The sequence below is a fragment of the Microbacterium marinum genome, from assembly GCF_014204835.1.
GTDB lineage: Bacteria > Actinomycetota > Actinomycetes > Actinomycetales > Microbacteriaceae > Microbacterium > Microbacterium marinum.
In genome coordinates this window covers 2,029,835-2,257,938 of the sequence record NZ_JACHMD010000001.1, presented here as the reverse complement: position 1 = coordinate 2,257,938, position 228,104 = coordinate 2,029,835, and the positions used below count along the sequence as shown (strand labels likewise).

General features: G+C 69.2%; 209 protein-coding genes, 10 tRNA genes, 1 other RNA gene and 1 pseudogene (2 of these 221 running past the window's edge). 156 read left to right on the top strand and 65 right to left on the bottom strand.

Annotated features, from left to right (window positions below):
- A protein-coding gene (locus BKA24_RS11110) for a DEAD/DEAH box helicase (protein ID WP_184218037.1) crosses the window boundary here: on the top strand, positions 1-2,008 show its 3' portion. Its footprint begins 455 nt before the window's first position; 2,008 of the gene's 2,463 nt are visible here — the last part of the coding sequence; its start codon lies off the left edge, out of view; its stop codon occupies positions 2,006-2,008.
- Positions 2,009-2,074: 66 nt separating this feature from the next.
- Here BKA24_RS11110 and BKA24_RS11105 read toward each other — a convergent pair.
- Positions 2,075-2,148: transfer RNA gene (locus BKA24_RS11105), tRNA-Gly, on the bottom strand.
- Positions 2,149-2,243: 95 nt separating this feature from the next.
- On the opposite strand from BKA24_RS11105, the gene BKA24_RS11100 reads away from it, so the two are divergent.
- The 5 genes from BKA24_RS11100 to clpX all read left to right on the top strand — a co-directional run bounded on the left by BKA24_RS11100 (position 2,244) and on the right by clpX (position 6,795).
- Positions 2,244-2,320, top strand: a tRNA-Pro gene (locus tag BKA24_RS11100).
- Between the two features lie 67 nt (positions 2,321-2,387).
- Complete coding sequence (gene tig, locus BKA24_RS11095) at positions 2,388-3,953, top strand: trigger factor (protein ID WP_184218035.1); 1,566 nt, start codon at positions 2,388-2,390, stop codon at positions 3,951-3,953.
- 156 nt (positions 3,954-4,109) lie between these two features.
- Complete coding sequence (locus BKA24_RS11090) at positions 4,110-4,694, top strand: ATP-dependent Clp protease proteolytic subunit (RefSeq protein WP_184218033.1); 585 nt, start codon at positions 4,110-4,112, stop codon at positions 4,692-4,694.
- A 23-nt stretch (positions 4,695-4,717) separates the two neighbouring features.
- Positions 4,718-5,383 carry an ATP-dependent Clp protease proteolytic subunit gene (locus BKA24_RS11085; RefSeq protein WP_184218031.1) on the top strand — a complete coding sequence of 222 codons (666 nt, stop codon included), beginning with the start codon at positions 4,718-4,720 and terminating at the stop codon, positions 5,381-5,383.
- A gap of 143 nt (positions 5,384-5,526) precedes the next feature.
- A complete protein-coding gene (gene clpX / locus BKA24_RS11080; RefSeq protein WP_184218029.1) occupies positions 5,527-6,795 on the top strand; it encodes an ATP-dependent Clp protease ATP-binding subunit ClpX in 1,269 nt (422 codons plus the stop codon).
- Between the two features lie 41 nt (positions 6,796-6,836).
- Here the strand turns inward: clpX and BKA24_RS11075 are convergent, their stop codons facing one another.
- Both BKA24_RS11075 and BKA24_RS11070 read right to left on the bottom strand, forming a co-directional pair.
- Positions 6,837-7,343 (bottom strand): GyrI-like domain-containing protein, encoded by a 507-nt coding sequence (locus BKA24_RS11075; protein ID WP_184218027.1) that lies wholly within the window; start codon positions 7,341-7,343, stop codon positions 6,837-6,839.
- A gap of 82 nt (positions 7,344-7,425) precedes the next feature.
- Complete coding sequence (locus BKA24_RS11070) at positions 7,426-9,483, bottom strand: M3 family metallopeptidase (RefSeq protein ID WP_184218025.1); 2,058 nt, start codon at positions 9,481-9,483, stop codon at positions 7,426-7,428.
- 108 nt (positions 9,484-9,591) lie between these two features.
- On the opposite strand from BKA24_RS11070, the gene BKA24_RS11065 reads away from it, so the two are divergent.
- Genes BKA24_RS11065 through BKA24_RS11055 form a run of 3 tightly spaced genes read left to right on the top strand, consistent with a single transcriptional unit; the run spans position 9,592 to position 11,658 of the window.
- A complete protein-coding gene (locus BKA24_RS11065) occupies positions 9,592-10,191 on the top strand; it encodes an ArsR/SmtB family transcription factor (RefSeq protein ID WP_184218023.1) in 600 nt (199 codons plus the stop codon).
- 1 nt (position 10,192) lies between these two features.
- Positions 10,193-10,408, top strand: coding sequence for a hypothetical protein (locus BKA24_RS11060; RefSeq protein WP_184218021.1), 216 nt, complete (start codon positions 10,193-10,195; stop codon positions 10,406-10,408).
- Positions 10,405-11,658: an MFS transporter gene (locus BKA24_RS11055; protein ID WP_184218019.1), complete on the top strand. Its 1,254-nt coding sequence runs from the start codon at positions 10,405-10,407 to the stop codon at positions 11,656-11,658. Before BKA24_RS11060 ends, BKA24_RS11055 begins: the two co-directional genes overlap by 4 nt.
- Positions 11,659-11,664: 6 nt before the next feature.
- Here BKA24_RS11055 and BKA24_RS11050 read toward each other — a convergent pair whose 3' ends face one another.
- Together BKA24_RS11050 and valS are read right to left on the bottom strand one after the other, a co-directional pair.
- A complete protein-coding gene (locus BKA24_RS11050; protein ID WP_343066094.1) occupies positions 11,665-11,901 on the bottom strand; it encodes a hypothetical protein in 237 nt (78 codons plus the stop codon).
- 5 nt (positions 11,902-11,906) lie between these two features.
- Positions 11,907-14,483 (bottom strand): valine--tRNA ligase, encoded by a 2,577-nt coding sequence (valS, locus tag BKA24_RS11045; protein WP_184218015.1) that lies wholly within the window; start codon positions 14,481-14,483, stop codon positions 11,907-11,909.
- 281 nt (positions 14,484-14,764) lie between these two features.
- Between valS and BKA24_RS11040 the strand changes: the two genes are divergently transcribed.
- Positions 14,765-15,598 carry a type IV toxin-antitoxin system AbiEi family antitoxin domain-containing protein gene (locus tag BKA24_RS11040; protein ID WP_184218013.1) on the top strand — a complete coding sequence of 278 codons (834 nt, stop codon included), beginning with the start codon at positions 14,765-14,767 and terminating at the stop codon, positions 15,596-15,598.
- A gap of 116 nt (positions 15,599-15,714) precedes the next feature.
- Here BKA24_RS11040 and BKA24_RS11035 read toward each other — a convergent pair whose 3' ends face one another.
- The 3 genes from BKA24_RS11035 to BKA24_RS11025 are packed head-to-tail and all read right to left on the bottom strand — an operon-like array spanning position 15,715 to position 18,004.
- Positions 15,715-16,533 (bottom strand): MetQ/NlpA family ABC transporter substrate-binding protein, encoded by an 819-nt coding sequence (locus BKA24_RS11035; RefSeq protein ID WP_184218011.1) that lies wholly within the window; start codon positions 16,531-16,533, stop codon positions 15,715-15,717.
- 38 nt (positions 16,534-16,571) lie between these two features.
- Positions 16,572-17,264 (bottom strand): methionine ABC transporter permease, encoded by a 693-nt coding sequence (locus BKA24_RS11030; protein WP_184218009.1) that lies wholly within the window; start codon positions 17,262-17,264, stop codon positions 16,572-16,574.
- On the bottom strand, positions 17,261-18,004 hold the full coding sequence (locus BKA24_RS11025; RefSeq protein ID WP_184218007.1) for an ATP-binding cassette domain-containing protein: 744 nt from the start codon (positions 18,002-18,004) through the stop codon (positions 17,261-17,263). Before BKA24_RS11025 ends, BKA24_RS11030 begins: the two co-directional genes overlap by 4 nt.
- A 48-nt stretch (positions 18,005-18,052) precedes the next feature.
- Between BKA24_RS11025 and BKA24_RS11020 the strand changes: the two genes are divergently transcribed.
- Positions 18,053-18,466, top strand: coding sequence for an OsmC family protein (locus tag BKA24_RS11020; RefSeq protein ID WP_184218005.1), 414 nt, complete (start codon positions 18,053-18,055; stop codon positions 18,464-18,466).
- Here the strand turns inward: BKA24_RS11020 and BKA24_RS11015 are convergent.
- Complete coding sequence (locus BKA24_RS11015) at positions 18,441-19,130, bottom strand: hypothetical protein (RefSeq protein WP_184218003.1); 690 nt, start codon at positions 19,128-19,130, stop codon at positions 18,441-18,443. The genes BKA24_RS11020 and BKA24_RS11015 overlap by 26 nt on opposite strands.
- Before the next feature lie 220 nt (positions 19,131-19,350).
- Here BKA24_RS11015 and ileS point away from each other — a divergent pair, with 220 nt between their 5' ends.
- The 4 genes from ileS to ndk are packed head-to-tail and all read left to right on the top strand — an operon-like array spanning position 19,351 to position 24,884.
- On the top strand, positions 19,351-22,728 hold the full coding sequence (gene ileS / locus BKA24_RS11010) for an isoleucine--tRNA ligase (protein ID WP_184218001.1): 3,378 nt from the start codon (positions 19,351-19,353) through the stop codon (positions 22,726-22,728).
- A complete protein-coding gene (locus BKA24_RS11005; protein WP_184217999.1) occupies positions 22,725-24,077 on the top strand; it encodes a bifunctional folylpolyglutamate synthase/dihydrofolate synthase in 1,353 nt (450 codons plus the stop codon). Before ileS ends, BKA24_RS11005 begins: the two co-directional genes overlap by 4 nt.
- An 8-nt stretch (positions 24,078-24,085) precedes the next feature.
- Positions 24,086-24,466 carry a DUF4233 domain-containing protein gene (locus tag BKA24_RS11000; RefSeq protein ID WP_184217992.1) on the top strand — a complete coding sequence of 127 codons (381 nt, stop codon included), beginning with the start codon at positions 24,086-24,088 and terminating at the stop codon, positions 24,464-24,466.
- Position 24,467: 1 nt separating this feature from the next.
- Positions 24,468-24,884 (top strand): nucleoside-diphosphate kinase, encoded by a 417-nt coding sequence (gene ndk / locus BKA24_RS10995; RefSeq protein ID WP_184217990.1) that lies wholly within the window; start codon positions 24,468-24,470, stop codon positions 24,882-24,884.
- Positions 24,885-24,941: 57 nt separating this feature from the next.
- On the opposite strand, the gene BKA24_RS10990 is transcribed toward ndk, so the two are convergent.
- Positions 24,942-25,541, bottom strand: a complete 600-nt coding sequence (locus BKA24_RS10990) for a vitamin K epoxide reductase family protein (protein ID WP_184217988.1) — start codon at positions 25,539-25,541, stop codon at positions 24,942-24,944.
- A gap of 297 nt (positions 25,542-25,838) precedes the next feature.
- Between BKA24_RS10990 and BKA24_RS10985 the strand changes: the two genes are divergently transcribed.
- Positions 25,839-28,292 (top strand): Rne/Rng family ribonuclease, encoded by a 2,454-nt coding sequence (locus tag BKA24_RS10985; RefSeq protein WP_184217986.1) that lies wholly within the window; start codon positions 25,839-25,841, stop codon positions 28,290-28,292.
- Between the two features lie 6 nt (positions 28,293-28,298).
- Here the strand turns inward: BKA24_RS10985 and BKA24_RS10980 are convergent, their stop codons facing one another.
- Positions 28,299-28,571, bottom strand: coding sequence for a DUF4031 domain-containing protein (locus tag BKA24_RS10980; RefSeq protein ID WP_184217984.1), 273 nt, complete (start codon positions 28,569-28,571; stop codon positions 28,299-28,301).
- Between the two features lie 212 nt (positions 28,572-28,783).
- Here BKA24_RS10980 and rplU point away from each other — a divergent pair, with 212 nt between their 5' ends.
- The 10 genes from rplU to BKA24_RS10930 all read left to right on the top strand — a co-directional run bounded on the left by rplU (position 28,784) and on the right by BKA24_RS10930 (position 35,518).
- Positions 28,784-29,092 (top strand): 50S ribosomal protein L21, encoded by a 309-nt coding sequence (gene rplU / locus BKA24_RS10975; protein WP_184217982.1) that lies wholly within the window; start codon positions 28,784-28,786, stop codon positions 29,090-29,092.
- A 17-nt stretch (positions 29,093-29,109) separates the two neighbouring features.
- Positions 29,110-29,367 carry a 50S ribosomal protein L27 gene (rpmA, locus tag BKA24_RS10970; protein ID WP_184217980.1) on the top strand — a complete coding sequence of 86 codons (258 nt, stop codon included), beginning with the start codon at positions 29,110-29,112 and terminating at the stop codon, positions 29,365-29,367.
- A gap of 72 nt (positions 29,368-29,439) precedes the next feature.
- On the top strand, positions 29,440-30,954 hold the full coding sequence (gene obgE, locus BKA24_RS10965; protein ID WP_184217978.1) for a GTPase ObgE: 1,515 nt from the start codon (positions 29,440-29,442) through the stop codon (positions 30,952-30,954).
- On the top strand, positions 30,951-31,781 hold the full coding sequence (gene proB, locus BKA24_RS10960) for a glutamate 5-kinase (RefSeq protein WP_184217976.1): 831 nt from the start codon (positions 30,951-30,953) through the stop codon (positions 31,779-31,781). Before obgE ends, proB begins: the two co-directional genes overlap by 4 nt.
- Positions 31,782-31,818: 37 nt before the next feature.
- Positions 31,819-33,078 (top strand): glutamate-5-semialdehyde dehydrogenase, encoded by a 1,260-nt coding sequence (locus BKA24_RS10955; protein WP_184217974.1) that lies wholly within the window; start codon positions 31,819-31,821, stop codon positions 33,076-33,078.
- Between the two features lie 44 nt (positions 33,079-33,122).
- Positions 33,123-33,347, top strand: a complete 225-nt coding sequence (locus BKA24_RS10950) for a hypothetical protein (RefSeq protein ID WP_184217972.1) — start codon at positions 33,123-33,125, stop codon at positions 33,345-33,347.
- 10 nt (positions 33,348-33,357) lie between these two features.
- Complete coding sequence (gene nadD / locus BKA24_RS10945; RefSeq protein ID WP_184217970.1) at positions 33,358-33,954, top strand: nicotinate-nucleotide adenylyltransferase; 597 nt, start codon at positions 33,358-33,360, stop codon at positions 33,952-33,954.
- Positions 33,951-34,997, top strand: coding sequence for a hypothetical protein (locus tag BKA24_RS10940; RefSeq protein WP_184217968.1), 1,047 nt, complete (start codon positions 33,951-33,953; stop codon positions 34,995-34,997). The genes nadD and BKA24_RS10940 overlap by 4 nt, the downstream gene beginning before the upstream one ends.
- Entirely contained in the window at positions 34,997-35,374 is a 378-nt protein-coding gene (gene rsfS / locus BKA24_RS10935) for a ribosome silencing factor (protein ID WP_184217966.1), read from the top strand. Before BKA24_RS10940 ends, rsfS begins: the two co-directional genes overlap by 1 nt.
- 71 nt (positions 35,375-35,445) lie before the next feature.
- A tRNA-Ala gene (locus BKA24_RS10930) sits at positions 35,446-35,518 on the top strand.
- A gap of 39 nt (positions 35,519-35,557) precedes the next feature.
- On the opposite strand, the gene BKA24_RS10925 is transcribed toward BKA24_RS10930, so the two are convergent.
- Positions 35,558-35,782 carry a hypothetical protein gene (locus tag BKA24_RS10925; RefSeq protein WP_184217964.1) on the bottom strand — a complete coding sequence of 75 codons (225 nt, stop codon included), beginning with the start codon at positions 35,780-35,782 and terminating at the stop codon, positions 35,558-35,560.
- Between the two features lie 156 nt (positions 35,783-35,938).
- On the opposite strand from BKA24_RS10925, the gene nagE reads away from it, so the two are divergent.
- Positions 35,939-37,858: an N-acetylglucosamine-specific PTS transporter subunit IIBC gene (gene nagE / locus BKA24_RS10920; protein WP_184217962.1), complete on the top strand. Its 1,920-nt coding sequence runs from the start codon at positions 35,939-35,941 to the stop codon at positions 37,856-37,858.
- Between the two features lie 7 nt (positions 37,859-37,865).
- Here the strand turns inward: nagE and BKA24_RS10915 are convergent, their stop codons facing one another.
- Genes BKA24_RS10915 through BKA24_RS10900 form a run of 4 tightly spaced genes read right to left on the bottom strand, consistent with a single transcriptional unit; the run spans position 37,866 to position 41,202 of the window.
- A complete protein-coding gene (locus tag BKA24_RS10915; protein ID WP_184217960.1) occupies positions 37,866-38,723 on the bottom strand; it encodes a 3-methyladenine DNA glycosylase in 858 nt (285 codons plus the stop codon).
- Positions 38,724-38,749: 26 nt separating this feature from the next.
- Positions 38,750-39,457 carry an SOS response-associated peptidase gene (locus BKA24_RS10910; protein ID WP_184217958.1) on the bottom strand — a complete coding sequence of 236 codons (708 nt, stop codon included), beginning with the start codon at positions 39,455-39,457 and terminating at the stop codon, positions 38,750-38,752.
- 9 nt (positions 39,458-39,466) lie between these two features.
- Positions 39,467-40,513, bottom strand: coding sequence for an App1 family protein phosphatidate phosphatase (locus BKA24_RS10905; protein ID WP_184217956.1), 1,047 nt, complete (start codon positions 40,511-40,513; stop codon positions 39,467-39,469).
- Positions 40,514-40,518: 5 nt separating this feature from the next.
- Positions 40,519-41,202 (bottom strand): VTT domain-containing protein, encoded by a 684-nt coding sequence (locus BKA24_RS10900; RefSeq protein ID WP_184217954.1) that lies wholly within the window; start codon positions 41,200-41,202, stop codon positions 40,519-40,521.
- 81 nt (positions 41,203-41,283) lie between these two features.
- On the opposite strand from BKA24_RS10900, the gene BKA24_RS10895 reads away from it, so the two are divergent.
- The 6 genes from BKA24_RS10895 to holA all read left to right on the top strand — a co-directional run bounded on the left by BKA24_RS10895 (position 41,284) and on the right by holA (position 50,885).
- Positions 41,284-42,567: an anthranilate synthase component I family protein gene (locus BKA24_RS10895; RefSeq protein ID WP_184217952.1), complete on the top strand. Its 1,284-nt coding sequence runs from the start codon at positions 41,284-41,286 to the stop codon at positions 42,565-42,567.
- A 51-nt stretch (positions 42,568-42,618) separates the two neighbouring features.
- On the top strand, positions 42,619-45,228 hold the full coding sequence (gene leuS / locus BKA24_RS10890) for a leucine--tRNA ligase (RefSeq protein WP_221417315.1): 2,610 nt from the start codon (positions 42,619-42,621) through the stop codon (positions 45,226-45,228).
- Positions 45,229-45,321: 93 nt separating this feature from the next.
- Positions 45,322-45,912: a ComEA family DNA-binding protein gene (locus BKA24_RS10885; protein WP_184217948.1), complete on the top strand. Its 591-nt coding sequence runs from the start codon at positions 45,322-45,324 to the stop codon at positions 45,910-45,912.
- A 958-nt stretch (positions 45,913-46,870) separates the two neighbouring features.
- Complete coding sequence (locus BKA24_RS10880) at positions 46,871-49,174, top strand: ComEC/Rec2 family competence protein (RefSeq protein ID WP_184217946.1); 2,304 nt, start codon at positions 46,871-46,873, stop codon at positions 49,172-49,174.
- Positions 49,175-49,192: 18 nt separating this feature from the next.
- Positions 49,193-49,840: a Pr6Pr family membrane protein gene (locus tag BKA24_RS10875; protein ID WP_184217944.1), complete on the top strand. Its 648-nt coding sequence runs from the start codon at positions 49,193-49,195 to the stop codon at positions 49,838-49,840.
- A 10-nt stretch (positions 49,841-49,850) separates the two neighbouring features.
- Positions 49,851-50,885, top strand: a complete 1,035-nt coding sequence (gene holA / locus BKA24_RS10870) for a DNA polymerase III subunit delta (RefSeq protein ID WP_184217942.1) — start codon at positions 49,851-49,853, stop codon at positions 50,883-50,885.
- A 210-nt stretch (positions 50,886-51,095) separates the two neighbouring features.
- Here the strand turns inward: holA and rpsT are convergent, their stop codons facing one another.
- From rpsT to BKA24_RS10855, 3 genes are all read right to left on the bottom strand, one after another.
- Positions 51,096-51,356 (bottom strand): 30S ribosomal protein S20, encoded by a 261-nt coding sequence (gene rpsT, locus BKA24_RS10865; RefSeq protein ID WP_184217939.1) that lies wholly within the window; start codon positions 51,354-51,356, stop codon positions 51,096-51,098.
- A 130-nt stretch (positions 51,357-51,486) separates the two neighbouring features.
- A complete protein-coding gene (locus BKA24_RS10860; RefSeq protein WP_184217938.1) occupies positions 51,487-52,218 on the bottom strand; it encodes an alpha/beta fold hydrolase in 732 nt (243 codons plus the stop codon).
- A gap of 94 nt (positions 52,219-52,312) precedes the next feature.
- Positions 52,313-57,046 (bottom strand): ExeM/NucH family extracellular endonuclease, encoded by a 4,734-nt coding sequence (locus tag BKA24_RS10855; protein ID WP_184217936.1) that lies wholly within the window; start codon positions 57,044-57,046, stop codon positions 52,313-52,315.
- Positions 57,047-57,285: 239 nt separating this feature from the next.
- Between BKA24_RS10855 and lepA the strand changes: the two genes are divergently transcribed.
- The 12 genes from lepA (at position 57,286) to BKA24_RS10795 (ending at position 69,140) form a co-directional block, all read left to right on the top strand.
- Positions 57,286-59,136 carry a translation elongation factor 4 gene (gene lepA / locus BKA24_RS10850; protein WP_184217934.1) on the top strand — a complete coding sequence of 617 codons (1,851 nt, stop codon included), beginning with the start codon at positions 57,286-57,288 and terminating at the stop codon, positions 59,134-59,136.
- A gap of 23 nt (positions 59,137-59,159) precedes the next feature.
- Positions 59,160-59,810, top strand: a complete 651-nt coding sequence (locus tag BKA24_RS10845; protein ID WP_184217931.1) for a DUF1990 domain-containing protein — start codon at positions 59,160-59,162, stop codon at positions 59,808-59,810.
- Positions 59,810-61,027, top strand: a complete 1,218-nt coding sequence (gene hemW / locus BKA24_RS10840) for a radical SAM family heme chaperone HemW (protein ID WP_184217929.1) — start codon at positions 59,810-59,812, stop codon at positions 61,025-61,027. Before BKA24_RS10845 ends, hemW begins: the two co-directional genes overlap by 1 nt.
- Before the next feature lie 70 nt (positions 61,028-61,097).
- Complete coding sequence (hrcA, locus tag BKA24_RS10835; RefSeq protein ID WP_184217927.1) at positions 61,098-62,132, top strand: heat-inducible transcriptional repressor HrcA; 1,035 nt, start codon at positions 61,098-61,100, stop codon at positions 62,130-62,132.
- Positions 62,133-62,165: 33 nt separating this feature from the next.
- On the top strand, positions 62,166-63,278 hold the full coding sequence (gene dnaJ / locus BKA24_RS10830) for a molecular chaperone DnaJ (RefSeq protein WP_184217925.1): 1,113 nt from the start codon (positions 62,166-62,168) through the stop codon (positions 63,276-63,278).
- 1 nt (position 63,279) lies between these two features.
- Positions 63,280-64,017, top strand: coding sequence for a 16S rRNA (uracil(1498)-N(3))-methyltransferase (locus BKA24_RS10825; protein ID WP_184217923.1), 738 nt, complete (start codon positions 63,280-63,282; stop codon positions 64,015-64,017).
- A gap of 37 nt (positions 64,018-64,054) precedes the next feature.
- Positions 64,055-64,402 (top strand): HIT domain-containing protein, encoded by a 348-nt coding sequence (locus BKA24_RS10820; protein ID WP_184217921.1) that lies wholly within the window; start codon positions 64,055-64,057, stop codon positions 64,400-64,402.
- Positions 64,403-64,469: 67 nt separating this feature from the next.
- Complete coding sequence (locus tag BKA24_RS10815) at positions 64,470-65,498, top strand: PhoH family protein (protein WP_221417646.1); 1,029 nt, start codon at positions 64,470-64,472, stop codon at positions 65,496-65,498.
- Positions 65,495-65,962 carry an rRNA maturation RNase YbeY gene (gene ybeY / locus BKA24_RS10810; RefSeq protein WP_184217917.1) on the top strand — a complete coding sequence of 156 codons (468 nt, stop codon included), beginning with the start codon at positions 65,495-65,497 and terminating at the stop codon, positions 65,960-65,962. Before BKA24_RS10815 ends, ybeY begins: the two co-directional genes overlap by 4 nt.
- The gene (locus BKA24_RS10805) at positions 65,959-67,281 is read left to right on the top strand and encodes a hemolysin family protein (RefSeq protein ID WP_184217915.1); all 1,323 of its coding nucleotides are present in this window, start codon (positions 65,959-65,961) and stop codon (positions 67,279-67,281) included. Before ybeY ends, BKA24_RS10805 begins: the two co-directional genes overlap by 4 nt.
- A 3-nt stretch (positions 67,282-67,284) precedes the next feature.
- Positions 67,285-68,175 (top strand): GTPase Era, encoded by an 891-nt coding sequence (gene era, locus BKA24_RS10800; RefSeq protein WP_184217913.1) that lies wholly within the window; start codon positions 67,285-67,287, stop codon positions 68,173-68,175.
- Positions 68,176-68,210: 35 nt separating this feature from the next.
- Positions 68,211-69,140, top strand: coding sequence for a zinc-binding dehydrogenase (locus BKA24_RS10795; RefSeq protein WP_184217911.1), 930 nt, complete (start codon positions 68,211-68,213; stop codon positions 69,138-69,140).
- Positions 69,141-69,146: 6 nt separating this feature from the next.
- Here the strand turns inward: BKA24_RS10795 and BKA24_RS10790 are convergent, their stop codons facing one another.
- Positions 69,147-69,785 carry a hypothetical protein gene (locus BKA24_RS10790; protein ID WP_184217909.1) on the bottom strand — a complete coding sequence of 213 codons (639 nt, stop codon included), beginning with the start codon at positions 69,783-69,785 and terminating at the stop codon, positions 69,147-69,149.
- A gap of 211 nt (positions 69,786-69,996) precedes the next feature.
- On the opposite strand from BKA24_RS10790, the gene leuA reads away from it, so the two are divergent.
- A complete protein-coding gene (leuA, locus tag BKA24_RS10785; RefSeq protein ID WP_184217907.1) occupies positions 69,997-71,754 on the top strand; it encodes a 2-isopropylmalate synthase in 1,758 nt (585 codons plus the stop codon).
- Positions 71,755-71,772: 18 nt separating this feature from the next.
- Here leuA and BKA24_RS10780 read toward each other — a convergent pair whose 3' ends face one another.
- Entirely contained in the window at positions 71,773-72,504 is a 732-nt protein-coding gene (locus BKA24_RS10780; protein WP_221417314.1) for a trimeric intracellular cation channel family protein, read from the bottom strand.
- Here BKA24_RS10780 and recO point away from each other — a divergent pair.
- Complete coding sequence (recO, locus tag BKA24_RS10775) at positions 72,495-73,223, top strand: DNA repair protein RecO (RefSeq protein ID WP_184217903.1); 729 nt, start codon at positions 72,495-72,497, stop codon at positions 73,221-73,223. The two genes, BKA24_RS10780 and recO, sit on opposite strands and share 10 nt — an antisense overlap.
- Positions 73,220-74,026: an isoprenyl transferase gene (locus BKA24_RS10770; protein WP_184217901.1), complete on the top strand. Its 807-nt coding sequence runs from the start codon at positions 73,220-73,222 to the stop codon at positions 74,024-74,026. Before recO ends, BKA24_RS10770 begins: the two co-directional genes overlap by 4 nt.
- Positions 74,027-74,029: 3 nt before the next feature.
- On the opposite strand, the gene BKA24_RS10765 is transcribed toward BKA24_RS10770, so the two are convergent.
- A complete protein-coding gene (locus BKA24_RS10765; protein WP_184217899.1) occupies positions 74,030-74,596 on the bottom strand; it encodes a P-loop NTPase family protein in 567 nt (188 codons plus the stop codon).
- Between the two features lie 60 nt (positions 74,597-74,656).
- Between BKA24_RS10765 and BKA24_RS10760 the strand changes: the two genes are divergently transcribed.
- Positions 74,657-75,334 carry a DsbA family protein gene (locus BKA24_RS10760; protein WP_184217897.1) on the top strand — a complete coding sequence of 226 codons (678 nt, stop codon included), beginning with the start codon at positions 74,657-74,659 and terminating at the stop codon, positions 75,332-75,334.
- Positions 75,335-75,399: 65 nt separating this feature from the next.
- Here the strand turns inward: BKA24_RS10760 and BKA24_RS10755 are convergent, their stop codons facing one another.
- Complete coding sequence (locus tag BKA24_RS10755) at positions 75,400-75,894, bottom strand: glutathione peroxidase (RefSeq protein ID WP_184217895.1); 495 nt, start codon at positions 75,892-75,894, stop codon at positions 75,400-75,402.
- A 63-nt stretch (positions 75,895-75,957) separates the two neighbouring features.
- On the opposite strand from BKA24_RS10755, the gene dusB reads away from it, so the two are divergent.
- The 6 genes from dusB to BKA24_RS10725 all read left to right on the top strand — a co-directional run bounded on the left by dusB (position 75,958) and on the right by BKA24_RS10725 (position 81,689).
- A complete protein-coding gene (gene dusB / locus BKA24_RS10750; protein ID WP_184217893.1) occupies positions 75,958-77,118 on the top strand; it encodes a tRNA dihydrouridine synthase DusB in 1,161 nt (386 codons plus the stop codon).
- Positions 77,090-78,481 carry a deoxyguanosinetriphosphate triphosphohydrolase gene (locus BKA24_RS10745; RefSeq protein ID WP_184217891.1) on the top strand — a complete coding sequence of 464 codons (1,392 nt, stop codon included), beginning with the start codon at positions 77,090-77,092 and terminating at the stop codon, positions 78,479-78,481. The genes dusB and BKA24_RS10745 overlap by 29 nt, the downstream gene beginning before the upstream one ends.
- Positions 78,481-80,334 (top strand): DNA primase, encoded by a 1,854-nt coding sequence (gene dnaG, locus BKA24_RS10740; RefSeq protein WP_184217889.1) that lies wholly within the window; start codon positions 78,481-78,483, stop codon positions 80,332-80,334. Before BKA24_RS10745 ends, dnaG begins: the two co-directional genes overlap by 1 nt.
- Positions 80,335-80,366: 32 nt before the next feature.
- Complete coding sequence (locus BKA24_RS10735) at positions 80,367-81,134, top strand: ATP-binding cassette domain-containing protein (RefSeq protein WP_184217886.1); 768 nt, start codon at positions 80,367-80,369, stop codon at positions 81,132-81,134.
- A gap of 61 nt (positions 81,135-81,195) precedes the next feature.
- Positions 81,196-81,271: transfer RNA gene (locus BKA24_RS10730), tRNA-Asn, on the top strand.
- Between the two features lie 181 nt (positions 81,272-81,452).
- Complete coding sequence (locus BKA24_RS10725; protein ID WP_184217884.1) at positions 81,453-81,689, top strand: hypothetical protein; 237 nt, start codon at positions 81,453-81,455, stop codon at positions 81,687-81,689.
- Between the two features lie 5 nt (positions 81,690-81,694).
- On the opposite strand, the gene def is transcribed toward BKA24_RS10725, so the two are convergent.
- Positions 81,695-82,261 carry a peptide deformylase gene (def, locus tag BKA24_RS10720; RefSeq protein WP_184217882.1) on the bottom strand — a complete coding sequence of 189 codons (567 nt, stop codon included), beginning with the start codon at positions 82,259-82,261 and terminating at the stop codon, positions 81,695-81,697.
- A gap of 50 nt (positions 82,262-82,311) precedes the next feature.
- On the opposite strand from def, the gene BKA24_RS10715 reads away from it, so the two are divergent.
- From BKA24_RS10715 to BKA24_RS10705, 3 genes are all read left to right on the top strand, one after another.
- Positions 82,312-83,376, top strand: a complete 1,065-nt coding sequence (locus tag BKA24_RS10715; RefSeq protein WP_221417643.1) for a DMT family transporter — start codon at positions 82,312-82,314, stop codon at positions 83,374-83,376.
- A gap of 14 nt (positions 83,377-83,390) precedes the next feature.
- Positions 83,391-83,464: transfer RNA gene (locus BKA24_RS10710), tRNA-Ile, on the top strand.
- Positions 83,465-83,659: 195 nt separating this feature from the next.
- Positions 83,660-83,857, top strand: coding sequence for a helix-turn-helix transcriptional regulator (locus BKA24_RS10705; protein ID WP_184217878.1), 198 nt, complete (start codon positions 83,660-83,662; stop codon positions 83,855-83,857).
- A 785-nt stretch (positions 83,858-84,642) separates the two neighbouring features.
- Here BKA24_RS10705 and BKA24_RS10700 read toward each other — a convergent pair.
- Together BKA24_RS10700 and BKA24_RS10695 are read right to left on the bottom strand one after the other, a co-directional pair.
- Positions 84,643-85,230: a hypothetical protein gene (locus BKA24_RS10700; protein WP_184217876.1), complete on the bottom strand. Its 588-nt coding sequence runs from the start codon at positions 85,228-85,230 to the stop codon at positions 84,643-84,645.
- Positions 85,211-89,248, bottom strand: a complete 4,038-nt coding sequence (locus tag BKA24_RS10695; protein ID WP_184217874.1) for an SGNH/GDSL hydrolase family protein — start codon at positions 89,246-89,248, stop codon at positions 85,211-85,213. The genes BKA24_RS10700 and BKA24_RS10695 overlap by 20 nt, the downstream gene beginning before the upstream one ends.
- 539 nt (positions 89,249-89,787) lie before the next feature.
- Here BKA24_RS10695 and BKA24_RS10690 point away from each other — a divergent pair.
- The 4 genes from BKA24_RS10690 to BKA24_RS10675 are packed head-to-tail and all read left to right on the top strand — an operon-like array spanning position 89,788 to position 91,541.
- Entirely contained in the window at positions 89,788-90,150 is a 363-nt protein-coding gene (locus tag BKA24_RS10690; RefSeq protein WP_184217872.1) for a hypothetical protein, read from the top strand.
- A 25-nt stretch (positions 90,151-90,175) separates the two neighbouring features.
- Positions 90,176-90,733, top strand: a complete 558-nt coding sequence (locus tag BKA24_RS10685; RefSeq protein WP_184217869.1) for a LysM peptidoglycan-binding domain-containing protein — start codon at positions 90,176-90,178, stop codon at positions 90,731-90,733.
- A 5-nt stretch (positions 90,734-90,738) separates the two neighbouring features.
- Complete coding sequence (locus BKA24_RS10680) at positions 90,739-91,143, top strand: hypothetical protein (protein WP_184217867.1); 405 nt, start codon at positions 90,739-90,741, stop codon at positions 91,141-91,143.
- Positions 91,144-91,154: 11 nt separating this feature from the next.
- Positions 91,155-91,541 carry a hypothetical protein gene (locus tag BKA24_RS10675; RefSeq protein ID WP_184217865.1) on the top strand — a complete coding sequence of 129 codons (387 nt, stop codon included), beginning with the start codon at positions 91,155-91,157 and terminating at the stop codon, positions 91,539-91,541.
- Between the two features lie 16 nt (positions 91,542-91,557).
- Here BKA24_RS10675 and BKA24_RS10670 read toward each other — a convergent pair whose 3' ends face one another.
- The 4 genes and pseudogenes from BKA24_RS10670 to BKA24_RS10655 form a co-directional block, all read right to left on the bottom strand.
- Positions 91,558-91,995, bottom strand: coding sequence for a hypothetical protein (locus BKA24_RS10670; RefSeq protein WP_184217863.1), 438 nt, complete (start codon positions 91,993-91,995; stop codon positions 91,558-91,560).
- Positions 91,996-92,079: 84 nt separating this feature from the next.
- Positions 92,080-93,236: pseudogene (locus tag BKA24_RS10665) on the bottom strand (IS3 family transposase).
- Positions 93,237-93,326: 90 nt separating this feature from the next.
- Positions 93,327-93,515 (bottom strand): hypothetical protein, encoded by a 189-nt coding sequence (locus BKA24_RS10660; protein WP_184217861.1) that lies wholly within the window; start codon positions 93,513-93,515, stop codon positions 93,327-93,329.
- 40 nt (positions 93,516-93,555) lie between these two features.
- Positions 93,556-93,966 (bottom strand): hypothetical protein, encoded by a 411-nt coding sequence (locus tag BKA24_RS10655; RefSeq protein ID WP_184217859.1) that lies wholly within the window; start codon positions 93,964-93,966, stop codon positions 93,556-93,558.
- Between the two features lie 107 nt (positions 93,967-94,073).
- On the opposite strand from BKA24_RS10655, the gene BKA24_RS10650 reads away from it, so the two are divergent.
- Positions 94,074-94,968, top strand: a protein-coding gene (locus tag BKA24_RS10650; protein WP_184217857.1) for an IS5 family transposase whose coding sequence is annotated in 2 segments (ribosomal slippage) — positions 94,074-94,424 and positions 94,426-94,968 — 894 coding nt in all. Because the reading frame shifts where the segments join, the coding sequence is not laid out codon by codon here.
- Here BKA24_RS10650 and BKA24_RS10645 read toward each other — a convergent pair.
- Positions 94,965-95,438: a hypothetical protein gene (locus BKA24_RS10645; RefSeq protein ID WP_184217855.1), complete on the bottom strand. Its 474-nt coding sequence runs from the start codon at positions 95,436-95,438 to the stop codon at positions 94,965-94,967. The genes BKA24_RS10650 and BKA24_RS10645 overlap by 4 nt on opposite strands.
- Between BKA24_RS10645 and BKA24_RS10640 the strand changes: the two genes are divergently transcribed.
- On the top strand, positions 95,437-95,652 hold the full coding sequence (locus tag BKA24_RS10640; RefSeq protein WP_184217853.1) for a hypothetical protein: 216 nt from the start codon (positions 95,437-95,439) through the stop codon (positions 95,650-95,652). The genes BKA24_RS10645 and BKA24_RS10640 overlap by 2 nt on opposite strands.
- Here the strand turns inward: BKA24_RS10640 and BKA24_RS10635 are convergent.
- Positions 95,646-95,927, bottom strand: coding sequence for a helix-turn-helix domain-containing protein (locus BKA24_RS10635; RefSeq protein ID WP_184217851.1), 282 nt, complete (start codon positions 95,925-95,927; stop codon positions 95,646-95,648). The two genes, BKA24_RS10640 and BKA24_RS10635, sit on opposite strands and share 7 nt — an antisense overlap.
- A 457-nt stretch (positions 95,928-96,384) precedes the next feature.
- Here BKA24_RS10635 and BKA24_RS10630 point away from each other — a divergent pair, with 457 nt between their 5' ends.
- Positions 96,385-97,824 (top strand): response regulator, encoded by a 1,440-nt coding sequence (locus BKA24_RS10630; protein WP_184217849.1) that lies wholly within the window; start codon positions 96,385-96,387, stop codon positions 97,822-97,824.
- Between the two features lie 497 nt (positions 97,825-98,321).
- Here the strand turns inward: BKA24_RS10630 and BKA24_RS10625 are convergent, their stop codons facing one another.
- Both BKA24_RS10625 and BKA24_RS10620 read right to left on the bottom strand, forming a co-directional pair.
- Positions 98,322-99,041: a hypothetical protein gene (locus BKA24_RS10625; protein WP_184217847.1), complete on the bottom strand. Its 720-nt coding sequence runs from the start codon at positions 99,039-99,041 to the stop codon at positions 98,322-98,324.
- Positions 99,038-99,202 carry a hypothetical protein gene (locus BKA24_RS10620; protein WP_184220926.1) on the bottom strand — a complete coding sequence of 55 codons (165 nt, stop codon included), beginning with the start codon at positions 99,200-99,202 and terminating at the stop codon, positions 99,038-99,040. Before BKA24_RS10620 ends, BKA24_RS10625 begins: the two co-directional genes overlap by 4 nt.
- Before the next feature lie 213 nt (positions 99,203-99,415).
- On the opposite strand from BKA24_RS10620, the gene BKA24_RS10615 reads away from it, so the two are divergent.
- Positions 99,416-99,919, top strand: coding sequence for a DUF3145 domain-containing protein (locus BKA24_RS10615; protein ID WP_184217845.1), 504 nt, complete (start codon positions 99,416-99,418; stop codon positions 99,917-99,919).
- Positions 99,920-100,141: 222 nt separating this feature from the next.
- Here the strand turns inward: BKA24_RS10615 and BKA24_RS10610 are convergent, their stop codons facing one another.
- From BKA24_RS10610 to aceE, 6 genes are all read right to left on the bottom strand, one after another.
- Positions 100,142-101,383: a beta-ketoacyl-[acyl-carrier-protein] synthase family protein gene (locus BKA24_RS10610; protein ID WP_184217843.1), complete on the bottom strand. Its 1,242-nt coding sequence runs from the start codon at positions 101,381-101,383 to the stop codon at positions 100,142-100,144.
- A 52-nt stretch (positions 101,384-101,435) separates the two neighbouring features.
- A complete protein-coding gene (locus BKA24_RS10605) occupies positions 101,436-101,684 on the bottom strand; it encodes an acyl carrier protein (protein ID WP_028495632.1) in 249 nt (82 codons plus the stop codon).
- Positions 101,685-101,753: 69 nt separating this feature from the next.
- Positions 101,754-102,755, bottom strand: coding sequence for a beta-ketoacyl-ACP synthase III (locus BKA24_RS10600; RefSeq protein ID WP_184217842.1), 1,002 nt, complete (start codon positions 102,753-102,755; stop codon positions 101,754-101,756).
- Positions 102,752-103,672: an acyltransferase domain-containing protein gene (locus BKA24_RS10595; protein WP_184217839.1), complete on the bottom strand. Its 921-nt coding sequence runs from the start codon at positions 103,670-103,672 to the stop codon at positions 102,752-102,754. Before BKA24_RS10595 ends, BKA24_RS10600 begins: the two co-directional genes overlap by 4 nt.
- 109 nt (positions 103,673-103,781) lie before the next feature.
- Positions 103,782-104,987 (bottom strand): PucR family transcriptional regulator, encoded by a 1,206-nt coding sequence (locus BKA24_RS10590; protein ID WP_184217837.1) that lies wholly within the window; start codon positions 104,985-104,987, stop codon positions 103,782-103,784.
- A gap of 8 nt (positions 104,988-104,995) precedes the next feature.
- Positions 104,996-107,722 carry a pyruvate dehydrogenase (acetyl-transferring), homodimeric type gene (gene aceE, locus BKA24_RS10585; RefSeq protein WP_184217835.1) on the bottom strand — a complete coding sequence of 909 codons (2,727 nt, stop codon included), beginning with the start codon at positions 107,720-107,722 and terminating at the stop codon, positions 104,996-104,998.
- Between the two features lie 186 nt (positions 107,723-107,908).
- Between aceE and BKA24_RS10580 the strand changes: the two genes are divergently transcribed.
- From BKA24_RS10580 to rnpB, 4 genes are all read left to right on the top strand, one after another.
- Positions 107,909-107,981: transfer RNA gene (locus BKA24_RS10580), tRNA-Val, on the top strand.
- A gap of 1 nt (position 107,982) precedes the next feature.
- Complete coding sequence (locus BKA24_RS10575; protein ID WP_184217833.1) at positions 107,983-108,714, top strand: CT398-like coiled coil hairpin domain-containing protein; 732 nt, start codon at positions 107,983-107,985, stop codon at positions 108,712-108,714.
- Positions 108,715-108,754: 40 nt separating this feature from the next.
- A complete protein-coding gene (locus BKA24_RS10570; RefSeq protein WP_343066083.1) occupies positions 108,755-110,479 on the top strand; it encodes a bifunctional 3'-5' exonuclease/DNA polymerase in 1,725 nt (574 codons plus the stop codon).
- A gap of 26 nt (positions 110,480-110,505) precedes the next feature.
- An RNA gene (rnpB, locus tag BKA24_RS10565) (RNase P RNA component class A) lies at positions 110,506-110,866 on the top strand.
- A 23-nt stretch (positions 110,867-110,889) separates the two neighbouring features.
- On the opposite strand, the gene ppgK is transcribed toward rnpB, so the two are convergent.
- Positions 110,890-111,711: a polyphosphate--glucose phosphotransferase gene (gene ppgK / locus BKA24_RS10560; RefSeq protein ID WP_184217830.1), complete on the bottom strand. Its 822-nt coding sequence runs from the start codon at positions 111,709-111,711 to the stop codon at positions 110,890-110,892.
- A 73-nt stretch (positions 111,712-111,784) separates the two neighbouring features.
- Between ppgK and BKA24_RS10555 the strand changes: the two genes are divergently transcribed.
- The 10 genes from BKA24_RS10555 (at position 111,785) to glsA (ending at position 125,482) form a co-directional block, all read left to right on the top strand.
- Complete coding sequence (locus tag BKA24_RS10555) at positions 111,785-112,012, top strand: SPOR domain-containing protein (protein ID WP_184217828.1); 228 nt, start codon at positions 111,785-111,787, stop codon at positions 112,010-112,012.
- 30 nt (positions 112,013-112,042) lie between these two features.
- Positions 112,043-113,380: a type I glutamate--ammonia ligase gene (gene glnA / locus BKA24_RS10550; protein WP_184217826.1), complete on the top strand. Its 1,338-nt coding sequence runs from the start codon at positions 112,043-112,045 to the stop codon at positions 113,378-113,380.
- A 4-nt stretch (positions 113,381-113,384) separates the two neighbouring features.
- Complete coding sequence (locus BKA24_RS10545) at positions 113,385-116,357, top strand: bifunctional [glutamine synthetase] adenylyltransferase/[glutamine synthetase]-adenylyl-L-tyrosine phosphorylase (RefSeq protein WP_184217824.1); 2,973 nt, start codon at positions 113,385-113,387, stop codon at positions 116,355-116,357.
- 55 nt (positions 116,358-116,412) lie between these two features.
- The gene (locus BKA24_RS10540) at positions 116,413-117,333 is read left to right on the top strand and encodes a DUF808 family protein (protein ID WP_184217822.1); all 921 of its coding nucleotides are present in this window, start codon (positions 116,413-116,415) and stop codon (positions 117,331-117,333) included.
- A gap of 113 nt (positions 117,334-117,446) precedes the next feature.
- Positions 117,447-119,831, top strand: coding sequence for an FtsX-like permease family protein (locus BKA24_RS10535; protein ID WP_184217820.1), 2,385 nt, complete (start codon positions 117,447-117,449; stop codon positions 119,829-119,831).
- The gene (locus BKA24_RS10530; RefSeq protein WP_184217818.1) at positions 119,828-122,515 is read left to right on the top strand and encodes an FtsX-like permease family protein; all 2,688 of its coding nucleotides are present in this window, start codon (positions 119,828-119,830) and stop codon (positions 122,513-122,515) included. The genes BKA24_RS10535 and BKA24_RS10530 overlap by 4 nt, the downstream gene beginning before the upstream one ends.
- 4 nt (positions 122,516-122,519) lie before the next feature.
- A complete protein-coding gene (locus BKA24_RS10525) occupies positions 122,520-123,500 on the top strand; it encodes an ABC transporter ATP-binding protein (protein WP_184217816.1) in 981 nt (326 codons plus the stop codon).
- The gene (locus BKA24_RS10520; protein WP_184217814.1) at positions 123,497-124,177 is read left to right on the top strand and encodes an ABC transporter ATP-binding protein; all 681 of its coding nucleotides are present in this window, start codon (positions 123,497-123,499) and stop codon (positions 124,175-124,177) included. Before BKA24_RS10525 ends, BKA24_RS10520 begins: the two co-directional genes overlap by 4 nt.
- A 69-nt stretch (positions 124,178-124,246) precedes the next feature.
- A complete protein-coding gene (locus BKA24_RS10515; protein ID WP_184217812.1) occupies positions 124,247-124,507 on the top strand; it encodes a hypothetical protein in 261 nt (86 codons plus the stop codon).
- A gap of 3 nt (positions 124,508-124,510) precedes the next feature.
- Positions 124,511-125,482 (top strand): glutaminase A, encoded by a 972-nt coding sequence (glsA, locus tag BKA24_RS10510; RefSeq protein ID WP_343066082.1) that lies wholly within the window; start codon positions 124,511-124,513, stop codon positions 125,480-125,482.
- Positions 125,483-125,543: 61 nt separating this feature from the next.
- On the opposite strand, the gene glnA (BKA24_RS10505) is transcribed toward glsA, so the two are convergent.
- A complete protein-coding gene (gene glnA / locus BKA24_RS10505) occupies positions 125,544-126,968 on the bottom strand; it encodes a type I glutamate--ammonia ligase (RefSeq protein WP_184217810.1) in 1,425 nt (474 codons plus the stop codon).
- Positions 126,969-127,099: 131 nt separating this feature from the next.
- Here glnA (BKA24_RS10505) and BKA24_RS10500 point away from each other — a divergent pair, with 131 nt between their 5' ends.
- Positions 127,100-127,528 carry an RDD family protein gene (locus tag BKA24_RS10500; protein ID WP_184217808.1) on the top strand — a complete coding sequence of 143 codons (429 nt, stop codon included), beginning with the start codon at positions 127,100-127,102 and terminating at the stop codon, positions 127,526-127,528.
- 15 nt (positions 127,529-127,543) lie between these two features.
- On the opposite strand, the gene BKA24_RS10495 is transcribed toward BKA24_RS10500, so the two are convergent.
- Positions 127,544-128,254: a DUF4191 domain-containing protein gene (locus BKA24_RS10495; RefSeq protein WP_184217806.1), complete on the bottom strand. Its 711-nt coding sequence runs from the start codon at positions 128,252-128,254 to the stop codon at positions 127,544-127,546.
- A gap of 117 nt (positions 128,255-128,371) precedes the next feature.
- Here BKA24_RS10495 and BKA24_RS10490 point away from each other — a divergent pair, with 117 nt between their 5' ends.
- Entirely contained in the window at positions 128,372-129,652 is a 1,281-nt protein-coding gene (locus BKA24_RS10490) for a hypothetical protein (protein ID WP_184220923.1), read from the top strand.
- Between the two features lie 12 nt (positions 129,653-129,664).
- Here BKA24_RS10490 and sucB read toward each other — a convergent pair whose 3' ends face one another.
- From sucB to BKA24_RS10475, 3 genes are all read right to left on the bottom strand, one after another.
- Positions 129,665-131,386: a 2-oxoglutarate dehydrogenase, E2 component, dihydrolipoamide succinyltransferase gene (gene sucB / locus BKA24_RS10485; RefSeq protein WP_184217805.1), complete on the bottom strand. Its 1,722-nt coding sequence runs from the start codon at positions 131,384-131,386 to the stop codon at positions 129,665-129,667.
- A gap of 63 nt (positions 131,387-131,449) precedes the next feature.
- Positions 131,450-132,826: a dihydrolipoyl dehydrogenase gene (lpdA, locus tag BKA24_RS10480; RefSeq protein ID WP_184217802.1), complete on the bottom strand. Its 1,377-nt coding sequence runs from the start codon at positions 132,824-132,826 to the stop codon at positions 131,450-131,452.
- Positions 132,823-134,292 carry a leucyl aminopeptidase gene (locus BKA24_RS10475; RefSeq protein ID WP_184217800.1) on the bottom strand — a complete coding sequence of 490 codons (1,470 nt, stop codon included), beginning with the start codon at positions 134,290-134,292 and terminating at the stop codon, positions 132,823-132,825. The genes lpdA and BKA24_RS10475 overlap by 4 nt, the downstream gene beginning before the upstream one ends.
- Before the next feature lie 106 nt (positions 134,293-134,398).
- Here BKA24_RS10475 and BKA24_RS10470 point away from each other — a divergent pair, with 106 nt between their 5' ends.
- The 5 genes from BKA24_RS10470 to BKA24_RS10450 all read left to right on the top strand — a co-directional run bounded on the left by BKA24_RS10470 (position 134,399) and on the right by BKA24_RS10450 (position 139,638).
- Positions 134,399-135,328: a proteasome assembly chaperone family protein gene (locus BKA24_RS10470; RefSeq protein WP_184217798.1), complete on the top strand. Its 930-nt coding sequence runs from the start codon at positions 134,399-134,401 to the stop codon at positions 135,326-135,328.
- A 204-nt stretch (positions 135,329-135,532) separates the two neighbouring features.
- Complete coding sequence (locus BKA24_RS10465) at positions 135,533-136,870, top strand: RNA polymerase sigma factor (protein WP_184217796.1); 1,338 nt, start codon at positions 135,533-135,535, stop codon at positions 136,868-136,870.
- Positions 136,867-137,571, top strand: coding sequence for a coenzyme F420-0:L-glutamate ligase (locus BKA24_RS10460; RefSeq protein ID WP_184217794.1), 705 nt, complete (start codon positions 136,867-136,869; stop codon positions 137,569-137,571). The genes BKA24_RS10465 and BKA24_RS10460 overlap by 4 nt, the downstream gene beginning before the upstream one ends.
- Before the next feature lie 2 nt (positions 137,572-137,573).
- On the top strand, positions 137,574-138,596 hold the full coding sequence (locus BKA24_RS10455; RefSeq protein WP_184217792.1) for a sugar-transfer associated ATP-grasp domain-containing protein: 1,023 nt from the start codon (positions 137,574-137,576) through the stop codon (positions 138,594-138,596).
- Positions 138,597-138,621: 25 nt separating this feature from the next.
- Entirely contained in the window at positions 138,622-139,638 is a 1,017-nt protein-coding gene (locus tag BKA24_RS10450; RefSeq protein ID WP_184217790.1) for a sugar-transfer associated ATP-grasp domain-containing protein, read from the top strand.
- A gap of 97 nt (positions 139,639-139,735) precedes the next feature.
- On the opposite strand, the gene BKA24_RS10445 is transcribed toward BKA24_RS10450, so the two are convergent.
- The gene (locus BKA24_RS10445) at positions 139,736-139,957 is read right to left on the bottom strand and encodes a DUF7455 domain-containing protein (protein WP_184217789.1); all 222 of its coding nucleotides are present in this window, start codon (positions 139,955-139,957) and stop codon (positions 139,736-139,738) included.
- 190 nt (positions 139,958-140,147) lie between these two features.
- Between BKA24_RS10445 and BKA24_RS10440 the strand changes: the two genes are divergently transcribed.
- The gene (locus BKA24_RS10440) at positions 140,148-142,220 is read left to right on the top strand and encodes a DNA gyrase subunit B (RefSeq protein ID WP_184217787.1); all 2,073 of its coding nucleotides are present in this window, start codon (positions 140,148-140,150) and stop codon (positions 142,218-142,220) included.
- A 21-nt stretch (positions 142,221-142,241) separates the two neighbouring features.
- Positions 142,242-142,490 carry a DUF4287 domain-containing protein gene (locus BKA24_RS10435; protein WP_184217785.1) on the top strand — a complete coding sequence of 83 codons (249 nt, stop codon included), beginning with the start codon at positions 142,242-142,244 and terminating at the stop codon, positions 142,488-142,490.
- Position 142,491: 1 nt separating this feature from the next.
- Here the strand turns inward: BKA24_RS10435 and BKA24_RS10430 are convergent, their stop codons facing one another.
- On the bottom strand, positions 142,492-144,948 hold the full coding sequence (locus tag BKA24_RS10430) for a DNA gyrase/topoisomerase IV subunit A (protein ID WP_184217783.1): 2,457 nt from the start codon (positions 144,946-144,948) through the stop codon (positions 142,492-142,494).
- An 87-nt stretch (positions 144,949-145,035) separates the two neighbouring features.
- Here BKA24_RS10430 and BKA24_RS10425 point away from each other — a divergent pair, with 87 nt between their 5' ends.
- Positions 145,036-146,175, top strand: coding sequence for an alkaline phosphatase family protein (locus BKA24_RS10425; protein ID WP_184217781.1), 1,140 nt, complete (start codon positions 145,036-145,038; stop codon positions 146,173-146,175).
- Between the two features lie 12 nt (positions 146,176-146,187).
- On the opposite strand, the gene sepH is transcribed toward BKA24_RS10425, so the two are convergent.
- On the bottom strand, positions 146,188-147,216 hold the full coding sequence (gene sepH / locus BKA24_RS10420; RefSeq protein ID WP_184217779.1) for a septation protein SepH: 1,029 nt from the start codon (positions 147,214-147,216) through the stop codon (positions 146,188-146,190).
- A gap of 237 nt (positions 147,217-147,453) precedes the next feature.
- On the opposite strand from sepH, the gene BKA24_RS10415 reads away from it, so the two are divergent.
- Positions 147,454-147,744: a DUF4193 domain-containing protein gene (locus BKA24_RS10415; RefSeq protein ID WP_184217777.1), complete on the top strand. Its 291-nt coding sequence runs from the start codon at positions 147,454-147,456 to the stop codon at positions 147,742-147,744.
- Positions 147,745-147,755: 11 nt separating this feature from the next.
- Here BKA24_RS10415 and BKA24_RS10410 read toward each other — a convergent pair whose 3' ends face one another.
- Complete coding sequence (locus tag BKA24_RS10410) at positions 147,756-148,232, bottom strand: DUF3093 domain-containing protein (protein ID WP_184217775.1); 477 nt, start codon at positions 148,230-148,232, stop codon at positions 147,756-147,758.
- Between the two features lie 12 nt (positions 148,233-148,244).
- Here BKA24_RS10410 and dut point away from each other — a divergent pair, with 12 nt between their 5' ends.
- The 6 genes from dut (at position 148,245) to pepN (ending at position 157,614) form a co-directional block, all read left to right on the top strand.
- Positions 148,245-148,694, top strand: coding sequence for a dUTP diphosphatase (gene dut, locus BKA24_RS10405; RefSeq protein ID WP_184217774.1), 450 nt, complete (start codon positions 148,245-148,247; stop codon positions 148,692-148,694).
- Positions 148,691-149,275 (top strand): DUF3710 domain-containing protein, encoded by a 585-nt coding sequence (locus BKA24_RS10400; RefSeq protein ID WP_184217772.1) that lies wholly within the window; start codon positions 148,691-148,693, stop codon positions 149,273-149,275. The genes dut and BKA24_RS10400 overlap by 4 nt, the downstream gene beginning before the upstream one ends.
- Positions 149,272-150,060 (top strand): DUF3159 domain-containing protein, encoded by a 789-nt coding sequence (locus BKA24_RS10395; protein WP_425488711.1) that lies wholly within the window; start codon positions 149,272-149,274, stop codon positions 150,058-150,060. The genes BKA24_RS10400 and BKA24_RS10395 overlap by 4 nt, the downstream gene beginning before the upstream one ends.
- Before the next feature lie 135 nt (positions 150,061-150,195).
- On the top strand, positions 150,196-153,060 hold the full coding sequence (locus tag BKA24_RS10390; RefSeq protein ID WP_184217770.1) for an aconitate hydratase AcnA: 2,865 nt from the start codon (positions 150,196-150,198) through the stop codon (positions 153,058-153,060).
- A 72-nt stretch (positions 153,061-153,132) separates the two neighbouring features.
- Positions 153,133-155,085, top strand: coding sequence for a 1-deoxy-D-xylulose-5-phosphate synthase (dxs, locus tag BKA24_RS10385; protein WP_184217768.1), 1,953 nt, complete (start codon positions 153,133-153,135; stop codon positions 155,083-155,085).
- 39 nt (positions 155,086-155,124) lie between these two features.
- Entirely contained in the window at positions 155,125-157,614 is a 2,490-nt protein-coding gene (pepN, locus tag BKA24_RS10380; RefSeq protein WP_184217766.1) for an aminopeptidase N, read from the top strand.
- A gap of 93 nt (positions 157,615-157,707) precedes the next feature.
- Here the strand turns inward: pepN and BKA24_RS10375 are convergent, their stop codons facing one another.
- The 4 genes from BKA24_RS10375 to BKA24_RS10360 all read right to left on the bottom strand — a co-directional run bounded on the left by BKA24_RS10375 (position 157,708) and on the right by BKA24_RS10360 (position 162,911).
- Entirely contained in the window at positions 157,708-159,852 is a 2,145-nt protein-coding gene (locus BKA24_RS10375; RefSeq protein ID WP_184217764.1) for a 3-hydroxyacyl-CoA dehydrogenase NAD-binding domain-containing protein, read from the bottom strand.
- Between the two features lie 10 nt (positions 159,853-159,862).
- Positions 159,863-161,065, bottom strand: coding sequence for an acetyl-CoA C-acyltransferase (locus tag BKA24_RS10370; protein WP_184217762.1), 1,203 nt, complete (start codon positions 161,063-161,065; stop codon positions 159,863-159,865).
- A gap of 72 nt (positions 161,066-161,137) precedes the next feature.
- The gene (locus tag BKA24_RS10365) at positions 161,138-162,334 is read right to left on the bottom strand and encodes an HRDC domain-containing protein (RefSeq protein ID WP_184217760.1); all 1,197 of its coding nucleotides are present in this window, start codon (positions 162,332-162,334) and stop codon (positions 161,138-161,140) included.
- Positions 162,327-162,911: a DUF3000 family protein gene (locus tag BKA24_RS10360; RefSeq protein ID WP_184217758.1), complete on the bottom strand. Its 585-nt coding sequence runs from the start codon at positions 162,909-162,911 to the stop codon at positions 162,327-162,329. The genes BKA24_RS10365 and BKA24_RS10360 overlap by 8 nt, the downstream gene beginning before the upstream one ends.
- 25 nt (positions 162,912-162,936) lie before the next feature.
- Between BKA24_RS10360 and BKA24_RS10355 the strand changes: the two genes are divergently transcribed.
- Positions 162,937-164,157: an alpha/beta hydrolase family protein gene (locus BKA24_RS10355; RefSeq protein WP_184217756.1), complete on the top strand. Its 1,221-nt coding sequence runs from the start codon at positions 162,937-162,939 to the stop codon at positions 164,155-164,157.
- Here the strand turns inward: BKA24_RS10355 and BKA24_RS10350 are convergent.
- Positions 164,129-164,827, bottom strand: coding sequence for a dihydrofolate reductase family protein (locus BKA24_RS10350; protein WP_343066079.1), 699 nt, complete (start codon positions 164,825-164,827; stop codon positions 164,129-164,131). The two genes, BKA24_RS10355 and BKA24_RS10350, sit on opposite strands and share 29 nt — an antisense overlap.
- Before the next feature lie 33 nt (positions 164,828-164,860).
- On the opposite strand from BKA24_RS10350, the gene zapE reads away from it, so the two are divergent.
- The 4 genes from zapE to BKA24_RS10330 all read left to right on the top strand — a co-directional run bounded on the left by zapE (position 164,861) and on the right by BKA24_RS10330 (position 169,409).
- A complete protein-coding gene (zapE, locus tag BKA24_RS10345; RefSeq protein WP_343066078.1) occupies positions 164,861-165,895 on the top strand; it encodes a cell division protein ZapE in 1,035 nt (344 codons plus the stop codon).
- Between the two features lie 166 nt (positions 165,896-166,061).
- Positions 166,062-167,330: an ammonium transporter gene (locus BKA24_RS10340; protein WP_184217754.1), complete on the top strand. Its 1,269-nt coding sequence runs from the start codon at positions 166,062-166,064 to the stop codon at positions 167,328-167,330.
- 96 nt (positions 167,331-167,426) lie between these two features.
- Entirely contained in the window at positions 167,427-167,954 is a 528-nt protein-coding gene (locus BKA24_RS10335; protein WP_184217752.1) for a type II toxin-antitoxin system PemK/MazF family toxin, read from the top strand.
- 174 nt (positions 167,955-168,128) lie between these two features.
- Entirely contained in the window at positions 168,129-169,409 is a 1,281-nt protein-coding gene (locus BKA24_RS10330; protein ID WP_184217750.1) for an ABC transporter substrate-binding protein, read from the top strand.
- A 74-nt stretch (positions 169,410-169,483) separates the two neighbouring features.
- Here the strand turns inward: BKA24_RS10330 and BKA24_RS10325 are convergent.
- A tRNA-Val gene (locus tag BKA24_RS10325) sits at positions 169,484-169,556 on the bottom strand.
- 149 nt (positions 169,557-169,705) lie between these two features.
- Between BKA24_RS10325 and BKA24_RS10320 the strand changes: the two genes are divergently transcribed.
- The 3 genes from BKA24_RS10320 (at position 169,706) to BKA24_RS10310 (ending at position 170,002) form a co-directional block, all read left to right on the top strand.
- Positions 169,706-169,777, top strand: a tRNA-Gly gene (locus tag BKA24_RS10320).
- 55 nt (positions 169,778-169,832) lie between these two features.
- Positions 169,833-169,906, top strand: a tRNA-Cys gene (locus BKA24_RS10315).
- Between the two features lie 24 nt (positions 169,907-169,930).
- A tRNA-Val gene (locus BKA24_RS10310) sits at positions 169,931-170,002 on the top strand.
- A gap of 161 nt (positions 170,003-170,163) precedes the next feature.
- Here the strand turns inward: BKA24_RS10310 and BKA24_RS10305 are convergent.
- Positions 170,164-170,673: a hypothetical protein gene (locus BKA24_RS10305; protein WP_184217748.1), complete on the bottom strand. Its 510-nt coding sequence runs from the start codon at positions 170,671-170,673 to the stop codon at positions 170,164-170,166.
- A 169-nt stretch (positions 170,674-170,842) separates the two neighbouring features.
- Here BKA24_RS10305 and BKA24_RS10300 point away from each other — a divergent pair, with 169 nt between their 5' ends.
- A complete protein-coding gene (locus tag BKA24_RS10300; protein WP_184217746.1) occupies positions 170,843-171,190 on the top strand; it encodes a YnfA family protein in 348 nt (115 codons plus the stop codon).
- A 25-nt stretch (positions 171,191-171,215) separates the two neighbouring features.
- Here the strand turns inward: BKA24_RS10300 and BKA24_RS10295 are convergent, their stop codons facing one another.
- Positions 171,216-172,259 (bottom strand): NAD(P)-dependent alcohol dehydrogenase, encoded by a 1,044-nt coding sequence (locus tag BKA24_RS10295; RefSeq protein WP_184217744.1) that lies wholly within the window; start codon positions 172,257-172,259, stop codon positions 171,216-171,218.
- Positions 172,260-172,331: 72 nt separating this feature from the next.
- Between BKA24_RS10295 and BKA24_RS10290 the strand changes: the two genes are divergently transcribed.
- Together BKA24_RS10290 and BKA24_RS10285 are read left to right on the top strand one after the other, a co-directional pair.
- On the top strand, positions 172,332-172,844 hold the full coding sequence (locus tag BKA24_RS10290) for a glycine cleavage system transcriptional repressor (RefSeq protein ID WP_184217742.1): 513 nt from the start codon (positions 172,332-172,334) through the stop codon (positions 172,842-172,844).
- Between the two features lies 1 nt (position 172,845).
- Complete coding sequence (locus tag BKA24_RS10285) at positions 172,846-173,502, top strand: DNA alkylation repair protein (RefSeq protein WP_343066076.1); 657 nt, start codon at positions 172,846-172,848, stop codon at positions 173,500-173,502.
- Between the two features lie 2 nt (positions 173,503-173,504).
- On the opposite strand, the gene BKA24_RS10280 is transcribed toward BKA24_RS10285, so the two are convergent.
- Positions 173,505-174,668, bottom strand: a complete 1,164-nt coding sequence (locus BKA24_RS10280; RefSeq protein WP_184217738.1) for an ArsB/NhaD family transporter — start codon at positions 174,666-174,668, stop codon at positions 173,505-173,507.
- A 156-nt stretch (positions 174,669-174,824) separates the two neighbouring features.
- Here BKA24_RS10280 and thrS point away from each other — a divergent pair, with 156 nt between their 5' ends.
- Together thrS and BKA24_RS10270 are read left to right on the top strand one after the other, a co-directional pair.
- A complete protein-coding gene (gene thrS / locus BKA24_RS10275; RefSeq protein ID WP_184217736.1) occupies positions 174,825-176,843 on the top strand; it encodes a threonine--tRNA ligase in 2,019 nt (672 codons plus the stop codon).
- Complete coding sequence (locus BKA24_RS10270; RefSeq protein WP_184217734.1) at positions 176,840-177,391, top strand: HIT family protein; 552 nt, start codon at positions 176,840-176,842, stop codon at positions 177,389-177,391. The genes thrS and BKA24_RS10270 overlap by 4 nt, the downstream gene beginning before the upstream one ends.
- Before the next feature lie 18 nt (positions 177,392-177,409).
- Here the strand turns inward: BKA24_RS10270 and pdxY are convergent, their stop codons facing one another.
- Positions 177,410-178,261: a pyridoxal kinase PdxY gene (gene pdxY, locus BKA24_RS10265; protein WP_184217732.1), complete on the bottom strand. Its 852-nt coding sequence runs from the start codon at positions 178,259-178,261 to the stop codon at positions 177,410-177,412.
- Positions 178,258-179,610 (bottom strand): aminotransferase class I/II-fold pyridoxal phosphate-dependent enzyme, encoded by a 1,353-nt coding sequence (locus tag BKA24_RS10260; RefSeq protein WP_184217730.1) that lies wholly within the window; start codon positions 179,608-179,610, stop codon positions 178,258-178,260. The genes pdxY and BKA24_RS10260 overlap by 4 nt, the downstream gene beginning before the upstream one ends.
- Positions 179,611-179,650: 40 nt before the next feature.
- Here BKA24_RS10260 and pdxS point away from each other — a divergent pair, with 40 nt between their 5' ends.
- The 10 genes from pdxS (at position 179,651) to BKA24_RS10210 (ending at position 189,915) form a co-directional block, all read left to right on the top strand.
- Entirely contained in the window at positions 179,651-180,541 is an 891-nt protein-coding gene (gene pdxS / locus BKA24_RS10255) for a pyridoxal 5'-phosphate synthase lyase subunit PdxS (RefSeq protein WP_184217728.1), read from the top strand.
- Complete coding sequence (gene pdxT, locus BKA24_RS10250) at positions 180,538-181,131, top strand: pyridoxal 5'-phosphate synthase glutaminase subunit PdxT (RefSeq protein ID WP_425488710.1); 594 nt, start codon at positions 180,538-180,540, stop codon at positions 181,129-181,131. The genes pdxS and pdxT overlap by 4 nt, the downstream gene beginning before the upstream one ends.
- 79 nt (positions 181,132-181,210) lie before the next feature.
- Positions 181,211-181,975: a YebC/PmpR family DNA-binding transcriptional regulator gene (locus BKA24_RS10245; protein ID WP_184217726.1), complete on the top strand. Its 765-nt coding sequence runs from the start codon at positions 181,211-181,213 to the stop codon at positions 181,973-181,975.
- 55 nt (positions 181,976-182,030) lie between these two features.
- Complete coding sequence (gene ruvC / locus BKA24_RS10240; protein WP_184217724.1) at positions 182,031-182,594, top strand: crossover junction endodeoxyribonuclease RuvC; 564 nt, start codon at positions 182,031-182,033, stop codon at positions 182,592-182,594.
- 53 nt (positions 182,595-182,647) lie between these two features.
- Entirely contained in the window at positions 182,648-183,265 is a 618-nt protein-coding gene (gene ruvA, locus BKA24_RS10235; RefSeq protein WP_184217722.1) for a Holliday junction branch migration protein RuvA, read from the top strand.
- Positions 183,258-184,283: a Holliday junction branch migration DNA helicase RuvB gene (ruvB, locus tag BKA24_RS10230; RefSeq protein WP_184217720.1), complete on the top strand. Its 1,026-nt coding sequence runs from the start codon at positions 183,258-183,260 to the stop codon at positions 184,281-184,283. Before ruvA ends, ruvB begins: the two co-directional genes overlap by 8 nt.
- A 75-nt stretch (positions 184,284-184,358) precedes the next feature.
- Positions 184,359-184,835: a preprotein translocase subunit YajC gene (locus tag BKA24_RS10225; protein ID WP_184217718.1), complete on the top strand. Its 477-nt coding sequence runs from the start codon at positions 184,359-184,361 to the stop codon at positions 184,833-184,835.
- A 39-nt stretch (positions 184,836-184,874) separates the two neighbouring features.
- Positions 184,875-186,590, top strand: coding sequence for a protein translocase subunit SecD (secD, locus tag BKA24_RS10220; RefSeq protein ID WP_184217716.1), 1,716 nt, complete (start codon positions 184,875-184,877; stop codon positions 186,588-186,590).
- Positions 186,590-187,579, top strand: a complete 990-nt coding sequence (gene secF, locus BKA24_RS10215) for a protein translocase subunit SecF (protein ID WP_184217713.1) — start codon at positions 186,590-186,592, stop codon at positions 187,577-187,579. Before secD ends, secF begins: the two co-directional genes overlap by 1 nt.
- 68 nt (positions 187,580-187,647) lie before the next feature.
- Positions 187,648-189,915 carry a RelA/SpoT family protein gene (locus BKA24_RS10210; RefSeq protein WP_184217711.1) on the top strand — a complete coding sequence of 756 codons (2,268 nt, stop codon included), beginning with the start codon at positions 187,648-187,650 and terminating at the stop codon, positions 189,913-189,915.
- Here the strand turns inward: BKA24_RS10210 and BKA24_RS10205 are convergent.
- The 3 genes from BKA24_RS10205 to BKA24_RS10195 all read right to left on the bottom strand — a co-directional run bounded on the left by BKA24_RS10205 (position 189,894) and on the right by BKA24_RS10195 (position 192,178).
- Entirely contained in the window at positions 189,894-190,445 is a 552-nt protein-coding gene (locus BKA24_RS10205; protein ID WP_184217709.1) for an SAM-dependent methyltransferase, read from the bottom strand. The two genes, BKA24_RS10210 and BKA24_RS10205, sit on opposite strands and share 22 nt — an antisense overlap.
- Before the next feature lie 89 nt (positions 190,446-190,534).
- Positions 190,535-191,788 (bottom strand): DUF349 domain-containing protein, encoded by a 1,254-nt coding sequence (locus tag BKA24_RS10200; RefSeq protein ID WP_184217707.1) that lies wholly within the window; start codon positions 191,786-191,788, stop codon positions 190,535-190,537.
- A 69-nt stretch (positions 191,789-191,857) separates the two neighbouring features.
- On the bottom strand, positions 191,858-192,178 hold the full coding sequence (locus BKA24_RS10195; protein ID WP_184217705.1) for a dioxygenase: 321 nt from the start codon (positions 192,176-192,178) through the stop codon (positions 191,858-191,860).
- Positions 192,179-192,290: 112 nt separating this feature from the next.
- Between BKA24_RS10195 and BKA24_RS10190 the strand changes: the two genes are divergently transcribed.
- From BKA24_RS10190 to nusB, 15 genes are all read left to right on the top strand, one after another.
- A complete protein-coding gene (locus BKA24_RS10190; RefSeq protein WP_184217703.1) occupies positions 192,291-193,625 on the top strand; it encodes a replication-associated recombination protein A in 1,335 nt (444 codons plus the stop codon).
- A complete protein-coding gene (locus tag BKA24_RS10185) occupies positions 193,622-195,127 on the top strand; it encodes a tetratricopeptide repeat protein (RefSeq protein WP_343066071.1) in 1,506 nt (501 codons plus the stop codon). The genes BKA24_RS10190 and BKA24_RS10185 overlap by 4 nt, the downstream gene beginning before the upstream one ends.
- 167 nt (positions 195,128-195,294) lie before the next feature.
- Entirely contained in the window at positions 195,295-195,924 is a 630-nt protein-coding gene (rpsD, locus tag BKA24_RS10180) for a 30S ribosomal protein S4 (RefSeq protein WP_184217701.1), read from the top strand.
- Positions 195,925-196,061: 137 nt separating this feature from the next.
- The gene (locus BKA24_RS10175; protein ID WP_184217699.1) at positions 196,062-196,319 is read left to right on the top strand and encodes an ATPase; all 258 of its coding nucleotides are present in this window, start codon (positions 196,062-196,064) and stop codon (positions 196,317-196,319) included.
- A gap of 67 nt (positions 196,320-196,386) precedes the next feature.
- The gene (gene alaS, locus BKA24_RS10170) at positions 196,387-199,053 is read left to right on the top strand and encodes an alanine--tRNA ligase (protein WP_184217697.1); all 2,667 of its coding nucleotides are present in this window, start codon (positions 196,387-196,389) and stop codon (positions 199,051-199,053) included.
- Entirely contained in the window at positions 199,050-199,523 is a 474-nt protein-coding gene (gene ruvX, locus BKA24_RS10165) for a Holliday junction resolvase RuvX (RefSeq protein WP_184217695.1), read from the top strand. The genes alaS and ruvX overlap by 4 nt, the downstream gene beginning before the upstream one ends.
- A complete protein-coding gene (mltG, locus tag BKA24_RS10160; RefSeq protein WP_184217693.1) occupies positions 199,523-200,830 on the top strand; it encodes an endolytic transglycosylase MltG in 1,308 nt (435 codons plus the stop codon). Before ruvX ends, mltG begins: the two co-directional genes overlap by 1 nt.
- 3 nt (positions 200,831-200,833) lie before the next feature.
- On the top strand, positions 200,834-201,667 hold the full coding sequence (locus BKA24_RS10155; protein WP_184217691.1) for a shikimate dehydrogenase family protein: 834 nt from the start codon (positions 200,834-200,836) through the stop codon (positions 201,665-201,667).
- 4 nt (positions 201,668-201,671) lie between these two features.
- A complete protein-coding gene (aroC, locus tag BKA24_RS10150) occupies positions 201,672-202,898 on the top strand; it encodes a chorismate synthase (RefSeq protein ID WP_184217689.1) in 1,227 nt (408 codons plus the stop codon).
- Entirely contained in the window at positions 202,885-203,418 is a 534-nt protein-coding gene (locus BKA24_RS10145) for a shikimate kinase (RefSeq protein WP_184217686.1), read from the top strand. The genes aroC and BKA24_RS10145 overlap by 14 nt, the downstream gene beginning before the upstream one ends.
- The gene (gene aroB / locus BKA24_RS10140; RefSeq protein WP_184217684.1) at positions 203,415-204,500 is read left to right on the top strand and encodes a 3-dehydroquinate synthase; all 1,086 of its coding nucleotides are present in this window, start codon (positions 203,415-203,417) and stop codon (positions 204,498-204,500) included. Before BKA24_RS10145 ends, aroB begins: the two co-directional genes overlap by 4 nt.
- Positions 204,497-205,030, top strand: a complete 534-nt coding sequence (locus BKA24_RS10135) for a GNAT family N-acetyltransferase (protein ID WP_184217683.1) — start codon at positions 204,497-204,499, stop codon at positions 205,028-205,030. Before aroB ends, BKA24_RS10135 begins: the two co-directional genes overlap by 4 nt.
- Before the next feature lie 42 nt (positions 205,031-205,072).
- Positions 205,073-205,519 (top strand): type II 3-dehydroquinate dehydratase, encoded by a 447-nt coding sequence (locus BKA24_RS10130; protein ID WP_184217680.1) that lies wholly within the window; start codon positions 205,073-205,075, stop codon positions 205,517-205,519.
- Positions 205,520-205,611: 92 nt separating this feature from the next.
- Complete coding sequence (efp, locus tag BKA24_RS10125) at positions 205,612-206,172, top strand: elongation factor P (RefSeq protein ID WP_184217678.1); 561 nt, start codon at positions 205,612-205,614, stop codon at positions 206,170-206,172.
- A gap of 7 nt (positions 206,173-206,179) precedes the next feature.
- Positions 206,180-206,587: a transcription antitermination factor NusB gene (nusB, locus tag BKA24_RS10120; RefSeq protein WP_184217676.1), complete on the top strand. Its 408-nt coding sequence runs from the start codon at positions 206,180-206,182 to the stop codon at positions 206,585-206,587.
- 136 nt (positions 206,588-206,723) lie between these two features.
- Here the strand turns inward: nusB and BKA24_RS10115 are convergent, their stop codons facing one another.
- Complete coding sequence (locus BKA24_RS10115) at positions 206,724-207,536, bottom strand: endonuclease domain-containing protein (protein WP_184217674.1); 813 nt, start codon at positions 207,534-207,536, stop codon at positions 206,724-206,726.
- A 373-nt stretch (positions 207,537-207,909) separates the two neighbouring features.
- Here BKA24_RS10115 and pyrR point away from each other — a divergent pair, with 373 nt between their 5' ends.
- The 21 genes from pyrR to trpC form a co-directional block, all read left to right on the top strand.
- Positions 207,910-208,440 carry a bifunctional pyr operon transcriptional regulator/uracil phosphoribosyltransferase PyrR gene (pyrR, locus tag BKA24_RS10110; protein ID WP_184217672.1) on the top strand — a complete coding sequence of 177 codons (531 nt, stop codon included), beginning with the start codon at positions 207,910-207,912 and terminating at the stop codon, positions 208,438-208,440.
- Complete coding sequence (locus tag BKA24_RS10105) at positions 208,437-209,408, top strand: aspartate carbamoyltransferase catalytic subunit (RefSeq protein ID WP_184217670.1); 972 nt, start codon at positions 208,437-208,439, stop codon at positions 209,406-209,408. The genes pyrR and BKA24_RS10105 overlap by 4 nt, the downstream gene beginning before the upstream one ends.
- Entirely contained in the window at positions 209,405-210,721 is a 1,317-nt protein-coding gene (locus tag BKA24_RS10100) for a dihydroorotase (RefSeq protein ID WP_184217668.1), read from the top strand. The genes BKA24_RS10105 and BKA24_RS10100 overlap by 4 nt, the downstream gene beginning before the upstream one ends.
- Entirely contained in the window at positions 210,718-211,239 is a 522-nt protein-coding gene (locus tag BKA24_RS10095; protein ID WP_184217666.1) for a PH-like domain-containing protein, read from the top strand. Before BKA24_RS10100 ends, BKA24_RS10095 begins: the two co-directional genes overlap by 4 nt.
- Positions 211,236-212,402 carry a glutamine-hydrolyzing carbamoyl-phosphate synthase small subunit gene (carA, locus tag BKA24_RS10090; RefSeq protein WP_184217664.1) on the top strand — a complete coding sequence of 389 codons (1,167 nt, stop codon included), beginning with the start codon at positions 211,236-211,238 and terminating at the stop codon, positions 212,400-212,402. The genes BKA24_RS10095 and carA overlap by 4 nt, the downstream gene beginning before the upstream one ends.
- Positions 212,395-215,682, top strand: a complete 3,288-nt coding sequence (gene carB, locus BKA24_RS10085; protein ID WP_184217661.1) for a carbamoyl-phosphate synthase large subunit — start codon at positions 212,395-212,397, stop codon at positions 215,680-215,682. The genes carA and carB overlap by 8 nt, the downstream gene beginning before the upstream one ends.
- Positions 215,679-216,542, top strand: coding sequence for an orotidine-5'-phosphate decarboxylase (gene pyrF, locus BKA24_RS10080; protein ID WP_184217659.1), 864 nt, complete (start codon positions 215,679-215,681; stop codon positions 216,540-216,542). The genes carB and pyrF overlap by 4 nt, the downstream gene beginning before the upstream one ends.
- Complete coding sequence (gene gmk / locus BKA24_RS10075; RefSeq protein ID WP_184217657.1) at positions 216,535-217,431, top strand: guanylate kinase; 897 nt, start codon at positions 216,535-216,537, stop codon at positions 217,429-217,431. The genes pyrF and gmk overlap by 8 nt, the downstream gene beginning before the upstream one ends.
- Before the next feature lie 96 nt (positions 217,432-217,527).
- The gene (gene rpoZ, locus BKA24_RS10070) at positions 217,528-217,782 is read left to right on the top strand and encodes a DNA-directed RNA polymerase subunit omega (RefSeq protein ID WP_064002061.1); all 255 of its coding nucleotides are present in this window, start codon (positions 217,528-217,530) and stop codon (positions 217,780-217,782) included.
- A gap of 112 nt (positions 217,783-217,894) precedes the next feature.
- A complete protein-coding gene (gene metK / locus BKA24_RS10065; RefSeq protein ID WP_184217655.1) occupies positions 217,895-219,088 on the top strand; it encodes a methionine adenosyltransferase in 1,194 nt (397 codons plus the stop codon).
- 4 nt (positions 219,089-219,092) lie between these two features.
- A complete protein-coding gene (locus tag BKA24_RS10060; protein ID WP_184217653.1) occupies positions 219,093-221,051 on the top strand; it encodes a primosomal protein N' family DNA-binding protein in 1,959 nt (652 codons plus the stop codon).
- An 8-nt stretch (positions 221,052-221,059) separates the two neighbouring features.
- The gene (fmt, locus tag BKA24_RS10055; RefSeq protein WP_184217651.1) at positions 221,060-221,998 is read left to right on the top strand and encodes a methionyl-tRNA formyltransferase; all 939 of its coding nucleotides are present in this window, start codon (positions 221,060-221,062) and stop codon (positions 221,996-221,998) included.
- A complete protein-coding gene (locus BKA24_RS10050) occupies positions 221,995-223,350 on the top strand; it encodes an RsmB/NOP family class I SAM-dependent RNA methyltransferase (protein WP_184217648.1) in 1,356 nt (451 codons plus the stop codon). The genes fmt and BKA24_RS10050 overlap by 4 nt, the downstream gene beginning before the upstream one ends.
- A gap of 47 nt (positions 223,351-223,397) precedes the next feature.
- Positions 223,398-224,066, top strand: a complete 669-nt coding sequence (gene rpe / locus BKA24_RS10045; RefSeq protein WP_343066067.1) for a ribulose-phosphate 3-epimerase — start codon at positions 223,398-223,400, stop codon at positions 224,064-224,066.
- A 49-nt stretch (positions 224,067-224,115) separates the two neighbouring features.
- Positions 224,116-224,379 carry a phosphoribosyl-ATP diphosphatase gene (locus BKA24_RS10040; RefSeq protein WP_184217646.1) on the top strand — a complete coding sequence of 88 codons (264 nt, stop codon included), beginning with the start codon at positions 224,116-224,118 and terminating at the stop codon, positions 224,377-224,379.
- A gap of 46 nt (positions 224,380-224,425) precedes the next feature.
- The gene (gene hisG / locus BKA24_RS10035) at positions 224,426-225,268 is read left to right on the top strand and encodes an ATP phosphoribosyltransferase (RefSeq protein WP_184217644.1); all 843 of its coding nucleotides are present in this window, start codon (positions 224,426-224,428) and stop codon (positions 225,266-225,268) included.
- A 1-nt stretch (position 225,269) separates the two neighbouring features.
- Positions 225,270-226,034: an imidazole glycerol phosphate synthase subunit HisF gene (gene hisF / locus BKA24_RS10030; RefSeq protein ID WP_184217642.1), complete on the top strand. Its 765-nt coding sequence runs from the start codon at positions 225,270-225,272 to the stop codon at positions 226,032-226,034.
- On the top strand, positions 226,031-226,384 hold the full coding sequence (gene hisI / locus BKA24_RS10025) for a phosphoribosyl-AMP cyclohydrolase (protein ID WP_184217640.1): 354 nt from the start codon (positions 226,031-226,033) through the stop codon (positions 226,382-226,384). The genes hisF and hisI overlap by 4 nt, the downstream gene beginning before the upstream one ends.
- Positions 226,384-226,986: a Trp biosynthesis-associated membrane protein gene (locus BKA24_RS10020; RefSeq protein WP_184220685.1), complete on the top strand. Its 603-nt coding sequence runs from the start codon at positions 226,384-226,386 to the stop codon at positions 226,984-226,986. The genes hisI and BKA24_RS10020 overlap by 1 nt, the downstream gene beginning before the upstream one ends.
- A 115-nt stretch (positions 226,987-227,101) precedes the next feature.
- Positions 227,102-227,332: a DUF6704 family protein gene (locus tag BKA24_RS10015; protein ID WP_184217638.1), complete on the top strand. Its 231-nt coding sequence runs from the start codon at positions 227,102-227,104 to the stop codon at positions 227,330-227,332.
- A 1-nt stretch (position 227,333) separates the two neighbouring features.
- Positions 227,334-228,104, top strand: the 5' portion of a protein-coding gene (gene trpC / locus BKA24_RS10010) for an indole-3-glycerol phosphate synthase TrpC (RefSeq protein ID WP_184217636.1). Its footprint extends 6 nt past the window's final position; only the first 771 of its 777 coding nucleotides appear in the window; it begins with the start codon at positions 227,334-227,336; its stop codon lies off the right edge, out of view.

Genomic DNA, 228,104 nt, shown 5'->3' with positions numbered 1-228,104 from the left:
CGACAGGTTCCGGGGCGCGGTCTGGGAAGAGGTGATCATCCACCTCCCGTCCTCGGTGCGGATCGTGGGCCTGTCGGCGACCGTGTCGAACGCGGAGGAGTTCGGTGACTGGCTCGACACCGTCCGCGGCGACACCGCGGTGATCGTCTCCGAAACCCGCCCGGTGCCGCTCGAGCAGCACGTCCTGGTCCGAGGCGACCTGCTCCCGCTGTTCGACGACCGCGCAGGTGTGGCCACCGCGCAGGTGAATCAGGAGCTCACCCGGATCCGGTCGGTGAAGGGCGCCACCTACGAGAACAACCGCCGTGCGGCGGAGTATCGCGGGCGGTCCGACCGTGAGGCGCGTCGTCCGCACCGCGGCGGGAGGCGGCCGGTGCGGCCGTCGAACGCGCAGCGGATCGAGCGCATCGACCGTCCCCAGGTCGTCGAGCTCCTCGGTCGCTCGAATCTGCTTCCGGCCATCTTCTTCATCTTCAGCAGAGCGGGGTGCGATGCGGCTGTCCAGCAGGTCCGCCGCTCGGGCGTGCGACTGACGAGTACGCCGGAGCGCGACGAGATCCGGTGGATCATCGACGAGCGGATGTCTCCTCTCCAGGACGAGGATCTCGGCGTGCTCGGATACTGGGAGTGGCGCGACAACCTCGAGCGGGGCGTCGCGTCTCATCACGCCGGCCTTCTGCCGGCGTTCAAGGAGGTCGTCGAGGAGCTCTTCCAGCGCAAGCTCGTGAAGGTCGTCTTCGCGACCGAGACGCTCGCCCTCGGGATCAACATGCCCGCCCGCACCGTGGTGCTCGAGAAGCTCGAGAAGTTCAATGGCGAAGCCCGCGTCGCGATCACGTCGGGGGAATACACCCAGCTGACCGGCCGTGCCGGCCGGCGCGGGATCGACGTCGAGGGCCACGCGGTCGTCCAGTGGACCGAGGGACTCGACCCGCAGGGCGTCGCGGCGCTCGCATCCCGGCGCACCTACCCCCTCAACTCCAGCTTCCGGCCGACGTACAACATGGCCGTGAACCTCATCGACCAGTTCGGTCGTGAGCGTGCCCGCGAGGTCCTCGAGTCCTCCTTCGCCCAGTTCCAGGCCGACCGTGCCGTCGTCGGGATCGCGCGGCAGGTGAAGGACGCCGAGGAGTCGCTCACCGGCTATCGGAAGGCCATGACCTGCGATCGCGGCGACTTCGCGGAGTACTCGGGCCTGCGGCGCGAGCTCAGCGACCTGGAGAAGCTGAACCGCGCGGACAAGACGGCTCCCTCACGGATCCGTGCGCAGCGGCAGAACGAGATCCAGTCGGTCCGGCGCCGCATGCAGCGGCATCCGTGCCACACCTGTCCCGAACGCGAGGATCACGCACGCTGGGCCGAGCGGTACTGGAAGCTCCGCCGCCGCACCGACAAGCTGCGACGCGACATCGAGACCCGCACCGGCACGGTGGCGCGCATCTTCGATCGGATCGTCGATGTGCTCGCGGAGCTCGACTACGTGACGGTGGATGCGGCCGGCGCGCACGCCCTCACGGATGCCGGGCGCACGATGCGCCGCATCTACGGTGAGCGCGACCTGCTCGTGGCCGAGTCCCTCCGCCGCGGACTGTGGAACGATCTCGACCCGGCGGCCCTCGCGGCGCTGGCATGCTGCATCGTCTACGAACCGCGCCGCGACGAGACGGGGGAGTACGGACTGCCCCGGGGGCCCTTCCGGGAGGCGCTCAGTCGCACCCAGGAGCTGTGGTCGCGCCTCGACGATCTCGAGCAGGACCACCACCTGCCGGGGAGCGAGCCGCTCGCGACGGGGCTCGCCCGCGCCATGAACTCCTGGGCGCGAGGGGCGGCGCTCGACCGGGTGCTCGACGAGGCGGAGATGGCCGCGGGCGATTTCGTGCGGTGGACGAAGCAGACGATCGACCTGCTCGACCAGCTGTCCATCGTCGCCGACGCGCCGGTGGCCTCGACCGCGCGCGCCGCGCTCGACGCCGTCCGTCGCGGCATCGTCGCCTACACCTCGGTCTGAGCCGGGCCGGACGCCGGGGAGAACACGAACGCCCCGCCGCGCGGCTGTGGCCGAACGTCGGAGCGTTGGAGGGGATGACGGGAATCGAACCCGCGTAATCAGTTTGGAAGACTGAGGCTCTACCATTGAGCTACATCCCCGAACCGCTGAAAAACAGCGACTCGACGAGTGTACCGGACGCGGTCGGCTAGACTTACCAACGGCCGTTTTTCGGCGCTCGCCCGCGTGCGCGCCCCGGGGCGTAGCTCAGCTTGGTAGAGCGCCCGCTTTGGGAGCGGGAGGCCGCAGGTTCAAATCCTGTCGCCCCGACCAACGGCCCCACGAACCCAGACCCCCAACGGACGCGCACCCGCGCGGCCGGAGAAGGAGAACGACAGGCATGGTCACCAGCACCGTCGAGCAGCTGAACCCGACCCGGGTGAAGCTCCACATCACGGTCACCCCCGACGAGCTCAAGCCGAGCATCGCCCACGCGTACGAGCACATCGCGCAGGACGTGCAGATCCCCGGCTTCCGCAAGGGCAAGGTCCCCGCTCCGATCATCGACCAGCGCATCGGCCGCGAGGCCGTCCTCGAGCACGCGGTGCAGGAGGGTCTCGACGCGTTCTACCGCGAGGCTGTCACCGCCAACGAGGTGCGCATCGTGGGCCGTCCGTCGGCCGAGATCGTCGAGTGGCCGAGCACGAAGGACTTCTCCGGCGACCTCAAGGTCGAGGTCGAGGTCGACGTCCGTCCGGAGTTCGAGCTTCCCTCCTACGACGACATCACCGTCGAGGTCGACGCCGTCGAGACCGATGAGGCGGCCGTGGATGCCGAGCTCGACAAGCTCCGCAGCCGCTTCGGCACGCTCGTGACCGTCGACCGTCCCGCCAAGACGGGCGATTTCGTCGAGCTCGACCTCGTCGCGACGATCGACGGCAACGAGATCGACCGCGCCGAGGGCGTCTCCTACGAGGTCGGCTCGGGCGAGCTGCTCGAGGGCATCGACGAGGCGATCGACTCGCTCACCGCGGGCGAGGACACCACGTTCCGCTCGAAGCTGGTCGGCGGGGACCACGCCGGCGAAGAGGCCGAGGTCTCCGTCTCGGTCAAGGCCGTCAAGGAGCGCGAGCTCCCCGAGGCCGACGACGACTTCGCCCAGGTCGCCAGCGAGTTCGACACCCTTGCCGAGCTCCGCGAGAGCCTCGTCGAGCGCGTCTCGCAGCAGTCCGTCTTCACGCAGGGCTCGGCAGCGCGCGACAAGCTGATCGAGATCCTGATCGAGCGCTCCGACATCCCGGTCCCCGCGAAGCTCGTCGAGGACGAGGTGCACGCGCACCTCGAGGGCGAAGGCCGCCTCGAGGACGACGTGCACCGCGCCGAGGTCACCGAGGCGAGCGAGAAGCAGTTCCGCACGCAGATGGTGCTCGACAAGGTCGCCGAGAAGCACGAGGTCCAGGTCTCGCAGGATGAGCTGACCCAGTACCTGATCCAGTCCTCGCAGCAGTACGGCATGTCCCCGCAGGACTTCGTCGATGCGCTGCAGGAGGGCAACCAGCTTCCCCTCATGGTCGGCGAGGTCGCCCGCAACAAGGCCGTCGCCGTCGCGCTGGGCAAGGTCACCGTTGTCGACACGAACGGCAAGCCGGTCGATCTGACCGGATTCGTCGCCGAGGAGGACGAGGCCGCTGAGGCTGACGCCGCCGACGAGGCCACCGAGGAGAAGGCTCCCGCCAAGAAGGCTCCGGCGAAGAAGGCTCCCGCCAAGAAGGCTCCGGCCAAGAAGGCCGACGCTGAGGTCGAGGGCGACGCTGAGGCTGCTCCGGCGAAGAAGGCCCCCGCCAAGAAGGCTCCCGCCAAGAAGGCTTCGGCCACGAAGGCTGCGGATGCCGCGGACGACGCCGAGGCTCCGGCCAAGAAGGCGCCCGCCAAGCGTGCGCCCAAGAAGGCCGCCGACAGCGAGTGACCACCGATCCGAGGGCGGTGGGGGCGATCGTGCCCTCACCGCCCTCGGTCGTATCCGGGGTCGATACCGGCCGCGGTATGCCCACGGCGAACACGGGCGAGACGCCGTTTTCGCGCCGCTAGATTCGAAGCACGAACACGAAGCAGGAGAACATCCATGGCTGAACCCCTTATGGCGACCAGTGTCTTCGACCGGCTGCTGAAAGACCGCATCATCTGGCTCGGCTCCGAGGTGCGCGATGAGAACGCGAACGAGATCTGCGCCAAGATCCTCCTCCTCGCGGCCGAGGATTCCGAGAAGGACATCTACCTGTACATCAACTCGCCCGGTGGATCCATCACGGCGGGTATGGCGATCTACGACACCATGCAGTTCGTCCCGAACGACATCGTGACGGTCGGCATCGGCATGGCGGCATCCATGGGACAGCTGCTGCTCACCAGTGGCACGAAGGGCAAGCGCTACATCACGCCCAACGCCCGGGTACTGCTCCACCAGCCGCACGGCGGCTTCGGGGGAACGGCCAGCGACATCCAGACGCAGGCGCAGCTCATCCTCGACATGAAGAAGCGCCTCGCGGAGATCACCGCCGCCCAGACCGGCAAGCCGGTCGAGCAGATCAACGCCGACGGCGACCGCGACCGCTGGTTCACCGCCGACCAGGCGCTGGAGTACGGCTTCGTCGACCACATCCGCGAGCACGCCGCCGACGTCACCGGTGGCGGCGGGACCGAGAACTGAACGACCGAAGGAAGACAACACAGATGAACATCCCGACTTCCGGTCTCCCTCAGGGCATCGCGATGCCGTCGAGCCGCTACATCCTCCCGCAGTTCGAGGAGCGCACGGCGTACGGCTACAAGCGGCAGGACCCGTACAACAAGCTGTTCGAGGACCGCGTGATCTTCCTCGGCGTCCAGGTCGACGACGCGTCGGCCGACGACGTCATGGCGCAACTTCTCGTGCTCGAGTCGATGGACCCCGACCGCGACATCATCATGTACATCAACTCGCCCGGCGGCTCGTTCACGGCCATGACGGCGATCTACGACACGATGCAGTACATCTCGCCCCAGGTGTCCACCGTCGTCCTCGGACAGGCGGCCTCCGCGGCATCCGTCCTGCTGGCGGCAGGTGCGCCCGGCAAGCGTCTGGCCCTGCCGAACGCGCGCATCCTCATGCACCAGCCCGCCGTGGGCGAAGCCGGCCACGGGCAGGCATCGGACATCGAGATCCAGGCTGCGGAGATCCTCCGCATGCGCACCTGGCTCGAAGAGACGATGGCCCGTCACACCAACCGCTCCGTTGAGCAGGTCAACAAGGACATCGACCGCGACAAGATCCTCTCGGCCCAGGAGGCGCTCGAGTACGGGATCGTCGACCAGGTGCTGACCTCGCGCAAGCGCACCCCGGCCGCCATCACGGCCTGACCCGCGCCCGATGATGCCCCGTCGATCCGTCGGCGGGGCATCGTCGTCCCGGGCGATCATCCACACTCGCGTCGCAATCCACCCCGTGTCCGGATCTGCGATTAGGCTCATCACCAGCACCAGGAATCCTGAGGGGGAGCGACATGGCACGAATCGGTGAGAGCGCCGACCTGTTCAAGTGCTCCTTCTGCGGCAAGAGCCAGAAGCAGGTGCAGCAGCTCATCGCCGGTCCCGGCGTGTACATCTGCGACGAGTGCGTCGAGCTGTGCAACGAGATCATCGAAGAGCGGATGGCCGAGTCGGGCGACGGTGAGGTCGCCGAGTTCGATCTGCCGAAGCCGCGCGAGATCTTCAGCTTCCTCGAGGAGTACGTCGTCGGACAGGATCCCGCGAAGCGGGCTCTCGCTGTCGCCGTCTACAACCACTACAAGCGCGTCCGTGCCCGCGGCACCCTGCAGCCCGCCGAGCAGCGCGCCGATGAGGTCGAGATCGCGAAGAGCAACATCCTGCTCCTCGGTCCCACCGGCTGCGGCAAGACCTACCTCGCGCAGACGCTCGCCAAGCGCCTCAACGTCCCGTTCGCGGTGGCGGATGCCACGGCCCTCACCGAGGCCGGCTACGTCGGCGAGGACGTCGAGAACATCCTCCTGAAGCTCCTTCAGGCCGCTGACTTCGACGTCAAGCGTGCCGAGACCGGCATCATCTACATCGACGAGGTCGACAAGATCGCCCGCAAGGCGGAGAACCCGTCGATCACCCGTGACGTGTCGGGCGAGGGTGTGCAGCAGGCGCTTCTGAAGATCCTCGAGGGCACGGTCGCATCCGTCCCTCCGCAGGGGGGACGCAAGCACCCGCACCAGGAGTTCATCCAGATCGACACGACGAACGTGCTGTTCATCGTCGCCGGCGCCTTCGCCGGGCTGGAGGACATCATCTCCTCGCGCGTCGGCAAGCACGGCGTCGGATTCGGCGCGCCGCTGCAGGACAAAGAGCAGGAGCTCGATGTCTTCCGCGATGTGCTCCCCGAAGACCTCCACAAGTTCGGGCTCATCCCGGAGTTCATCGGCCGTCTCCCGGTCGTCACGACCGTCTCCCCGCTCGACCAGGACGCGCTCATCGAGATCCTGACGGGTCCGAAGAACGCTTTCGTGAAGCAGTATCAGCGGATGTTCCAGCTCGACGGCGTCGAGCTGGAGTTCGAGGAGGAGGCGCTGCGCGCCATCGCCGACCTCGCCGTGGCGCGCAAGACGGGCGCCCGTGGTCTGCGCGCGATCCTCGAAGACGTGCTGGGCCCGATCATGTTCGAGATCCCGTCGGCCGAGGACGTCGACAAGGTCATCGTGACGCGGGCCTCGGTCACCGAGGGCGCGCCTCCCACGCTCGTGCTGCGTCAGAAGCGCAAGAGCGCGTGACCCTTCGCCGCGGCTGACCCTCCGCGAGGCCCCGCCGCGCGTCAGGCGGAGCGGACCGGCAGAATGAGGTCTGTGCGAAGCTGGTCGGTCGCCGTCGTCGACGGGTCGCTCACGTACGCCTCGATGAACACGCCTTTCGGCTGGCCGTCGGCTGCCGCCACGAGACGTCCCCACGCATCGCCGAGCCCGTCATAGGAGCCGAGGTGCGAGGTCACCATCGCGTTCCCGGCGGGCAGTGCGGAGGCGTGGATCGCACCGGCGGGCGTCTCGATGTCGCGCGTCGGGGCACCGGCGGTGGGGAACCCGATCTCGACGTCGAAGACGCCCGAGGGGTCGCCGTGGTAGATCGCAAACGCCGGACCCACCGGCGTGACCAGTCCCGCGCCGACGGCCGTTCCCAGCGCCGTGAAGGATCGGTCGAAGAGGGTGCGCAGATCGTCCAGACGGATCCCGTTGTGGCGGATCACCGTCATCAGCGCAGCCTCCAGGAAGAGGAGCTGTGCGCCGTCATAGGGGGTCGGTGCGAGCGGAGGAATGGAGTCTGCCATGGGCTGATCCTGGCACGGTCGCCCGGGGCGCGACAGGGGGTCGCCGGCCAGGTCGTGGATCAGGCGACGAGGATGTTCAGACTCAGGATGCCAGGCCGCGACGCTCCAGGAGGGGCTCGATCCGGGCCTCGCGGCCCCGGAAGTCGCGGTACGCCTCCAGCGGGTCCATCGACCCGCCGACGCCCAGCAGGCGTCGGCGGAACCGCTCGCCGTTGGCGCGGGTGAGTCCGCCATTCTCGGCGAACCATTCCACCGTGTCGGCGTCGAGGACCTCGCTCCAGATGTACGAGTAGTAGCCGGCGCTGTAGCCACCGGAGAACACGTGGGCGAAGTACGTGGAGGAGTAGCGGGGTGGGACGACGGGGTTGTCCAGCCCGATGTCGGTGAGTGCCGTCGCCTCGATGTGGGCCACGTCGAGGGTGGTGGAGGCCGTGTCGGCGTCCACGCTGTGCCAGGTCTGGTCGAGCCACGCGGCGGCGAGGTACTCGCTCGTCGCGAAGCCCTGGTTGAAGGCCTCCGACTCACGGAGCTTCTCGACCACCTCGGCGGGAAGCGGCTCGCCCGTCTCGACGTGTCGCGCGTACTCCGCCAGCACCTCCGGCCAGAAGATCCACATCTCGTTGACCTGACTCGGGAACTCGACGAAGTCGCGGAAGACGGCGGTGCCGGCGAAGTGCGGGTACGTCACATGCGCGAAGAGCCCGTGAAGGGCATGACCGAACTCGTGGAAGAGGGTGGTCACCTCGTCGAGGGTGAGCAGGGTCGGCGCACCCGGGGCGGGCTTGGGGACGTTGAGGTTGTTGACGACGATGGGAGCCGTGCCGCGGAGCTCGGACTGCGAGACGATCGAGTTCATCCACGCGCCGCCCCGCTTGGTGTCGCGGGTGTACAGGTCGAGGATGAACAGCCCCAGCGCCGAACCGTCCTCCTCCGACACCTCGAAGACGCGCGCGTCGGGGTGGTAGGCCTGCAGGTCGGTGCGCTCGGCGAAGGTGATGCCGTACAGTGCGGATGCCGCGCGGAAGACGCCGTCGACGAGCACGCGCTCCGCCTCGAACCAGGGCCGGAGCGCGGTGCGGTCGAGGTCGTAGCGGGCGGCGCGGACCTTCTCGGTGTAGAACGCCCAGTCGTGGGCCTCGATCGTGAACGGTGCATCTTCTGCATCGACGATCGCCTGGAGCGCCTCCTGCTCGCGACGTGCGTTGGCCGCTGCGGGAGCGGCGAGTCGGCGCAGGAGCGCGTGTACGGCCTCCGGGGAGCCTGCGGTCTGGTCGGCGGTGATGTAGGCGGCGTGCGAGTCGAAGCCGAGGAGCTCCGCGCGCTCGGCGCGGAGGCGCACGATCTCGGTCAGCACTTCGCGGTTGTCGTGCGCGTTTCCGCGGCTCGCGCGGGAGCGCGAGGCGTCGAGCAGACGTCGCCGGCTCTCGCGCGACGTCAGGGTGGAGAGGTAGGGGTGGCCGGTGAAGAGGGTCAGGGTGACCACGTACTTCCCGGGGAGGCCGCGGTCGGCGGCGTTCTGCGCGGCGGCCGACAGTTCGCCGTCGGTGAGGCCGTCGAGTTCATTGGCGTCGTCGAACACCACGGCGAGGTCGTTCGTGTCGGCGAGGAGATTCTTCTCGAACGTGTTCGAGAGCACGGATAGGCGCTGATTGATTTCGGTGAGCACGGACTTCGCGCCGTCGTCGAGTGCGGCGCCGGCGCTCGTCATCTCGCGGTACCGGCGTTCGACGAGGTAGCGCTCCTCGGCTCCGAGGTCCAGCGAGTCGAGCTGCTCATAGACGGCCCGGACGCGCGCGTACAGCGCGGCATCGAGCTGGACGGCGTCGTCGTGCGCTGACATCAGCGGCGCGAGGGCGGCGTCGATCTCCTGGATCTCGGGCGTCGCGTGGGCGGAGGAGACGGTGTAGAAGGTCCGAGCCACCCGACCCAGGAGGTCGCCGGCCGCTTCGAGCCGTTCGAGGGTGTTCGCGAACGTGGGCGCTTCGCTCTGCGCGGTGATCGCGTCGATCTCGGCCCGGTGCTGCGCGAACGCGGCTTCGAACGCCGGGAGGTAGTGCTCTGCCCGGATGCCGGGGTAGTCGGGAAGACCGAAGGGGAGTGACGAGGGGGCGAGAAGCGGGTTGGAAGCGGCATCCGTCATTCCTTCAGCGTACGTGCCCGGGCCGGGCCGGACGCCCGCCGCGACTCGCCTACGCCTATCTGCAAAGAAATGCTTGCAAAGAAGTATGTGCAAAGATATCTTTGCATTATGACCGAAAGTGACCCGACCGCTACCCGCCCCGAACGCGTTCTCGACGCCGGCGCGCTCAAGGCGCTCGCGCACCCCCTCCGGGTGCAGATGTACGACATCCTGTCGCAGTACGGCGCGCAGACCGCGAGCTCCCTGGCGGCGTTGACGGGAGAGTCGACCGGCTCGACGAGCTACCACCTGCGTGCGCTCGCGAAGCACGATCTGATCCGCGAGGTGGAGGGGCGGGGGTCGGCCCGTGAGCGGTGGTGGGAGCGGGAGAAGGGCTCCGTGTCCTTCACGAACCCCGAGGCCATGAAGACGCCGTCGGGCAGGGCGGCGACCCAGGTCGTCATGACCGAATTCCTCAACCGACGCCACCAGCAGCTGCTGCGCTTCGTCGGGGACAGCATCCGCACACCGGCCGAGATCGATGACATGACCGCGCTCATCTCGACCGCCAACCTCCGCCTGACACCTGACCAGGCGAAGGAGCTCAACGAGCGCTTCTCGGCGCTCATCGATGAAGCGAGCGACCGCTACCGCGGACAGGACGAGGCAGGCACACAGCCCTACACCGTCCGCGTGGACGTCTTCGCGCTCCCCGAAGGAGGCAACTGACATGACCACTCTCACCCTCGTGCGCCCCGTGGCGGCGGCGACGCCGACCCCCCTCGACCGAGCGCTCCTCGTCGTCAGCCGCACGCTGCAGGACGCCGTCACCCGGCGCATGTCACGGCGGGCCGCATCTGCATCGCTCCGACTCGCGCACGACGAGGCGATCGAGCGTCGACGGGACGGCGCCGCGGTCCTGCACACCGGGATCCTGCCGCGGTGACCGTGGTCCGGCCGAGGCCTCCGGTGAAGCCGGGGTTGGGCCCGGCCTTCGGTCGCCTGTGGACCGCCGCCGCGTTCAGCAATCTGGCCGACGGTCTCGGGCGCACCGCGGTGCCGCTCATCGCGACCACGCTCACGCGTGACCCTCTGACGATCTCGATCCTCGCGGCCCTCGCGTTCGTGCCGTGGTTCGTCTTCGCGATCCCGGCCGGGATGCTCGTCGACCGATTCGACCGTCGCATCCTCATGGCGGTCGCGAACACCGTCCGCGCCGCCGCGGCGCTCGGCCTCGCGGTGCTCACCGTCACGGGTGCCCTCGACATCTGGTGGCTGTTCGCCGGCACGCTCGTGTTCGGGTTCGGCGAGACGGTGTTCGACAACGCGACGAACGCGGTGATCCCCGCGGTCGTGCGCGACGAGCACCTCGAACGCGCGAACGGTCGGATCCAGGCCGCGCAGATCACGATCGACAGCTTCATCGCGCAGCCCATCGCGGGCGTGCTCTTCGCGGTGTCGCTGGCCCTGCCGCTCTGGGTCGGGTCGGTCGGCTATCTCGTCCCGATCGTCCTTGCGGTCCTGCTTCCGCTGTCAGCCGCGCGGCCGCTTCGCACCTCAGCATCGAAACCTGATGCCGCGCCGCGCGTGCCGGCATCGGAGGCGCTCCGCTTCCTCTGGACCCACCGTTACCTGCGCGCACTGGTGCTGTTCACGTCCCTCATGGGCTGCGCCTTCTCGTTCGCCCAGGCGCCGACGATCCTCTACTTCCTCGATGAGCACGATGTTGCGCCGGCGGCGATCGGATTCGTGACCGCAGGCATCGGTCTCGGGGCGCTGGCGGGTTCGCTCGTCGCCGCGCCCGTCGTGGCTCGGTTCGGACGCGGCGGCGTGATGTGGGCGGCGAACCTGCTGGCGGCGCTCGCGCTCGTGGCCGTGGGCATTGCGCCCGAGGTCGTCACGGCGGTCGTCGCCTACGCGGCGATGGCGTTCGCGATCTCGACCTGGAACGTCCCGTGGGCGGCGCTGCGCCAGCGGCTCATCCCGCCCGTGCTGTTCGGCCGGACGCTGGGCGTCATCCGCATGATCACGTGGGGCATGTTCCCGCTGGCGACCGTTCTCGGCGGGTGGGTCGCCCGAGGAGATCTCCGGCTTCCCTATCTGCTCGCCGGCGGCTTCTGCCTCGTCGCCACCCTCGTGTGCACCAAGCTCCTGCTCGAGGCGTCCCGGCAGGGGCTCAGCCCCGCCGACGCCTGAGCGGGGTCAGTCCTCGAGCGCGTCGACGTGGCCGACGACGACCTGGCCGTCGCGATCCTGTCGGACGACGGCACCCGTCTCCAGCTCGGCGACGGGGCGGCCCTCCAGCCAGGTGAGCGTCCAGCGGGGCTTCGGCTGCACGCCCGACAGCGTCACCGTGGCATCCACCACCGCGATCTGCTCGTGCAGCAGAGCCGGGACGGATGCCGGCGGCTCCGCCCCGCTGTCCCAGCGGGTACCCATTCGCATCATGCCTCCTGAGGGGCGAGTTCGATGTCGGTGACGGCGATGGCGTCGGCGTCGGCGTAGCTGACGGCGGCGATGCGACCGACCGCGGCGAGGTCGCCCTCGGCGGAGCGGATCGCGTCGAGCGCGGCGGCGGGGCCTGCGACGGTGAGCGAAGCGACCGGCGTCTTCTGCGAGGCTTTCGCCTCGGTCTTCGCGCGGCGCACGCCGATCAGAGCCTCACCGACCGCGCGGAGCACGGCCGGGTCCCCATCGATCTCGAGCGGGGTCGGCCAGGCGGCGGTGTGGACCGAGCCCTCCTCGAACCACGACCACGATTCCTCCGCGGCGAAGGAGAGCACCGGAGCCAGCAGGCGCAGCAGCGTCGACAGTGCGAGGCGCAGCGCGAGGGCGGCGGACGCCTGGCCGGCGTCGGCCTGGTTGTAGGCGCGCTCCTTCACGAGCTCGAGGTAGTCGTCGCAGAACGTCCAGAAGAACGCCTCGGTGATCTCGAGGGCGCGGGCGTGGTCGAAGGCGTCGAAGGCCTTCGTCGCGTCGCGGACGACCTGATCCAGCGTCGCCAGCATCGAGGCGTCGAGCGCGTGGGTGATGCGCGCGCCCTCCGGTACGGGGAACGACAGCACGAACTTCGCGGCGTTCAGGACCTTGATCGCCAGGCGGCGCCCGATCTTCACCTGCGTGGGGTTCTGCGGGTCGAACGCGGCATCCGCGCCGAGTCGGCTGGAGGCCGCCCAGTAGCGGACCGCGTCGGTGCCGTGCGCGTCGAGGATGTCGGCCGGGGTCACCACGTTGCCCTTCGACTTCGACATCTTCTTGCGGTCGGGGTCGACGATGAAGCCGGAGATGGCGGCATCCGTCCACGGCGCACGACCGTCTTCGAGCACCGAACGCACCATCGTCGAGAAGAGCCAGGTGCGGATGATGTCCTGCCCCTGCGGGCGCACGTCGAAGGGGGCGACGAGGTTCCAGAGCTCCTCGTCACGCTCCCACCCGCCGGCGAGCTGCGGCGTGAGCGACGAGGTCGCCCACGTGTCGAAGATGTCGCGCTCGGCGTCGAACCCGCCGGGCACGCCGCGCTGATCCTCGGTGTAGCCGTCGGGCACGTCTGTGGTCGGGTCGACGGGCAGGCGGGACACGTCGGGCGTCAGGACGCGGTCGTAGTCCCGTTCGCCGTTCTCGTCGAGGCCGTACCAGACCGGGATCGGCACACCGAAGAAGCGCTGGCGCGACACGAGCCAGTCGCCGGTGAGGCCGTTCGTCCAGTTCTCGTACCGGACGCGCATGAAATCGGGATGCCAGCCCATGCCGCGGCCCATCTCGATGAGCTTGTCGCGCAGCTCCGCGTCGCGGGCGCCGTTGCGGAGGTACCACTGGCGGGTGGAGACGATCTCGAGGGGGCGGTCGCCCTTCTCGTAGAACTTCACGGGGTGCGTGAAAGGCTTCGAGACCTCGAGCAGCTCGCCGGACTCCTGCAGCAGCTCGACGATGCGCTTCTTGGCGCTGAACACCGTCTTGCCGGCAAGCTCCGCGTACGCCGCCTTCGCGGCATCCGTCACGAGCACCTCGGGGGACTCGTCGATGATGCGGCCGTCGCGACCGAGGATCGTCCGGTTCGGCAGGTCGAGTTCGCGCCACCAGATGATGTCGGTCACGTCACCGAAGGTGCAGATCATCGCGATGCCGGTGCCCTTGTCCTTCACCGCGAGCGGGTGGGGGAGGACGGGCACCTCGACATCGAAGAGCGGGGTGCGCACCGTCGAGCCGAAGTAGGGCTGGTACCGCTCATCGTCGGGGTTCGCGACGAGGGCGACGCACGCGGGCAGCAGCTCGGGGCGCGTCGTCTCGATGTGGATGTCGCCGGAGCCGTCGGTCTTGTGGAAGGCCACGCGGTGGTACGACGCCTGCTGGTCGCGGTCCTCGAGCTCGGCCTGGGCGATCGCGGAGCGGAAGTCGATGTCCCACAGCGTCGGCGCCATGGCCTGGTAGGCCTCGCCGCGGTCGAGGTTGCGGAGGAACGCGAGCTGGCTCGTGCGGATCGTGTCATCCGAGATGGTGCGGTAGGTCTGCGTCCAGTCGACCGACAGGCCGAGCTTGCGGAAGAGGTCCTCGAACTGCTTCTCGTCCTCGATCGTCAGCTCTTCGCAGAGCTCGATGAAGTTGCGGCGGCTGATCGGCACCTGGTCGGCCGGCTTCAGGCTCTTCGCGTCACCGCGAAACGGCGGCGTGAAGTCGGGGTCGTACGCCAGCGAGGTGTCGCAGCGCACACCGTAGTAGTTCTGCACGCGACGCTCGGTGGGCAGGCCGTTGTCATCCCAGCCCATCGGGTAGAACACCGTCTTGCCGCGCATGCGCTCGTAGCGCACCTTCACGTCGGTGTGCGTGTAGCTGAAGACGTGCCCGATGTGGAGCGAACCGGATGCCGTCGGGGGAGGAGTGTCGATCGAGAAGACGCCCGATCGTCCCGTGGCCTTGGCCGCGTCGCGATCGAACAGGTAGGTCCCGGCGGCGGACCATGCGGCATCCCACTTCTGCTCGAGGCCTTCCAGGGCGGGCTTGTCAGGGATCTGCGCGTTCGTCATGGTGGTGCTCCTCAAGCGATATGTGCGGCACTGTGTGAGCGTGCCTGAGTGTGGGTGCCCGCCAGTCTACCGCCGGGCCCGCACCGCTCAGGTGATCCGAGCTGGCGGCTCGCGAGGAGACGGCGGTTGCCGAGGAGGGGAAGCAAGGGTCCGGTCCTCGAGACCTGTCACGTCCTCGCGATGAGACCGCGAAGCTCCTCCCCAGGCTCGCGCGCGGTGTTGCCGTGCACAGCGTGAGGTGTCGTGTGCCGGGTGACGGTCGCGATCACGAGGCTGTGCGGATGACAGTGACGGATGCGGTGGTGCAGCGTGGCGGGATCGTCCGATCGGGGGAGCTTCGCCGGCTCGGCTTCAGCGATCGCGCTCTGCGGACGGCGGTCGAGGCCGGCGACCTCCTGCGACCGCGGCGAGGGTGGGTTGCGGTGCCATCGAGCGACCCGGCGCTCCGTGCCGCGGCCACGGCGGGCGTGGTGCTCACGTGCGTGACGCAGGCGCAGCGGCTCGGGTTGTGGGTGCTCCATGCGGATGCCGCGCACGTGGCGGCACCCGCGCATTCCGGCTCTGTGCGGGTTTCAGATCCGCGGACCGTCCTGCACTGGGCGGAGCCGATCGTGCCGCGGGCGCCGGACGCACTCGTGGACCCAATCGAGAACGTCCTCGCACTCGCGGCATCCTGTCTGCCGTTCGAGGAGGCGCTCGCGATCTGGGAGTCGGCCCTCGAACGTGGGGTGGTGCAGCTGCCGGCCCTGCACAGGCTCCCGTTTCGTGGACGGGCGCGGGCTGTCCTGACGCAGGCGACGCCGTTCGCTGGATCAGGCCTCGAGTCGTTCATCCCACCGCGGCTCACATGGCTCCGCGTCTCGATCGTGCCGCAGGCATGGATCGCCGGGCATCGCGTGGATTTCCTGATCGGCGATCGCCTGGTCCTGCAGATCGATGGGGGGACCCACGTCGGAGCGCAGCGCGAGGCCGACAATGCCCACGACGCAGAGCTGATGCTCCTCGGCTACCACGTGATCCGGGTCGGCTACGCCCAGGTCGTGCATCGTTGGCACGTCGTGCAGGACGCGATCGCCCGGGCCGTCGCTCAGGGGCTGCACCTCGCTGAACGGTGATGGTTCGCGAGGAAGCGGAGGTTCGCGAGGAAGCGGAGGTTTGCGAGGGCCGGATGCCGAGATCCGGCCCTCGGGATGTGTCAACTCCTCGCCAAGCGACGCCGGGCCCGCACCGCTCAGAAGGCGGTCTCGATGGTCGCGTTGTCGTCGATGATCGCGCGCACCGGGTCGCTCGTGAAAGCGTCGACGAGCGCGTCGGTGGAGGCCGCGTCGGCATCCTCTTCGGGGACCACGACCTGCAGTGCGAACCGGTCGTCGAGCTCCGTGAGAAGGCCGTCGTCCTGCGGCGTCAGTCCGAGGGCGGCGATGTGCGAAGGCCACTGGAACACGAGATCCGCCTCGTCGTAAGCCGTGTTGAGCTGGGTGATCTGCAGCTCGAGGAACTCCAGGTCCTTCGGGTTCTCGGCGATGTCATCGACGGTCGCCGCATACGGGTCCACGCCCTCGGCGAGAGTGATGATGTCGGCGTCGGCGAGCATTTTCAGCGCCCGGCCGGTGTTCGAGGCGTCGTTCGGGATCGCGACGGTCGCGCCGTCGGGCAGGTCGGCGATGTCGTCGATGGTCTTGGAGTAGAACGCGATCGTGAAGTTGTAGATCGGCTGCACCGCGGTGAGCGACGCGTCGTTCGCGGCGTTGAACTCCTGCATGTAGGGCTCGTGCTGCGAGAAGTTCGCATCGATGTCGCCGGCGGCCAGCATCTGGTTGATCGTCACGTAGTCGGCGACCTCGACCAGCTCGATCTCGTAGCCGTCTGCGATCTCCTCGGCGGCGGCCTCGACGATGTCGGTCATGGGCGATGTCACGGCGCCGACGCGGAGGGTCTGGACAGCCGCGTCGCCCGGTGAGGCGGACGCAGCGCACCCGGCGAGGGCGATGGTGGCAATGGTGAGGGCGGCGAGCGCGAGGGGGCGCAGGGTCGTGCGACGCAGGGTCATGGGGTGTCTCCTTGTGGGATCGAGGGGGATGCCGGTGGTCACCGGTGGTCGAGGCGGATCGAGATCCGTTGCCCGATGGTCTGGATGACCAGCACGAGCGCGAGGATCACGAGGATGGTGAAGTACATGAGCACGTCGTCGTACTCCTGATAGCCGTAGCGCAGTGCGAAGTCGCCGATGCCCCCGCCGCCGACGACGCCGAGCACCGTCGAGTAGGAGAGCAGACTGATGCTCGCCGATGTGAGCGCGTAGACGAGCCCGGGTACGGCCTCCGGCAGCAGGAAGCGCAGGACGGTCTGGGGCACGGTCGCCCCCAGGGTCTGCGCGACGCGCGGGATCCCAGGACTGACTTCGCGCAGGATCTGCTCCACGAGTCGCCCGTAGACGGCGACCGCGACCACGCAGAGGGAGAAGGTCGCCGCGGGTGTCCCGAACGTGGTGCCGTAGACGGCCCGGGTCACCGGCACGAGGAAGACGACGAGGAGGAGGAACGGGAACGAGCGGATGACGTTGATCAGCGTGTCCGCGATGGTCCAGACGATGCGCTGGGGTTCGATCCCGCCCGGGCGGGTGAGATAGACCGCCGTCCCCAGGGGGAGCCCGATCAGCACCGCTGTGGCGAGGGAGACGCCGAGCATGTACGCCGTCTCGCCGAGGGCTTCGACGAGGTCGTCCCCGCGCTCGGCGAGAGACGCGGCGAGAGACGAGAGGATGTCCTCTTCCCCGGTCATGCCCCGAGCTCCCGTCGCGCCCGATCGAGGTAGGTCTCACGCTCTCGGCGGGCGCCTCGGTTGACCGGCAGGACGTCGATGAGTCTGCCGCCGTCGAAGAGGGCCACGCGGTCGCAGACGTCGCGCACGACGTCGAGGTCGTGCGTGACGATGACGACCGTGGCGCCGAACCGGTCGCGCGCGCTGCGGAGGAGATCGAGCACTTCCGCCGCGGTCGATGCGTCGAGCGCGGAGGTCGGCTCGTCGCACAGGAGCAGTCGGGGCCTGGTGACCAGGGCGCGGGCGATTCCGACGCGCTGCCGTTGGCCGCCGCTGAGCTGTGCGGGAAAGGCGTCCGCCCGCCGGTCCAGCCCGACGAAGCGGAGGACCTCGTCGACGATGCCCGCGTCGCGCATCGCGCGCGGTCGCAGCGAAAGAGGGACCTCGACGTTCTGCCGCACGGTGCGGTTCGCCAGGAGGTGGACGCCCTGGAACACGACCCCGATGTCGCGTCGCAGCTGTCGCAGGCCCGCCCGGTTCAGGCGGCCGACGTCGTCGCCGAGGACGGTGACGAGCCCCTCGGTCGCGGTGAGCTCGCCGGTCAGAAGGCTCAGCAGCGTGCTCTTGCCGGCTCCGCTCTCGCCGATGACGCCGAGGATCTCGCCCGACGCGACCGTGAGGTCGACCCGGTCGAGTCCGCGCACCCCGCCCGGGTACGACACGCTCGCGCCGCTCAGGGCAACGAGAGAAGGGGACGACACGGAGAGACCTCGGAAGATTGTTGGATGCCGTCCAATTATAGTTGCGGGATGAGCACCAGGTACCGGACGTCGGCCGTCAACCGCGATGGCGGGACCGGCGTGAGCAGGGTCGTCGGCGGTCTCGAGGTCGCGGTGTCCAACCCGCTGAGTGCGGACGCGGACCTCTCGCGGAGCAACCCCGAGCAGCTCCTCGCGCTCGCGTGGGCCACGTGCCTCGACGCCACCCTGCAGGCGATCGTGCGCGGCGCGCACCGCACCTCGGTCCGCGTCGACGTGGAACTGCGGGATTCTCCTGAGCGGGGCGGGTTCGAGTTCGACGTCACCGCATCCGTGTCGGCCGAGGGGCGCTCGCTCGAGGAGACGGTCGGTCTTGCCGAGGCCGCCCACGCGCGATGCCCCATCTCACGGCTGCTCGAGCACGCCTCGACCGCGCGCGTCAGAGCCGAGGTGTGGTCCGACTGAGGTCGTCTGCGGCACGGACATCGATGCCGAGCGCGACAGCGAACGCGCTCGCGTGCGTCGTCACCTGGTCTTCGGAGAGCGTCGCGCCGCGAAGAGCCCGGACGTCGGTGAACGCGAGCACGTCCGCGCCGCGAAGGTCGAGGTCGGAGATCGTCCACTCGCGGGTGTCGCATTCGTCCACGGTGGAGCCGGTCACGCGCATGCACTGGATCTGGGCTCCGGGAGCGTCGAGGGTGCCGATCCGGCACCCCTCGATCTCGACGTCGCCGAGGGTCGCGCCGGCCACCGTGAGGTAGTCGATCCGCACGCCGTCGAGTACCAGTCCGTCGCATCGGCTCCGGGAGAGGTCGAGCGTGCCGATCCGACCGCCGCGGACGACGACCGATCGCCACGTTCCCTCTCGCGCGATGACCTCCGCGGCCGACAGGCCGTCCGCGACGACGTCCGAGAGGACGGCGCCCGTGAGGTCGAGGGTCTCGACGGACGCGGGGGCGATGACGCTCTCGCTCACCCGCGCGTGAGCGGCATCCGTCCCGCCCGCGCCGAGCGTGATCCTCGCTCCGAGGATGTCCGCAGAGCGGCCGAGGGCGGCGGGGGTCAGTTCTTCGGGGAGGTCCGGCTCCGCGATCCGAGGCGGTGCGGGGCTGATGCGGGATCGGGCCATGACGCCAGCCTAGGTCGCGGGTAGGATGGCGGTATCAGCACCGATCCGGCCATCACCGGGGAGCTCTCGGAAGAACAGCGGTCAGCCGCCCAGTAGAACCGAGCGGGGCAGGCCCGTCATCGCCGCAGGTGAGTGGGTGCACCCGGAACCGGGTCGCATCAAGCGGGGTGGTACCGCGGTCTCCGGATCGTCCTCGCAGGAGCAGACCTGCAGGAGTGACATGACCTACCCCCGACCTTCCGCCTTCGGTCCCGCCGCCGACGCGCCCGCCGCCGTCGTCCCGAGCCCGCGCTTCCCCGACCTCGAGCGCGACGTCCTCGCGTTCTGGGCGCAGGACGACACGTTCCGCGCGTCGATCGCGCAGCGCGATGGCGCCGACGAGTGGGTGTTCTACGACGGCCCGCCGTTCGCCAACGGCTTGCCGCACTACGGCCACCTCCTGACCGGCTACGCGAAGGACCTCTTCCCGCGGTTCCAGACGATGCGCGGCAAGAAGGTCGACCGCGTCTTCGGATGGGACACGCACGGCCTGCCCGCCGAACTCGAGGCCATGAAGCAGCTCGGGATCACCGAGAAGAGCGAGATCGAGGAGATGGGCATCGCCGCCTTCAACGCGAAGGCGCGGTCATCCGTCCTCGAGTACACGCAGGAGTGGGAGAACTACGTCACCCGCCAGGCGCGCTGGGTCGACTTCGAGCGCGGCTACAAGACGCTCGACACCGGCTACATGGAATCGGTGCTCTGGGCGTTCAAGCAGCTGTACGACAAGGACCTCGCCTACGAGGGCCACCGCGTGCTGCCGTACTGCTGGCGCGACGAGACGCCCCTGTCGAACCACGAGCTCCGCATGGACGACGACGTCTACAAGATGCGGCAGGACCCGTCCGTCACGGTCACCTTCCCGCTCGTCGGCGCCAAGGCCGAAGCGCTCGGGCTCACCGCCGTCCGCGCGCTCGCATGGACGACGACCCCGTGGACCCTGCCGACCAACCTCGCGCTCGCCGTCGGACCCGACATCGAGTACGTCGTCCTGCCCGGCGGCCCGGCCGGCGCCGCCGACATCCACGAGGACGCTCTCGAGGGCCAGTCGCACCGTTACCTGCTCGCCGCCGATCTGCTCGCGAACTACGCGAAGGACCTCGGCTACGCCTCGGCCGACGAGGCTCGCGACGCCGTCGAGCAGACCGTCCGCGGGGCCGACCTCGCCGACGTCGCCTACGACCGGCTCTTCGACTACTACGCCGACGAGGAGACCTGGGGAACGCAGCACGCCTGGCGCATCCTCGTCGACGACTACGTCACCACCACCGACGGCACCGGCATCGTCCACCAGGCACCGGCCTACGGTGAGGACGACCAGCGCGTGACGGGGGCCGCCGGCATCCCGCTCATCATGAGCCTCGACGACGGCGGACGCTTCCTGCCGCAGGTGACCGATGTCGCCGGCGAGCTGTGGATCGACGCGAACCGCCCCCTCATCCGTCTGCTCAAGGCGGAGGGTCGCCTGCTGCGCGAGGCGTCGTACGAGCACTCGTACCCTCACTGCTGGCGCTGCCGGAACCCCCTCATCTACAAGGCCGTCTCGAGCTGGTTCGTGCGCGTCACCTCGATCAAGGACCGCCTCGTCGAGCTCAACGAGCAGATCACCTGGGCGCCCGAGAACGTCAAGCACGGCCAGTTCGGCAAGTGGCTCGAGGGCGCGCGCGACTGGTCGATCAGCCGCAACCGCTTCTGGGGCTCGCCGATCCCGGTGTGGAAGAGCGACGACCCCGAGTACCCGCGCGTTGACGTGTACGGCTCGCTCGCCGACCTCGAGCGCGACTTCGGCCGGCTACCGGTGAACGAGGCGGGCGAGGTCGACCTGCACCGGCCGTTCATCGACGACCTGACGCGCCCGAACCCCGACGACCCCACCGGCAACTCCACGATGCGCCGCATCGAGGACGTCTTCGACGTGTGGTTCGACTCCGGCTCGATGCCGTACGCACAGGTCCACTACCCGTTCGAGAACCGCGACTGGTTCGACGAGCACGCCCCCGCCGACTTCATCGTCGAGTACATCGGACAGACCCGCGGCTGGTTCTACGTCATGCACGTGCTCTCGGGCGCCCTGTTCGACCGTCCCGCGTTCTCGGGCGTCGCCTGCCACGGCATCGTCCTCGGCAGCGACGGGCAGAAGATGTCGAAGTCGCTGCGGAACTACCCCGACGTCAGCGAGGTCTTCGACCGCGACGGCTCCGACGCGATGCGCTGGTTCCTCATGAGCTCGTCCGTGCTCCGCGGCGGCAACCTCGTCGTCACCGAGGGGGGCATCCGCTCCGGCGTCCGCGAGTTCCTGCTCCCGCTGTGGAACGCCTGGTACTTCTTCTCGACCTACGCGAACGCTGCGGGTGGACCCGACGGCGAGGGATACGAGGCCGTACGGCGGACCGACTCCACGAACGTCCTCGACCGTCACATCCTCGCCCTCCTCGGCGACCTCGTCCGCGACGTCGCCACCGACCTCGACGCGCTCGACTCGACGATGGCGGCTGCCAAGCTGCGAGAGTTCGCCGAGGCCCTCACGAACTGGTACATCCGGCGCTCGCGCGACCGGTTCTGGGTGGGGGTGGATGCCGCCGACGCGACGACCACCGAGGCCTTCGACACCCTCTACACGGTGCTCGAGACGCTCACCCGGGTCGCGGCTCCGCTGATCCCGCTGGTCTCCGAGCGCGTGTGGCAGGGGCTCACCGGCGGACGCAGCGTCCATCTGGAGGACTGGCCCGATGCGGGCGAGTTCGCCCCGGCATCCGACATCCGCGAGGCGATGGACACCGTCCGCGAGGTCTCGTCGGTCGCCAACGCCCTGCGCAAGAAGGAAGGCAAGCGCGTGCGCCTGCCCCTCGCGAACCTCACGGTCGCCGTCGCGGGTGCCGACGCGCTCGCACAGTTCGAGGACATCGTGCGCGATGAGCTCAACGTGAAGGCCGTCGAGGTCGTCGAGCTCACGGACGGCCTCGCCGAGCAGTACGGCATCAGCCAGCGCCTCGCCGTCAACGCCCGTGCCGCCGGCCCGCGCCTGGGCAAGCAGGTGCAGCACGTCATCAAGGGCGCCAAGGCGGGCCTGTGGTCCGAGCAGGACGGCGTGGTCGTCGTCGACGGCATCGCGCTCGAGCCGGGGGAGTACGACCTCACGCTCGAAGCCGGCGGGGTCGCCGAGGGCACCGCGATCGCGCTCCTCCCGCGCGGCGGCTTCGTCCTGCTCGACACCGCCACGACGCCCGAGCTCGAGGCCGAGGGCCTCGCGCGCGACGTCATCCGCGCCGTCCAGGACGCCCGCAAGGCCGCCGGGTTCGAGGTGAGCGACCGCATCGCGCTCCAGCTCACCTTCGACGACAGCGACGACGCCGAGGCGGTTGCGTCCGCCTTCGACACGGCCGACGTCGCGGGGGAGACCCTGTCGGTCGCCGACCTCGTCGCCACCGCCGACGGCACCGCGCTGCGAGGCGAGGCGCTGCGCTCGAGCCCCGAGCACACGGCATCCGTCCCCGCCGGCACGTACGCGAACGCCGGCGACTTCACGATCGGCGTGCGCCGGATCGGAGCGACCTCATGAGCGACCGGACCCGAGCGGATGCCGTCTACGCGGCGCTCCTGGAGCGGCAGGGCGAGCGGTGGGTTCAGCCGCGTGTCGAGCGGACGCGTCGCGTGCTGGAGCTGCTCGACGACCCGCAGCGCACCTACCGCGTCGTCCACGTCACCGGCACCAACGGCAAGACGTCGACGAGTCGGATCATCGAGTCGCTGGTGCGCGCGCACGGCCTCCGGACGGGATTGTTCACGAGCCCGCACCTGGAGCGCTTCACCGAGCGCGTGATGATCGACGGCGAGCCGATCGCCGACGGTGCAATTGCCGACGCCTGGGACGAGATCGCGCCCATCGTCGACCTCGTCGACGCCGAGCTGGCCGCATCGGACGAGGCGCCGCTCACCTTCTTCGAGCTCCTCACCGTGCTCGCGTTCGTCGCGTTCGCCGACGCCCCCGTGGACGTGGCCGTCGTGGAGGTCGGGATGGGAGGTGCGTGGGATTCGACCAACACCGCCGACGGCGACGTGGCGGTCTTCGCTCCCATCGACATCGACCACGCCGACCGTCTCGGCGAGACGATCGCCGAGATCGCCGCGGTCAAGGCGGGCATCATCAAGCCGTCGGCGGCGGTCGTCTCCGCTCAACAGGATGCCGCGGCGGCGAGTGTCCTGTCCGACGCCGCACGCCGCGCGTCGGCCACCCTGGCCACCGAAGGCGAGCAGTTCGGGCTCCTCGACCAGAAGCTCGCGGTCGGCGGTCAGTTGATCACCGTGCGCGGTCTCGCCGGGACCTATCCGGAGCTCTACCTGCCGCTGTACGGCGCTCATCAGGGTCACAACGCGGCGCTCGCGATCGCGGCCGCGGAATCGCTCATCGGCGGTGCATCGCAGGCTCTCGCCGACGACGTCCTGGCCGACGGCCTCGGCAACGCCACGTCGCCCGGACGCCTGCAGCTCGTGGGCGTCGCCCCGACCGTGCTGGTCGACAGCGCGCACAACCCTCACGGTGCCCGCGCGCTGGTCACCGCGCTGGGCGATTCCTTCGACTTCGACGACTGGGGCCTCGTCCTCGGCGCGTTCGGGGACAAGGACGTGGCCGGGATCGTCGGGACGCTCGCTCCTGCCGCGGCGCACGTCTTCGCGACCGCGCCGGAATCCGAGCGCGCGGAGGACCCGGACGCGATCGCCGACCTCGTCGATCAGATCGGCACGCCCGTGACCGTGCACCGCGACCTCGCGGAGGCCGCGGACGCGGCCCGCGCGTGGGCTGCGGCATCCGATCGACGAGCCGTCATCATCGCCGGCAGCGTCGTGCTCGCGGGTGAAGCCGTGGCGCTGTCTGCCGCGGAAGACTGGAAGGCCGGGTACAACGAGTGAGTCCGCGGGTGCGGCGCCACCGCGGCGCGCAGGAATCCCTCCTCGCGGTGGTGCTGATCTCGGAGTCGCTCGTCGTCTTCCTCGGCGGGCTCGTCGTCTTCGGGCTGCGGGTGCTGCCGGACGGCATCGACGACTGGTGGGCGATCGTCGCCGGCGCGGTGCTCGCCGTCGTGACGGTCGGCCTCGCGGGACTGGTCCGGCACCGCTGGGCCGTGCTCGCGGGCGCCGTGCTGCAGGGTGTCATCGCACTGGGCGCATTCCTCGTGCCCGCACTGCTGATCGCAGCTGTGGTTTTCGGCGCGATGTATGTGTATGCCACCATCAAGGGCGGCGCTCTCGATGAGCGCAACGCCGCGCTCGCCGCGCAGGCGGAAACGAACGGAGACTGACATGGCCACCGAACAGACCCTCGTCCTCGTCAAGCCCGACGGCGTCGCCCGCGGCCTCACCGGCGCGATCCTCGCCCGCATCGAGGCGAAGGGCTATGCCCTGGTCGACCTCCGCCTGGTCGAGCCCGACCGTGCGCGGCTGGAGCAGCACTACGCCGAGCATGCCGGCAAGCCCTTCTACGAGCCGCTGCTGGACTTCATGATGTCGGGCCCTTCCGTCGCGATCCGCCTCGCCGGAAACCGCGTCATCGAGGGATTCCGCTCGCTGGCCGGCACGACCGACCCCACCACTGCCGCCCCCGGCACCATCCGCGGTGACTTCGGACGTGACTGGGGACTGGCCGTTCAGCAGAACCTGGTGCACGGCAGCGACAGCCCCGAGTCCGCGGCGCGCGAGCTCTCCATCTGGTTCGCCTGACACCAACTCACGAAGCGCCCGCGTCCTCGGACCGGGCGCTTCGTCGTTCTCCGACCCTCAGAACTCGGCGATCCAGTTCAGCCGGAGCTGGGCGAGCAGCCCGATGACCGCGAACGCGCCGATCGACATGAGGGGAACCCACGCCATCAGCGACCCGGCGACGCGCTGCACCCGCTCGGGGACGGGGATCGCGCCGATGCGCAGCAGATGCATGATGACGGCGAAGAACGTCGGGATCGTGACCGACCAGGTCACCATGCACCACGGGCAGAGCGTTCCCAGAACATAGATGCTCTGCGAGATGAGCCAGATCACGAAAGCGAGCGCTCCGGTCACACCCAGGCCGAACGCGAGCCAGAACCAGCGCGCGAACCGGGCATTCGCGAGGAGGGCCGCTCCCACCACGACCGGCGCCATCCAGCCGGTGAGGCCCAGGATCGGGTTCGGGAAGCCGAACACCGATCCCTGCCAGGACTGCAGATTGGCGCCGCACTGGACGAGGAGGCTGATGTCGCACGCAGCCGACGCGGTCGGGTCGGCCAGCAGCTTCATCCGCTCGACGGTGAGTTCGAACGCGGCGATCCATCCGACGACACCCGCGAGGATGAGCCAGATCGCGAGCGCGGTCGGGCGGGGATGATTCAGCGGGGTCGTCATGGGGGCGATTATGGCACCGGCTGCATATGCGCCGGCTGGGCTGAGGACCGTGCAAATCCGCTCCGTCACGGTTTCGGGCGCGATAGTGAGATAATGGTGGCCGATGTCCCCGCGGCCGCGCCGCCCGGACGTCACCAGAAGACTTCGGGCGATGACCGCCCGCGCAGCACGACCTCGCACAGAACGCGGGGAGAACAGCTGCAGACCGAGTGAGTTCGCGGCCCGTCCGATACGGGACGGCGCCGCCAGAGTTTCGCCGGACGGCACGCGGAGCCGTCCGCTAGGAGTAAGCCAGTGATGGCCGATGACAACAACGAATCAGCACCCTCCGATGTCTCCGAGCAGGAGCTGAACGCCCCCGAGCAGCCCGCTGTGACCGCGGACGCCGACGTCGCGACCGAGGACACCGGCATTGCGACCTCCGACGCCGTGGACGCCGGCGCGACGGACACCGCGGCGGCGCCGGCCGTCGGCGAGTCCGACGCTGAGACGACGGGGGAGCCCGACGCTCCGGAGTCGAGCGAGGCTTCCGAGGCGGCTGCCGCAGAGTCGAACGACGCGCCGGAGTCGAGCGAGACTCCTGAGGCGGATGCCGCGCCCGACACTGCCGCTCCCGACACCGCCGCGCCCGCCGCCGCCCCCGACGCCGCCGCTCCCGACACCGAGGAGCCCGCGGAGGCGGAGAAGCCGACGGCGGTGAGCCTCGGCCTCCTGCCCGAGCAGTTCGTGTCGGCCGTCTCGACCGCACTCCACTTCTACGCACCCGAGATCGTGCCGCTGCCGGCGCGCCCGGGCCGCGCGCGCGATGACCGCGAGGACCGCGACGAGCAAGGCGACGAGCCCTCGTCCAGCGCGCGACGACGCAACCGTCGCCGCGGGGGCGAGTCGGGCGACGAGCCCACGCCGCGCCGCCGCGCCGTCGAGGTCATCACCGAGCCGCAGCGCATCAAGGGCTCCACCCGTCTCGAGGCCAAGAAGCAGCGGCGCCGTGACGGACGCGAGGCGGGGCGTCGCCGCACCGTCGTGACCGAGGCCGAGTTCCTCGCTCGCCGCGAATCGGTGGACCGCGACATGATCGTCCGCTCCAAGAGCGGCCGGATCCAGATCGCCGTCCTGGAGGACAACGTCCTCGTCGAGCACTACGTCGCCCGCAACCAGGACGCCTCCCTCATCGGCAACGTCTACCTCGGGCGCGTGCAGAACGTCCTGCCCTCGATGGAGGCGGCCTTCGTCGACATCGGGCGCGGACGCAACGCCGTGCTCTACTCGGGCGAGGTCGACTGGGATGCTGTGGAGACCGGCAACCAGCCGCGCCGGATCGAGCTGGCGCTCAAGAGCGGCGACAGGGTGCTCGTGCAGGTCACGAAGGACCCCGTCGGACACAAGGGTGCCCGCCTCACCAGCCAGATCTCGCTCCCGGGCCGCTACCTCGTGTACGTGCCCGGCGGTGCCATGAACGGCATCTCGCGCAAGCTCCCCGACACCGAGCGCGCGCGCCTCAAGAAGATCCTGAAGGAGGTGCTCCCGGAGTCCTCGGGCGTGATCGTGCGCACCGCGGCGGAGGGAGCGACCGAGGAGCAGCTGACCCGCGACGTGCAGCGCCTCACCGCGCAGTGGGAGCACATCAGCGCGCAGACCCAGAACGGGCAGGCGCCCGCACTGCTGCACTCCGAGCCCGATCTCCTCGTCAAGATCGTGCGCGATGTCTTCAACGAGGACTTCCGCAAGATGCTGATCCAGGGCGACGAGGCGTACCAGACCATCACGTCGTACCTGACGGGCGTCGCCCCCGACCTGCTCGAGCGGATCGAGAAGTACGAGGGTGATCACGATCCTTTCGACGAGCACCGCGTCACCGAGCAGATCGAGAAGGCGCTGGACCGGAAGGTCTGGCTTCCCTCGGGCGGCTCGCTGGTCATCGACCGTACCGAAGCCATGACCGTCGTCGACGTCAACACCGGCAAGTTCGTGGGCACCGGGGGCAACCTCGAGGAGACCGTCACCAAGAACAATCTCGAGGCTGCCGAGGAGATCGTCCGTCAGCTGCGCCTTCGCGACATCGGCGGCATCATCGTGGTCGACTTCATCGACATGGTGCTGGAGTCCAACCGCGATCTCGTGCTGCGACGCCTCGTCGAGTGCCTGAGCCGCGACCGGACGAAGCACCAGGTCGCGGAGGTGACCTCGCTCGGTCTCGTCCAGATGACCCGCAAGAAGCTCGGCCTCGGCCTGCTGGAGACTTTCAGCGAGGCGTGCGAGGTCTGCGCGGGTCGCGGCGTCATCGTCCACCACGACCCGGTGGTCAAGCACCGTTCCGGCGGCAACACCGCGGGTGGGGGAGGCAACGGCAACCGCCGCTCGCGCCAGGGCAACGGGTCGTCGCAGAACGGCAACGGCAACGGCAACGCCGCCGCAGCACCCACCGGCGGCACCCACGTCATCACCGAAGGCGTGAAGTCGGCGCTCGCGCAGATCGCGGCATCCACCATCCACCCCCACGGCGAAGAGGTTCCCACTGCGGCCGCCGAGGAGACGGCGCCCGCCGAGCGACCTGAGCGCGCCGAGCGGCCGAAGCGTCCTCGGAAGAAGAAGGCGGATGCCGCGCCGAAGAGCGACACGGAGCGGATGCTCGATTCCGTCCTCGAGGCGCTCCCCGAGCCCAAGGCGCCCGGTCAGGGCCGGGCACGTCGTCGCGTGACGACGGCGGCGCTCACCGGCACGCCGGTGTCCACCGCCTCCGACGAGTCCTGAGGGTCGTCACCGCCCGCGGCGTTCGCGGGCGGTGACCCGCAGCCCCGACGCGATCAGGCGGCGGGTCAGCTCGTGCGCGTCGACACGCTGGGCTCCGCCGGCGACAAGGTCATCGATCGCGTCGGCGGGGACGTCATAGTGGTCGCGGTCGAACGCGCGGGCGGGGATGCCGTGGCGCGCGGCGAATGCGTGGAGCTCGTCGAGGTCGGCATCCGACACGAGATGCGCCCAGAGTCTGCCGTGCGCCGGCCAGAGCGGGGTGTCCACGAGCACGGCCATGCCGCGATCCTAAGCCGCGGCGCACCCACCACGGGCCGGAGCGACCCACCCCGGAGTGCTTTTGCCCTTGCTGTCCCGATCGGGTATTCTGGACCCTTGGTGCGTCACGTGTCGCAGGCCTATGGCGACGCAGAGCCTAGCTTCCGCACCAGGACTTCCCAGTCTCATCAGAGCCCGGAGCCGTGCGCTCCACAGAAGAAACAAGGTGTGAAGTGGTTTACGCAGTTGTGCGCGCCGGTGGCCGTCAGGAAAAGGTCGAAGTCGGCACCGTCGTGGTGCTCGACCGCCAGAAGGCTCAGGTCGGCGACAAGATCGAGCTGCCCGCCGTCCTCTTCGTCGACGGCGACGCCGTGACGACCGACGCGGACAAGCTCGCCAAGGTCAAGGTCACCGCCGAGGTTCTCGGTGAGGAGCGCGGCCCCAAGATCATCATCCAGAAGTTCAAGAACAAGACCGGTTACAAGAAGCGCCAGGGCCACCGTCAGGACCTCACGCGCGTCAAGATCACCGGCATCAAGTAAGCCAGGAGGCACGAGAGATGGCACACAAAAAGGGCGCAAGCTCCACCCGTAACGGTCGTGACTCCAACGCACAGCGCCTCGGCGTGAAGCGCTTCGGTGGTCAGAAGGTCCTCGCCGGCGAGATCATCGTCCGTCAGCGTGGAACCCACTTCCACCCCGGCGCGAACGTCGGCCGTGGCGGCGACGACACGCTGTTCGCCCTCGAGGCGGGCGCCGTCGAGTTCGGCACGAAGGGCGGCCGCAAGGTTGTCAACATCGTGTCGCTCGCCGAGTAAGACACAGAATTCCACGGTGAGGGGCGGGCTGCGGCTCGCCCCTCACGTGTTCCTACCGACAGGAGATTCCGCATGGTGACGTTCGTCGACCGCGTGACGCTGCATCTGAGCGCGGGCAAGGGCGGCAACGGCTGCGTCTCCGTCCGACGGGAGAAGTTCAAGCCGCTTGCCGGCCCCGACGGCGGCAACGGCGGACATGGTGGCGACATCGTGCTCGTCGCCGACCCTCAGGTGACCACGCTGCTCTCGTACCACCACTCGCCGCACCGCTCTGCCGGGAACGGCGGCTTCGGCATGGGGGACAACCGGTCGGGAGCCGCGGGAGAGCACCTCGAACTGGCCGTTCCCGTCGGCACCGTCGTCAAGGACGAGACGGGTGAGACCCTCGTCGACCTCGTCACCCCCGGCGTCCGTTACGTCGTCGCGCCCGGCGGCCAGGGTGGGCTCGGCAACGCTGCGCTGGCGAACCCGAAGCGCAAGGCACCTGGATTCGCGCTGCTCGGCACGCCCGGATGGCAGGGCGACATCCAGCTCGAGCTCAAGACCGTCGCCGACGTCGCGCTGGTCGGGTTCCCGTCCGCAGGCAAGTCGAGTCTCATCGCCGCCATCTCGGCCGCGCGACCGAAGATCGCCGATTACCCCTTCACGACCCTCCACCCAAACCTGGGTGTGGTGCAGGCCGGAGACGCGCGCTTCACCGTCGCAGACGTGCCCGGACTCATCGAGGGCGCAAGCGATGGAAAGGGCCTCGGCCTGGAGTTCCTGCGACACGTCGAGCGCTGCACGGCGCTCGTTCACGTCCTGGACTGCGCGACCCTCGAGCCCGGGCGTGACCCCATCAGCGACCTCGATGTGATCCTCGCCGAGCTCGCCGCATATCCGGTCCCCGAGGGACAGGTCCCGCTGCTCGAGCGCCCCCAGCTGGTCGCCCTCAACAAGCTCGACGTGCCGGAGGCGAAGGACCTCGCCGACCTGGTGCGTCCCGAGCTCGAGAAGCGGGGCTTCCGCGTCTTCGACATCTCGACCGTCAGCCGCGACGGGCTGCGTCAGCTGACCTTCGCTCTGGGCGAGATCGTCGAGAGCCACCGCGTCGCCGCCGCGTCGGCCCCCGCTCCGGAGCGGATCGTCATCCGCCCGCAGGGCGCCGAGAAGGACTTCGAGATCCGCGTCGAGGGCGGCACGTACGGCAACATCTACCGCATCCTGGGCACGAAGCCGGTGCGCTGGGTGCAGCAGACCGACTTCCAGAACGAGGAGGCCGTCGGCTTCCTCGCGGACCGGCTCGAGAAGCTGGGCATCGAAGATGAACTGTTCCGTGTGGGGGCGGACGCGGGCTCGACCGTCGTGATCGGCCCGGGCGCCGGAATCGTCTTCGACTGGCATCCCTCACTCAGCTCTGCCGCCGAGCTCATGACGGCGCCCCGAGGAACCGACCCCCGCCTCGACCTCAACCCCCGCCGAACCACGTCGCAGCGCCGTGAGCGGTATCACGAGCGTATGGATGCCAAAGCGGAGGCTCGTGCCGAGCTGGAGTCCGAGCGCCTCGCCGCCCGCGGCGACGGCTGGGAGGACGAGGACGAGTCGTGAGCCTGCAGGATCGCGCCGGTCTCGCCGGTGCCCGCCGGGTCGTGGTGAAGGTCGGCTCTTCGTCCATCAGCGGGGAGAACGCGGAGAAGATCCAGCCCATCGTGGAGGCCCTCGCTGAGGCTCACGCGCGCGGTACGGAGGTCGTGCTCGTCTCGTCGGGTGCGATCGCGACCGGGATGCCGTTCCTCCTGCTCGACTCCCGACCGAGCGACCTCGCCACCCAGCAGGCCGCGGCCGCCGTCGGGCAGAACGTCCTGATCTATCGCTATCAGGAGGCGCTGCGTCCCTTCGAGATCGTTGCCGGGCAGGTTCTGCTGACCGCCGGCGACCTCGAGAACCCGACGCACCGTTCCAACGCGCGACGTGCCATGGAGCGCCTCCTGGGGCTGCGCATCCTGCCCATCGTGAACGAGAACGACACGGTCGCGACCCACGAGATCCGATTCGGCGACAACGACCGTCTCGCGGCGCTCGTGGCGCAGCTGATCGGCGCCGACGCGCTCGTCCTCCTCAGCGACATCGAGAGCCTGTACACCCGCCCGCCGGGGGAGCCCGGCGCGAGGCCGATCCACCACGTCGATTTCGGCGACGACCTCGCCGGCTACCAGTTCGGGTCGGTCGTGGTGAACAGCGTCGGCACCGGCGGTGCGGCGACGAAGGTCTCGGCTGCGCGACTGGCATCCACTGCCGGGATCGGGGTGCTCGTGACGAGTGCCGACCTCGTCTTCGATGCCCTTCGTGGCGATGACGTGGGCACCTGGTTCGCCCCGAATCCGACGCCGGCTGCGGTGCCCGGAACCGCGCCGATCCGCGTCGCCGTCGACTGAGCATCGGCGGGTGTCGGGCCCGCCCTAGACTGGCGGGATGAGCCTCACCGTCGTCACCGCCCAGGAGCGGATGCAGCTCGCACGCGAGGCATCGCGCTCGGTCGGTCTTCTGTCGGATGCCGCGAAGTCGGCGCTGCTGCACGAGATCGCGCGCGCACTTGACGCGCACGTCGAGGAGATCGTCGCCGCGAACGCGGAGGATCTGGCCCGGGGGGAGGCGGAGGGGATCTCTGCGGGTCTCCTCGACCGGCTGCGCCTCGACGAGCCGCGCGTGCGGGCTCTCGCCGCCGCCGTCCGCGACGTCGCGGAACTCCCCGACCCCGTCGGCCACGTGCTCGATGACCGCACCCTCGACAATGGGCTGCACCTGCAGAAGGTCTCGGTGCCCTTCGGGGTCGTCGGCTCGATCTACGAGGCTCGCCCGAACGTGACCGTCGACATCGCCGCGCTTGCGCTCCGATCGGGCAACGCCGTCGTCTTGCGGGGAGGTTCGGCTGCGCTGGCATCGAACGCCGCACTGATCCGGGTCATGCGGAGTGCGCTGAGCGATTCCGGGGTGGACCCGGAGGCCATCCAGACGGTCGACGACTTCGGTCGTGACGGCGCGCGGGCCCTGATGCGGGCGCGTGGGCTGGTCGATGTGCTCGTGCCGCGGGGGAGCGCGGGACTGATCGAGACGGTCGTGACCGAGTCTTCGGTGCCGGTGATCGAGACCGGAGCCGGCGTCGTTCACATCGTGCTGGACGCCAGCGCGCCGTTGAAGCGGGCGACAGAGATCGTCGTCAACGCGAAGGTGCAGCGACCCAGCGTGTGCAATTCGGTCGAGACGGTGCTCGTCCACCGCGACGCCGCGGACCGCCTCATCGCACCGGTCGTGGCCACACTGCAGGAGCACGGCGTCACCGTCCACGGCGACGACGAGGTTCGCGGCCTCGCCGGGGGAGTCGTGCCCACGACCGAGGCGGACTGGTCCACCGAGCACATGAGCCTCGACGTGTCGGTCCGCGTCGTGGACGACCTGGATGGCGCGCTCGCGCACATCCGCCGGTACTCCACTCAGCACACCGAAGCCATCGTCACCGACGACGAGGCGAACGCCGAGCGCTTCCTGAAGGAGGTCGATTCGGCCGTCGTGATGGTCAACGCGTCGACGCGCTTCACCGACGGCGGGGAGTTCGGCTTCGGCGCGGAGGTGGGCATCTCCACGCAGAAGCTGCACGCCCGCGGACCGATGGGGCTTCCCGAGCTGACCACCACCAAATGGCTCGCCCGCGGCAACGGGCAGATCCGCCGCTGACCGCCTAAACTGGTCGAGCACCCGAATCCTCGAACGGAGCCCGAATGAATTTCGCGACGACCCTCACTCTCGCCGCAGCCGAGACCGAGCCCCACGGCGGCAACGTCATGGCGGAGACCTTCGGATACGGCATCGTCGCCTTCGTGGTCTTCCTCTCGCTGGGTCTGGTCACCCTTTCGTACCGCAACGTCGCCAACCGCCACGCGCACAAGGCCGAGGCGTACGCGGCCAAGAACCCGGCACCGCAGGCGGGCCACGGCCACCACTGAGGCCGCCGCAATGGCATCGACGCGTGCCCCGCGGATCGGGGTGATGGGCGGGACGTTCGACCCGATCCACCATGGTCACCTCGTCGCCGCGAGCGAGGTCGCGCAGTCGTTCGATCTCGACGAGGTGATCTTCGTCCCCACCGGCGAGCCATGGCAGAAGTCGGGCGTCTCCTCGGCCGAGCATCGCTACCTGATGACCGTCATCGCGACGGCATCCAATCCGATGTTCACCGTCAGCCGCGTGGATGTGGACCGCCGGGGTGCCACCTACACGATCGACACCCTCCGCGACCTCAAGGCCCAGCGGCCCGACGCGGATCTGTTCTTCATCACCGGCGCGGACGCCATCGCGCAGATCCTCGGCTGGCGCGATGTGCAGGAGTTGTGGGATCTCGCCCACTTCGTCGCCGTGTCGCGCCCCGGACACACGCTGAGCGTCGACGGACTGCCTTCCGATGACGTCAGCGAACTCGAGATCCCGGCGCTGGCCATCTCGTCCACCGACTGTCGCGAGCGCGTGAGTCGGGGAAACCCGGTGTGGTACCTCGTCCCGGACGGCGTCGTCCAATACATTGCGAAGCACCACCTGTATCGGAGCAAGGCATGAGCACACCAGACCAGCCCAGCCCTCCGCTGACCCGGCGGCAGCTGCGCGAACTGCGCAACACGGCGTCGACCCCCATCATCACGCAGGAGGAGGCGGACGAAGCCGCGGCGGCCGCGGCGACTGCGGAGACGCAGACGGACGACGTCGCGGTCGAAGAGGCGCCCGAGTCCACTTCGTCTGTTGCCGTCGACACCGAGTCGGAACCCGCTGTCGACGAGGTGGTCGCCTCGGATGCTGACGGCGACGCCCGGCCGATCAGTCGCAAGCAGGCGCGCGCCCAGGCCAAGCTGCGGACCGCCGCGATTGAGCTCGTGCCGCACGACGAGTCCGACCGAGACCAGGACGACGTCGCGGCGGTGGAGGCAGAACCGGTCGTGGAGCCCGAGGCGGAGGTCGACGACGAGTCCCAGCCGGAACCCGTTGCGGACGTCGAGCCCGAGGCGGAGGCCGCCGACGATGCTGCCGACGACGACGCGGCTGACGAGGACCCGGCCGTGGCCGAGGAGCCCAAGACCGACGACGAGGCGGAGTCTACGGAGAAGGCGCCGGTCGTCGCACCGGGTCTCGGCGCGCAGCTGCTTTCCGGCGAGCCTGGCGATGTCGAGTTGCCGGCATCCTTCGATCACCTGCTCGCTCGCGGCGGCGGCGGCGGCTCGAGCTCGGCCCCGAACGCGCTGATCCTTTCGCAGACACCCGAGACGGGGTCGCTGTCCGTTCCGATCATCGGTACGGGTGAGCTGCTGATCACCGGCAGCTACTCGCTTCCGCAGAACTACGGTTCCACCGGAGCCGTGCCCGGCTCGCAGGACGGCAAAGACCTCGACGCGGCGCTCATCGACGGGGAGCTCCCTCCCGCGTCTTCACCCACCCCGATCGCCGCGAGCTCGGCGATCAGCACGATCAAGAGCGCGGACGAGATCATCCGTCCGCCGGCGCCCGAAAAGGGCAGCCGGCTGATGATGACACTGGCGATCACCGCCGGTGCTCTCGCCCTCGCGCTGGCGACGGTCCTGATTCTGGCCGTCGTGAATGGAGTCTTCTGATGGTTGCCACCGAACACACGCACGAGCTCGTGCGGATCGCCGCCGCGGCGGCTGACAGCAAAGGCGGGGAGGACTTCGTCGCTTTCGACGTGTCCGAGCCGCTGCCGCTCGTTGATGCCTTTCTTCTCGTCACCGGTTCCAGTGAGCGCAACGTCGCGGCGATCGCCGACGAGGTCGAGGAGCGGATGCTGGAGGCGGGTCAGAAGCGGCTCCGCCGTGAGGGACGAAGCGAGGCCCGCTGGATCCTGCTCGACTTCGGCGATCTCGTGGTCCACGTGTTCCACGAGGAGGAGCGCGTCTTCTACGGGCTGGAGCGGCTCTGGAAGGACTGCCCGATCATCCCCGTCGGAGTGTCCGAGAGTGCATCGTCCGACTGAGTCGCCCACTTCCGTTCGAAGCACCCGTTCACGTGTAGTAAGCTGAATGGGTTGCCGCGAGCGGCGACCAAGGGCCTGTGGCGCAGCTGGTAGCGCACCTGCATGGCATGCAGGGGGTCAGGGGTTCGAGTCCCCTCAGGTCCACGAAAACCCCCGGTTCTCCGGGGGTTTTGTGGTTTCCGGCTATTCTCTGGTCCAGCTCGGGTCGATGGCGCTCTCGTCTTCGGGCGTCCGATTGTCGTCCACTGTGGTGCGGGCGGCGTACGGCGTGTTGCCCGGCGGAGGAGTGAACACTTCCTCCGCGTCGTCAGGACCGGCCGGGGCGCCTTCGGGTGCCGGTGGCAGGTGCTCGCCCTCGCCGGCCGCGAAGCGCTCCAGGTTCTCGGGCGATGTGGGTGCATCGGTCATGAGTCATCCTTTCGTCCCCCTCATCCTGCGCTCGCGGAGCGGGAGGCGCGAGAGGGTTGACCCGGCTCCGACGCGCGTGGACGTCCCGGTGCTGCGACGATCGGAGGCGTACTCTCTCGGCAGGGCTCCATCGGGGGAGCCGGGACGGGAGTCACGATGAAGTTCTTCCAACGGCTGGGTCGATCCCTCATGCTGCCGGTCGCCGTCTTGCCGGTCGCGGCGATCCTCTCGGGCATCGGTTACTGGATCAAGTCCGCGAACGGCGGGGACGACAACGTCGCGTCGGCCTTCCTCGCCGCGGCGGGCGGCGCCCTGCTCAGCAACATCGCACTGCTGTTCGCGGTGGGTGTGTCGATCGGCATGGCGAAGAAATCCGACGGCACGTCGGCACTCGCGGGCCTCGTTTCGTGGCTCACGGTCACGACGATGCTGAGCCCGACCACGATCGGCGCTCTCACCGGCGCCGCAGCAGAGGATGTCGACCTCGCGTTCACCAACATCCAGAACGTCTTCGTCGGCATCATCTGCGGTCTCATCGGCGCCTGGTGCTACAACCGCTTCCGCGACACGAAGCTCCCCGACGCGCTGTCGTTCTTCTCCGGTCGTCGATCGGTCGCGATCGTGACTGCAGGCGCCTCCCTCGTCCTCTCCGTCGCGCTGATGTTCGTGTGGCCGTTCGTCTACGGCGGGCTCGTCAGCTTCGGCGAATGGATCGTCACGCTCGGGCCCGTCGGTGCAGGCCTGTACGGCTTCTTCAACCGCCTGCTCATCCCGCTCGGCCTGCACCACGCCCTGAACTCCGTGTTCTGGTTCGACGTCGCCGGAATCAACGACCTCAACAACTTCCTGCAGGGATCCTCGGGCGATGGTGTGTACGGGGTCACCGGTCAGTACATGACCGGCTTCTTCCCCATCATGATGTTCGGCCTCCCGGGTGCTGCTCTGGCGATGTACGTGACGGCGAAGACGACGCGGCGCAAGGTCACCGCCGGCATCCTGCTCTCCGGCGCCATCTCGTCGTTCTTCGTCGGCGTCACCGAGCCGCTCGAATTCGCGTTCATGTTCCTGGCCCCGTGGCTGTACCTCGTGCATGCCGTGTTCATGGGCATCTCGCTGTTCGTCTCGGCGCTTCTGCCGGTGCGGATGGGGTTCGGCTTCTCCGGCGGGTTCATCGACCTCGTCTTGAGCTGGATGAACCCGCTCGCGCAGAACCCCTGGCTCATTCCCGTGATGGGCGTGTTCTGGTTCGCGGTGTACTTCGTCGTGTTCCGCTGGATCATCCGCCGGTGGGACCTGAAGACGCCCGGTCGCGAAGACGACGAGGTCATCGACGACGAGACGACGGATGCCGCACCTCGCGGCGACTTCCACGCCACGGCCGAGCGGTTCGTCGCGGCCCTCGGCGGCAGCGCGAACATCGTCGAGCTCGAGAACTGCGCCACCCGACTCCGCATGGAGGTCGCGGACACGTCCAAGGTCGATGACAAGGCACTCGCACGCGCGGGCGCTGCGGGCACGATCCGCCCCGGTGGCACCTCGGTGCAGGTCGTCTACGGGTTGAACGTGCAGTTCGTGAAAGATGCGATGGAGGACGTGATCGCCGGGCGGGGACGTGCGGCATCCGCTCCGGCCGGAGCCGAGGCCCCGGTGACCGTCGCCACGACCGCACCGGCCGTCGTGCGGGTGAAAGCCCCCGTGGCCGGACGAGTCGTCCCTCTGAGCGACGTGCCCGACGAGATGTTCTCGGACGGCACGATGGGGCCGGGCATCGCGATCGAGCCGACGGACGACGTCGTCACGGCGCCCGCCGACGGCACCGTCGAGAGCGTCTTCCCGACCGGCCATGCGATCGGACTCCGCTTGAACGACGGGACCGAGCTCCTCATCCACATCGGCATCGACACGGTCTCGATGAAGGGCGACGGTTTCGAGACGCTCGTGGCGGCGGGTGACGTCGTGAAGACCGGCGATCCGCTCGTCCGGTTCGATCGCGACCGGATCGCGGCGGCGGGACATGCGACCGTGACCCCGATGATCGTTCTGAACAACCCCGACGCGACCATCGAGCTGGAGTGACCCGCGCTCAGCCGATCCGCTCGAGGAGCCCGCGACGGATCGGCTGAGCCCGCTCGGTGAACCCCCGCTGGGCGGCGACGTACGCGGCCTTCCCGGCCGACGTCTCTACCGCGACCGGCTCATAGCCCCAGTCGCGGAGGTCGTACGGAGATGCGCGCATGTCGAGTTCGCGGATGTCGCGGGCCAACTCGAACGCGTCGAGCAGCACCTCGCCCGGCACGAGCGGGCCGAGCTTGACCGCCCATTTGTACAGATCCATCCCGGCGTGGAGACAGCCCGGCTGCTCGTGGTCGGCCTGGGTCTCGCGCGCCGGCGCGAACCGGTTCTTCGGCGTGGCCTCGGGGGTGAAGAAGCGGAACGCGTCGATGTGCGTGCATCGGAGGTCATGCGACTCGACGACCGCATTGGTTCCGCTGTGCCCGAGCCTCAGTGGCACCGGATGTCGCGTCTCCCGGTCCCGGTAGACCATCGCCCATTCGTGCATGCCGAAACAGCCATACGAGCCGATTCGGTTGAGCGTGCTGGTGAGGATGCCGCGGATCGCCCGGACGAGCGGCTCCTTCTCGGTCAGGAACGCGTCCACGTCGACGACCACGCTTTCGCCGTCCACGCGGTACCAGCGCCAGGCGGCGTGGGGCGCGTCAGCGGCATCCATCAGGGCCACCTCCCGCCCCGGATGCCACTTGCGCAGAAGACCCGGCTTGTACGAGTAGTACGTGTACAGGAAGTCGTCCACGGGATGCGTCTGCCCGCGCTGCACTCGAGCGCGCCGACCGGCGGTGAGCGCGTCGGCACGCTGCTCGTGCGCCGCGGCACGGGCCGACCATTCGGCGCGCGAGAGGCGGAGGCGGGTGGTGGTCGTCACCTGACGAGGATAGGCGGCCGCAGCGGTCACACCGGGCGGATGAGGTCGGGGGAGTCATTACGGACGTTCCCCACCTCGCGTCCGACCTCGTGGTCCGTCAGCCCTTCGACGACCGCCGGCGCCGCGTCCACCGCGGCATCCAGCAGGTCTCCGACATTGTCCACTTCGGTGTCGAGCCACGCGTCGGCGAAGTCGGCGTCGACGAACAGCGGCATCCGGTCGTGGATGGAGCCGAGCGGGGCGACCGCATCACGGGTGAGGATCGTGAAGGACAGGAGCCACTTGGAGGGGTCGTCTTCGGCCTTCTGCGGATCCTTCCACCACTCGTAGAGCCCGGCGAACAGCATCGGCGAGCCGTCGGCCGGCGCGATGAAGTAGGGCACCTTGCCGTCGTCGGTCGTCGCCCACTCGTAGTACCCGGTGGCCGGGACGATGGCACGACGCTTGATGAGCGCCTGCCGGAACATCGGCTTGTCCTCGAGCTCTTCGGAGCGGGCGTTGAACGCCTTCACCCCGATCTTGGGGTCCTTCGCCCACCCCGGGATGAGGCCCCAGCGTGCCGATTCGAGACGGCGGGTGGGTGGATCGGTCTTGGCGGAATCGAGCACGATGCCCACCTGAGCGGTCGGTGCCACGTTGTAGGACGGCGCGGGCAGATCGTCGCCCTCCACGTCGACGCGGAGCACGCCGACCAACTCGGATGCCACGTTCGCGACGACGAATCTTCCGCACATGGCGTCAGCCTAGGCGGGGTCTGCGACGTCGCGGATGACGCCGACGTCACTCAGCCGCTCGAGCAGCTCCGAACCGTCGTCCCCGGTCACCCACGGCACGCCTGCGGCGGTGTGGTCGTCCACGGCGGTGCGACCACCGGCCAGGACCGCCTCGGCGGGGGTGAGGCGCCGGATCGCGACCGCCGACACCTGATCGGGGTGCTCCACGGTGAACGCGGTGTAGATCTCGTCATCGCGCTGCCCGTCATCGCCCACCAGCAGCCAGTCGATGTCGGGGAACTCCCGAGCGAGCCGGCGCAGGTTCTCCTCCTTGTGGGCCTTGCCGCTGCGGAACCACCGATCGTGCGTGGGCCCCCAGTCGGTGAGGAGGAGCGCCCCCGAGGGGAAGAGGTGGCGGCGATGGAAGCGGACGAGCGTGGGGGCGACGTTCCAGGCACCGGTGGAGAGGTAGAGGATCGGCGCACCCGGGTTGTCCCGCATGAGCCGCTCCAACAGGACCGCCATGCCCGGGACCGGCTGCCGAGCGTGCTCGTTCAAGACGAAGGAGTTCCAGGCAGCGAGGAACGGTCGCGGCAGCGCCGTCACCATCACGGTGTCGTCGATGTCGGACACCACACCGAAGCGCACGTCGGCGCCGACGATGAACACCCGGGCCTCCACCGGCTCGGAGCCTTCCACGTGCATCGTCACCGTCTGCCACCCGGGGGAGAGGTTCGCCGGCAACACGATGTCGACGACACCACCGCGATCGGCGGCGACCTCGTGGTCGACGCCGTCGATCGTCACCGTGACGGTGGCGTGCGCGATAGGGACGGCCGCGAAGCTGCGCCACCCGCGGACGCCCGCGTACTCGCCGCGCTCGCGCCGTTTCACCTTCGGGGCGATGAGCACGCGGCCGAGGACGCGCACCCACTCGGTGCTGCCGTACCCGGGGAACGGGGCGACCGTGGGTCGCCGTCCGCGCGCACGCGCACGCCCTTCACGCCAGGCGTGAAAGCGGTACTCGAGGCGCGCGAACCAGAGGATCTTCGTCTCGGGGGTCGTCGGAGAAGCCATCGGCTTCAGTCTTTCACGTCGCCGGCTTCACCCTCGGAGGAGTTGACAACGTCGGTGCGGAGATGACGGGCCTCCCGTGCCGCGATGACCCGCTTGATCACGTACGCGAGCACCAGGAACGCGGCGATGACGCCGACGAACAGGTAGGCGGCGAAATGCAGGCTGTCAGCGAGCTCCCGGTAGCCCCCCGCGGCCGCGGCCGAGACGGAGACGTACGCGATCGACCAGATGGCGCACGCGGGGAAGGTCCACGCCAGGAAGCGACGGTACGCGTAGCCGCTCATCCCGACGGTGAGGGGCACGAGGGAGTGCAGGACGGGGAGGAACCTCGACAGGAAGATCGCCACGCCGCCGCGGCGGCGGAGGTACAGCTCGGCGCGGATCCAGTTCTTCTCTCCGATGAGCGCGCCGAAGCGCGAGAAGCGGATGCGCGGCCCCAGCCAGCGCCCGAGCGCGAACCCGATGCTCTCACCGACCAGCGCGCCCACGAGCACAGTCACGACGAGGATCGCCCCCTCGCCGACGCTCCCGACCGCGGTGCCGGCGACGATGACGATGGTGTCGCCGGGCACGATCAGCCCCACGAGCACGCTCGTCTCGAGCATGATCGCGACACCCGCGACGATCGTCCGCACCACGGGGTCGACATCCTGCACGGTGTCGAGCAGCCAGGTGAGGAACTCGTTCACCCCCTCAGGCTACCGAGCGCCGGCGACGGCGCCTGGGGGATGCCCCGACGATTCCGATGGATGCCCCGATAATCTGTGGGGATGGCCCGACTCTCCGCGTTCGAGCGTCCGGGGTGGGTCGATCCGGCAGCGCTGTTCGCCGCTGGGTGGGCCGACGCGGAGCACGCGTTCTGGCTCGATGCCGGGCCGGATGCCGCGGAGGGGTGGAGCTGGATCGGCGAGGGGACACCTGCCGCCACGCCGACGGCGGTCGTCTGCGGTGGAGCGGACGAGGGCCCCTTCGGCCCGTTTGCCGGCGGCTGGGTCGGCTGGGCGGGGTACGACACAGCCGCGCGCCGCGCGGGCGCACCGGCATCCGAGGGCGGAATCGCCGATCGCTGGCTGCGCGTCGATCGTTTCGTCGCGTTCGATCACGCGGAACGCCGCGTCTTCGTCGTCGCGCCGGCCGACGAGCTCACCGACGTCGTCGCCACGGTCGACGGATGGGCCGCGGGCGCGCGAGCCCCCCGCCCCGGCGCGCCTGCGACGGTGGAGGTAGCAGCGCGTCACGACGCCGCCGAGTACGCGGATCTCATCGCGCAGTGCCGTGAGGAGATTCGGGAGGGCCGCGCGTACCAGCTGTGCCTGGCGACGCGCTTCGAGACCGCGGCATCCGTCGACCCCTTCGAGACCTATCTGCGGCTGCGGAAGGCGACCCCCTCGCATCACGGCGGGATGATCCGCTCCGGCGGGACGGCGCTGCTCAGCGCCACGCCGGAGCGGTTCCTCGAGGTCTCGGGCGGCATCGTCCGGACCCGCCCCATCAAGGGCACACGTCCCCGCGGCGTCGATTCGGTGACGGATGCCGCGCTGGCCGCCGAGCTGCGTGCCAGCGAGAAGGAGCAGGCCGAGAACGTCATGATCGTCGACCTGATGCGCAACGATCTGCAGCGGGTGTGCGAACCGGGGACCGTCGCCGCGGAACGCCTGCTCGAAATCGAGAGCTACCCGGCCGTCCACCAGTTGGTGAGCACCGTCGCGGGCCGGCTGATCGGGGGCACGACAGTCGGCGAGCTGTGGGATGCCGCGTTCCCGGCCGGCAGCATGACGGGGGCGCCGAAGCTGTCGGCGATGCAGATCCTGCACCGGCTCGAAGGTGCATCCCGCGGACTGTTCGCGGGATGCTTCGGCTGGATCGGCGAGGACGGTGCTCTGGATCTGGCGATGGTGATCCGATCGATCGTCACCCACCCCGACGGCGCGTACGTGGGCGCGGGCGGCGGGATCACCTGGGGCTCGATCGCCGCGGACGAGGTCGCCGAGGTCGGGGTGAAAGCCCGCGGGCCGCTGGCGGCGCTCGGTGGCGCGCTGCCGCCGGGCTGGTGAAATCCGGGTCCGCTAGGCTGGAACGGCGCTTTCGCGCGCCCTCCCGACCTCATGCACGATTGGTTCTCCGTGTCTTCCAGCACCCCCACCGACGCTTCGACCCCCGAGCCGGGCTCCTTCGACTCCTCGGCCATCCAGACGAAGTGGCAGGCACGCTGGGCTGAGGCCGACCCGTTCCGGGCGGGCGGCGACGAGGACACTCGCCCCCGGAAGTACGTCCTCGGCATGTTCCCGTATCCCTCGGGCGACCTGCACATGGGTCACGCCGAGAACTACGCCTACGTCGACGCGGTCGCGCGCTTCTGGCGGCACCGCGGGTACAACGTCCTGAACCCGATCGGGTGGGACTCGTTCGGGCTGCCGGCCGAGAACGCGGCGATCAAGGGCGGCGCTGGTTCGGATCCGCGCGAGTGGACCTACAACAACATCGACCAGCACAAGAAGAGCTTCCGCGAGTTCGGCTCGAGCTACGACTGGAGCCGCGTGCTCCACACCAGCGATCCCGAGTACTACCGCTGGAACCAGTGGCTGTTCCAGCGCCTGTACGAGAGGGGCCTCGCCTACCGCAAGCAGAGCGCCGTCAACTGGTGCCCGAATGACCAGACGGTCCTCGCGAACGAGCAGGTCGTCGACGGGCACTGCGAGCGCTGCGGCGCCGAGGTCGTCAAGAAGAAGCTGACCCAGTGGTACTTCAAGATCACCGAGTACGCCGACCGGCTGCTGGACGACCTCAACCAGCTCGAGGGATTCTGGCCGCACAAGGTGCTGCAGATGCAGCGGAACTGGATCGGTCGGTCGGTCGGCGCAGACATCGACTTCGAGATCGAGGGACGCGCCGAGAAGATCAGCGTCTTCTCCACCCGCCCCGACACGCTCCACGGTGCGACCTTCATGGTCGTGGCGCCCGATTCCGACTTGGCCGCGGAGCTCGCCGCGGGGTCGTCCAGTGCGGTGCGGATGCGCTTCCAGGACTACCTCGACACGGTCCAGAAATCGAGCGACATCGAGCGTCAGTCGACGGACCGTCCGAAGACGGGCGTCTTCCTCGACCGGTTCGCGATCAACCCGATCAACGGTGAGCGCCTCCCGATCTGGGCGGCCGACTACGTGCTGGCCGACTACGGCCACGGTGCCGTCATGGCGGTGCCGGCGCACGATCAGCGAGACCTCGACTTCGCGCGAGCGTTCGATCTGCCCGTCAAGGTGGTCGTCGACACGACCGCGCCCGTGACCGGGGCGATCCCGGTGATCGAGCTCGACGACGACGGCGTGCCGATCGACCCGCTGGGCGACGAGGACCTCGAGGCACTCGACCCGGTGCGGACGGGGGTCGCCCTCACCGGCGACGGGCGACTGATCAACTCCGGGTCGCTCAACGGCTTGTCCAAGCGCAACGCCATCACCCGCGCGATCGAGGAGCTCTCGGCAGCGGGCAACGGTCGTGCGGCGAAGTCGTACCGCCTGCGCGACTGGCTCATCTCCCGGCAGCGCTTCTGGGGAACCCCGATCCCCATGATCCACACCTCGGACGGTCGGATCGTCCCAGTGCCCGACGAGCAGCTGCCCGTACGTCTGCCCGATGCCACCGGCCTCGACCTGAAGCCGAAGGGCACCTCGCCGCTGGGTGGCGCCACCGAATGGGTGAACACCGTCGACCCCGAGACGGGCGAGCCGGCGCTTCGCGATGCCGACACGATGGACACCTTCGTCGACAGCTCGTGGTACTTCTTGCGCTTCCTCGCGCCCACGGATGCCGCGCAGCCCTTCCCGACCGCGGAGGCGGCGAAGTGGGCGCCTGTGGACTCGTACATCGGCGGAGTCGAGCACGCGATCCTGCACCTGCTGTACGCCCGCTTCATCACGAAGGTCCTCTTCGACATGGGGCTCGTGGACTTCACGGAGCCGTTCACCAGCTTGATCAACCAGGGCATGGTCCTCCTCGACGGCTCGAAGATGTCGAAGTCCAAGGGAAACCTCGTGGAGTTCGCCTCGAGCATGACCGATCCGGGCGCCGACGCGGTGCGCGTGGCGATCGCCTTCGCCGGCCCGGTCGAGGACGACATCAACTGGGAGGATGTGTCCACCACCGGCGCGCAGAAGTTCCTCGCCCGGGCGCTCCGCGTGGCATCCGATGTCGCGAGCCCGACCGACGTCGTCTGGGCCGAGGGGGACTCGGCGCTGCGCCGTGTGACCCACCGGCTGTGGGCCGATGTCGTCGGTCTCGTTGAGCAGTCGAAGTTCAACGTCGTCGTCGCCCGCCTCATGGAGCTCGTCAACGCGACCCGCAAGGCGATCGACTCGGGCGCCGGCCCCGCGGATGCCGCAGTCCGCGAGGCGGCAGAGGCCGTCGCGATGATCCTCGACCTCTTCGCGCCGCACACGGCCGAGGAGATGTGGGAGATCCTCGGGTACGAGCCGTTCGTGGGTGTCGTCCCGTGGCGTCAGGCGGACCCGACCCTGCTCGTGGAGGAGTCGGTGACGGCCGTCGTTCAGGTCAACGGCAAGGTGCGCGGCACCCTGACGGTGCCGGCGAAGATCTCCGGTGACGAGCTCGAGGCGCGTGCCCGCGCCGACGAGAAGGTCCGCCGTGCGATCGGTGACAGGGACATCACCCGTGTCGTCGTACGAGCGCCGAAGGTCGTGAGCTTCACCGTCTCCTGAGCGTCTTCTCCACTGCGGACCTCTGATCGTCGTTCGTCCACCGTCCCTTCGCCGGGTGCGGAGAGGATGGTGCGACGCCGCGAGGATCGTGCCATGGATGCGCAGACGGTGCCGAGGTCTCGACGTCGGCTGGCGATCGGTGCCGCCGTCGTCCTCGTGGTCGTCGTTGCTGCGGTCACCATCGCGATCGGGATCGTCCGGACGGGCGCGGAGTCAGCCGTAGACACGGTGCCCGAGGTCGTTTCCGAGACGGTGGCGCCGGCATCGGTGTACGTGCATGTCTCGGGTGAGGTGCGCGTCCCCGGTCTCTACCGTCTCGACCAGGATGCCCGCGTCGTCGACGCTGTCGCCGCCGCCGGGGGATTCTCGGAGAAGGCGTCTCGCGACGGCGTGAACCTCGCGCGGCCGGTGAGCGACGGTGAGCAGCTCCTGATCCCCGCCGAGGGCGACGAGAGGACGGATGCCGGTACCTCCGCGGCGCCGGAGGGTGATGGCCGCGTCAACCTCAACACGGCAGACGTCGCCGCGCTCGACACCCTGCCGCGCGTCGGCCCGGCGATCGCGCAACGGATCATCGACTGGCGAGACCAGAACGGTCGGTTCACAAGCGTCGACGACCTCATGGCCGTCCCCGGTATCGGCGAGAAGATGCTCGAATCCCTCCGCGACCTGGTGACGGTGTGAGTGGTCGAACCGCGCAGGGATGGTGACGTCGCTACCGTCCTTGAGGATGACCGAGGCGGACCGTCCAGCAGGGGCCGCCGGCGTCTAGCGGGCGGTCCCTGCGGGCGCTTTCAGCGTGTTTCGTTCCGGCGCATGACGTGATCGCGACGGAGCACATCAGCGGCGAACGCGAGAAGGGGGATCACTGAGACAGGACCGATCCACGTCGGATCTGCATCTGTAGTCACGAGAACGGTGTTGAACACTGCGCACCAGACAACGGCACCGACAAACCAGGTGATACGCCACCATGTGTCCGCGAAAAAGTACCGGAAACGGTTGGCGCTTCGATTCTCCTTCACTTGCAGTTCCCCCCTCTATACGTATCGAACCAAGGTACTGGCGAGGTGATAACAGTAAAGGTGATAGTCAGTTGAAGACATCTTTTCGGGCTGGAGTTGTCCGCAACGCCAGCTGTGTACACACCGGACCCTGCAATAGCCAGACAGGCGGCGCCAAATGCAGCCGCTCCGATGGGCCCACCCGCCGCCGTGCCGGCGGCTGCACACACAGCCGTGAGGCCGGTAGCGCCCCACCCCGACTTTGCCGTCCTGACGCGAATGTATTCGATGGATTGCGATCATCGCTGTCCCCTCTTCGGCGGACATCTACGTGCGCCCATTCGGCCGGGTTGGCCGCCTCGCCTCTGCGAGCGCTGGTGCTCAGGGAACCTCGGCGTCTCGCTGACGACGATGCATCAGCGGCGCCCAGGGGCATGGTGACGCAAATCCGGATGTCGTTGGCGATGCTGGCCTCACCCCCGAGGCGCACCCGACCGTTTCGATCAGCCGACCCTGATCTGTCGGAAGCGCGGCGAGGCCGTTCGCTCTCATTCTCCACCGGTGCCCCATGACCGATATCGTCCCCTGATCGCCGGTAGACGGAGCCGGAGGCGTCGGCGCTCCCCGAACCTATCGAAATGACGATGCGAGCCGCGCGGCGCCGCGATCTGCGGTTGCTGCCGGTCGCGCTCGGAGGCTGGGCGGGCGCCGGGGCGGCGATCAGCTTCCCGGAGCACGCGGGGACACTCGCCGTCGCGCTGTGGGTCAGCGCCGCCCTCGCACTGGCGATCGCCTCGACACGCGCGGGGCCGACGGTGTTCGCCCTCATCGCGGTGGCGCTCGCTGTCGCCGGGGCCACGGCATCCCACGTCGCCGTCGCCCAGCCTGCGCGGGACGCGGTGTCGGGGCTCCAGATCACCGGCGGTCGCAGCGTCACCTTCAACGTCGACGTCGTGGGGAAGATCGAACGGTCGGCGACAGCATTCCGCTTCGACGCGATAACGCGATCCGCGACGATCGGCTCGGACTCGACGCCCGTCTCGGCTCCCGTGCTCGTCCGCGTGCAGGAGCGCCTGGCCGGGCTCGACCTCGGTGCTCAGGCCGAGGTGACGGGAACGGCGTCTCGAGCGGATGCCGCTGATCGTGAGGTCCTCGTGATCGAGGCATCCACGATTCGGCTCGTGCGAGCCCCGACCGGTCCGCTCGCCGTCGCGGCCGCGCTGCGGACGGGCCTGGTCGAGGCGGTCGACGGCCTGCCCGACCCGGGCGCAGGGCTCGTCCCGGGCCTCGCCGTGGGCGACACGTCGGCCGTCACCGAGGACCTCGATCAACAGATGAAGGCATCATCGCTGTCTCATCTGACCGCGGTCTCAGGGGCGAACTGCGCGCTCGTCGTCGGGATCGCGTTCGGCATCGCAGCGCTCTGCGGGGCGCGCCGCGGCATCCGCGTCGCCGCGGGACTCATCACACTGGTGGGGTTCATCGTGCTCGTCTCACCCGAACCGAGCGTGGTCCGAGCGGGGGCGATGGCGGCGATCGCGATGCTCGGGGTCCTCCTGGGACGTATCGGCGCGGGGATGTCCATCCTGTCCGCGTCGGTGTGCGTGTTGCTCGTCGTCGATCCGTGGCTCGCGGCATCCCTCGGCTTCGCTTTGTCGGCCGTCGCGACAGGGTCGCTGCTCCTGTTCGCGGGGCCGCTCGCTGACGGGATGTCGAAATGGATGCCGGCCCCGCTGGCGCTCGCGCTCTCCGTTCCGCTCGCGGCGCAGCTCGCCTGCGGACCGCTGCTCATCCTGATCGAGCCGACCGTGCCCCTGGTCGGCGTGCTCGCGAACCTGCTCGCGGGTCCCGCAGCGCCCGCCGCGACCGTCCTCGGTCTGCTGTCCTGCCTCGCACTGCCGTTCCCGGTGCTCGCGCAGGGGCTCGCGGCGATCGCGTGGCTGCCTGCGGCCTGGATCGCGGGAACGGCGGACCTGTCCGCGCGGCTGCCCGGGGCTTCCATCGGATGGCTGGAAGGGATGCCGGGGCTCATCGCCCTCGCCGCGACAGGAGCAGCGATCGGCATCGTGCTCGCTACACGCCGGCACCGGTTGCGACGGTGGGCGGGGTGGGCACTCGTCACGATCATCGTCGTCGCGGCGGGCGCGGGCCCGTTCCGGACCCTCATCGACCGGACCCGTGCACCGGACGACTGGGCGATCTTGGCTTGCGAGGTGGGTCAGGGCGACGCCGTCCTCGTCCGCTCCGGCGACGCGATCATGCTCATCGACACGGGGCCGGAGCCGGAACCCCTGAGCGCGTGCCTCGACCGCTTCGCGATCGAGCACGTCGACGTGCTCGTGTTGACCCATTTCGACATGGACCATCGCGGCGGCGCGGACGCCCTGGTCGGGCGCGCGGACCTCGTCCTGCACGGTCCGGTGCCCGACCCGGAGGCGACCGCGATGCTCGCCCGGTTCACCTCTGCAGGCGCGCGGACGCAGGAGGTGTCGGCCGGTCAGGGCGGCGTCCTGGGGGAGTGCCGCTGGCGTGTGCTGTGGCCGAAGCCGCGCGACCCGGTCTATCCATCCGGGAACGATGCGAGTGTCGTGATCGACGTCACGGGATGCCGCGTCCCCGACGCGATCTTCCTCGGCGATCTGTCGGCCCCGTCGCAACGATCCCTGATCGCCTCCCGCACGATCGATCGCACGTACTCGGTCGTCAAGGTCGCGCACCACGGCAGCGCCGACCAGGACCACAGCCTGTACCGGCAGCTGGATGCGGCCGTCGCCCTCGTGACGGTCGGCGAGAACACGTACGGCCACCCGCGAGACGAGATCCTCGACCTCCTTCGGGAGGAGCAGGCGATCGTTGCCCGCACCGACTCGTCCGGCGACATCGCCCTCTGGCGTGACGGCGAGGGGATCCGGCTCTGGCGGTCCCGCGGTGAAGACGGTTGACTCTCGTAGGCTGGCCGGATGCCTGCCTCCCGCACGCCTCGCGCTGTCGTCGTGACCGGCGGCATCCTGCTGGGGGTGGCCGTCGCCGTCGTCGCTGTCCTGGGATGGACGTTCGCCCGCTCCGCCTCGCGGGGGAGTGCGAACCCGTTCGACTTCTTCGGGTACTTCACGAACCAGACCGCGGTGTGGAGCGCGCTCGTGCTCGGGGTCACCGGCATCCTTCTCCTCCGGAACAGGGCCGTCCCCACGTGGCTGGCCCTCGCCCGCGGTGGCGCAGTCGCCTGTCTCATCGTCGTGGGCGTCGTCTACAACGGGTTCGTCCCGGGCACGGGATCGGCGCCGCCCTGGGTGAGCGCCGTCCTGCATGCCGGGCTGCCGCTCTATGCCGTGCTCGACTGGGTGCTCGTTCGCGACCGCCCACGGCTGCCGTGGCGGAGCGTCTGGCTCGTGCTGCCCTACCCGCTCGTCTGGCTGGTCGTCGTGCTCCTCCGCGGTCAGAACGACGGCTGGGTGCCCTACGGTTTCCTGCTGCCGAGCCGCGGGCTCGGCCCGCTCGTCCTCACGAGCCTCGGGCTGCTGGCGATGCTGCTGGCTTCGGCCACCGCGGTATGGGCGCTGTCCCGAATCGTCCTGCCACGACGGCGCGGCGTCGGCGCCCCTCGGTAGGCTGGAGCCCATGCCGAGCCCCCGCCGCCCCGCCGCGAAGACGACGAAGTCGGCGATCCCGCAGATCTCGTGGCGCGCGCCGCAGCCGGCACCTGTCGTCCTCGTCTCGGGGCCTGAGGAAGTGTGTGCGGAACGCGCCACCGCCGGCCTTCGTGACTACCTCCGTGCCGAGGATCCGAGCCTCGAGGTGACCGACGTCCGTGCCGACGACTACGCACCCGGCACACTCCTGGCCGTCTCCTCACCCTCCCTCTTCGGCGAGCCGCGGCTCGTCCGTGTCTCGGGCGTCGAGAAGTGCTCCGACGCCTTCCTCGCCGAGGCGATCGCATATCTCGACGCCCCGCAGGACGGTGCCACGATCGTGCTCCGCCACACCGGCTCGAGTGTGCGGGGGAAGAAGCTCCTCGACGCGATTCGCGCCGGGACCGGTGGGGGAGTCGAGATCGCCTGCCCCGCCGTCAAACGTGACTCCGATCGCTTCGACTTCGCAGCCGGAGAGTTCCAGGCCGCGAAACGCCGCATCGCACCGCCCGCCCTCCGATCGCTCGTCTCGGCGTTCGCCGACGACCTCACCGAGCTCGCCGCGGCGTGCCAGCAGCTCATCTCCGATGTCGACGGCGACATCACGGAGCAGATCGTGACCCGCTACTATGGCGGCCGGGTCGAGACGACGGCGTTCGCCGTCGCCGATACCGCGATCGCCGGGCGCTACGGTGACGCGCTGATCGCACTGCGACACGCACTGGCGTCGGGCGCCGACCCCGTGCCGATGGTCGCGGCGATCGCATCGAAGCTGCGGACCATGGCGCGCGTGGCGGGAAGCCGCGAGCCGGCTTCCGCCCTCGCCGCGCGCATCGGGATGAAGGACTGGCAGGTCGACCGCGCCCGCCGCGACCTCTCCGGATGGACCGAGTCGTCGCTGGGCATCGCGATCCAGGCCGCCGCTCGTGCCGACGCCGAGGTCAAGGGCGCGTCACGCGACCCCGTCTTCGCCGTCGAGCGCCTGGTCACCGTCGTCGCGACCCGCGCGCCCTACGGGTCCTGACCCCGCTCCGGCCGCCGCGGCAGCGCGCGACCCGACCCGCCGCGCGCGGTCCGACGCGCCGCTGCGCGCGAGCCGACGCAGATTGCGGCATCCGCCCTCGGCAGGCGACAGATTGCGTCGGCTCGGCGCGATGAGGTGAGTGCACCAACCGCCGCACCGACGACGAAGGCCCGCCCCCAGTGGGGACGGGCCTTCGGAAACCGATCGGGCTCAGAGAGCGGCGACCTGCTTGGCGATCGACGACTTGCGGTTCGCCGCCTGGTTCTGGTGGATGACACCCTTGCTGACGGCCTTGTCGAGCTTCTTGGTGGCCTTCAGCAGCGCCGCCTCGGCAGCGGCCTTGTCGCCGGCCGAGATGGCCTCGCGGGTGCGACGCACCGCGGTCTTCAGCTCGCTCTTGACGGCCTTGTTGCGCTCGCGCGCCTTCTCGTTGGTCTTGTTGCGCTTGATCTGCGACTTGATGTTCGCCACGGAGACGTATCTTTCGTTCGGAGGTGTTCGGATGATGTGCCGCGCGACGGTAGAGGGGCGTCTTGCGGCGGTCGTGTGAGGGAGGAACCCACACGGCAAGCCGACTTGAGAGTCTATCAGGTCTGATCGGTCACGCCGAAGCGGACTTCGCCGCCATCGTGGCGAGGGCGAGATCGATGACCGCGTTGAAGACGCGCGGCCGCATCGCGGTGACCAGGTGGGACGTCCGGGGGACCACGATCAGCTCAGCCTCCGGCTTCAGCGTCGTGAACAGACGCTCGTTGACCCGCAGCTGATCCCACTGGCCGTTGACGAACCACATCGGGACGTCGATCCGGGCGAGCGCGGCGACGAGGTCGAGCACCGACAGGCTCCGGAGGGCGATGTCCTGCGTGTCGTAGGCGTACCCGCCGGCCCCGAAGTCGGCGCGGGTCTCGGCGGGGAGCGTCCGGTCCAGGACGAGGTCGGTGAAATACTGCCCGCGGCGGGGGAGTCGATCGAAGCCGCGGGTGAGCGCGCGGTACGCCGCGAGGCCCACGCCCCGCGGAATCGCCGTGCAGCCCGCCGCGATGAACGCATCGACGGGCGGCTTGTCCTCTCGGCCCGCGTACTCGATCGACACCAGCCCGCCCATCGAATGGGCGACGAGGAGGACCGGGCCTCGCGAGGCGGCATCCCGAACGGCCGCATCGATCGTCTCGAAAGCGCCGTCGAGGGTGAACGTCTCCGACATCCGCTTTCCGTGCCCGGGAAGATCGACGGCGACCGCGCCCACCCCGATGCTGCGGAGGTGCTCGACCTGCGCCCGCCACATGGTGGCCGACGTGCGGATGCCGTGGACGAAGACGACCTGGGCGGACATGGTTCCAGCCTACGAACGAAAACGACGGCGGGGCGAGCCTCGAAGGCCCGCCCCGCCGTGTCGTGCGCCGTCGGTCGACGTCAGCGACCGTCGGTCAGAACAGCACGCGCACCTTGGCGGTGTTGCTCTCCGAACCCTCGGCCACGGCCGGGTCGTCCGGCACGAACACCGCCGTGAACGAATGCGTTCCGCGCGAGAGGCGCCCGAGGGTCGTGCTGGCGATGCCCTTCCGGACGTCGACCGTCGCGATCACGGTGTCGCCCTCGCGGAACTCGACCACACCGTCGGGTCGGCCGCCCTCCTGGGAGACGTGCGCGACGAGCGTGGCGGGGACGAGGCGCCCCAGCTGCACGGGCGGCAGAGCGACCAGACGCGTGCGCGTCTTCGCGGCGGGCTCGGCCGCCTGCGTCACCGTCACCGGCACCTGCACCGTCGTCCCGCTGGGGGCCGCGGTGAGGGTGAGGACCGCCGTTCCCGCCGGCGTGCCGGCCGGGAGGGTGACGCTCACCGATGCCGCCCCGGCCGTCACCGGAACAGTGCCCAGCGCCTGGTCGCCGAGGCTCACGGTGAGCTCGGTGTTCGCGGGGGCGCCGCGGCTGGTCAGGTTCAGACCGGCGACGTCGAAGGCGACCGTGCTGCCGGGTTCGACCGACTCGGGGACACCCGACACCTGGACGGCGTGCTTGGCGAACGACGGGGCGACGGGCGACCCGTCCGCGAGGTAGTCCACCCACGCCTCGTAGTCCACAAGGCCCGTGTCGACGTATCCCGTGCCCTCGGTGAAGACCCGGAAGTTGTCGCCACCGGCGGCGAGGAACGAGAACGTTCCGATCCGGTAGGTCGCGGCCGGGTCGATGGGCGCGCCGTCGATCGTCACAGACGTGATCCGCTCACCCTCCGGCAGTGCCGGATCGTAGGTGTACGAGACGTTGTCCGAGAGTCCGAGCTGCAGGTACGGCCGCTGCGGAACGTTGCCGGCCGCGTCGCGCTGCCACTGCTGCTCGAGCATCGTGGTGAACTGCTCGCCGGTGAGGCTGACAAGGGCCAGCGTGTTGTTGAAGGGGAGGACCGCGTTCGCCTGGCTGAAGGAGATCGTCCCGTCGGACAGACCGGAGACGGCTCCCGCACCGAACTCGGCCTGCGTGTCCCAGAGGTCCGCGCGCAGACCGCCGGGGTTGGTGACGCCGATGACGGCGCCGTCGGGGAGGTCGGCGAGGCTGTCGCGCAGCATGTTCGCCACGGTGTTGCCGAGCGTGGACTCCGAGGCGCGGTCGTCGCGGGTGCCGCCCGCGTACACGCCGTCGACGTACGAACCACCCGAGTAGGCCGTCGTGATGTCGCCGGAGACCTCGGCCACCGCCGTGTTCCCGATCGCCGCGGCGTTGGCCAGGGCGGCCTTCACGATGCGGTCGACCTCCGCCACGCGCGGGTAGGTCGCGACCAGTTCTGCGGCGGGCGTGGTGGTGCGGGCGACGTTGCGCTCGGTGTGTGCGGTGACCTCGCCGGTGGCGGGGTCGATCGTGAGGGTGATCTCGCCGATCTTCGCTCCGTACGAACCGGTCTGTACGACGGGGCGAGTGCGGTCGGTGCCGGGCACCGGAGCGGACCACGCGTACTCCTTATGGGTGTGGCCGGTGAAGATCGCGTCCACCTCGGGGGAGGTCTCTTCGATGATCGCGGCGAAGGGCCCGCCGGCAGCGATCTCCTCCTCCAGCGTCGCCCCGTCCGGAGTGCCGGCACCGGCGCCCTCGTGGTACAGCGCGACGATCACGTCGGCCTCGCCGTTGGCGGCGTCGCCGTCGCTGAGCTGCGCGGCGACCCGGTTGACGGCCGCCACCGCATCGCCGAACTCGACGTCTTCGATGCCGGTGGGGGTCACCAGCGAGGGCGTCTCCTCCGTCACGACGCCGATGACACCGACGGACAGGCCGTCCGCCTCGAGGAGGGCGTACTCGTCGAGCGCCGGCGTGTCGGTGCCCTTCAGGTACACGTTCGCTCCCAGCTGCGGTGCGTCGAACTGGTCGGACACCCGGCCGGCGAGGTCATCGAACCCGCGGTCGAACTCGTGATTGCCGACGGCACTGGCCTCCAGGTCGAGGGCGTTCAGCACGTCGATGGTCGGCTGATCCTGCGACACGGACGAGGCGAACAGCGATGCGCCGATATTGTCGCCGGCAGAGAGGAAGAGCACGGGGCCGGATGCCGCGTCGCGCAGCTCTTCGACGGTGCCACCGAACGCGACCGTGTTCGCGTCGATGCGGCCGTGGAAGTCGTTGATGCCGAGCAGGGTCAGTTCGACCGGTGCGGCATCCGCGTCGAGTCCGACGATCACGGGGTCGTGGTCGCTGGAGCGGTAGGCGTCGGGGGCGTAGAACTCGGTGCCGTGCGAGCGGAACCGGCTGTACTCCAGCGCGAGGGCTTCTCCGGAGTTGATGTTCCAGATGTCCGCGCCGGTCGCGCGGCCCAATGCCGCCTCGTTCAGCAGGATGTGGTCGAGCGACCCGGACAGTCCCGAGAAGCTGTAGGAGGAGCTGCCGACCTCGAGCGCGTGCTCCGCGTCGGCGTAACCCGCTTCGTAGAGAACCTGCAGCGGGTCTTCCTGGCCGTAGGAGTTGAAGTCGCCCGCGAGTGCGACGGCGTCGACGTCACCCTGGATCTCGGCGATCCAGTCCCGCAGCGCCGTCGCCTGGCGGACACGGGACTCGTTCGAGGATCCCTGCCCGTCGCCGGTGTCGGCGTCGCCCGGCCAGGGGCCGGCGGATCCCTTCGACTTGAAGTGGTTGACGGCGAAGAGGAGTTCCGCGCCGCCGTCGGCCGGCTCGAAGACCTGCGCGATCGGCTCGCGGGCGTTGCCGAACGCCTGACCGTCGGCGCTCTGATCGCCGAGCGCGCGAGCGTCGCCGACGGGCGAGACCAGCGCGGGCTGGTAGATGATCGCGTTCGTGATGACGTCCTGCTCGGATGCCGCGGGCAGCTCGTCCGAGGAGGGGACGAACGCCCAGGTGCCTGCCCCTGCGTCGGCGTTGAGAGCGTCGACGAGAGTCGAGGTCGCCTCGTCGGGGGTCTCGCCGAGCGCCGCCGAGTTCTCGATCTCCATGAGTCCGACGACGGAGGCGTCGACGGAGTTGATGGCGGAGACGAGCTTCGCCTGCTGGCGGGCGAGGTCTTCCGCGTCCCACGCTCCGCGCTGCGAGCAGCCGTCGCGCACGGTGACGCCGTCTCCGAAGCGGTCGGCGTAGGCGGTGCAGGTGGCGGCATCCGTGCCGAGGGTCGTGAAGTAGTTGAGCACGTTGAAGGATGCGATCGAGAGGTCGCCGCCGACGGTCTCGGGTGCCGCTGTGCGGGTGTTCTCGAAGTCGACGCCGTCCCCGGCTCCGGAGCCGTCCGCGACGAGCGCGGTGGTGGGGTTCAGCTTCCAGGCGTTGTTGCGGTAGTCGACGATGAGCGGCTCGGTGAAGCTCACTCCGGCGCCGACGACGATCGGCTCGGTGAGGGAGACGTACGGCGGCGTCTTCGACGTGTTCGCGGCGGAGGTGAAGTCCGTGGTCGCGCCGTCATCGAGGAGCACGCCGCGGGCGGCGTTGTCGGTGGCGACCGCAGCCGCCTCGGCCGACCCGGGCCGGGCGACGTCGGTCGGCTGACGGAGCGGCTCCGAACCGGTCGCGAGACCGACCTCGCCGTAGCGGTTCGTGCTGTAGGTGTTCGACACCGTGTAGTCGCCCTGCGGCGCGATGAGCATGGACTCGAGGGCCTCGCGTGCGGCGGCGCTCTCGGGCCATGCAACCGTCGCGGGCGTGGGGGCCTCGGCATCCGCGATGACGACGGCGTCGCCTGCCGCGACGGTGATCTCGGTGAGACCGTTGAACTCGGAGACGGCACCGGTGATGGTGACGGTGTCGCCCAGGGCGACCTCGCCGACGGCGCCGGGAGCGTAGACGAAGACGGCGTCGGAGGCCGTGTGGGTGGCGAGGTCGATCGCCCCACCGGTGCCGGGCGTCTGGATGACATAGCCGTTGAACCCGCCGGTCGGGTAGTGGGCGGTCACCACGCCGGTGGTCGTGACGGTGCGGCCGGCGAATGGAGACGCCTCGCCGGTTCCCTGGATCTGCGCGATGGTGGCGCTCTCGGGGTCCGGCTCCGGTTCGGGCTCGGGGTCGACGTCGCTCCCCAGGCCGATGGGAGTGGGCGCGCCGGCGGTGAAGTCGGCGGCGTTGTCGGCCGTGTTCGCGAAGGTCTCGTCGCGGGAGACGCTCGTCGCGTTCGTGGTCGCCGGGGCGGGGCCGCTGCCGGCGAAGGCGTTGGCGGTGCCTCCCCAGCCGACGAGGTCGACGACCTGGGGGAGCGCGGCGATGCCCGCGGTGCCGCTGAGCGCGGTCTCCTGGGAGACGAGGGCGACCTTCGCGCCGGAGCCGCTCATCGCGATCGAGCCCTCGACGTCGGCGTCGAACCCGGGGAGCGCGGTGTTCGAGCCCGGCGCCTGACCGATCAGCAGCTGTGCGCCGGCCGGGAGGTCGATGTCGCCGAGCGGCGTGACCTGCCACGACCCTCCGGTGGCCGAGGCGTACTGCACGCTGTAGCCGGAGAGGTCGAGGGTGGCGTCGCCCGTGTTGGCGAGTTCGATGAAGTCGCGGTTGAAGGCGGCTCCGCTGTTGCCGCCGCCGCCGTACACCTCGCTGATGACGAGGGGCGAGGATGGGTCGACCGCTGCGGAGGCGGCGACGGGGCTGAAGGCGAGCCCCGCCGATGTGACCGCGGCCGCGGTCAGCGCGGCGCAGGTGCGTCGGAATCGGGGGCGCGGGCTGGGCGCGAGGGCGGATGGGTGCGTCACGGTGGTTTGTCTCCCGGGTGGCGGTTCGGGCGCGTTGCGTCATCCGCGCAGGATCCGACCGCCACATTGAGCATTCGGTCAGCGAGACGTGCTCACAAGAGGCAGATCGGTTAACTCTTTCTCATGCGACTCGGCGCTGGCGTGTCGCCTCCCGTGCCCGATATCGTGTCCCACTTCACGGCGCCCGATGCAGCGGCATGCCTCTGTGACGGTCGGTGCCCCGGTAGACTCGCTGGGTCATGTCACCCCGAGCCCTCACGCCCCTGCAGCCCGCGGCGACGCCGCCCGCGCAGATCCGCAACTTCTGCATCATCGCCCACATCGACCACGGCAAGTCCACCCTGGCCGACCGCATGCTGCAGATCACCGGCGTGGTCTCCGACCGCGACATGCGCGCGCAGTACCTCGACCGCATGGACATCGAGCGCGAGCGCGGCATCACGATCAAGTCGCAGGCTGTGCGCATGCCCTGGCAGACGGATGCCGGGACGTTCGCGCTCAACATGATCGACACCCCCGGCCACGTCGACTTCACCTACGAGGTCAGCCGGTCGCTCGCGGCCTGCGAGGGCGCGATCCTCCTCGTCGACGCCGCGCAGGGCATCGAAGCGCAGACGCTCGCAAACCTGTACCTGGCGCTCGAGAACGACCTCCAGATCATCCCCGTGCTGAACAAGATCGACCTCCCAGCGGCCGATCCGGAGAAGTACGCGGCCGAGCTCGCGAACCTCATCGGCGGCAAGCCCGAGGACGTCCTCCGCGTGAGCGGCAAGACCGGCATGGGCGTCGAGGCGCTCCTCGATCTGATCGTCGAGAAGATCCCGGCACCCGTCGGTGACGCGGACGCACCCGCCCGCGCGATGATCTTCGACTCCGTGTACGACGCCTACCGCGGCGTCGTGACGTACGTCCGCATGGTCGACGGCAAGCTCGAGCCGCGCGAGCGCATCCAGATGATGTCGTCGAAGGCCGCGCACGATCTGCTCGAGATCGGCGTCTCCAGCCCCGAGCCGGTCCCGACGAAGGGTCTCGGCGTCGGCGAGGTGGGCTACCTCATCACCGGTGTGAAGGACGTCCGTCAGTCGAAGGTCGGCGACACGATCACGAACCACCGGAAGCCCGCGCAGGATCCGCTCTCCGGCTACACCGACCCCAAGCCGATGGTCTTCTCGGGCATCTACCCGATCGACGGCAGCGACTACGGCGACCTCCGCGAGGCGCTCGACAAGCTGAAGCTCTCGGACGCGTCGCTGCAGTACGAGCCCGAGACCTCGGTCGCGCTCGGGTTCGGCTTCCGGTGCGGATTCCTCGGGCTCCTGCACCTCGAGATCATCACCGAGCGCCTCTCGCGCGAGTTCGACCTCGACCTCATCACGACGGCGCCGTCGGTGACCTACGAGGTCACGACCGACACCGGCGAGACGGTCACCGTCACCAACCCCAGCGAATACCCCGATGGGCGGGTCGCCGAGGTCAGCGAGCCCGTCGTGAAGGTCGGCATCCTGCTGCCCAAGGACTACGTCGGCACGGTCATGGAGCTCTGCCAGTCGCGCCGCGGCACCCTGCTCGGCATGGACTACCTCAGCGAGGACCGCGTCGAGCTCCGCTACAACATGCCCCTCGGCGAGATCGTCTTCGACTTCTTCGACCACCTGAAGTCGAAGACGCAGGGGTACGCGAGCCTCGACTACGAGCCCGCCGGGTCGCAGACTGCGGACCTCGTCAAGGTCGACATCCTCCTCCAAGGCGAGAAGGTCGACGCGTTCAGCTCGATCGTGCACCGGGAGAAGGCGTACGGCTACGGCACGATGATGACGGAGCGCCTGCGCAAGCTCATCCCGCGCCAGCAGTTCGAGGTCCCCATCCAGGCCGCGATCGGCGCCCGCATCATCGCCCGCGAGAACATCCGCGCGATCCGCAAGGACGTGCTCGCCAAGTGCTACGGCGGCGACATCACCCGTAAGCGCAAGCTGCTCGAGAAGCAGAAGGAGGGCAAGAAGCGCATGAAGATGGTCGGTCGCGTCGAGGTCCCCCAGGAGGCGTTCATCGCCGCGCTGTCGGGAGACGTCGAAGGCAAGGACAAGAAGTAGGCAGAGCGGGAGGAGGTGGTCAGATGCGTCGCGGGAACTTTCAGGCAGGGACCGTCGACTACGCCGCCGTCGGAGCCACGCAGGCTCCGGATCTGATGGGGTATCCGCCCCACGGCACGGTGCCCGCAGAGGCATCGTGGCGCATCGGGAGCGGCGACGCGCGGTTCCGGTCCGCCGCCGACCAGCTCCTCTCCTGGGGTGCGCAGCGCGGCGCGGGCCTGACGGTCAGCGACGTGCGGCCTGCATCTGGTCCGATGTACTCCGGCGTCGGCTTCGACGCCGAGGGGACGCCCGTTCAGGCCAGCCGACTGGATCAGGAGCAGCGTTTCGACGCGGACGGGACGCCCTACGTCAGCCCCGGCGCCACCGTCCACCTTCGGGGACGCGTCGGCGGGATGCGGGCCGATGCCGAGCTGCGGGTCATCTCGGTGACCGACGAGCCGCGCCGTGTGGGGTTCTCGCTCGGCACGGTCGAAGGGTCGGTCGTGTCCGGCGAGGAATCGTTCCTCGTCGAGTGGCGTGATGACGACGAGGTGTGGTTGATCGTACGAGCCTTCGACCGTCGCGTCGGATTCCTCTACCGACTGTGGCGTCCGCTGGTGCGTCGGCGCCGACGGGAGCTGTTCCACGGCTACCACCGGGCGATCTCGCCGCTGTACGCGACCGGCGCCTGATGGGCTCGGCCCTTCCTCTCGGCGACCCGGCGCCCCCGGACGGTCGACTTCCCGCGGAGGTCCACATCGATCCGGCGAGCGATTTCGGCGTCTATCTGCACGTGCCGTTCTGCCGCGTGCGCTGCGGCTACTGCGACTTCAACACCTACACCGCGACCGAGCTGCGCGGTGCGCGGCAGGACGCCTACGCCGATGAGGTCCTCCGCGAGATCGCGCTGTCGAAGGACGTGCTGGGAGACCGGGGTCCGTTGCGGCCGGCGCAGACGGTCTTCTTCGGGGGAGGCACCCCGACGCTGCTCCCGCCGGGCGATCTCGCCCGCATGCTGGACGGTGTCCGCGCGGCGTTCGGCCTCGCACCCGGCGCCGAGGTCACCGTCGAGGCGAACCCCGACACGATGACGGATGCCGTCGCGCAGACGCTCGCCGATGCCGGCGTCACCCGCCTGTCGGTGGGCATGCAGTCGGCCGTCCCGCACGTGCTCGCCGCGCTCGACCGCACGCACGACCCCGCGAACATCGCGACGGCGGTGGCGGCGGCCCGTCGTGCGGGCCTCGCCGTCAGCCTCGACCTCATCTACGGGGCGCCCGGCGAGACGCTCGAGGATTGGCGGACCTCGCTCGAGACGGCGATCGCGTTGCGGCCCGACCACGTCTCCGCGTACGCCCTCATCGTCGAGGAGGGCACGAAGCTCGAGCGTCAGATCCGTCGCGGCGAGGTGCCGGCGCCGGACGATGACCTCCAGGCCGACATGTACGAGCTGGCCGATGAGCTTCTCGGCGCGGCGGGGTACGGCTGGTACGAGGTATCGAACTGGGCCACGGGAGACGCGCAGCGCTCACGGCACAACATGTCGTACTGGCGCGGTCAGGACTGGTGGGGGTACGGCCCCGGTGCGCACAGCCACGTCGGGGGACTCCGGTGGTGGAACGTCAAGCATCCCGCCGCCTACGCCCAGCGGATGGCGTCGGGCCAGTCACCCGCTGCCGGACGCGAGCTGCCCGATGCCGAGGCGCGGCGCCTGGAGGCGATCCTGCTGCAGTCGCGGATCGTCGACGGCGTGCCGGTCTCGGAGGCGAGCCCGGAGGGGCGGCGCGCGGTGGCATCCCTCATCGCCGATGGCCTGATCGACGGTGCCGCGGCGATCGGGGGAACGGTCGTGCTGACGCGTCGCGGGCGGCTGCTCGCGGACGCCGTGGTGCGTGCTCTCACCGTGTGATCCGCACATCGAGCCCATCGCGCGATAGAATTGGCACTCGGTGAACGAGAGTGCCAGCGGAGGAGGGGTCATGGTCTCGGAACGGGGATTGCAGGTCCTTCGGGCGATCGTGCAGGACTACGTCGACACGAGGGAGCCGGTCGGCAGCAAGGCCATCGTCGACCGACACCAGTTCGGCGTGTCGGCGGCGACCATCCGCAACGACATGGCCCTGCTCGAGGACGAAGAGCTCATCGCGGCTCCCCACACCTCGTCCGGCCGGGTGCCGACCGACAAGGGCTACCGCGTGTTCGTCGATCACCTGGCGGAGCTGCGCCCGCTGAGCGGCGCGCAGCGCTCCGCGATCGGCGCGTTCCTGGCCGACACCGGTGACCTCGACGACCTGCTGGTGCGCACCGTGCGAACGCTCACCCGGCTCACCGGCCAGGTCGCCATCGTGCAGTACCCCTCGTTCGCGCGCGCGAACGTCTCGCACGTCGAGGTCGTGCATCTCGGCGGCACGCGAGCCGTCGTGATCGTCGTCACCGATACGGGGCGGGTGTCGCAGCGGGTCGCGTTCCTGGCTTCGGAGCCCTCCGCCGAGGAGACGGCGCAGGTGAAGGATGCGATGGCTGCCCTGCTGACCGGGGAGAGCGTCCGCGACGGCGCGGTGGCGATCGCCCGGCTGCTCGACGCGGATCCGATCCCGGGCCGCGACGACAACACCCGCATCGTCTTGCGGACCCTCGCCGAGGAGCTCGAGGAGTTCCGTCACGACCGGCTGGTCATGGCCGGCTCCGCGACTCTCGCCCGCCGCGAGTCCGACTTCCGCGGCAGCATCTACCCGCTGCTGGAAGCGATCGAGGAGCAGGTGACGCTGCTGCGGCTGATGGGCGAGATGGTCGCCGACGAGCAGGGCCTCGCGACGAGCATCGGCCGTGAGAACGAGCCGTTCGGCCTGGCGGAGGCATCCGTCGTCGCGGGCGACTACGACGTCACGGGGTCCCGTGCGCGTCTGGGCGTGCTCGGGCCGACCCGCATGGACTATCCCAGCAACCTCGCGGCGGTCCGGGCCGTCGCGCACTATCTGACACGCCTCCTCGAAGAAGACGAGAAGGCGCGCTGAACGACGCGGGCCCCGAGGCCCGGAAAGGCGAAAGTGGCTGACCATTACGAGGTCCTGGGCGTTGCGCGCGACGCGAGCCCGGATGAGATCAAGAAGGCGTACCGTCGCCTGGCCCGCCAGCTGCACCCGGATGTGAATCCGGGAGAGGATGCTGCGGAGCGGTTCAAGCTCGTCACGCACGCCTACGACGTGCTGAGCGACCCGGAGCAGCGGCAGCGTTACGACGTGGGCGGCGACGGCGGGTTCGGCGGAGGCGGAGCCGGCTTCGGGGGCTTCAGCGACATCTTCGAGACGTTCTTCGGTGGGGGCGGCGGGGGCACGCGCGCCGGCCGGCCGCGCTCGCGGCGTGAGCGTGGTCAGGATGCGCTCGTGCGCGTCGACCTCACGCTCGGCGACGTCGTCTTCGGCGTGCACCGCGACCTCGAGGTCGACACGGCCGTCCTCTGCGAGACCTGCCAGGGATCGTGCTGCCAGCCCGGGACGCAGCCGGTCACGTGTGACATCTGCCACGGGTCGGGCCAGGTGCAGCGCACCGTCCGCAGCCTCCTCGGCAACGTCGTCACCTCGCAGCCGTGCACGACGTGCCAGGGGTATGGCACGACGATCCCGTACCCGTGCTCGACCTGCCAGGGTCAGGGGCGCGTGCGCGCGCGTCGGACCGTGTCGATCGACATCCCGGCCGGCGTGGAGACCGGGCTGCGACTGCAGCTCCCCGGCTCGGGTGAGGTGGGGCCGGCGGGCGGCCCGAACGGCGACCTCTACCTGGAGGTCACGGTCGAGCCCCACGATGTCTTCAGCCGCGACGGCGATGATCTCCTGGCGACCCTCGAGGTCTCGATGATCGACGCCATCCTCGGCACGAGCGTGACGATCGATTCCCTCGACGGTGCCGTGGACCTCGACGTGCGTGCCGGCGTCCAGTCCGGCGACGTGCTCACGATCCGCGAGCGCGGCATCACACCGTTGCGCGGCTCGGGCCGCGGCGATCTCCGCGTCGGCGTGCAGGTGGTGACCCCCGGGCACCTCGACCCGAAGTCCCGCGCGCTCGTCCAGGAACTCGCCAAGCGCACGAAGCCCGCACCGCCGCACCTGGCGGAGTTCCACCCGGGGCTGTTCTCGAAGCTGCGCGACAAGTTCAAGCGCTGAGATGGCGCTCCACTTCCTGCTCGAGAGCGCGGGCGATGCCCGCGTCGGAGACGTCGTGGTGCTCGGCGGCGCCGAGGCGCATCACGCCGCCTCGGTCCGCCGCGTCCGTGTCGGGGAGGAGGTCACGGTCGGCGACGGTCGCGGTGTGTGGCTGACCGGCACCGTGGCATCCGTGCAGCCGAAGGAAGTGCAGGTCGAGGTCGTGACCCGCACGGAGACGGGCGAGCCGCGCCCGCGCACGGTGCTCGTCCAGGCGCTCGCGAAGGGCGACCGGGATGAGATGGCCGTCCAGGCGGCGACCGAACTCGGCGTCGACGAGATCGTCCCGTGGCAGGCAGCGCGCAGCGTGTCCCGGTGGGAGGGTGCGAAGACCGCCAAAGGCGTCGCCCGATGGGAGACGATCTCGCGGGAGGCCGCGAAGCAGGCACACCGCGCGTGGCTCGCGGTCGTGTCGCAGCCGGTGTCGACGAAGGACCTCGTTCGCCGGGCCGCGTCGTCGCGCATGCTGGTGCTCGAGCCGACGGGTGCGACGGCGCTGACCTCGGTCGAGCTCGACCCTGCCGACCCGCGGGACATCGTCCTCGTCGTGGGACCCGAGGGCGGGATCTCCGCGGAGGAGCTCGCGCAGCTCCGTGACGCGGGTGCGGAAAGCGTCCGCCTGGGCGACACGGTCCTGCGGACGTCGACGGCGGGCCCGGTCGCGCTCGCCCTCGTCAACGCGGCGCTCGGTCGGTGGTGACCGGTCCCGTCGGAGGGCCGCTGACTAGACTGGACGCATGAGCGAGCCCTCGATCTTCAGCCGGATCCTTCGCGGCGAGATCCCCTCGGAGATCATCGCCGAGACCGAGAACGCCTTCGCCATCCGCGACATCGCGCCGAAGGCGCCCGTCCACCTCCTCGTCATCCCCAAGACCGAGCAGTACCGCAATGTGGTCGAACTCGCCGCCGGGGACCCCGACCTCCTCGCCGAGGTCATCGGGTTGGCGAACGCGGTGGCGGCCGAACACGCCGGCGGGGACTTCCGCCTCGTCTTCAACACCGGCTCGGATGCCGGACAGACCGTCTTCCACGTGCACGCGCACGTCCTCGGCGGTGGGCTGACCGAAGGGAGCCTGGGTGACTGACCCGACGCAGAGCACGAACGAGGCCGGCGATCCCACGGTGGCCCGGATCTACGCCGACGGCGTCGCGATGGTCCAGCTCCTCGGCCCGCAGGACCGGCTGCTCCGGACCGTCGAGCGGGAGCACCCCGACGTCCAGGTGCACGTGCGAGGCAACGAGATCACCCTGAGCGGCGATGCCGAGGCCGTCGCCCGCGCGCGCGCCCTCGTCGAAGAGCTGATCGGGATGGCGCGTGCGGGACAGGGGCTCGACCCCAGCGATGTCACGCAGTCCAACCGGATCCTCCGCGAGAACTCCGGCATGCGGCCGTCCGAGGTGCTGGGGGAAGCCATCCTCTCCTCGCGGGGCAAGGTCATCCGGCCCAAGACGATGGGTCAGAAGGCGTACGTCGACGCCATCGAGGAGAACACGATCGTGTTCGGGATCGGCCCGGCCGGAACGGGCAAGACCTATCTCGCGATGGCGAAGGCCGTCCAGGCGCTGCAGCGCAAGGAAGTCAGCCGCATCATCCTGACGCGTCCCGCGGTCGAAGCGGGGGAGCGTCTCGGGTTCCTGCCCGGCACGCTGACCGACAAGATCGACCCGTACCTGCGGCCGCTCTACGACGCGCTGAACGAGATGATGGATCCCGAGCTCGTCCCCAAGCTCATGGCGTCGGGCACCATCGAGGTCGCCCCGCTGGCCTACATGCGCGGACGTACCCTCAATGATTCGTTCGTGGTCCTCGACGAGGCGCAGAACACCACGCCCGAGCAGATGAAGATGTTCCTCACGCGACTGGGATTCGGAACGCGGATGGTCGTCACCGGCGACATCACCCAGGTCGACCTGCCGCAGGGGGCGTCGGGTCTGCGGCTCGTCACCCGCGTCCTGAAGAACATCGACGACATCCACTTCGCCACCTTGACGAGCGATGACGTGGTTCGGCACACACTGGTCGGCCGCATCGTCGACGCCTACAGCGTCTACGACGAGGAGCGTCTCGCCGCTCGTCGCGACCGCGACGAGGCCAGCGAGTTCGCGAACCGCGCCGAGCGCCGCTCGACCCTACGACCCGGCGGCCCCCGCGACCGCCAGCCCAAGCGAGGACGATCATGACCATCGAGATCACGAACGAATCGGGCGTCGACGTCGACGAGACCGTGCTGCTGCGACTGACCGAGCACAATCTCGCCGAACTGCACGTCAGCCCCGACGCCGATCTCGCGATCCTCCTCGTCGACGAGGGAGCCATGGAGGCCCTCCACGTGCAGTGGATGGACGAGCCGGGGCCGACCGACGTGCTCAGCTTCCCGATGGACGAGCTGCGGCCCGGCACCGACGAGGCTCCGACGCCCGCAGGGCTGCTGGGCGACATCGTGCTGTGCCCCCAGGTCGCCGAGACCCAGGCGGTCGCGGCGAAACACCCGACCATCGACGAGCTGATCCTCCTGACGACCCACGGGCTCCTCCACCTGCTCGGGTTCGATCACGCCGAGCCCGACGACGAGCGCGAGATGTTCGGTCTGCAGAAGGAGCTCATCGCGTCGTTCCGCGCCAGCGAGCGCCGACGCCGCGCATGACCGAGATCCTCCTCTTCGTCGCCGCCGTCCTCCTGGTCGCCCTCGGCGGACTCATGGCCTCTCTCGAGGCCGCGCTCGACGTGACGTCGCGGACCGACCTCGAGGCTCTCGGCGAGAACGGCCGTGGCTCTGCGACGCTGCTGCGGATCTCGGCCGACCCCGACGCCCACCGCACCGCCGTCGTCTTCATCCGCATCCTCGTGGAGACCGCCGCGGCGGTCCTCGTCACGGTGGCCTTCACCCTCGTCTTCGACAACATCTGGTGGGCCATGCTCGCCGCGGTCGTCATCATGACGATCGCGTCGTTCGTGCTGGTGGGTGCATCGCCTCGAGCCGTCGGCCGGCAGCACGCGAAGGGCTTCCTCCGAGCATGCGCCCCCCTGATCCGCGGCGCGCGCATCGTGCTGGGGCCGCTGGCGCACCTTCTCGTCCTCATCGGCGATCGGCTGACGCCCGGGATCCACCGCAACGCGTCCTTCGCCTCGGAGGAGCAGCTGCTCAGCATGGTGGACGAAGCGGCATCCCAGGACCTGATCGAGGCGGACGACCGCGACCTCATCCACTCCGTCTTCGATTTCACCGACAGGTTCGTGCGCGCCGTCATGGTCCCTCGCACCGACATGGTGACGGTGGATGCCGCGGCGACCACCCAGCAGGCGATGACGCTGTTCCTCGACAGGGGCGTCTCCCGCATCCCGGTCGCCGATGGTGAGGCTGACGACATCACCGGCGTCGTGTACCTGAAGGACCTGGTGCAGTTCGCCTTCCGCGACGAGACCGCGTGGCGTGGTGTGCCGGTGGCTCAGATCGCCCGCCCCGCCGTGTTCGTTCCGGAGTCGATGCGTGCGGAGACGCTTCTGCAGCAGATGAAGCGCGAAGCCGTGCACGTGTGCCTTGTCGTGGACGAGTACGGCGGCGTGTCGGGCCTGGTCACGCTGGAGGACCTCATCGAGGAGCTGGTGGGCGAGATCGCCGACGAGTACGACTCCCGGCTGGCGGAGATCTCCGACATGGGGGACGGGCGGTTCCGCGTCAGTACGCGACTCGCCCTCGACGAGGTTGGAGACCTGTTCGACATCGACCTGGAGGACGACGACGTCGACTCCATCGGCGGGTTGTTCGGCAAGGCGCTCGGAAGCGTCCCCGTTCCCGGAGCGCGCGTCGAATACGGCGGACTGGTGCTCACCGGGGGAACGTCGCGCGGCCGCGGCCGCGGACTCGCCACCGTCTTCGTCGAGCGCCTCGAAAGCCTCGAGGCGGCGGATGCCGCGTTCTCGCCCCGGACCGGGGAGATCCGCATCTCGCGGGGATCGGAATAGACCATGACGCACCGCTCAGGATTCGTGACCTTCGTCGGTCGGCCCAACGTCGGCAAGTCGACGCTCACGAACGCGCTCGTCGGCGAGAAGGTCGCGATCACCAGCGACAAGCCGCAGACGACGCGCCGCGCCATTCGCGGTATCGTGAATCGGCCTGCCGGGCAGCTCGTGATCGTCGACACCCCGGGCATCCACAAACCCCGGACCCTCCTCGGTCAGCGGTTGAACGACCTCGTCGAGCAGGTGCTCGGCGACGTGGACGCCATCGGCTTCCTCGTTCCGGCCACCGAGAAGGTGGGACCGGGGGATCGCCGTATCGCCGCATCGCTCGACGGATACGGACGAGCAAAGAAGATCGCCATCGTCACCAAGGTCGACATCGCCTCGAGGGATGAGATCACCGAGCGGCTGATGGAGGTCGACGCGCTCCGTGAGGACTGGGACGCCGTGATCCCGCTGTCGGCGGTGACCGAGGATCAGCTCGACGTCCTGGCCGACGAGCTTCTGGAGCTCATGCCGGCCGGCCCCGCCCTGTACCCCGAAGGCGTCGTCACCGACGAGAGCATCGAAGACCGCATCGCCGAGATCATTCGCGAGGCAGCCCTCGACGGCGTGCGCGACGAACTGCCGCACTCCATCGCAGTGACGGTGGAGGACATCGCCGACCGCGAGGACAGTGACCTCACCGACGTCTACGCCAACATCGTCGTCGAGCGCGACAGTCAGAAGGCGATCATCATCGGTCGCAAGGGTTCACGGCTCGCCGACGTCGGGGCGCGGGCGCGGGCGGGCATCGAGCCGCTCCTCGGACGGCGCGTCTTCCTCTCCCTGCGCGTGCGCGTGGCCAAAGAGTGGCAGCGCGACCCCAAACAGCTCGGGCGACTGGGTTTCTGACCGGCGACGGCGCCGACGATCCACGGGAGGACATCATGACGCAGGCATGGATGGCGACGGGACCGGGCGGGATCGAGGCGTGGGAGCTCCGCGAGGTCGACGTGCCCGCGCCCAAGCCCGGTGAGGTGACGATCCGGGTGCATGCGGCGGGCATGAACCCCGCCGACGTGAAGTACAGCAGCGGGCCCGGCGGGACCTTCCCCGCGCCGATCGGCTACGAGGTCTCTGGCGAGATCACGGCGCTCGGTCCCGACACCGAAATCGGGTCGGGCCCGGCGCGGGTCGGCGACGAGGTCATCGCCTTCCGGGTGAGCGGCGGATACACGGGCGAGCTCACCGTGCCGGCCGCGAAGGTGTTCGCGAAGCCGACGACGCTCACCCATCCTGCAGCGGCCAATCTCCTGCTCGCGGGCGCCACCGCCGCCGAGCTCGTCGAACTCAGCGGCGCCGGCTCGGGTGACACGGTGCTGCTGCACGGCGCGTCCGGCGCCGTCGGGGTGAGCTTCCTGCAGCAGGCCGCCGTGCGCGGCATCCGGGTGGTGGGGACAGCCAGCGAGGGCAATGCCGACGTGGTCCGCCGTTACGGCGGCATCCCGATCACCTACGGCGACGGCCTCATCGATCGGGCGACGGATGCCGCGGCTGCGCCGTTCGTCGCGGCGCTCGACGCGGTCGGGACCGACGAGGCCATCGCGTCGTCCCTCGCGCTGGTGCGCGATCGGGGCCGCATCATCACCATCGTCCGCGCTGACCGGGTGGAACCTGACGGCATCGTCGCCATCGGCGGGATGAAGAAGGCGAGCGCCGTGTTCCGCGACGCCGCTCGGCCGGCCCTGATCGACCTCGCCGAACGTGGGCTCCTCGAGGTGCCCGTGGCGCGGACGTTCCCGCTCGCTCACGCGCGGGAGGCGGCCGCTCTGCTCATGGGCGGCCATCCCGGCGGAAAGCTCGCGCTCCTGCCGTGACCGCGGTCACCCGACTTCGGTGAGTGCGGAGCGCACCACGACGACGCCCGTGCCGAAATCGTCGTCGGCCGCCTGCTGCAGGGTGCCGTCATCCCAGACCACGTCGAGCCACACCCAGCCGCCCTCGGGGTATGACCCGAGGTAGGCCTCGCCGAGCAGGTCAGGCGCCGTGGCCTGCACCGCGTCGACGTCGTCGTCGGTCGCCTTGCCGGCGCGCCCGTCGGTGGGGTCCTCACGCATCATCGGGTCGTAGAGCGCCAGGAGGATGGGAGGTTGCGTGAGGGTGAGTGTCTTCCCGTCATACCCACCCTGGACGGCGTACGAACCCCAAGTCGTGTCGCCGGCGGATTCGGCGCCGTCGAGCCCGTCCCAAGACCAGCCCGCGATCGGGATGCCGCTGCACTGCGGGGGATACGACTCGGCGACGGCGCCGAGGCAGAGCTCCGCGCCCGACCCGGTGTCGATGACGGTGCCCTGACCGATGACGTCGCCCGCGGGCGCTCCCGGGAGGGTGGAGCCGAAGGAGGCGCCGGCGGGAGCATCGGGTGCGGTGCCTCCCGCCCCGGCGGAGGCCGGTGTGGCGCAGGACGTGAGCAGGAGAGCGGCGGCCAGGGGGAGGGCGAGCGCGAGGCGCGGATGCTTCATGTACCCAAAGTGTCGACGAGCACGCGACCGTCTCACCCGTGGTGTGACGTCCCGGGGGTACGCCGGGTCGTTCCGGTGTAACGTGGGGGCATGCGCTCCGGCAGGCTTCTCCTTCTTAGCTGCCGCGACGAGACCTCGCAGTAACAGGGCCACTCTCGTCGCGGAGCTTTCCGTGGGCCCGAACCACGTAGACGAGAGAAGAAGCCACACCATGCGAAACAACCAGAAGCCCACCACCGCCCCGGTTCACAAGTACCGTCCCTTCCACGAGCAGATCCGGGTGGAGCTGCCCGACCGCACGTGGCCGAGCAAGCGCATCGAGGTCGCTCCACGCTGGTGCGCGGTCGACCTGCGTGACGGCAACCAGGCGCTCATCGATCCGATGAGCCCCGAGCGCAAGCGCGTCATGTTCGAGCTCCTGGTCGCCATGGGCTACAAGGAGATCGAGGTCGGCTTCCCGAGCGCGAGTCAGACCGATTTCGACTTCGTGCGGCAGCTGATCGAACAAGACCTGATCCCCGAGGACGTCACGATTCAGGTGCTCACCCAGGCACGCGAGCACCTCATCAAGCGGACGTACGAGTCGATCGCGGGCGCCAAGCAGGCGATCGTGCATCTGTACAACTCCACGAGCGTGCTGCAGCGCGAGGTCGTCTTCCGCACCGACGAGCAGGGCATCATCGACATCGCGCTCGAGGGCGCGCGGCTGTGCCGGGAGTACGAGAAGACGATTCCCGAGACCACGGTCTACTACGAGTACTCGCCGGAAAGCTACACGGGCACCGAACTCGAGTTCGCGGTCGATGTCTGCAACCAGGTGATCGAGGTCTTCGAGCCCACGCCCGAGCGCAAGGTCATCATCAATCTGCCGGCGACGGTCGAGATGGCGACGCCGAACGTGTACGCCGACTCGATCGAGTGGATGAGCCGTCACCTGGCCCATCGTGAGAACGTCATCCTGTCGCTGCATCCGCACAACGACCGCGGCACGGCGATCGCCGCGGCCGAGCTCGGCTACATGGCCGGTGCCGATCGCATCGAGGGGTGCCTCTTCGGCAACGGCGAGCGCACCGGCAACGTCGACCTCGTCGCGCTGGGCATCAACCTGCTGACGCAGGGGATCGACCCGCAGATCGACTTCAGCGACATCGACCACGTCAAGCGCACAGCCGAATACTGCAACCAGCTGCCCGTGCCCGAGCGCAGCCCGTGGGCGGGCGACCTGGTCTTCACGGCCTTCAGCGGTTCGCACCAGGACGCCATCAAGAAGGGCTTCGAGGCGATGGATGCCCGCGCGAAGGCGGCGGGTGTGTCGGTCGACGACATCGAATGGGCGGTGCCGTATCTGCCGATCGACCCGAAGGACCTGGGCCGCTCCTACGAGGCGGTCATCCGGGTCAATTCGCAGTCGGGCAAGGGCGGCGTCGCGTACCTGCTGAAGAGCGATCACGCGCTGGATCTGCCGCGAAAGCTGCAGATCGAGTTCTCCGGTGTGGTGCAGGCGAAGACGGATGCCGAGGGTGGTGAAGTCTCCAGCGGTCAGATCTGGTCGATCTTCTCCGACGAGTACCTGCCGGCGGCGGCCGACGACGACAAGTGGGGACGTTTCGAGCTCCTGTCGACGCGGACGCAGAGCGATATGTCGGGTGATGTCAGCCTCGACGTGACCCTCCGCGACGGTGACGAGAGCGTCGCCGCCCGCGGCAGCGGCAACGGCCCGATCGCCGCCTTCCTGACGGTGCTGCGCGAGCGTGGCTTCGACATCTCGCTGTACGACTACGTCGAGCACACGCTCGGCGCGGGCGGTGACGCCCACGCGGCCGCCTATGTCGAGCTGCAGGTCGATGACCAGCGCCTGTGGGGGGTCGGCATCGACGGTGACATCTCGACGGCCAGCCTCAAGGCGATCGTCTCGGCGGTGAACCGCGCGATCCGAACCCGCGCGCACGCCGAGCTCGCCGGCGTCTGATCGCCGCAGCGGTCGCCGTCAGGGCTTGATGATCGGAATCGTCGAGGTCTCGACGGCGACCTTGCGGCGGTAGAGCGCCCGCTGCTCGGGCAGGGAGATGTCGAATGCGACGGCGAGGACGCGGATGACGGCGGTGACAGCGATGCACGCGATCGCCGCCGGCACCGCCTCGACGCCGACGATGTCGAGGGTGACGAGGACGGCGCATCCACCGGCGGCGGCGATCGCGTAGAGCGACCCGACGTGCATCATGGCGACGGGCAGTCCCATGAAGACGTCGCGGAGGAGACCGCCGCCGACGGCGGCGCACACGCCGACGAACAGGGCGGGGATGGCGGGCAGCCCCAGGGCGAGGGCTTTCGTGGTGCCGAGCGCGCCGAACATGCCGATGGCGACGGCGTCGAGGGCGACGATCACCGCGTTCAGACGGTGGAAGACGCCGGCGAGGAGCATTCCCACGAGCGCTGCGCCCGTCACCGTCAGCAGGTACCAGTTGCTCTGCAGCGCGACCGGCGTCGTGTTCAGCAGGAGGTCGCGGATCATGCCGCCGCCGAGTCCCATGACGATGCCGATGATGGCGACGCCCAGCAGATCGAGCCGTCGCTGTCCGACGAATCCCGACGCGAACAGGGCGCCCTGGACGCCGCCCAGCCCGACGGCGGTGAGGTCGGCCCAGAGCGGGATCAGGAACTGCGACTCGGTCACGCCTTCATTGTGCCCCGTCACGCGATAATGGATGGATGCCGACATACCGCGACGAAGTCGTGGTCCTGCGCACCCACAAGCTGGGGGAGGCGGACCGCATCGTGACGATGCTGAGCCGCCGGAACGGCAAGATCCGCGCCGTCGCGAAGGGCGTGCGGCGAACGTCCTCCCGCTTCGGTGCCCGGCTCGAGCCGTTCATGGTGGCCGACGTCCAGCTGTACAAGGGGCGCTCCCTCGACATCGTGCAGCAGGCAGAGTCGCTCGGGGCCTACGGCGCCGACATCGTCCCGGACTACGAGCGGTACACCGCGGCATCCGCCATGGCCGAGACTGCCGATCGGTTGAACGAGGCGGAGGCGACGCCACAGCAGTACCTGCTCCTACTCGGCGGCCTTCGGGCGCTCTCGCGGGGTGAGCACGCCTCGCGATCGGTGCTCGACTCCTACCTCCTGCGGGTCATGTCGCTCTCGGGCTGGGCGCCGTCGCTGCAGGCGTGCGCCCGCTGTGGCGCTCCCGGACCGCACGAGTGGTTCGTCGCGCAGCTCGGCGGCGTCGTCTGCAGTGCGTGCGCACCGACGGGGTCCGCGCGCATCGCGCCGGAGACGGGGGACCTGCTGCGCGCACTGCTCGCGGGGGAGTGGGACGTCGTGGATGCCGCGTCCGCAGGTGCCTCCGCCGCGTCGTCCGGTCTCATTTCGGCGTACGCGCAGTTCCACCTCGAGCGCGGCATCCGATCCCTCTCACACCTGGAGGCCCCACGGTGAGTCCCAAGCCCTACACCCACCGCGATGCGGTTCCCTACCGCGCGCTGGACTGGACGGGCATCCATCCGCCCGCGTTCCCGAAGGGTGCGGTTCCCGGGCACGTCGCGATCGTGATGGACGGCAACGGCCGCTGGGCGAACCGTCGGGGCCTCACCCGGATCGAGGGGCACCGCGCCGGCGAGGAAGTGCTGCTCGACGTGGTGGCCGGGGCGATCCAGGCCGGGGTGAAGCACCTCAGCGTGTACGCCTTCTCGACCGAGAACTGGGCACGGTCACCCGAAGAGGTGCGTTTCCTCATGGGGTACAACCGCGACGTGCTCCACCGCCGCCGCGATCAGCTGAACGAGTGGGATGTCCGCATCCGCTGGGCGGGGCGGAAGCCGCGGCTGTGGGGTTCGGTCATCAAAGAGCTCCAGTACGCCGAGCAGCTGACGGCGGGCAACACGGGTCTCACCCTGACCATGTGCGTGAACTACGGGGGAAGGCACGAGATCGTCGACGCCATGCGGGCCATGGGGGAGGAAATCGCCCGGGGACGCCTCAAGCCTTCCGCCATCACGGAGAAGACGCTCCGTCGTCACCTGTATGTGCCCGACATGCCCGACGTCGATCTGTTCGTCCGCTCCAGCGGGGAGCAGCGGACCTCGAACTTCCTTCTCTGGGAAGCCGCCTACGCCGAGATGGTCTTCCTCGACACGCTCTGGCCCGATTTCTCTCGCACCGATCTGTGGGCGGCGATCGAGCTCTACCTCTCCCGTGACCGCCGCTTCGGCGGAGCGAAGGACGCCCCCACCGCGTCCTGAGGCTCAGCGAGCGGCGTCCGCCGCCGGTCCGGCGAGCCACTGATCGACCTCGCGTGGATTCCTCAAGTGCACGACGGGAAGCTCGTACTCGGCGGCGACCACCGGCATCCGCGTCTTCCAGGTCGCGTGAGTGCGCATCTCCCAACGGAGGATGTGACTGGGGTCGCGAAAGACGGTCGAGAGCGGCGGCTCGATGTTGCCGTTCCAGAGCTGTTCACGACGGATGCGGCGGCGCAAGGTGCGGCGAAGCAGCCGGGCCCGGGCGATCCGCCGGGGCAGGTCGAGCCAGATCGCGAGGTCGGCGCCCTCGCCGAGGATTTGACCGCCGCCCGAGCTGAAGTAGTTCCACTCCGACACCCAGCGATCGCCCTCGGCGATGCGGCGGACCTCGCTCAGGAACTCCGGTCGCACGGTCCAGTCCGGGCCGTGGAAGAGCGAGTCGAGCTCGGTGTACTCGAGCGTCCAGACATCCGCCAGGCGGCGGGCGAGAGTGGATTTGCCGACGCCGGTGGTGCCCGCGATGACGACGCGCTGCGGACGGAACGGGAGCGGATCGTCGGCCGACAGCATCCCGCAAGCCTAGGAGGGGAGCAGGGAATACCGCGAGGGGCGGACGACGTTGCACGGGGTGTGACGGATGCCATCAAGATCGACGTGTGGAGCGATATCGCCTGCCCGTGGTGCTACATCGGAAAGCGCAACCTCGAGACCGGTCTCGCCGAGATCGCTGAGGATGCCGACGCCCCCCAGGTGGAGGTGACCTTCCACTCCTACGAACTTTCGCCGGACACCCCCGTCGACTTCGAGGGCAGCGAGATCGACTTCCTCGCGCATCACAAGGGCATGCCGGCCGATCAGGTGGAGCAGATGCTCGAGCGCGTGACCGGCGTCGCCGCCGACGCGGGCCTCGGCTACCGCTTCGACATCCTGAAGCACACCAACACGGTCAAGGCCCACGAGCTGCTGCACTTCGCGAAAGAGCAGGGCATGCAGAAGGAGATGACCGAGCGCCTCATGTCGGCGTACTTCACCGAAGGCCGTCACGTCGGGAAGATCGACGACCTCGTTGCGCTCGCCGGTGATGTCGGTCTCGACGCCGAGGCCACCCGCGAAGCGCTGGAGTCGGGCCGTTACCTCGAAGCCGTTCGCGCCGACCAGGCGCAGGCGCAGGCCTACGGCATCCAGGGTGTGCCGTTCTTCGTCATCGACGGAAAGTACGGCGTGAGCGGCGCGCAGCCTGCCGCGGCGTTCGCGCAGATCGCCCGCCAGGTGTGGGCCGAGCGCGCGGAGGAGCCCGCCGCGAGCTGACCGCAGCCCCGACGACGAAGGCCGCATCCCTGTCCCGGGATGCGGCCTTCGTCGTCCGTGGGATCTCAGGTGAGTGCGCCCTCGATCGCGGCGATCACCTCGGGCTCGTTCGGCTTGGTCTGGGGGCGGAAGCGGTGCAGCTCGCCGCCCCGCGTCACGAGGAACTTCTCGAAGTTCCACATCACCGGGCCCTTGGCGCGTTCGGCGTTGGGCGCCTTTTTCAGCGCCTTGTAGAGGGGAGCCGCGTGGGAGCCGTTGACGCGAACCTTGTCCATGATGGGGAACGTGATGCCCCAGTTCACGGCGCAGTAGTCGAGGATCTCCTCCATCGACCCGGGCTCCTGACCCATGAACTGGTTGCAGGGGAAACCGATGACCTGCAGGCCCCGATCGCCGTACTGCCGCTGGAGCTCCTCGAGCTGCTCGTACTGCGGGGCGAGGCCGCACTTGGAGGCGACGTTGACGATCAGGAAGGTCTTGTCACCGAAGTCGCCGAGCGTCTTCTCCTCCCCATCGGCCGTGGTGAACGGAATCTCGCGGAGGGAGGCACTCTCGGTCATGTCTCCACGATAGGGCGCGGGACGATGCCGGGAGCGCTCGCCGTCTGGGAGAATGGGAAGGATATGTCCACGACCGTCGCACCCCCCGCGCCCCTGCGCATCGGGCCCATCACGCTCGACGCGCCCGTCGTGCTCGCACCCATGGCGGGGATCACCAACACCGCGTTCCGCCGTTTGTGCCGCGAGTACGGCGCGGGACTGTACGTCAGCGAGATGATCACCACGCGCGCGCTCGTCGAGCGCAACGCCACGACGATGCGCCTCATCCGCCACCACGAGTCCGAGACGCCGCGATCCATCCAGCTGTACGGCGTGGACCCGGCCACCGTGGAGGCGGCCGTCCGGATCATCGTCGACGAAGACCACGCTGATCATGTCGACCTGAACTTCGGCTGCCCCGTCCCCAAGGTGACGCGCAAGGGCGGCGGCGCCGCGCTGCCGTGGAAGACCGAGCTCTTCCGCGAGATCGTCGAGCGCGCCGCGGCAGCGGCGGGGTCCGTTCCGCTCACGGTGAAGATGCGCAAGGGCATCGACTCCGATCACCTGACCTACCTCGAGGCCGGCCGGATCGCCGAGGGCGCCGGCGTCGCCGCCGTCGCGCTGCACGCTCGCACGGCTTCCGAGTTCTACTCCGGCAACGCCGACTGGTCGGCGATCACCAAGCTCAAGGAGACGGTGACGAGCGTCCCCGTCCTCGGCAACGGCGACATCTGGTCGGCGGAGGACGCCCGTCGGATGATGACCGAGACCGGCTGTGACGGTGTCGTCGTCGGCCGCGGGTGCCTCGGCCGTCCCTGGCTCTTCGGCGACCTCGCCCGTGAGCTCGGCTCCGGCGACGCCGCGGACCCCGTCGATGCCACCCTCGGGTTCGTGGCCGCAGCCTTCCGCCGTCACGCCGAACTGCTCGTGGAGTTCTTCGAGGACGAGGATCGCGGGTGCCGCGACATCCGCAAGCACGTCGCCTGGTACTTCAAGGGGTATCCCGTAGGCGGAGACCTGCGCGCGAAGCTGGCCACCGCATCCTCGCTCACCGAGATCGACGACCTGCTCGGCGAGCTCGACCTCGGCGCGCCCTACCCGGGTGCCGCCGCCGAGGGACAGCGAGGACGTGCCGGCACGCCGAAGCGACCCGCACTGCCCGACGGCTGGCTGGACTCGCGGGAGATCGGCCACGCGGCATCCACCGCACTCGCCGATGCGGAGCTCGACACCAGTGGCGGCTGAGTTGGCGAGCGGGGTCGGGGTCGCGCCCGGACGTCCCGCCGGGTACGTGGACTCCGACGCCGAACGCTTCCACCCGGAGCGGCATCGCTCGCAGCGCGACGGATTCGCGCGCGACCGCGCCCGGGTGCTGCACTCGGCGGGATTCCGCCGACTCGCGGCCAAGACGCAGGTGCTGAGCCCCGCGAGCCCCGCGGACTTCGCTCGCAACCGGCTCACGCATTCGCTCGAAGTGGCGCAGGTCGGTCGTGAGCTCGCGATCGCGCTGGAGCTGTCGCCCGACGTCGTCGACACCGCGTGTCTGAGCCACGACCTCGGACACCCGCCGTTCGGTCACAACGGCGAGCGTGCACTCAACGAATGGGCCGAGGACATCGGCGGATTCGAGGGCAACGCGCAGTCGCTCCGCATCCTCGCGCGACTGGAACCCAAGGTCGTGGACGAGGACGGGCGCAGCTTCGGACTGAACCTGACACGGGCCAGCCTCGACGCGACCTGCAAGTACCCGTGGACGGCGGATCATGCGATCCCCGACCCGGGAGGGCGTCAGAAGTTCGGCGTGTACGCCGAGGATGAGGACGTCTTCGCCTGGATGCGCGAGGGCGCTCCCGGCCGCGTGCGGTGCATCGAAGCGGAGGTCATGGACCTGTCCGACGACATCGCGTACTCGGTCCACGACTTCGAGGACGCCGTGCTGAACGGGTACCTCGACCCGCGTCGGTTGGCCGATGCGCGGGAGCGCGAATCCCTCCTGACCGCGATCCAGTCGTGGGTGGGTCTCGGCTTCAGTCGGGACGAGCTCGCCGACGCCCTCTACCGGCTCGTTCGACTGCCCGAGTGGATGACGGAGTTCGACGGGACGCGCGCGTCGGTCGCCCGGCTCAAGAACCTCACCTCCGACTTCATCGGCCGCTTCGCACGCGCCGCGACCGCCGCCACCCGTGAGCACTACGACACCCCCGCGCTCACCCGTTACCGTGGCCGCATGGTCGTACCGCGGGTCATCGAGGCGGAGATGGCGGTCCTCAAGGGGACGATCGGCGCGTTCGTCGTCTCCATCGATGGACGCAAAGGGCTCTACAAGGAGCAGCGTCGCGTCCTGAAGCGCCTCGCCTCCGCTCTTCTCGAGCGCCCCGAGCACCTCGATCGGGTTCACGCGGTCGACTTCGCGGCGAGTCGGACCGATGCGGAGCGCAAGCGTGTCGTCGTCGACCAGGTCGCGACCCTCACCGACCGTTTCGCCATCGAGTGGCATTCCGCGCTGGTCGGCGCAGTGGATCTGCGCGAGCTCGGCCTGTGGCCGGCGGGTTCGCGTGTCGTGGCATCCAGCGGCTTCGCACTGCCCGAGCCGATCGAAGGTCTCTGATGGCCCGCATCCTCCAGGCGGATGTCGATGAGGTGAAGGCCCGCACGAACATCGCCGACATCGTGGGGGAGCGCGTCGCCCTGAAGTCTGCCGGTGTCGGATCGCTCAAGGGCCTCTGCCCGTTCCACGACGAGCGCAGCCCGAGCTTCCACGTGCGACCGCAGGTCGGTTACTACCACTGCTTCGGATGCGGTGAGTCGGGAGACGTGTACTCGTTCCTGCGCGCGATGGACCACCTGAGTTTCACCGAGTCGGTGGAGCGACTGGCAGGTCGGATCGGCTACACCCTCCACTACGAGGACGGTGGACCGGCGCCCGAGACCAGCGGGCGGACGCGCCTGTACCAAGCGAATACCGCTGCCGCCGAGTATTTCCGTTCGCAGCTGGCGAGCCCCGAAGCCGAGACGGGTCGACGCTTTCTCGGTGAGCGCGGCTTCGACGCCGGGGCGGCGGCGCACTTCGGGATCGGCTACGCGCCCAAGGGGTGGAACAACATGCGCGAAGCCCTCCGCTCCCAGGGGTTCTCGGACGAGGAGCTGGCAACCGCGGGACTCGTCTCCCAGGGGCAGCGCGGCGTCTACGACCGCTTCCGGGGGCGGGTTGTCTGGCCCATCCGCGACCTGACGGGTCAGACGATCGGCTTCGGCGCCCGCAAGCTGTACGACGACGACCAGGGCCCCAAGTACCTGAACACCCCCGAGACGCCCATCTACAAGAAGGCGCAGGTGCTGTACGGCCTCGACCTCGCCAAGAAGGACGTCTCCCGGTCGCATCGGGTGGTCGTCGTGGAGGGCTACACCGACGTGATGGCCTGCCACCTCGCCGGCATCACGACGGCGATCGCGACCTGCGGTACGGCATTCGGCTCCGACCACATCTCGGTGCTGCGTCGAGTGATGGGCGATGACGACGCGTCGGGCGAGGTCATCTTCACCTTCGATCCGGATGCCGCAGGTCAGAAGGCGGCCCTGCGCGCATTCGCCGACGAGAAGCGCTTCGCTGCGCAGACCTACGTGGCCGTCGCGCCGGACGGGCTCGATCCGTGCGACCTGCGACTGAACCGGGGTGATGGCGCCGTTCGCGCGCTGATGGATGCGAAGGCGCCGATGTTCGAGTTCGTCATCGATCAGAAGCTCGCGGGCTTCGACCTCGGCAGCGTCGAGGGGCGTGTCGGGGCGTTGCGTGCTGCGGCGCCGATCGTGGCGGAGATCCGCGACTCGTCGCTTCGGCCGGGATACACGCGGGTGCTGGCGCGCAAGCTCGGCATGGACCTGGGCGAGGTGACGCCCGCCGTCGAGCGGGCAGCCCGCGGCAGCCGCGCATCGCGCGACAACGCCTCGCCGCCCGTCGAGGTGCAGGCGGCAGGGGCGCCTGAGATGGTCCGCGTGACCGTCGCCACGCTCCCCGCATCTGCGGCGGTCTCGTTGGAGCGCGACGCTCTCATGGGAATCCTCCAGTACGGCCACACGATCGATGCGGCGGAGGTCGATGCGGCCCTGGCGCTCCCGATGCAGCATCCCGCGCTCGAGGCCGTACGGCAGGCTGTGCTGACCCAGCCCGACCGGACCCGTGTCGGGTGGGCCACGGCGGCGGTGGATGCCACGCGCGAACCGTACCGCTCTCTCGCGGCCGAACTGCTGACCTCCTCGTTCCCGGCGTTGACGGAGGCGGGGGCGAAAGCCTCGGCGTTCGCTCTGTGCCGCCGGCTGCGGCTGCGCGCGATCGACCAGGAGAAGGCGCAGTTGCTGGGAGCGGTCCAACGCGTACCCGCGGACTCCGAGGAGGGTCGGCGCGTCCGCGTCGCGCTCCGGGAGCTCGACCAGCGTCGGCGCGTGCTGACCGAGGTCGGATAGCAACGCACCGTCGGAGCGGGCAGGATGGACGCATGGTGCGAGCGAATGATCCCGAAGCGGCCATCCGCTGCGACGACCTGTCGATCGCGCGCTCGTCTGCGGGCGTCCGTGTCGTCGATGGGGTGACCTTCCGGCTCGCGCCGGGGGAGTCGGTCGCGGTGATGGGCGCGACCGGTTCGGGCAAGTCGAGCCTGGCTGCAGCGCTCGCGGGCGCCGAACCGCGCGACCTCACGGTTGTGGGCGGTGCGGCCGAGGTCGCCGGCATCCCGCTGCGTGCACGGGGCCGCGCGCGGCGGATCCGGACCTTCCGCACCGGCTACCTCGCGCAGGGCTCCAACGCGCACCTGCCCGCCCGACTCACGGTTGCGGAGATCGTCGCAGAACCCATCACGACGCGGGACCGGAAGGTCAACGAGCGTGCGCTCGCCCTGCGCGTCGCCAGTCTGCTCGACGAGCTGCACCTTCCGATCGGCTCGTCGGACAAGTACCCCTACGAGCTCAGCTCAGGGATGCGGCAGCGGGTCGCGATCGCGCGGAGCCTGGTGCTCGACCCGACTGTCCTCATCGCCGACGAGCCGTACGCGAACCTCGACGTCGACGTCCGCCCCGCCGTGCTGGAGGCCCTCTCGCGGCGGGTGATCGACGGGATGGCGCTCGTCGCCGTGACGAACGAACGCGAGCTGGTGGAGGGTCTCGGTGCAGGCATCCTCGTCCTGCGCGCCGGCCACACGGTGGGTGTCGGGCCGGACCTCGATCACCTGTCGTGGACTCCGGACGAGTCGACGCGTATCGCCGTCTGATGTCATGAGCACCCGTCGGGCTTTGCTACGATAGGGGAGTTGCCCGCGCACGGGTGACTGATCCTCGGTAGCTCAATTGGCAGAGCAATCGGCTGTTAACCGATAGGTTCTTGGTTCGAGTCCAAGCCGGGGAGCCACGAGAATGGCCCGGACCGCATCGCGGTACCGGGCCTTCGTCGTCTCGAGGATGCCGTGCCTTCAGCGATGCAGTCGTCATCGGCGACCGTCTGCACCACACGCCACCGGCATCCGCCACGATCCGACACCGTTCAACTCTTCCTCATTGCGCAGGAGTGCAGGTCCGCGCACACTGAACCCATGCAGAGTGCACAGCGCACCGAATCGCGGTGGAGCATGGGAGAGATCGTGGGCGCGGTCGTCGCCGGTGTGGCGTTGATCGTCTTCCTTCTGTCGGCCGTCGCGTACGGGCGCACCTACGGGTTGGACCAGGGGGCGTCCTTCTTCGGGCTCCTCGTATCCTTCGCGACCGTGACGACGGGGGTCGGCTGGCACGTCGCCGCGCGTGAAGCGCGCTTTCGACGCAACCGCGGCTGACGCACTCAGGCGTCGAGGTCGTCCACGCCGGGAACCCACTGGTTCCCGGGCTTGCCCCATCCGCGTTTGCGCGCGATCTTCTGCGTGGTCTTCCAGTCGCCGTCGTCGAGGCGGTCGATATAGAGGATGCCGTTGAGGTGATCGAACTCGTGCTGCATGATCCGCGCGCGCCAGCCGTCGACGCGGATGTCGACCGGTGATCCGTCGAGGTCCGTGCCGGTGACGCGTACCTCGTCGGAGCGTCGGAGTGGGAAGCGCTCGCCCGGGAACGACAGGCACCCTTCCGACTCGTCGTCGGGGTCGGGGGAGCCGGGCTCGGGCGGGGTCATCCACAGTTCGGGGTTGATGATCACGCCCCGCCACGGCGCCCCGTCGTCATCCTGGTAGGTGTACGTGTAGATGCGCAGGCCCACGCCGACCTGGGGTGCGGCGAGGCCCACGCCGGGCGCGGCATCCATCGTCTCGAACATGTCCGCCACCAGGTCGCGGATCTCGTCGGTCACCTCGTCCACCGGTGCTGCGACGGAATGGAGGGCGGGATCGCCCATGATGCGAATCGGTCGTACGGCCACGTCGCCAGCCTATCGAGCGGGGAGCCGGGTATCGTCGAGGCGTGCTTCACCTGGCGACGTCCATCAGCGACCTCACCGACGAGCTCGTCGGCGTGTTCCGCGATCCCGCCATTCTCATCGGCATCCCGCTCGCGGTGCTCGGTGCGGTGTTCATGTCGTTCGGTGCGCAGTATCAGCACCGCGGCGTGCAGAAGGTCGAGGCACAGACCGCCCGAGAGGGAACGGCAGGCCTCACCGGCGGCCAGCTCGTGCGTTTGCTGGGTCGACCGTCCTGGGTGCTGGGGACGGTGATGCTGGGCCTGGCGATCGTCTGCCAACTCGCCGCGCTGTCGTTCGCGCCGCTGATCCTCGTGCAGCCGATCGGTGCGATCTCACTGGTGATCACGACCCTTCTGAACGCGCGGATCAGCGGCCACAAGCCCACCCGGCGCTCGATCATCGCGATCGCGCTGTGTGTGGGCGGGATCTTCGTCTTCGTCACCGTGGCGGCGCTGTACGCCACGGATCGTGGCGTGTCCGACCCGCAGCTGATCACCGTTCTGCTCATCCTGCTCGGTGTCGTCGTCGTCCTGGGCGTGCTGTGGGTGACACTCCGCAAGCGCACGCGGGCCCTGTTCTACATCGTCGCGGCCGGCATCGTCTACGGCTTCGTGGCCACGCTCGCCAAGGTCGTCATCAGCAGGATCAAGTCGGGCGACTTCGAGTGGCTGACCGTCCTGTGCGTCGTCGGTCTCCTCGTCGGCACGGCCATGGGTGCGTATTTCGTGCAGACGGCGTACTCGTCGGGTCCGCCCGACCTCGTCATCGCCGGTCTCACCGTCATCGACCCGATCGTGGCGATCGCGATCGGTCTCGCCGTGCTGAACGAGGCACAGGGCGCGCCGCTCGGCGCCTACATCGGCTTCGCCATCGCGGGGGCGCTCGCGATCGCCGGAGTGTTCCAGCTCGCCCGGTATCACCCGCAAGTCGTGAGCGAGAGCCAGGAGATCCCGATTCAGCGCGGCAGCGGCGCCGGTGATCCTCATCCCTCGACCGGATCCATCCGGCTCACCGAAGCCGTGTCGAAGGTGTGGCCGGAGCCGCCCGTGAAGGACGACGAACGCCGGCCGCGTTAGGCTTCTCTCCACAGGGGGCGGTGGCCAAGCTGGTCAAGGCAGCGGGCTCATAACCCGACGATCGTGGGTTCAAGTCCCACCCGCCCTACGCATTCGACTCCGATAGCCGCGACATCTGGCGGCTGGTGAGGAGCGCGACATGTCTGAGCACGATGAGCAACCCAGCGAGCTGTCCACTTATTGGCCGGACATAGCTGGTTTGCCGCCCCTGGCCGTTGTGCCGTCTCGACGACTACGGACTGAGCCCGAACGCGCCCGCAGGAATACCGGGCATGTGGAAGGCATGAGCGAAAACAACACCGCCTCCAGCCGCCGCCTCCTGACGCAGACCGAGCTGGCGGAGTATCTCCAGGTCCCCGTCCGCACCATCGAAGACTGGCGTACCAGGGACTACGGCCCGAAGTTCCTCCGCGTGGGGCGTCGCGTTCGGTACCGCGAAAGCGACGTCGACGCGTGGCTCGATGCGCAGGAGGCCGCCTGATGGCAGGCCGCCCGCCACTTGCGGTAGGCGCGCTTGGCAATGTGACAGCGTGGAAGGACGGGGAGGTCTGGCGAGCTCGAGCTCGTACCCGCACCGCCGGTGGAGAGGTGAAGCGCCCGCGTTCTGGCGCCCAACGCCTTGCCGCCCGAGGCGAATGCTCAATCGGCATGATCCCGCGGATCGGGCAATTCCGTAGTGCTCCGTAGTTACGCGTACCGAACCAAACCCAGTTTGCTTCAAATGCTTCGTCCACTCCAAGGTCCGCGGAATTATGGGGCAGAACGAGGCATCTCGGGAGCTTCAGTTTCGCTCCTGGGCAGAAAAGTGTCAGAAACGCCAGCAAACTGAGCAGAAACGTGAACACGCTCTGCTTGCCTACGCGTCTCTACGCTTTCCGCACGTCGAAGTACGGGGGAGTGCGGGAGGTGACGGAGCAGTGCGATGAAAATGCGACCGATATCGGCTCATTCCGGCCCGGCCCTGGCGCTAAGCGTCTCCGTAGGTGAGCGTTTTTGCGGGCTCCCGACCCGCGGAAACTATGTACGTGGGCGGTGCCAAGCTCGCGATTCCGGGTCGCCGCCTCACTGCAGAGAGGGATATCGGCTGTCGCGCTCATACGCGTCGATGGCCGTCTTGCTTGCGCTAGACAGCGCCCTGCGCAGGCACTCGCAAAGAGGGACACTCTCATGACCGCGGCTACCGATGTGGCAAGTCTCCGGCAGTCTTACGAGACGCCGCGAGGCCGTCTTCAATGCGCGGACAGGCCCGCTGATACGTGGCCCTGCTCAAGGCCATGCTGCGCCGACGGCGACAACGTCCGCAGGCAGAGGTTCGGCAAGGTCGGTGAGCGCCTCTGGCAAGTTGGGGCACTCCGCCCGCGCCGCGGCAACGTCGCTTGTGCGCAAGTCGATCGCGTAGTCGACACACGCGAAGTAGACGTAGTAAGTCGGACCGAACCCAACGGTCTCGGCCGTTCCGACTCGCAAGAAGACGCGAACCACGCCCTCCTCGCCATCCGTATCCAGCGCGAGGACAGTTGGCTCGCGAGCGCCATCCGGCTGACGGTCACCGAACCGCTCTTCAAGGTCCCGATCGGACGCGGTCTGTGCAAGCACCCAGGGCAGCCCTACTTCGTCCTCCGGTTTGGGGGCAGTCAGCGCAATCCCGTTCTGAGATACGAAGTCGTCAACTGTACCCGCCTCCGTCACCTCCAGCGCAGATGAGATGTCGTCGAGCAGGACATCTCCGGAGTACACCACTCCGTTCGCGACACCCTCCGCTGTGGGGCTAGTTGCGCATCCAGCCAGCCCCACAGCGAGCGCGGCTCCAGCGAACGCCGCGGCTCGATATCGGTTACGGGTAGAGATCGACAAGCGCTTCCTCCAGGGCCGACGAGAAATAGTCGGTACCAAGGTTGTTCGGATGCACCGAGGTCTGTGAGACGACACCCTGAGTTGAGACGATACGGAAGTCACCCGCGAAGAACACCGCGGGCTCGCCTCGAGTCAGACCGAACTCGAGGCCGGTTATTCCAGAGCCGTTCGCAACGCAAAGGTTCTTGCCCGCGAACGCCGCCTGCGGCGACACGGAAACCGCTCGCGCGGAAGGTGAGTCGACCGCGTCGGTAGCGGAGTCCATCACATCCTGAATGCCGTCCGACAACTCGTTCAGCCAGCCCTTGTTCACAGCCGCAACCGTGATGCACGTTGATCCGGTCTCGAACAGCTTCGGGTACCCCATCAGCACTATCGACGCGTTCGGAGCGCGTAGTCGAACCTCATTGAGCACTGTGTCGATGCTGTCCGGAAGCTCCGACTGAAGCCGTTCTTCTGAAGCGACGACGATCGAATCCGTATCGCCAGAGAGGATCTTGTGACTGCAGTTGTCGTGTCCGGCTGGCATGACCGTGCTGCCGGCGCACTCCGAGATAACGCCGGCAAAGTGCATGTCGTTCCCCCCAATGGACAGGGTGACGAGCGTGGTGTTCTCGTCCAGATAGCCCGCGTCCATCTGGCTCACCATTCCGTTCTGCCCGAACCTACCGTTCTCACCCCAACCGTTACTCGGCTTTGCGCCGGCGACGGAATGGTAGGGGAGTAGGTGCTCGGATTCGGCACCGGAGCAGGCGAGGAAGTGGAAGTCCATTTTCGAGCTACTCGCGTCGGACAAAGCCCCGATGCTCTGCGTCTCGCCCGGGATCGTGCTCTTCCGGACCCACGCGTTGTCCGACTGGTGGCAACGGTTGCGCTTCTCTGCGTCGTTGCCGTTGTTGTCGGACCACGGCTCGTAGGCGCCGGCGCCCTCACCAGAGGAGTAGGAGTCGCCGAGTGCGACAACGAAGTGCTCAGGCTTAGAAGAGAGCGGCTCGAATGCCACCGCATCCCAGGCAACGTCATCGATGCCCGCCCCGCGTGGGTCCTCAGGGTTCACGTCCGTCACCAAGTTAGTCATCGACACCGTCGGCACGCCGTTCACGTCGAAGACTCCGAGCGGTACCCATTCGTTCGCATATCGACGTTGAGGAAGGTAGCGCGTCTGGGACTCGTTCGGCCCGTATGTGACGGTGTATCCGGCCTGAGGCGTCCACGCCGCATAGCTCGGCATGTGCACCCATACTCGAGTCCACTGGTTGAGCGATTGTCCGAGGCTCCACTCGCCGGTCACCTTGAGGCGATCGCCGGCGTTGATGTCAGCATTCTCCTTATGCATGCGCGCGAAGTAGAAGTGCCCGTTGAAGCCGCCGCCCTGCTGGTGCACATCGATTTTGGCAGGGTAGCTCCCGTTCGCTTCGGCGAACGGGAAGGTGAATTCGAAGCTCCCTGTCGACGGGCGAGTTGTGCAGTCGGCTGGGTTCCGAGCACTCGAGTGTTTGGTGTCATCAACTACCAGCCAATTGCTGGGCACCGCTGCGCAGTTCGGCAGGAAGCTCGACCGTAGCGTCAGTGCTGGCAGCGTTGACGCCATGCTGGACGCCTCGGTGGTGTATGACGAAGGGAAACGCTGGAAACCGTACCCGCAGTAGTTCGAGCAGTCGGGCTTCCATGTCGCGTTCCCGTTCCACCAGCACTCTTTGCTGGAGAGCGTGCATGCTGCCGTCGTTGTCGGGTCGCACAGGTTCCGGCTCGTCTCGCAGAACAACTCGCGCGGCGGCTTTACCTGAGATCGATTGAGCTCCCCATTGAAGTTGTCGGTGCTGAGCCAGTTCGCGACCCGGTACGAGTGCGCATAATCGGCGGGGTACGTACGCGTATCCGGATCCGCCCACACGGTCTGGGGAAGCTCAAGGCCCCAAGCAGCGAAGCCCATGATCTTCTCGGGGTAAGGCCAGTACTGGGGTGTCGCTGCGTCGGCCGCACTCACCTCGAGGAACGGCTGTCGTGCCGCCGCGTAGATGGGGTTGACGGGGTTATTCGACCACCCCAGACCCCACGTGCCGCTTGCTCCCGTGCAGTTGGGACCCGGGTCACACCCCGGATTCCCGAAGTTGACGGACGGCTGCACCCCCGTGTTGTACGCCCACACGGCGCCGAACCAGTTCTCGATGTAGTTCGCGCTGCCATTGTTGATGGTGATGCCCTTGGCAGCAAGTTGGTTCCACTTCTGGCCCAGCATGCGCACCGACATCGCGATGTTCGCGGTGTAGTCGAGAGCGATGGCGCGCTGTTGGTTGTAGGGCAGCGCGACTTCGCCGGCTCGTTCACGGCCAGCGAGGCGCATGCCGTCGGTGATCTGGCCCACGCCATACCCGCAGTCCGCGTACGTGAAGTGCACCTCCCACGGCGTTCCGCGATTGCCGTAGTAGTCGCCGATCAAGGGATTCCCTGTGTTGCCCGGGGAAGTGAACCGCGATGCCTGCCACAGGTTCGACTCCTGCATCAGGACGGCAAGAGAGATCTGTGGAGGGATCGTTCCCCCGCCCGCGAGAGTCACTCGAGGGAACAACCCTTGTGCGGAGTACGAAGGCATTCCGAGGTTGCGCCAGTTCGCGGGACGCGTCTCAGTGAGCTGGCCGAGGACGGCCCGGTTCACCGCCCATTCGACCTGCCTGGGCTTCGGCTGGTAAGCCTGGTTGTTCGGGTCATTCCGCGGGACCGCGCAGGTGCGTTCGCTCTCGGGGAGCTCGTTCGGGTCGCCGGCCGACGAGGTGGTGAGGCTTCGAGCTGTGCTTCCGGAGGGCGCCTCAGGGTCCACGAGCGCCTCATATCGCTCGGTCGTTTCCGCAGCGAGTTCCTTCGCGTCAGGAGCCAGCGAGAACAGCAGATCCTCATCCGAAGCCGTCGCGGTGGCGCTCACCTCGATCTTGTCGACGAGCTCGTCGGCTTGTGCGCCAGTGCGAGCGAGCCCGGCCGGCTTTACCTCGTTGAGGACGATGGCCCCGGTCGATGAGATGACTGCGTGTGGTGTCGCGTTCTCGAGCTTTGCCACGTCGCGAGGAGCCCCGACGAGCGCGATGTCCGGCCCCGTCAGCACAACGCCGCCTTGCGGCGCACGCTGTAGCCCCGATCCAGCGAGCGGTCCACGAGCGACGGGCTTAGCGGCGCTCTTCGCGCTCGGCGAGCCCAGGTATGCGACAGCTCGATCCCCTTCGGCAACGAGATACCCTAGGCGGCCCCCGTCATCGAGAACGAGATCGAACGCTGTTCCCGTGGTTCGCGCCAGGAGGGATTGCTTTCCACTCCGATCTAGGGCGACCACGCCTTTGTCAGCGGCGGCGAAGATGGTGCCCTCGGCATCCGCAATCGCGGACGTCGCCTGACCCTTCAACTTCGCCGAACGAACTTCGTCCTTTGTGGCGGCGTCGATGACGGTGACTGAAGTCGACGATGAGGTGGCATCGAAGGACGTCAGCGTGACTGTGTCGTCATCGCCGCAGCCCGGATTGAAGTACGCCATCGTGTACCCGCCATCGATCAGCGTCCACTCTCCGGTCTGGATATCCAAGATCGCCGCCGCGGCGCCAGCCGACATTCCCACGTCGCTGTTCGTGACAGCTCGTGGCGCGAAAACGAGCGCAAGGTGATCGCCGCTCGTGGTCACACATGAGTTCGAGATCCAACGATCGGTGTCTGTCTGGGGGAGCACAAGCGAAGCGGTGGTTGACCACTTGTACCCGTCACGCGCTTCGGCGGTGAGGACGTCGATCTTTTCGGCGTCAGCGACGACGGTGTGCACTACGTCGTCGTTGGTCTTCCAGTCCCCACCGAGGAGCTCAGCGCGCTGGCTGTTTGGCACGCCACGCTCGGTGAGTGCATCGTCCTGCGCAGGAGCTGGTGTCTCCGGCTGGCTCGCCTCTGCGTTTGGCGAACCGAACGGCATAAACCCTGCCGCAACGATTGCCATGGCGGCGATCGCGGCCGACATTCTCAGCGGTGCCGAACTGTGCAGCTTCAACGGTGTACCCCCAGTCGCGCGACGTGATCAGCCCCTCGTGATCGGATCCGCCGCGAACGCGATGATCGTCATGCTCATCACCCTCACGGCAGTTGCCGCTTGTTTTTCATTCCTAACAGCCGCGCTCGCTGGACGCTGTAGACCTTTTGGGGGACATGTTGCGACTTCCTACAAACTGCCTCAGAGGTCCGCAGGGTAGCGCTAAGTGTGCGCAAGGCGTGAGCGCAGAACACGGGTCACGTCCGACTTTGTGTTTTACGCCGCTCGTGCATAATGGGGGCGTTCACTGCGACGACGCAGTGGCACAGCGGACTCGTCCGTACGAAGCAGTAAGTCTGATCACCGTTCCGCACGTTGCACGAGGAGACGCAATGACTCAAGGAATCAGCCGACGCGGGGTCCTCACGTCGGCCGGAATACTCGGCGGCCTAGCACTCGTCCCAACGCTCACACGCTACGCATCTGCAGCTGAACCGACGGAAGTTCCCCAGACGGTGCCCCGACGTCCGGTGACGAAGGAAGCGTTCGAGGCTGAGTTCGTGGACGCCACGATTCTCTTCCCGTACGAGTTGCCCGCGGACAGCCCGTTTCCTACATCGGCACCCGAGGGTGGCCAGGAGAGCTGGCTCTCGGGCGATGGAGAAGCGACGGCCTACATCTGGTGGCTCGTCGCCGTCGAACGCGCAGTCGTCGGTGCGGCCGATCGCGGGGACGACGAGAGCCGCTCCTACTGGCTCAATGTCGCGTCCCAATGGCCCCTCACGGAGGCCCGTGTACTCGCGGTAGCGGATCCACAAAACTCGTGGGCTACGCAGGTCTTCCAGCCCGTCGAGGAGCAGGGGAACCTTTCGCCGATGCGATCCCACATCGAGGACGCCGCCGCTCGCGCGTACCGGCCCTGACGCATCTTTGGAGGGGGGGGCAATCATGAGAACGACACGCGTGAAAGTGGGAGTCCTGAGCGTCGTCGTTGCCGTTCTGATCACCGGCTGCACACCGCTCATTGACACGTCCCCGGCGCCGAAGCCATCTCAGTCGTCGCAATCGGAGCCATCCGAATCAGAGCTGACTCGTGGTGAGAAGATCGCGCAAGCCTACGAGGAAGCGCGACAGGCGGCTGAGAATCAGCCAGATGAGACACCTTCAGAGGACACTCCCCACGAGGCCACGGCGAAGCATCCGAACTGCGACAGCGTCGCGTGGATCCGTTATGGATCGCAATCAGATGCGAATCCCGGCAGTGCGACTTTGGTGGGGGAGCCCGTGGATACCGGCCCTACGGATGGCGCGACTGGCACCGTGGTCGGTGACGCGGCCGGTGTTCCGGAGGTCTACACCGTGGAAGAAGGGGACACGCTCGACAACATCGCAGCGCGCCTTTGCATCGAGAACTGGGACCTCGCTTCCTTGAACGATCTGACTCGAGAGACGGCGGTGCTGACGATCGGGGAGACGCTCGTCCTCCAGCCGGCAGCGAACGGCTGAGGCGCATGTCGACGTACCCGATGACCTTTCACGGCGTGTCTGAGGTCGAGAAGGAGTATGCCTCAGCAATCGCGAGCTTCCCCTATGCATTGCCACGCGATTTCGTCTTTCCGTCAGCTCCTCCGCTAGAGGTAGTTGAGCCAGATGCCGAGTTCCAAGCTGGGTACGGATTCGGCATTGCTCTCCATTGCTGGACGGAGGCGATGGAGGAATCGATCCTTCGTGCCGGCGCGGACGGGGACGTGGCAACTGCCACCTCTCTCGCGAAGCTGTACCTCGACGCAAGCCGGTCGGCTCACTTCGAGCAGCTGGTGTTTGACCCAGATGATCTGACCGGCGATTTTCTTCGCGCGATCATCGAACGAAGTGACTTCACTGAGCTCCGCGCTTGGCGCTCATCGGTTTCATAGAGAGGAACACAATGGTCACACTCAACTCAGGCGACCTGCCCTTGCTCCTGAAGGTGAACGACGGGCCCAACCCGATTCGTTACTACACCACTCGGTATCGCATCCGGCAGAGCTCACCGTCCATCAAAGCGTGGGCCACAACGAACTCGAGTAAAGCTGAAGCGCTGCGGTTCGGTCTGCGCAACAACAGCGGTACGCAGGTGACCCAGACCGTGCAGATTCCTCGGGGCAACACGGGCTACTTTGGTTTCGCTGCGTCGAGCGGCACTCCGTACATCCCGCAAGGCGAGTATCGCCTGTTGGGGCGTGCGGTCGGCACGGTCATCTGGAATGGCGAAGGCGCCTACGGCTATGTCGAGGTCAGCTGGAAGGGCGACCTTAAGTACAGCGCGTACTGACCGCCACTTGGGGCGGTCAGCTTCGCAGATGGGTGTCGGTCTCCTCGAGCAGGTCGCCAAGGTACATGTCCAACTGCGCAGCCACGTCGGTGAAGGACTTCGTCGCGTAGTGCTCAACGAGCGCTTCGCGCGGTCTCGACGTGTCCAGGTGGGCGCCGTGCACGTCGTGCCTTGGGGTGTAGTGGACGAGGTCGTTTCGCAGGTGGCGCGCGCTTTCCCCGTTAAGGGGCCAACGCAGTGTGGGCAGGTCGGGGATCAGTTGGTTGAGGGATGAGAACGCGTGGTAGCCAACGACGTACTTCACCTTGAAGATCGTCGGGACATCATCCTGAGTCATCGGCGTCATGAGCCGGAGGAACTCGAGCGCACACGCCACGGCGCGCACATAACCGACACGATCGATGGTCCGCTCGTCTGAGGTGCCGTAGTACTCCCAGCTCTTGACGTCCGACATGGAAATCGACTCGATGGTGTGGGCGTGAGGAACGAATCGGTGACAACTTGACCTGCCCCACGGATTCGGTTCCAGTCCGGGTGGCTAACCTGCGGCGGGGATGTCATTGATGTCGAGCGTCTCGTATTCGATGGGTGTGCGGTAGCCGAGGGCGGAGTGGCGGCGCTGACGGTTATGGAAGATCTCGATGTACTCGAAGATCGCGTTGGCGAGCTCGACCCTCGTCTTCCACTTCTTCCGGTTCAGCAGTTCGATTTGCATCGATGACCAGAAGCTTTCCATCATCGCGTTGTCGAGCCCGTCGCCGACCGATCCGAACGAGGGCAGCAGCCCGGCGGAGCGGATCTTCTCCCCGAAGAGCCAGGAGGTGAATTGCGTTCCGTGGTCCGCGTGGACGATCCCTCCGGGCTCCGGACGACGATTCCGGATGGCCATGTCGAGTGCGTTGATGACGAGCGTGGTGTCCTGCTTGGAGTCGATCGACCAGCCGATGATGCGGCGACTATAGGCGTCGAGAACGGCGGCGCAGTAGACCCAGCCTTCTCGCGTGCGGTGTTGCGTGATGTCCGTGACCCAGAGCTCGTTCGGACGAGGCCGGGCGAACTTCCGGTTCACGAGATCGTCGGCTGTGACGACACCACGGAGCCGCTTGGTGCGGATCGGCCCGGGCAGTCCGTAGATTCCGGCTTGGTGCATAAGCTTGCACACGGTCTTGTCGCTGACGGTGACGCCCATCGCCATGGTCAGCTCGGCGTGGACGCGACGGTATCCGTAGGTCCCGCGAGAGGTGACGTGCACCTCCCTGATCAGTCCGGTCAGCCATTGCCGGCGCAACTCGGACTGGGTCATCGGTTTCCGCTTGACGCGGTAGTAGTGCTGCCTCGCGACCCCGAGGACGCGGCAGCAACGGTCGATCGGGATCCCGGCGTCGGCGAGGCGGTCGATCACCGGGAAGAGCCTTTTGGGCGGGGACGCTCCTCGTCGAGGAACTTCGCCGCTTGCCGAACGATCAGCAGCTCGGTCTCGAGTTCACGGATGCGGCGTTTCGCTGCGCGCAGCTCCGCCGACTCCGACGACGGGACACCGGGCCGGCGGCCGTTGTCGATGTCGTCCTGGCGGATCCAGTTCGAGAGCGTGACAGGGTGGATGCCGAGTTCCACGGCGGTCTGCTTGGCCTGTTTGCCGGCACGCACGAGCGCGACGGCACGAGCACGAAACTCCGGCGGATAGGGACGGGGCATGAGGATGAGCCTTCCGGATCAGGCCACCAGTTAGCCACCGAAACTGGAACCCTTTCCGTGGGGCAGGTCAAACTGTCATCAGTTCGTTCCTCACGCCCTGTTCACCCACCGGCGTGTCTCGTGCGTGATCAGGCTGAGTATCGGTGTCAGCGCCATCACGGGCACGTGCTCGTGGCGCTCCTCGTTCCGCACGACCGCGTGAGCCGTCCGAAGGACGAATCGAGCGTCCTGAAGAATGGCGGCAGCAGCCACGCTGCTTTGGGCGGAGGACACGGTCATGGACCGACCTTAAGCCCCTGTCTCGCTCGCAGCGACGGCATTAGCTGGTGGCGAGGTGGTCGTTGTAGACGCTCTTGAGGATCGCAAACACCGCTTCCTGACCATCTCTGACCATGGTTCGAAGCAACTCATCGGCCATCCCACGGACAGGCCAGCCGTCCTCGACTTCGACTGCGCCAGCCGGCATCACGTGGACGTCGATCGGCTTAGGAAACTCTCGAGCGAGTAGAGGATCCACGCCTGGCCTGTCAGAACGCTCCTGCACTCCGGTCTGCAGCCGCTCAGTTATCACGGGGCGATCGACCCAGCCGGTGTTGAGTGACCAGTTCACTCGCCCGGCTGGCCCCTCGAGATCGAACGCAACGCCGAACGGGGTGACCTCACCGGCCGGCTGATCTCGACTATCACGACAGGCGATGACGCGAACGGTGGTGAAGTGGGTTGTGGTCACGTTCGCATCATCGCGGGGAGCTACGACATCGTTCCGAGCGCACACCGCTGACGAGAGCTAGAGCGTGTCTCCTAAATAGGGCCGACGTCTCGCGGGATGCTTGAGGGGTGTCGCGGTTCCAGTTGTTGTCGGATGCTCAGTGGGCGTTGATTGGTGAGTTTCTTCCTGGCCCGACGGGTCGGAAGGGGCGGCCGTTCGCGGACGCGCGGATGACGGTCGAGGGCATCATCTACCGGTATCGGTGCGGGATCGCGTGGCGCCACCTGCCCGCGGTGTTCGGGCCGTGGCAGACGGTGTGGAAGTGGCATCGGCGGATGGCTGGCGACGGCACCTGGGATCGGGTTCTGGGCGATCTGACTGCTCAGGCCGACGCTCTCGGTCTGTTGGATTGGTCGGTGTCCGTCGATTCGACCATTGCCCGTGCGCACCAGCACGCGACGAACGTGACGCGGGTCACGGGGGGCTCCGTCGAACTACAACAATCCCTGCCTCGAGCCACCTGACCACGCACTGGGCCGCTCACGCGGCGGGTTGTCGACGAAGATCCACCACATCGTCGACGGCAATGGGCTCCCATTGGTCATCGCCGTTGCTCCCGGGCAATCTGGCGACGCGCCCACGCTTATCCCGCTGCTTGCCCAGCTCCGCGTCGCCCGTCCGACCGGGCGGCCGCGCACCCGACCGGACGCGGTCCGCGGCGACAAGGCCTACTCATCCCGAGCGATCCGAGCCCACCTCCGAGGCCGCGGGATCCGAGCGGTGATCCCCGAACCCGTAGACCAGCAGGGTCATCGCAGACGCCGCGGCTCAGCCGGGGGACGCCCCGTGAGCTACGACCAGATCGACTACCGCGAACGCAACGTCATCGAACGCAGCTTTGTCCACCTCAAACAGTGGCGCGGGCTCGCGACCCGCTACGACAAGCTCGCCATCGTCTACCGCGCTGGCGTGGTCCTCAACGCCATCAACGCATGGACCCGACAATTAGGAGACACGCTCTAGATCTCGAATTCGATCAGGTCGTGGGCATGTTGCACCTCATTCGTTCCTGGCGTGGCGCCAACCCTGGGCGTCGCGGCGGTCCGGCGCCGGACGTCGAGCTCCTTGAAGATCTGATTCTCGTGATGCTCGGAACGTCGATGCGGCCTGGCGAAGCGCTTGCGCTGAGGCGTCAAGACGTCATCGTGGTCGCGGATGGGCGATGGAAGATCCGTGTCGAGGGCACGGTGAGTACGACGAGGAAGCACGGGACGATCCGGAAAGCGCAGCCCAAGCGAGAGCGTCAGAAGCGAGCCATCAACGTCCCGTACTTCACCCAGGCCGTCCTGAAGCGTCGGCTGGCGACCTACATCGACAACGCCGATGATCTCCTCTTTCCGACGCGCGAAGGCACCTTGCGCCAGACCCACAATCTCAACCGGCTTGTTCGTGACTTTCGTAACGCATATCGGCGAGCGAGAGCTGACTGGCATGGGTATCGACGTTGATCGGCTGACATGCCGGCTCTTCCGGCGTGCGGCTGCAACGACGGTGTTCAACAACGTGAGCCTCGACGCGGCCCGCCTGCTACTTGGCCACGCGAGAGCGGAGACCACACTCGGATACATCAAAGAGGACGACGAGGTGCCGGAGGCGACGGCAGTGGCGCTCGAGGCTAGGTATCCCTTCGGGTTGGGACGTCAGTGAGTGGTGAGGTCCGGCGTCCACTGAGGGAGAATCGCCGCCAGGTCCGTATCCAACGCCTGCGCAATCGCAAGAAGGCTCCGCACGCTCGGGTTCGCCGGCGTCCCTGGCCGAGACTCGCCCTTCTCGAACTCTTGATAGGTGTACCTGCTCAGATTTGCGCGGTAGGCGACAGCATCCTGGCTCAGCTCAGCTTCGTGGCGGAGCCGTTGCAAGCGGTGGCCCAGCTCGCGAGCGTATTGCTCCCAGGTGGCGGGAGTGCGGGGAGAACGTGTCACTCATTGAGCCTGAAGATGCGCCTACGTTTCATGGCCTAGCTCGTATGGCAACCTCCGACGAGCATCACTGCCGGACCCGGTGTGCTCACTCCTGCCGAGGGCGACACGTGGTCGCCCCGTCATCGCCACTCAGCTCCGTCTGCATTCATGACACGACCGTCCCGGATAGGGCCCCCTCATCGAGAATCTCTCCGGACGGGTCTTACGGGACGGTGCGAAGCCCGGAATTTCGCGACCGGGGCAACCCTCTTCGGGTGTCCCGTAGAACAAACCTCTTACGGACACAGTCGGGCACGCAAGCGATCAGAGGTGCAACGTGCCGCCGAGCATGTGGGCATGCAGGCCTCGGAGGGTCACGACGCTGCCACCAACTTTGATCTGCCAGGCGAGGCGGTGTGTTTGCGTGGTCGCGCCAATGGGAGTGCACGTGGGCTGCGACGTGCGAGAAGATCAGCAGATGGGGGAATCTCGCCGGGTCTTCGAGATCGCGCAGGCAACGAAGACAGACGTGAAGACAGTGCTGCACATCTTGAAGGACGTTGGTGTGTCCGCCAGTCAACCCGAGCAGCGCGTCGACGGTGATGCTGTTGACGCCGTCTATGAAGTGCTTGGGCACAGACCCACGCCCGCACTGGCACAGGGCGGAGGCACAGGCCGGAGCTCTGCACCGAAGCGTCAACCGACGCAGACGTACAGAGGGGGCGTTGGCAAACCCGCCGCGCTGCGACCCTTGCCACGTCACCTCATCAACGCGGAGCGAGAAGCTGCGATCAGGCAGATGATCCCGCTTATGTTCAGTGACCTGGCTGGGAGTGGGGTCCCGATTGATGAGCCGGTCGTCGTCTACCACGATGTCGCAAAACAGCCGGAGTACGGGCTCGTGACCCTTGATGGTAGACCTTGGATGCCACCGGGCGGGAGCGGTGTCAGCTGGCGGCAACTCGTCGAGCGTTTGAGGACTATCGACAGGCCATACCGTGATCGCGGACTCATGCCCGGAAACGCGTTCGTGCTCGTTGATGTGCGCACCCGACGCGCACAGCACGCACAGTCTTTGAAGCGACTACGTAATGGCGCTGCCGGGCCGGCGTTCGATGCGTTGACGCTCGAGGAGACTCCGGCCGAGTCGCAGCTCCCAGCTGGCGCACCGGCGCGGCTCGCGCCGAGAGCGCAGACCTTCCATGCAACAGACGTGCCGCATCTTGTAGGGAGTGTGACATCACCGGCTGATGGGCCTGAGGAAGCGTTCCTGCTTCACGAAGAGCTCCTGGCCCTCGCTGTTGACAGTCTTGAAGGCGACGAGAAGCTCGATTCGCTGCCGGTGCATATCAATGCGTTGTGGGTGTTCGCGCGCCCGGTCATCATGCGGCGCCCTAACGGGACGGAGCGTCACGTCCGAGCAGTCTGGTATCGCCAAGGCGCCCAACTTTGGCGGATGAGAACGTTCGCAGCGGGACGCGGCCATGATGCGAAGGAAGTGGGGGAGCGGCTCTCGGGACGCCTCCCATTCGTGCCGGTGTGGGACGAGACGCGACCCGAACAGAAGCTTCTCGCCGCAGTGTGGGCGCTAATGGCGCAAGGCGGCGTGACGGAGTCTGAACGACATGCGACTGCGCCTGAGTCGCCTGTGCCTCATACGCGCGACGGCGGAATCGTCGTCGTCCGCGTGCAAGCAGGGACAAGCCACGCGTCGGTCTATCGGGCTGACGGTGACGGGGCAACAAACGAGCGACCGGCATGGAGCGTGCGGGGCCACTGGCGGAAGCAGCCGTACCCATCGCTGGGCAGAGATTCGGAGGGGGCGATCGTCAGCCGGATGATCTGGATCGCGTCCTATACGAAGGGATCTCTGCCCGGGTCAGCGAGTGATGAGAAGGTTATCGTCGTCCGGCCGTGAACGACGGATCAGTCCGATTCGTCATTCTCGGATCGATCTGTGACTTAGAGCCACAGGATGTCGCTGCCTCGGATTGGGAGAAACCCTGCTCGCTTCCAGTGGCGAGTGAGCGCCTCCCGGACGACGGCGTCCTCGACGAGACCGTTGGGTTTCATCGTTCGTCTCGCCGGCGCAAGGCCGATCAAGTCGGTCCGAAACATACGTCGGATCGCGTGAACAAGTGTGTGGCTCCAGCTTCTTCCTCGATGGGCTTCGGCCAGAGTCGCGAGGGAGCATCCTATCGCTGAGACTCCGTTGGCGCGCCGAGAAATGTCCACTCAGCGTCCACAAATGGGCTCCGTACCCGGCCTTGTCCATGTAGCAGTCCGTAGTCGACCGCCGATACTGTTGGCAGCAAGCCGCCACTTGGCGGCATGCGATGGTCGAATCGCTCCGGGCCCGTCAACCGACGATCGTGGGTTCAAGCCCACCCGCCCTACCGAATGGACCGGCGTCGATCACTTCTGGTTCTGCACTGCGTCGTACGACGGCTGTCGGAGCGCCCGGATCCAGCGGTACATCCGCGCGCCGGGCACGAGGTGCCGACCGGCGTCGAAGCGGATGGCGTCGCTCTGATCTGTCGCCGTTCGAAGCTCCAAGACCGCGAACGGGCTCCATGCACCGTGAGTGGTCGCATGATGCAGACGGAGTCGCCACGGTTCACGCGAGAGGATGCGGGCGATGGCATCCGACGCCGGGGGCAGTGCGGGTGACAGGGGCCGCGCGATGATCAGTACGGCCCCGTGGCGTCCGCGGTAGGGGATGAGGCTCCCCAAGTTCGCGCTCGAGGGCCGGCGGGCCGGTCGGAGGGTGAAGCGCCACGGGAACCGAGCTCCAGTCGATGCGAGCTCGATGTCGGCCCAGCCGTCGGTGGTCTCGGTGCGGATCGCAAGTCCGAGGACGTCGGGGAGAGCGGACGGCAGACCGACCGACCTCGAGAATCGGGCGGTTACGCGCGCGACATCCGCGTCGGCAGGATCGTCGATCCATCGGATGCCGCTGGCGTCCTGGCGCGACGTCCACCGCACCGTGCCTTCGAGAAGCACGCCGCGCGGATGAATGGGACGCGGACGTCGGAACAGTCGCAACGCGACGAACGCCGCTCGGAGGATGCCTCCACCCGCCCGAGCGAGGAGAGGAGCGGCATCGGCGCCTCGGGATCCCTCGCGCCCGATCACGGGTGCGTTGTCGCGGGGTCTTCCGGCAGCGCTTCGAGGCTCTCTTCGGAGCTCGTGTCGGCGGCATCCGCCTTCACATCGTCGGTGACGGCCTCCGTCGGTGGGGCGTCGTCGGCTCGCGCGTCGTCGGCATCACGCCGGTGGGGAGTGGAGTCGTTCATCGTGCGTCCTTTCGTCGGTGCCCCGAGTCTGCCCCGGCGCGGTTGAGCGGGCAGGGGCCTTGACACCCGGCTCACTCGGCGCTGCACCGAGGGATGACACGGTTGTCATTCGACCGTGACGTGGGTGATAATGGCCTCACAACCGCACACATCCGCCATGTTGGCTCCATCAGGTCGTAGGGGAAGACGTACCTGAACGAAACGGAGAGAACGATGGCGACACCACACGCGCGTGGAGTGATCTTCATTCACTCTGCGCCACGGGCGTTGTGCCCCCACCTGGAGTGGGCGGCAGGACGTGCCCTCGGACACGCGGTGAGCTTCGACTGGGCCGACCAGCCGGTGCTCGACGGCAGTCGGCGCTCCGAGTTCTACTGGGAGGGCCCGGTCGGCACGGGCGCCGCCTTGGCGACCGCCATGCGAGGCTGGGAGCATCTGCGCTACGAAGTGACCGAGGACCCGACGCCGCGAAGCGACGGTGGGCGTTGGCTCCACACGCCGAGCCTCGGCATCCACTTCGCTCAGACCGATGCCGCCGGGAACGTCGTCATCGGTGAGGACCGCATCCGGTACGCGATGGAGATCGCCGCCGGCAACGCGTTCGAGCTGCAGCGGGAACTCGACGTCGCGCTCGGCGCCGCGTGGGACGACGAGCTCGAGCCTTTCCGGCACGCGAGTGACGACGCCCCCGTCGTGTGGCTCCACAAGGTCGGCTGATCGGATTGCGGCGAGACGATCGCCCGTATCTCGACACTCCTCGAGCACAGTGACAATTCCACAGACTTTCAGGCGGGCGCGACCCTCACTCCTGTGAGCGGCGCCTCGACCGGCTTCGGACGGCTTCCCGGAGACCGGGGCAGCGCCGGCCCCGCCTGATCAACGAAAGACGCCCCCGGAAGGCTTCCCGGGGGCGTCTTTCGTGTGTACGGATGCCGCGGATCAGACCGATCGGAAGGCGACGACGGCGTTGTGGCCGCCGAAGCCGAACGAGTTGCTGATCGCGAGCTGATCGCCGGCGCCGAGGGGGGTCGCGTCTCCCGAGAAGCGGAACGGCACGGCCGGGTCGGGCTCGGTCATGTTGATCGTCGGCGGGGCGACACGGTCACGCAGCGCGAGGACGGTGAACATCGCCTCGAGGGCGCCGGTGCCGCCCAGGAGGTGGCCGGTGGAAGCCTTGGTGGCCGACACCGGCAGCTCCTCGACGCGGTCGCCGAAGACGGAATGGAGCGCCACGTACTCGTTGGGGTCGCCCACCGGCGTCGACGTGGCGTGCGCGTTCACGTGGGTGACGTCGGCCGGGGCGGCGTCTGCCATCTCGAGGGCAAGTCGCACCGCGCGGGCAGCGCCCGTTCCCTCGGGGTCGTTGGCGGTGATGTGATACGAATCCGCGGTGACGCCACCGCCGACGAGTTCGGCGTAGATCTTCGCACCGCGGGCCTTGGCATGCTCCTCGGTCTCGAGGATGAGGACCGCTGCGCCCTCACCCATGACGAATCCGTCACGGTCGACCGCACCGGGCCGCGAGGCGGTCTCGGGGGAGTCGTTACGACGCGAGAGCGCCTGCATCGAGGCGAACGACGCGATCGTGATCGGGTGGATCGCAGACTCGCTGCCACCCGCGATGACGATGTCGGCGAGCCCCGCGCGCATGTGCTCGATCGCGTTGACGATCGATTCGGTGCTCGAGGCGCACGCGCTCGCGAAGGTGCGGGCGTAGGCGCGGGCGTTGAAGTGCAGCGACAGGTTGCCGGCCGCGGCGTTGGGCATGAGCATCGGCACCGTCATCGGCATGACGCGGCGCGGCCCCTTCTCCCGGAGCGTGTCCCACGCATCCAGGAGCGTCCACACGCCGCCGATCCCGGTGGCGAACTCGACACCCAACCGTTCGGGGTCGACCTCAGGCGCCCCGGCGTCCGCCCAGGCCTCCTTCGCGGCCACCATCGCGAGTTGCGACGACGGGTCGAGGCGCTTGGCGACCGGCCGATCGAGCACGGTCTCGGGACGGACCTTGGCCTCCGCGGCGAACGTGACGGGAAGCTGATACTTCTCCACCCACTCGTGCTCAAGGGTGCGGGCGCCGGAGGTGCCGGCCAGGAGCGCCTCCCAGCTCTCGGGGGCGGTGCCGCCGATGGGGGAGGTTGCACCGATGCCGGTGACGAAGATGCGCGAGTTGTTGCTCATGGTTTTCCTCGTGCGGCTCCGGCGGGGGCCAGGCCCCCGCCGGACGCGCGCGTCAAGCCTGGTTGGAGGTGATGAAGGTGACGGCGTCGCCGACGGTCTTGAGGTTCTTGACCTCTTCGTCGGGGATGGTGACGCCGAACTTCTCCTCGGCGTTCACGACGATCGTCATCATCGAGATCGAGTCGATGTCGAGGTCGTCGGTGAACGACTTCTCGAGGGCGACCTCGTCGGCCGAGATGCCGGTCTCGTCAGTGATGAGCTCGGCCAGGCCGGCGAGGACCTCGTCGTTGGTGAATGCCATGGGTTTCTCCTTTTATGGGGGTCGGGCCCAGCCGGGCCGCTTGTCAGTTTAGGTCGGAAGGGTCGCGCGTCAGGGGAGGACGACGACCTGAGCGCCGAAGACGAGCCCGGCGCCGAAACCGATCTGCAGCGCGAGACCGCCGCTCAGATCGGGGTGCTCCTCGAGCAGGCGGTGCGTGGCCAGCGGAATGGATGCCGCAGAGGTGTTGCCCGTCGTCTCGATGTCACGACCGATCACGACGGACTCGGGCAGCTTCAGCTGCTTCGCGAATTCGTCGATGATGCGCATGTTCGCCTGGTGAGGGACGAACGCGGCGAGGTCGTCGACCGTGATGCCGGCCTTCTCGATGGCCTCGCGGGCGACCTTCACCATCTCCCACACCGCCCAGCGGAAGACCGTCGGGCCCTCCTGGCGCAGGGTCGGCCACGGGGCCGCGCCGTCGCGGAACTCGGTGAGCGTGTGGTTCATCCCGACCGCATCCGACTTGGAGCCATCGGACCCCCACACCGTCGGCCCGATGCCGGGTGTGTCGCTGGGGCCGATCACGGCCGCACCGGCGCCGTCGCCCAGGAGGAACGAGATGGAACGGTCCGTGGGATCCACGATGTCGCTGAGCTTCTCGGTGCCGATCACGACTGCGTAGTGCGCCGCGCCTGCGCGGATGAGCGCGTCGGCCTGTGCGACGCCGTAGGCGAAGCCCGCGCACGCCGCGTTCAGGTCGTAGGCCGCGGCCGGGTTGGCGCCGACGCGATCGGCGACGATCGCCGAGACGGACGGCGTCTGCTTGGGGTTCGAGATCGTCGCGACGATCACGGCGTCGATCTGCTCGGGCGCGACGCCCGACCGCTGGATGGCCTCCGCGGCGGCATCCGACGCCAGATCGATCGCGTCGGTCTCGGCGTTCGCCCGCACCCGCGTCACGATCCCGGTGCGCTGCCGGATCCACTCGTCGCTCGAGTTGATCGGCTCGATGATGTCGTCGTTCGGCACGGCGTTCTCGCCGCGTGCGGCGCCGTACGCGTAGATGCGGGTGTGCGCCGCGCCGGTGGGCTGGGTCAGGATCGCGCTCATGCGTTCGCTCCGGTCACGAGGGCCGCTGCGGCGGCGAGGTCGTCAGGCGTCTTCACGGCGACCGAGGGTACGCCTCGCAGGCCGCGCTTGGCGAGTCCGACGAGGGTTCCGGCGGGGGCGAACTCGACGATCCCCGTCACGCCCGCCTCGGCGAACGATGCCATGCACAGGTCCCACCGGACCGGGTTCGCAACCTGCGCCACCAGCAGGTCGAGCGCGGTGCGGCCGTCGGTGACGGCGCCGCCGTCGCGGTTGCTCCACAGGGTGAGCGCCGGGTCTTCAGGTGCGACCTCGGCGGCCGCGGAGCGGAGCGCGTCGACGGCCGGGGCCATGTAACGGGTGTGGAATGCGCCGGCGACCTGAAGCGGGATCACGCGGGTGCCGCGGGGGGAATCCTCGGCGAGCTCTGCGAGCGGTGCCAGGGCGCCGGCGGCGACGATCTGACCGCCGTCGTTGTAGTTCGCGGGAGTGAGGTCGAGCGCACTGAGGCGCTCGAGCACCGCGCTCTCGTCGCCCCCCAGGACCGCGCTCATGCCGGACTGCTCGAGGGCGGCGGCATCGGCCATGGCCCGTCCACGGATGCCGACGAGTCGCATGCCTTCGGTGTCGCTCAGGACGCCGGCCGCGACGAGTGCGGCGATCTCTCCGACGGAGTGGCCGGCGACGCCGCCGACCGGCTCAGCGGCGATCGTCTGCAGCGACTTCCAGGAGAGGAGGCTTGCGGCCACGATGAGCGGCTGCGCGACGCGGGTGTCGCGGATCTGATCCGCGTCCCACTCGGTCCCGGCGGCGATCAGGTCGACTCCGGAGTGCTCCGAGTACGCCTCGAGGAGCTCCCTCGCCCCGTCTTGCTCGAGCCAGGGGGTCAGAAATCCCGGGGTCTGCGAACCCTGTCCGGGGAAGACGGCAATGATCACGTTGTCCATCCTTGCAAGAACGATCGAAGGCGTGCTGTGGGAGTGCGCACAAGAAACGCGAAATGCCTTGTGCGCGTCCGACAGAGGGAGAGTGTCAGCCTGCCACGGATCAGGCGCGACGGACCCCGGCGGCGCGCCGTCGGGTCACGTCACCGCCGATCGAGCCGAGAATGAGGGCGGTCTGGAGGATGAGGGCCTCGCGGGGACCCGTGGCATCCCATCCGATGACATCGGACACACGCTTGAGGCGGTAGCGAACCGTGTTCGGGTGCACGAACAGCTCGCGCGCTGTCGCCTCGAGCGAACGCCCGTTGTCGAGGTAGCTCCACAGCGTGGTGACGAGGTCGGTGGAGTGCGCCTGGAGCGGGCGGTAGATGCGATCGATGAGCGTCGCTTTGGCCAGGGGATCACCGGCCAGCGCGCGTTCGGGGAGCAGGTCGTCGGCGTCCACCGGGCGCGGCGCGTGGCGCCACGACTTCGCGACGGCGAATCCCGCGAGCGCTGCTCGGGCGCTCAGGCCGGCATCCAGGAGTGCCGGCGCGGTCGGACCGAGAACGAGGTGCCCGCTCCCGAACCCCGGCTCCAGTCGGGAGGCGATCTCGGAGAACGCCAACTCCTCGGCATCCTCCCGTCCCGGTTCCGCACGACCGATGACCAGCACCAGTCGCGATCCCTGGACGCCGATGAGGACGTCGACGCCGAGCTTGCGCGCCGTCCGGCGCACCTGGTCGACATCGAGCTGGGGAGGGGTCGTTCCGACGAGGACGGCGACCTCGCCGTGACCGTGCCAGCCCAGGGCGGCGATGCGGCTCGGCAGCTCTTCGTCCGCCTCACCCGTCAGGATCGAGTCGACGACCAGAGCCTCGAGACGGGCGTCCCAGAGCCCGCGGGCCTCCGCCGCCCGCGCGTAGACGTCGGCGGCCGCGAAGGCGACCTCGCGGGAATACAGGAGGATGCTCTCGCGGAGTCCGTTCCCGCGCCCCGCAACGCGTTCTTCCGTGGTCTCCACGGTGACGCGGACAAGCTGCAGCGTCTGGGTGAGGCTGATGCTGCGGAGCAGCTCGCGAGGCGCCGAGGCGAACACGTCGGCGGCGATCCACGGCGTCGAGCCGGGGTCGTCGTACCAGTCGATGAATGACGAGATGCCCGACTGCGCGACGAGACCGACGGCCGACCGCCGTCCCGGCGGCATCTCGGCGTACCACGGCAGCGACTCCTCGAGTCGCCGCAGGGTGGTGGTCGCGAGATCGCCGGAGATCCGGCGGAGCCACGCGAGTGTCTCCGCCTTCTCCTGGGCGGTCGGCCTTTCGGTCATCTCGCGCGTCAGGACTCGCCGCCCGCGTTGCCGGACGTGCCCGAGTTGACGTCGTGGAGACGGTACTTCTCGATCGCCTGGGCGGCCAGACCGCGGTCGACGACACCGTCCTCGGCGAGCGACTGCAGCGTCCGCACGACGATCGACGGTCCGTCGATCTTGAACTGGCGGCGAGCGGCGGCGCGGGTGTCGGAGAAGCCGAAGCCCTCCGCACCGAGCGTCGCGTAGCGGCGCGGCACCCACTGGCGGATCTGGTCCTGCACGGCGTGCATGAAGTCACTGACCGCGACGATCGGACCCTCGGATCCGGCGAGCTTGTCGGTGATGTAGGCGGTGCGCGGCTCCTCCGACGGGTGGAGGAAGTTGTGCTCGTCGGCCGCGAGACCGTCTCGACGCAGTTCCGTCCAGCTGGTGACCGACCACACGTCGGCGACCACGCCCCAGTCGTCCTTCAGGAGCTGCTGAGCCTCGTGCGCCCATGCCAGGCCGACGCCCGATGCGAGGATCTGCGCGCGGTGGCCGTCGCCCTCGCCGACAGACACGCGGTGGATGCCGCGGACGATGCCGTCCACATCCACGTTCTCCGGCTCCTTGGGCTGCACGATCGGCTCGTTGTAGACCGTGATGTAGTACATGACGTTCGGGTCGGGGTGCTCTCCGCCGTACATGCGCTCGAGACCGGCCTGGACGATGTGGGCGATCTCGTACCCGTAGGCCGGGTCGTACGACACGGTGGCCGGGTTGGTCGAGGCGAGCAGGTGAGAGTGTCCGTCGGCGTGCTGCAGGCCCTCACCGGTCAGGGTCGTGCGGCCGGCGGTGGCGCCGATGATGAAGCCGCGCGCCATCTGGTCGCCGGCTGCCCACTGGGCGTCGCCGGTGCGCTGGAAGCCGAACATCGAGTAGAAGACGTACACCGGGATCAGCGGCTCGCCGTGCGTGGCGTACGAGGTGCCGACGCTGGTGAACGCGGCCAGGGCGCCGGCTTCGTTGATGCCGACGTGCATGATCTGCCCCTGCGGGCTCTCCTTGTAGGCAAGGAGGAGCTCGCGGTCGACCGAGGTGTAGTTCTGGCCGTTGGGGTTGTAGATCTTCGCCGTCGGGAAGTACGCGTCCATGCCGAACGTGCGCGCCTCGTCGGGGATGATCGGCACGATCCGGTGGCCGAAGTCCTTCGCCCGGAGCAGGTCCTTCAGCAGTCGGACGAACGCCATCGTGGTGGCGACCTCCTGCGTGCCGGACCCCTTCTTCGGCAGCGCGTACACGCTGTCGTCGGGGAGCGAGAGCGCCGTGTGGTTGCTTCGACGCTGCGGTAGCGTGCCGCCGAGCGAACGCCGGCGCTCGAGCATGTACTGGATGGTCTCGTCCTGGGCGCCCGGGTGGTAGTACGGCGGCTCGTAGGGGTTCTCCTCGAGCTGCGCGTCCGTGACCGGGATCTGCATCTGATCGCGGAACAGCTTCAGGTCGTCGAGGGTCATCTTCTTCATCTGGTGGGTCGCGTTGCGGCCCTCGAAGTGGGGACCCAGACCGTAGCCCTTGACCGTCTTGGCGAGGATGACCGTCGGCTGCCCCTTGTGCTCCATGGCGGCCTTGTAGGCGGCGAAGACCTTGCGGTAGTCGTGTCCGCCGCGCTTGAGGTTCCAGATCTGCTCGTCGGAGTAGTCCTTGACGAGGGATGCCGCGCGCTCGTCGCGACCGAAGAAGTGCTCGCGGACGAACGCGCCGTTCTCGGCCTTGTAGGTCTGGAAGTCGCCGTCGGGGGTCACGTTCATGAGGTTGCGGAGGGCGCCCTCGGAATCGCGCGCGAGGAGGTCGTCCCACTCGCGTCCCCAGACGACCTTGATGACGTTCCAGCCGGCGCCGCGGAAGAAGCTCTCGAGTTCCTGGACGATCTTGCCGTTGCCGCGCACCGGACCGTCGAGGCGCTGCAGGTTGCAGTTGACGACGAAGGTGAGGTTGTCCAGACCCTCATTCGCGGCGACCTGGAGCTGTCCGCGGCTTTCGACCTCGTCCATCTCGCCGTCGCCGAGGAACGCCCAGACGTGCGAGTCCGAGGCGTCCTTGATGCCGCGGTTCGCGAGGTACTTGTTGGTCATCGCCTGGTAGATGGCGTTGATCGGACCGAGTCCCATCGACACCGTCGGGAACTGCCAGTAGTCCTGCATGAGGCGCGGGTGCGGGTACGAGGGGAGACCGTTCGGCGCGGCGGAGGCCTCCTGGCGGAAGCCATCGAGCTGGGTGGAGGTGAGGCCGCCCTCGAGGAAGGAGCGGGCGTACATGCCGGGAGAGGCGTGGCCCTGGAAGAAAATCTGGTCCCCGCCGCTTTCGTGGTCGGGGCCGCGGAAGAAGTGGTTGAAGCCGACTTCGTACAGTGCCGCCGACGACGCGTAGGTGGAGATGTGGCCGCCGACGCCGATGCCGGGGCGCTGCGCGCGGTGGACCGTGATCGCGGCGTTCCAGCGGATCCACCGACGGTAGCGGCGCTCGAGCTCTTCGTCGCCGGGGAAGTCCGGCTCGTTCTCGGGCGCGATCGTGTTGATGTAGTCCGTGGTGGGGACCTGCGGCACGTTCAGGTGCAGTTCGCGGGAGCGCTGCAGCAGGCTCAGCATGATCTCGCGTCCGCGGCCGGCACCCCGGGCGTCGACGAGCTGCTGCAGGGACTCCTGCCACTCCGACGTCTCTTCCGGGTCGCTGTCCTGCGGGCCCTGCGAGTACGGATCCTGATCGTTGACAGTCACAAGAGGCCTTTCGTCGCCTGGCAGATCGTGCCAGGAATGAGGGATCGGGCGAGAGCGGGCTTGTTCGCCTCACACAACTCGCTTGTCCTCAGCCTACCCATTCCGCGCGGGTGGAGACGGCCGTGCATATCCCGCGCTCGTGCGGGCGGGCGTGGCGACGGCCCGCCTCGTAGACTGGAGGCACCAGGGCCTTTAGCTCAGCTGGTAGAGCGCCACGTTTACACCGTGGATGTCGTCGGTTCGATCCCGGCAGGGCCCACGTGAATGCTGCACCCGCCGATCAGAAGCGCCTGCTCGACCTCGCCTCCCTGGATGAAGAGATCCGTCGTGCCGACGCCGCCCGCCGGAACCCGGCACAGGCCGCGCGGGTGAAGGAGCTGCTCGCCGAGCGCGCGGTCCAGTCGACGGAACTCACCCGCCTGCTCGGCGCGCGTGACGATGCGAAGGCCGAACTCGCCCGTATCGAATCGGACGTCGCTGTCGTCGAAGCACGGAGTGCGCGTGACGCAGGTCTGCTCGCGGCGTCGACCAACCCGAAGCAGGCGCAGGGCCTCGAGCACGAGATCGCGTCGCTCGCCAAGCGCAAGAGCGACCTCGAAGACGCGGAGCTCGACGTGATGGAGCGACTCGAGAACGCCGAGTCCGCGGTCTCTGCGCAGGAAGCGCTGATCGCGGCGACCAACGATGAGGGCGCGCGCTTGAGCGCCGAGGGCAAGACGTCCGTCGAGGCCGCCACGGCGGCGTTCGAGCGGGCGACTCGCGACCGTGCTGCGGTCGCGGAGTCGGTTCCGGCGCCGCTGCTCGCCGAGTACGAGCGTCTCGCCGCGCGAGGCGTGGGTGCCGGCTACCTGCAGCACCGGACGTGCGGCGGATGCCGCATGGTGCTCAGCGGCACCGACCTGAACGTCGTGCGGGCCGCGGCTGAAGACGCCGTCGTCCACTGCCCGGAGTGCGGCTGCATCCTCGTTAGGGATTACGACTCGGGCCTGTGACGGGATTCGCAGCTGCGACGCCCGTCGCAGCGGTGACGCGGTGAACGAGACGGCGGCGCCCGCTCCGGGCGTCGCCTTCATCGTCGTCGGCGCGGCATCCGATGGCTTCGTCGATCTCGTCGAGTTGGATGCCGCTGGCGTCGAGGTCTCGCGTCGTCGGATGCCGCGCGCCGAGCTCGCCGCGCATGCGGCGACGGTCGCCCCGGAAACGCGCTGGGTGTGGAGCGATGCCTTCCACTGGTATGCGCCGCTCGTGGCCGCATCGGTCCGCGTCGCGCGGTGCCATGATCTGCGGCTATGCCACGCGATCCTGCGCGACAGTGCCGCCGTGCCGATGCCCGGTCCGATCCGCGCCGCGACCGAGTGGGATGCCGCTGCCGCGGCGCCCGACACGACCGAGGCGACACTCTTCGACTGGTCCGATGGTCCGGCGGGCGTGCCGCACGGCATCGACGCCGCGCTGGCCGAGTTCGCGCGCCAGCGTTCGGCCCTTGAGGGGGCATCAGGCGGGGTGCGCTTGCTGTTGGCGGCGGAGTCGGCCGGTGCCCTCATCGCCGTCGAGATGCACGCCGCGGGCGTGCCGTGGGATGGCGACGTGCACGACGGCATCCTGGTGGGGCTCCTCGGAGAGCGGCCAGCACCGGGACGCCTGCCGAGTCGTGTCGAAGAGCGCGCCGCCGAGGTGCGCGCCGCGCTCGGCGATCCGACGGCGAGCCTCGACTCGCAGCCGAAGCTGCTCCGCGCGCTGCACCGCGTCGGAGTGCTCGCGGCATCGACCAGCAAGTGGGAGCTCGCCGAGTACGACCATCCCGTGATCGAGCCGCTCCTCGCCTACAAGAAGCTCACGCGGCTGCTGAGCGCGAACGGGTGGGCGTGGCGCGAGGAATGGGCGCCCGACGGCAGGTTCCGTCCCGTGTACGTGCCAGGTGGCGTCGTCACCGGTCGCTGGGCATCGTCGGGCGGTGGCGCCCTGCAGCTGCCGCGTCAGCTGCGGCCCGCAGTGCACGCGGACCCCGGCTGGGTGCTGGTGGTCGCCGACGTGGCGCAGCTGGAGCCGCGCGTGCTCGCGGCCATGTCGCGCGACACGGCGCTGGCCGACAGTGCCCGCGGGACGGATCTGTACGAAGGCATCGTCGAGCGGGGCGTCGTCGCCTCGCGCCAGGAGGCGAAGATCGCGATGCTCGGCGCCATGTACGGGGCCACCACCGGCGACAGTGGGCGACTGGTTCCTGCGCTGCGGCGCGCCTACCCCCGGGCGATGGGGCTCGTCGACGATGCCGCCCGCACCGGCGAAGACGGCGGGATCGTCTCCACCTGGCTCGGGCGCACCAGCCCGCCGCCGGGCGACCGGTGGCACGAGGCGCAGGGTCGTGCCGGAGATCCGGACGCCGCCGACGTCGATCGTGCGCGCGCGCAGCGTGCCGCGCGCGATCGGGGCCGCTTCTCGCGCAACTTCGTGGTGCAGGGGACCGCCGCAGAGTGGGCGCTCGCCTGGCTCGCCGAGGTGCGCACCCGGCTGTCCGCGCTCCCGGACGTGGCGGAGGACCGCGGCGCGCCGCGATCCGGCATCCTGCAGTCCCGGCGGGCGCATCTGGCCTTCTTCCTGCACGACGAGATCATCGTCCACGCACCGGCCGAGCAGGCCGAGCAGGCCGCAGCAGCGGTGACGGATGCCGCCGAATCCGCGACCCGGCTCCTGTTCGGCGACTTCCCGCTCGACTTCCGCCTCGACCTCCAGATCCGCGCCGACGCGGCGAAGGATTGAGCGCCGCGTAGACTCGGGGACGCGAATGGGTCGGCTGGACGGTCGCGTGGCGCGAGAGCGCACCGAGGAACGTCCGGGCTCCACAGGGCAGGGCGGTGGGTAACACCCACCCGGAGTGATCCGCGAGACAGTGCCACAGAGAGCAGACCGCCCGGGTTTCGACCCGGGTAAGGGTGAAAGGGTGGTGTAAGAGACCACCGGGGTCGTGGTGACACGACCCGCACGGTAAACCTCGCCCGGAGCAAGGCCAGACAGGGGATGTTGACGCGGCTCGCCGAGTCCCCGGGTAGGCCGCTGGAGCGGCGCGGCAACGCGTCGCCGAGAGAGATGACCGTCCACGGGGTTTCGGCCCCCGGACAGAACCCGGCGTACAGGTCGGCCCATTCGCCCTCTCCGAGCGTCGGCCGCGCTCAGGAGCTCGCGGTACCCGCCAGGTCTTCCGTCGTATCGTCGTGCACGCCCTTCTGCTCACTCGCGAGTGCGAGGGCGGCTGCGCCGATGATGCCCGCGTTGTTGCGGTGCACGGCCGGCACGATCTCGGTCTGCAGGTCGAGCAGCGGCAGGAACTTGTCCGCGTGCTTCGACACACCGCCGCCGACGACGAACAGGTCGGGGCTGAAGAGGAACTCGAGGTGGCTGTAGTACGGCTGCAGCCGGGCGGCCCATTCCTCCCAGTCGAGGGACTCCCGCTCCATCGCGGAGTAGGCCGCGAAGTGCTCGAAGTCCTTCTTGTGGCCAGGGCGATGGAGGTGTCCGAGCTCCGAGTTGGGGATCAGGACGCCGTTGTAGATCATGGCCGTGCCGATGCCGGTTCCGAGCGTGGTGAGCAGCACGAGGCCGTTCTTGCCCCGCGCGGCGCCGTAACGCATCTCGGCGACGCCGGCGACGTCGGCGTCGTTGGCGAAGTGGATATCGCGGCCGAGTCCATCCTCGAAGAAGGACTCCGCCTCGAAACCGATCCAGGTGTCGGCGACGTTGGCCGCCGACAGGGTGCGCCCGTTCTTGACGATCGCGGGGAACGCGACCCCCAGCGGGACGTCGGAATCGGTGACCTCGAGAGTGGCGAGGACTTCGCGGACGGCGCCGAGGACGTCGTCGGGCTCGGCGCCCTTGGGCGTGGGCACCTTGATGCGGTCGGTCAGCAGACTGCCGTCGGCGAGGTCGACCAGTGCTCCCTTGATCCCGGTGCCTCCGATGTCGATGCCGACTGCGGTGGTGGCGCTCTTCGTCATGGTCAAGAGCCTAGACCGCGACACGGGGCCTCTTCGTAGGATGACACCATCCCCGAGGCCGAGGAGGGCCCAGATGAGCGACACCGAGCAGTACTGGTTCAACCTGACGACGAAGAAGGTCGAGCGGGGGTTCGAGTCGCCCGCCGTCGACCGGGCAGGGCCTTTCGCCACGGAGGAGGAGGCCGCCAGGGCGCCCGAGCTTCTCGCGGAGCGTTCGCGCGCATGGGCGGCAGACGAGGCCGAAGAGGACCGCTGGGGCACGCCCGCCGCCGGTGACTCAGCGGACGCGTCGGACCGATAGTCTGACAGTCCACCCGCGGGGAAGGATGCGATGGACAAGCAGCGTGACTTCGTTCTGAGGACGATCGAGGAACGGGGGGTCAAGTTCATCCGGCTGTGGTTCACCGACGTGACCGGCACCCTGAAATCGGTCGCGATCGCGCCGGCAGAGGTCGAGGGGGCGTTCGCCGAGGGGCTCGGGTTCGACGGCTCCGCGATCGAGGGTCTGACCCGATCCTACGAATCGGACCTGCTCGCGCATCCCGACCCGACGACGTTCCAGATCCTGCCCTGGCGCGGCGAGATCGACCCGACGGCGCGGATGTTCTGCGACATCACGACGCCCGACGGGCAGCCCGCCGTCGCCGACCCCCGCAACGTGCTCAAGCGCACGCTCGCGAAGGCAGCGGACGCGGGATTCACCTTCTACACGCACCCCGAGATCGAGTTCTACCTGCTCAAGTCCTCGACCGTCGGCCCGAACGGTCCCGAGCCGGTCGACTCCGCCGGGTACTTCGACAACGTCCCCGGAGGCACCGCGCACGATTTCCGTCGCCGTTCGGTGCGCATGCTTGAGGATCTCGGGATCTCCGTCGAGTACAGCCACCACGAGGCGGGGCCCGGTCAGAACGAGATCGACCTGCGGTACGCGGACGCCTTGGCCACCGCAGACAACATCATGACCTTCCGCACGGTCATCAAAGAGGTCGCGATCGAGCAGGGCGTCTATGCGACATTCATGCCGAAGCCCCTCAGCGGCCAGCCCGGAAGCGGCATGCACACGCACCTGTCGCTGTTCGAAGGCGACGTCAACGCGTTCTACGAAGAGGGCGCCCAGTACCAGCTCTCCAAGGTCGGTCGCCAGTTCATCGCCGGGCTCCTTCGGCACGCGAACGAGATCTCGGCCGTGACCAACCAGTTCGTCAACTCGTACAAGCGACTCTGGGGCGGCGACGAGGCACCGAGCTTCATCTGCTGGGGTCACAACAACCGGTCGGCCCTCGTTCGGGTGCCGATGTACAAGCCGAACAAGGGTCAGTCGACCCGTGTGGAATACCGCGCCCTCGACTCCGCGGCGAACCCCTACCTCGCCTACGCGCTCATGCTCGCCGCAGGCCTCAAGGGGATCGAGGAGGAGTACGAGCTCCCGGCCGAGGCCGAGGACAACGTGTGGTCGCTGACCGATGCGGAGCGCCGCGCGCTCGGCTACGGGTCGCTCCCCGCGAGCCTCGACCACGCGCTCGAGTACATGGAGGAGTCGGAGTTCGTCGCCGAGACCCTCGGCGAGCAGGTCTTCAACTACGTGCTGCTCAACAAGCGTCGCGAGTGGCAGGAGTACCGCGCCCAGGTGACGCCGTTCGAACTGCAGAAGAACCTCGAGATGCTCTGAGGCCATGGCCTCGACCGAGCGGCGCGCGGCCCTCACCGATCTCGCGCGGGCGGGCTTCGCCGACCTGACGGCGTCCTCCGCCGCCCTCGACGAGCTCGCAGAGCTCGTCGATCTGTCGCGGGAGCACCTCGTCGCCGGTGCCGAGCAGGCGGCGGACCCCGACGGGGCCGTCCACGCCTCGCTGCGGATTGCGAGGCGGGATGCCGCGGCCCTCGGCCGCGCGCTGCGCGAGACCCCGCGGGTGCTGTCGCTGCTCCTCGGAGCCTCGAGCGGACTCGCCGAGTTCTTCCTGCGGCATCCGGACGAACTCGACGCGCTGAAGGGGGCGGGGGAGCGCCTCCCGACGGCGGCGGAGATGCGGGACGGCCTGCAGGAGGCCGTCGCTGCCGAGCACGGTTTCGCCGCGGCATCCGATGAGTCGGCGTGGGTCGCCCTGCGCGTGCGTTATCGACGCTTCATCGCGCGTATCGCCGCCTTCGACCTGTCCGCGTCCGACTCGACGGCCGTGCTGGCTCCGGTCGCGGCGGCGCTGGCAGACGCCGCGGGCGCCGCGCTCGACGCCGCGCTGTGTGCCGCGCGGACCCGCGCTGCGGCGCTGTTCCCCCGTGAGGAGGTCGCCCAGACGCGACTCGCGATCATCGGGATGGGCAAGACCGGCGCCCGGGAGCTGAACTACGTCAGCGACGTCGACGTGATCTTCGTCGGCGGCGCGGCGGAGGGCACGGACCTCTCCGAGGGGCGGGCCATCGACATCGCCACCCGGCTGGCGACCCTCACGATGCGGGGCATCGCCGACGTGGAGGTGGAGCCGCCCCTGTGGGAGGTCGATCCGAACCTCCGCCCGGAAGGCAAGCAGGGCGCCCTGGTGCGCTCGCTCGAATCCCACCTCTCCTACTACGACCGGTGGGCGAAGAGCTGGGAGTTCCAGGCCCTGCTGAAGGCCAGGCCGCTCGCCGGTGACGTGCTTCTGGGTGAGGAGTACTGCGCCGCGGTCGCCCCGAAGGTGTGGACCAGCGGCGCACGCGAGAACTTCGTGGACAGCGTGCAGCGGATGCGAGAGCGCGTCACCGAGCACATCCCCGCCGCCGAGGTGCCGCGTCAGCTGAAGTTGGGTCCCGGCGGCATCCGCGACATCGAATTCACCGTTCAGCTGCTGCAGCTCGTCCACGGCCTCGCCGATGACCGGATCCGTCAGCGGAGCACGCTCGCGGCCCTCGACGCGCTCGTCGCGGAGGGATACATCGGACGGACGGATGCCGCGGCCTTCGGCCAGCACTACCGCACCCTGCGCGTGCTCGAGCATCGACTGCAGCTGCGGCGGCTGCAGCGGACGCACCTCATGCCGGAAAGTGCCGACGAGCTCCGCGTTCTGGCGCGCGCGTCGGGTCTGGCTGCGAACGCGGCGGGCGTTTCGGGGTTGTGGGACACCGTCAAGCAGCAGGTCCGCGACATCCACGTGCGCCTGTTCTACCGGCCACTGCTCTCGGCCGTCGCTGCCCTCCCCGCCGATGAGCAGGCGCTGTCACCATCGGCCGCTCACGACCGGCTCTCGGCGATCGGCTTCCGGGACCCCGCAGGCTCGCTGCGCCACATCGGCGCGCTCACCAGCGGGCTGAGCCGGAAGGCGACCATTCAGCGTCATCTCATGCCGGTCATGATCCGGTGGTTCGCCGACGGCGTCGATCCGGACTACGGTCTGGTCGCCTTCCGGCGCATCAGCGAGCGGCTGGGGGACACGCCGTGGTTCCTCCGGATGCTCCGGGACTCATCCGGCGCCGCCGAGCGGCTCACCCGCGTGCTGTCGGGGTCGCGATATGCCGCCGACCTGATGGAGTGGATTCCCGAGGCGGTCGCGTGGCTCGATTCCTCAGAGCAGCTCCGTCCTCGGACCGGATTCGCGCTGCAGCAGGAAGCCCGGGCGATCCAGACCCGTCACGCGAAGATCTCCGACGCGATGCGTTCGGTGCGTGCCCTCCGGCGTCGTGAACTGCTGCGACTGGCGCTGGGGGCGCTCCTCGGGGAGCTGACGATCGCCGAGCTCGCGGAGGGGCTGACCGTGGTCAGCGAGGTGACGATCCAAGCGACCCTGCGGGCGGTGTGGCGAGAGGTCGTTCCACCCGAGGACGATGCGCTGGACTTCGCCGTCATCGCGATGGGGCGGTTCGGCGGCGCCGAGCTCGGATTCGGGTCGGATGCCGACGTCATGTTCGTCTACGAGCCGAACGGAGTGGATCCTCAGCGCGCCCACGAGCTGTCGCTGAAGATCGTGCAGGGTCTCCGCACCCATTCGGAGGACCATCGGGCACCGTTCGAACTCGATGCGGGTCTCCGTCCAGAGGGGCGGAACGGCCCGATGGCGCGCTCGCTGGCCGCCTACGCCGAGTACTACCGGCGCTGGTCGCTGTCGTGGGAGGCGCAGGCGCTGCTCCGGGCGCGCGGCGTCGCCGGCAGCGTCAAGCTCATCGGGTCGTTCATGGCCCTCGCCGACGACCTGCGATACCCGTTGGCACCGGATCCGCAGGGGCTCCGCGAGATCAAGCGGATCAAAGCGCGGGTCGAGAACGAGCGTCTTCCGCAGGGCGCGGACCGGTCGCGCCATCTCAAGCTCGGCCCGGGCGGTCTCAGCGACGTCGAGTGGCTCGTCCAGCTCCTCCAACTGCAGCACGGCGCACAGGTGGAGGGGTTGCGCACGACCTCCACGACGGCGGCGCTGGATGCCGCGCGCGGCGCCGGCCTGCTGTCCGAGACAGCGGCGACGCGCCTGGCCGATGCGTGGTGGCTGGCGAGCAGACTGCGATCGGCGAACACGCTCCTGTCGGGGCAGACGAGCGACATCCTCCCGGCCGACCGAGGGAAGCTCGACGGCATCGGCCGTCTGCTGGAGTATGCGCCCCGCTCGGCCACACAGGTCGAGGAGGACTGGCTGCGGACCGCTCGGCGAGCGCGGCGGGCGTTCGAGTCCCTGTTCTACGGGTGACGTGGCCTACTGTTGATCCGCGGCGCGAAGCGCGTCACCGTCCCGGAGGAGTCGAATGTCCGTTGGTCTGCTCGCCGTCGTCGACGACATCCTGAGCGCCGCGCTCAAAGCGTCGGCGAAGTCCGCCGGTGTCGTGATCGACGACGCCGCCGTGACGCCGCAGTATGTGCAGGGCATCACGCCCGCACGTGAACTCCCCGTGGTCGGCAAGATCGCCCTCGGCTCGATCGCCAACAAGTTCCTCATCATCATCCCGATCGCGCTGCTCCTGACGGAGTTCGCCCCGGATGTCCTGCCGTACCTCCTGATCATCGGAGGCGCCTTCTTGTGTTACGAGGGGGCCGAGAAGGTGCTGGAGTGGTTCGGCTTCTCGCACGGTCACGAGGACGAGGGCGCCCGCGACGAGAAGAAGCTGGTGTTCGGCGCGATCCGCACCGACCTGATCCTCTCCAGCGAGATCATGCTCATCTCGCTGTCCAACCTCGAAGAGGGCATGGATATCTGGCAGACGCTGGCGATCCTGGCGGTCATCGCTCTGCTCATGACCGGCATCGTCTACGGGGCGGTCGCCCTGCTGGTCAAGATCGACGACATCGGGTTGCGGATGGCCAAGAGCCCGGTGCGTCGCGTCCGCCACAACGGCGCGCGCATCGTCCGCTCCATGCCGGCGGTCTTCCGCGCGATCAGCATCATCGGCACGGTTGCCATGCTCTGGGTCGGCGGTCACCTCGTGCTCGAGAACCTCGGCGAGGTCGGTCTGACCATCACGACCGATCTGCTCCACGGGGTAGAGCACCTGCTGCACGACCTCGGACCCATCGTTGTGTGGGTCGGAGAGACGCTGGTCTCCGCGATCGCGGGGCTCGCACTCGGATTGATCATCGTCGGGGTCATCCTGCTCATCGCACGCCTGCGCGGTCACGGTCACGACGGCCCCGACGCGGCATCCCCCGAGAACGCCGCCCGCGCGCACTGACCACGAGACGCGTCCCGCCGGCGGCCCGTCCGTGGCGCAGCGGTGCCTGTCGATTGCCGTCGGTTAGGTTGGCAGAGTCCACGTCACGCCGACAGCCGCGGAGGGCCGATCCGATGTCCGACCTCCGTGTGCGCGGTCTGCTGCGACTCGCGCGCGCGAGGGCCACGGCCCAGCGGCCTCTCCTCCTGCTGTCGTCGCTGACGGCGGCCGTGGCGGGTGCCACGATCGTCGTGACCGTGACATGGCTCCAGCGTACGGCCGTCGTCCCGTCGCCGCCTGCCGGTGTCGATCCCGCGGTCCACGCGGAAGAGGGCGCCGTGGGCGTCGCCGGACTAGCGGCCGCCGCGCCCGCGCTCGTCGTCGTCGTGGTGCTGGTGGGCGCCGTCGCGCTGGCCCAGGTCGCGCGGCTGGTCTCGATCGCGCGCGAACGCGAGGACGCCACGCTTCGGGCGCGCGGGCTGTCCCGCTTTCAGGCGAGGAGCATCGATCTCGCCGAGGGCGCCGTCCTCGTCACGGTCGGCGTCGCCGTCGGGCTTCTCCTCGGGCTCGGGGTGTCCTTCGCGACGGGCGTTCCCGTCGATTCCCTCGACGCGGTGGGGTTCGCTCTCCTTCCCGCCGCCGTCGTCCTGGCAGGCGTGTACGTCGTCTCCGTCGGCGGGGGCGGTCGGACGAGCACCGCGCGGGCCCGCACCGTCGGCTCCCTCCTCGGCGTCGTCGTCATCGTCCTGTCGTTGGTCCTCGTCATCTGGCAGCTGCCGCAGGCGGAACCCGGGCGTGCCGACCCGGTGGTCGCGATCGCACCCGCCGTGATCCTTGCGGCGGCCGCGGTGGTCGCGCTGGCGGCCTTCGGTGCCGTCGTGGTGGGGTGGGCTGCGCCGCGCGGTCGTCGGCGCGGTCTCGGGTGGGTGCTGCCGGCCCGGCAGGTCTCGCGTCGTCTGCCGGTCTTCGCGGCGGCTGTGGTTCTCGTCTCGTTGGCGGCCGGCAGCGCCGTGTTCGCTGCGGCGTACGGCGCCACGTGGCGTGCGGAGGCGACGACGGCCGCGGCGGTGGGTGCGGGGGCTCCCGTCCGCGTCGATCTGGCTCCGCAATCCGCCTCTGCCGAGCTCGTGCAGATCGCAGCCGGTGTTCCCGGAGTCCGGGCCGCGGCGGGTGCGCTCATCCAGCCGGTCGAGGTGGGGTCATCGTCCGCGGAGCTCATCGCGCTCCCCGCAGCGGTGCCCGGTGTCATGGTCGACGGGTCGGCGCGTGCGTCCCTCGAGGCGATGAGCACACCGGGAGCGGCTCCCGGTCTCGGCGACGGCGCGTCCGCGATCCGCGTCGAGGCTCTGGTGACGGGTCCCCCCACGGTGCAAGAAGAGGCTCACGGGAGAGGTGACATCGACGTCCAGGGCCGGGCGCCGGTGCAGGACGTTCCCCTTCCCGCAGTGAGACTGTCTGCGATCGTGATCGACGCCGGCGGCGTCCCCGCGACGATCGCTCTGCGGTTCGAAGATCCCGAGCCCGTTGCCGGCGGTGTGCGCCTCAACGCCGAGGCGGCGCTCCCGCCGGGCGCAGCGCCTTGGCGTGTTCTCGCCCTGGTCGCCGGCACGGGACCGGGGGTCGGGACCCGAGAGGCCACCGTGTCCGTCAGCGAACTCGTCGCCGTCGGCGGCGAGACCCTGTCGACCCCCGGTGAGACGTCAGTGGTGGCGGGTGGTCCGGAGTCTCTGCTCTGGGCCGCTGCCGGCGACGCATCGTCGGCGCTGCCCGTCGGCGTCACGTCTGCCTTCGCGGAAAGACTCGGCCTCGCCATCGGCGACACTTTCGCGCTCCGTTACGAGGGGAGCGGTCGACGCGTCGACGCCGTCGTCGATCGGATCCTCTCCGCGATTCCGGGTGCGTCGACCGACCTCGCCGTCTTCGCGCCGCTCGAATCGCTCCTCGTCTCGCAACTCCAGCGCGGCACCTCCGTCGTCCCGCCGAATTCCGTCTGGTTGGATGCCGCGCCGGGGGCAGCCGGGGCGGTCAGCGCCGCGCTCGGCGACAGGGCGGTCCGAACCGCTCAGCCAGGACCGGGAACCGCGATCGTGGGCGCGTTGACCGGTGCGTGGTGGGTCGCCGTGGCGGGGACGGTGGTTCTGGCCGTCATCGGCGCCCTGGCGATCACCCGGACTCTCGCGCACGCGCGGCATCCCGACCTGGGGATCCTTCGAGCGCTGGGGGTGACCGCGCGTCAGCAGGCGTGGATGCGCGCGACGGAACTCACGGTCGTCCTCCTCCTCGCCGTTGCCCTCGGCGCGGCTGCCGGGGCGCTCGGGTCGGCTCTCATCGTGCCGCTGCTCATTCAGGCGACGACGCCGGGCCTGGGCGCCGTCAGCGGAGTGGTCGCCTTCGAGGGCGGCGGCCTGGCCGCCGCGGGGGCGGCACTCGTGGTCGGTCTGATCGTCGTCGTCGGAGCGGCGGCGGGCGGCGTCGCCCGCCGCGCACGACACGCGGTGGTCGGGGAGGACGCACGATGAGTGCGCGATGGTCGACGGTCGCGCTGATCCGCCGGCACCTCCGTGCTCGCGCCGCCGGTGGCGCGGCGCTCGCCCTGCTGACCCTGGTGCTGTCCCTCCTCGCGGGCCTCGCGCCCGTGGCGCTGATCCAGCTCGGTGACGCGACGGTGCGAGACCGGGTGGACGGCCTGTCGGCGACCGTGCGCGATGTGACATCCACCACGGTGGGCATCCCGCAGGTCGCCTCGTCAAAGCCGGATGCCACCGCTGAGGAGGTCTGGGCGGGATTCCTCGCGGCCGGTGAGCAGGTTCGCTCCACGGCGGCGGAGCCCCTGCCCTCACTGCTCTCGCCCGTGCGGGCGGTCGCCCGGGTGGAAGACATGCCGCTCAGCGTCGACCCGCGGACGAGGCTGATCTCGTTCGCCTTCTCGCCGGGCTACGAGGACGAGATCGACCTCGTCGATGGGCGGCTCCCCGCACGCCCGTCCTCGGGTGGCTGGTGGGAGATCGCGCTCTCCGAGTCGACGGCGACACAGATGGAGTGGACGGTGGGGGACACCCGCACCACGGAGACCGTCGATGGCGACGTCGAGATCGCACTCGTCGGGATCTTCGTCCCGAAGAATCCGGACGGCGACTTCTGGGTGCACGCGCCCTCGATCCTCGAGCCCAACGTCTTCGACGACGGCAACGCGCCGCGGGAGGTCACCGCGACTGGCTTCGCGAACCCCGCCGCGCTGGCGGATCTTGCGGGCTTCGACACGGTGGCGTCCCGAACGGACGCATGGTTTCCCGTCGACGCGAGTGGCGTCGACGCCCAGAATGCGGAGGCAGCGGTCGCGGCGCTGCGACGGCTCACCTCCGCCGGTCAGGTGTTCGGGCAGAGCGCCGACGGTCCCGGCGTCCTCGGCGTCCGATTCGAGGCGGCGATGACCGCCGAGATCGAACAGGCGCTCGGACAGCAGCGTTCGACGCTGGGCGTGATCGCGATGCTCGTCGCCGGTCCCGTCGGGGTGTCGATCGCGGTCCTCGTCCTTGCCTGCCGCATCGTGCTCGAGGCGCGTCGCCCCGCCCTGCGGCTGCTGTCTGCGCGTGGGGCGTCCGACGCACAGCTGCGCGGCCTGCTCGCAACCGAGGGCATCGTGTGGGCCGTGCTGCCCGCAGCCGCAGCGATCGCCGTCACTGCGGCCGTCGGTCTCGTCACGGCGGGACCTGCGACGCCCCTGGTGGCGTTCCTCCCGGCAGCGGCGGTGGGACTCGCCCCCGTCGGCATCCTCGCCGCGCTCGCTCCGGCTGCAGCCGAGCGGGCTGCGCGGACGGACCTCGGCACCCGCGGGTCCCGCTCACGACTGCTCCTCGAGGGGACGGTGATCGCGCTCGCGGCCATCTCCCTCGCCCTCCTCGCCGTGCGGGGCTACACCGACGGGGTCGACCTGCTGCTTGCCGCCGTGCCCCTCCTGCTGGCGCTTGCGGCATGCGTCCTCACCCTGCGTCTCTATCCGCTGCCGCTGCGGCGCCTCCTGGCGCGTGCACGTCGCAGCAGTGAGGTCAGCGGTTTCCTCGGCGCAGCGCGCGCCCTCCGCGAACCGACGATCGGCGCGACTCCGGTCCTCGCGCTCGTCGTCGGGGTGTCGGTCGCGGTTTCCAGCGGCATCCTCCTCTCCGTCCTCGACGCCGGCGGCGAAGAGGCCTCGCGTGCGCGGGTCGGATCGGATGTGCGCATCACCGGGCCGCTGTTCACTGCGGCGCAGCTCGACGACTTGCGTGCCGTCGCCGGAGTCTCCGGTGTCGCCGGCATCTCGGGCGCGGAGACGGCGCGTCTGGAGATGGACGGGGTCGACATCGCCACGGCCGTGTTCGTCATCGAATCCGACGCGGTGCGGGAGGTGCAGGGTGATGGGCCGGGCCTCCTTCCGCCTGGCGTCGCGCTCGATACCCCGACGACGGATGCGGTTCCCATCATCGCCTCCGGCGCCGTGGCGGACGCGATCGGCGACGCCGACGTCGTGCGCGTGGACACTACACCCGTAGAGGTCGTCGGCGTGACGCGTGGTCCATCGCCGACCGGGTCCCGCGACAACTGGGTGGCGATCGACGCGGGTGTGGCAGACGAGGTCCTCGGCGAGGATCCCTCCGATCGGACCGTGCTTCTGAGGCTCGACGCCGGAGCTTCGCCCGCTGACGTCTCCGACGCCGTCCGCGGTGTCGTCAGCCCCTCCGCGCGCATCGAATCGGTCGCCCAGGTCGACGCGGAGACCCGATCCGGACCCGCGGTTCAGGGCGTGAGGACGGCGCTGACGGTGGCGACCGCTGTCGCGGCGCTCCTGGCGTCCTTCGCGATCGCCATGACGCTTGTGCTCGGCTCGGGCCCGCGGCGACGCGTGGTGGCCCTGCTGCGAACGCTCGGCGCACCACGTCGGGTCGCACGCGACCTCGTCGTATGGGAGGTCGGCCCGCCCGCCACCGCCGCGCTCGTGGCGGGGGCGGTCTTCGGCGCGCTCATCCCGCTCGTGGTGATGGCCGCCGTCGACCTGCGACCCTTCACAGGGTCGACCGTTGCACCGGCATACACGGCGGATGCGGGAATCCTGCTGCTGTGCGTCGGCGGATTCCTCGCGAGTGCGGCGGCACTCACGGCGATCGCGCTCGCGGTATCGCGTCGGACACCGACGGGGAGCGCGCTGCGCACCGTCGAGGAAGGATGAACAGATGACTGATCCCGGTGGGCTGCGGCCCCGCACCCGGACTCGGCGGGCCGAGGTGCCACCCCGGAGTGACCTGCCGGACATCCACTGCGCCGACCTTGTGCGCATCTTCAAGGTGCCCTCGCGCACCGGACCCGGGATCGAGGTGCAGGCGCTGCAGGGACTCAACCTGCGGGTGGACCGCGGCGAGCTCGTCGCTGTCGTCGGTGCGTCGGGATCGGGCAAGTCGACGCTGCTCTCGATCCTCTCCAGTCTCGATCAGCCGACCGCGGGTGTCGCGAGCGTCGCAGGCCATGACCTCCTCACTATGAAGGAGAAGGAGCGGGTCTCGTTCCGTCGGCACAGCGTCGGCTTCGTCTGGCAGCAGACCTCGCGCAATCTTCTGCCCTACCTGACGGCATCCGAGAATGTCGCTGCGGCCCTTGCCATCGGGTCGGCAAGGATCACGGGCACTCGGAGGCAGCGTGTGGCGGAACTGCTCGACCTCCTGGAGGTGACGCACTGCGCCGACCGTGCCCCCGCCGAGATGTCGGGTGGCGAGCAGCAGCGTGTGGCCGTCGCCGTCGGCATCGCCAATGCGCCCCGCGTGCTCCTCGCCGACGAACCGACGGGTGAGCTCGACGACGACACGAGCGTCCAGGTGCTCGAGGCGATGCGGTCGGTGAATCGCGAACTCGGCGTCACGACGCTCATCGTCACCCACGACCCGACCGTCTCGGAGCACGTCGCACGCACGGTGCAGATCCGCGACGGACGGACGTCGACCGAGGTCCTGCGGTCGACTCGCATCGACGAGCACGGGGCCGAGGAGCACATCGCGGAGGAGTACGCGGTCCTCGACCGGGTCGGTCGGCTCCAACTCCCCGACGAGTTCGTGGCGGCGCTGGATCTCCGTGAACGGGTACGACTGGCGCTCGAGCTCGATCATGTCGGGGTGTGGCCGGGGCAGCAAGCGCGCGGCGGGGCATCGGAGGACGCATCATGACCGCCGCCCTCCGCGGGGAGGGGCTCTCCCGCACGTTCTCGACTCCTGCCGGTGAGGTGCACGCCTGCATCGACGTCGACATCCATGCCGGGCCGGGCGAGCTGGTCGTCCTCAGGGGCCCGTCAGGTGCGGGTAAGACGACGCTGCTGAACATGCTGGGTGGGCTCGATCGTCCTTCATCCGGTCGCGTGTTCATCGGGGACGTGGATGCCGCGGCGCTGTCGGAGGATGCCCTCGCCGCGCTCCGGCGCGAACGACTCGGGTTCGTCTTCCAGTCCTTCGGCCTCATCTCGGTGCTCTCAGCCGCCGAGAACGTGGAGTTGCCGCTCCGAATCGCGGGCGTAGCGGCAGCGGAACGGGACGAGCGGGTCGCAGAGGCGCTGCGGCTGGTCGGCCTGGAGCCTCACGCTGAGCAGCGCCCGACGGAGCTCTCGGGTGGGCAGCAGCAGCGCGTCGGCATCGCCCGCGCGATCGCGGGCGACCCCCAGGTGCTGCTCGCCGACGAGCCGACGGGGCAGCTCGATTCCCGCACCGCCGCGAGCGTCATGGACCTGTTGGGGGCGCTTGTCCATGAGCGCGGGCTGGCAGCCATCGTCTCGACGCACGACCCGCTCCTCGTCCAGCGCGCCGACCGCGTCGTCGAGCTCCACGGCGGTCGTGTCACGTCCGTCGGCTGAGCGCCTCGCCTTCTCACCCCGTTGTCAAGGGTCCGGCGTGTGCGGCGGGGTGGCCGTAACGTGCGGAGCATGGATACCGACGACCGCACGGACGAGCCGACGCCCGCCACCGAGAGTCCGCACTCCGAACCCGACGGCCTCGCACACGACACGGCGTACAGTCCTAGCAGTGAGTCCGAGACCTCGCAGAAGCAGAGCGACGGCGTCGCCGACGCCGTGGATGACGACATCGACGAATCACAGGTGAACGTGGCGCCCGGGACAGGTGGGCCTGACGATGTCGGTGACGTGGAGGTGGACCCGGAGGACATCAACCTCTCGGGTCACTGACCGGTGAGGGAAGAACCGACCGCGCAGGCGCCCGGAGAACGACGCGCGCGCTCGATCGCGGATCGTGATCTCACTGCTCTGATCGCTCGGGTGCGAGAGCATGGAGGCGGCGCAGTCGACGACAGCATTCCGGCGCTGGCAGCAGCGGATCCGGAGATGCTGGCTGTCGCACTCGTCGGCGTCGATGGCTCGACCTCGTCGGCGGGCGATGCGGGCACCCCATTCAGCGTGCAGTCCGCGGTGAAGCCGTTCCTCTTCGCGCTCGCGCTCGTGGACACGGACGGCGGGGCGCTCGACCGCGTCGGCATCGAACCGACCGGCGAGGCTTTCGATGCGGTCAAACTTGAGAGCGGTACCGGGCGACCACCCAATCCGATGGTGAACGCGGGCGCCATCCTCACCGCCGCACTGGTGCACGGGGGTTCGGCGGACGAGCGGAGCGAACGCATCCTTCGCGGCCTCTCCGCCTTCGCGGGACGACCTCTATCCGTCGATGAAGACGTCGCCATCGATGAGCATCTGCTCGGCGATCGCAACCACGCGCTCGCGCACCTGATGCGGTCCGAGGGGACGCTCACGATCACCGCCGACGATGCGGTCGCCGCCTACGCGCGCGCCTGCGCCGTCCTCGTCGACGCCGAAGCCCTGGCTGTGATGGGCGCGACGCTCGCGGCGGGCGGTCGCAATCCAGTCACAGGGGAGCTGGTCGTGCCACCGGCTGTCGCGCGGGACGTCGTGTCCGTCACGGCGACCTGTGGCGTGTACGACGGGTCTGGTCGGTGGATGCGGAGCGTCGGAGTTCCGGCCAAATCGAGTGTCTCTGGGGCGATCGTCCTCGCAGCACCGGGCATCCTCGGTGCTGCGGTCATCAGCCCGCCGCTCGACGAACGGGGTACGAGTGTGCGTGGCCACCTCGCCGCCGACCTGCTGAGCGCCGAGCTCGGCTTGCATTCGTTCGGCGACCTCTCCGGGTGAACGCCTGACGCGGAAGAGCCCGCCAGGCGGACCTGGCGGGCTCTTCGCGATCGTTCGTCGATCAGACTCCGAAGTACAGCTCGTACTCGAAGGGGTGCGGACGAGCCGCGATCGGCTTGATCTCGTTCTCGATCTTGTACTCGATCCACGTCTCGATGAGCTCGGGCGTGAACACGTTGCCACGCGTCAGGAACTCGTGGTCGGCGCGCAGCGCCTCCAGCGAGTCGAGCAGCGAGTTGGGCACCTGCGGGATGTTCTTCGCTTCCTCGGGGGGCAGCTCGTACAGGTCCTTGTCGACCGGCTCGTGCGGCTCGATGCGGTTGATGATGCCGTCGAGGCCGGCCATCATCTGCGCCGCGAAGGCGAGATACGGGTTGCCGGAGGCGTCGGGCGCGCGGAACTCGATGCGCTTGGCCTTCGGGTTGGAACCGGTGATCGGGATGCGGATCGCCGCCGAACGGTTTCCCGCCGAGTACACGAGGTTGACCGGCGCCTCGTAGCCCTTGACCAGACGCTTGTACGAGTTGATCGTCGGGTTGGTGAAGGCGAGCACCGCGGGGGCGTGTGCGAGCAGACCGCCGATGTACCAGCGGGCGGTGTCGGAGAGCCCGCCGTAGCCCTTCTCGTCGTAGAAGAGGGGCTTGCCGTCGAGCCACAGGGACTGGTGCGTGTGCATGCCCGAGCCGTTGTCACCGAAGAGCGGCTTGGGCATGAAGGTCGCGACCTTGCCCCACTCTTCACACGTGTTCTTGACGATGTACTTGAACTTCAGGATGTCGTCCGCCGAGTGCACCATGGTGTCGAAGCGGTAGTTGATCTCCTGCTGTCCGCCGGTCCCGACCTCGTGGTGCGAGCGCTCGAGCACGAAGCCGGACTCGATCAGCTTGAGCGTGATGTCGTCGCGGAGGTCGGCGGTCTTGTCGACCGGGCTGACGGGGAAGTACCCGCCCTTGTACGGCGTCTTGTTGGCGAGGTTGCCGCCCTCTTCGGCGCGACCGGTGTTCCAGGCGCCCTCCTCGGAGTCGACCGAGTAGAAGCTCGAGTTCTGCTTCACCTCGTAACGCACGTCGTCGAAGATATAGAACTCGGCTTCGGGGGCGAAGAACGCGGTGTCGGCGATGCCGGTGGAGGCGAGGTACTTCTCCGCCTTCTTGGCGACCTGGCGCGGGTCCTTGTGGTAGATCTCGCCGGTGCGCGGGTTGTAGATGTCGAAGATCATGACCAGCGTCTTCGCCTCGCGGAACTGGTCGAGGTAGGCCGTCGTGACATCGGGGATGAGCTGCATGTCCGACTCGTGGATGTTCGCGAAGCCGCGGATCGACGAGCCGTCGAAGAGCTGGCCGACCGTGAAGAACTCCTCGTCAACGGTCGAGGCCGGGATGTTGAAGTGCTGCTGCACACCAGGGAGGTCCGTGAAACGGATGTCGAGGAACTTGACGTCCTCGTCCTTGATGAACGCGAGCACCTCGGAAGAATCTTTGAACATGGAGTCTCCAAGATCGGTGCGTTGTCGACGCCTGTCGGATCAGGCGTCCCTCGAACCTATCTGGATCCAGTTGCTCGGCAGTATCTGCCGTGTTTCGGGCGTGTTACGTGGCCGCGATTAGGCTGGAGGACGTGTCAGCGCCCGTTTCCGACTATCCCGGCGAGCGTCTGGGTCGACCTGTGAGCGGACCGGGTAGCATCGCCCGGCCGGGTCGGCGCATCGCGGGACTCCTTATCGACTACGCGGCGGCGACGATCATCGCCACCGCGTTCCTTGGCTACGACCAGTTCGCGCTGCCGGACGAGGCCGGCTGGCGGCTGTTCGCGCCGATGATGGTCTTCGCCGCGCTTCAGATCGTGTTCATCCCGACCCTCGGCGGAAGCCCGGGGCATCGCATCCTCGGCATGCGCCTGGAACTCCAGCGCGGCGGGTGGGTCGGCCTATGGCGCCCGATCGTGCGAACGGGGCTGCTCGTCCTCGTGATCCCTGCCGTGATCTGGGATGCCGATCAGCGCGGCATCCACGACAAGGTCGTCGGCACGGTTCTCGTCCGCTCCTGACGCGGACCCAGCCGATCAGCGGGGGCGCTGAGCGCGCGCGCGGAGCGGATCGATGCCCTTGGGGATCGGCAGCGAGGTGACCGACTGCGACACGGAGTCGATGCGCTTCACGACGGCGGCCAGCGTGGCGCGGTCGATCGTCTTCGGCAGTGCCTTGATCGTCTTCGCGAGGCGGGAGATCGGCACATCGCCTTCGCCGTGGCCGATGTAGATGACCTCTACGTTGACGCCGGACGCGACGCGGGAGACCTTCTTGCGCTCGTCGCTGACCAGTCGCGTCAGGCGACCCCGAGCGCCCTCGCCGATGATGACGACGCCGCCTCGACCCACGGCACGGTAGACGGCGTCCTGGGTGCGGGGGTTGACGCCGACGGGCATGTCGGAGGTCACCCAACGCCGACCGAGACCGGTGGAGAGAACGTGGCCGGCCGCGCCGGGCATGCCGTCGAGCTTCTTGTACATGACCCGCGTCGACAGCCGTGTGAGGAGGATCATCGCGAGCAGGAAGCCGAGGAGCAGACCGCTCACGCCCCACAGGATGACGCTCCAGATCGCGAACGGCGGGATCAGGAAGCCGATGCCGACTCCGACGCCCACGCCCACGACGACCGCTCCGATGAGAGCCCAGGGAAGCCACCGGTACTCGCCCTGTGTGAACGTGTAGAGCGAGCGGAGCTGGGAGAAGAAGCCGGGGCGCTTCTCGGGAGCGGTACTGCGGGATGCCATGTGCTCAGCCTACCTTCGCGGGTCGTCGTCTTCTGCACATCCGGTGCGGCGGCGCGACCACCCCCAGACGCGTCGGGCGGCGGGATGAGAGCGTCGTCGGGGTGCACTGTCGAGGCCATGGACGCACCCCTTCTCACCGCACCGCCGGCTCTTCGAGAGCTCGCGATCGGCGACGCGCCCTTCGCGGGAACGCTCCGCGCAGGGGACCCGCCGCAGCTCTGGACGGATGCCGCGTCCTTCGCGGCATCGGCTGCCTGGGCAGCCGTGGCGGCGGACCACCTGCTCACCGCGCAGGACTCCGCGCGCACCGACGAGGGCACCTGGGTGGTCCTGCCCCATTGCCCGGTCAGGCTGACCGACGTCGTCGAGCGGGGCGGATGCCGGTCGGCGGGCGCGATCACCACGGTCATCGTCAGCGCGCTCCGTGGCGCCGCGCAGGCGGACGCACTCGACGCGGATGACGGTCGATGGTGGGTGACCGCCGAGGGTCGGCCGGTGCTGGCGCTGACGGGGACGTCCTCGTGGCGAGAGGAGACGAGGGCACTCCTGGAGCGGATCGCCGTCGACGCCGAGGAGGCGCAGGCCGAACTGATCCACCGGGTGCTGGCGACCATCGACGATGCCCGGCTGCTTCGGCGCGAGGGGGAGGCGCTGGAGGATGAGATCTTCCGTGAGGCGGCAGCGGCCCCTCTCGACCTCGCGACTCCGGCGGAGCCGATGACCCCCGCGGCCGACCCGCTGCGGCGGTCTGCGGTCGCTCGCGACACCCGTGGGGTGGGCCTTCTGGCGGACATCGTGGAACGCGTGGTCGACGGAGCGATCGCGGATCGGATGAGGGGAGCCGCCGCGAGTGCAGGAGCCCTGATCGCGCGGATCCGGTTTCGCCGGTCGACGGCGCCGACGCAGGCGCGGACCGTCGAACGTCCGCGAACGGGGCGGCGCGCCATCGCGGTCGCGGCGGCGGCAGCGGCCGCCGTGATCATCGTCGGGGTCCTCTGGCCGGCCGAGGAGGGTGACCCCGTCGAGACGGCGCCGCGCTCATCGCCGGCTCAGGCCTCTACCCAGGCGTCAACCCCCGGCGCCGCGCAGCCTGCTCAGGCCGAGGCGTCGCCTGCACCCACACCGACGGGCGACCCACTCCACGCCGGTGCGGCGTTGATCGCGCTGCTCGCGGAGTGCGACGACGACGACTGCCGGACCTCCCGATGGGAGGCACCGGCCTCGGCGCAGCCCATCGCCGCGGCATCCGAGGAGTACGAGATCGACCTCGTCGACGAATACGGGGGAGTGGCGGCGCTGCGCGTGACCGGGCAGGACCGGACGCAGATCGTCGTCATCGTCCGCCAGAACGACGAATGGCTGGTCCGCGAGGTGTACGACCTCGCCGACCAGCCATGACGCCGGTGCGCGTTACGCGCCGAGCTGTGCCTCGAAGTCCGCCGCCTCGAGGCGTGCCTTGACCGCGCTCAGGAAGCGGGCGGCGTCGGCACCGTCGATGACACGGTGGTCGTACGACAGAGCGAGGTAGACGTACGAGCGGACGCTGATGGCGTCCTTGCCGTCGATCGAGACGACGCCCGGGCGCTTCACGACGACACCCGTGCCGAGGATCGCCGACTGCGGCAGGAACACGACGGGCGTGTCGAACAGTGCGCCACGCGAACCGGTGTTGGTCAGCGTGAAGGTGCCGCCGGCGAGCTCGTCGGGCTTCAGCTTGTTGTTGCGCGTGCGGTCTGCGAGGTCGGCGATCTCGTGCGCGATCTGGGCGATCGTCTTGTCGCCGGCGTCACGGAGCACCGGGGTGAGCAGGCCGCGCTCGGTGTCGACCGCGATCGAGAGGTTCTCGGTCGCCGGGTAGACGATCTGGTCGCCGTCGACGGTCGCGTTGATGATCGGGAACGCCTTCAGCGCCTCCGCCGCGGCGAGCGCGAAGAACGGCATGAACGACAGCTTGTCGCCGGTCTTCTCGAGGAACGACGCCTTCACCTTGTCGCGGTAGTTCGCGACCTTGGTGACGTCGACCTCGATGACCGTGGTGAGCTGCGCGGTCTGCTGCATCGACTCGACGGCGCGGCTGGCGAGCACCTTGCGCAGGCGCGACATCGCCTGGGTCGTGCCGCGCAGCGGCGAGACCTCGAGCGGTGCGGGCGCGGCCGCGGCCGGAGCCGCGGCCGGTGCCTCTGCCTTCGGAGCCTCGGCTGCCTTCAGCACGTCCTCCTTGCGGATGCGGCCACCGACACCGCTGCCGGTCACGGTCGAGAGGTCGACGCCGTGCTGCTGGGCGAGCTTGCGCACGAGCGGCGTGACGTAGGTGACGCTGTCGTCATCGGCGGTCGTCGCCTCGGCGGCAGCCACCGGCTGGGCAGGCGCCTTCTCCTCGGCGGGGGCCGGTGCCTTCTCCTCGGCGGGAGCGGCCTCGGGAGCCTTCTGCTCGGCGGGGGCGGCTTCGGGTGCCTTCTCCTCGGATGCCGGAGCCGGGGTCTCCGCCGGCGCGGCGGGCTTCTCGTCGGCGGGAGCAGCACCCGAGCCCACGCGGGCCAGGACGGCGCCGACTTCGACGGTCTCGTCTTCCTGGACGAGGATCTCGGTGAGGGTACCGGCGACCGGCGACGGGATCTCGGTGTCGACCTTGTCGGTGGAGATCTCCAGCAGCGGCTCGTCGACCGCCACGTCGTCGCCGACCTGCTTCAGCCAGCGGGTCACGGTGCCCTCGGTCACGCTTTCGCCCAGCTCGGGCAGCACCACGTCCTTGGCGTCGCCTGCGGAGCTCGCGGCGGGAGCGGCCTGCTCGGCGGGCTTCTCCTCGGCGGGAGCCTCTTCGGCTGCGGGCTGCTCGGCGGGAGCGGCTTCAGCGGGCGCGGCGTCGTCGGCGGGCTGGTCGGCCGGTGCCGACGATCCATCGCCGATCTTCGCGAGGACGGCGCCGACCTCGACGGTCTCGTCCTCCTGCACGAGGATCTCTTCGATGACGCCGCTCACGGGCGAGGGGATCTCGGTGTCCACCTTGTCGGTGCTGATCTCGAGGAGACCTTCGTCGGCCTGGATCGTGTCACCGACCTTCTTGAGCCAGCGGGTGACCGTTCCCTCGGTGACGCTCTCTCCGAGCGCGGGGAGGACCACGGATGTGCTCATGACTGTGTCTCCTTCAAGAAAGTTCGATGTCTGTCTAGCTTAGTCTCGCGGCTGCGAGGGGGTTCAGATGGTATGGAGCGGCTTGCCCGCAAGAGCGAGGAACGCCTCACCGAGGGCCTCGCTCTGGGTGGGGTGTGCGTGGATCAGCGGGGCGAGGTCTTCAGGGTGCGCCTCCCACCCGACGGCCAGCTGGCCTTCGGTGATCAGCTCTCCCACACGGTCGCCGACCAGGTGCACGCCGATGATCGGTCCGTCGGCGAGGCGCACGACCTTGGCGATGCCGTTCGTGCCGAGGATCTCGCTCTTGCCGTTGCCGGCCAGGTTGTACTCGTAGGCAGATACGCGGTCGCCGTGGAGTTCGCGCGCCTGCGCCTCGGTGAGGCCGACCGACGCCACCTCGGGGTGCGAGTAGGCGACGCGGGGGATCGTGGTCTCGGGGACCGGAATCGGGCGGAGACCGGCGATCACCTCGGCGACGTAGATGCCCTGCTGGAAGCCGCGGTGGGCCAACTGGAGTCCGGCGACGATGTCGCCCACGGCCCATACGTGGGGAACGCTCGTCTGCAGCTGGTCGTCGACGCTCACGAATCCGCGGTCGAGTGCGACGCCTGCCTCCTCGAAGCCGAGACCGTCCGTGACGGGTCCGCGGCCCACAGCGACGAGGACGTACTCGGCATCCACGCTCGTGCCGTCCGACAGGGCGACCGAGACCCCGGCATCCGTCTGAGTGACCCCTTCGCAGCGGGTCTGCAGTCTTGCCTGGATGCCGCGGCGTCGGTACGCCCGCTCGAGGGTCTTGCTCGACGCGACGTCCTCCGCAGGAAGGAGGTGGTCGAGGGCTTCGACGATGGTGACCTCCGCGCCGAAGGACCGCCAGACGCTCGCGAACTCCACACCGATGACGCCTCCGCCGAGGATGACGACGCTGGCGGGAACGACGTCGAGGGTGAGGGCCGTGTCGCTGGTGAGGATCCTCCCGCCGACGTCGATCCCGGGAAGGGTGCGTGTGCGCGAGCCGGTCGCGAGGACGACATCGGTGCCGCGGTACGTCTCGCCGGCGACGGTGACGCTCCGGTCGGTCTCGAGACGTCCCTCGCCGGCGATGACCGTGATGCCGCGTCCGCTGATCAGGCTCTGGAGCCCGCGGTACTTCTTGGAGACGATCCCCTCGCGGTATGCGGTGGTGCGCGCGATGTCGATGCCCTGGAGATAGGCGTCGACGCCGACCGAGGCGGCCTCGCGGACGTGATCGGCGATCTCAGCGGTGTGCAGGAGAGCCTTCGTGGGGATGCATCCGCGGTGGAGACAGGTGCCGCCGACCTTGCCCTTCTCGATCAGTGCCACGGTCTTGCCGAGCTCAGCCGCGCGGAGGGCCGCGGCGTAACCACCGCTGCCTCCGCCGAGGACGACGACGTCGAACGTGTGAACGGACTCGCTCATCGACTCTCTCCCTCGAGGAACGCGAGGATCGTGCGGATCGTCGCCCCGGTCGGACCCTTGTCGGTCGCGCCGAAGGGAGCCTTCGTCGTGCCGCTTCCCGCGATATCGAGGTGGACCCACGGGATGCGCGGCGCATCGGGCTCGTCGGAGGTGCGGCCGACGAAGCGCTGCAGGAACAGCGCCGCGAACATCGTCCCGCCGGCCGGATCGCCGATCTTCGCGTTCTGGAGATCGGCGATCGGGGAGTCCAGGTCGTCTTCCATGTGGGCGGGCAGGGGGAGCTGCCACGCGAGCTCGCCGGCGGTCGCCGCCGCGTCGAGGTACCGCGCGACCGTGGCGTCGTCGCCCATGACGCCGGTGTGGCGATTTCCGAGCGCGACGGTGACGGCGCCGGTGAGTGTCGCGATGTCGATGATGACGTCCGGCTGAGTGCGGCTGGCCGCCACCAGCCCGTCGGCGAGGACGAGTCGTCCTTCGGCATCGGTGTTCAGCACCTCGACGGTCGTGCCGTCCAGCATCGAGAGCACATCGCCCGGACGGGTCGCGCGACCGGAGGGCATGTTGTCGGCGATGCACATCCACGCCGTGACGGCGACGGGAAGTCGGAGCTGGGCTGCCGCTCGCACGACGGCCAGCGCGGTGGCCGCGCCGCACATGTCGTACTTCATGCCGACCATCGATGCGGGCGGTTTGAGGGACAGTCCACCGGTGTCGAAGGTGATGCCCTTGCCGACGACGGCGACGTGACGGCAGGCTCCTTCCGGTGCGTAGGAGAGACGCACGAGTCGGGGCGGCCGGTCCGACCCCTGGCCGACGCCGAGGATGCCGCCGAAGCCACCCTCCGCGAGCGCCGCCTCGTCGAGGATCTCGACGTCGATGGGGAGGCCCGCCACCTCCTCGGCGGCCCGATCGGCGAGGTCGGCCGGACCGAGCCACTCCGCGGGGATGTGGACGAGATCCTTCACGAGGGCGACGGCGCCGCCGACAGCGGAGATCTCTTCGGCGGCACCGGCATCGACGTCCTCAGCGGTGTGCACGGTGACCCGGGACGCGCGCTTCTTCGCGGCATCCGTCGTCTTGTATCCGGCGAAGCGGTAGCCGCCGAGGACAGCGCCTTCCGCCGCTGCGCGCCACAAGCCGTCTGCCGCAGGTGCCGCGACGGCCAGCTCGGCGAAGCCGACGGCCGTGCGCACCGCCGCACCGACCGCGTCGCGGAGAGCGGCGGCATCCGGCGCGGACCCCGTCCCGACCGCGATGATCGGCGTCGACGTGGACTGCGGTGCGAACGCACGGACCGTGTTGCCGGCCGCGCCCGTGAAGCCGATACCGCGGAGGGAATCCTCCAGACCCGGCCAGTCGGCGAGGATCTCGCCCGCGTGGTCCAGAGGCGGAAGGGCGAGGACGAGGGCGTCGGCGCCGGAGTCTCGCAGAGCGGTGGGGGACACGATCAGCTCGGGGTACGGCATGGTCTCCATCCTAGGGAGCAGGTCGCGCAGGCCGGGCTCGCGACGTTCGCTCAGAGCGGGATGTCCCACGCGCCGACCCCGTCGGCGGGACTCGTACAGTGGGATCATGCCGTTGTCTGGACCCCTCTACGAGCGCGTCACCTCAGCACCTCCCGTCCCGGCCGGACTCCCGCTCGTCGTCGCGCTCACCGGGTTCACCGACGCGGGGTCGGCGGTGAGCCGCGTCGTCGATCACTTCCGGACCGACCACGAGCCCGAACCCGTCGTGTCGTTCAACGCCGACGTCCTCTTCGATTACCGCGCCCGGCGGCCGCTCATTACCTTCGACGGGGATCGACTCGTCGAGTTCCAGCCACCGCGCCTCGAGCTCTCGCTGGCGCACGATTCACTGGGGCAGCCGTTCGTCCTGCTCGCGGGGTACGAGCCCGACTTCGCGTGGGAGGCGTTCGTCGACACGATCGTCGGACTCACCGAGGGTCTGCAGGTCCGTTCGGTCACCTGGGTCCACGCCATCCCCATGCCCGTGCCGCACACCCGCCCCCTCGGGACGACGGTCAGCGGCACCCGGACCGAGTTGACCGAGGCGCACTCGGTCTGGAAGCCGCACACCCAGGTTCCCGCCACGGCGGGGCACCTCCTGGAATACCGGCTCACCGAGACGGGCGCCTCCGTTGCGGGCTTCGTCCTCCTGATTCCGCACTACCTCGCCGAAACGGACTTCCCGGCCGCCGCGATCGCCGCGCTGGACAGCATCTCCGTCGCCACCGGTCTGGTCTTCGACAGCGATGTGCTCCGTGAGGAGAACCGCGAGTACCTCGAGAAGGTGGACGGTCAGGTGGAGGGGAGCGACGAGCTCACCGCCATGCTCCACAACCTGGAGAACCGGTACGACGCGTACATGGCCGGCGCGACTCAGGCGCAGCCCATCATCCACACGGGAGATCTCCCGTCGGCTGACGAGCTCGCCGCCGAGCTGGAGCGGTTCTTGGCGAATCGACCGAGCGGCGACGACGATCGGCACCCGGGTCTCGGCTGAGCACGGAGTCCTCCGTCAGGGAATGTCGCGCCCGGTTCGGGTGTTGACAGGGGTACGTCCTTCATGCATCCCAGACGTATGAGAGAATGGACGAAATGACCCGTTGTCAACGGTGGGGGCGCACTTCGGTGCGCTGCGCCGGACTTGACAAGGGTCTTACTAGTGTCCGAACCCCGGCGGAGTGCCGTCGGTGAAAGGCGAGACGTGACTTCAGGCACGAAGACCACCCGCACGCGTGCGGCCGCAGCGGCCGACGAGGAGACGACGACGTCCGCGGCCGCGGAGAAGGACACGGCGAAGAAGGCCCCCGCGCGCAAGCCTGCAGCGAAGTCGGCGACGGCCGCCAAGAAGACCGCGACGAAGGCGGCTCCCGCCAAGGCGCGCGCGTCGAAGGCAAAGGCCAAGGCCGAGGATGAGCCCGGCGACGACGAGGAAGAGGCCGAGGACGTCGAGATCGACGCCACGGACGATTCCGACGACACCGCCGACGACGCCAAGAAGGACAAGGGCGACGACGAGGAAGAGGGCGCCAAGCCCGCCTTCACCGAGCCGCTTCCCACGGGCGCGATCGTCATCTCGTCTGCCGACGACGACGAGGTCCCGGTCTACTCGACCCAGATCACCGGTGCGACGGCCGACCCCGTCAAGGACTACCTGAAGCAGATCGGCAAGGTCCCGCTGCTGAACGCGGCGGAAGAAGTCGAGCTCGCGATGCGCATCGAGGCGGGCCTGTTCGCCGAGGAGAAGCTGTCGCACATGACCGCCGCCGAGAAGTCGGCGCAGCTCGGACTCGACCTGCAGTGGGTCGCCCGCGACGGTCAGCGCGCCAAGAGCCACCTGCTCGGTGCGAACCTGCGCCTCGTCGTCTCGCTCGCCAAGCGCTACACGGGCCGCGGCATGCAGTTCCTGGACCTGATCCAGGAGGGCAACCTCGGCCTGATCCGCGCCGTCGAGAAGTTCGACTACACCAAGGGCTTCAAGTTCTCGACGTACGCGACCTGGTGGATCCGTCAGGCGATCACCCGCGCCATGGCCGACCAGGCCCGCACGATCCGCATCCCCGTCCACATGGTCGAGGTCATCAACAAGCTGGCCCGCGTGCAGCGGCAGATGCTGCAGGACCTGGGCCGCGAGCCCACGCCCGAGGAGCTCAGCCGCGAGCTCGACATGACCCCCGAGAAGGTCATCGAGGTGCAGAAGTACGGCCGCGAGCCGATCTCGCTGCACACGCCGCTCGGTGAGGACGGCGACAGCGAGTTCGGTGACCTCATCGAGGACACCGAGGCTGTCGTGCCGGCCGACGCGGTGGGCTTCACCATGCTGCAGCGCCAGCTCGAGTCGCTCCTGGACTCCCTCTCCGAGCGTGAAGCGGGCGTCATCCGCATGCGCTTCGGCCTCGGCGACGGCCAGCCCAAGACGCTGGACCAGATCGGCGACACGTTCGGGGTGACCCGTGAGCGCATCCGTCAGATCGAGTCCAAGACGATGGCGAAGCTGCGGCATCCGTCGCGTTCGCAGTCGCTGCGGGACTACCTCGAATGACCGGCGCCGCCAACGAGGGCAAGGAGCTCACGAAGGCGATCGACGGCGCGACGTACGCACGGATCCCGCTGCGCACGCGCGTCGTCATGCCCGGTGACGATCTCGACGCGATCATCGACGAGTACGCCGCGCCGCACCTGCAGCCCGGCGACCTGCTGTTCGTGACGGAGAAGATCGTCGCCATCACGCAGGGCCGGTCGTACCTCGTCGAGGACATCGATCCCCGGCCGCTCGCCCGCTTCCTCTCGCGCTACGTCGTGAAGACGAAGTACGGCATCGGCCTGGGCATGCCCGAAACCATGGAGATGGCGCTGCGCGAATGCGGAACGCCGCGCATCGTCTTCGCCGCCGGTGTCGCTGCGGTCACGAAGCTCTTCGGCCGGCGGGGCGATTTCTACCGGATCGCGGGCGACAAAGCCCGGTCGATCGACGGACCCACCCCGCACACGATCCCGCCGTACAACAAGGCGGTCGTGCTCGGCCCGACCGACCCGGCCGGCGTCGCAGCGCGACTGAAGGCGAAGCTCGGCGGCGCATACGAGGTCGCCGTGGTCGACATCAACGACATCGGCGGGAACATCCTCGGTTCGACGCTGGACAAGGCGGGGGAGCAGCGTCTCGTGCGCATCCTCGCGGACAACCCCCTGGGCCAGGGGCACCAGTCGACGCCCCTCGGGATCATCCGCGCGTCGGAGGTGTGAACGTGGGAGCCCTGCACCGCCTCTACCGTCGCGCCCGCTTCTTCGTCCGCCGCATCGCCGGCTTCGACAGCGAACGCGTCCTGCAGTTCGCGCGCCAGTCGGCTCGCCTCTCCAAGGCGCCGCTGTGGTGGGTCGTCGCCGACATGGTGTGGTGCTCGGTGCGGTACGAGACCACCTTCGAGAACTACTCGGAATGGGACTTCCGGATCCTCAAGGGTCGCGAACGCGCGACCTACATGACCGATCCGAAGTCCTTCCACCTCGCACGTCGACTCAACGACAACAGCCGGCGCGCCATCTTCGACGACAAGCTCCAGTTCGCGCAGCACTTCGGGCCCGAGCTCGGCCGTGAATGGATCGATCTCCGGGCGACGGATGCCGCTGCGTTCGGTGACTTCGTGAGCCGGCATCCCCGGATCATCGCGAAGAATCCCGGAGGCGTCGGCGGCAACGGGATCTCGCTTCGCGACACCGGGGACATCGTCGACCCGGCGAGCGTGCGCGACGAGCTCCTCGCCGCGGGGCAGGTGCTCGTCGAAGAGGTGCTCGTGCAGCACGAGGACATGGCGTCGCTGTACCCGGCGAGCGTCAACTCGCTCCGGATGGTCTCTTACCTCGACCCGGATGGCACGGTCCACGTTCTGGCCGGAGTGCTCAAGATCGGCAACGGCGGCGTCATCGACAACTTCAGCAACGGCGGCATGTACACGATGCTCGACGAGCACGGTCGCGCGCTCCACGCCGCGAGCGATGAAGAGGGAAACCCGTTCGGTGAGCACCCGGTGACGGGCGTTGCGATCACCGGTTTCCAGGTGCCGCTCTACGACGAGGTGCTGGAGCTCGTCGATCGCCTCGCCCGCCGTGTGCCGGCCTTCCCCTACATCGGGTGGGACATCGCGATCACGCCGTCCGGCCCGGTGGTCATCGAGGGCAATCACAACTCCGGCGTGTTCCAATCCAAGCCCTCGGTCTCCGGCATCCGACAGGGACTGCTGCCTCGGTACCGCGCCGCGATGCGGTTCTGATCGACCCCCACCAGGAGGAATCCGCATGCGTCGCATCCGCGTCCGACTGCAGTACCTGATCCGTCGTGCGCGAAAGCTGCGGCCGGGCAACCTCGTCGAGTTCGCGCGCACCGTCCAGGGCGTCTCGAAGGCGCCGCTGCCGGTGATCATCCTCGACATGCTGTGGTGCTCGGTGAAGTACGACATGGCCTTCCGCGACTATGCGGTCTGGGACATCCGGCTTCTGAACGCCCGCGAACGCGCGACGTGGATGACGCACCCGAAGTCGTTCCGCATCACGAAGATGTACAACACGGCCGAGGGACGGGCCAAGCTCGAGGACAAGCGCCGCTTCGCCCGGGAGTACGCCGATCTCCTCGGCCGCGAGACGATCGATCTGCGCGATGTGGACGACGCCGAGCTCGCCGCGTTCCTGTCACGCCACTCGAAGGTGCTCGCGAAGCCGAACGAGGGTCACGGCGGCGGCGGGATCGACCTCCACGAGGTGACGGCGCAGACGGATGCCGCGTCGTTCCGTGCCGCGGTCACCGCGAAGGGTCAGAGCGTCGTGGACGAGTTCATCGTGCAGCACCCCGACATGTCGGCGCTGTACCCCGACGCGGTCAACACGGTTCGACTGATCACGTTCCTCGACACCACCACCGACAGCGTCCACCTGCTCGCTGCGGTGCTGCGGATCGGCAACGGCGACGTGATCGACAACTTCGCCTCCGGCGGCATGTTCACGATGCTCGACGACGAGGGCGTCGCGATGTACCCGGGTGTCGACAAGAACAGCAACGTCTACCGGGAGCACCCGGCGACGGGGAAGCCGATCGTCGGCTTCCCGGTGCCCATGTACGACCGCGTGCTCGATCTCGCGGCCGCCCTCGCGCGGCGGACTCCCGAGGCCCCGTACGTCGGCTGGGATATCGCGCTGACCCCCGTCGGCCCCGTCGTGATCGAGGGGAACCACAACTCGAGCGTCTTCCAGCCCAAGCCGTCGGCGTCGGGTGTGCGGACCGGCCTCCTGCCGGTCTACCAGGCCGCGGTCGGTTTCTGACCCTGCCGCGGACTCGTCCGCGCACGGAAGAGGCCCCCACCGAACGGTGAGGGCCTCTTCTCATTCTTCGGTCCGGCGCAGGGCCGGACAGGCGGTCTCAGGGAGCCTCGGAGAGACGCGCGGTCTCGTCATGCCAGCTCGTGGCGACGGAGCGGAGCTTCTCCTCGTACTTGCGGCCGTGGTGTGCGCAGAACAGGAGCTCGCTCCCGTTGACCTCAGCGGCGATGTAGGCCTGTGCGCCGCACGAATCGCAACGGTCCATCGCGGTGAGGCGGTATTCGAGGACGGCTCCAGGCTCGGTGGCGGTAGATGTGCTCATGTCAGGTGCCTCCTCTAAGTGTTCTTCACGCGACAGTCATGACATACAACCACGCGAATCCTGCGGGTATGCCGCCATTGCGCGACATTTCGCTGTGCGCGTACGGTGCGCACCCGTGATCGGTCTCGGGCGCATCACGCCGTGTGTGTCGGCGGTCCCGACAGGGCGCCCGCGGATACGATTGGAGATTGTGACAGCCGAGTACTCCGCCCACCATCTGCAGGTCCTGGAAGGGCTCGAGGCTGTCCGCAAACGTCCCGGGATGTACATCGGGTCCACCGACTCGCGTGGCCTCATGCATTGCCTCTGGGAGATCATCGACAATTCCGTCGACGAGGCGCTCGGCGGCTTCGGGTCGCGCATCGACATCCTCCTGCACCCCGACGGCAGCGTCGAGGTGCGCGACAAGGCGCGCGGCATCCCGGTCGACGTCGAACCCCGCACCGGCCTCACCGGCGTCGAGGTCGTCTTCACGAAGCTCCACGCCGGCGGCAAGTTCGGCGGTGGCTCGTACGCTGCGTCGGGCGGTCTGCACGGCGTCGGCGCCTCGGTCGTCAACGCTCTCTCCGAGCGGCTCGACGTCGAGGTCGACCGCGGGGGGAAGACCTACGCCATGTCGTTCCACCGTGGCGAGCCCGGGGTTTTCGGCGGCGACGGCCCGGCGTCCGAGTTCCGCCCATACGAGAAGTCCAGCGAACTTCGCGTGGTCGGCAAAGCACCCAAGGGCACGACGGGCACCCGCATTCGCTACTGGGCGGACCGCCAGATCTTCACGAAGGATGCCGCGTTCGATTTCGGCGAACTCGAACAGCGGGCACGGCAGACTGCGTTCCTCGTCCCGGGGCTCGAGATCGTCATCCGTGACGAACGCGGCGAAGAGCCCGTCGAGACCAGTTACCGCTTCGACGGCGGCATCTCGGAGTTCGCCGACTTCCTTGCTCCGGATGCTCCGATCACCGACACGTGGCGTCTCGAGGGCACGGGGAACTTCAGCGAAACCGTGCCGGTACTGCAGCCCTCGGGCGCGATGGTGCCGACCGAGGTCCAGCGCGAGTGCCACGTGGACATCGCGCTCCGGTGGGGGACCGGGTACGAGACCGTCGGCCGCTCCTTCGTCAACATCATCGCGACCCCCAAGGGCGGCACCCATCAGCAGGGCTTCGAGCAGGGCCTCATGAAGGTCATCCGTGGCCAGATCGAGGCGAACGCGCGCAAGCTGAAGGTCGGGACGAGCGAGAAGATCGAGAAGGACGACATCCTCGCAGGTCTCTCGGTGGTCCTCACCGTCCGGCTGCCCGAACCGCAGTTCGAGGGGCAGACCAAGGAGGTCCTCGGAACTCCCGCAGTCCGCAACATCGTGGCATCCGTGGTGAGTAAGGAGCTCGGCGCGAAGTTCTCGTCGACCAAGCGCGACGACAAGGCGCAGTCGGCCCTCCTGCTCGAGAAGGTCGTCTCCGAGATGAAGGCGCGCATCTCAGCGCGCACCCACAAGGAGACCCAGCGCCGCAAGAACGCACTCGAGTCCTCGTCGCTCCCCGCGAAGCTCGCGGACTGCCGCACCAACGACGTCGCCGAATCCGAACTGTTCATCGTCGAGGGCGACTCGGCGCTCGGCACCGCGAAGCTCGCCCGCAACAGCGAGTATCAGGCCCTGCTGCCGATCCGCGGCAAGATCCTCAACGTGCAGAAGGCATCGATCAGCGACATGCTCTCGAACGCCGAGTGCGCCGCGATCATCCAGGTGATCGGCGCCGGGTCGGGTCGCTCGTTCGACCTGGAGGCGGCGCGCTACGGCAAGGTGATCCTGATGAGCGACGCCGACGTCGACGGCGCGCACATCCGCACGCTGCTGCTCACCCTCTTCTTCCGGTACATGCGCCCGCTGGTCGAAGCCGGTCGCGTCTACGCCGCCGTCCCGCCGCTGCACCGCGTCATCGCGATCAACCCGGGGTCCAAGCCGAACGAGACCATCTACACGTACAGCGAGAAGGAGCTGCACGCGCTCCTCACCAAGCTGACGAAGTCCGGCAGGCGCTGGCAGGAACCCGTTCAGCGGTACAAGGGCCTCGGCGAGATGGATGCCGATCAGCTCGCGGACACCACGATGGCGCGGGACGGTCGCCTGCTGCGCCGCGTGCGCATGCAGGACGCCGAGGCCGCGGCATCCGTGTTCGAACTCCTCATGGGCAGCGAGGTCGCGCCGCGCCGCGACTTCATCGTGTCGTCGGCCGACCGCCTCGACCGCGAGGCCATCGACGCCTGAGCCGAGCGCTAGCCTGAGCGCATGAGCACGCATCGCGTTCCCGCGCCGGTCTTCGCCGACGGCGAGAAGCCGAAGGGTCCGGCGTCGTATTTCGCGAGCATCGAGAAGACGTACGGGCAGCCGATCCAGCACTGGCTGGACATCGCGGCCGACAGCCTCGACACCCGCGCACACCGGGAGGTCGTGACCCTCCTCAAGCAGGAGCACGGTCTCGGCCACGGCCACGCGAACGCCGTCGTCGCCTATGCGAAGGCGACGCTCGCGGGCTGACTCAGCGGACCACGGTGCCGATCGCGCCGATGACGGCGTCGAGCGTCTGCCCGGAGGCATCCCGCTTCGCGCCGGCCGCGGGCAGCTGCCGCACCGCGCCGTCCGTGCCGACCGCGCGTGGGTCATCGCCCACCCAGGCCAGCGTCAGCGCATCCTCGCCCCGGAGGAAGCGCTGAGCGCGCACACCACCGGTCGCGCGACCTTTGGCGGGGAACTCCGCGAAGGCCGACACCTTGCCGGAACCGGCGTCGGTGCCCGCGAGGGCCGACGTCGATCCGGCGATCGTCGCCACGACGGTCTCCTCGCCGGCGATGACCGCCGTGAAGGCGATGACCTGGGCGTCGGCGGACAGTCGGATGCCGGCCATGCCGCCGGCCGCGCGACCCTGGGGGCGCACGGAGGCGGCCTCGAATCGCAGCAGCTGAGCATCGCTCGTGATGAAGACGAGCTCAGCATCGTCGGCGGCCGGTGCGGCCCCGACGACGGAGTCGCCGGGCTTGAGCGCGATGATCTCGACGTCGTGTTTGCCGGCAGGCAGCTCCGTCGCCGCGACCCGCTTGACGACTCCCTGCGCGGTGCCCAGCGCGATCGGGGCCGCCTCATCGAGGCGGACGACCGCGATGACATGCTCCGCCCCTGAAAGCCCCAGGTACTGGTCGGCCTTGGTGCCGGCGCCGAGCTGCACCGAGTTGGCGGGCACGGACGGGAGGTCGACGGGGGAGAAGCGCACGAGGCGGCCTGCGCTCGTCACCGCGCCGAGGTCGCCGCGCGTGGTGGCGTCGACGGCTGAGCGGATCGCGTCGTGCTTCGAGCGTCGTGCCGGCGTGACGATGCCACCGCTGGGTGCGTCGGCAACGAGCTCGGCGCGGATCATCCGACCGGTCGCCGACAGGAACACGCGGCAGGGCGCGTCGGCGATCTGGAGGTCGGCCGGCGCCGCGGCCCGGCCGCGCGGCGCGACGGGCCCGCCGTTCATGAGCAGCGTGCGACGGGGGGTCCCGTAGGCATCTGCCGCGGCATCCAACTCCACCGCGACCTGACGGCGCAGCAGCACGTCGCTGCCGAGCAGTTCCTCCAGGGCCGCGATGTCGGCCTTGAGGGTGTCGCGCTCGGCCTCGAGCTCGACCCGGGAGAACTTGGTGAGGCGGCGGAGGCGCAGCTCGAGGATGTACTCGGCCTGCAGCTGAGACAGGTCGAAGACGTCCATGAGGCGCGTGCGCGCCATCTCGCTGTCATCCGAGGTGCGGATGACCTGGATGACCTCGTCAATGTCGAGGATCGCGATAAGGAGGCCTTCGACGAGGTGCAGGCGCTCCTGCTTGCGGGCGAGTCGGAATCGGCTGCGTCGGGTGATCACCTGGATACGGTGATCGAGGTAGACGCGCAGCATCTCCTTCAGACCGAGCGTCTGCGGCTGGCCGCCGACGAGCGCGACGTTGTTGATACCGAAGGAGTCCTCGAGCGGTGTCAGACGGTAGAGCTGCTCCAATACGGCGTTCGGGTCGAAGCCCGTCTTGATGCCGATCACGAGCCGCAGACCGTGGTTGCGGTCCGTCAGGTCGGTGATGTCGGAGATTCCGGTGAGCTTCTTGGCGGTGACGGCATCGCGGATCTTCTCCATGACCCGCTCGGGGCCGACCATGTAGGGCAGCTCGGTGACGATGATGCCGGTGCGGCGCGGTCCGAGCGACTCGATCGACGACTTCGCGCGGGTTCGGAAGGTTCCGCGTCCGGACTGGTACGCCTCCTTGATGCCGTCGAGACCGACGATGACTCCGCCGCCGGGGAGGTCGGGACCGGGCACGAACTCCATCAGCTCCTCGAGGGTGGCGTCAGGATTCTCGAGGAGGTGGATGGCAGCGGAGACGACCTCGATGAGGTTGTGCGGCGCCATGTTGGTCGCCATGCCGACCGCGATGCCGGTGGTGCCGTTGACGAGGAGGTTGGGGAAGGCGGCGGAGAGCACTTCGGGCTGCTGGAACTGCCCGTCGTAGTTCGGGATGAAGTCCACGACGTCCTCGTCGAGGTGCTCCGTGAGTGCCAGTGCCGAGGGAGCCAGGCGCGCCTCGGTGTACCGGGCGGCGGCGGGGCCGTCGTCGAGGGAGCCGAAGTTGCCGTGGCCGTCGACCAGGGGCACGCGCAGAGCGAAGTCCTGGGCGAGGCGCACGAGCGCGTCGTAGATGGCGGAGTCTCCGTGCGGGTGGAGCTTTCCCATCACCTCGCCGACGACGCGGGCGCTCTTCACGTGACCGCGGTCGGGTCGGAGCCCCATCTCGGCCATCTGGAAGAGGATGCGCCGCTGGACGGGCTTCAGCCCGTCCCTGGCGTCGGGCAGTGCGCGGGAGTAGATGACCGAATAGGCGTACTCCAGGAAGGATCCCTGCATCTCCTCGGCGAGGTCGATGTCCTCGATGCGCTCGACGGCGGGGGATGACGGGGGAGTGCGCGAAGCTGCCATGTCCTCGATCGGTCTCGGGTGAGGGGTGCTGACGCCCGGCGCGGGAGCCGGGGGCGGGCCGTCATGCCGTGTGGGAGACTTGCCCGGATGTCCCTCAGCCTACCCGCGGACCCTCCTGGAGCCCGGAGCCTCACCGACGTGGTGCCCAATGTCTTGGCGGCTCTCGAAGGCGCCCCGTCGTGGTTCGCACCGGCTCGGTCGGCCATCGTCCTCCTCGTCGACGGGCTCGGGCGCGGGAACCTCACCGCGCGGGCCGGATATGCACGTTTCCTCACCCAGCGGATGACGAAGAAGGATGCCGCGCGGACCGTGTTCCCGGCGACCACCGCAGCAGCGCTCGCGAGCCTGCTGACCGGCGACGCGCCGGGAGCCCACGGCCTCGTCGGGTATCGGGCGCGCGTGCCGGGCACCGATGAGGTGCCCAATCAGCTCCGCGGCTACGAGACCGACGGGCTCGACCCGCTGACCTGGCAGCGGAGCCGGCCCCTCCTGGAACGGGAGGCGGAGCGCGGCAGGCCTGTCTTCGTCGTCACGAAGGCCGCATACGAAGGCACCGGATTCACGCGCGCCCTGCAGCGCGGCGCGGAGTTCGTCGCCGCGGCGTCGATCGCGGAGCGCGTGGACCGGGCCGCGGATCTCGCGTTGCGGCATCCCGGCGCCCTCATCTACGCCTATGTCCCCGAACTCGACGCGATCGGTCATGCCCGCGGGTGGGAGAGCGACGAATGGTCAGCGGGGCTTGAGACGGTGGATGCCGCGGCGCGCACCCTCGACACCGCGCTCGGGCGTCACGCGGGTGCCGTCGTCACCGCCGATCACGGCATGGTCGATGTCCCGCGACATCGGCAGATGCTGGTGGGCGCCGGGGACGAGCTCTGGGAGGGCGTCCGCGTCGTCGGGGGCGAGCCGAGGATGCTGCATTTGTACGCGGAGGACGGCGGCGCGGAGGGCGTGTTCGCGCGTTGGGACGCTCGTGAGCAGGCCCGCGCGTGGGTGCTGCGTCGGCGGGACGCGATCGAGGCCGGACTGTTCGGGGAGGCCGTCGACCCCGACGTCGAGGCGAGGATCGGAGACGTCCTCGTCGCTGCGAGAGCCTCCGTCGCGTACTACGACGACCGCGAGAGCGACAAGAAGCCGCAGAACATGATCGGCCAGCATGGGTCGCTCACCGACGCCGAGCGGATCGTCCCTCTGGTGCGGCTGGGGGCATTCGCGGTCGGCGGCTGATCGCGCCGAGGATCAGCCGTCTTCGGTGCGTGCGCCGAAGACGATCTCATCCCATGAGGGCATCGAGGTGCGTCCCTTGCGACGCGTCTGCTCGGTCGGAGCGTCGGCGTCGTCATCGGACGGGGCATCGGCCGACTCCTCCGGTGCGGCGGCCTCGTATCCCGGCTCGAGGGCGTCGAAGAGCGCGACCGGCGTCTGCGGGCGTTCGTCCGCGGTCGATTCGGTGGGCATCGGCTCACGCTGACCGCGCCTGCGCCGCAGCGCTTCGAGCAGGTCTGCCGTCTCGGCGGAGGTGACCGGTGCGTCGGGGGCGCGCTTGATGGCGGCGTGCTGCACGGCGGGCGAAGACGCGGGCCGGGATTCCGGCTCGAGGTCCGCCTCGGGCTCGACGGCGCCACGGATGCCGAACGCGCCGCTGTCGAAGCGGGAGGAGTCTTTCAGCGGCGAAGAATCGAGCGCGCGCAGGCGGGGGATGAGTCCTTCGGGCAGCGACCCCTGACGCGAGAGCTGCACGGCGTCGGAGTTCTGCGGAGACAGGCTCGAGCGGCGCGGGTCGAAGCCCCAGCGCGCGTCGTGCTCGACCTCGCCGGCGGTGAACTCGAGCTTCACGATCCACCCGGTCTGGTCGCGCCAGCTCGTCCAGCGTTCGCCGGTGGCGCCCGCTTCGGCGAGCTTCGCGCGGACGGCGTTGCCGAAAGTGGGCTGGGCGCCGGGGTCGAGCTCGCCTCCGATGAGGACCGTCACGGCGAGGGCCTGGCCCACGATGTGCTCGCGCTCGGCGAGGACGGGTCCTTCGAAGCGCTGGACGTCCTCGATGCGCACACCGAGGATCTCGGCGACCTCTTCCGCGGACATGCCGGCACGGATGTGCGACTGGATGTCACGGGGGCTCGCCCGGTGCGTGCGCGGCTCGGCGTCGCGCTGCAGTCGGCGCAGCTGCGCGCGCAGCGCCTCATCGACGGCGAGCGAGAACCGATCGCCGGATTCGGTGGCGAGCATCAGCCGACCGTCTTCGGTGCCGATGACTTTGAGCTGCTCCATGCGAGACATCCTCCAGATCCAGCGTGGGCCCGTTTCGACCTGCCGCGCCCATGCTCGCACGCGTGCCCGGCAGGGGAGGGAATATCGCGGGCGTGCCGCGAGTTTGCGCAGTCATCCCCCTGAAAAGGGGCGACGGGACGGCGACTCATTTGCGATTCACCGGCCCGTGATGCAAACTATGGCCGCCCGAACGGGCACCAGCACACAGCAACACCCCGAAAGTTGAGACATTCGCCAATGGCAACGGATTACGACGCCCCCCGCAAGACCGAGGACGACAGCGAGTCGATCGAGGCTCTCAAGGAGCGCGTTCCGGACAAGATGTCGGGGTCGGTGGACGTCGAGGACTCCGACAACCCGTCGGGCTTCGAGCTCCCGGGCGCCGACCTCTCCGACGTCGACCTCGACGTCGTCGTCCTCCCCCCGCAGGAGGACGAGTTCACTTGCGTGGAGTGCTTCCTGGTGAAGCACCGCACGCAGATCGACCACCAGACCTCCATCGGTGCGATCTGCACCGAGTGCGCCTGACCGCTCGTATCTCAGCGACCCCGCTGCGCGCGGGTGATCATCGCCGCCACCCGCTCGGGTGTGCGGGACGAGAACACCCACCGCGTGGTGGGGTCGTTCTCGTCGGTCAGGGGCACCCGCACGACGCCGTCGATCCCGCCGCGGAGGAGATGCCAGTCGTTCGGTGAGAGGTCCCGTCCGCGGGCGGCGCGGGCCTCGTCGCCCGTCAGCACCTCGGGCGTACCCAGGTACGACACGTCGATGTGCGCTCGTCCGACACGAAGCTGGGTCCCGTCCACGCGAAGACGCGGAGCCGACGCGATGAGAGCGACGACGATCGCGATCCCGACGATCAGGCCGATCACCAGCGCCCACGTGCCGTCGACGGGGGCGAACACGATCGCGGCCATGGGCGCGCATACTGCCGCGCTCACGATGAGCCAGAGGGATGGGCTGAGGCGCTCCCGATACGACGCGGATGCGGGGGCGGGACGTTCGGCGTTGTGCATTAGCCTCGGGGGGTGATGGATTCCGTGGACGTTCCCATTATCGCGGCGCATGTCCCCACGTACGCTCACCCGGGCGATGCGGGCGCCGACCTCGTCGCGACCGAGAGTCTGACTCTGCAGCCCGGTCAGCGTGCCCTGGTCGGAACCGGCGTGCGCATTGCGCTGCCCGAGGGGTACCTCGCCTTCGTCGTGCCACGCAGCGGCCTCGCCACCCGACACGGCATCTCCATCGTCAACTCGCCGGGTACGGTGGACGCCGGCTACCGCGGCGAGATCAAGGTCACCCTGGTGAACACCGACACCGAGGAGGCCTTCGAGGTCACGGCGGGTGATCGCATCGCGCAACTCATCGTGATGCCCTTCGCGCACGCCACATTCCTGCCCGTCGAATCGCTCACCGAGAGCGCGCGCGGCGAAGGCGGGTTCGGTTCCACCGGATACACGACAGGACAGTCCGCATGAGCGATGACCTCGCCCCCAAATCAGCCCCCGCCGACCGCGCCGACGCAGGCCCCTTCGACGAGTCCGAGGCGAACGCCGTCCGCCCCTACATCGATCTCGGCGGAGTCAAGGTGCTGCCCCGGGAGGGTCTGAACCTCCGGCTCGAGGTCGAGGAGCAGACCAAGCGGATCGTCGCCGTCGGACTCGACTACGCGGGGTCCACCCTGCAGGTGCAGCCCTTCGCCGCCCCGCGCTCGAGCGGCCTGTGGGAAGAGACCCGTGAGCAGATCCGCGAGCAGATCCGCCAGCAGGGCGGCCGCGTCGAGGAGAGGGAGGGCCCGCTGGGTCCGGAGCTCCTCGCCGAGGTCCCGGTCGTGGGCGCCGAAGGCGACGCGGGGAAGCGGCTCGCCCGATTCGTCGGTGTCGACGGCCCTCGCTGGTTCCTCCGTGGCGTGATCGGCGGCGCCGCCGCCGGCAACCTCGAAGCCGCAGCCCAGATCGAAGACCTCTTCCGATCGCTCGTCGTCGTGCGCGGGAACACGCCCATGCCGCCGCGCGACCTCATCCCCCTGAAGATGCCGGCGTCGCCGGGCGGCGCGTGAGCGCGCCCGAGGGGACTCCTCGTCGCGACGACCGGGAGTCCCCGGCATCCCGACCCGGCCTGGAGCCGCCCACGGCGGGCTCGGCATCGGATCGATCGGCCGACGTCTCGGCGTCGGAGATCCTCGGACAGGCGCTGGGCGGTGCGGCGCGCCGAGCGGGTCTCGACCCGGCGGCGGACGCGAGCACCGGCCGCGTCGTCTGGCACGCGATGGGCGGCTGGCGCGGGGTCGCCGAGTCCGTGCTGCCCGGCCTCGCGTTCGTCATCCTCTACGCGGTCTCCGGTCAGAACCTCGTCCTCTCCCTCGCCGGCTCGGTCGGGCTGGCGGTCGTGTTCACCGTCATCCGTCTGCTCCAGCGTTCGCCCGCGGGCGCCGCGTTCGGCGGACTGATCGCCGCGGGTGTCGCGGCGGCCCTCGCCCTGTTCACCGGGCGGGGAGAGGACAACTTCGTTCCGGGGCTCATCACGAATGCGGCCTACGGGACGGCGTTCCTCATCTCCGCACTGGTCGGCTGGTCGCTCATCGGACTCGCGGTCGGATTCCTCATGAACGAGGGCACCGCGTGGCGGAAAGATCGCCGGAAGCGTCGGGTATTCTTCTGGCTCGCGATCGCCTGGGCGGCGCTGTTCTTCATTCGCCTCGCGGTGCAGTACCCGCTCTACCTGGCGGGGGAGGTGGCGACTCTCGGAACGCTCAAGCTGATCATGGGGCTGCCGCTGTTCGCCCCGCTCGTCGCGGTCACGTGGCTCGCCGTGCGCGCGATCTATCCCCGTCGGGACGCGTGATAGATTTATCTTGACATCAAGATAAATTTCGCCCTGATCGGTAAGGCGCGCCTCACTAGCCGCCGACGCCGAGCGCGGGGAAGATGGGAAGGCAAGCCATGCGTGCTTGCACCCCGCCGACGAAGGAGAGCACACGTGTCCACTGTTGACAGCTTCGGTGCCAAGAGCACACTGACCGTCGGGGACACCGACTACGAGATCTTCCGGGTCGACACGGTCGCCGGGTACGAGAAGCTCCCGTTCAGCCTCAAGGTGCTCCTGGAGAACCTCCTCCGCACCGAGGACGGCGCGAACGTCACCAAGGAGCAGATCCAGGCGCTCGGCGCCTGGGATCCGACGGCCCAGCCGAACACCGAGATCCAGTTCACCCCCGCGCGTGTGGTGATGCAGGACTTCACCGGTGTGCCCTGCATCGTCGACCTCGCCACCATGCGCGAGGCGGTCACCGCACTCGGCGGCGACCCGAACAAGATCAACCCGCTCTCGCCCGCAGAGATGGTCATCGACCACTCCGTCATCGCCGACCTCTTCGGCTCCGACAACGCCCTCGAGCGCAACGTCGAGATCGAGTACGAGCGCAACGGTGAGCGGTACCAGTTCCTCCGCTGGGGCCAGACCGCCTTCGACGACTTCAAGGTCGTTCCCCCGGGCACCGGCATCGTCCACCAGGTGAACATCGAGCACCTCGCGAAGGTCATCTACGACCGGAGCGTGGACGGCGTGCTGCGCGCGTACCCCGACACCTGCGTCGGCACCGACTCGCACACCACCATGGTCAACGGCCTCGGCGTGCTCGGCTGGGGCGTCGGTGGCATCGAGGCCGAGGCTGCGATGCTCGGCCAGCCCGTGTCGATGCTCATCCCGCGCGTGGTCGGCTTCAAGCTGACCGGCGAGATCCCCTCCGGCGTCACCGCGACCGACGTCGTCCTCACGATCACCGACATGCTCCGCAAGCACGGGGTCGTCGGCAAGTTCGTCGAGTTCTACGGCGAGGGCGTCGCCCAGGTGCCGCTGGCCAACCGCGCCACCATCGGCAACATGAGCCCCGAGTTCGGTTCGACCGCCGCGATGTTCCCGATCGACGACGTCACGCTCGACTACCTGCGCCTCACCGGCCGCGACGAGCAGACCGTCGCCCTCGTCGAGGCGTACGCGAAGGAGCAGAAGCTCTGGCACGACCCGTCGCGCCACCTCGAGTTCAGCGAGTTCATGGAGCTCGACCTCTCGACGGTCGTCCCCTCCATCGCCGGCCCGAAGCGTCCGCAGGACCGCATCCTCCTCTCCGAGGCGAAGAGCCAGTTCGAGAGGGACATCCTCAACTACGCGGATGCCGCCGAAGAGGACTCCGTCGAGATCGAGGGCACGTTCCCCGCCTCGGACCCCGGCACCGCACCCGGTGTCGAGCACGAGCACATCGCGGCCGGCGGCGTCTCGCACCAGCACGAGCACGAGCACGTGCCCTCGATGATCTCCAGCGGTGCGCGCCACGCGGCATCCAAGCCGGTCAAGGTCACCACGCCGGAGGGGCAGTCGTACCTGCTCGACAACGGTGCCGTCACGCTCGCGGCCATCACCTCCTGCACCAACACCTCGAACCCCTCGGTCATGATCGCGGCGGGCTTGCTCGCCAAGAAGGCCGTCGACAAGGGCCTCAAGCGGAAGCCGTGGGTCAAGACGACGCTCGGCCCGGGATCGAAGGTCGTCACCGACTACTACGAGAAGTCCGGTCTCGACAAGGCGCTCGAGGGGCTCGACTTCTACACCGTCGGCTACGGCTGCACGATCTGCATCGGCAACTCCGGTCCGCTCATCGACGAGGTGTCGGCGGCGATCAACGAGAACGACCTCGCCGTCACGGCAGTGCTCTCGGGCAACCGCAACTTCGAGGGGCGCATCAGCCCCGACGTGAAGATGAACTACCTCGCCTCGCCGCCGCTCGTGGTCGCCTATGCCCTCGCCGGCTCGATGAACTTCGACTTCGAGACCGATGCCCTCGGCAAGGACTCGGACGGCAACGACGTGTTCCTGAAGGACATCTGGCCCTCGCCGGACGAGGTGCAGGACGTCATCGACCACTCGATCTCGCGCGAGCAGTTCATCAAGCAGTACTCGACCGTCTTCGACGGCGACGAGCGCTGGCAGAACCTGCCCACGCCGACCGGCCCCACCTTCGAGTGGGCCGAGGACTCGACCTACGTCCGCAAGGCTCCCTACTTCGACGGCATGGAGCGCACGCCGGCACCCGTCACCGACATCTCCGGCGCACGCGTCATGGCGACCCTCGGCGACTCGGTCACGACCGACCACATCAGCCCGGCGGGCAACATCAAGGCCGGTACCCCGGCTGCGCAGTACCTCACCGAGCACGGCGTCGCGCAGAAGGACTTCAACTCGTACGGGTCGCGGCGCGGTAACCACGAGGTCATGATCCGCGGCACGTTCGCGAACATCCGACTGAAGAACGAACTCGTCGCCGCCGTCAACGACGGCAAGGTCGTCGAGGGCGGCTTCACGCGCGACTTCACGCAGGAGGGCGGCCCCCAGTCGTACATCTACGACGCGAGCCAGAACTACCAGGCGCAGGGCACCCCCCTCGTCGTCTTCGGTGGCAAGGAGTACGGCTCCGGTTCCTCGCGTGACTGGGCGGCGAAGGGCACGAGCCTGCTCGGCGTCAAGGCCGTCATCACCGAGAGCTTCGAGCGCATCCACCGCTCGAACCTCATCGGCATGGGCGTCGTTCCGCTGCAGTTCCCCCAGGGGGAGAGCTGGGCGTCGCTGGGCCTGGACGGCACGGAGATCGTCTCGATCTCGGGCCTCGAGCAGCTGAACGAGGGCGTCACGCCGAAGACGGTCAAGGTCACCGCCGAGCCGAGCGAGTTCTCGCCCGAAGGCAAGCAGACGGTCGAGTTCGACGCGATCGTCCGCATCGACACCCCCGGAGAAGCGGACTACTACCGCAACGGCGGCATCCTGCAGTACGTGCTGCGTTCGCTGGTCTGACACCGGTTAGCACAGAACCCCGGCGCCGTCAGGTGCCGGGGTTCTGTGCGTCTCCGCGCGTAGAATCGGGACATGAGTCTCCTCGACGACATCCGCGGACCCCGAGACCTCGACGGTCTCACCCGTGACGAGCTTCGAACGCTCGCCGGCGAGGTCCGCGCGTTCCTCGTGGAGAACGTCGCGCGCACCGGCGGACACCTCGGTCCCAACCTCGGCGTGGTGGAGCTGACCATCGCTCTGCACCGGGTCTTCGACTCCCCGGGCGACCCGATCATCTTCGACACGGGGCATCAGTCCTACGTCCACAAGCTGCTCACCGGGCGGCAGGACTTCTCCCAGCTGCGCTCGCGTGGAGGGCTGGCCGGCTACCCGCAGCGCGCGGAGAGCGAGCACGACGTCGTCGAGTCGTCGCACGCCTCGAGCTCGTTGAGCTGGGCAGATGGCATCTCGCGCGCTTTCACGCGCACCGGCCGGAAGGACCGTCACGTCGTCGCCGTCGTCGGTGACGGTGCGCTCACCGGCGGGATGACGTGGGAGGCGCTGAACAACATCTCCGACGACAACGACCGCAACCTCGTGATCGTCGTCAACGACAACGGCCGCTCCTACGCCCCCACGATCGGCGGCATGGCGCGGTATCTCAACCGCGTGCGCACCGCGGACAGCTACGAGAGCCTCCGCCGCGGGTCGGCCGGCTTCTTCCACCGTCTCGGCCCGGTCGGGCGCGCCGTGTATCGCGGCGTCCGTGGCGGCACCCACGGTTTCCTGTCGCGCTTCACCAACAACGCCGCGCTCTACTCGAACCTCGACATCAAGTACCTCGGGCCGATCGATGGGCACGACTTCGAGGCCCTGGAGGAAACGCTCCAGCTCGCGAAGGAGTACAGCGCGCCCGTCATCGTGCACACGATCACCGAGAAGGGTCGCGGTTACGAGCCGGCGCGCCGCGACGAGGCGGACCAGTTCCACGCCGTCGGCAAGATCGATCCGACCACGGGGGAGCCGCTGGGCTCCTCGGACGCGGTGGCGTGGACCGATGTCTTCTCCGAAGCCCTCGTCGCCGCGGGCGAGCGTCGCGACGACGTGATCGCGATGACGGCCGCGATGCTCCGTCCGACCGGGCTCCTGGCCTTCGCGCAGCGCTTCCCCGATCGCGTGTATGACGTGGGCATCGCCGAGCAGCACGCCGTCGCCTCGTCGGCAGGCCTCGCGTACGGCGGCCTCCACCCCGTCGTGGCGATCTACGCGACCTTCATGAACCGCGCCTTCGACCAGGTGGTGATGGATGTCGCGCTCCACCGTGCAGGCGTCACCTTCGTCCTCGATCGCTCGGGCGTCACCGGTCCCGACGGCCCCAGCCACCACGGCGTGTGGGACCTCGCGATGCTGCAACTCGTGCCCGGCATCCGTATCGCCGCCCCCCGCGACGGTGAGCGGCTCCGCGAGCTCTTCGACGAGGCCATCGAAGTGGCCGACGCGCCAACCGTGGTCCGGTTCCCGAAGGGGACGATCCCCGCAGCGCTCGAGGCCGTCGAGCGCCGGGAGGACGGGGTGGACGTCCTGTACCGCGGCGGCTCGGAGGACGTCCTCATCGTCGCGATCGGGCCGATGGCGCAGCTCGCGATGGAGGTCGCGGAACGGCTCCGCGCGCAGGGAATCGGCGCCACTGTCGTCGACCCCCGCTGGGCGGTCCCGATTCAGCCGTCGATCGTCGAGCTCGCGCGCGCCCACCGTCTCGTGATCACGCTCGAGGACGGCATCCGTGTCGGTGGTGTCGGCACGCGCGTTCGACAGGTGCTCCGTGAGGCCGGCGTCGACACCGCGGTGGACGAGCTGGGTCTTCCCGGCAAGTTCATCGACCACGCCTCGCGTGAGGAGATCCTGCGCGACGCGGGGCTGACGCCGTCGAAGATCGCTCAGGACGTCGTCGCACAGGTGCTCGGCACGCGCATCCCGATCGCGCGCCCGGCGGAGGACGCGGGCGCGATCTGGCTCGCCGACGAAGCGCGGCACGGCGAGGCCTGAGACACGGTCGACGCGGCATCCGCGTGACACGATGGATGGATGAGTTCCGCGAATCTGACCCGTGACGAGACCGCCGCACGATCGGCCGCGGTGCGGGTGCATACGATCGCAGTCGACCTCGATCTCCGTTCGGCCACGGATGCCGCGAGCGACGCTTTCGAGACGGTGAGCACGCTCCGGTTCTTGTCGTCCGAGCCGGCGACGTGGGTGGATTTCATCGGCGAGTCGGTCGTGCGCGTCGAGGTGAACGGCCGCGACGTCCCCGTCGAGTGGGATGGTGCGCGGGTCCGCGTGAGAGGGCTTGAGGAGGAGAACGACGTCCGCATCACCGCCCGGGGACGGTACAGCCGATCCGGTGAGGGTCTCCACCGCTTCGTCGACCCGGTCGACGGTGCCGTGTACCTCTACACCCAGTACGAGCCCGCCGACTGCCGCCGGGTCTATCCGTGCTTCGAGCAACCCGACATGAAGGCCCGGTGGCGGTTCAGCGTCACGGCACCTGATGGGTGGGTCGTGCTGAGCAACGGCGCCGAGACGGCACGGGAGTCGGTGGATGGTGGCGCTCGCGTCGCGTTCGCCGAGACCGAGCCGATCTCGAGCTACATCACGGCAGTCGCCGCCGGCCCGTACCACCGGGTCGAGGGACGATGGATCGGCCCGCAGGGAGACGTCGCCCTCGGCGTGCTGTGCCGCGCATCGCTCGCCGAGCACCTCGACGCCGACGAGATCCTCGACGTCACCCGCAGGGGGCTCTCCGCCCTCACGGAGGCTTTCTCGCAGGACTACCCCTGGGGCAAGTACGACCAGATCTTCGTGCCCGAGTACAACCTCGGCGCGATGGAGAACCCAGGGCTCGTCACCTTCACCGAGGCGTACGTCTTCCGCGGTCGGGCCACCCGCGCGCAGCGCGAGGCCCGGGCCAACACGATCCTCCACGAGATGGCGCACATGTGGTTCGGAGACCTCGTGACGATGCGGTGGTGGGACGACCTCTGGTTGAAGGAGTCGTTCGCCGATTTCATGGGCTCGCACACGGCGGCGGTCGCCGGCGGCTTCGAGGACGCCTGGGTCACGTTCGCCAGCCGTCGAAAGGGCTGGGCGTACACGCAGGACCAGCTGCCCACGACGCATCCGATCGTCGCGGACATCCCCGATCTCGAAGCGGCGAAACTGAACTTCGACGGCATCACGTACGCGAAGGGCGCGTCGGTGCTGAAGCAGCTCGTCGGGTTCGTCGGCGAGGACGAGTTCTTCCGCGGCGCGCAGCGCTATTTCGCTGACCACGCCTTCGGGAACACGACGCTGGAGGATCTGCTCGTCGCCCTCGAGGCGGCGTCAGCCCGCGATCTGCGGGCGTGGAGCGCCGCGTGGCTTGAGACGACGGGGCTGCCGACCGTCTCGCTCGAGCGTGGGCCGCTCACCGTCGTGCAGGACATCGTTCGCCCACATCGCCTGCGCCTCGGCGGATACCGCCTCGACGGTGGCGCGCTCGTGCCCGCCGGCGACGTCTCCTTTGACGTGAACGACGAGCGGACCGTGATCGACGCGCCCGAGCTCGAGGGCGCGGACCTCCTCCTCCTGAACGATGACGACCGTTCGTATGTGAAGGTGCGTCTGGACGCCCGCTCGGTGGATGCCGCCGAGCAGGCGCTCTCGACTGTCGAAGACCCGCTCGTGCGTGCGGTGGTCTGGGCCGCGCTCTGGAACGCCACCCGCGACGGTGACCTCCCGGCGCACCGGTTCCTGGCGATCGCGGCGCAGCACGCGCCGGCGGAGACCAACGCGGCCCTGCTCGCCGACATCGTCGCGCACGCGCTCTTCACGGTGACCCACTACGTACCGGGGGTGAACGGTGCGCACGCAGCGGACACCTGGCTCGCGACCGCGTGGGACGCGATGACGGATGCCGCGGCGGCATCCGATCAGCAGCTGATCTGGGCGCGCGCGGTGGCGGCGGCGTCGGAGCACAGCACATCGCGGAGCGCGGACATCGCTCGGCTTCTCGATGACCCCGCCGCCGCGCCCGAGGGACTCGCGCTCGACCCGGATCTGCGATGGTCCTTCCTCTTCTCCGCTGCGGCGACAGGGACGGCGGGGGAGGACGCGATCGGAAGGATGCTGGCGCGCGACCAGACGGCGTCGGGGCGCACGGCGGCGGTGGCGGCACGCGCTGCGGCTCCGGTCGCCGAGACACGCGCGGCGGCGTGGACCCGCGCGTGGACCGACGAGTCGCTGTCGAACGATCACCTCGACGCGACGATCCGCGGCATCCGTGCCGGGGGCCGGCGCGACCTCGTTCGTGCCTTCGACGACGACTACTTCGCCCGCATCCTGCCCACCTGGCGCGAGCGGAGCATCGAGATCGCCGCCCGCCTCGTGCGAGGACTGTTCCCGGCGACGGAGGACACGACGGCCGTCGACGCGTGGCTCGAGAGGCACACCGAGGCACCCGGTGCTCTTCGACGCATCGTGCTCGAGCAGCGCGACCACCTCACCCGCGACCTGCGCGTGCAGGCAGCGCAACCCTGAGCAACGAAAGCGCGTGTCGAACTCGTCGGCGCACGCCGTCGACATGGCAGCGGCCCCGAGCCGAAGCCCGGGGCCGCTGGTGACCGACTCGCGTCAGCTCGCGATGCCGCGAATCGGCGGGTTGTGGAACGTGCCGCCGAAGACGCGCTCGCTCGCCCCCTCGCGGTCGAGGTACGGCGTCGCGCCCCCGTCGATGAACGGCCAGCCGGCGCCGAGGATGAGGCAGAGGTCGATGTCCTCGACCTCGGGCACGACACCCTCGTCCAGCATGATCTTGATCTCCTGGGCCAACCCGTCCTGCACGCGCTGGAGGATGACGTCGGATGCCGTCGCCTTCGAGCCGGCTGCCCTCTTGACGACCTTCTCGGCGGCCTTCGTGAAGCCCGTGACCCGGCCGCCCTTGTCCTTCTCGACGATCTCCGACAGCTCCGCGAGCTCGTGGAAGTTCTCGTTCGCGTAGAACCTGTCGGGGAACGCACGCACCATCGTGTCCTGCACGTGGGCGGCGACCTTCCAGCCGACGAGGTCGATCAGCTGGAACGGTCCCATCGGCAGGCCGAGCGGGGCGAAAGCCTTCTCGACGTCGGCGACCGGCGTGCCCTCGTAGACCGCGCGTGCGGCTTCGCCCATGACCTTGGCAAGGAGGCGGTTCACCACGAAGCCGGGGGCGTCGGCGGTGAGCACGGCGTTCTTGCCGAGACCCTTGGCGACGACGAACGCCGTCGACAGGGCAGCCTCCGAGGTCTGCGGCGTCTTCACGATTTCGATCAGCGGCATCACCGCGACCGGGTTGAAGAAGTGGAAGCCGACGAGGCGCTCGGGGTGGGCGAGCTTCGCGCCGATCTCCTCGACCGAGAGCGACGAGGTGTTCGTGGCGAGGATCGTGTCTTCGGCGACGATCGCCTCGATCTCGGCGAACACGGACTGCTTGACGCCGACTTCCTCGAAGACGGCCTCGATGACGAAGTCGCAGTCCTTGTAGAGGCTCTTGTCGGTCGTGCCGGTCACGAGCGCGCGGAGCTTGTTGGCGCTGTCCGCGTCGAGGCGGCCCTTCGCCTCGAGCTTGCCGATCTCCTCGTGGATGTAGGCGACGCCCTTGTCCACGCGGGCCTGGTCGAGGTCCGTGATGAGGACGGGAACCTGCAGGCGGCGGACGAACAGCAGCGCGAACTGGCTGGCCATGAGGCCGGCGCCGATGATGCCGACCTTCGTGACCTTCTTGGCGAGCGTCTTGTCGGGGGCGCCGACGGGACGCTTCGCACGCTTCTGCACGAGGTCGAACGCGTACATGGATGCCGCGAACTGGTCGCCCACGACGAGGTCCGCGAGGGCCTCATCCTCACGGGCGAACCCTTCGGCCTTGCTGCCGCTCTTCGCCTTGTCGAGAAGGTCCAGGGCGACGTACGGGGAGCGGGGCATCGTGCCGATCTTCGACTCGAGCATGTTCCGGGCGACCTTGATGGCGATGGGCCACTTGGTGAGACGCTCGATCTTGCCGGGCTCGTTCTTGCGGTCGACCTTGACGGAGCCCGCCAAGACACCGTCGGCCCACCGGAGCGAGTCCTCGAGGTAGTTCGAGGCGGGGAAGATCGCGTCCATGATCCCGAGGTCGAAGGCCTGCTTCGGCTTGAGCACACGGTTCTGCTTCAGCGGGTTGGAGATGACGACCTCGAGGGCGTTCTCGATGCCGATGAGGTTCGGCAGCAGGTATGCGCCACCCCATCCGGGGATGATGCCGAGGAACACCTCGGGGAGCGCGATGGCCGCGGCCGAGGCGTCGACCGTGCGATAGGTCGAGTTCAGCGCGATCTCCAGACCGCCGCCGAGCGCGAGCCCGTTCACGAAGGCGAACGAGGGCACGCCGAGGTCGGAGAGCTTGCCGAGCACCTTGTGGCCGAGCTGTGCGATGAGGCGGGCGTTGTCCTTCGACCCGACGTTGCTGACCTCGCTGAGGTCGGCGCCGGCGGCGAGGATGTACTGCTTGCCCGTGATGCCCACAGCCTGGATCTCGCCGTTGGCGGCGCGGGCCGCCAGTGCGTCGAGCGTCTGCCCGAGCGCGGTGAGGGTGGCCGGTCCCAGGGTGTTCGGTCGGGTGTGGTCGCGACCGTTGTCGAGGGTGATCAGTGCGAGCACCTTGCCGCTCGGGAGCGTGATGTCACGGACGGGGGAGTTCGTGACGACCTCGCTGTCGGAGAGGGCGAGAATGGGGCTGAAGTCGATGGAGTCGTAGTTCGTCATCGCGGCCGTCTCACTTCTTCTTGCCGTTGTAGTGGGGGTTCTCCCAGATGACCGAGCCGCCCTGACCGAGACCCACGCACATGGCGGTGAGGCCGTAGCGGACGTCGGGACGCTCCGCGAACTGCGCCGCGAGCTGGATCATCAGGCGGACACCGGATGCCGCCAGCGGGTGACCGAGCGCGATCGCCCCGCCCCACTGGTTGACACGCGGGTCGTCGTCGGCGATGCCGAAGTGGTCGAGCAGCGAGATGACCTGGACCGCGAAGGCTTCGTTGAGCTCGAACAGGCCGATGTCGTCGATGGTGAGCCCGGCCTTCTTGAGGGCCTTCTCGGTCGAGGGGATCGGACCGATGCCCATGATCTCGGGCTGAACGCCGGCGAAGGCGTACGAGACGAGGCGCATCTTGGGCTTGAGGCCCAGCTCCTTGACGGCGCCGCCGCCGGCGAGGAGCGACATCGTTGCGCCGTCGGTGAGGGGGGAGGAGGTGCCGGCGGTGACGCGACCGTGCGGACGGAACGGCGTCTTCAGTGCGGCGAGGTCCTCCATGGTGGTCTGCGGGCGACGGCCCTCATCCTCCGTGGCGAGGCCCCACGCGCCGGCGGCATCCTTCACGGCCACAGACACGAGGTCGGGCTGGAACTTGCCGGCGTCATACGCGGCCTGCGCCTTGTGCTGGCTCAGCATGCCGAATCGGTCGGAGCGCTCCTTCGTGAGCTGCGGGAATCGGTCGAAGATGCGCTCCGCCGTGACGCCCATATTCAGCGCGCCCGGGTCCACCATCTTCTCCGCGACGAACCGGGGGTTCGGGTCGGCGTTCCCGCCGATGGGGTAGTGGCCCATGTGCTCGACGCCGCCCGCCAGAGCCACGTCGTACATCCCGACGCCGATGGAACCGGCCATGGTCGTGACGCTGGTCATCGCGCCCGCGCACATCCGGTCGATGGCGAAGCCGGGAACGGTTTGGGGGAGTCCTGCGAGGATCGCGACGGAGCGCCCGAGGGTGAGGCCCTGCTCGCCGGTCTGACTCGTCGCGGCGATCGCGACGTCGTCGACGCGCTCAGCGGGAACCGACGGGTTCCGTTCCATCAGGCCGATGGTCGCCTTGACGGCGAGGTCATCGGCGCGGGTGTTCCAGTACATGCCCTTCTCGCCGGCGCGCCCGAAAGGGGTCCGCATTCCGTCGACGAAGTAGACGTCCGAAAGCTCGGCCACACTGCCTCCAATGATTGGGTTCTCACCCAGCCTAGAGAGGCGGTTCCACGGTGAAAATCGGTTGGGTCGAACCTACGAAGCCGGTTCGTCGCCGTCGGTCCGGGCGTTGACGGATTCCACAAACGCGGCGGTGATGACCTGTGCGGTCCGTGCAATCTGCCACGGCCGCGCGCCCCACTCCGCGAGTGCTGCGGCTATCGTTTCCGGGGTGATCTCCGCGGGCGGATTCCACGCGACGCGTCGGAGCGTGTCGGGGGTCAGCAGGTTCTCGGTCGGCATGTTCAGCTCCGCCGCGACCGCCTCCACGGCCGGACGCGCCGACTTCAGGCGAGCGTCAGCCGGGGCGTTGCGATCCGCCCACGCGCGGGGTGGCGGCATCCCATCGCCCGAGCCTCGCTCCGAGGGGAGTGCGGGATCGGCCCGCCCTGCTTCGATGGCGTCCCACCAGCGATCGAGCTGGCTTCTGCTGGCGCGCCCGGTGAACTCCTTCACGCGAGCGAGATCGCTCTTCGTGGCGGGGTTGGCCGCCACGGCGGCGACCAGCGAACGGTCCGGGACGAGCCGACCCGGTGAGACGTCCTCCTGCTGGGCGAGTTCCTCCCGCGCCGTCCACAGCGCTCTCGCGATGGCGAGCGAGCGGCGGCCGCGGACACTGTGGAGTCCGCTGAGGCGGCGCCAGGGCTCTTCCCGTGCGGGCTTGGGTGCACGAGTGCGCACGGCCTCGAACTCCTCCGCGGCGAGGGCGGATTTGTCCTGCTCTTCGAGCTCGGCCACCAGGGCGTCGCGCACGTCAACGAGGTGCAGGACGTCGAGCGCGGCATACTCGAGCCACGATTGGGGGAGTGGTCTCGTCGACCAGTCGGCCGCGCTGTGCGCCTTCGCGAGGGTGATGCCGAGCGTGTGTTCGACAACGGCCCCGAGCCCGACGCGATCGTGTCCCAGGAGACGCGACGCCAGCTCGGTGTCGAAGATCCGCGGAGGTTCGAGCCCGTCCTCGCGCAGCGACGGGAGGTCTTGGCTGGCGGCGTGGAGGACCCACTCCTCTTCGCCGATCGCCTGTTGCAGGGGGGAGAGGTCGCCGATCGCAGGCGGGTCGAAGAGGAACACACCCGCACCGCGGCGGAAGACCTGGATGAGGTAGGCGCGCTGCGAATAGCGGAACCCGGACGCGCGTTCCACATCGACCGCGACGGGCCCGTGCCCTGCGGCCAGTGCCGCGGCTGCCGCCGACGTCCCTTCCTGATCTGCGATGACGTCGTATTCAGCCACGTGCACTCCGCTGTCCGCCGAACACGGCGATGTTCTCCGACCCGGGCGGCAAGCCGGCCAACATGCAGACCAGCTCCGCCCAGGCATCCATATGACGTGTGACCTCTCCATCGGGCGACCACGATGCGCGGAGCTCGATCTGCGCCCCGTCTCCCTCGGACGCGAGGGTGCCGAAGCCCTTGGACAGGGTCTTCGTCGCCGTGCCGGATGCCGCGTGGAACGTCGCCCCGCGGGCGGCGAGGGCATCCACCAACCACGACCAGGCGACGTCGGCGAGGAGAGGATCCGTGCCGATCTCAGGTTCGAGCGGCGCCTGCGCGAAGCAGACGATCCGCCACGGGCCTCCCCATGCCTCCGGTTCGTCGGGATCATGCAGGATGACGATCCGTCCCGTTCCGAACGGGGAGTCGACACCGTGGTCCTCGGGGCGCACGTCTCCGGCGAAGGCGATCGCCTCCGGGGCCAGTGCGCCGGGCGCCGGGATCTCTCGGACGACGAAGTCATCGCGGAAGGCGAGCGCGCGCAGGGCGTCGCCGGCGGCGAGGAAAGCAGGCGAGGCGCCCGCGGGATCGGTCACCTCGACAGACTAGAATGAGCGGACCATGATGGCTTCCAGGCGCGCCGTTCCCGAGGGCGCCCCACCCTTCACGGTTGCCGCCGTCGGCGGGGTCGTGGTCGCCCTCGCGACCGCCCTGCTGAGCGTGACCGGGGTGATGGCACTCCTGGCCGGCCGGGTGGCGCGGCGCGTCGTGGTCCCGGCTCCCCGCATCGCCGATCTCCGCCTCCTCGACGTGGACACGGCGGCGCAGACCATCACCGTGAACCGCACCGCCGACACGGTCCTGCCGGGGCGCTACGGACTGTTCACCTCGGGCACGCAGGACTACGTCAAGATCGGCACCGTGCTGGCGGCCGACGAGGCGAGCGTCACCCGGAAGCTCCTCACCGAGATCGGCTCCGAGGACCGCCTCGCCGCAGAGGCCGCCTTCAGCGGCTGGTACTACAGCTCGCCGGACGAGCTGCACGTGCCGCACACCTCCGAAGTCGTCCCCGCCGCTGTCGGTCCGTGCCCCGCGTGGCTGTTCCCGGCAGCGTCGGAGACCGATGTCTGGGCAATCCACGTGCACGGCCGAGGGACGACGCGATCCGAGAGTCTGCGCGCCGTGCCGGTGTTCCGCAGTGCAGGCGTGACCTCTCTCCTCGTCTCCTACCGCAACGACGGTGAGGCTCCGCGCACCCGTGGCGGGACGTACGCGCTCGGGGCGACGGAATGGCGCGACGTCGACCGGGCGATCGATTTCGCCCTCCAGCGCGGCGCGCGGCGAGTCGTGCTCATGGGGTGGTCGATGGGCGGCGCGATCGTCCTCCAGGCCGCGCTGAACTCCGCGCATCGAGATCGCATCGCGGGTGTCGTGCTCGACTCGCCCGTCATCGACTGGCGACGAGTCCTGATGCACCAGGCCGGCGAGATCGGGGTGCCCGCGCCGCTCACGCGTCTCGCGCTGGACGCTCTGCAGCGTCGATGGGCGCGCACGATCACCGGCGCCGATGTCGCCATCCCGCTCGATCGGCTCGACCTCGTGGCCCGAGCGGGGGAGCTGGTCCACCCGGTCCTGCTGCTCCACAGCAGCGGCGACGACTTCGTGCCGGTCTCGGCGTCGCGCGCTCTCGCCGCGGCCCGCCCCGACATCGTCGAGTTCGACGAGTTCGACACCGCTCGCCACACCAAACTGTGGAACTACGACGAGGAGCGCTGGACCGCGTCGATCCGCACGTGGCTGGACCGAGTCGGGATCACCGGCGCCGCAGGCGAAGGTAACTGAAACCCGCGTCGTCGACGAGCATGCCGTCGACCGCGAGGCCGACATCTGCGCCCACGGACAGGAAGGGCGCTGACGCCGGCGCGAGGACCGGCGCGGAGGTGACGCAGTACTCGTCGATGACCCCCGCCTGGGCGAAGCGAGACGCCAGATCGGGTCCGCCTTCGCAGACGATGCGCGGCATCCCGCGTTCGGTCAGCGCAGTGACGATCTCGGACGGTTGCAGATCGCGCGTTCCGGACAGGTGGATGACACTCGCACCGGCGGGGACGTTCCGAGGGGTGACGCCCGCCGGCAGGAGGAGGAGAACGCGCGCCTCGGCCTCCGCGCTGACGTCGAGTCGGTGACCGGTGAGGTCGCCGGTGCGAGAGACGACGGCGAGGTGGGCGCGTCGCGGCACGACGTACCCCTCGGCCCGGACGCTCTGGGCGCCGACGACGACGACATCAGCCTCGGAGCGGATCACGCCGAGGATGGTCCGGTCGACCCGGTTGGTCAGCGTCTCACTCGTCCCGTCCGACCCGACAGCACTGCCGGTCAGCGTTGTGATCATGTTGAGGCGCACGTATGCGGAGTCTCCGCGCCGATATCGCGCCGTGAGCCACTCGCGGCCCGACGCGGACGCGGCATCCACTCTCTCTCCGGACGACGGCACGACCTCGGTGACCCACACGTCGTCATCCTCGCACGAGGTTAGGGTTGAGGAGTGTCCCTCGCTCCTGCCGGAATCGCCCACCTGAGCGATCGCCACCCCCAGGTCAGCGGCGCCGAGATGGTCGCCGCGCTCGTCCCGCCCCCGCAGTTCGACGGGGCGACCTTCGAGTCGTACCGCGTCGACGAGAACTACCCGTCACAGCAGGAGGCGAAGGATCTCCTCGTGCGATTCAGCGGCGGCGCCTCGGCGTCGGCTCCCGCCCGGGGCGGTCTGTTCCGCAGGGCGAAGCGCGAGCCGCAGATGAAGCCCGGGGTCTACCTCGACGGCGGATTCGGCGTCGGCAAGACGCACTTGCTGGCGTCGATCTACCACGCAATGCCGGCACGCCGGAAGTACTTCGGCTCGTTCATCGAGTACACCGCGCTCGTGGGGGCCATGGGCTATCAGAAGACCGTGGAGCTGTTCCGCGGGGCCGACCTGCTCTGCATCGACGAGTTCGAGCTCGACGACCCGGGCGACACCATGGTGATGACCCGACTCATCGCGGAGCTCGTGCCGACCGGGACGAAACTGGCAGCGACGTCGAATACGCCGCCGAACGCGCTGGGCGAGGGCCGATTCGCCGCGCAGGACTTCCTCCGCGAGATCCACGCGATGGCCGAGCACTTCCAGACCATCCGCATCGACGGCACCGACTACCGCCAGCGCGCCGTCGACGGTCACGCGGTGGTGCTGGATGCGACGGAGTACGAGAGCGAGATGGCGGATGCCGCATCGTCGCGTTCCGCATCCGACGATGACTTCGGCACCCTCGTGCGCCACCTGGCGACTGTCCACCCGTCGAGGTACATCCGTCTGATCGAGGGGATCGGTCAGATCGGCCTGCGCGACGTGACTCCCTTCGACGACCAGTCCGCGGCGCTCAGGTTCGTGGCGTTCGTCGACCGCGCCTACGACGCGCAGATCCCGGTGCGAGCGACGGGCGCGCCCCTGGATCAGGTGTTCGGCGAAGAGATGCTGGCCGGCGGATACCGGAAGAAGTACCTCCGCGCGGTCTCGCGTCTGGTCGCTCTCACCCACTCCTGAGCCTCTGCGGGGGGAGTCGGGAGCGCGCCGAAACCTGATGTTTACCGTGCAGGTCCCCTCGTAACCGAACGGAAACACGTGAGCGCCCGCTCGGGAAACTGGAGGCCTCGACACTGGGGACACCCGACGCTACACCTGCGTCCCTGCAGAGAGGTATCCCTTCGAGATGGATCAAGGCAACACCGCATTCATACTCATCGCGGCCGCATTCGTCCTGCTGATGACGCCTGGCCTGGCGTTCTTCTACGGCGGCCTCGTCAAGGCCAAGAGCGTGATCAGCATGATGATGCTGAGCTTCGGCGCTCTCGGTCTCATCGGCGTCCTGTGGGTCGTCTTCGGCTACGCGATCGCATTCCCGGGCGCTGAGGGCACCCTGGCACCGTGGGCGATCGACTGGTCGGCGATCGGCCTGAACAGCCTCCTGGAGACCCCGGAGGACGCGGCCTACCCGCCGATGGCCTTCGTGTGCTTCCAGGCGACCTTCGCGATCCTGACGGTCGCGCTCGTCTCGGGCGCCATCGCCGACCGCGCCAAGTTCGGTGCATGGATGCTCTTCGCGGGCGTCTGGGCGACGATCGTCTACTTCCCCGTCGCCAGCTGGGTCTTCAACTTCGGGCTCGCTGATGACGGCTCGTTCGCCTACGGCGGATGGATCACCCACGGTCTCCAGGAGACCTTCGGCGTCGGCGCGATCGACTTCGCCGGTGGCACGGCCGTCCACATCAACGCGGGTGCAGCTGCCCTCGCGCTGGCTCTGGTGCTCGGCAAGCGCGTCGGCTTCCAGAAGGGCGTCCACGTCCCCCACAACCCGCCCTTCGTCCTCCTGGGCGCCGGTCTGCTGTGGTTCGGATGGTTCGGCTTCAACGCGGGCTCCGAGCTCGCCGCTGACGGCACCGCCGCTCTCGCCTTCATCAACACGATCGCGGCTCCCGCGGCAGCTCTGCTCGCCTGGCTCGTCGTCGAGAAGATCAAGGACGGCAAGCCCACCTCCGTCGGCGCCGCCTCGGGTGCCGTCGCCGGTCTGGTCGCCATCACCCCTGCGTGCGCGTCGGTCCAGCCGATCTGGGCGATCCTGCTCGGCATCATCGCCGGTGCGGTGTGCGCACTCGCCATCGAGCTGAAGTTCAAGCTCGGCTTCGACGACTCGCTCGACGTGGTGGGCATCCACCTCGTCGGTGGTCTTATCGGCACGCTGTACCTCGGCTTCTTCGCTAACGGCACCGGCCTGTTCCTGGGCGGCGACGCCACCCAGCTGCTCGTGCAGGCCATCGCCGCGATCGCCGTCCTCGTCTACTCCTTCGTGCTGGCCTACGTCATCGGCTTCGCGATCGAGAAGACGATCGGCTTCCGCGTGAAGAACGAAGACGAGATCGCCGGCATCGACACGGTCGTGCACGGCGAGGCCGGCTACACGCTGGCCGACGCGAAGGTCTGACCCAGGTCCGAACCCTTCAGGGGCGTCGCGGAGCGATCCGCGGCGCCCCTTCCGTCTGCGCGGAGCACGCGGCATCCGATGGTCTACCGTGGCGAGATGGGTCTCTTCTCGCGCGTGATGCAGCTCCTCGTTCCCCAGCGGCCGGATGCCGCGTCGTCGCAGATCCCGCACATCGTCGCTCCCGGCGGGGGCGCGGGCAGCGGGACCGACGGAATCGTGGAGGTCGCCGCGCCCGGGGCGGGAACGCTGAACCTCGTCTACTCCGCGCAGCCGGATGGCCGGCCGGACGCGGGGGAGGTGGTGTGGGGGTGGGTGCCCTACCAGGAGGATCCGCACCAGGGGAAGGACCGCCCGCTTCTCATCCTCGCTCCCGCCTCGGGTGACCGGGTCTACGCCATGAAGCTGACCAGTCGGCAGCCGGCGGACGGATCCGATCACATCCCCCTGGGGAGCGGGCCGTGGGACCACGCCGGTCGCCCGTCGTGGCTCGACGTCGACCAGGTGTATCTGGTCCCGCGACGCGGCGTCCGCCGGGAAGGCGCGGCGGTCGCGCCGGAGGTCTTCGACCGGGTCGCTGAGCAACTCGCCGCGCGTTTCGGCTGGTCCGTGTCCGACGTCGGATGACGCCGCGGCGCCCGTGCCGCTCAGCGCCCGCGCCCGCGAGGAATTCGCATCTTGCGAGGGGTCGACGGGCTGCTCTACATTGTCGGTAAGCGCTTGCTGAAAGCGCTTTCCCGCGCGTACCTTCCGAGTGCGCGGGCCCCGAGCGTCCATGGTGGACGATCAGAGAGGACGATGATGTTCCGCACCCGAACGGCCGCCGCAGTTTCTGCAGCGGCGGCCTCCGCCTTGCTCCTGGCCGGCTGCACCAGCGCGGCGGCCCCGGCCGCGGAGTTCGACCCCGACGAGAAGGTGAGCCTTGACTTCGCCTGGTGGGGGAACGACGACCGCGCGGCCCGCTACACGGCGCTCATCGAGGCGTTCAACGAGGAATACCCGAACATCACGATCAACACGACGTTCACTGACTTCCCGAGCTACTGGGAGCAGCGACAGGTGGAGGCCGCCAGCGGCAGCCTGCCGGACGTCTTCCAATTCTCCGACAGCTACCTCCGCCAGTACGGCGAAAGCGGGACGATCCTCGACCTGAACGAGGTCGCCGATCACATCGACTTCACGACCTTCGACGAGGCACTCCTCGGGACTGGCCGACTCGACGACGTGCAGTACTCGCTGCCCACCGGGTTCAGCCTCTGGGCCAACTTCGTGAACCAGGACCTTCTCGACGCGGCCGGAGTGGAGCTCCCCGAGGGCGGGACCTCCTACGACGAGTTCGACGACTGGCTCGCCGAGGTGACGAAGAAGACCGGCGGCGCCCCCTTCGGTGGCACCGACTACACGCAGCGGATTCAGGTGTTCGAGCTTCAGCTCCGTTCGGCGGGCAAGTCCCTCTACACCGCAGAGGGCGAGCTCGGCTTCACCGAGGACGAGCTCGCCGCGTTCTGGGAGTCCGGAGCCGACCTGCGCGATGGAATCACGATTCCGCAGCAGCAGCTCGAGGAAATCAGCCCCATCTCCGGATTCGGAGCGACGAAGACGCTCAGCGAGATGAGCTGGAGCAACTTCCTGGGTGGGTACCTCGCCGACTCGGGCTCCTCCTCGATCGCCATCGTCGCGCCGCCGACAACCGATCCCGAAGCGAAGGACCTGTACCGCCAGGGAGGGCTCCAGGTCGCGATCTCGTCGAAGACCGAGCACCCCGAAGCCGCCGCCATCTTCTTGGACTACGTCGTCAATAGCGAGGAAGCGGGGGAGATCTTCGGGACCACCCTCGGATTCCCGGCCTCCAGCAGCAAGCTCGAAGGGGCGACCCTCGAAGGCCCGGATCTCCAGGTGGCCGAATACATCGAGTCCGTCGCGGACCGCATCGGCGACACCCCGCCGCCCGCCGTCGTCGGCTACGGCTCGCTCGAGCAGAAGTTCTGGGACCTCGGCAAGGAGCTGGGGCTCGGCACCAAGGATGTCGACGCAGCCGTCAGCGAGTTCTTCGCCGAGGCGGACGTGATCTTGAACCAGTGATCGACCGGGGTCGGCCACGAGCCGACCCCGAACGACGAAAGCCCCGACGACACGTGTCGTCGGGGCTTTTCTCGTGGGCGATGCGGGACTCGAACCCACGACCTCTTCCGTGTGAAGGAAGCGCGCTACCAACTGCGCCAATCGCCCATTCGGCCACGTGGGCCGGTGATCGAGCATACCGGATCGGAGCCCGTCTCCCGAACCGACGCGGGGGACACGCGCGGGGTGCCTCCGGTTTTGCGCAATCCTCAATCTCGTCTAATGTAGAACGAGTTCCCGGGGCAACCAGGGAGCACGCGGATGTAGCGCAGTGGTAGCGCATCACCTTGCCAAGGTGAGGGTCGCGAGTTCGAATCTCGTCATCCGCTCGAGTGTGGGGATCTCCCTCCGGGGAGATCGCGTCACGTGGGTCAAACCACACACGGTGGCGTGGCCGAGTGGCTAGGCAGCGGCCTGCAAAGCCGTCCACACGGGTTCGAATCCCGTCGCCACCTCCACTCACAACTCAACAGCCTGTACAGGCGCGATTGGCGCAGCGGTAGCGCGCTTCCCTGACACGGAAGAGGTCACTGGTTCGATCCCAGTATCGCGCACAGAATAACCCCCGATAATCCGGGGGTTTTTTGTTTGCCCGGGACGTGCGTGCCGCTATCCCCGTACTGACGTCGTGTGACCAGGCAATATGGCGTGGCTCAAGCTGCAACAACACAGCCGCATCAACGGCTAGGTCGTGCGCCCTCGTCGAGATCGTCGATCACGCCGAGCCTCTTTCCTTGTGCCAGTACGCCGCGACCTCACTGGTCTGCCGCAGAATCGAGTCGGGTCGAGGTCTCTCCTCGGGCCAGAGTGTAAGTTCGTACCGGTCGTTCGTCGGTTCGTCTTCCGGGATCCCGAGCCGGTGGGCAGCGTCCATGTTTCGGGCCGACCAGCGTGCGCGGTAGGTAGCAACGGGGAGCTGGATCTCCACTCCGTCATCGAACGTCGCTAGCCAGAGTTCCTCGGCGTTCGGACGGAACGAGACCTCGACGACTTCCTCCCAATCGCTCAGGGCCGGTTCGTGGTCGAGGAGAAGCGCACGAAGTGGGACGTCGCCGGTGTGGAGACCGGTCGTCATAGTGAGAAAGCCGGCGTGGGCTCCTCCGAGCAGGCCGTTCGTCTGCCCGTTGAACGGAACATCCGGGTCGGGCCAGTCGTCCTGCTCGGCGTAAATCTGCGCGAACCCGTAGTGAACGCGAAGAACCCCGTCGAACAGCACGGTTTCCATCTGGCTCCTTCATCAGAGTGACTCGGGGTCAGTCTCCCACCAATCGCAGTCTGCGCGTCGCCGGCGCGTCGGCGTGCGTCCTATCGGGGCTTTTGTGTTTCCGGGATGCCGGGCGGCGAGGTGCCGACGGCGTCACGGCTGGCGCAGAGCTCCCTGCCAGACTGTGCAGATGACCACCGGCCGCATCATCGTCCTGTTCGTGCTCGCCGCCATCGCCGAGATCGGTGGTGCCTGGCTGATCTGGCAGGCGGTCCGAGAGAACCGCGGGTGGTTGTTCGCCCTGTTGGGAATCGTCGCGCTCGGCGCGTACGGGTTCATCGCGGCGCTCCAGCCTGACGCGAACTTCGGCCGGGTCCTCGCGGCCTATGGCGGCGTCTTCGTCGCGGGGTCGCTGGCCTGGGGCATCGTCGTCGACAAGTTCCAGCCGACGCTGTGGGACTACGTCGGGTCGGCTGTGGCGCTACTCGGGGCCGCGATCATCATCTTCGCTCCGGTCGTGACGACGTCGAGCGAGTGACCGCGGCCCCGCGCAGCGGCGCGTCTCAAGGGACGATGACTGCGCGACCGCGCACGGTGCCGGCGGCGAGAGCCTCGTAGGCCTCCGCGCCTTGGTCCAGCGTGTAGCGCTGAACCTCCACGCCCACCTGTCCGGTGCGCGCCAGGTCGAGCACCTCGACCAGTTCGCTCCGCGAACCCCAGTAGGGGATGCGGACGGCGGCATCGAACGCGATTGTGCCGAAGCCGACGTGAGCCGTGCCCCCGCCGATGCCGACGATCGTCACATCCGCATCGGTCGCGGCGGCGGCGACCGCCGTCGCGATCGTCGGCTCGGCGCCGACGAAGTCGAAGACGGCGTCGGCACCGCGACCGCCGGTGAGCTCTCGGATCTTCGCCGCGGCGTCGGCATCGCTGAGGACCGTGTGGTGCGCACCGACCTCGGCGGCGAGCGCCAGCTTCTCCTCCGTGATGTCGAGCGCGATCACCGTGGCCGCCGAGACGGCGCGGAGGATCTGGATCGCGACGTGGCCGAGCCCTCCGGTGCCGATCACCACGGCCGTGCTCCCGGCCCGCAGCTTCGGAAGCGACGTCTTGATCGCGTGGTACGGCGTCAGTCCGGCATCCGTCAGAGAGACGTTCTCGACCGGATCCAGGTCGCCGAGCGGAACGAGGTGGCGGGCGCTGTCCACGATCATGTATTCGGCCATCGACCCGGGAGCGCCGAGCCCGGGAGGCTTGATCCCCTCGGCCGCGGCGTTGGTGCAGTAGTTCTCCTTGCCCTGGGCGCAGTTGTGGCACCGGCCGCAGCCCCAGGGGCCATACACCGCGACGGCGTCGCCGACCGCGACGTGCTCGACGCCCTCGCCGATCTCTGCGACGATGCCGGCGCCCTCATGCCCGAGCGTCAGCGGCAGCGGGTAGCCGGCAGCGGTGTACTCCTCTTCGGAAAGGCCCATCACGTACTCATCGGAGTGGCAGACGCCGGCGGCGGTGACCTTCAGGAGCACCTGCCCGGGGCCGGGGGAGGGCGTGGCGATCTCGACGACCTCGGGATGCGAACCTATGCGCGTGTATTGAAGTGCCTTCATGACGACCACGCTACGCCCGTCGGCGGCCTGTGGCGCTGGCCCGCTCAAGAGGCTCCGGCGTAGGCTCAGCGCATGGCGCACCTCGTACTCACCGTCGTCGGCGACGATCGCCCCGGCCTCGTCAACGCTCTCGCGGAACAGATCGCGGCGCACGGCGGCAACTGGGAGCGGAGCGAGCTGGCCGAACTCGCCGGCGCGTTCGCAGGAATCGTCCTCATCTCAATTCCTGACGAGCGGGTCGAGCAGATCACGGCCGCGCTCGAGGGCCTCGATGGCATGCTGCGCGTCACTGCGCACGGAGGTGTCGCCGATGCGGAGGCCCAGGCTGGCGAGCGGCAGCTGGAGGTGACCGTCCTGGGCAACGACCGTCCCGGGATCGTGCGGGACGTCTCGGCGGCCATCGCCGCGCACGCGCTCAGCATCGACACTTTCCGGAGCCGTACCCTCGAGGCGCCCATGGCCGGCGGCACCCTCTTCGAGGCGGTCGTCGCCTTCCGGCTTCCCGTGGACACGGATGCCGCGCGCGTCACGACCGCGCTGGAGCAACTCGCCGGAGAGATCCAAGTCGACCTCACTGTCGTGTGACGTGAGCCTGCCCGAGGTCGTCCGACGCTCGCTGCGCGTCGCGGCGGATCCGTCCCGCGCGGCCGGCCAGCAGGCCTACATGAAATCGGATCTGCCCTTCCTTGGCGTCCGCGTTCCCGAGGTCCGAGCGCTGACGCGCGCCGCCGTGCGACCGGTTGCGAGCATCGAGCTCGCGGTGTCGGCTGCCACAGAGCTCTGGGACGAGGCGGAGTACCGCGAGGAACGGTACGCGGGGATGATGCTCCTCGCCGTCCCGCCCGCCCGCGGCGAGCTGGTGATCGTGCCCCTCATCGAGCACATGGTCTTCACCGGTCGTTGGTGGGACATCACCGACGAGTTGGCCGGCCGTGTCCGAGACCTTCTCGACCGGCATCCGCGGGATGCGGGTTCGCTCGTCCGAGGGTGGTGCATCAGCGATGAGATGTGGCTGCGCAGACTCGCGATCCTCGCCCAGCTGGGGCGTCGGGAGCGCACCGATCTCCGACTGCTCACCGACGCGCTCGAACCGAACCGCCGCGATGGCGAGTTCTTCATCCGCAAGGCGGTCGGGTGGGCGTTGCGGGACGCATCGCGCACCTATCCCGAGTGGGTGGCGGCCTACGTCGCCGCCCACGCGCTCAGCCCGCTCAGTCACCGAGAGGCGGTACGTCACCTCTAGGGTCAGAGCCAGACGAGTGCGGCGACGGATGCGGCGACGATGACGGGCGCCGCGACCAGTCCCCACACGGCGAAGCGGCCCCACGAGACCTCCACACCCACGGCGCGGAGTCGATCGTGCCAGAGCAGCGTGGCGAGCGATGCCCACGGCGTGATCAGCGGGCCGGCGTTCACCCCGATCAGCAGGGCGGGCAGGCGACCGGTGTCGTGCGCGGTGGACTCGAGAAGCAGGTACGCCGGCAGGTTGTCGACGGCGTTCGCCGCCGTCAGGCCTGCAGCAGCCATTCGCCACACATCCGCCGTCTCAGACCCCGTCCCCGCCACGGCCGCGATCCATCGACCGGAGCCGAGTGTTTCGGCCGCGGCGACGGCGGCGAACAGGCCTGCGGCGAAGACGAGCAGCGACCAGGGGATGAGACGCGGCGACAGGGCGCGGGGTGCGCGCCACGCGAACAGGGCCGTGAGAGCAAGCGCCGCACCCGCCGCGGGGATCCAGGGCGGCAGCCCGCTCACGAGGAGCGGCAGGACCGCGACCACGATGACCGATGACCCGACCAGCTGAACGCGGTCGGCTATCCGCGGGGAGTCCGACACCACGTAGCGGCCGCCGAGTGATCGGCGGTGCACCACCCCGAGGACGAGCACGGTGGTGAGTACCGCGGCGACCGCCGACGGCGCCATCAGGGTGGCGAAGGCGGTCGGGCCGCCCCCCGGCATCCGATCCGCCGCCAGCAGATTCGTGAGGTTCGAGATCGGCAGGAAGAGGGAGCCGGTGTTTGCGAGCCAGATGGTGGTGAGGGCGAACGGAAGCGGGGGCAGCCCGTTGGCACGCGCCACGGCGACGACCACCGGCGTCAGCAACACCGCTGTCGTGTCGAGCGAGAGGAAGGCGGTCGTCACGACGGACAACCCCGCGACCGACAGCCACAGCAGCCACGTGCGTCCCCGGGAGAGCCGCGCGAGCCACGACGCCGCCACGTCGAACACGCCCGCCCGCGTGGCCAGCTCCGCCACCACCGAGATCGCGACGACGAACGCGAGGATCGGCGCGACGCGATCGGCCACGGCGGCGAGTTCCCGGAGGGGCAGAGCACCGAGGGCGACGGCGACGAGGGAACCCGCAAGCAGGATGCCTCCCGCGATGGCGAGCTTCACGGCATCCATCATGGACCCTGCGAGAGGGGCTACTAGACTCGGCCTATGGAACCCGGTCGGCACGTCATCGTCGCCGGCACGCGAACGCCTGGGGCCTGAGCGGGCGGAGCGCGGCGTGCGCTCGAAGCTGAGTAGCCTTGATCCGAGCCACCTTCTGGAGAAGTTCCCTTGACTGATGTGATCGCGCCGGCGGCTGTGAGCCTCCCCGCCGATGGATTCGCCCTCTTTCCCGACCGTTCCGTGGTCGCCCTCCGCGTCCGCGGTGAACTGAAGGACCTCGCCACGACGATCGACGATCTCGACGGTGTCGAAGCGGTGACCGCAGGAAGCCCGGACGGGTTGAACATCCTGCGTCACTCGACCGCCCACGTCCTCGCGCAGGCGGTGCAGCGCGTGCGCCCGCAGTCGAACCTCGGCATCGGACCGTTCATCACCGACGGGTTCTACTACGACTTCGGCGTCGACGAGCCGTTCACCCCCGAAGACGTCAAGGCCATCAAGAAGGAGATGGAGCGCATCGTCCGCGAGGGCCAGCGGTTCGTCCGCCGCGTCGTCACCGAGGCCGAAGCGAAGGCCGAACTCGCCGACGAGCCCTTCAAGCTCGAGCTCATCGACCTGGCCGGTGGGCCCGGATCGGGAGCAGATGCCGCCGAGGGCGCGTCCGTCGAGGTCGGTGCCGGTGAACTCACGATCTACGACAACGTGAACCGCGACGGGGAGACGGTCTGGAAGGACCTCTGCCGCGGCCCGCACGTGCCCGGCACCCGCATGGTCGGCAACGGCTGGGACCTCACCCGCGTTGCCGGCGCGTACTGGCGGGGCAGCGAGAAGAATCCGCAGCTCCAGCGCATCTACGGCACCGCATGGCCGACGAAGGACGAGCTGCGGGCCTACCAGCACCGCCTCGAGGAGGCCGCCAAGCGCGACCACCGGAAGCTCGGCAAGGAGCTCGACCTCTTCTCCTTCCCCGACGAGATCGGCCCCGGCCTTTCGGTGTTCCACCCCAAGGGCGGGATCATCCGGTACGAGATCGAGCGCTACATGCGCGAGCGTCTGCTGGCCAACGGCTACGACGTCGTCAACACGCCGCACATCACCAAGGGCGACCTGTTCATGACGAGCGGTCACCTGCAGTGGTACGCCGACGGCATGTACCCCCCGATGGTGCTCGATGAGGTGGTGGATGCCGACGGTCACGTCTCCCGCGAGGGCCAGGAGTACTACCTGAAGCCCATGAACTGCCCGTTCCACAACCTGATCTTCCGTTCGCGTGGTCGCAGCTACCGGGAGCTCCCGCTGCGCCTCAGCGAGTTCGGCTCGGTCTACCGCTACGAGAAGAGCGGCACGCTCGCCGGCCTCACCCGCGTGCGAGGGATGACGCAGGACGACACCCACATCTACGTCACCGCCGACCAGGTCAAGGGCGAGCTGGAGCACAGCCTCGAGTTCGTGCTCCAGACCCTTCGCGACTACGGACTCAACGACTTCTACCTCGAGCTGTCCACGAAGGAGGAGGGCAACCCGAAGTTCATCGGCGACGACCGCCTGTGGACCGAGGCGACGCAGACCCTCCGGGAGGTCGCCGAAGGCTCCGGCCTCGAGCTCGTGCCCGACCCGGGCGGTGCGGCGTTCTACGGACCGAAGATCTCGGTGCAGGCCCGCGACGCCATCGGCCGCACGTGGCAGATGTCGACCATCCAGCTCGACTTCAACCAGCCCGAGCGGTTCGAGCTCGAATACACCGGCCCGGACGGCGAGAAGCACCGTCCCGTCATGATCCACCGGGCGCTGTTCGGCTCGATCGAGCGGTTCTTCGCGATCCTGCTCGAGCACTACGCCGGCGCGTTCCCCGTGTGGCTCGCTCCGGTCCAGGTCGTCGGCATCCCCGTCGCCGAGGAGTACGCCCCGTACCTCGACGGCATCATCGCGCAGCTGCGCGCTGCCGGCATCCGTGCCGAGGTCGACCACTCCGACGACCGGATGCCGAAGAAGATCCGCACCCACACCACGCAGAAGGTGCCGCTCCAGCTCATCGCGGGGGAGCAGGACCGCTCGGGCGAGACCGTCTCCTTCCGCTTCCGCGACGGGACGCAGACGAACGGCATCCCGGTCGCCGAGGCCGTCGCGAAGATCGTCGATGCCGTGCGCACGCGTGCGCTCGTGAACACCGCGGAGGACCTCGCATGACCGAGGAACCGAACGGGCGACTCGAGGACGCCGCCGAGCTGGCGGGCGTGCCCGACGAGTTCCAGCGGCTGTGGACGCCGCACCGGATGGCGTACATCCAGGCCGGCCCCGAGCCGCTCAAGCACGACTGCCCGTTCTGTGCGGCTCCCGGGAAGACCGACGAAGAAGGTCTCATCGTCGCGCGGGGCGAGACGGCCTACGTGCTGCTGAACCTCTTCCCCTACAACTCCGGTCACCTGCTCGTGTGCCCGTACCGCCACTTCTCGACCTACGACGAGGCGACGCCCGAAGAGGTCGCGGAGATCGGCGCGCTGACGCAAGTGGCCATGCGGGTGCTCCGCGGCGTCGCCCGCTGCGACGGCTTCAACATCGGGATGAATCAAGGCGCCGTCGCCGGCGCGGGCGTCGCCGAGCACCTCCACCAGCACGTCGTGCCGCGGTGGGCGACCGATGCGAACTTCTTCCCGATCATCGCCAAGACCAAGGCCCTGCCGCAGCTGCTGGGCGAGGTACGCGATGCCGTGCAGGGCGGCTGGCCGGTCATCTGACCGGCCGCGCCGCGCGGCTCAGCGGACCTGCGTGACCTCGAACTGCATCCGCGGGTGCGCGTACGCCTCCTGCGCTTCGATGAGCTGCAGTTCGCGGGCGCCGGCGTCGAACGTCGTCTGTAGGAGGTCGAACACGCTCGAGGTCGTCTTGGCGAGAGCGGATGCCGCGTCGCCGGTCTCCCGGAAGTGTGCGGTGAACAGCGCGGCGGTGACGTCGCCCGACCCGTTCGCCTTCATCGGAATCTTCGGGGTGCGGACGATCCACGCACCGGCATCCGTGACGGCGAGCATCTCGATCGTGCCCTCGGGGCGGTCGGGCCGCTCGACGCTGGTGACCAGGACGGTGGAGGGTCCCATCGCGCGAGCGGCATCCGCCGACGCCAGGGTCGACTGGAGGTCGGCGGGCTCGGTGCCCGTCAGGAAGCCCAGTTCGAACTGGTTCGGGGTGATGAGGTCGGCGGCCGGCACGACGCGCTCGCGGAGCAGGATCGGGATCGCGGGGGCGACGAAGCACCCGCTCTTCGCGTTCCCCATGACCGGGTCGCACGCGTAGATCGCGTCGGGGTTGGCGGCCTTGACCCGCGAGACAGCGTCGAGGATGACGTCGGCGATTCCCTCGCCACCCTGGTAGCCCGACAGGACGACATCGATGTCGGGGAACGCGCCGCGCTCCTCGACGCCGGTGAGGACGTCCGACACGTCCGCCGGGCTGATCAGCGGACCTCGCCATGCGCCGTATCCGGTGTGGTTCGAGAAATTCACCGTGTACACCGGGAGCACCTCGACCCCGATGCGCTGCAGGGGGAAGACGGCGGCGGAGTTGCCGACGTGGCCGTACGCGACGGCGGACTGGATCGACAGGACCTTCATGGGCGGGTCATCACTTTCTTCGTCGGCGCGAGCGATCGCGCAGCGGCGACGACGTCGGCGGCGAGCCGCTCGGCGTCGTCATCGGACAGGTCGTGGACGGTCAGTCGCAGATGCGCGGCGGCGGTGTCATCGCGGAGCACGAACTCCTCGCCGGGACGCGCGAGCCAGCCGCGGCGCATGAGCTGCTCCGCGACCGCGCGCCCGGGGCCGGGGACCGGCACCCACACGCTCAGGCCGTCGCCGGCGGTCGTGGCTATCCCGAGCGAGGTCAGGGTTTCGGCGAACGCGGTGTTGCGTGCTCGGTAATGGCGCGCGGTATCGGCGATGTGCGCGGTCACGGCGGGGTCGGAGACCAGGGACACGACCAGGCGCTGCAGGAGGTGGCTGACCCAGGTCGACCCGGGGCTGAGTCGCTGCGCGAGGCGATCGGCGGTCTCGGGGTCACTGGCCGTCACGGCGAGGCACATGTCGGGCCCGAGGAACTTCGAGACCGATCGAATCAGCGCCCATCGTCGGTGGCCCGCGCCGACGATCGAGTGGAACGGCGAGCTCGAGAGCATGGAGAAGTGGTCGTCTTCGATGACGAGGACGTACGGGTGGGGGGCGAGCACGTCACGGAGCGCCATGGCGCGCCGCTCGGACAGGCTCACGCCGGTCGGGTTCTGGGCGCGCGGCGTACACACGATCGCTCGCACGCCTGCATCGAGTGCGGCGCGGAGCCCTTCGACCGTCATGCCCTCGTCGTCGACCGGGATCGCGACCGGCCGGTAGCCGCCGGCGCGAACGGTTCGCTGCGCGGACAGGAAGCACGGGTCTTCGAGCCCGATCGGGTCGTCGCGGGTCAGCGCACCGGTGAACAAGCGCTCGAGTGCGTCGACCGCGCCGCCCGTGATGGTGAGCCGGACGTCGTCGCGGTGGGGGAGATCGGCCTCGATCCAATCGCGCGCCCACCTCTCGAGGGCGGGATCGATGGTGGGTTCGCCGTACAGGACCGGTCGACCGGCGAGCGTCGCGAGCGCAGGGCCGAGCTCGGGGATGCGCGACGCGTCGGGATTGCCGGTCCCGACATCGCGCAGCACGGTGTCGGCCGAGAATCCCTCCTCGGCGAGGTCGGATCGTCCCGCCACGCGTGTCCCCGCGCGTCCAGCGGTCTCGACCGCCCCGGCGGCGGCGAGTTGGCGGTAGGCGGCCACGACGGTGTTGCGATTCACGCCGATCGTCTCGGCGAGGGCGCGCACGGGCGGCAGCGGTGACCCCGGCTCCAGGATGCCGCGGTCGATGAGCGAACGGACGCTGTCGGCGATCTCGGCGGCGGAGTCGCCGGCGATCGCGAGGAGCTCGTTCGTCATAGCGACGAGTCTATGTCCCGGACATGCTAGCTTTTGGCCTATGCCAACGAATGCCACCGGAACTGCCCGCGTGAAGCGCGGCCTCGCCGAGATGCTCAAGGGCGGCGTCATCATGGACGTCGTCACTCCCGACCAGGCGAAGATCGCCGAAGACGCCGGCGCCGTTGCCGTGATGGCGCTCGAGCGGGTCCCCGCCGACATCCGCGCCCAGGGCGGCGTCTCACGGATGAGCGACCCCGACATGATCGACGGCATCATCGAGGCGGTCTCGATTCCGGTGATGGCGAAGGCACGCATCGGTCACTTCGTCGAAGCGCAGGTGCTCCAGGAGCTCGGAGTCGATTACATCGACGAATCGGAGGTGCTCTCGCCCGCCGACTACGTGAACCACATCGACAAGTGGGGCTACACGGTGCCCTTCGTCTGCGGTGCGACGAACCTGGGCGAAGCTCTGCGCCGCATCACCGAGGGCGCCGCCATGATCCGCTCCAAGGGCGAGGCCGGCACCGGCGACGTCTCCGAAGCGATGAAGCACATCCGCAAGATCCGCGGCGAGATCGCCGCGCTCGCCTCGCTGTCGAAGGACGAGCTGTACGTCGCGGCGAAAGAGCTGCAGGCGCCGTACGATCTCGTCGCCGAAGTGGCTGAGACCGGGACGCTGCCGGTCGTCCTCTTCGTCGCCGGTGGCGTCGCGACACCGGCGGATGCCGCGATGATGATGCAGCTCGGCGCCGACGGTGTCTTCGTCGGGTCCGGGATCTTCAAGAGCGGAAATCCCGCCGAGCGCGCCGCGGCGATCGTGAAGGCGACGACGTTCTTCGATGACCCGAGCGTGATCGCGAACGTCTCCCGCGGCCTCGGTGAGGCGATGGTCGGCATCAACGTGAGCGATCTGCCCGCGCCTCACCGCCTCGCCGAGCGCGGCTGGTGACCGCACCTCGGGTCGGGGTCCTCGCGCTGCAGGGCGACGTGCGCGAGCACGCCCGCGTGCTCGGGGACCTCGGCGCCGAGGTCGTGCTCGTGCGGCGCCCCGATGAACTGGCATCCGTCGACGGTCTCGTTCTTCCCGGCGGGGAATCGAGTGTCATCGACAAACTCGCCCGCGCCTTCGACATGCAGGAGCCGATCCGCGACGCGATCGCCGCCGGGATGCCGATGTACGGGACGTGCGCCGGAATGATCCTGCTCGCCGATCGCATCCTCGATGGGATCGTCGGCCAGCAGACCTTTGGCGGGATCGACGTGACCGTGCGACGGAACGCCTTCGGCGGTCAGGTGGAGTCGTTCGAGACGACCCTCGACGTCCCGGCGCTCGGCACCGAGCCGGTCGTGGCCGCGTTCATCCGCGCGCCCCTCGTGGTCGAGGCCGGTCCCGGTGTCGACGTGCTGGCGAGCGTCCCGGCCGGCGCGGTCGCCGTCGCGCAGGGTGGCCTGCTCGCGACGGCGTTCCACCCCGAAGTCAGCGGTGACCGTCGCTTCCATCGGATGTTTCTCGGCCGTGTCCGCTCCCGCGCCGTCTGACCGGCCTGCCGCGACCAGATCCCCGCACGGGTCGGGGGCGCGCAGGTAGACTGAACGACGGTTTTTCGAGAGGAGTCCCGTGAGCGGACATTCCAAGTGGGCCACCACGAAGCACAAGAAGGCCGTCATCGACTCGCGCCGAGCGAAGTCCTGGGCGAAGCTGATCAAGAACATCGAGGTCGCGGCCAAGCTCGGCGGCGCGGATCTGCAGGGCAATCCGACGCTGTTCGACGCGGTCTTGAAGGCCAAGAAGACCTCTGTCCCGAAGGACAACATCGACCGCGCGATCAAGCGCGGCGCCGGTATCGGCGGCGAGTCGGTCGAATACACGTCGATCATGTACGAGGCCTACGGCCCGAACGGCGTCGCACTCATGGTCGAGTGTCTGACCGACAACAAGAACCGCGCCGCCGCGGAGGTCCGCACGGCCCTGACCCGCAACGGTGGAACGCTGGCGGACCCCGGATCGGTCGCCTACAACTTCACGCGCAAGGGAGTCATCGTCGTCTCCGGTGAGGGAACGACCGAGGACGACGTGATGATGGCCGCCCTCGAAGCGGGGGCCGAAGAAGTCGAGCCGCGAGGGGAAGGCTTCGAGGTGGTCACCGAGGCGACCGACCTCGTGTCGGTCCGGACCGCCCTGACGGAGGCCGGTCTCGAGTACGAGTCCGCCGATGTCGAGTTCGTGCCGAACCTCAAGGTCGAAGTCGACGCCGACACGGCGCGGAAGATCTTCCGCCTCATCGACGCCCTCGAAGACAGCGACGACGTGCAGAGCGTCTTCTCGAATTTCGACCTGACCCCCGAGGTCCAGGCCGAGCTCGAGGAGGACGGCGAGGACTGACTCCTCGCTGGCGCGCCTGGAGCGGATGCCGCGCGACCCCGCCTAGCGTGGGGGAGTGGCATCCGCTCTTCGCGTTCTCGGCATCGACCCGGGCTTGACCCGCTGCGGCGTGGGCGTCGTCGACGTCCGCCGCGACCGGAGCGCGAGCCTCGTGCACGTCGGCGTCGTCCGCTCGGGCGTCGACCTTCCCATCGAGCAGCGCCTCGCCGTGATCGCCGCCGGAATCCGCGACGTCATCTCCACGCACGCCCCCGATGTGGTGGCCGTGGAGCGCGTCTTCGCGCAGCACAACCGCAGCACCGTCATGGGCACGGCGCAGGCGAGCGGGATCGCCCTCATGCTCGCCGGAGAGCACGGTCTGCCCGCCGCGACGCACACCCCGTCAGAGGTGAAGGCGGCCATCACCGGGTATGGGAGCGCAGACAAGCTCCAGGTGCAGACCATGGTCGCTCGCGTGCTCCGTCTCGATGCTCTGCCGCAGCCCGCGGACGCCGCAGACGCGCTCGCCCTCGCGCTCTGTCACGCCTGGCGGCGGGGCCCGTCGGCGGGTGCGGGTAGCGAGGCGCTCACTCCGGCGCAGCGGGCCTGGGCCGACGCGGAGCGCGTCGCGCGCCGATGACGAGCGCGCGTGTCGCTCGAACATAGGTCCGAACCCTCGTCTAGGGTCGAATCATGATCTCGTCGCTGCGCGGCCGTGTGCTGCACGTGGAGCCCGACTCCGTCGTCCTCGACGTGAACGGAGTGGGATACGCCGTCGCGGTCACCGCTCAGCTCGCGAGGGAGCTCCACCTCGGCGACGAGCGCTCACTCCACACGGCGCTCATCGTGCGCGAGGATTCCATGTCGCTCTTCGGATTCGCGGAGCGGGCCGATCTGGATGTGTTCGGACAGCTGCTGAGCGTCTCGGGCGTTGGCCCGAAGTCCGCTCTCGGCGTGCTGTCCTCATTGACGGTCGATCAGATCGCCCGCGCAGTCGCCGACGAGGACGATGCGCCCTTCCGCCGCGTCTCGGGCATCGGGCCGAAGACGGCCAAGCTGATCGTCGTGCAGCTGGCGGGCAAGCTCCACGCTCCCGCCGCCGCAGTCGCCGGCGCGTCGACGCCAACCGCATCCGGTCTTGCCGACCAGGTCACCGCGGCCCTCATCGCCCTGGGATGGTCCGAACGTGTCGCCGTCGAGGCGACCGCCACGGTCCTCGACGCGGCGCCGACCGGAGCCACCGTGCCGTCGCTCCTGAAGCTCGCGCTCGCGCAGCTGGGCCCGGCGCGCAAGGAGAGAACCGGTGTCTGAGCCCCGCGAGCGCGCCGAAGACGAGACGGAGCTCGCCGTCGAGGGCGCGCTGCGGCCCGCCTCGCTGGCGGAGTTCGTCGGGCAGACCAAGGTCCGGGGCCAGCTCCAGCTTCTCCTCGACGCGGCGCGCATCCAGCAGCGACCGGCGGACCACATCCTGCTGTCCGGGCCCCCGGGGCTCGGCAAGACGACGCTCGCGATGATCGTCGCGCACGAGAGCGAGAAGCCCCTCCGGCTCTCCAGCGGCCCGGCCATCCAGCACGCGGGGGACCTCGCGGCGCTGCTGTCGAGCCTCGTTCCAGGGGAGGTGCTCTTCATCGATGAGATCCACCGGATGGCCCGCTCGGCAGAAGAGATGCTCTACCTCGCGATGGAGGATTTCCGGATCGACATCATGGTGGGCAAAGGTGCCGGAGCCACGAGCATCCCCCTCGATCTCGCGCCGTTCACGCTGGTGGGGGCGACGACGAGGTCGGGCATGCTGCCCAATCCGCTGCGGGACCGCTTCGGGTTCACCGCGCACCTCGAGTACTACGAGCCGGCCGAACTAGAGCAGGTCATCGCCCGCTCCGCGGTCATGCTGGGGGTCGCCCTTCCGCCGCAGTCCCGCGCCGAGATCGCCGGTCGGTCGCGTGGGACGCCGCGCATCGCGAACCGCCTGCTGCGCCGCGTGCGGGACTACGTCGTTGTCCACGGCGATTCGTCCACCGCGGCATCCATCGACGACGTCTCGGCGGCGCTCACGCTCTACGACGTCGACGACCTCGGGCTCGACCGCCTCGACCGGGCCGTGCTCGACGCGCTGATCAGGCGCTTCCGCGGCGGTCCCGTCGGCCTGAACACCCTCGCGGTGGCCGTCGGCGAGGAAGCGGACACCATCGAGTCGGTCGTCGAGCCCTATCTGGTGCGCATCGGCTTCATGGGGCGGACCCCGCGCGGGCGGGTCGCCACCCGCGATGCGTATGCCCATTTGGGTGTCTCGCGCCACGACGGGGCGCTTTCCCTCGATGACCTATAATCGCTGAAGGCCATCGGCCACCCCCCTCTTCGCCGCGCGGATGCGGCGTGCCACCCGAAAGGCGATACCCGGTCCATGATGCTCCTCACCCAGAACACGCAGCAGGCGACCGGGGGGAACTTCCTCACCGATTACGGCCTCCTCATCCTGCTGGCGGCTCTGCTGGTCTTCATGTTCTGGAGCTCGCGCCGTCGTACGAAGAAGATGAAGGAAGAGCAGGAGAAGAAGGCTCTTCAGATGGTTCCCGGGGTGAAGGTCCTCCTGCAGGGCGGCCTTTACGGCACCATCGTCGAGTACGACGCCACCGACCTCTCGCAGCCTGCGCACATCGAGCTCGCCCCCGGCGTGGTGATCGAGGTGCACAGCCAGGCGATCCTGCGGGCCGTCGAGCCCGAGGACGAGACCGTCGACGAGACGGTGCCCGGTGACGACGTCATCGTGTCCTCCTCGGATGCCGCCACCCCGCGCACCGAGATCGACCCGCCCGCCGCGACCGACGCGCCCACCGCGACCGACGGCACGCCCGACGCGGACGACAAGCCCAAGGCCTGACCTCCACCGCTTCGGCGGTCTCACGACGAAAGCTCTCCCGTGGCCACACCCACCCCTGTCCGCCATGCGTGGCGCGCCCTGATCGGACTGGTCGCGATCACCGCGGTGCTGTTCGGCATCAACGCCCTCGGCGTGTTCGCCTTCGGGAAGAGCTCGTGGGTACCCGAGCTCGCTCTCGATCTCCAGGGCGGCACGCAGATCATCCTCGAGGCGAAGTCCGAGGCGGGCACCCAGCCCACCCCGGAGCAGATGCAGCAGGCGGTGTCGATCATTCGTCAGCGTGTCGACGCCTCGGGCATCGGCGAGACCGACATCACGACGCAGGCGGGCAACCAGATCGTCGTCCAGTTGCCCGGCCAGGCGGACGAAGAGACCCGTGACCGCATCGAGAAGTCGGCGCAGATGCAGCTGCGGGCCGTCCTGTTCACCGGTGCCCCGGCGACGTCCTTTGTCGGCGAGGACGGCGAGGAGACCCCGTACCCGACGCCCGACCCGACGCTGAACGCCACCCCGACGCCGTCTCCGACGGGAGGCAGCGACCTGGCGTGGGTCACCGAAGCGCTCTACGCGAAGTTCCTGGCCTATGACTGCGCGAACGCGGAGAACGACGCCGCCGACCAGCCTGCTGATCAGCCGCTGATCACCTGCGACGCCGACAACGCGTCGAAGTACATCCTGGGGCCGGTCGAGCTCGACGGGTCGGCGATCAACGACGCGACCAACGGCATCAACTCCCAGAACGGCCAGTGGGCGGTCAACATCGTCTTCGACGGCGAGGGCACGGACATCTTCGGCGAGATCAGCCAGCGTCTGTTCAACCTCGAGTCGCCGCAGAACCAGTTCGCCTTCGTGCTCGACGGCGTCGTGATCTCGGCGCCGTCGATGAACGCGGTGATCGTGGACGGCAAGCCCCAGATCACCGGCAACTTCGATCAGGAGACCTCGAAGGTCCTCGCCGATCAGCTGAAGTACGGCGCTCTGCCGCTCAGCTTCGAGGTGCAGAGCAGCAACTCGATCTCGGCGACGCTCGGGTCGCAGCAGCTGACCATCGGTCTCGTCGCGGGCCTCATCGGTCTCGCGCTGGTCGCGGTCTACTCGCTGACGGTCTACCGGGCGCTCGGGTCGGTCATCATCGCCTCGCTCGCGGTCATGGGTGTCCTCACCTACATCACGCTGTGCATCCTCGCGTGGCGGATGGGCTTCCGTCTCTCGCTCGCTGGTGTGGCCGGCCTGATCGTCACGATCGGATTCACGGCGGACTCGTTCATCGTGTACTTCGAACGCATCCGAGATGAGCTGCGCGACGGCAAGTCGATCACGAGCGCCGTCGAGGACGGGTGGGCACGCGCCAAGCGGACGATCTACATCTCGAAGTCGATCAACATCCTGGCCGCTGTGGTGCTGTACATCCTCGCGGACTCCACCGTGAAGGGCTTCGCGTTCACGCTGGGTCTGACGACGGTGATCGACGTCCTGATCTTCATCCTCTTCACTCACCCCGTGCTCCAGCTCCTCGCGCGCACACGGTTCTTCGGGGGCGGCCACCCGCTGTCCGGGCTCGACCCCACCGCGCTCGGCGCGGTGTACCGCGGGCGGGCGCAGTTCCGCGCTCCCGTGCCCGTGGCGGCGAAGACGGCCGCCGAGCGTCGATCGTCGCGGTCGCGCGGCGAAGCGGAGCGACGCCAAACCATTGCCGAGCGAAAGCTCGCCGAGCAGCGCGGCGATACGCGCTCTGCGGGGGAGGGAGAGCACTGATGCGCTCCATGAACGATTTCGGTAACGACCTCTACACGGGGAAGGTCTCCTTCCCGTTCGTCGGCCGTCGCCGGCTGTGGTTCATCATCGCCGCGGTGCTCGTCATCGGCTCGGCGCTCGTGCCGCTGTTCCGGCCGATCCAGTTCTCGATCGAGTTCACCGGCGGTTCGCAGTTCACGGTGAACGATGTCGTGGACGCCGATCAGCTCGCGGCGACCGAGGCCGTCCAGTCGGTCGTCCCCGGTGCGGCGACGAAGGTGGCGACGATCGGCGAGGACGCCTTGCGCATCCAGACCGACCAGATGACGGATGCCGAGACACGAGCGGTCACCGCGGCCCTCGTCGAGACGTACGACGTCGACACCGCGAGCGTCAGCTCGTCCTTCATCGGCCCGAGCTGGGGCGACAGCGTCACGCGCCAGTCGCTGTGGGGTCTGGCGATCTTCCTCGCGCTCACCTTCGTGATCCTCGCGCTCTACTTCCGCACCTGGAAGATGTCGGTCGCCGCCATGATCGGCCTCGTCGACGTGCTCGTGGTCACCGTCGGGGTCTATGCGCTCTTCGGCTTCGAGATCTCGCCTGCCGCGGTGATCGGCTTCCTGACGATCCTCTCGTATTCGCTGTACGACACGACGGTCGTCTTCGACAAGATCCGCGAGAACACGTTCGAAGACGGGGAATCGTCGGGGCGTACCTTCGGGGAATCGGTCAACCTGGCTGTGAACCAGACGCTGATCCGATCGATCAACACGACGGTCGTCGCGGCGTTGCCGACGGGAGCGATCCTGTTCATCGGTGCCCTCTGGCTCGGTGCGCAGACGCTCACGGACATCTCGCTGTCGATCTTCGTCGGCACGATCGTCGCCGCATACTCCACGCTGTTCGTCGCGGCCCCGTTGTTCTCGCTGCTCCGTGAGAACGAGCCGGCGCTCAAGGCCCGCGACGCTCGCGTCCTGGAGGCCCGTTCGGCCGCCGTCGCCTCGGCCTGAGCACGATGCGGCCGGGCGTAGGATTGTCCAAATCCATACGCGCGCGTGCATCGACCGGAGGTGATCGGATGGCTGAAGCGGTCACCCCGACCGGCTCCGCCTCGGGTGGTCAGTCGCTGCGCCGGCTCGTCCCGCGGATCTTCTCCCGGGCGCCCTCCCGGGATGCCCTGGAAGAGCTCATGCGGACGGTGCGCACCCACCACCCGAAGGGTGACATCGCCGTCATCGAGCGGGCCTATCGCGTTGCCGCGCGGGCGCACGCGAGCCAGAAGCGTCAGAGCGGTGAGCCGTACATCACTCATCCGCTCGCAGTCGCTCAGATCCTCGCAGAGCTCGGCCTCGGACCGCGTGCGATCGCGGCGGCCCTCCTGCACGACACCGTCGAGGACACGGACTATCCGCTCGACCAGTTGACGGTGGACTTCGGCGACGAGGTCGCCATGCTCGTCGACGGGGTGACCAAGCTCGACAAGGTCAAGTACGGGGATGCCGCGCAGGCGGAGACCGTCCGGAAGATGATCGTCGCGATGTCGAAGGACATCCGCGTGCTCCTCATCAAGCTCGCCGATCGCCTCCACAACGCGCGCACGTGGGGCTTCGTCCCACCGCACAAGGCGGAGAAGAAGGCCCGCGAGACGCTCGAGATCTACGCGCCCCTCGCGAACCGGCTCGGGATCTCGACGGTCAAGAGCGAACTCGAGGATCTGTCGTTCGCGGTGCTCCAGCCGAAGCTCTACGCCGAAATCGACTCCCTCGTGAAGCAGCGGACTCCGCAGCGCGAGCAGTACGTCCACACCGTCATCGACTCGGTCGACGCCGATCTGCGCGATCTCCGCATCCGCGGCCGCGTCATGGGGCGCCCGAAGCAGCTGTATTCCGTGTACCAGAAGATGGTCGTGCGGGGCCGCGAGTTCGACGACATCTACGACCTCATCGGTATCCGCGTGCTCGTGGGCACGGTGCGCGACTGCTACGCCGTCCTCGGCGCCATCCATGCGCGGTGGACGCCGCTGCCCGGTCGGTTCAAGGACTACATCGCGACGCCGAAGTTCAACCTGTACCAGTCGCTGCACACCACGGTCATCGGTCCCGGCGGACGCACGGTCGAGATCCAGATCCGCACCCACGAGATGCACCAGCACGCGGAATACGGTGTGGCCGCGCACTGGAAGTACAAGGAGCAGATGGCCGGGGGCAAGAACGACCCCAAGGCCGTCGACCAGGACATGGCGTGGCTCGCGCACATCTCGGACTGGCAGGCCGAGACGGCCGACCCCGGCGAGTTCCTCGATTCCCTGCGCTTCGAGATCGGTGCCAAAGAGGTTTACGTCTTCACCCCGAAGGGCCGCGTCATCGGGCTTCCCTCGGGTGCGACTCCGGTCGATTTCGCCTACGCCGTGCACACCGAGGTCGGCCACCGGACGATGGGGGCCAAGGTCAACGGGCGTCTGGTTCCGTTGGAGACCGCGCTGAACTCCGGGGACGTCATCGAGGTCTTCACCTCGAAGAACCCCGACGCGGGACCGAGCCAGGACTGGTTGGCCTTCGTCAAGAGCACGCGGGCGCGAAACAAGATCCGCGGGTGGTTCACGAAGGAACGCCGGGACGAAGCCGTCGAGCAGGGGAAGGACGCCATCGCCCGCGCGATGCGCCGCCAGAACCTGCCGCTGCAGCGGCTGATGAGCCAGGACTCGTTCACTGCCGTGGCCCACCAGCTCCGCTACGAGGACGTCACGGCCCTGTACGCCGCTGTGGGCGAGGGGCACGTCTCCACGCAGTCAGTGATCGAAAAGGTCACCGCGCTCGTGCGGGCAGAGGAGGAGACCACCTCCACGGGTCCGATCGACCTTCCCGCGGTCGGCCGATCGAAGGCGCCGCGCGGCGGCGATTCCGGAGTGCTCGTGCGCGGGGCGCCCGACATCCTGGTGAAGCTCGCGAAGTGCTGCACGCCCGTTCCGGGCGACGACATCGTCGGGTTCGTGACGCGGGGGAGCGGCGTGTCCGTCCATCGCGCGGACTGCACGAACGTCTCCTCCCTCGAGGACCAGCCCGACCGGATGATCGATGTGGCCTGGGCGCCGACCTCGAAGAGCGTCTTCCTCGTGCACATCCAGGTTGAGGCGCTCGACCGCTCGGGGCTGCTCAGCGACATCACGCGCGTGCTCAGCGAGCACCACGTCAACATCCTGTCCGCCTCGGTGCAGACGACGAGCGACCGGCTCGCGATCAGCCGCTACGTCTTCGAGATGGGGGACACCGTCCACCTCGACCGCGTGCTGAACGCGGTCCGGCGGATCGACGCCGTCTACGACGTCTACCGCGTCACCACGTCCTGACGGCGTCGCAGCTCGTCGAGCGCGGGCCGCTTGTGGTGCACCGGGCCCGACGCCTCGAGCCATGCGACGGCGGCGTCCGTGAGCGCCGGGCGCCACAGCAGCATGGCCTCGACGACGGGGTCCGGTCGATCGGATGCCACCTGGAGCCGCACGAGATCGACCAGCGTGCGCACGGGCGTCGTCACCGCGACACCGCCGTGGAGCTCGACATCCTCACGAGGGAGTGCGGGATCTCGGAAATCGACCCGCACGTCGAGGGGGAACGCGGTGCGTCGCGCGGTGGCGCGCTGGAGGCTGTGGACGAGCGGCGGATCGGGAATGGCCCCGTGCACCCAGGCCGCCGAAGCGTGGGTCAACGCGTGATGCGACCGCGTCATCTCCCGCAGCGAGCCGGCGCGCATGGCGGCGGTCTCGACAGCATCCGCCGGCATGAATGCCTCGCCCACCTCGACGAGGTGACCATCCAGACGCGCCGCGCACAGCTCCGCCGTCGACAGCCGGTCACCGGCGAAGTAGAGGAAGGGCCACATGAGGGCAGTCTGCTCCGCCGGCGCGTCGACGGAGGTGGTCAGCCTCGTCCTGTGGAGAAGCTGGCGCGCGGTCCGCGTGGGGAGGGAGGTCAGCCGCCGAGGGCGCGCAGCCAGCCCTTGCGGGCCTCCAGCGCATCCTTCGCCTTGGCGATCGCAGCCTTGTCCTTCGTCGCCTCGGCGGCAGCGAGTTCTTCTTCGAGCTTCGTGATCGCGTCCTGGAGCTGACTCGTCATGTCGTTCTGACGCGCCTTGGTCTCCGGGTTGTTCCGCTTCCAGTCCTCGTCTTCGCGCTGCTTGAGCGCGCTCTCGATCTTGCGGAGCTGGTCGTCGAGGCCGCGTTCGGCCTCACGCGGGAAGATCCGTCCGATCTCGTCCCAGGTGCGCTGGATGCCGGTGAGCAGGGCGCGCGCCTTGGCGTTGTCGGACTCCTTGGCCACACCGGCCGCCTGGTCGAGCAGGGCGCGCTTGGCCTCGATTTTCTCCTTCGATGCCTCGACGTCAGCCGTCTCGCGCTCGACCCGAGCGCCGTAAAGGACATCGCCGGCCGCCTTGAAGCGTGCCCACAGGGCGTCGTCGGCCTTCTTGCCCGCGCGGCCCGCGCTCTTCCACTGGTCGAGGAGACCGCGGTATGCACCGATGCCGTCCTCGCCCTGCGGCGCGAGCGCCTCAGCGCGCTCGACGAGACGGGTCTTGGCGTCGCGCGCCGACTTGTGCTGCTCGTCGAGGCCCGCGTAGAACTCGCGACGGTTCTTGTCGATGATGGAGCGGGCATCGCGGAACCGCTTCCACAGCTGCTGCCCGACGGCCTTGGGGAGGCGGGGGGCGCTGCTCTGGTGCTCCTGCCAGCGGGCGAACAGGTCTGCGACCTCGGTGGTCGTCTGCTTCCACTGGATCGAGCGCGGATCCTTCGCGGCGATCGCCTCGATCTGAACGACGATCGCCTCACGCTCGGCCACCGCTGCGTCGACGGCGGCGCGCTGGGCCTGAGCCTCCTCGGCCGTCGCCTCGCTGAGGGTCTCCTCGAGCGCGGACAGACGCACGTTCAGCGCCGCCAGATCTCCGACGGCCGCGGCATCCGTCAGCCGTTCGCGGACGGCCCGCGCAGCGCCGCGCAGATCTGCGGCGGACGCACCGCCGCGCCGCCGACGCACCTCGAGGAGGGTGACCTCGGAGGCAAGGTCGGCGTACTTGCGCTCGAAGTAGGCGAGTGCCTCTTCAGCCGTGCCGTCGGGATACTGTCCGACGACGCGCCAGTCCTCGCCTTCTCGGACGGAGACGGTGCCGTCGTCGTCGACACGGCCCCAGGGCTGGGTCTCGGCGGATTCAGGAGTGGCGGAAGTCACGGGGTGCACCTCGTCGGCGGCTGTCGCCGCATGGGGGTCGGATTCGTCGCTCAGCCTAGTACGAGCGGGTCAGGGGGTCGGGGTCGGTGACGGCGACGCCGGGTCGTCGGACGACGACGGGGACGGGGTCGCAGACGGTGTCGGAGTGCCGGACACGGTCGGCGTCGGCGAGGGGGTGGGCACCGGGGCGCCGGGGCCGGCCGTGTAGTACACGATCTGGCTGCCGATGAGGAGGACGATCAGGGCGCCTCCCACCACGGCCGCGAGCACGTTGTCGCGTCGGCGGCGAGCGCCCTGGGAGTGATGGAATCGACGCCGTGCGTCGTAGAGCCTGGCGCGCTCGCGCTCCTGAGCGCTGCCGCGCGATGTGCCGCCTCTGCCCGTTGCCACGGCGCCTCCTGTCGGACCGGACCCACCTGTCGAGCCCAGCAAACCTTATGCAGAGGCCGCTCCCGCGATCAAACCGCGCCGCACGGTCGGTGGCCCCGGATAGCCTGGACGGATGGCGATGGGAGACGCGTTGTTCCGTGGAGCGACGCCTTTGGCGGTGCGGATGCGCCCGGCATCCCTCGACGAAGTCGCGGGACAGTCGCACCTCCTGCGCCCCGGATCCCCGCTGGTCGCCCTCGCCGACGCGGAGAAGGCGACCGCCGGCGCTGTCTCGGTGATCCTCTGGGGTCCGCCCGGCACCGGCAAGACGACGCTCGCCCAGGCGATCGCGCGGACATCCGGACGCAGATTCGTCGAGCTCTCCGCGGTGACGGCCGGAGTGAAGGACGTGCGCGAGGTCATGCAGGAGGCGATGACCCAACGCGACCTCTACGGCGCCTCGACCATCCTCTTCCTCGACGAGATCCACCGCTTCACCAAAGCGCAGCAGGACGCGCTCCTGCCGGGAGTCGAGAACGGATGGGTGATCCTCATCGCGGCCACGACCGAGAACCCGTCGTTCTCGGTGATCTCGCCGCTGCTGTCGCGCTCCCTGCTCCTCACGCTCCAGCCGCTCACCGACGAAGACCTGGCGATGCTCGTCGACCGGGCGGTGTCGGATGCGCGTGGGCTCGCGGGCTCTGTCGAGTTGTCGCCGGAGGCCCGCGCGGCGCTCGTGCACCTCGCCTCGGGCGACGCGCGTCGCGCTCTCACCTCCCTCGAGGCCGCAGCCGCGATGGCGGAGCCGACGGGCGAAGAGGACGCGGTGCCGGTGATCACGGCTGAGCACGTCGCCCAGGCCGTCGACCGCGCGCTGCTCCGATACGACCGGCAAGGCGACGAGCACTACGACGTGATCAGCGCCTTCATCAAGTCGATCCGTGGATCCGACGTCGACGCCGCCATGCACTACCTCGCTCGCATGATCGAAGCGGGGGAGGACCCCCGCTTCATCGCGCGGCGGCTCGTGATCTCTGCGGCCGAGGACATCGGGCTGGCAGATCCCCAGGCGCTGCAGATCGCCGTCGCCGCAGCCGACGCGGTCGCCTTCATCGGGATGCCGGAGGGGCGGATCCCCCTCGCCGAGGCGACGGCCTACCTCGCCACCACCGCGAAGTCGAACGCGGCCTACACCGCGATCAACGCCGCGATCGCCGATGTGCGGGCGGGCGGGTTCGGCCGCGTCCCGGTGCACCTGCGCGACGCGCACTACGCCGGAGCGAAGAGGCTCGGCCACGGCAAGGGATACGTCTACCCCCATGACCTGGAGGTCGGCGTCGCGACGCAGCAGTACCTGCCCGACGAGCTGCGTGGGCGCCGGTACTACGAGCCGACAGCGCGCGGCGTCGAGCGCGACATCGGCGCGCGGGTCGAGAAGATCCGGAAGATCCTCGAGGGCGACGGGTGAGCGACCCGATGGCCTGGCGCCTGCTCGGCTCGCAGCTGGCCTACGAGGGGTTCGTCCGCGTGCGTCGCGACACGTACGAGCTGCCCGACGGATCGGTCAGCGAATGGGACGTGCAGACGCAGAGCGACACGGTCGCTGTCGTCGCCTTCACGCCCGAGTTCGACGTCGTGGTCTTCGAGCAGTTCCGCGTCGGGCCGGCCCGTGCGGTGCTCGAACTGCCCGGCGGCGCGGTCGACGCGGGCGAGACGCCGCTCGACGCCGGCATCCGCGAGCTCGAGGAGGAGACGGGCTACCGTCCGGTCGACGTGTTCTCCGCCGGGTCGGAGTGGTCCGGCGCCAACTCGACGCGTCGCAAGCACGTGCTGATCGCGGTGGGCTGCGAACGGATCGGGACGCCGACCTGGGGCGACCATGAGATGGGCGTCGTCCGCGTGCTCGCGGCATCCGATCTCCTTCCACACCTCCTCGGCGGTGACCTCAGCGATGCGGGCGAGGCGCTGCGCGGGCTGCATGTGTTCGCCGGCGCAGACGTCGCTGGCGCGCTCCGAGACGCGCAGCAGCGGGTCATCGAGCTGCTCACTCCTCGTCTGATGCCGGCACCGCCCGCCGACGAGTGGTCGCGGCGTGTGGCCGAGGTGTGGGACAGAGCCGACGAGGATCGTCCCGCCGAGCTCCGCGCCGAGATGGCGGCGCTCGTCGGCGAACGCGCCGACGGCGATCCCGACGCGCTGTTCGAGCGCGCCTCGGTCGAAGACTTCCTCGGCGAGGAGGCAGCCGCGATCCCGCTGTACCGAGCTGCCCTCGACGCAGGGCTCGCCGGTCGCAGACGCACCGAGGCGCAGATCCAGCTCGCGAGCTCGCTCCGAAATGTGGGTGACGCATCCGGCGCCATGGCCGTCCTCCGCCGTGTCGACGACGCGGATCCGCTGGCGCCCGCCGCACGCGCGTTCCTCGCGCTCGCGCTGCACGACGACGACAAGCCGACGCCGGCGCTGCGCACCGCTCTCGGGGAGCTCGCCCCGCACCTACCTGCCTACCGTCGCGCGGTGCGCGGCTACGCCCGGGACCTGCCGTCACGGCGCCGCATCCGCGCGATCGCCGTCGGGCTGCTCGTGCGCGACGGGTGGGTGCTCGCGGAGCAGTACGGCGACATCGCGGGCGACGGGTTCCTCCGCGCGCCGGGTGGCGGCATCGACGTCGGTGAGCGCGCCGTCGACGCCATGCACCGCGAGATCCGCGAAGAACTCGGCGCTTCACTGACGGATGTCGCCCTGTGGGAGATCGTCGAGAACATCTACGATCGGCCGGGACACGTCGGACACGAGATCGCCTACGTCTTCGGCATCCGGAGCACGGAACTCGAAGCGCTGGCGCGGAGCGATCGCATCGACGTCCTCGACGGCGACACCTCGGTGGGGTGGTACCGGATCGCCGACCTCCGAGCCGCGCGGGTGCCCTTCTACCCGGTGGGGATGCTGGACCTCGCCGAGCGCCGAGGGTGAATCGGCCGATCTGTTAGGATGGACCGGCTCGAAACCGTGTTTTCGGGCATCCCCGTTCTTCTTTCCCACCTTTCGGCGTGCCCCGGCGTGCAGTCCGGAAGGGCGAGGAGCGGCGATACGCCCGTGAGCCGTGAACGACACGGCCACGTCATGGAAGGAAGTACTTCGTGACCACGAAGTCTCAGGACCGCCGCAAGGTCCGCCTGTCGCGTGCCCTCGGCATCGCGCTGACCCCCAAGGCAGCCAAGTACCTCGAGAAGCGTCCCTACGCTCCGGGTGAGCACGGCCGCACCAAGCGCAAGCAGGACAGCGACTACGCCGTCCGCCTCCGCGAGAAGCAGCGTCTGCGCGAGCAGTACGGCATCCGCGAGAAGCAGCTTCGCAACACCTTCAACGAGGCCCGTCGCAAGGACGGTCTGACCGGTGAGAACCTCGTCGAGCTCCTCGAGATGCGTCTCGACGCCCTCGTGCTGCGTGCCGGCTTCGCCCGCACCACGGCGCAGGCTCGCCAGCTCGTCGTGCACCGTCACATCCTCGTCGACGGCCAGCTCGTCGACCGCCCGTCGTTCCGCGTGAAGCCGGGCCAGACGATCCACGTCAAGACCAAGAGCGAGGCCCTCGAGCCGTTCCAGGTCGCAGCCGCCGGCGGTCACGCCGAGGTTCTGCCCCCGGTCCCCGGCTACCTGTCGGTCGAGCTCGACAAGCTCCAGGCCCGTCTCGAGCGTCGCCCCAAGCGCGCCGAGGTTCCGGTGACCTGTGAAGTTCAGCTGGTCGTCGAGTACTACGCCGCGCGCTAAGCGAGGCGTAGTACAGCTGCGCAGCAGCGAACGGCGGAGTTACGCCGCGCGCTAAGCGAGGCGTAACCGCTCACACGGTTCGAAGGGGCGTCGGGGTCACCCGGCGCCCCTTCTGCTTTGCACCTAACATGGACTCCATGAAGAACGTGCTCTGGTTCGTGCTGGGCATCGCCGGCGGCTTCGTCGTCGCGCACCTCGTCAACAAGGATCCGCGCGGCCAGGAGCTCCTCACCGAGGTCGACCTCCGCATCTCGGAGTTCACCGACCGCATCGCCGAGGCGTACCACGCGCAGGAGGCGAAGATCGAGGGTCTCGTCGCCGGCGCGAAGGATGCCGCGGACGACGTCCTGGACAACGCGACCGCCCCCGCGTCGACCGCTCCGAACGCGAACTGACTTTCCCACCCCGACTGTCGGGCCTTCGCCGGCCCGACAGTTCTCGCATGCTTCCGAGGACCCAGACATGAAGACCGCCGACATCGCGCAGCGCTACTTGGACTTCTTCCAGAAGGAAGGGCACACGATCGTGCCCTCCGCATCGCTCGTGAGCGACGACCCCGCCCTCCTGTTCACGGTGGCGGGCATGGTGCCCTTCATCCCGTACCTGTCGGGCGATGTCCCGGCACCTTTCGCCCGGGCCGCGGACAACCAGAAGTGCATCCGCACCAACGACATCGAAGAGGTTGGCAAGACCCCCCGCCACGGCACCTTCTTCCAGATGCTCGGCAACTGGTCGTTCGGCGACTACTTCAAAGAAGGCGCGATCACTTTCGCCTGGAACCTGCTGACGACGCCCGAGGCCGACGGCGGTCTGGGCTTCGATCCGAAGGACCTGTGGGTGACGGTCTACGAGGAGGATGACGAGGCGCGCGAGCTGTGGCTGCGCCTGTCCACCCTCCCGGAGGAGCGCATCCAGCGTCTGGGCAAGGACACGAACTACTGGACGACCGGCCTTCCCGGTCCCGCCGGGCCGTGCTCGGAGATCTTCTTCGACCGCGGGCCCGCCTACGGCATCGACGGGGGGCCGGCCACCGACGACGACCGCTACGTGGAGATCTGGAACCTGGTCTTCATGCAGTACGAGATCACCAACGTCCGCTCCAAGTACGAGTTCGACATCGTCGGCGAGCTGCCCGCCAAGAACATCGACACCGGGATGGGACTCGAGCGGGTCGCGTTCATCAAGCAGGGCGTCGACAACATGTACGAGACCGACCAGGTGCGTCCGGTTCTCGACAAGGCGGTGGAACTGTCCGGCAAGCAGTACGGGGCCGACCACGAGGACGACGTCCGGTTCCGTGTCGTCGCCGATCACGTCCGTTCGTCACTGATGCTCCTCTCCGACGGCGTCACGCCCTCCAACGACGGTCGCGGCTACATCCTGCGTCGCCTCATGCGTCGTGCGATCCGGTCGATGCGTCTGCTTGGGGTGCACGGACCGAGCTTCGCCGAGCTGTTCGCGGTGTCGCGCGACGCGATGAAGGCCTCCTACCCGATCGTCGAGACCGACTACGAGCGGCTGTCGCAGTATGCGCTGGCCGAGGAGGCCACGTTCCTCCGCACGCTCGCGAGCGGGTCGGAGATCCTCGATGACTCCGTCTCTCAGGCGAAGGCGTCGGGACAGAAGAGCCTCAGTGGCGCCCAGGCGTTCCTCCTCCACGACACGTACGGGTTCCCGATCGATCTGACGCTGGAGATCGCCGAGGAGGCGGGGCTGGACGTCGACCGTCCGGCGTTCGACAGCCTGATGACCGAGCAGCGCGACCGCGCGAAGGCGGACGCCCGCTCGCGGAAGGGTCAGCTGGCCGACACCAGTGTGTATCGCGACTTCCGCGCTCTCGGTGAGACGGTCTTCACCGGCTACACCGACCTCGAGACGGAATCGCGCGTCCTCGGCATCCTGGTCGGGGGCGTGCCCACCGACCGCGCGCTGCACGGGCAGATCGCCGAGGTGATCCTCGCCGAGACGGCGCTGTACGCGGAGTCCGGCGGCCAGGTCGCGGACAAGGGTGTGATCGTCGGCCCGGGCTACGCACTCGAGGTGCTCGACGTGCAGAAGCCGGTGCCGGGGCTCGTCAGCCACACCGTGGAGGTCACGACCGGAGAGGTGGCCGTCGGACAGCCGGCGACCACGGTGGTGGATGCCGCGAATCGCCGTGCCGCCGCGCAGGCGCACTCGGCGACGCACCTCGTCCACGCCGCCCTCCGCGACACGCTCGGCAAGGGTGCGACGCAGGCGGGATCTCTCAACCGTGCCGGGTACCTCCGGTTCGACTTCGCGTGGGGCCAGTCGCTGTCGCCCGAGACGCGGAGCGAGATCGAGGAGATCGCCAACAACGCCGTCCGCGATGATCTGGCTGTGACCACGCGCGTGCTGTCGCTGGACGAGGCCAAGCAGGCGGGGGCGATGGCCCTGTTCGGCGAGAAGTACGGCGAGACCGTCCGGATGGTCGACATCGGCGGGCCCTGGTCTCGCGAACTCTGCGCCGGCACCCATGTCGCCTCGAGCGCGCAGGTGGGGCTCATCAACCTCGTGGGCGAGTCGTCGGTGGGCGCATCGAACCGTCGCGTCGAGGCCCTCGTCGGCCGGGACGCGTTCCGGGAGCTGGCGGCGGAGCGCGCGATCGTGTCGCAGCTGACGTCGAGTCTGAAGGCTCCGCGCGATCAGATCCCCACCCGTATCGCCGAGCTGCAGGCGAGCCTGAAGGCGGCCGAGAAGAAGATCGCGCAGTTCGAGGCGAAGGCGCTGGGGGAGCGCATCCCCGCGCTCGTGCAGACGGCGCGGCGTGCGGGACAGGTGACCGTGGTCGCCGAGTCGCTCGGCACGGTCGGCTCGGCGGATGACGTGCGGTCGGTGGCTCTGCAGGTGCGCGAGCGTCTCGGATCGGATGCCGCCGTGGTCGCCCTCGGCGGCGATGTCGGAGGCCGCCCGGTGGTGATCGTCGCGACGAACGAGGCGGCCCGCGCCGCGGGCGCCCGCGCCGGGGTCCTCGCCAAGGGAGCCGCCGGTGCACTCGGCGGTGGTGGTGGCGGTCGCGACGACGTCGCCCAGGGCGGTGGGACGGATGCCGAAGCGCTCCCCGCTGCGCTGCAGGGAATCGTCGAGGTGCTGACGGGCGCCGGAGCGTGACCTCGTTCCGTCGGGGTGTCCGGCTGGGCATCGACGTGGGGAAGGCCCGCGTCGGCGTGGCCCGGTGCGACCCCGACGGACTGCTCGCCGTTCCGGTGGAGACCGTGCCGCGCTCGGCTGAGTCCGCGGCACGCGTCGCAGAGCTGGTGGCGGAGTTCGCGGCAATGGAGGTCCTGATCGGGCTGCCGATCAGCCTGCGTGGCGGCGAGACGTCGTCGACAGACGATGCTCGGGTGTTCGCGGCTGAGCTCGCGGCCCGCGTGGACGTGCCGATCCGGTTCGTGGACGAGCGGCTGAGCACCGTGAGCGCCCACGCGGCACTGCGTCAGAGCGGTCGATCTCAGAAGTCATCTCGTAGGATTGTCGACCAAGTCGCCGCGGTCGTCCTCCTCCAACAGGCGATCGACGTCGAGAAGAGCACCGGTAACCCGGCCGGACATCCGCTCGAAGATACGCAGGAGCCCACCTGATGCCCGAAAACCCGCCGAACGACGATCGTTTCGCGGGGCCGGCGGGAGACACCCCCGCCGCCCAAGCGCCCTCCAGTCGCCGCGCCGCGCGGGAGGCGCGCCAGTCGCCGCCGACGGCGACCGCACCGCGCCCCTCCGTGGGCACGGCCGCGCCGATCGAGGCACTCTTCGAGGAGCAGGCGCGCAACGCGCCCGCGGCATCCGCTCGGCATGAGCGCGACCGACGCAAGAGCCGGATCGCCGCGTGGACCGTCTTCGCCGTCATCCTGGCGCTTCTCGGCGGTCTCGTCGTGGGCGGACTCTGGGTCTGGAACACCTACGAGGACCAGATCCGCGCGGTCATGGGCTGGGAGGAGCCCAAGGACTACGAGGCCGGGATCGCCGAGGGGGAGGCGACGCTGACGATCGTGAGCGGCGACACGGGCGCGGACATCTCCCGCACCCTGTTCGACGCCGGTGTGACGAAGACTTCCGACGCCTTCTACTCGTATCTCATCGACAGCGGCCAGAACCCGTCGTTCGTTCCGGGTGTCTTCACGCTGCAGCAGAAGATGACCTCCGAGGCGGCCCTCGAGGCGATCATGGATCCCGCGAACAAGCAGGAGAACACCGCGCAGCTGCGCGAAGGGCTCACGGTGGCGCAGTCCGTGGAGCGCATCGCCGAGGGCGTGGGGCTCCCGCTCGAGGACGTGCAGGCAGCGGTGGAGGACCCTTCCGCGTACGGCGTCGACGAGACGAGCCTCGAAGGGTGGCTGTTCCCCGCCACCTACACGTTCGACCCCGACGTGACCGCCGAGCAGGTGATCCAGCGGATGGTCGACCGGACGACGGAGGCGCTCGACGCAGCCGGCGTCCCCGAGGATCGGCGACACGAGATCCTCACGATCGCCTCGATCATCGAGAAGGAGGCGCGGTTCGAGAAGGACTTCTACAAGGTCTCCCGCGTCATCCAGAACCGCCTCGATCCGAGCAACGCGGAGACCAACGGCCTCCTGCAGATGGATTCGACGGCGCAGTACTTCTTCAGCGATCGCGAGGGCGGGACGAGCTCGCGTGCCGAGGAGCTGGCGGACGACAACCCGTGGAACACGTACGTGCACACCGGTCTGCCCGTCGGGCCGATCGCCAACCCCGGGGAACTCGCCATCAAGGCGGCGATGGAGCCCGAGGACGGCCCGTGGCTGTACTTCGTGACGGTGAACCTCGAGACCGGCGAGACCGTCTTCACGAACACCATCTCCGAGCACGAGGCGGCCGTCGAGCAGTGGCGCGCCTGGTGCGCCGACAACCCCGACGGCGGCTGCTGACCGATGGCGGCATCCGCCCTGGAGGTCTGGGGCGACCCGATCGAGCACAGCCTGTCACCGCGGCTGCACGCGGCCGCGTACGCCCTCCTGGGGTGGGACTGGACCTACGACCGTCGACGCGTCGACGAATCGTCGTTCGCGGGGACGCTCGCATCGCTCGGCCCGTCGTACCGGGGGCTGTCGCTGACGATGCCGCTGAAGGGTGTCGCGTTCGCCGCGGCCGCCCGGCGCGACGCTCGCGCGGAGGCGACGGGCGCGGTGAACACCCTCGTCCGCGGCGAGGACGGATGGCACGGATTCAACACCGACGTCGGCGGGATCGTCGCGGCATTCGCGGAGGCCGGGGTCTCCACGCTCCGGTCAGCGCGCATCGTCGGCGCAGGTGCGACGGCCACATCGGCGGTCGTCGCCCTCGCGGAGCTCGGCGCGGAACGGCTCGAGATCGCGGCGCGGCGCCCCGAGGCCGGTGCGCCGCTTGCCGAGCTCGGCGCCGGGCGGGGAATGGCGGTCGAGGTCGTTTCGCTGGACGCGGTCGTCGGGGAACGAGTGGATGCCACCATCAGCACGCTCCCCGGTGGCGCGGCGGTGTCACGCGCGGTCGCTGATCGGCTCGCAGACGGGGGCGGCGCGCTCATGGACGTCGTGTACGGCCACTGGCCGACGTCGCTCAGCGAGGCGTGGACGCGCCACGGCCTGCCGGTGCAGGACGGCACCGGCATGCTCCTGCATCAGGCGGTGCTCCAGATCCGCGCGTTCGCGAGCGGCGACGTCGAGGGGGAGCTCCCGCGCGAGACGGAGGTCGTGGCCGTCATGCGCCGCGCGCTCGTGGGAGACTAGAGCAATGCTCCGCGTGCTCACGGCCGGCGAAAGCCACGGCCCCGAACTCGTCGCCGTCATGGAGGGACTTCCCTCCGGCGTGCCGATCACCCTCGATGCCATCCGCGCCGATCTCGCGCGACGCAAGCTCGGGTATGGGCGCGGTTCGCGCATGAAGTTCGAGGAAGACGAACTGCACCTCTCCGGCGGTGTTCGCCACGGTCGCTCGCTCGGCAGTCCGATCGCGCTCCGAGTGGGCAACACCGAATGGCCCAAGTGGGTCGAGGTGATGAGCCCCGAGCCGGTCGAGCTCACGGAGAAGTCCCGCGGCCGCGGCGCCGCACTCACCCGCCCGAGGCCGGGACACGCCGACCTCGTCGGGATGCAGAAGTACGACTTCGACGAGGCCCGTCCGATCCTCGAGCGCGCGAGCGCTCGTGAGACCGCGGCCCGCGTCGCCCTCGGCGCGATCGCGCGAGCGTTCCTCGGCGAACTCGGCATCCGGCTCGTCAGCCACACCCTGTCCATCGGTCCGGTGGCGGTGCCCGAGGGCGCCCCGCTCCCGACGCCCGACGACGTCGACGGGCTCGACGCCGATCCGCTGCGTTGCTTCGATGCCGCCACCAGCGCGCGGATGGTCGACGAGGTCGATGCGGCCAAGAAGGACGGCGACACCCTCGGCGGCATCGTCGAGGTCCTCGCCTACGGCCTCCCGCCCGGGCTCGGCTCGCACGTGCACTGGGACCGGCGCCTCGACGGAAAGCTCGCTCAGGCGCTCATGAGCATCCAGGCGATCAAGGGCGTCGAAATCGGCGACGGCTTCGAGACGACCCGCCGACGCGGATCCGCCGCACACGACGAGCTCTTCGTGGCCGAAGACGGCATCACCCGCGGCTCCGACCGCGCCGGCGGCACCGAGGGCGGCATGTCCACGGGCACGGTGCTCCGCGTGCGCGCGGGCATGAAGCCGATCGCCACGGTCCCGCGCGCGCTGCGCACGATCGACGTGGCCACCGGCGACACGGCATCCGCTCATCACCAGCGCTCCGACGTGTGCGCCGTTCCGGCGGCGGGTGTCGTCGCCGAGGCGATGGTCGCGATCGTGCTGGCCGACGCCGTGCTGGAGAAATTCGGCGGCGACAGCGTGCGGGAGACCCGCCGCAACCTCGACGCGTTCCTGGCCGGCATCCCGGAGGCGCTGAAGACGGCTCCCGCCTCGGAGGCGGCGCTGCTCGAGCATGACCTCGCCTGAAGCCGCCGCGCTCGTGCTGGTCGGTCCCATGGGGGCCGGCAAGACGAGCATCGGCAAGCGGCTCGCGAAGCAGCTCGGCACCACCTTCGCCGACACCGACTCGCTGGTCGTGCGCGAACACGGACCGATCGCCGCCCTGTTCGCCGAGCACGGCGAAGCGCACTTCCGTGCCCTCGAGCGTGCGGCGGTGACGGACGCCCTCGCGCGGGGCGGCGTCGTCTCGCTGGGCGGGGGAGCGGTGATGGATGCCGCGACGCGTGCTGACCTGAGCGCGCAGCGGGTGGTGCTGCTGACGGTGGCTCCGCGCGTCGTCGCCCACCGCCTGGGTGAGGGCGCGAAACGGCCCCTCCTCGCGGACGGCTCGGAGAGTCCCCTCGCGCACTGGCAGCGGATCTTCGACCAGCGGCGTCCGCTCTACGAGCAGGTCGCCGACATCACCTTCGACACCTCGTCGGGCCCGTTGGAGCGGATCGTGACCGCGATCGCCGACTGGGCCCGCGCATCGGAAGGACGAGCATGACCGACGACACCACCACGATCAGCGTCACCGGCACGGCGGCCTACGACATCCACGTGGGACGAGGGATCCTCGCCGGACTCCGGGACCACCTCGCACCGACGGTGAAGAAGGTCCTCATCGTCCACACGCCGCGACTGGGCGCGAAGGCGGCGACTCTTCGGGAACAGCTGCTCGCCGACGGCACGCTCGAGGTGCTCACGGCAGAGGTGCCCGACGCCGAGGAGGGCAAGCGCATCGAAGTCGCCGCCTTCTGCTGGCAGGTCATGGGTCAGGCGGACTTCACGCGGACCGACGCCGTCATCGGTTTCGGCGGGGGAGCGGTCACCGACCTCGCCGGGTTCGTCGCGGCATCCTGGCTGCGCGGAGTCGACGTCATCCAGGTGCCGACCACGGTGCTCGGAATGGTCGACGCCGCCGTGGGCGGGAAGACCGGGGTGAACACCGCCGAGGGCAAGAACCTCGTCGGGGCGTTCTGGGCGCCGCGGGTCGTGCTGTGCGACCTCGACGTGCTCGACACACTCCCCAAGAACGAGGCGGTCGCCGGCTTCGCCGAGGTCGTGAAGGCCGGGTTCATCTGGTTCCCCGAGATTCTCGACATCATCGAGAGCGACCCGGATGCCGCCGTCGACCCCGCCGCCGACGCCTTCCGGCGCTGCATCGAGCTCGCGATCGAAATGAAGGCCCGCGTGGTGAGCGAGGACTTCCGCGAGTCGGGTCTGCGCGAGGTGCTCAACTACGGACACACCCTCGGCCACGCCATCGAGCACGCGGAACGCTACCGGTGGCGTCACGGCGCGGCGATCTCGATCGGCATGATGTACGCCGCCGAACTGGCCCGCCTCGCGGGGCGCCTCTCCGACGAGGATGCCGCACGGCACCGCCGCATCCTGGAGCTGCTCGGCCTGCCGACGAGCTACCGGATGGATGGCTGGCAGCATCTGCTGGGCGTCATGCAGCGCGACAAGAAGACCCGCGGCGGCATGCTGCGATTCATCGTCCTCGACGGCATCGCCAAGCCCACCGTCATGCAGGCGCCCGACGAGTCGCTCCTGTTCACCGCCTACCAGGAGATCGCCGGGTGACCGCACCGGCGGTACGACGGATCGGACTGGCCGAGTGGCGTGAGGTGCGCGATCTGCGGCTGCGTGCGGTCAGCGATCCCGACGCCGCCATCGCGTTCCTGACGACGCGCGACGAGGAGGAACGGCGCGGCGACACGTTCTGGCAGGAACGCGCCGCGGGCGGTGCGCTGTCGGACGACGCCGCGCAGTTCGTCGCGGAACAGGACGGCGAATGGGTCGGAACGGCGACGGTTCTCGTCCGGCGCGGCGGCGACGTCGATCACCTCGGCCGGGCCGTTCCCGCTCCGCGTGCCGATCTGGTCGGCGTGTACCTCGCACCCGACGCGCGCGGCCGCGGCGTCTTCGCCGAGCTCTGCGCCGCCGCGGCGCGGTTCGCCGCCGAGCGGGGAGCCGATGCCCTCACCCTCGACGTCCACGCCGACAACGTGCGTGCCCGGGCGGCGTACGCGAAGGTCGGGTTCACGCCGACCGGCGAGACGTTCACCGGCTCCATCGGCGACGAGCTCGTCATGCGGATGCCGCTGCGCTGACGCGGCATCCATCGTCCTGCCCCGGTCCTCTAGGGTCGTGATGTGACCGCCCCTCGCCGCATCCTGCTCGTCAACGGACCCAACCTGAATCTCCTGGGAGTCCGCGAGCCGGGGATCTACGGGCACGAGACGCTGGCCGACGTCGAAGCGCTCGTGACGGCGACCGCCGCCGAGGCGGGGTACGAGGTGCGGGCGGTGCAGAGCAACCACGAGGGTGTTCTGCTCGACGCGATCCACGCGGCGCGTGAGGACTGCGCTGCGATCGTCATCAACCCCGGCGGCCTCACGCACACCTCGGTCGTCCTGCGGGACGCCCTCTCCGGCGTCGCTCTGCCGGTCGCCGAGGTCCACATCTCGGATGTCCTCGCGCGCGAGCCGTTCCGGCACCACTCGTACGTCGCGGATGTCGCGGTGGTCCACGTGACAGGTCAGGGGGTCGCCGGCTACGCCGACGCGACCCGCCGGCTCCTTACGACCCTCGCCGGCTGACGGTACCGGGGGCACCCGCCGAGGGCATCCCGTAGAATCGATCGTCGGCCGCTTCGGCCCTCGAACTCCATCGAACGGAAAACCGCACACTCATGGCATCCACCGCAGACATCAAGAACGGCGTCGTCCTGTCCATCGACGGGCAGCTCTGGAACGTCGTGGAGTTCCAGCACGTCAAGCCCGGCAAGGGTGGCGCGTTCGTCCGCACCAAGCTGAAGAACGTCGTCAGCGGCAAGGTCGTCGACCGCACCTACAACGCGGGCGCGAAGATCGAGATCGAGAACGTCGACCGTCGCGACTTCACCTACCTCTACAACGACGGCGACAGCTTCGTCTTCATGGACGTTGCCGACTACGACCAGCTGAACGTGTCGGCCACGGTCGTCGGCGATGCGGCGAACTACCTCCTGGAGAACCAGCAGGTCCAGATCGCGCTGAACAACGGCAACCCGCTCTACGTCGAGATGCCGGCGTCTGTCGTGCTCGAAATCACCTACACCGAGCCCGGTCTCCAGGGCGACCGCTCGTCGGCGGGCACGAAGCCCGCGACGCTCGAGACCGGCTACGAGATCCAGGTTCCGCTGTTCGTCGAGCAGGGCACCAAGGTGAAGGTCGACACGCGCTCCGGGGACTACCTCGGCCGCGTGAGCTGACCACCCGATGAGCGCTCGGAGCAAGGCGCGCAAACGCGCGCTCGACATCCTCTTCCAGTCCGACGTCCGCGGGGACGACCTCGCCGTGACCCTCGCCGCCGAGGCGAAGCGCGCCGCGAGCGAGCCGGCGCGCGAGAGCTCCTGGCTCTACGCACGCGACATCGTTGATGGGGTCATCGACGCCCGTGATGAGATCGACGAGCAGATCGTCACGCACGCGCGCGACTGGAAGCTCGAGCGGATGCCGGCGGTCGACCGCGCGATCCTGCGCATCGGCGTCTGGGAGATCCTCCACAACGCCGAGGTGCCCACCGCCGTGGCGATCGACGAGGCGGTCGAACTGGCGAAGGAGTTCTCCACGGACGACTCCGGCGCGTTCGTGCACGGCGTGCTCGCCCGCATCGCCCGCGCCTGACGCGGCGCGCGCCTTCGCCGGTCGCCCCGGCCGCGGGTCATCCTGCCGAGCAGCGGAAACCCGCTGTCCCGCGGACGTTTGCACGGGTTTCCGTCCGCCGGGGCGCGGATCTCCGGGGGAGGGCGGGTCGCGGCACTCACCGGAGGTGGAGGCCCTGCGCGAGGGCGCGGAGCACGCGGTCCTGCACGTCGGGCCAGCGGTGCACCACGTCGGAGTAGCCCACACGGATCACCGTGAACCCGTGCAGGGTGAGCAGTGCATCGTGGGCGATGTCCGCCTCGCGCTGCGCTCCGACGTGATGACCGCCGTCGATCTGCAGCACGAGGCGGTCGCCGATGAGGAAGTCGACGCGGTGGCCGAGGAGCACGACCTGTGCGTGCACCGGGGCCGGAATCCAGCGCAGGCGGACATCGACCAGAGTCTCGAGTCCGGAGTCGAGGTGAGCGACCGCGTCCTTGAGCACACGCCGTGCCGCGGGGCGGAGGGCGAATCGTCGCATGATCTCCGCGGACGCTCTGCCTTGACGGAACGCCGAGTCCCAGATCGCCAGCGCGCGCTCGAACGGTTGGCACTCCGCCACGACCGCGAGGACGTTTTCGACCGGATCTATGAGGGCGCTCGGATGCCGCGGGATCAGCGGCACGCTCCAGTGCACGCGCGCTCCCGCAGCGGCGACACTTCCTGCACCCGCGTGGGCCGCGACGTGGACGGCATCGTCGTCGCGGAGCGTCCACAGTCCGTGTCGGGATGCGGCGGTCACGCAGGTCACTACGACCCGGAACTCCGCCGCACGGACGAGCAGCGGGTCGGCCGACGCGGTGGAGACCCAGCCACGCCGTGGTCGGTGCAGCCCCGCCGCGGCGATGTGATGCCGACTGAAGCCGGCATCGTGCAGGTCACGGGTGCGGGCCACGCCTCCGCGCGATGAGACCCAGCTGGTGACATCCATACCGCGAGTCTGGGCGCCAAAGTGAAGGCGCGGAAGTGATCCACAGCTTGCGCGCGGGGCCGGCGGCATCCCTGGATCGGTGGAGGAAACTCCGCACGCCACCGGCGACCCGCGCTCTGAGCCGCGCCTGCACACGCACTCCCGCGGACTCGCACCCGCGCTCGCGCGGTTATCGCCCTTCCCGCGGGTGGAATCGCGGGCAATCGTCCGCGGGAGTGCGGATCTCCGCGGGCGCGAGGATCTCCGCGGGAGCGCAGACCCGCGACCTCCCGAGACACGGCGCCGGGGCGGAGCGGTCGCGGCATCCGGCTAGACTGGAGCGGAACCCAGCAACCTTTAACACCGTCCTGTGAGGCGGAGAAGGGAGCGGCGGATGACCTCGCGCACCGTTCTGCACGATGCCGACATCGCCCGCGCACTCACGCGCATCTCGCACGAGATCCTCGAGTCGAACAGGGGCCCCGACGGGCTCGTGCTCCTCGGGATCCCCACCCGCGGCGTCACCCTCGCCGACCGCATCGCCGCGCTCATCGCGTCTTTCACCGGCCACAGCGTGCCGGTCGGTGCGCTCGACGTCACGATGTACCGGGATGATCTGCACCGGAATCCCACGCGCACGCCGCGGCCGACGGAGATCCCTCCCGGCGGCATCGACGCGAAGACCGTCGTGCTCGTCGATGACGTCCTGTTCTCGGGGCGCTCGATCCGGGCGGCCCTCGACGCGCTCCAGGACATCGGGCGCCCTGCCGCTGTTCGGCTGGCGATCCTCGTCGACCGCGGGCACCGGGAGCTGCCGATCCGGCCCGACTACGTCGGCAAGAACCTTCCGAGCGCGCGCGACGAGCGGGTCAACGTCCGGCTGCTCGAAGTCGATGGCACCGATGAGGTGACGATCGCGTCATGAGACACCTCCTCGACACCCGCACCCTCGCCCGAGCCGACGCGCTGCGCCTGCTCGATGTGGCCGAGGACATGCGCGACACGCAGTCACGCGAGATCAAGAAGCTTCCCACTCTGCGGGGCAAGACGGTCGTGAACCTCTTCTTCGAGGACTCGACCCGCACTCGCATCTCGTTCGAGGCGGCGGCCAAGCGACTGTCCGCCGACGTGATCAACTTCTCCGCGAAGGGATCGTCGGTCTCCAAGGGTGAGTCGCTTCAGGACACGGCGCAGACCCTGCAGGCGATGGGGGCGGATGCCGTGGTCATCCGGCATGGCGCGTCCGGCGCCCCGCACACCCTCGCCACCAGCGGCTGGATCTCCGCCGGCGTCCTCAACGCCGGCGACGGCACGCACGAGCACCCCACACAGGCCCTTCTGGACGCCTTCACGATCCGCAAGCGCTTCTTCGGCGACGACAGCCGGGGCCGCGATCTCAGCGGACTCCGCGTGACCATCGTCGGCGACGTGCTCCACTCGCGTGTCGCGCGTTCCAACGTCTGGCTGCTCACGACGCTCGGCGCGCGGGTCACGCTCGTCGCCCCACCGACCCTCGTCCCGCAGGATGTCAGCGCGTGGCCCGTCGACGTCGGATACGACCTCGACGAGGCGCTTGCGGCGGGGCCGGACGCGGTCATGATGCTCCGCATCCAGCTCGAACGCATGAACGCGGCCTATTTCCCCACTGAGCGGGAGTATTCGAGGCGATGGGGGCTGGATGCCGCGCGGCTGGGCGTCCTGCCTGCCGATAGCATTGTCATGCACCCCGGACCCATGAACCGGGGTCTGGAGATCTCCGCCGACGCCGCCGATTCGCCTCGATCGACCGTTCTCGAACAGGTCGCGAACGGTGTGTCGGTGCGCATGGCGGCGCTGTACCTGCTGCTGGCAGGCGAGCGCGACACGACGAACGCAGAGGAGGACGCCCGATGAGCGACGCAACCCTCATCCGCGGGGCGCGGATCCAGGGCGGCCAGGCAGCCGACATCCTCATCGAGGCCGGCACCATCACCGCGGTCGGCGCCGTGTCGGCACCGGCCGGTGCCCGGGTCGTCGACGCGGACGGCCTCCTCGCCCTCCCCGGCCTCGTCGACCTGCACACGCACCTCCGCGAGCCCGGAGGCGAGGCATCGGAGACGATCCTCACCGGGTCGCGCGCGGCCGCAGCCGGCGGCTACACGACGGTCTTCGCGATGCCGAACACCTCGCCCGTCGCCGACACCGCCGGCGTCGTCGAGCAGGAGCTCGCCCTCGGTGAGGCCGCTGGATATGTCCACGTGCAGCCGATCGGTGCGGTCACCGTCGGGCAGAAGGGGGAGCGCCTCGCCGAACTCGGCGCGATGGCATCCTCGAGGGCCCGCGTCCGGGTCTTCAGCGACGACGGGTTCTGCGTCTTCGACCCGCTCATCATGCGACGCGCGCTGGAGTACGTGAAGGCGTTCGACGGCGTCGTCGCCCAGCACGCCCAGGACCCGCGCCTCACGGAGGGTGCGCAGATGAACGAGGGCGTCGTCTCGGCCGAGCTGGGGCTCACGGGGTGGCCGGCGGTCGCCGAGGAGTCGATCATCGCGCGGGATGTGCTGCTGGCCGAGCACGTCGGATCCCGCCTGCATGTCTGCCACCTTTCGACGGCCGGATCGGTCGATCTGATCCGCTGGGCGAAGAAGCGGGGTGTCGCCGTCACGGCGGAGGTCACCCCCCACCACCTCCTGCTGACGGAGGAGCTCGTCCGCGGATACGACCCGCGCTTCAAGGTCAATCCTCCGCTTCGGCGCGACGAGGACGTGCGTGCGGTCAGAGAGGGACTGGCCGACGGCACGATCGATATCGTGGCGACCGATCACGCTCCCCACCCCGCCGAGGCGAAGAACTGCGAGTGGCAGGCCGCGGCGAACGGCATGGTCGGTCTGGAGTCCGCAATCCGGGTCGTCCACGCCGCCATGGTCGAGACCGGCCTGCTCGACTGGGACGACGTCGCGCGGGTGATGTCGGCAGCGCCTGCACGCATCGGACGGCTCGACGGCGCCGGCACCCCGCTCAGCGTGGGTCAGGCGGCATCCTTCACCCTGTACGACCCCGCGCCGACGCGCCGCTTCAGCGCCGACGACCTGCGGGGACGGAGCGTCAACTCGCCCTATCTCGACCGCGAGCTGCCCGGCGAGGTGCGCGCCACGTTCTTCCGCGGGACACCCACCGTCGTCGACGGTGCGGTGGTCGACCTCGCCGGATCGGGAGCGACCGCATGACGCGCGAGCTCGCCCTCGGCCTCGTCCTGCTTCTCGCCGTCGTCCTGATCTTCGTGGGCGTCCTCGCGTGGCGCCGCCGCGGACGGCGCGACAGCGGGATCGCGGCCCCGGTGGGCGAGGCTCCCGCCGGCGCCACCGAGACCTCCCGCACGAGCGGCCTGTACGTCGCGACCACGCGTCACGGCGATGCCCTGGAGCGGCTCGCGATCGGCGGCCTCGCGTTCCGGTCACGCGTCGAGGTGACCGTGACCGACCGCGGAGTGGCTCTCGACCTCACCGGAAAGCCGAGGATCTTCCTCTCGACGGGCCGCATCCAGAGCGTGGCGCAGGCGACCGTGGCGATCGATCGGGTCGTCGAGCGCGACGGCCTCGTCCGAATCGCCTGGCGCGCCGACAGCGGCGACGTCGTCGACACCTACCTCCGACCGCAGGAGACCTCCGCCCGCGTCCTCGCCGACGCGATCGGCGCCACCCTGACATCCCGAACGACCTCGCACACCCCCGGAAGCGACACATGAGCACCTCCCAGACATTCCAGGCTCCCGAACCCGCCGTCCTCGTCCTCGAAGACGGCACCCGCCACCCCGGCAACGCCTACGGTGCCCGCGGGACCACGCTCGGCGAAGTCGTCTTCGCCACCGCGATGACCGGCTACCAGGAGACGATCACCGACCCGTCGTACGCCGGGCAGATCGTCCTGCAGACCGCACCCCACATCGGCAACACCGGCATGAACGGCGAGGACCACGAGTCGCGTCGCATCTGGGTTTCCGGCTACGTGGTGCGCGACCCTTCGCGCATCGTCTCGAACTGGCGCTCCGACCACTCGCTCGAAGACGCGCTCGTCCGCGACGGCATCGTCGGGATCAGCGGGATCGACACGCGCGCCGTGACCCGGGTGCTCCGTTCGGCGGGCTCCATGCGGGGCGGCGTCTTCTCGGGGGATGCCGCCGCGCTCAGCGACGAGGAGCAGCTGCGCATCGTGCGCGAGGCGCCCCAGATGGCCGGCCAGAACCTCTCGTCGGAGGTGTCGGTGGATGCCGCCGAGGTCACGCCCGCCGTGGGGGAGCGGATCGGCAACCTCGCCATCCTCGACCTCGGTGTGAAGCAGGCCACCGTGAACAACCTCGCCGCCCGCGGCTTCGAGGTGCACGTCCTGCCGCAGTCGACCACGATCGCCGACGTCGAGGCGATCGACCCCGTCGCCGTCTTCTACTCGAACGGCCCCGGCGACCCCGCGGCATCCGATCGCCATGTCGCACTCCTGCGCGAGGTCCTCGACCGGAAGCTGCCGTTCTTCGGGATCTGCTTCGGCAACCAGCTCTTCGGCCGCGCCCTCGGCTTCGGCACCTACAAGCTGCCGTTCGGCCACCGCGGCATCAACCAGCCCGTCCTCGACAAGACGACCGGCCGCGTCGAGATCACCGCACACAACCACGGGTTCGCCGTGGACGCCCCGATCGAGGGCGTCATCGACAGCCCGAACGGCTACGGCCGGGTCGAAGTGAGCCATGTCGGCCTCAACGACAACGTCGTGGAGGGTCTTCGCGCCCTCGACCTGCCCGCCTTCAGCGTCCAGTACCACCCGGAGGCGGCCGCGGGCCCGCACGACGCCAACTACCTGTTCGACCGCTTCCGCGACCTCGTGATCGCGACCCTGGAGACCAAGAAGAATGCCTAAGCGCGACGACATCCAGAGCGTCCTCGTCATCGGATCGGGCCCGATCGTCATCGGTCAGGCCTGCGAGTTCGACTACTCCGGCACCCAGGCGTGCCGGGTGCTGCGGGAGGAGGGCGTGCGCGTCATCCTCGTCAACTCCAACCCGGCGACGATCATGACCGACCCCGACTTCGCCGATGCGACCTACATTGAGCCGATCACCCCCGAGGTGATCGAGACGATCATCGCCAAGGAGAAGCCCGACGCGATCCTGCCGACCCTCGGCGGTCAGACGGCGCTCAACGCGGCGATGGCTCTGCACGACCGCGGCATCCTCGAGAAGTACGACGTGGAGCTCATCGGCGCCAAGGTCGACGCGATCCGCAAGGGCGAGGACCGTCAGGTCTTCAAGGAACTCGTCCTCGAAGCCGGCGCCGACGTCGCCAAGAGCGTCATCGCGCACACGATGGACGACCTCCTCGCCGGCGCCGAGCAGCTCGGCTACCCGCTCGTCGTCCGTCCGTCGTTCACGATGGGCGGCCTCGGTTCGGGCTTCGCCTACAACGAAGAGGACCTCCGCCGGATCGGCGGTGCGGGCCTGCGCGACTCGCCGACCACCGAGGTGCTCCTGGAGGAGTCGATCCTCGGGTGGAAGGAGTACGAGCTCGAGCTCATGCGCGACACGTCCGACAACACGGTCGTCGTCTGCTCCATCGAGAACGTCGACCCGGTCGGCGTGCACACCGGTGACTCGATCACTGTCGCCCCGGCGCTCACCCTCACCGACCGCGAGTACCAGAAGCTCCGCGACATCGGCATCGACATCATCCGCGCGGTGGGCGTGGACACCGGCGGCTGCAACATCCAGTTCGCCGTCGACCCGGCGACCGGACGCATCATCGTCATCGAGATGAACCCGCGCGTGTCGCGCTCGTCGGCGCTCGCGTCGAAGGCGACCGGCTTCCCGATCGCCAAGCTCGCCGCCAAGCTCGCCATCGGGTACCGCCTCGACGAGGTGCCCAACGACATCACCCAGGCGACGCCGGCGAGCTTCGAGCCGACGCTCGACTACGTGGTCGTCAAGGTGCCGCGGTTCAACTTCGAGAAGTTCCCCGCCGCCGACACGACCCTGACGACCACCATGAAGTCGGTCGGCGAGGCCATGGCGATCGGCCGCAACTACACGACGGCGTTGCAGAAGGCGCTCCGCTCGCTCGAGAAGCGCGGCTCCAGCTTCCACTGGGGCCCCGAGGATCGCAGCGTCGAGGAGCTCCTCGAAATCGCGAAGACTCCGACCGACGGCCGCGTCGTCGTGCTCCAGCAGGCACTGCGCAAGGGCGCGACGCTCGAGCAGGCATTCGAGGCCACGGCGATCGATCCGTGGTTCCTCGACCAGATGATCCTCATCAACGAGGTCGCCGCGTTCGTCGCGGAGGCCGCCACGCTCGACGAGGCGACGCTCCGGGTGGCGAAGGACCACGGATTCAGCGACGCCCAGATCGCGGAGCTTCGCGGTCTCGCAGAAGCCGAGGTGCGCGGCATCCGTCACGGATTCGATCTGCGCCCCGTCTACAAGACCGTCGACACGTGCGCGGGCGAATTCCCCGCGCTCACGCCGTACCACTACTCGTCCTACGACCGCGAGACCGAGGTGACGCCCAGCGAGCGGCAGAAGATCGTCATCATCGGTTCGGGTCCGAACCGCATCGGTCAGGGCGTCGAGTTCGACTACTCGTGCGTGCACGCGTCTTTCGCACTGTCGGATGCCGGGTACGAGACGATCATGGTCAACTGCAACCCCGAGACCGTGTCGACCGACTACGACACGAGCGACCGGCTGTATTTCGAGCCGCTGACGCTCGAGGACGTCCTCGAGGTTCTGCACGCCGAGGCGCAGTCGGGGGAGATCCTCGGCGTCGTGTGCCAGCTCGGCGGGCAGACGCCCCTCGGCCTCGCGAAGGGCATCGAGGCCGCCGGGTACAACATCCTCGGCACGAAGCCCGCGGCGATCGACATCGCGGAGGAGCGGGAGCTCTTCTCGCAGTTGCTCGACCGCGCCGGTCTCACGGCGCCCCGTCACGGCACGGCCACCGATGAAGCCGGCGCCGTCGCGATCGCCGAGGAGATCGGGTACCCGGTTCTGGTCCGTCCGAGCTTCGTCCTCGGCGGGCGCGGGATGGAGATCGTGTACGACACCGACAGCCTCCGCGACTACTTCGTCCGGGTCGCCGATCAGGCGATCATCGGTGAGGACGCGCCGCTGCTGGTCGACCGCTTCCTCGACGACGCGGTGGAGATCGACGTCGACGCGCTCTTCGACGGCGAGCAGCTCTACATCGGTGGCGTGATGGAGCACCTGGAGGAGGCCGGCATCCACTCCGGCGACTCGTCGTGCACCCTGCCCCCGATGTCGCTCGGCCGCGGCGAGATCGACCGGGTCCGGGTCGCGACCCACGCCATCGCGGAAGGCGTCGGCGTGCGGGGCCTGCTGAACGTGCAGTTCGCGGTCTCGGCGGGCGTTCTCTACGTCATCGAGGCCAATCCGCGCGCCTCGCGCACCGTCCCGTTCGTGTCGAAGGCCCTCGGCATCCCGATGGCGAAGGCGGCGAGCCGGATCATGGCCGGCGCATCGATCGCCGAGCTGATCGCGGAGGGCCTGCTCCCGGAGCAGGACGGCTCCCGGGTGCCGCTGGACGCCCCGGTCGCCGTGAAGGAGGCCGTCCTCCCGTTCAAGCGGTTCCGCACCGCCGACGGCCGCACCGTCGACTCGGTCCTCGGGCCCGAGATGCGCTCGACGGGTGAGGTCATGGGCATCGACCGCGACTTCCCGACCGCGTTCGCCAAGAGCCAGGCGGCTGCCTACGGAGGCATGCCGACCTCGGGTACGGTCTTCCTCTCCGTGGCCGACGACGACAAGCGAGCCGTCATCCTCCCGGCGCACCGCCTGCAGGAGCTCGGGTTCCGTCTCATCGCCACCGAGGGGACCGCCGAGATCCTCGCCCGCAACGGCATCAGCGTCGACGTGGTGTCGAAGTTCTCCGAGACGCAGGGATCGGGGGAGCGCAATGTCGTGGACCTCATCAACGCCGGCGAGATCGACATCGTCGTGAACACCCCCTCGGGCGGCATCGCACGCGCCGACGGGTACGAGATCCGGGCGGCCGCGGTCGCCGCGGACAAGGCCCTGTTCACGACCATGGCTGTGCTCGGCGCCGCCGTGTCGTCGATGCCGGTCCTCCGCGAGGGCTTCGCCGTCAAGAGCCTCCAGGAGTACGCGCTCGAGCGGAAGGTCTCCGTGTGAGTTCCTTCGGTGCGCGGTTGGCCGCGGCGATCGACTCGCGCGGCCAACTGTGCGTCGGCATCGACCCGCACGCCGATCTCCTGGATTCATGGGGGCTGGATGCCGCGGCATCCGGTGTCCGCGAGTTCGGGCTGCGTGTGGTCGACGCCGCCGGCGACCGTGTGGGCATCGTGAAGCCCCAGGTCGCGTTCTTCGAGCGGTTCGGCTCGGCGGGCCTCGCCGCGCTGGAGGACGTGATCGCGGCGGCGCGCGCGGCGGGACTTCTCGTGATCGCCGATGCCAAGCGCGGCGACATCGGGACGACGATGGACGGCTACGCGCAGGCGTGGCTGGGCGCCGGCGGACCGCTGGAGTCGGATGCGCTGACGGTGAGTCCGTACCTCGGGCCCGATTCCCTGCGTGGCACCGTCTCGACCGCCGTCCGCGAGGAGAAGGGTCTGTTCGTCCTCGCGGCCACGAGCAACCCGGAGGCCGTGGGTGTCCAATCGGCAGAGGTCACGGTCGTCGACGCCGACCGCGGTCAGACCGTCGCCGACTGGGTCGCGCGTCGCGCCGGCGCCGTGAACTCCTCAGCGGCCACGGGGGAGGACCGGTTCGGACCGGTCGGTTTCGTCGTCGGTGCCACCGTCGACCGCGCCGACCTCGGCCTCACCGACGACGCCCTCGTGCGTGCGCCGATCCTCGCGCCCGGGTTCGGTGCGCAGGGCGCCCGACTGTCCGATATCGTCACTCTGTTCGGCGCCCTGGCCCCTCAGGTCATCGCGAGCGCGAGCCGCAGCATCCTCCGCGCCGGACCCGACGGGGTCGCGGCGGCCATCGACCACCACAACGCCGAGCTCCAGGAAGCCCTTCATGCCTGACTCCCGAACCCCTCCCGAGGTCGACCGCGCAGCGGCATCCCGTCGGGCGGTCGCCGCGCGCCGTGAGCGCGCCGCCCTCAAACGCGACGTCACCAGCCGCGTCATCAGCCCGCAGGACCTCCTGCGGCGCGCGTGGGCCGAGCCGGAGTCGCCCGCGGCGGCCATGAGGATCACGGAGTTCCTCACCGCCATCCCGGCGATCGGGGAGGGCAAGCGCGATCGCATCCTCGCGGACCTCGGCATCTCGCCCGTCAAGAAGATCGGGGGACTCGGCATCCGCCAGCGGACCGCGCTGAGCGCGTTCCTCGACGCCCGCCTGCCCGAGCCCACCGCCCGCGGCGGGCGGAGCAGGCTCGTGGTGCTCGCCGGTCCGACCGCCGTCGGCAAGGGCACGGTCGCCGCCCACATCAAGGAGCACCACCCCGAGATCCACCTCTCGGTCTCGGCGACGACCCGACCCCCGCGGCCGGGGGAGGTCGAGGGCGAGCACTACTTCTTCGTGGACGACGCCGAGTTCGACCGCTTGATCGACGCCGGCGAGCTCCTCGAGCACGCGACCGTCCACAACGCGTACCGGTACGGCACGCCTCGGACCCCGATCGATGAGGCTCTTGCGGGCGGTCGCACCGTCCTCCTCGAGATCGACCTGCAGGGCGCACGGCAGGTGCGCAAGGCCGCCCCCGACGCGACGCTCGTGTTCCTGCTGCCGCCGAGCTGGGACGAACTCGTGAACCGGCTCGTGGGCCGTGGCACAGAGGGCGAAGAGGAGCGGGCGCGGCGCCTGAAGACGGCGCGGGTCGAGCTGGCGTCCCAGGGCGAGTTCGACTACCGCGTCGTGAACGACGACGTCGCTCGTGCGGCGGCGGAGGTCGCCGGCCTCGCAGGGTGACCGCCGCGGCACCGGCCTCTCGACCCTGTAGACTGATCGGATGCCGCGCGTCGTCGCGCGCACAGACTTCCCACCTCTCGATCCTGGAGGACCACCATGGCCAACCGTGACCAGGGCATCATCGACCCGCCCATCGACGCACTGCTCGACAAGGTCGACTCGAAGTACCAGCTCGTGATCTACGCATCCAAGCGTGCGCGTCAGATCAACGACTACTACTCCGACCTCCACGAGGGGAACCTCTTCGACAATGTGGGGCCGCTCGTCGACTCCAACGTCGAGGACAAGCCGCTCACGATCGCACTTCACGAGATCCACGAGGACAAGCTGCGCCTGCGCGCGGCCGAGTGAGTCCCTCTGGCAGCTGACGCCACACGGCGTCATCCTCATGCCCGTGTGTCCCCGTGTCGGGGACCGCGGGCATGATGGTTTCACACCCCCGATCCGCCCTCCTGGAGGACCGATGACCTCGCTGCGTCTGTTCACGTCGGAATCCGTGACCGAAGGCCACCCCGACAAGATCTGCGACCAGATCTCCGACAGCATCCTCGATGCGCTCCTCGCCGTCGACCCCGGCAGCCGGGTCGCGGTCGAGACGCTCGTCACGACGGGCCTCGTCCACGTCGCCGGGGAGGTCCGCACCGACGGATACGTCGACATCCCCGGGATCGTCCGGCGCGTCGTGAACCGCATCGGCTACACCTCGAGCGAGACCGGATTCGACGGCGATTCGTGCGGTGTCACGGTGTCCATCGGCGAGCAGTCCGGTGACATCGCCGCCGGCGTCGACAACGCGCTCGAACACCGCGAGGGCGGATCGGTCGACGCGCTCGATGCGCTCGGAGCGGGCGACCAGGGGATCATGTTCGGCTACGCGACGAACGAGACCCCGCAGTTCATGCCGACGGCCATCTGGACAGCGCATCGCCTCGCCGAGCGGCTGACGGAGTCGCGCCGGAACGGCGCCCTGCCCTTCCTCCGGCCCGACGGCAAGACGCAGGTGACCCTCGGCTACGACGGAGCGACTCCGAGGACCGTGGAGACCGTCGTGCTCTCCACGCAGCACAACCCGGACATCTCCCTCCCCGCCCTGCGCGCTGCGGTGCAGGCCGAGGTGATCGACCCCGTGCTCGCGCAGACCGGGCTCGACGTCTCCGACGTCCGTTACGTGATCAACCCCGCGGGCCCGTTCGTGGTGGGCGGTCCCAAGGGGGACGCCGGGCTGACCGGACGGAAGATCATCATCGACACGTACGGCGGCGCGGCGCGTCACGGCGGCGGAGCGTTCAGCGGTAAGGATCCGTCGAAGGTCGACCGCTCGGCGGCGTACGCGATGCGCTGGGTCGCCAAGAACGCGGTCGCGGCCGGGCTCGCCGACCGCCTGGAGGTGCAGGTCGCCTACGCCATCGGGCGTGCCGCGCCCGTCGGCCTGTACGTCGAGACCTTCGGCACGGGCCACGTGTCGGACGAGAGGATCACCGCGGCCATCCGCGACGTCTTCGACCTCCGCCCGCAGGCGATCATCGACGACCTCGACCTGCTGCGCCCCATTTACGCGCAGACGGCGGCCTACGGCCACTTCGGCCGTGAGCTCGACGACTTCACGTGGGAGCGCACCGACCGGGTCGACGCGCTCCGGGCCGCCGCCGGGCTCTGAGCCCGTGGCATCCGTCGCGCGGGTTCTGCTGGACTCGCCGCTGCCGCAGCTCGACCGCCTCTTCGACTACGCCGTCCCCGAACGGCTCTCTCCGATCGCCCTCCCGGGCGTGCGGGTGAAGGTGCCGTTGCGGAGTGCCGGACGCATGGTGGAGGGCTGGCTGATCGAGCTCGGCGATCCGGAGCCGGGCGGAAGGCCGCTGTCGGAGCTGGCGGAGGTGGTGTCCACCGTCCCGCTCCTGCCGCGGCGCCTCTACGAGCTCGCCCGGTCGGTCGCCGACCGCGCGGCCGGTTCGGCGAGTGACGTGCTGCGCCTGGCCGTCCCGAAGCGGATGGTCCGCGCGGAGAAGGCCTGGCTCGCGGCGCCCGCGCCACCGGCTCCGGTCGTGTCTCCGGATGCCGCGGAGCGCGCCGCCGCTCTCCTCGGCGCCTATCCGGGGTTGACGGACGCGGTGACGGCGGGGGAGCGACTCGCCGTCGACGCGCCGCCGACGCCGTCCGCGGGGGGCCTGCGCGGTGCGTGGGCGGATCTCCTCGCGGCGATCGCGGCGCACACTCTGGCGGCAGGTCGGAGCACGCTGATCGTCGTCCCCGATCATCGCGATCAGTCGCAGGTGCTCGACGCGCTGGGTGCGCTGCTTTCGGACGATGCCGTCGTCCGCGACGACGCGCGCCGGTCGGGGCCGGAACGCTTCACCAGCTACCTGCGCATGCTGCACGAAGTGCCGTGCGTCGTGGTCGGGAACAGGTCGACGGTGTACGCCCCGGCTCATGATGTCGGGGCGGTGGTCGTGTGGGACGACGGCGACCCGCTTCTCGCGGAGCCGCTGAGTCCGGGCGTGCATGCGCGCGACGCGGCCCTCGTGCGGCAGGGTGCGGAAGGGTCGGCGCTCGTCTTCGCGGGTCACACCCGCACGACCGACGTCGAACGGCTCGTGCAGATCGGATGGGTCCGGGATGTCCCTGCGGCGCGGCGGCCCAGTCCGCGAGTCGTGCTGTCCGCGACGCACGAGGCGGAGTCCCGCGGCGCGCGCGTGCCTTCGAGCGCCTTCGCCGCGGCGCGGGAGGCGCTCCCGCACGGACCTGTCCTCGTCCAGGTCGCGCGTCCCGGCTACTCACCGGTGCTCGTGTGCGCCGAGTGTCGCACCCCGGCCCGCTGCCGCCACTGCTCGGGTCCGTTGCGCGCGCGCCGGGCCGGTGCCGTGCCCGACTGTGGGTGGTGCGGGCGGTCGGCGCCCGGCTGGAGCTGCGCGAACTGCTCGGCCACCAGTTTCCGGATGGCCTCCTCCGGCAGTGAGCGCACGGCGGACGAGCTCGGGCGGGCGTTCCCCGGGGTGCGGGTGATCGTCGCTGACGGCGACCACCCCGTGGCATCCGTCGACGGACGCCCGGCGCTGGTGATCGCGACCCGCGGTGCGGAGCCCCCGGCCGAGGGCGGGTACCGGGCGATCATCCTCCTCGACGGCGATCGCATGCTCATGGCGGAGCAGCTGCGCATCGGTGAGTCGTGTCTGCGCTGGTGGTCGAACGCGGCCGTCCTTGCGGCACCGGGTGCGCCGGTTCACCTGGTCGGGGTCACGGGGCCGGTCGCCCGGGCCCTCGCGACGTGGACGCAGCCCGCCTATGCCCGCGCCGAGCTCGCCGACCGGCTGCCGCTGCAGATGCCGCCGACGGTGCGCGTCGCCTCGGTGGAAGGGACGGCCACGGCCGTCGACAAGGCGGTCGCCGAGCTGCGCGACGCGCTCCCCGACATCCCCCCCAGCGCCGTACTCGGCCCGGTCCCGCAGGGCGAAGGGGTGGTGCGCGCACTCATCCGGGTCGACTACGCACACGGTCGCTCGCTCGCCGAGCAGCTGCGTGCCTCCGTCGTCGCCGCGGCCGTCTCCGGTCGACGACGCGGTCCGCGTGCTCCTGCCCGGACTACACTCAGGGTTCGGCTCGATGTGCCCGAGCTCGATCTGTGAGGACCAGCATGCGCGTCGTTTTCGCCGGAACCCCCGAACCGGCCGTTCCCTCGCTGCGTGCGCTCGCGGCATCCGATCACGAGGTGGTCGGGGTGGTCACGCGACGTGATGCTCCGCTCGGTCGCAAGCGCGTGCTCACGCCGTCACCCGTCGCTGCCGCTGCGGCAGAGCTCGGCATCCCGGTCATCAAAGCCGACCGTCTCGATGCGGACGCCACAGCGGCCATCGCCGCACACGACCCCGACCTCGGTGTGATCGTCGCGTATGGCGGTCTCGTCCGCGAACCGCTCCTCTCGATGCCGGCGCACGGGTGGATCAACCTGCACTTCTCCCTGCTGCCGCGCTGGCGAGGCGCAGCCCCCGTGCAGCACGCACTGATCGCCGGTGACCGCACCACCGGCGCTGCGGTGTTCCAGCTCGTGCCCGCGCTCGATGCGGGTGACGTCTTCGCTCAGCTCCAGTGGGAGGTTCCCGAGGACGCGACCGCGGCAGACGTCCTCGCCGCCCTCGCCGTCTCGGGCGCATCGCTCGTCGGTGACGTCGTCGACGCCATCGGGGCCGGAACGGCCGCATCCGTCCCGCAGGCCGGGGAGCCGACCCTCGCCCCCAAGCTGTCGATCGCCGATGGTGCGCTGGACTTCTCGCAGTCCGCCGTTCGGGTGCTCGACCGGTACCGCGGCACGACGCCCGAACCCGGTGCGCACGCGTCGATCGGCGGTCAGCGGCTCAAGGTGCTCGCCGCAGGTCTCGGTCCCGCCGGCCACGACGATCTGCCGCCGGGTACGGTCGCCCTCCGAGACAAGCGGGTCCTCGTCGGCACCTCCGGCGGAGCGGTCGAGCTGATCACCGTGCAGCCCGCCGGAAAGGCCGGCATGGCCGCCGCTGACTGGTGGCGTGGGCTGCGCGCGGACGAGCCGCGCTTCGACCTGCCCGAGGGGGCGCGATGACGACCGCGCGCGAAGTGGCCTACGACGTCATCAGCGCTGTCCGCACCTCCGACGCGTACGCAAACCTGCTGCTGCCCCGGGAGATCGTGCGGGCCGGTCTGTCCTCCGGGGATGCCGCGCTCGCCACCGAGCTCACCTACGGCACGCTTCGGCGGATCGGCACCTACGACGCGATCATCTCCGCCGCCGCGGGCCGCCCCGCCGCCGACATCGACCCTCCTGTCCTCGATGCGCTGCGGCTGGGCGCCCACCAGGTGCTCGCCACGCGGGTTCCGGCGCACGCGGCCGTGAACGAGACGGTCGAGCTCGCCCGGCAGGCGGCTGGGCGCAAGGTGACGGGTTTCGCGAACGCGGTCATGCGACGCATCACCGAGCGCGACGAGGCCGAATGGCTCGAGCGTGTGGAGGCGGCGTGCCGCTCTGACGACGAACGGCTCTCGGTGCGGTTCGCGCACCCGGTTTGGGTCATCCGCGCGCTCCGACGTGCCCTGGCCGCCGAGGGGCGTGCCGATGAGCTGAACGACCTCCTCGACGCCGACAACGCGGCGCCCCAGGTGACGATGACCGCGCTGCCGGGGCTCGCAGAGATCCCCACGGAAGCCACGCGCACGACGCAGTCGCCGATCGGGTTCCGTCTCGGTGGGGGAGATCCCGAGCGCACCGTGAGCGCCTCGGGCGGCCGCATCCGCGTGCAGGACGAGGGCTCGCAGCTCGCCGCGCTCGCGCTGTCGCGCGCCCTGCCCGTGCGCGCGGGCGAACGGTGGCTCGACCTGTGCGCAGCGCCCGGCGGCAAGACCGCGGTGCTCGCCGCGGAGGCGCACGCGCACGGCGCGATCCTCGAGGCGAACGAGCTCTCGTCCGCCCGCGCGCGGCTCGTGCGCCAGTCCGTGGCCGGCGTCCCGGGGCAGATCCCGGTGTCGGAGGAGGACGGCCGCACCCGCGCCGCGAAGGGCCGATACGACCGCATCCTCGTCGACGCGCCCTGCACAGGTCTCGGTGCGCTGCGCCGGCGTCCCGAGTCCCGCTGGCGCAAGACGCCCGCCGACGTCCCGGAGCTCAGCGCGTTGCAGGTTGAACTGCTCTCCGCAGCGGTCGACGCGCTCGCACCGGGCGGCGTCGTCGCGTACGTCACGTGTTCGCCGCACCTCGCCGAGACCGCCGGCGTCGTCGCCCAGGTCGAGCGGCAGTTCGAGGGACGGGTCACCCAGCTCGACGCCCGAGCGGTCGTGGCATCCATCAGCGTCTCGCCCATCGATCTGCCGCCCCAGAGCGACGGATCGGGACGCGCGCAGCTGTGGCCGCACCGCCACGGTACCGACGCCATGTCGATCTCGCTGCTGCAGCGGGTTTGACGCGGGCATCGCCGCCGTCACCGGCGGTCGCCTGCGATGATGGGCACGTGACCCGTGACGTGCGCATCAATCCGAGCATCCTCGCCGCCGATTTCGTCAACATGCAGGCCGAGCTCGCCCGCATCGCCACGGCGGACTTCGTCCACGTCGACGTCATGGACAACCACTTCGTGCCGAACCTCACGTTCGGACCGCAGATGGTCGAGCGCATCCAGGCGACCAGTCCGGTGCCCCTGGACGTGCACCTGATGATCACCGATGCCGACCGCAACGCCCCCACGTACGCGGAACTCGGAGCCGCCTCGGTCACGTTTCATCTCGAGGCGGCCGTCGACCCGATCGCGCTCGCCCGCCGCCTGCGATCCATCGGCGCGCGCGCCGGGGTCGCGGTGAAGCCGGCGACCCCGATCGAGCCGCTCTTCGACCACCTCGAGGAGTTCGATCAGATCCTCGTCATGACCGTCGAACCCGGCTTCGGCGGGCAGGGCTTCATGGCCGACCAGATGCCCAAGCTCCAGCGGCTGTCCGCCGAGGCGCGCCGGCGCGGCTCGCAGGTGTGGCTGCAGGTGGACGGGGGCATCGGCGAATCCACGATCTCCCAGGCAGCGGATGCCGGTGCCGACACCTTCGTCGCCGGGTCGGCCGTCTTCGGGGCCGGCGACCCGGGCGCCGCGATCGCCGCGCTGCGCGCGACCGCGGCATCCCACGTCCACTGAGCCCGTCACGCGGCGCCGAGCGGCGGCGAGAGCCCGGTACCCTGGGAGGGTGAAGACGTTCGACGGACTGTTCTCCGAACTCACCGCGACCGCGGCCGCACGCCCGGAAGGCTCGGGAACCGTCGCGCAGCTCGACCGCGGCGTCCACGCCATCGGCAAGAAGATCGTCGAAGAGGCCGCCGAGGTCTGGATGGCCGCCGAATACCAGTCCGACGCCGAGACGGCGGAGGAGATCTCGCAGCTGCTCTACCACCTGCAGGTGCTGATGCTCGCGAAGGGACTGACGCTCGAGGACGTGTACCGACATCTCTGATCGGTCCCTCCCGCCGTCCGCACACCTCCACACGGAAAGACGTTCCATGCTGCGCATCGCCGTCCCCAACAAGGGCATGCTCGCCGAGACCACGGCGGGGATGCTCGCCGAAGCCGGGTACACTGGCCGACGCGACCCGAAGGACCTCCACGTCATCGACCCCGTCAACGACGTCGAGTTCTTCTACCTCCGTCCCAAGGACATCGCGACCTACGTCGGCTCCGGCGCGCTCGACGTCGGGATCACCGGCCGCGACCTCCTGCTGGACGCCCGCATGCCCGGGGCTCGCGAGATCGAACAGCTCGGATTCGGCGGCTCGACGTTCCGCTTCGCCGGCCCTCCCGGACGCTTCACCGACCTCGCGGACCTCGACGGCCTGCGCGTCGCGACCGCCTACCCGGGCCTCGTCGACGGCTACCTCGACGAGCACGGCGTCGCCGTGGATCTCGTGCCTCTCGACGGCGCGGTGGAATCCGCCGTCCAGCTGGGTGTCGCCGACGCCGTCGCCGACGTGGTGTCGACGGGCACCACCCTCCGCCAGGCGGGTCTCGAGATCTTCGGCCCGGTCCTCCTCGAGTCCGAGGCGGTCCTCATCGGCGCACCCACGGAGGCGCCGGGGACCGAGACGCTCCTGCGTCGCCTGCGCGGCGTCATGGTCGCGCGACGGTACGTCCTCATCGACTACGACCTGCCGGCGCACCTCGTCGACCAGGCCGTAGCCCTCGCGCCAGGTATCGAATCGCCCACGATCTCCCCGCTCCGCGACCCCGAGTGGGTCGCCGTGCGGGTGATGAGCCCGCGCAAGACCGTGAACCAGGTCATGGACGCGCTCTACGAGATCGGCGCACGCGCGATCCTCGTGACCGCGATCCACAACGCGAGGCTCTGACGTGTCGCTGGTCTGCCGCGTGATCCCGTGTCTCGATGTGGCCGCGGGCAAGGTCGTCAAGGGCGTCAACTTCGAGAACCTGCGCGAGATGGGCGACCCCGTGCTCCTCGCCCGCCGCTACTACGAGCAGGGCGCGGACGAGATCACCTTCCTGGATGTGACGGCGACCGTCGACGAGCGCGCCACGACCTATGACGTGGTCCAGCGCACCGCGGAGCAGGTCTTCATCCCGCTCACCGTCGGCGGGGGAGTGCGCACATCCGACGACGTCGCCCGCCTCCTCGGCGTCGGCGCGGACAAGGTGGGGGTCAACTCGGCCGCCATCGCCCGGCCCGACCTGCTCGGCGAGATCGCCGACCGGTTCGGCGCGCAGGTGCTGGTGCTCTCGCTGGACGTGAAGCGCGCGCCCGGCGCACCCTCCGGCTTCGTCGTCACGACCCACGGAGGTCGCACGCTCACCGATCTCGACGCCGTCGCCTGGGCGCGGGAAGCCGTCGAACGCGGCGCCGGCGAGCTCCTCGTGAATTCGATCGATGCGGATGGGACGAAGGACGGCTTCGACCTGGAGCTCGTCGCTCTCATGCGGGAGGCGGCCTCGGTGCCGGTCATCGCGTCGGGTGGGGCGGGTGATCCCTCGCACTTCGCCCCCGCCGTGACGGCGGGGGCGGACGCCGTCCTGGCGGCATCCGTGTTCCACTCCGGCCAGCTCACCGTCGGAGACGTCAAGGCGGCGCTGGTCGCGGATGGGATCGAGGTGCGCCGATGAGCCGCACGATCGACGAGCGCATGTCGAGGGTCGTCTACAACGCCGACGGCCTGGTCCCGGCGATCATCCAGCAGCACGACACCGGCGAGGTGCTCATGCTGGGGTGGATGGATGCCGAGGCGCTTCGCCGCACGCTGACCGAGGGCCGAGTGACCTTCTGGTCCCGCTCGCGCGGCGAGTACTGGCGCAAGGGTGACACGTCCGGACACGCTCAGTTCGTCCGTGACGCGCGACTGGACTGCGATGGAGACACCCTGCTGATCGCCGTGGAGCAGGTCGGCGCCGCGTGTCACACCGGCGATCGGACGTGCTTCGACGCCGACGCCCTCGAACCCTTCGTGCTGACGTGATGGCCGATCCCGCGGCATCCCGACGTCGCCGACGGACGCTCGCCGTCCTGGCGATCCTCGTCGGCGGCGCGATCGGAATCATCGGATCCACCCAGCCGTGGCTGGACGTCGTCCTCCGCGACGGCGCCCAGCGGCATCTCTCGGTCGCCGGCGCCGACGCCGTGTCCGTGCTGGCGCCGTTGAGCCTCGCGGCCCTCGCTCTCGGACTTGCGCTGTCGATCGTGGGACGCGTGCTGCGGTACGTCTTCGGCGTCCTGGCCGTGGGCCTGGGCGTCGGGATGACCGCGGCGTCGCTGCGGATCGCGCTGGGGCGTCCGGTCGACGCGGTGATGTCGACGGTGACCGAGGCGACGGGCATCAGCGGTCTGGGGCCGGTGGCGCAGATCGTCGAGACGATCGCGACCACGCCGTGGCCGGCGGTCAACGCTGCCGCAGCGCTGCTGATCGTCCTCGGCGGCGTCCTCTGCCTCGTCACGGCGCACACCTGGCCGGGAAGCGGGCGCAAGTACCGTCAGGGCACCGTGGGTCGCGATGCCCGTCGCCCGCACGACGCCATCGATTCGTGGGACGACCTGTCCCGCGGCGAGGACCCGACGCGCTGAGCCGCGGCCGGGGGAGCGGGCGGGCTTCGCTAGACTGGGCTGAACGGCCGGTACTTCGAGGAGCGCGCCTCCCACGACACCGGCCGACATCGCGCTTCGCATCCGAAGGAGAACTATGAGCAACGACATCGGCGACCCCGGCCACGGACACTCCCCGGCAGCGTGGACGACCGTCGTCATCATGCTGGTGGCGGTGTCGCTCGGCACGCTGTTCTTCTTCCTCGACATGCCGATCCTCGTCTGGCTCTCGGTCGTCCTCCTGGTGCTGGGGCTCGTCGTCGGATTCGTGATGACCAAGGCCGGGTACGGCGTGGGCGGATCGAAGACGACCGTGAAGCAGCACTGACGTGCTCGCCGACCTGACGGCCGGCGCGGTGGAGGATGCGCGCGAGCGCGAGTCGAGGCGTCCCCTCGGCGAGGTCGAGAAGGCCGCCCTCGCACAGCGTCCTGCGCTCGACGCGCGCGCTGCGCTCGCTCCCGCCGACCGCGTGAAGATCATCGCCGAGGTGAAGCGGGCGAGCCCCTCGCGCGGCGACCTCGCCGCCATCACGGATCCCGCCCACCAGGCGCAGCAGTACGAGCGTGGAGGAGCCTCGGCGATCTCCGTCCTGACCGAGGAGCGCCGGTTCAAGGGGTCGCTCGCCGACCTCGAGGCCGTCCGGGCGGGCGTCGCTCTGCCCGTCCTCCGCAAGGACTTCATCGCGACGCCCTATCAGGTCCTCGAGGCCCGCGCCGCCGGTGCCGACCTGGTTCTGCTGATCGTCGCCGGGCTCGAGCAGCACCTGCTCGCCGAGCTCCACGATCTGGTTCTCGAGCTCGGGATGACCCCGCTCGTCGAGACGCATTCCTACGAGGAGCTGCAGCGCGCGATTGACATCGGCGCGGCGCTCGTCGGCGTCAACGCGCGGAACCTCTCGACGTTCGAGCTGGACCGAGACCTCTTCGGACGGCTGGCGGAGCACATTCCCGCCGGCACGATCAAGATCGCCGAATCGGCGGTGCTCCGTCCCGAAGACGTCACCCACTACCGTGCCGCGGGCGCCGACGTCGTCCTGGTCGGCGAAGCGCTCGTCACGGGCGATCCGGTATCCACCCTCGCGAGCTTCCTGGAGGCCGGA

Excerpts from the sequence above, each read along its gene's own strand:
- BKA24_RS10400 (WP_184217772.1), top strand. The coding sequence starts at position 148,691 with ATGAGCGATGACCTCGCCCCCAAATCAGCCCCCGCCGACCGCGCCGAC.
- BKA24_RS10670 (WP_184217863.1), bottom strand. The coding sequence starts at position 91,995 with ATGTCGGACGTCAAGAGCTGGGAGTACTACGGCACCTCAGACGAGCGG.
- BKA24_RS10600 (WP_184217842.1), bottom strand. The coding sequence starts at position 102,755 with ATGAGCGCGATCCTGACCCAGCCCACCGGCGCGGCGCACACCCGCATC.
- BKA24_RS10280 (WP_184217738.1), bottom strand. The coding sequence starts at position 174,668 with ATGATGGATGCCGTGAAGCTCGCCATCGCGGGAGGCATCCTGCTTGCG.
- BKA24_RS10270 (WP_184217734.1), top strand. The coding sequence starts at position 176,840 with ATGACCGAGGAACCGAACGGGCGACTCGAGGACGCCGCCGAGCTGGCG.
- BKA24_RS10615 (WP_184217845.1), top strand. The coding sequence starts at position 99,416 with ATGGCGACACCACACGCGCGTGGAGTGATCTTCATTCACTCTGCGCCA.
- BKA24_RS10895 (WP_184217952.1), top strand. The coding sequence starts at position 41,284 with ATGGCCCGACTCTCCGCGTTCGAGCGTCCGGGGTGGGTCGATCCGGCA.
- BKA24_RS10115 (WP_184217674.1), bottom strand. The coding sequence starts at position 207,536 with ATGGATGTCACCAGCTGGGTCTCATCGCGCGGAGGCGTGGCCCGCACC.
- BKA24_RS10875 (WP_184217944.1), top strand. The coding sequence starts at position 49,193 with ATGCCTGCCTCCCGCACGCCTCGCGCTGTCGTCGTGACCGGCGGCATC.
- secF (WP_184217713.1), top strand. The coding sequence starts at position 186,590 with ATGCGCTCCATGAACGATTTCGGTAACGACCTCTACACGGGGAAGGTC.
- gmk (WP_184217657.1), top strand. The coding sequence starts at position 216,535 with ATGCCTGACTCCCGAACCCCTCCCGAGGTCGACCGCGCAGCGGCATCC.
- BKA24_RS10620 (WP_184220926.1), bottom strand. The coding sequence starts at position 99,202 with ATGAACGACTCCACTCCCCACCGGCGTGATGCCGACGACGCGCGAGCC.
- dxs (WP_184217768.1), top strand. The coding sequence starts at position 153,133 with ATGAGTCTCCTCGACGACATCCGCGGACCCCGAGACCTCGACGGTCTC.
- BKA24_RS10555 (WP_184217828.1), top strand. The coding sequence starts at position 111,785 with ATGAGCGACACCGAGCAGTACTGGTTCAACCTGACGACGAAGAAGGTC.
- BKA24_RS10765 (WP_184217899.1), bottom strand. The coding sequence starts at position 74,596 with ATGCTGTCGGCCGACGATCCGCTCCCGTTCCGTCCGCAGCGCGTCGTC.
- BKA24_RS10175 (WP_184217699.1), top strand. The coding sequence starts at position 196,062 with ATGAAGAACGTGCTCTGGTTCGTGCTGGGCATCGCCGGCGGCTTCGTC.
- BKA24_RS10145 (WP_184217686.1), top strand. The coding sequence starts at position 202,885 with ATGACCTCGCCTGAAGCCGCCGCGCTCGTGCTGGTCGGTCCCATGGGG.
- BKA24_RS10780 (WP_221417314.1), bottom strand. The coding sequence starts at position 72,504 with ATGTCGGCATCCATCCATTATCGCGTGACGGGGCACAATGAAGGCGTG.
- rpmA (WP_184217980.1), top strand. The coding sequence starts at position 29,110 with ATGGCACACAAAAAGGGCGCAAGCTCCACCCGTAACGGTCGTGACTCC.
- hrcA (WP_184217927.1), top strand. The coding sequence starts at position 61,098 with ATGGTCTCGGAACGGGGATTGCAGGTCCTTCGGGCGATCGTGCAGGAC.
- pepN (WP_184217766.1), top strand. The coding sequence starts at position 155,125 with ATGAGTTCCGCGAATCTGACCCGTGACGAGACCGCCGCACGATCGGCC.
- BKA24_RS10640 (WP_184217853.1), top strand. The coding sequence starts at position 95,437 with ATGGGTATCGACGTTGATCGGCTGACATGCCGGCTCTTCCGGCGTGCG.
- BKA24_RS10260 (WP_184217730.1), bottom strand. The coding sequence starts at position 179,610 with ATGACGAACGAGCTCCTCGCGATCGCCGGCGACTCCGCCGCCGAGATC.
- BKA24_RS10050 (WP_184217648.1), top strand. The coding sequence starts at position 221,995 with ATGACGACCGCGCGCGAAGTGGCCTACGACGTCATCAGCGCTGTCCGC.
- carB (WP_184217661.1), top strand. The coding sequence starts at position 212,395 with ATGCCTAAGCGCGACGACATCCAGAGCGTCCTCGTCATCGGATCGGGC.
- fmt (WP_184217651.1), top strand. The coding sequence starts at position 221,060 with ATGCGCGTCGTTTTCGCCGGAACCCCCGAACCGGCCGTTCCCTCGCTG.
- BKA24_RS10330 (WP_184217750.1), top strand. The coding sequence starts at position 168,129 with ATGTTCCGCACCCGAACGGCCGCCGCAGTTTCTGCAGCGGCGGCCTCC.
- nadD (WP_184217970.1), top strand. The coding sequence starts at position 33,358 with ATGGCATCGACGCGTGCCCCGCGGATCGGGGTGATGGGCGGGACGTTC.
- BKA24_RS10940 (WP_184217968.1), top strand. The coding sequence starts at position 33,951 with ATGAGCACACCAGACCAGCCCAGCCCTCCGCTGACCCGGCGGCAGCTG.
- BKA24_RS10430 (WP_184217783.1), bottom strand. The coding sequence starts at position 144,948 with ATGGCAGCTTCGCGCACTCCCCCGTCATCCCCCGCCGTCGAGCGCATC.
- pyrR (WP_184217672.1), top strand. The coding sequence starts at position 207,910 with ATGACCTCGCGCACCGTTCTGCACGATGCCGACATCGCCCGCGCACTC.
- BKA24_RS10990 (WP_184217988.1), bottom strand. The coding sequence starts at position 25,541 with ATGACGACCCCGCTGAATCATCCCCGCCCGACCGCGCTCGCGATCTGG.
- aroB (WP_184217684.1), top strand. The coding sequence starts at position 203,415 with ATGACCGACGACACCACCACGATCAGCGTCACCGGCACGGCGGCCTAC.
- BKA24_RS10790 (WP_184217909.1), bottom strand. The coding sequence starts at position 69,785 with ATGAAGCATCCGCGCCTCGCGCTCGCCCTCCCCCTGGCCGCCGCTCTC.
- tig (WP_184218035.1), top strand. The coding sequence starts at position 2,388 with ATGGTCACCAGCACCGTCGAGCAGCTGAACCCGACCCGGGTGAAGCTC.
- BKA24_RS10300 (WP_184217746.1), top strand. The coding sequence starts at position 170,843 with ATGACCACCGGCCGCATCATCGTCCTGTTCGTGCTCGCCGCCATCGCC.
- BKA24_RS10605 (WP_028495632.1), bottom strand. The coding sequence starts at position 101,684 with ATGGCATTCACCAACGACGAGGTCCTCGCCGGCCTGGCCGAGCTCATC.
- BKA24_RS10535 (WP_184217820.1), top strand. The coding sequence starts at position 117,447 with ATGTCCGACCTCCGTGTGCGCGGTCTGCTGCGACTCGCGCGCGCGAGG.
- BKA24_RS11075 (WP_184218027.1), bottom strand. The coding sequence starts at position 7,343 with ATGGCAGACTCCATTCCTCCGCTCGCACCGACCCCCTATGACGGCGCA.
- obgE (WP_184217978.1), top strand. The coding sequence starts at position 29,440 with ATGGTGACGTTCGTCGACCGCGTGACGCTGCATCTGAGCGCGGGCAAG.
- BKA24_RS11050 (WP_343066094.1), bottom strand. The coding sequence starts at position 11,901 with ATGGGTACCCGCTGGGACAGCGGGGCGGAGCCGCCGGCATCCGTCCCG.
- BKA24_RS10495 (WP_184217806.1), bottom strand. The coding sequence starts at position 128,254 with ATGGCATCCCGCAGTACCGCTCCCGAGAAGCGCCCCGGCTTCTTCTCC.
- BKA24_RS10435 (WP_184217785.1), top strand. The coding sequence starts at position 142,242 with ATGAGCACGCATCGCGTTCCCGCGCCGGTCTTCGCCGACGGCGAGAAG.
- BKA24_RS10520 (WP_184217814.1), top strand. The coding sequence starts at position 123,497 with ATGACCGCCGCCCTCCGCGGGGAGGGGCTCTCCCGCACGTTCTCGACT.
- BKA24_RS10985 (WP_184217986.1), top strand. The coding sequence starts at position 25,839 with ATGGCCGATGACAACAACGAATCAGCACCCTCCGATGTCTCCGAGCAG.
- ppgK (WP_184217830.1), bottom strand. The coding sequence starts at position 111,711 with ATGACGAAGAGCGCCACCACCGCAGTCGGCATCGACATCGGAGGCACC.
- BKA24_RS10475 (WP_184217800.1), bottom strand. The coding sequence starts at position 134,292 with ATGCCGTACCCCGAGCTGATCGTGTCCCCCACCGCTCTGCGAGACTCC.
- hisI (WP_184217640.1), top strand. The coding sequence starts at position 226,031 with ATGAGCCGCACGATCGACGAGCGCATGTCGAGGGTCGTCTACAACGCC.
- BKA24_RS10685 (WP_184217869.1), top strand. The coding sequence starts at position 90,176 with ATGAGAACGACACGCGTGAAAGTGGGAGTCCTGAGCGTCGTCGTTGCC.
- BKA24_RS10805 (WP_184217915.1), top strand. The coding sequence starts at position 65,959 with ATGACCGAGATCCTCCTCTTCGTCGCCGCCGTCCTCCTGGTCGCCCTC.
- BKA24_RS11090 (WP_184218033.1), top strand. The coding sequence starts at position 4,110 with ATGGCTGAACCCCTTATGGCGACCAGTGTCTTCGACCGGCTGCTGAAA.
- BKA24_RS10530 (WP_184217818.1), top strand. The coding sequence starts at position 119,828 with ATGAGTGCGCGATGGTCGACGGTCGCGCTGATCCGCCGGCACCTCCGT.
- BKA24_RS10225 (WP_184217718.1), top strand. The coding sequence starts at position 184,359 with ATGATGCTCCTCACCCAGAACACGCAGCAGGCGACCGGGGGGAACTTC.
- BKA24_RS10950 (WP_184217972.1), top strand. The coding sequence starts at position 33,123 with ATGAATTTCGCGACGACCCTCACTCTCGCCGCAGCCGAGACCGAGCCC.
- BKA24_RS11085 (WP_184218031.1), top strand. The coding sequence starts at position 4,718 with ATGAACATCCCGACTTCCGGTCTCCCTCAGGGCATCGCGATGCCGTCG.
- BKA24_RS11040 (WP_184218013.1), top strand. The coding sequence starts at position 14,765 with ATGACAGTGACGGATGCGGTGGTGCAGCGTGGCGGGATCGTCCGATCG.
- BKA24_RS10955 (WP_184217974.1), top strand. The coding sequence starts at position 31,819 with ATGAGCCTCACCGTCGTCACCGCCCAGGAGCGGATGCAGCTCGCACGC.
- BKA24_RS10410 (WP_184217775.1), bottom strand. The coding sequence starts at position 148,232 with ATGCACAACGCCGAACGTCCCGCCCCCGCATCCGCGTCGTATCGGGAG.
- BKA24_RS10980 (WP_184217984.1), bottom strand. The coding sequence starts at position 28,571 with ATGGCCGTGCTCGTGGACACCCCGCTCTGGCCGGCGCACGGCAGACTC.
- BKA24_RS10290 (WP_184217742.1), top strand. The coding sequence starts at position 172,332 with ATGGCGCACCTCGTACTCACCGTCGTCGGCGACGATCGCCCCGGCCTC.
- BKA24_RS10610 (WP_184217843.1), bottom strand. The coding sequence starts at position 101,383 with ATGAGCAACAACTCGCGCATCTTCGTCACCGGCATCGGTGCAACCTCC.
- metK (WP_184217655.1), top strand. The coding sequence starts at position 217,895 with ATGACCTCGCTGCGTCTGTTCACGTCGGAATCCGTGACCGAAGGCCAC.
- BKA24_RS10190 (WP_184217703.1), top strand. The coding sequence starts at position 192,291 with ATGGCGATGGGAGACGCGTTGTTCCGTGGAGCGACGCCTTTGGCGGTG.
- BKA24_RS10545 (WP_184217824.1), top strand. The coding sequence starts at position 113,385 with ATGGCCTCGACCGAGCGGCGCGCGGCCCTCACCGATCTCGCGCGGGCG.
- BKA24_RS10645 (WP_184217855.1), bottom strand. The coding sequence starts at position 95,438 with ATGCCAGTCAGCTCTCGCTCGCCGATATGCGTTACGAAAGTCACGAAC.
- rsfS (WP_184217966.1), top strand. The coding sequence starts at position 34,997 with ATGGTTGCCACCGAACACACGCACGAGCTCGTGCGGATCGCCGCCGCG.
- pdxY (WP_184217732.1), bottom strand. The coding sequence starts at position 178,261 with ATGAAGGTCCTGTCGATCCAGTCCGCCGTCGCGTACGGCCACGTCGGC.
- BKA24_RS10450 (WP_184217790.1), top strand. The coding sequence starts at position 138,622 with ATGCGTCGCATCCGCGTCCGACTGCAGTACCTGATCCGTCGTGCGCGA.
- BKA24_RS10020 (WP_184220685.1), top strand. The coding sequence starts at position 226,384 with ATGGCCGATCCCGCGGCATCCCGACGTCGCCGACGGACGCTCGCCGTC.
- alaS (WP_184217697.1), top strand. The coding sequence starts at position 196,387 with ATGAAGACCGCCGACATCGCGCAGCGCTACTTGGACTTCTTCCAGAAG.
- recO (WP_184217903.1), top strand. The coding sequence starts at position 72,495 with ATGCCGACATACCGCGACGAAGTCGTGGTCCTGCGCACCCACAAGCTG.
- BKA24_RS10680 (WP_184217867.1), top strand. The coding sequence starts at position 90,739 with ATGTCGACGTACCCGATGACCTTTCACGGCGTGTCTGAGGTCGAGAAG.
- aroC (WP_184217689.1), top strand. The coding sequence starts at position 201,672 with ATGCTCCGCGTGCTCACGGCCGGCGAAAGCCACGGCCCCGAACTCGTC.
- leuA (WP_184217907.1), top strand. The coding sequence starts at position 69,997 with ATGCGAAACAACCAGAAGCCCACCACCGCCCCGGTTCACAAGTACCGT.
- lpdA (WP_184217802.1), bottom strand. The coding sequence starts at position 132,826 with ATGAGCGAGTCCGTTCACACGTTCGACGTCGTCGTCCTCGGCGGAGGC.
- BKA24_RS10205 (WP_184217709.1), bottom strand. The coding sequence starts at position 190,445 with ATGTGGCCCTTCCTCTACTTCGCCGGTGACCGGCTGTCGACGGCGGAG.
- glnA (WP_184217810.1), bottom strand. The coding sequence starts at position 126,968 with ATGTTCAAAGATTCTTCCGAGGTGCTCGCGTTCATCAAGGACGAGGAC.
- BKA24_RS10515 (WP_184217812.1), top strand. The coding sequence starts at position 124,247 with ATGGATACCGACGACCGCACGGACGAGCCGACGCCCGCCACCGAGAGT.
- BKA24_RS10820 (WP_184217921.1), top strand. The coding sequence starts at position 64,055 with ATGAGCGAGCCCTCGATCTTCAGCCGGATCCTTCGCGGCGAGATCCCC.
- BKA24_RS10460 (WP_184217794.1), top strand. The coding sequence starts at position 136,867 with ATGACCGGCGCCGCCAACGAGGGCAAGGAGCTCACGAAGGCGATCGAC.
- pdxS (WP_184217728.1), top strand. The coding sequence starts at position 179,651 with ATGCCAACGAATGCCACCGGAACTGCCCGCGTGAAGCGCGGCCTCGCC.
- nagE (WP_184217962.1), top strand. The coding sequence starts at position 35,939 with ATGAAGTTCTTCCAACGGCTGGGTCGATCCCTCATGCTGCCGGTCGCC.
- era (WP_184217913.1), top strand. The coding sequence starts at position 67,285 with ATGACGCACCGCTCAGGATTCGTGACCTTCGTCGGTCGGCCCAACGTC.
- hisG (WP_184217644.1), top strand. The coding sequence starts at position 224,426 with ATGCTGCGCATCGCCGTCCCCAACAAGGGCATGCTCGCCGAGACCACG.
- dusB (WP_184217893.1), top strand. The coding sequence starts at position 75,958 with ATGTCCACGACCGTCGCACCCCCCGCGCCCCTGCGCATCGGGCCCATC.
- BKA24_RS10755 (WP_184217895.1), bottom strand. The coding sequence starts at position 75,894 with ATGACCGAGAGTGCCTCCCTCCGCGAGATTCCGTTCACCACGGCCGAT.
- BKA24_RS11030 (WP_184218009.1), bottom strand. The coding sequence starts at position 17,264 with ATGACCGGGGAAGAGGACATCCTCTCGTCTCTCGCCGCGTCTCTCGCC.
- BKA24_RS10725 (WP_184217884.1), top strand. The coding sequence starts at position 81,453 with ATGCAGAGTGCACAGCGCACCGAATCGCGGTGGAGCATGGGAGAGATC.
- BKA24_RS10880 (WP_184217946.1), top strand. The coding sequence starts at position 46,871 with ATGACGATGCGAGCCGCGCGGCGCCGCGATCTGCGGTTGCTGCCGGTC.
- BKA24_RS11015 (WP_184218003.1), bottom strand. The coding sequence starts at position 19,130 with ATGGCCCGATCCCGCATCAGCCCCGCACCGCCTCGGATCGCGGAGCCG.
- BKA24_RS10340 (WP_184217754.1), top strand. The coding sequence starts at position 166,062 with ATGGATCAAGGCAACACCGCATTCATACTCATCGCGGCCGCATTCGTC.
- BKA24_RS11070 (WP_184218025.1), bottom strand. The coding sequence starts at position 9,483 with ATGACGGATGCCGCTTCCAACCCGCTTCTCGCCCCCTCGTCACTCCCC.
- BKA24_RS10905 (WP_184217956.1), bottom strand. The coding sequence starts at position 40,513 with ATGGCTTCTCCGACGACCCCCGAGACGAAGATCCTCTGGTTCGCGCGC.
- BKA24_RS10105 (WP_184217670.1), top strand. The coding sequence starts at position 208,437 with ATGAGACACCTCCTCGACACCCGCACCCTCGCCCGAGCCGACGCGCTG.
- sucB (WP_184217805.1), bottom strand. The coding sequence starts at position 131,386 with ATGAGCACATCCGTGGTCCTCCCCGCGCTCGGAGAGAGCGTCACCGAG.
- BKA24_RS10100 (WP_184217668.1), top strand. The coding sequence starts at position 209,405 with ATGAGCGACGCAACCCTCATCCGCGGGGCGCGGATCCAGGGCGGCCAG.
- BKA24_RS10155 (WP_184217691.1), top strand. The coding sequence starts at position 200,834 with ATGGCGGCATCCGCCCTGGAGGTCTGGGGCGACCCGATCGAGCACAGC.
- BKA24_RS10335 (WP_184217752.1), top strand. The coding sequence starts at position 167,427 with ATGGGTCTCTTCTCGCGCGTGATGCAGCTCCTCGTTCCCCAGCGGCCG.
- BKA24_RS10445 (WP_184217789.1), bottom strand. The coding sequence starts at position 139,957 with ATGAGCACATCTACCGCCACCGAGCCTGGAGCCGTCCTCGAATACCGC.
- BKA24_RS10825 (WP_184217923.1), top strand. The coding sequence starts at position 63,280 with ATGGCGCTCCACTTCCTGCTCGAGAGCGCGGGCGATGCCCGCGTCGGA.
- BKA24_RS10095 (WP_184217666.1), top strand. The coding sequence starts at position 210,718 with ATGACGCGCGAGCTCGCCCTCGGCCTCGTCCTGCTTCTCGCCGTCGTC.
- BKA24_RS10925 (WP_184217964.1), bottom strand. The coding sequence starts at position 35,782 with ATGACCGATGCACCCACATCGCCCGAGAACCTGGAGCGCTTCGCGGCC.
- clpX (WP_184218029.1), top strand. The coding sequence starts at position 5,527 with ATGGCACGAATCGGTGAGAGCGCCGACCTGTTCAAGTGCTCCTTCTGC.
- efp (WP_184217678.1), top strand. The coding sequence starts at position 205,612 with ATGGCATCCACCGCAGACATCAAGAACGGCGTCGTCCTGTCCATCGAC.
- BKA24_RS10590 (WP_184217837.1), bottom strand. The coding sequence starts at position 104,987 with ATGACCGAAAGGCCGACCGCCCAGGAGAAGGCGGAGACACTCGCGTGG.
- BKA24_RS10910 (WP_184217958.1), bottom strand. The coding sequence starts at position 39,457 with ATGTGCGGAAGATTCGTCGTCGCGAACGTGGCATCCGAGTTGGTCGGC.
- ileS (WP_184218001.1), top strand. The coding sequence starts at position 19,351 with ATGACCTACCCCCGACCTTCCGCCTTCGGTCCCGCCGCCGACGCGCCC.
- BKA24_RS11065 (WP_184218023.1), top strand. The coding sequence starts at position 9,592 with ATGACCGAAAGTGACCCGACCGCTACCCGCCCCGAACGCGTTCTCGAC.
- BKA24_RS10355 (WP_184217756.1), top strand. The coding sequence starts at position 162,937 with ATGATGGCTTCCAGGCGCGCCGTTCCCGAGGGCGCCCCACCCTTCACG.
- mltG (WP_184217693.1), top strand. The coding sequence starts at position 199,523 with ATGCCCGAAAACCCGCCGAACGACGATCGTTTCGCGGGGCCGGCGGGA.
- BKA24_RS11035 (WP_184218011.1), bottom strand. The coding sequence starts at position 16,533 with ATGACCCTGCGTCGCACGACCCTGCGCCCCCTCGCGCTCGCCGCCCTC.
- BKA24_RS10425 (WP_184217781.1), top strand. The coding sequence starts at position 145,036 with ATGTCCCTCAGCCTACCCGCGGACCCTCCTGGAGCCCGGAGCCTCACC.
- BKA24_RS10415 (WP_184217777.1), top strand. The coding sequence starts at position 147,454 with ATGGCAACGGATTACGACGCCCCCCGCAAGACCGAGGACGACAGCGAG.
- BKA24_RS10490 (WP_184220923.1), top strand. The coding sequence starts at position 128,372 with ATGGACGCACCCCTTCTCACCGCACCGCCGGCTCTTCGAGAGCTCGCG.
- BKA24_RS10470 (WP_184217798.1), top strand. The coding sequence starts at position 134,399 with ATGCCGTTGTCTGGACCCCTCTACGAGCGCGTCACCTCAGCACCTCCC.
- BKA24_RS10860 (WP_184217938.1), bottom strand. The coding sequence starts at position 52,218 with ATGTCCGCCCAGGTCGTCTTCGTCCACGGCATCCGCACGTCGGCCACC.
- BKA24_RS10815 (WP_221417646.1), top strand. The coding sequence starts at position 64,470 with ATGGTCCAGCTCCTCGGCCCGCAGGACCGGCTGCTCCGGACCGTCGAG.
- BKA24_RS10630 (WP_184217849.1), top strand. The coding sequence starts at position 96,385 with ATGGGGGAATCTCGCCGGGTCTTCGAGATCGCGCAGGCAACGAAGACA.
- nusB (WP_184217676.1), top strand. The coding sequence starts at position 206,180 with ATGAGCGCTCGGAGCAAGGCGCGCAAACGCGCGCTCGACATCCTCTTC.
- BKA24_RS10540 (WP_184217822.1), top strand. The coding sequence starts at position 116,413 with ATGTCCGTTGGTCTGCTCGCCGTCGTCGACGACATCCTGAGCGCCGCG.
- ndk (WP_184217990.1), top strand. The coding sequence starts at position 24,468 with ATGGCCACCGAACAGACCCTCGTCCTCGTCAAGCCCGACGGCGTCGCC.
- BKA24_RS10845 (WP_184217931.1), top strand. The coding sequence starts at position 59,160 with ATGCGTCGCGGGAACTTTCAGGCAGGGACCGTCGACTACGCCGCCGTC.
- glnA (WP_184217826.1), top strand. The coding sequence starts at position 112,043 with ATGGACAAGCAGCGTGACTTCGTTCTGAGGACGATCGAGGAACGGGGG.
- BKA24_RS10735 (WP_184217886.1), top strand. The coding sequence starts at position 80,367 with ATGGTGCGAGCGAATGATCCCGAAGCGGCCATCCGCTGCGACGACCTG.
- BKA24_RS10675 (WP_184217865.1), top strand. The coding sequence starts at position 91,155 with ATGGTCACACTCAACTCAGGCGACCTGCCCTTGCTCCTGAAGGTGAAC.
- ybeY (WP_184217917.1), top strand. The coding sequence starts at position 65,495 with ATGACCATCGAGATCACGAACGAATCGGGCGTCGACGTCGACGAGACC.
- lepA (WP_184217934.1), top strand. The coding sequence starts at position 57,286 with ATGTCACCCCGAGCCCTCACGCCCCTGCAGCCCGCGGCGACGCCGCCC.
- BKA24_RS10305 (WP_184217748.1), bottom strand. The coding sequence starts at position 170,673 with ATGGAAACCGTGCTGTTCGACGGGGTTCTTCGCGTTCACTACGGGTTC.
- BKA24_RS10295 (WP_184217744.1), bottom strand. The coding sequence starts at position 172,259 with ATGAAGGCACTTCAATACACGCGCATAGGTTCGCATCCCGAGGTCGTC.
- BKA24_RS10375 (WP_184217764.1), bottom strand. The coding sequence starts at position 159,852 with ATGACGAACTACGACTCCATCGACTTCAGCCCCATTCTCGCCCTCTCC.
- BKA24_RS10885 (WP_184217948.1), top strand. The coding sequence starts at position 45,322 with ATGGATGCGCAGACGGTGCCGAGGTCTCGACGTCGGCTGGCGATCGGT.
- BKA24_RS11020 (WP_184218005.1), top strand. The coding sequence starts at position 18,053 with ATGAGCACCAGGTACCGGACGTCGGCCGTCAACCGCGATGGCGGGACC.
- BKA24_RS10210 (WP_184217711.1), top strand. The coding sequence starts at position 187,648 with ATGGCTGAAGCGGTCACCCCGACCGGCTCCGCCTCGGGTGGTCAGTCG.
- hemW (WP_184217929.1), top strand. The coding sequence starts at position 59,810 with ATGGGCTCGGCCCTTCCTCTCGGCGACCCGGCGCCCCCGGACGGTCGA.
- valS (WP_184218015.1), bottom strand. The coding sequence starts at position 14,483 with ATGACGAACGCGCAGATCCCTGACAAGCCCGCCCTGGAAGGCCTCGAG.
- dnaG (WP_184217889.1), top strand. The coding sequence starts at position 78,481 with ATGGCCCGCATCCTCCAGGCGGATGTCGATGAGGTGAAGGCCCGCACG.
- BKA24_RS10660 (WP_184217861.1), bottom strand. The coding sequence starts at position 93,515 with ATGACCGTGTCCTCCGCCCAAAGCAGCGTGGCTGCTGCCGCCATTCTT.
- BKA24_RS10705 (WP_184217878.1), top strand. The coding sequence starts at position 83,660 with ATGAGCGAAAACAACACCGCCTCCAGCCGCCGCCTCCTGACGCAGACC.
- carA (WP_184217664.1), top strand. The coding sequence starts at position 211,236 with ATGAGCACCTCCCAGACATTCCAGGCTCCCGAACCCGCCGTCCTCGTC.
- BKA24_RS10745 (WP_184217891.1), top strand. The coding sequence starts at position 77,090 with ATGCGGAGCTCGACACCAGTGGCGGCTGAGTTGGCGAGCGGGGTCGGG.
- rpoZ (WP_064002061.1), top strand. The coding sequence starts at position 217,528 with ATGGCCAACCGTGACCAGGGCATCATCGACCCGCCCATCGACGCACTG.
- sepH (WP_184217779.1), bottom strand. The coding sequence starts at position 147,216 with ATGGAGCAGCTCAAAGTCATCGGCACCGAAGACGGTCGGCTGATGCTC.
- holA (WP_184217942.1), top strand. The coding sequence starts at position 49,851 with ATGCCGAGCCCCCGCCGCCCCGCCGCGAAGACGACGAAGTCGGCGATC.
- BKA24_RS11005 (WP_184217999.1), top strand. The coding sequence starts at position 22,725 with ATGAGCGACCGGACCCGAGCGGATGCCGTCTACGCGGCGCTCCTGGAG.
- leuS (WP_221417315.1), top strand. The coding sequence starts at position 42,619 with ATGCACGATTGGTTCTCCGTGTCTTCCAGCACCCCCACCGACGCTTCG.
- ruvA (WP_184217722.1), top strand. The coding sequence starts at position 182,648 with ATGATCTCGTCGCTGCGCGGCCGTGTGCTGCACGTGGAGCCCGACTCC.
- BKA24_RS10795 (WP_184217911.1), top strand. The coding sequence starts at position 68,211 with ATGACGCAGGCATGGATGGCGACGGGACCGGGCGGGATCGAGGCGTGG.
- BKA24_RS10015 (WP_184217638.1), top strand. The coding sequence starts at position 227,102 with ATGAGCAACGACATCGGCGACCCCGGCCACGGACACTCCCCGGCAGCG.
- BKA24_RS11060 (WP_184218021.1), top strand. The coding sequence starts at position 10,193 with ATGACCACTCTCACCCTCGTGCGCCCCGTGGCGGCGGCGACGCCGACC.
- BKA24_RS10525 (WP_184217816.1), top strand. The coding sequence starts at position 122,520 with ATGACTGATCCCGGTGGGCTGCGGCCCCGCACCCGGACTCGGCGGGCC.